Raw genomic sequence first — 166,832 nt, forward strand, 5'->3', positions numbered from 1 at the left:
CAGAACTGTTTCTTCGATCTGCATCAATCGGTATATCCCATTGATCAAATAGGCTCTGTTGGTTTTTATGATTTCATACTCCTTATTATCAATGTCTTTACGAAACATTCGGAATTGTTCGCGTAAGTTATCATGAAATGACCACATGCCTTGTGATGGTCCGTTCCAACCGCGTTTTTCCAGAAATGGGAAAAGTTGGTTTTCTTTTCGCTGAAAACGTTTTTCGATTGTATGCAGTTCATTGAAAACATTGAAGAATTTCTGCGCTTCGGTCATCGGATTTGTGACGGCCAATTCTTCCAGTAATTTGTGAATTATGTCGGTTTCCTGAAAATAGGTGTGCACCGGATGTCCTTCAGGGAAGGGTGTTTTATTGTGAGTGTCATTCATGATAAGTTATTTTTGATGTTTGATCTTTTCGTATAATTTCACCAGCGATTGTAAAAGTTCCACCGGCGTGGTCAGAATCTGATAGTGATTTTGTCCGAACATCTGCGGTAAATAATATTTCGCCTGTGCCTCAATGGCCAGAGCATAGGAGTTGATATTTCGTTCGTTAAGCTCCCGCAAGGCCTGTTTCACATCATTGATGCCGTGTTTTCCTTCGTATTTGTCGAAGTCGTTTGGTTTTCCGTCCGAAATAAGAATAATCCATTTGTTTTTGGTTTTTCTCGTGTCCATTCGGGCTCCTGCGTGACGTAAGGCGGCACCGATCCGGGTATATCCGCTTGGAGAGACCGCACCGATTTTATGTCTGGCCGTATTCCAGTTTTCGTCAAAATCTTTCAGCGTGAGATAGGAAGCGTAGTTTCGCGTTTTGGAATAAAAACTGTCGATTGAAAAATCGATGTTGAATTCATTCAGAATTTCCCCAAATAAAATGGAAACTTCTTTTTCTACATCTAAAACTCGATTGCCGGCCGCATAACTGTCACTGGAAAGACTAATGTCTAAAAGCAATAAAATGGACAGGTCTTTTTCTTTTTTCCGGTTGGAGATGTAAATGTTTTCCGAAGGCGTTCTTCTGGAATTTACGTCAGCAAACAAATCGGTAATAGCATCGATGTCAAATTCATTGCCTTGCGTTTGCCGGCGTTGCTGTTGCATTTTATTGTTGACATTGGTCAGCATTTTTCGCAGCCCGGTTAAAGTAGACGCGTTTTTGTTTATAGTGTTTTTATAATAATCGACATCCGTTTTCAGTTGTGTTTTCGGATATACTTTGCAGAAATTTTCTTTGTAAGCGCGCTTGCTGTAATCCCATTCGTCATATTTTAAATGAAATCCTTTTTCATCGGTTTCTGCACTTTCGGAAATGGTGGTGTTTTCAATGAATTCCGACTGATAGACCGAATGCGCGGTATCATCCACACGAACGGTAAATTTCATGCTGAGTTCCTCCAGTGCATCCTGATGGTCTTCCAATTCGTCGGAACCGTCAAAGTCTCGCCAGGAACCACTGAATTCATCGGCTGTTTCCACTTTCTCGAAGTTATGCGTCATCACATAATCTTCCTGCTGTTTTTTGTCAACTTCAAGTGTAATCACCTCTTCAACAGCGGTGGCTTTAATAATGGTTTTTGGTGGTTTGTCCTGAGCGTTTTTTACCTTGTCCGAAAAATTTTCCAGTTGATTGTCTGATTTTGTTTCCGGATCGTTTTTCATCCACTTTCCATAGAGCCAGGAGAAGTCGGCTGGGTTTTTATCGGTGGCTTTCTCATGAAAGTAAGAGGAAATCGTTTCGTGTATTTTTTTTGTTACCGGATAATCACGGAAGATTTTTTCCAAAATCAGAGGAGCGGTTTCCAACGCTTTTTTTTGTGAAACTTGTAAAGACTGTTCTTCGCCGGTCCAGTTCAGATCGAGCGCTTTTTGTTCGCTGAGGTAAAGTACCCGGAAGAGATAAAAAGAAAGATTCTCTTCAAAAGAGCGTAAAGCTGAGAAAGATATGGGGAGGAAAAAGTTGTTGTTTTTATAACCGCCTTCACGTTCGGCCGGATAAATTTCAATGGATTTTCCGGTCAATGCGGTTGCCAAAAGCGTTAACCGTGGTTTGATATCGGAAAGAAAAACAGTTTTACTGAGCGTTTCGGCATCTGTTTTTTTGTTGTTTTTGAAGTATTTTACGATTTTTCCGTAGAGGAATTCGTCTAGTTCTAATCCCATTTTTTCAGTAATTAGTGATTAGTAATCCGTGTTTGAAATAGCATAGCATTTTTTTTTGCTATCTGCTATCTGCTATCTGCTATCTAAATCATCAGATCGCACAAATCTTTTAAAGCCTGTAGCGTCTGAAGGTCATCTGTTAAAGGTTCCACAACGCCCACGTGAACTGATAATCGTTTTGGCAATCCGCTGTGAATCAGTTTTGCGGCATCAACCAATAAACGGGTAGAAACGGTTTCGGTTAAGCCTAATTCGGTCAGATTTCTGATTTTATTTCCGATGTTCACCAGTTTTTTGGCAATATCACTGTCAATTTGCGTTTCGTTTACCAGAATTTGGGCTTCCACTTTTGCTTCAGGATATTCGAAAGAAAGCGCAATAAAACGCTGACGGGTAGAAGGTTTCAGTTCTTTGAATCCGCGTTGGTAACCCGGATTGAAAGAAGCAACCAGCATGAAATTGTCGTGCGCTTTTACAGTTTTTCCCAGTTTGTCGATGAAAAGTTCGCGGCGGTGATCGGTAAGCGAGTGAATGGCAACAATGACATCCGGTCGGGCTTCGGCAACTTCATCCAGATAGATTATTGCACCTTCCTTAACTGCTGTGGTTAAAGGACCGTCAATCCAAACCGTTTCCGCTCCTTTGATGATGAAACGCCCGATTAAATCGGTAGCCGAGGTTTCCTCATGACAACTGATTGTGATAATTCGTTGGTCCAACTGATGCGACATGTATTCGATAAAACGGGATTTTCCGGTTCCGGTTGGTCCTTTCAAAAGCAGTGGAATCTTATTTTTAAAGGCATGCTCGAAGACATCTTCTTCTTTGCCTGTAGCTTGATAATAGGGGATGGTTTGTATCATGATTAGTCAGTTTTTAAAAAACGAAACCCATTCTTATGCTTACAGGCAGTGACGTTTGCTGTAAGTCGTCAGAACGAGTTTCGTTAAAAAAATGAACGTATATATAATTTAGTTTGTTTATTCTGATAAAACAGCTTTCGCAGTTGGTACGTTATTTAATTTTTTGCCGGAATGTGCATGATTAGGTTCTTTTTCCAAAGCTTCATCCGTTGGTTTTCCATGTTTAAAGAAGTCGTAGATGAATAGAGAAATCCCCACAGTGAACATCGTCGCACAAAGAATAAGAACCACAAAGTGAATGCTGATTTCGTTTTGAACATCCATGAAATCCATTTTCATTTTTCGTTCCATATATACCTGAGCTACGCCGGCTACTCCGAAAGCTACTGTCATTCCAAGCATACCAATGTTCGATAGCCAGAAAGCTAATTTACCTTGCGCACTGTTATAGCGTTTACGTCCGGTTAGGTTTGGTAAAGCATAACTGATGATCGCCAAAACAATCATGGCATAAGCGCCCCAGAAAGCCAAGTGACCGTGTGATGCTGTTACTAAAGTTCCGTGTGTGTACAGGTTGGTTTGCGGTAATGTGTGTGCGAAACCTAAGATACCGGCTCCGATGAATGAAACAATGGAAGCTCCAATGGTCCAGAATAATGCAATTTTGTTCGGATGGTCTTTTTCTCCTTTTCGGTACATATTTACGGCAAATAACGCCATCGCAAGAAAAGCCAACGGTTCAAGAGCTGAGAAGATTCCGCCTACAACCAACCAGATTTTATTTACTCCGATGAAGTAGTAGTGGTGACCGGTTCCTAATAATCCGGAAAGAAATGTAAGTCCAACAATCACGTACAACCATTTTTCGATGACCTCACGGTCAATACCTGTTAATTTGATTAACAAGAAAGATAAGATTCCTCCCATAATCAGTTCCCAAACACCTTCAACCCAAAGGTGAACTACCCACCATCTGAAGAAAGAATCCATTACCTGACTGTCAAACCAAATCATCCCCGGTAAATAAAGCAACGCGGCAAATAGGAGACCCATTGTTAAAACCAGGGATGTGGTTGTTTTTTGTTTTCCTTTGAACAAGGTGGCGAGAATCAGTCCCAGGAATAAAAGAACGTTCACTACTACAAGGAAGTCTAGTTCTCTTGGGATTTCAAGGAATTTTCGGCCTTCCCAATGGTTGAAGTGATATCCGACAACGGCAACAACACCAACAACGGCCAAAGATATCAGTTGGACATAGGCCAGTTTGACATTGACCAATTCGCGTTGTGCTTCTTCGGGAATAATATAGTAGGCAGCTCCCATAAAACCGGTCAATAGCCACACTACCAAAAGATTTGTGTGAACCGCACGGGCCGTATTGAACGGAATAAATTCGTGTAGTCCGTCAAAACCAATTCTGGCGAAGCCCATGATGAATCCGTAGATTATCTGCAATGATAGAAGCAACATGCATAATCCGAAAAACCAATAGGCTACTTTTTGTGATTTATATTTCATATTTGTAAAATTTATTTGTTAGCGGTCAAATATGTATCGCTTTTATTTGAATATGTTTGCTTTTGCAAACCTTGTTTTTGATGGCGATTTCATAATGTTATGTTTTAATTATTATCCTTTGCTAGAGGTGATATGACTTTGTCAAATCCGTTCAGGTTGATTTGTCCGTTCCATTTTAAAAAGGCAATAACAGCTTCGGCATCCGCTTCTTTCATGTTATATTTTACCATTTTTCTTCCTTTCGGAGCCCATGGAACTGGGGACATAAGGACCGCTTTTACGTAACCTTCTCCGCGGCGGTCAATTACTTTTGTAAGTTCCGGTGCATAGTAGCCTCCTTCCCCCAAGAGTGTATGGCAGCCCATGCAATTGTTTGATTCCCAGATTTCCTTTCCTCTAACAACCTTTTTGTCAATTTTGGAATAATTGGACTGATCATTAGAAGGCATAAACGAGTAGATGGTCAATCCGATAAAGACGAGAAATGTGACTACGGTTCCGCCTAAAAAAAATGCTCTGGCCTGTGATTTTGAAAGCATAATGATTAGTGTTTATTAGTTATATAATTTGATTTTAATAAAAGACATTTTTGTCCTTTATTGTGCAAATCTCGGTTTTGATTTGCTATAACAATATGATAAATGTCATTTTTCAATTAATTTATTCGTCTTTATTTTATAATATAAAAATTGACCATTTGGATAGAACTTACGGAAGATTTTTTTTCCAAAAGTACTGTTGAAAATAAAAAAGGATAATTTTGTCCTTTATTAAAAATAATATGTAATTTTGTTTGTGAAATAAATTAAAAATGATTGATTATGAATGCGATTGAACAAGAAACGGTAGGAGGGTTTGTAGCTGAAGATTTCAGAACAGCCGCAATTTTTTCAAAATACGGAATTGATTTTTGCTGCAAAGGTCATAAGACTTTAGAGGAAGTATGTCAGACCAAAGGACTGGATATTTCCATCATTCAAAACGAGATTTCGAGTATAATGAGTACAAAAGGAGATATGGGAATTGATTTCAAATCATGGCCCACAGACCTGTTGATCGACTACATCGAAAAAACACATCACCGTTATGTGGAAGAGAAAACACCAATATTACTTCAATTCCTGGATAAACTATGTAAAGTCCACGGGAATGCCCATTCGGAACTTTTCGAAATCAATACTTTATTTAAAGGATGTGCCGGCGAATTAGCGCAACACATGAAAAAGGAAGAGCTTATATTGTTCCCGTTCATAAAAAGACTGGTAAAAGCCAGTATGAACAATGAACCGGTTGCAATTCCGCCTTTTGGAACGGTTGATAATCCGATTGCAATGATGAAGCACGAACATGATGCGGAAGGCGAGCGTTTCAGAAGAATCGTGGAGTTGACAAATAACTATACGCCGCCTGCTGATGCCTGCAATACTTACAAAGTGACATTTGCTATGTTACAGGAATTTGAGCAGGATCTGCACAAACACATTCATCTGGAAAACAATATTCTTTTTCCCAAGGCACAGGAGTTAGAGAAGGCACTTTCTATTTAATTATTTATACTTCAAAAGTAAAACACAATACCATCGGACGTTATGGAAAAATTTGTCATCAAGAGAAATGGAGATTACAAACCTTTTGAAAGTTTCAAAATAAGGGATGCCATTGCAAAAAGTTTTAATAGTGTTGCCATACCGTTCGATGTGAGTGTTTTCGATAGTGTGATGACGGCCATCGAAATCAAAGACATCTGGGCGGTTGAAGAAATTCAGGACATGATCGAAAAAACGCTTTTCCAGAAAGAGTATTTTTCAGTAATGCGCTCATTCATGCTGTTTCGTCATACAAGAAAAATGCAGCGTGAACATGTTAGTGGCCTGAACGATGATACCACCTATGTGGACAGCACGCAAACTATCGAAGAATATATCAGTCAAACGGACTGGCGCATAAATGCCAATGCCAATACATCGTATTCCAATGCGGGTTTGGTTAATAATGTGGCAGGGAAAATTATCGCGAATTATTGGCTGGACAAAGTATACAGCAAAGAAGAAGGGTATGCCCATCGTAATGGTGATGTACATATCCACGATCTGGATTGCCTTACCGGATATTGTGCCGGATGGAGCCTAAGGGTTCTTCTGAACGATGGTTTTAACGGTGTTCGTGGTCGTGTGGAAAGTAAAGCCCCTTCTCATTTCAGGGAAGCCTTGGGACAGATGGCCAATTTCCTCGGAATTCTGCAAAGTGAATGGGCGGGTGCTCAGGCCTTCAGTTCGTTTGATACTTATCTGGCACCCTATGTTTTTAAGGATAATCTTTCTTTCGAAGATGTGCTGAAAGCGGTGCGCAGTTTTGTTTACAATCTGAATGTTCCGGCACGTTGGGGACAGTCTCCTTTTACCAATATCACGTTGGATTGGGTAGTACCTTTGGATCTGAAAGAACAGATTCCGACCAAAAACGACTTGCATTTATTCGACAAAATTGAAGATGAAAACCTGTTGGATCGTGCCAAGGAAAGAGGAGTTTCCACATTAACGGAAATGCGCTATGAACATTTTCAGACGGAAATGAACCTGATCAACAAAGCCTATTACACGGTAATGACCGAAGGCGATGCAAGCGGACAGCCTTTCACATTCCCGATTCCGACCGTAAATATTACAGAGGATTTCGACTGGAATGGAGAAAATACGGATCTGCTGTTTGAAAACACCGCTAAAATCGGATCGTCTTATTTTCAGAATTTTATCGGAAGTCAGTATGTGTTGGATGAAAACGGAAACCGGGTTGAAAATCCGAACGCTTATAAACCCAATGCGGTGAGAAGTATGTGCTGTCGTCTGCAGCTAGATTTAAGGGAATTACTGAAACGCGGCAACGGACTTTTCGGAAGCGCAGAAATGACCGGAAGTATCGGTGTGGTTACCATTAATATGGCCCGGTTAGGCTATTTATTCAAAGGTGATAAAAAAAGCTTATTCAGTCAACTGGATAAGCTGCTTGAATTGTCTAAATCGACTTTAGAAAAGAAAAGAAATTTCATCCAGGAAATGTACGATCGCGGTTTATATCCTTATACGATGCGCTATCTGCCGCATTTCAGAAATCATTTTTCTACCATCGGCGTAAACGGAATGAACGAAATGATCCGCAATTTTACGTCTGATAAATTGGATATAACTTCTGATTTTGGAATAACGTTCTGCATGGAGATTTTAGATCATATCCGTAATAGAATGAAAGAGTTTCAGGAAGAAACAGGAAATTTGTATAATTTGGAAGCCACTCCGGCCGAAGGAACCACTTATCGTTTTGCCAAAGAAGACAGAAAACGTTTTTCGGATATTCTCCAGGCAGGTATAGGCGACAATATTTATTACACAAACAGTTCTCAGATTCCGGTAGATTATACCGAAGATCCCTTTGAAGCTTTATTGATGCAGGACAAATTGCAGTGTCAGTATACGGGAGGAACGGTATTGCACCTTTACATGAGCGAAAAAATCAGTTCGCCGGAAGCCTGCAAGCAGTTCGTGAAAAAAGTCCTTACGAATTTCAAATTGCCATACATCACTGTTACTCCTGTTTTTAGTGTTTGTCCGGTACACGGTTATTTAACTGGAGAACATGAGTACTGCCCTAAATGTGATGATATCTTACTTCAAAACCACAAAAATGAATTATATGAAGAACAGTAATGAAATCCTGGAGCAGAATAAGCATTTAAGAACAAAATGTCTGGTCTATACACGAGTAATGGGCTATCACAGGCCTGTTGAAAGTTTTAATATCGGTAAAAAAGGTGAACACAGTCAACGTACCCATTTCATGGAAAGAAAATGCTGCTAAAGCGATTTTCAGCATAACTCCGTTTAGTTTGTTGGACTATCCGCATAAATCGGCCTGTATCCTATGGTTTACGGGCTGTAATATGCGGTGTTTGTATTGTTATAATCCTGAAATTGTACTTGGGAAAGGCAAAATTTCATTTGAAGAAACCCTTTCTTTTCTTGCTACAAGAAAAGATTTGCTGGACGCTGTTGTGCTTAGCGGAGGGGAATGTACGATGCATAAAAACCTGATCCCTTTTGCAGAACAGATAAAAGCGATGGGATTCGCTATTAAAATAGATACCAACGGCTCTAATCCATCGGTTTTGGAGCGGTTGATTATTAATAATTTAATTGATTATGTGGCTTTGGATTTTAAAGCTACTGAAATGAACTTCCGCCGGATCACCCAAACCAATTTGTTTTTGGCCTTTGAAGAATCACTGCATTTATTACTTCGGTATAAAATTCCGTTTGAAGTGCGAACCACTTTTCATTCGGATTTAATTGATGAGCAGGAACTTCATGCGATGGTAAGTTACCTGGAAAACAAAAAATACAGCGGAAACTACTTTGTTCAGCACTTTGTGAACAATGTTGAAACGATTGGGGATTTGCCCCGATCATCACGTGAGATTGAAAAAAGCTTCTTCAGCACGGAAACGATAAAAGTAAACTTTAGAGCTTGATTATGTTTAAGAGATGGATATTGATATGTTTCGGAAATTTTTTGGTTGCAGCCATGATGGGTTTACTGTTGCGTCTGCAGACTGTTGCGCCGGTAAACGGCATAAATTACCTTTTTTTGCTGCACGGGCATTCGCACATTGCCATGTTAGGCTGGGTTTATCTGGCACTTTTTGCGTTGATCTATCATTTTCTGATCCCGAAAAATAAAGAAACTGAGAAAAAATTCAATCGTCTTTTCTGGGTTACCCAATTGGCGGTTGTCGGAATGATGATTGCTTTTCCGTTACAGGGTTATGCCGTTTTTTCCATTATTTTTTCGACGCTGCATATTTTCTGCAGTTATTATTTTGCCCGACTGGTCTGGAAATACCAGCAAATCGAATCGTTAGCCGAAAGGTATCTGCTTAAAACCGCATTGTTTTTTATGGTCTTATCCACCTGTGGTATCTGGTGTTTGGGCCCTGCCGTTGGTTTAATGGGAAAAGCGAGTGCTTTTTATCAGATAGCCATTCAGTTTTTCCTCCATTTTCAGTTTAACGGCTGGTTCATTATTGCCGTGTTGGCTTTATTGTTCCATCAGATGAAACTGAAAGTTGAAAATCCTACTTTCTTCTCCTTTTACAGATGGCTGGTTGCCGGTACCATAATTACATTCGCTTTACCGATAAGCTGGTATGTGTCGAATCCGGTACTGACATGGATAAACGGAATGGGAGTGGTGGTGCAATTGGTCGCTTTTGTGAAATTAGCATTGATATTACGCCCACAATTTGTTGAATTTTATTCGAAATTGAAAGAAATCGAAAGGATAGTATACAGTTTCGCCTTGTTGTCTTTAGGAATGAAAGTGCTGATACAATTGGCGCTCATTTTTCCAGAAATAGCAATGCTTTCACATCAAATCAGAAACTTCGTCATCGGATTCATCCACATGATCATGCTTGGGATTATTTCCGGATTTTTACTTGGTTATTTACTGAACTCAAAAGCTATTCAACGCAGAAACCGGTTTTCGGAATATGGAATCAAAATTTTCCTTCTAGGTTTTGTACTGACCGAATTCCTACTGTTTGCCCACGGTGCAGCGCTCTTCTTTCATTTGACGATCATACCGATGTATCAGCAGAATTTATTGATTTCCAGTGTTTGGCTGGTAGTCGGAATCACAATGATCATCTTTAGCAATACCAATCTGAAAAACAGTTTAAAATGAATCATCACTTTTTGTTAATCATCCATTTACTATGTGCCGCGATATGGGTGGGTGGGCATCTGTTGCTCGTATTTGCGTATTTGCCGAGAGCCCTGAAAGAAAAAAATCAACGGATTATTCTCAATTTCGAAAAGAAGTATGAGCCTGTCGGTATGCCGGCTCTGGTTTTGTTGGTTGTCACGGGAATTATGATGGCTTATAAATACGGAGTGAGTATTGAACAATGGTTTCATTTTGAAACACCGATCGAAAAAGTCGTTTCCGTAAAATTAGCCTTGCTGTTCACAACGGTACTTTTCGCGTTAAGCGCCCAGTTCAGGGTAATCCCGAAATTAGAAAAAAACAAAAATAAATTACCGGAAATGAGTCTCCATATCATCTCAGTAACCTTAATCGGAGTAATCATGGTTATTATGGGATCATTTGTACGATTTGGAGGAATTTAAAAAGAATAAATTATGATTGAAACTGCACCATTAGTAAGAACAAAAGAATTGCGTCCCTTGAGTCGCGAACACCATCATGGCTTAATGCTTTGTTGGAAAATACGATCCGGTTTTAATAAAAATGTAGATCCGGCACGAATTAAACGGTATACGGACTGGTTTTATATCAAGTACTTATTGCCGCATTTTGAATTGGAAGAAGAATATATTTTTCCGATTTTGAAGAAGGATAGTGATCTGGTACGAAAAGCCCTTGCGGATCACAGAAGGTTGAGACGTCTTTTTAATCAACGAATTAACGTTGAATTGAATTTAGGATTAATCGAAGAAGAACTGGAAGCGCATATCCGATTTGAGGAACGTGTCCTTTTTCCTGAAGTACAGGAATATGCTTCAAAAGATCAAATGGAACGAATCGAAAAAATGCATAATGCAGACGATTTTGTGGAAAACATAAAAGACGTTTTCTGGAAGTAATCGGATTATTTAAACAACACTAAAATTAAAAAAGCCTGTGTCTCCTTAACGGAACACAGGCTTTTCGCCATAATTAACCTAACTGAAATTAACCTATTGAAATTAAATTATTGAATTATTTTGCTGTTGTGAAGATTCTCGGATTAATGGTAATCATTACCCATGCCCAGTTGTTGTCATAACCTTTGTTGCCGGTTTTGAGAACTTCCAGGGTTTCTGTTCCGAACATTTGCGAATACCCGCCTGAAATAGTGATGTCTTTCTGCAGACTGTAACTAGCCGTTAAATCGACTTCGGTGCCAAGATAAGAATCCATTTTTTTGGTGACATCTGTGGGATCGATTACATTGGCTGCTGTCATAAATACGTGTGGCATTAAGTTGAATTGCCATTTATTATTAGTATAACTGAATTTGGCAAAAAGATCCTGTAATCCTACCGTGTTTCTGTAATTGCCTACGTAGAAATAATCCATGTAACCATTGAACGCATGGTTGGTTCCGAAAATAGGGAAGAAGGATTTTATTTTACTGTCGGTGTCATCCTGATCTTTTCCGGAAAGGTATTCATAGCCAAGACCGGCTTTAACTTTGGTGCTGAATGCATAATTTGCCATCAATCCACCGTAAAAAGCACTTACCGTTGTGTTTTCAGTAACTAATTTTCCGTTTCCGGTTTGCGCGTAAAGTCCCAAATTAGCATCGAATTTGTTTTTTGCGTAAGTCAGATACGTTCCGAAAGTCTGCATATTATCCACTTTCAGATTATTAGTTGCCGCTTCTTTATACTGAATGCCGACATTTAGGAAAAGTAAACTCATTCCCAGATTGTCGAATTTGGTGTGGTACCAGGCATGTTGCATGTGCTTGTAACTGATCGTGTACAAGTCACGGTACAGTTTTTCAGAATCTGAATTCAGAGCAAACCCTAAATCCAGCTGATGGTTCGGTTGTTTCCAGGAAATAAGTGCTGCGTCATGGCTTTGACCTTGCTGCGCCCAATCAATTTCCCCCATGATTCTCTGGTTATCATAAGAAAGAACCTGTCTTCCCAGTCTTGCGCTCCATTTCTCATTGATATCATATTGTGCCCAAGCCTCGAACAGAGCGATTCCATTTTTATCAGATGTCGTTGTTGTGGGCACGTCTCCCCAAACCCTGATGTTCTGAAAGGTCAGTTTAGCTTTTAGTTTGTCCTGTTTGAAGTTAAAGTTAAGACGTGATCGTTGGGATACAAAGGAAGTCGGAAGCGAACCGTCTTTCATCAGTTCCTTGAATCCGTTTCGGTATTCATAACGTGGTCTTAGTTGCAGATTTGCATCTAATTCCTGGGCGAGAGCGCCCGTGCCTATCATCAAAATCAATGATAAGCCAATTTTTTGTAGTGAGTTCATAGTTTGGATTAGTTTAGCTTTTCAGCTTCTTCTGTAATTTTGTTTACGGTTTCGTCATAGCTTACCCCCAAACCTTCCTGTTGATATGCCAATTCACCATTGGCATTGAAAACACTGATTATGTTAGAATGAGAGAAATCCATGGGTGATATTTTTTTGTAGTTTACGGCTAACACCGCAGCGAATTCACGTGTGTTTTCTTCGGTAGAGCGAAGGAATAGCCATTGGTGATTGTCCATTTTGTTTTCTATGGAAAATGCTTTAAGACGTTTTGGCGTATCTACGGTCGGGTCGATACTTACCAGTACAAGTTGAACTTTATCCTTAAGGTTTTCAGGGATGCGTTCTTCAATGTGGCGCATGTCTGCAACTAATCTCGGACAGGCCGATTTACAAGAGGTATAGATCATTACCATCACCAGAACCTTTCCTTTCAAATCTTTCATCTCAATATTTTTGTTATCCTGAGTAGTCCACTGGGATGGAAGATTATAAATGGATAGTTCTGAAATAGTAGTCTTTGTGTTTGTTGATGCGGTCTCGTGTTTGTGTTGTGAGTTGCAGCTCTGCAAGCCCATTAGGATTACGAATAATCCCATTACTATAGTTTTCATAGATGTGAAATTTGATTTTTCTTCAGAAAAAGTTACATAGCCTAAGTTGTGCTTTTTATTTCGGCAGATCTTTGGCGCATCTGAACCCTAAATTTCTGGTGGTATAACTTGCTTTTAAACTGCCTCGAAAGGCATAGCGCATAAAAGCAGCGTAATTCATCAAATCAGATGCATTCACAGATCCGTTCCCGCAGAATAAGTTTTTGTCTGAATCCTTATCTTTTCGGGATTCTCCGGAAAGGAAAATGCTGTTAAAATCAGAAGTCCATTCCCATACTAAACCATGCATGTCATAAACTCCCCAATAGTTTTTGAATGTTTTGCCTATCGCATTGTTATACGTTTTTGACTTTTCATACCAGGAAAGAATATATTTATTGTATTCTTCCTTGGTTCTGGCATCAATTCGTTTTTCATCCGCCATAGCCACATATTCCCATTCATCCATTGTTGGCATTCTTTTTCCCTGACATTCGCAGTATTTTTTTGCGGCAAACCAGGAGATATTGGTTACAGGAGAGTTGGGTTTTTCTGTTCCGAAATTAAAGTCGCCTGTCCAATGCGATAAATAGCTTTTATCAGCAAAAAGACCTTTGATTTTTGAGCGGCTGTATTGTGGATTTTTTTTCAGGAAGTTCAGATATTCTTCGTTGGTTATCGGATAAATATCTATTTTGAATGTTTTGACTTCAACAGGTTTCTTGTCAGAGGTTCCATAAAGGGGAACATATGTTCCCCTGTTTATGGTAACCATGCTTTTTTCCTGAGCATTAAGAGCTGTTGCCATAAATAAAACAGTATGGAAAATCAAAACTATTTTATACTTGAGGTTCATGGTCAACGTGTTTTTGAAAATTATTTATTTTTTTCCTCTTTGTGCTTTCACCATTGCAGTGGTAACTTTCGTTCCGTTATTTCCCCAACTGCTGTAAACGTAGGTTAAAACATCTGCAATCTGTTCGTCGGATAATGATTGTGGCGTCATCATCGCGTTGAATTTCTTACCGTTTACCGTCACCGGACCGCTTAATCCGTTAATTACCGTTCTTATGGCGCGATTAACATCTTTATTCAGATAATCTGATTTGGCCAACGGAGGGAATGCGTTCGGAACTCCTTGTCCGTTTGCCTGATGACAGGCGATGCAGGTTTTTGAGAATACCTCTTTTCCTTTAATTGGGTTATTAATAGCAACTTTGGTTACTTTTTCCGTTTTCGCTGGAGTTTTAAAACTATATAAGCCTATTGCTAATGCGGTGGCAGTAACTCCTAAAATCATCTTTCTCATGATAAAAAGTATTTAAATAATTATTGATTGTTTATTCGTGTAAGTCGTCTTTTGCTTTTGCGACGATTTTTCCTCTTTGGGCTTTTACCATCGGAGCAGTTATGTTCGTTTTGTTGTTGCCCCAACTATCATAGACGTAGGTCAGAACATTGGCGATTTCTTCATCCGTAAGGTTTTGACTGGTCATTACACTGTTGAATTTTTTACCGTTTACAGTGATTTCTCCGGTCAAACCGTGTAGGACTGCATCAATTGCTTTTTTTGGATTCGCATTAAGAAAGTCTGATTTAGCCAAAGGAGGGAAGGCATTTGGTATTCCCTGTCCTTCTGACTGGTGGCAGGCAAAACAGGTTCTGCCGTAAATTCCTTTTCCTGCTTGTACCTGCTCCGGAATGGATTTCGGTACGTAGGCTTTTGCATCTCCTTTTGTTTTTGGCATGTTTTGGATGGTTCCGCCTTCCGGTAAATAGATTCCTTCCTGAACTGTTCCCGAGTAGATGGTTTTGTCCTGTTCGCCTTCAACTTTAAGCATTCCGATCGCGCCTTTGTTGAACGCTCTGAAAATCGAGTGGTCTACAAGGATGAATGTGCCCGGAACATCAACTTTGAATTCAACGATGGCGGAACCGCCGGCAGGAACTAAAGTGGTTTGTACTTCTTTATTAATCAGATTTCCGCCTTCGATATGAACTTTGTCAAAGATCTCTCCGATTACGTGAAAAGAAGAAACCAGGTTCGGACCTCCATTGCCCATGAAAATGCGGACAGTTTCACCTTTTTTAGCAGTAATTGCTTTTTCTCCTGTCAATGAGCCAACTTTTCCGTTGAACACTACATAATCCGGTTGTTCCTTTACGGCTTTTTCCATATCAAAAGGTTGCGAACCTTGCTCGCCATAAGCGCCTTTGGTGTAGAAATCACCCTGCATTACATAGTATTCTTTGTCTACCGGAGGTAAACCTCCTTCCGGTTCCACTAAGATCAGTCCGTACATTCCGTTTGCGATATGCATCCCAACCGGTGCGGTAGCGCAGTGGTATACATATAGACCCGGATTCAGACATTTAAAGTTGAACACTTTTTCATGTCCGGGAGCAACTAAAGAAGATGTGGCACCTCCTCCAGGGCCTGTTACCGCATGTAAATCGATGTTGTGCGGTAATTTGTTGTCCGGATGGTTTTTTAAGTGAAACTGTACTTCATCACCAATTCGGGTTCTGATGAAACTTCCCGGAACCGAACCGCCAAAGGTCCAATAGGTATATTTAACACCATCGGCCATTTCGCCTTCCTGTTCTTTAATTTCCATGTTTACGATGAGTTTGGTAGCAGCTCTGTTTCCAATTGGTTTAGGTACAAATGGTGGGGCTGTCAGTTCGGCTACCATTTCGCCTTCAACCTTAATTTTGGTGGGATCAATAGAGGAGTCGTTTCCAAAAGAAAACAAGCCTACTGATATTGCTGATAGCACTAAAACACCGGCAGCAATTTTTAATCTGGTTTTCATAATTGTGGTTTTTTTGTGAATTATTTTATTGAGTAAAATTAGAGGACAAAAAGGTCTTTTATTGTGATATTTGTCATCTTTTGAAAAATAAAATGAGAGGATTTAAAAAAAATGCTTCTCTGTTAAATTTTCAGATAATGGATAGCAGAAGTGCCAAACCCCATACTGCGGCAGCGAAACAATTATTAGCCTGGTCTTTTGACTTGTCGAAAAGTTTTAAACCTCTTCTTTTTCAGTTATCTTTGAATTGAATTTTATAAGTATGCTTCTAAAAAAATACCGTACCGTTTTCATGCAGGAACTTTCATCGCTGTATGATGAATATGAAACCGAAAGTTTCTTCTATATAATATTGGAAGACTTTCACAAGATGAAGCGTGTCGATTTGGCTTTGAATCCTGCTTTCGAATTGAATCCTGAAATGCTCCACCAATGGCAGAACGTATTGGCGCAGTTAAAAGAACACCGTCCGATACAGTATATTCTAGGTGAGACAGAATTTTACGGATTGCCATTTTATGTCAACGAGAATACACTTATTCCAAGACAGGAAACTGAAGAGTTGGTCGATTGGATAATTAAAGAGAATTCCGAAGGTGATTCTTCAAAAGAAATAAAGATTCTGGATATCGGGACGGGGACAGGTTGCATTGCCATTTCATTAGCGAAAAACCTTCCGAATACCAAGGTATATGCAATGGATGTTTCAGAGCAGGCAATAGCTGTGGCAGAGAAGAATGCGGCAAGAAATGAAGTCGAAATTACTTTTTTACACCAAAGCATTTTAGAAACAGATGATTTGTTGCAGACCTTTGATATAATCGTGTCAAATCCGCCTTATGTCAGAATACTTGAAAAAGAGGAAATCAAAAAGAATGTATTGGATTTTGAGCCGCATCTGGCATTGTTCGTAGAAGATCATGATGCGTTACTTTTTTATCGTAAGATTGCCGAATTGGCCACCCAAAATTTATCTGAAAACGGACAACTTTATTTCGAAATCAATCAGTATCTCGGAAGAGAAATGATTTGGCTGCTGGAAAATTACAGTTTTAAAAATATAGAGCTACGTAAAGATATTTATGGCAATGACAGGATGATAAGAGGGGTTTTTCAGATGGCGGATGGCAGATAGTAGAATTCAGGTAGCAGAAATTAGTTATATATAGTTAACTGAATTTTTCAGGATTACTCATCATATAATTTACAAGCCTACCAACTTCAAGACTCTTGGATGTAAAATTGTCAAATGTTTCAGAATTAATATAGTTGCAGGCTAAGGCGTATTCTAACCAAACCTGTGTTTCTGCATTTTCAGCATCACTGTCTGTGAGTTTCGAAATAAAATGATTCGGATATCTTCTTTTTCGGGTGGCTTCGGCAATATTCGCAGAAACACTTCGCGACGAGCGTCTGATTTGATCCGTTAGGGAATATTTTTCTTCAGAAGGAAATGATTTGGTAATTTCAAAAATGGACATTGCTAATTCAAAAGACTTTTTATAGGCTAATAAATCCTGAAATCTCATAATGGCGTATAAATAATGTTATTCAAATATTTTTTCAATTGAAAAAATCTTACTGCTTGCATTTCCTGTTTCCTGTAATCTGCCATCTGTAACCTGGCATCTGCCGCTTACTCGTAACGCAACGCCTCCACAGGATCCAGTTTCGAAGCCTTAATCGCAGGATACAATCCGGAAACGATTGCAACAATAAAAGTGGTGATGAAAGCCGCCATAATCGCCATCCACGGAATAACAAACGTAAATTCAATGGCTTTGGAAATTCCGAATCCTATGGCAATTCCAAGGATGATTCCAAGGATCCCACCCATCTGGCCAATCACTAAAGTTTCAGTAAAAAACTGCCAGGCAATTGTACTTTTTTTCGCCCCAAGTGATTTTCTAACTCCAATCTCGCGGGTTCTTTCGGTAACGGAAACCAACATGATGTTCATCAACGCGATTGAAGAACCAAAAACCGTGATGATACCTATAACCCAAGCACTGATGCGCAGCACTTCGGTGTTCGAAAGTAAACGCTGAATCAAATCGTCACTGCGCTCCACTCCGAAATTGTTTTCCTGAACCGGACTCAGTTTTCTGATTTTTCGCATGGAAATAGTAGCATTGTCCGATGCAAGGGGTAAACTTTCTTTTTTGCTCACCATCACGTTGATATCGTAATTGATATTGGGAGCCGAAAATAAGGAACGTGCAATCTGAATCGGAATCAAAACCCGCAAATCCTGATTGTTTCCAAATGTGGAACCTTTTTCTTTCAGCACGCCAATCACTTTGAATTTAGCTCCGCGGACCGAAATGGTTTTATCGATCGGATTAATGTCTTTAAAAAGTCCTTTTTCAAAATCGGAACCTAAAACACAAACATAATTATTGTTGGAAATATCAAAACCGGTAAAATTTCGACCTTTTGTAGCTTCCAGACCTTTGTTCGGAAGGAAATTCTGGTCGACACCCACGATGGTGATTTCCGGATCGGTTTTTTCCGATTCGTGTTTTACTTCCGCATTTGATGTAGCCGTAAAGGATAGGGAAGTGGTTGTAAAAGGAAAATTGTATTTGTCCTGAAATGCTTTTGCCTGTGGATAACTGATAATCGGATTGATTTTTTGTTCCGAGTTGTTTCGGTTCACGCGTTCCGAAAAATCATATTGGCTGATGGAAAACGTATTGGCACCCATCGAAGCAAAATCCTTCATGATGGTATTCTCCAATGCCGAAACCACCGTAAGGATTCCAACCAAAGCGGTTATACCGATGGCGATGATCATCACTGTTAAAATGGTACGCAACAGCTGACTTCTAATCGCCCCAAGCGCAATTCTCGTATTTTCCTTAAAAAGACCGATTCCAATCATAGTAGCAATTTGTCATAAAAATAGGTGATTTGTTACATTCAGAAAGTAAGAAATTAGAAATAAGGAGTCAGAAAGTGTAAAAATTGATTTTAATAAAGCGCAATATGTCCGATATTTGCAAAAAATAAATAATGAAAGAATTTAGCTTTCTCTTTTCAGAATCCTAAATCCTAAATTCTAAATTTTAAAATGGCTCAAAAACCAAGCATACCAAAAGGAACCCGTGATTTTTCGCCGGCAGAAGTCGCGAAACGCAACTATATTTTCTCCATAATCAAAACGAATTTCGAAAAATTCGGATTTCAGCCCATTGAAACGCCGACATTCGAAAACTCGGAAACCTTAATGGGGAAATACGGTGAGGAAGGCGATCGATTGATCTTCAAAATTTTGAATTCGGGTGATTATCTGTCGAAAGCAAATGAAACTTTTTTGGCGGAGAAAAACACTTTGAAACTGACTTCCCAAATCTCCGAAAAAGCACTGCGTTATGACTTAACTGTTCCTTTTGCACGTTACGTGGTACAGCACCAAAATGAAATTGAATTCCCGTTCAAGCGCTACCAGATCCAACCGGTTTGGCGAGCGGACCGACCTCAGAAAGGCCGTTTCAGAGAGTTTTATCAGTGTGATGCTGACGTAGTGGGATCGACCTCATTATGGCAGGAAGTGGAGTTGGTGCAATTGTATGACAGTGTGTTTTCCGCATTGGGATTAGAAGGCGTAACTATTAAGATCAACAACAGAAAAATATTATCAGGTATCGCTGAGGTAATCGGCGCTTCCGATAAATTAATCGATTTTACCGTAGCATTAGATAAATTAGACAAAATCGGTGAAGACGGCGTGAAGAAAGAAATGTTGGAAAAAGGCATTTCAGAAGCCGCGTTGGAAAAAGTACAGCCGCTGTTTAACTTCACCGGAACCATTTCGGAGAAAATCGAAAAACTTTCCACCTTACTTTCTTCTTCAGCAGAAGGGATGAAGGGAGTAGAGGAGTTGCAGTTTATCTGTGATACTATTATGTCACTAGGTCTGGATAAATCCGAATTGGATTTAGATGTGACCTTAGCCCGCGGACTGAACTATTACACCGGAGCTATTTTTGAAGTAAGTGCTCCAAAAGGTGTGGCAATGGGTTCTATAGGTGGTGGTGGTCGTTATGATGACTTAACCGGAATCTTCGGTTTGAAAAACATGAGCGGTGTCGGAATCTCATTTGGTTTGGACAGAATCTACCTTGTTTTGGAAGAACTGAACCTATTTCCGGAAACAGTAACGTCAACATCAAGAGCATTGTTCTTAAACTTCGGACATGAAGAAGCTTTGTATTCGATGAAAGCCATTACGCAATTGCGAAAAGAAGGCATCAAAGTGGAAATGTATCCGGACAATGCCAAAATAGGAAAGCAATTCCAACATGCCGATAAACGCGGAATCCCGTATGCGGTAATCGTAGGAGCTGATGAAATGGCAAATAATCAATATGCGCTGAAAGATCTTGCTTTGGGCGAACAGGAGAAAGTGACTCTGGAAGAACTGAAAGAAATACTTAAATAATTGAAAAGGCTGTCGGAAACGATGGCCTTTTTTATTTAAAATTTATATCCGATTCTTGCCTGAATAGCGAAAACAAAATCTTCATTATTATTGTTAACCCTATCGTCTTTTTCAAATACTTTTCTGTATCCCAAACCAGTAGAAAGTTCATAGTTAAAATGCTTTCCTAAATTCCGTTTCATTCCCCAGGTTGGCATAATATGTAATTCGGGAACAACTTTGAATCCTTCTGTATTACCCACTGTAAAACTATCGGGATAATAAGCATTACGTATCGAAATATAGTTTCCGGTATTGTCGCTGATGTCTTTTCCTTTTCGGTTCCTCTTGTTTATATTATAATAAAAGCGAGGTTCCAAAGTGATTTCAGGGGTTAGGAATGATGCAGATTCATCGGTGCTACTGTTTTCCACCGAATACAACAGTAATCCAATCTCCGATCTTAATGCTATTTTATCGGAAAGTTTCAGTTCGTTATAAATCCAGGTTCCAACAAAACCTATCTGAGTACCAAATAACGATTTTGCTACACTAACGTTTTCTGCCGTGTTTGTGTTTTCATTTTTTACCTCAGTAGTAGTTTGGGAGAATGTTTGTAATGTAAGACCAAAAAGTAAGGTAGTAATGATTTTTTTCATTTTAGGCTGTTTTTAAAGGCGCAAAAGTAATTTTTATCGCAGTATTTAGGCTTCTTTTTTAGTTTTTTTATTTAGAATTTCAATTGTAGGTAGAATGGTCTGCTGATGGGATTATAAGATATACAAGAAACATGAAATTTATCAATGTTCTTTGTAGTACGACGGTGTTTACTTGTGACTTTTTTTAAAAATGTTTTTTGCCAGAAATGTGAAGAACCAAACTGCAACCACTCAAGGAATGTTTTCACTTTCCTTAGCGCCATACAACGAAAATAAATGATGTTAAACCACTTAATTTGCTTTCTTTTCTTACATGTCTTAGCTTAGTATGTTACATGGCTTGTTTTAGTGAAATGTTAACCAAAAGAGATGAATTTCTTACTTATCAGTTAGCAGTAATTAAGTTCTACGATATGAGCATCAAGAAACCAAGTGAAGAAAGCCAGTCCGGCGGTTATTTAAAATTAGTGCCCGCGGCATTGACGACGGTAGGGGTATTTGTTGGCGCGGTTCAGTATAACAATAATTATGAGAAGGAGATCCGAAAAAGCACCTACAATACAACCTTTGCTGTTTACCAGGAATTTACCGAAAAATGCGCTGTATTGTCCCATTATGAAAAGGACAGCGTAGATACGAAATCATTTTACCGGGATTACAAGGAATTTGAGAAGATGTATTTCGGGAAATTTTTATTGGTACAGGATTCTACGGTCAGTGCTCAGGCCCAGGAATATTATGACCTTGTCAATAATTTTAAACAGAAAGGTTCTCCCGTTTCCAATTCCGATCTTGAAGATGGTCTCTTGAATTTAATCTCCGCTTCAAGAAATTCTTTAAATAAAATAATAGAAAAATGAAAAGGTTAAATTTATTCTTCGCTCTATTTCTTCTGATACTTACAAACGTATGTACGCTTCAGGCTCAGGAGGCGAAATTAGTGATTCTGAAGAATGGCGCTCCAATTAATCAAAATGATATGTCGGTCAAAATATCAGATGTGATTACGGTACAAATTTCAAATGAAAACCCAGCTGTGAAATATAAAATCAGCAATTTAAGTCTGGATATCCGAACATCTAAATCGGAGCAAATCAAGAACGTCCAAAAATCACCGCGTTACCAGAAAAAAATTAGCCTGAAAAACGATAAGTTTGAAGTCAGTCCTAAAATCAGAATTAATGTTCAGAAATATGCCAGCAGTGATGTAACGCGATTCATTCTAAAATTAATTTTAGTTGAGGAAGAAAAAAACGGGATAAAAAAGAGTGTTGATTGGATTACCTATGGTAAAGAATATGAATTTTGGTATAAGTAACTTATACTGACAGCCCTTTTTAAGAGTATAGGGTTTTAGGGTTAAAGTCAAACTTTTTACATCTTCAACGTAGTGATAAAACAGAATATGAGGAGTTGCTGTTTTGAACCGCTTTTAAAATTATGATTTTATATGTTTATGAGTTGACGGCAAGCCTTTTTCGAACTTCAAATTTCAATTAGCATGTCTATAGAAACAGATTTAGATACAAAACGGATACAAGCATTGACAGATGGGGTTTTTGCGATAGCTATGACAATTATAATTTTGGAGGTCAAAATTCCAACGGAGTTGAACTCTATTGCCCTTAACAATTATTTTTTCGAACACACATTTCAAGAGCTGCTTATTTACTTTATAGGTTTTGTTACGCTGGGAGTTCTTTGGATTGGTTCTCATTTTCATCACCATCACTTAATGAAAACGGACAGGATTAGCAGTTGGCTAAATATTATATTTCTAATGTTCATTTGCATAATACCGTTTTCAATTGGATTTCTTAATAATTACAGACATGATAAATTGAGCATCATTTTTCTTAGTATCAACCTAATTCTTTCAAGTGCTGCAAACTACCTCATGTTATGGTATGCTTGGAAAAAGACATATATTAAACCGCACTTTACCCTGAGCCATTTTACACATGCAAAGCACAGAATTTTATTTCCAATTTACATTTACCTGCTTACAATTCTTATTTCATTCTTTGCAACCTCTATTGCGCTCTATTTATTTTTAATTCCCTTCATATTACATATCATACCCGAAAAAGGGAACAAACGAATTGGTCAATCATAAATCAAGTAACTTATGTCAGTCGCTAACAAGGGTTTTGAGCAAGCGGGGCTTTAAGTTTTACCTTAGCATAATGATAAAAAAACTGAGGAGCGTGGGTAATCCACTACTTATTTCTCCGACTTGAAAATCTCCTTCACCACTTCCTCGTAATGCTTACTGTTCCCGGCTTTCTTGATCTTTTTGAAAGTCTTTTGCGGATTGGAAAACGATTCGGAAAAATACTCCCAAAAGCCCAGCATTTTCATTTTGATAGGCGTTGGACCTTGTAAGTAAGCATCGTAGTCGCGGTAAATCGTGTCGTGAAATTCCTCAAAAATTTCAAATCGGTTTTCAGGATATTCTGTGGTGTTGTTTTTAATCATACTCGGTAAGAACGGATCGGCAATCAAACCTCTTCCAATCATAAAATGGTCAATCGAAGGAAATCGTTCCTGCAGACTTCGGAATTTCTCCACCGATGTAATGTCGCCGTTATAATATAGTTTGTGTTTGGAGACATCAAGGCATTTCTGAAAGGAATCCAAGTCAACGCCACCTTTGTATAATTGCTTCCCGATTCGGGCATGGATGGCAATATTTTTGATCGGATATTTTTCCAAAACAGGAAACACATCGAGAATTTCGGAAGGGTTTTCATAACCCATACGCATCTTCATGGAAACAATAATATCCGTTTCGTTATGAGCGCGTTCTAAAATCGTATTGATGCAATCTGTATTTTTTATTAAGCCGGAGCCCATTCCGCTCTTTGCAACCATAGGATAAGGACAGCCTAAATTCCAGTTCAATTCGTTATAACCTAATTGCTTTACGTACCTGGCCACAAACAAAAACTCCTCCGGATCATTGGTGATGATTTGCGGAATAACCTGAAGCGTAGTATTGTTTTCCGGAAGAATGTCACGTTCATACGAACCTTTGATGACCATTTTTCCGTTCAGTTTTATATAGGGAGAATAGAAAGTGTCAATACCTCCAAAATATTTGTGAAAAGCATTTCGGAAACGAAAATCAGTAAATCCCTGTAAAGGAGAAGATAATAAAGTGGTACTCATCGTTTTGAGAGGTATTTACAAATTAGTTTCAGGTTGTACTTTCTTCTGTTTAAAAAGCCACTCATACAAGGCGTCTTCATGGAACAATCGTTCGACATTACCGTGATTTCCGCTGGGAATAATAGTAAATGTCACATCAGCGGCCGTATCACATTTCTTAATCGCATCCACAATTTTTTTAGATTCCGACATACGGACAATATAATCTTTATCTCCATGCTGAATCCACAACGGAAGGGTAGCCAGTTTACAGGCGTCTTTTACGTTTCCGCCACCACAAATGGCTACGGCTGCAGTTATCTTGTCGGCATGTTTTCCGGCGAAATGCAAAGTTCCGTAAGAACCTAAACTCATTCCGCAAACATACACACGGGATAAATCAGTGTTGTAATTTTTCTGTACATATTCTAAAAGCTGAAGGACTTTATCAGGATTCCAGGATCCTGAGGCTAATTGCGGCGCTACAACGATAGCCGGAATCGTTCTTCCTTTTTCTATAGCGCGCAAAACACCATAGCGTTTCACTCGTTTAAGATTAGTCCCTGAAAGACTTTTTCCGTGAAGAAATATCAATACAGGCTGTTTCTCTGTTTTTTCAGCTTCGGGAACCTGGATCCAAAACGGATAATCTGTTTTTCCGACAATGGTTTTTAATTGAGAAAAAGCGGTGTATGATGCAAAAAGTATCAGAAATGATAAAAAACGAAATTTCATGGCTTTTAGTTTTGATGGGCCACAAAGGTACTTTTTTTGTTTGAAATGCTTTTTGATGACATTGTTAAATAAAAAAAGCCCCAATTTTAGGGGCTTTTAGTATTATCGGATGATTATTTTTTTGGTGAGTGAACCATTTGCTGTTTTCACTTTTACAATGTATGTTCCTGTACGAATGTGTTCTACCGGAATCTTGATTTTTTGCTGTTCCTCATCTGCAACATCCCATGTCGCAATGGACTGGCCTAAAATAGTGTAAAGCTGAACGGATTCCGCTCGGATGTCCACTATATTGTTTTTGATATGCAGTATGTGATTACTGTCGGCGAAAACCATTATACCATTATTCAGAACAGCCTCGTCAGTGCCCAGCGTTTCGACAGTAAAGCGAAGTGAGAACCGGTTCAGGTATTCTCCTGCAGCAAGTTCTGTCTGGAAATCTTCATTTCTGAGATTGTGATAAATTCCGGTCAGGTTATCAAACAGATAGATTTCTGTCGTAGTCGGAATGTTTTCCAGTTCATCAATTTTAATTTTAGTCAAACCACGGTTCGTAATGGTAACTCCAATAGGTATGATTTGTGCAACATCAAAATCCCGGATACCCTGAATCACGAATTTGCCACCGCTGAAATCCCAATACATATCATCCTGATTCACGTCTACCATCGGAGCATCATAACCGATATCAAATAAGTTAGTAGTATTTTCGTCGGCGCCCACTAAAAGTTGGCGTTGTAATCCTGACGGAGCATCAAAAAGCAGTCTGATTTTTTGTCTGGTTTCCGTATCGGAATCTACAGTTGGGTTTTCATCTCTAAAGAAAATAGAGTTTGCAGCAGATTTCGTTTTAAAGGCACGCTGACTGTTTTTAAATCTTACGGTTCCTCCCGCAATTGGGTTAGGCATGCCTGTCGCACCGGCTATATCAGTTCGGATAAAAAATCCTTGTGCTACCGGAATGTATCGTTTCGGAACTTTTGAACCTGATGCGTTATTGTTGTTGATCAGCGGATCGCTTGAAGCACCGACAACACCTCCCATTAAATTATAGACTGCATATCCTCCGATATATTGACCTAAAATATGGGTTTGGGCGCCAAAGTGATCCCAAAAATATAAGGCACCATTAAAGACGTTAGAAGCGGCGCGTCCTCCATCCAAAATATTATCTTTTATAAATTCATCGGCATTTAAAGCAGACGGATAAGGGTTTCCCAACAGATAAGACTGATTAGGAGCCATGGTTAAATTTATGTTTCCGTTGTTAGGCTTTCCAATAAAAGTATAGTTTTGATAATTGGTATTCGGTTCTGAACCTGTAACGCCTTTCATCGTGTATCCTTCGCCAACCTTAAGACTTCCCGTGTTCTCGATTGCTTGCCAGGAGTAATAACTTGTACTCACTAACGTGTATTTGTATAACCAACGTTTGCTTATTTTTATAGGACTTGTAAGCGCACCGTCTGAAAAATTATAACCATCTCCAAAGGTTATTGTTCCCGGACTGAAAGGAGAAGCCAGCGAATTGGTACCGTCTCTCATAATACCGCCGATAGTGTAGTTCAGATTGTCAGGACTAACAGGGGAGGACCAATAGTTGTAATGGTAACTGCTTTTGGTTCCCTGTTGATCACAAATCAGACTTCCCGTGCCCCCGGCTGGGTTTGCAGTCGTTCCGTTTTGAACCAATTGGGCTTCGCCGGTCAGACGTAAATCACCGCTGGTTAAAACGAGATTGTTAGCTACAGTTAACGCAAAAGCATCCGGAAGATTAATTCCTTTTGCACCTCCCGTGCAGTTTAAAGTCAGATTATAGAAGCCTTCATTAAGTTTTATTCCGGAATTGATCAGTTGAACCTGGTTGCTGGTTGCTCCATTAAACGTTACGGTTCCGGTTCCGGGAATAAAGCTTCCGCTATTCTTCCAATCTCTTTTTACCTGCAAATTGGAATTGGCATTCATGGTAATCGAAGCACTCGGACTGATGATGACATCTCTGGCTGTTGCAATATAACTATAAGCAGCGGCAAACGGACTTAGCGGATCGATAACCGGCATTCTCGTTGCTCCTGTCGGAATTTGCGCATTGATAGTTGCTGTTGGTAATCCGCCGGCCCAGTTTTTACAGTCGAACCAATCGGTGCTTATTAATCCTGTCCATAATCCTGCCGTTCCGTTCAAAACAGTCACTGTTGCTGATCCGGCAAAATCGGACGCCTGAGCAGTACATTTTGAATCGTTCAACGCCGTAATAGAGTATGTCGTATTTACTAACATATTAGTAACATTGAAAACGTAAGGGTTTGTATTGATGTTATTTACCGTCGTTGAGCCTGATCCGTTGGTATAGGTCAATTTCCAGGGTCCGTTTCCGGTTAATGCAATACTAAAAGTAGCAGTTGCTCCTTTACACACCGTCTGATTCTGACTGATTACTGCGGTCGGTCTCGGATTTACGGTAACTGTAACATAAGCAGTTCCGTCTGTTCCAAAACTGTTGCAGCCATTCAGATAGGAAGTTACGGCGTATGTCGTGGTTACCGTCGGACTAACGGTCATGGTACTGCTGCTGGTAACTGCAACTCCTGTAACTGAATCTACCCACTGCGTCGTGAGACTTGGAGGAGCATCGGGAATAGCAATGTTGTCTACGGCCCATGCACTTCCTGTAGTTCCGTGATAATTGAAACGGATTTTTAAATTTGGCTGACCGATATAGGTATTCAGATTTATAGTCATTGGAATGAAGTTCGTATAACTCGGAACACCAGACGAACCAGTATATGTTGCTAATCCTGTCCAAGGGCCGCCATTAGCTGAAATTTCGACAGTTGCAGTTCCTCCGGCTCCTAAATTATGAGCTTGAGTAAAGGTTAAAGTGGCAGTTGTAAGGCCAAAAGTATCAAATGTGGCAGTGTATAATTGTGAATCAAGATTTCCGTTAGCTATGGCAAATTTTCCAACGGATGTGTACGTTGTTCCTGAATAGCTTCCGCCATTGGTCGCTGACAGCTGCCAAGGACCCGGATCCGTATTACTGCCACCCGCGCTCAAACAATTGTTTGGGCAACTGTCCACTGTCCATCCCGGTGGATTTGAATTGTTGAACGTTCCTCCGCTCGCAATATTTTGACTTGTTGCAAAATAACTTGTTGAAGATAGCACCGAACTTTCCCCGGCACATATCGTCGAAGGAGTTGCGATCACAGGAGTCGGTTTAATATTTGGAATAACGGAAATCACGCAGCCGTTAGAAATACTGGTGCATCCGCCGTTTTGTATTACTGCCCTGAAAACTGTGCTCTGAGTTATGTTGGAGTACGTATAGTTGCTGATTGTATTTGCAATATCAACCCACGAAGTTCCCGCTGTTGTTGAGTATTGCCATTTTACAACGTTACCCACACTTCCTGATAAATATAACGTTCCGGAAGCGGTAAAGCATTCTGTTCTGGAATTAATAATGCTGGAATTTGATAAAGACACAGCTCCTCCCACTGGATCATTCACGATCGTTACGGTTGTAGTTACAGGTGTAGCCGGACAACCACCATTCGCTGGTATGGTATAAGTAATAGTGTAGGTCCCTGCCGTACTGGTACCAGGAGTGATAGAGCCCGTAGCTGCATTAATTGATAACCCGGCTGGTGCTGCAGAATAGGTTCCTCCGGTATATGCTCCTGTTCCGCTTAGGGTTGCACTTGGAGCTGTTCCCAAAGATTTACAAAATGGTGAGCCCGTGTAACTTATTGTTGCAGTCGCAGGTGTGCTAACCGTAATAGTTCCAATTGCGGTAGCCGCCGGAGCACATCCTCCTGACGTGGTAACGGTATAGTTAAAAGTTCCGGCTACTGTCGGAGTACCACTGATGGTGAATACACCGCCAAGAAAGTTTCCGGTAATGCCCGTCGGTAATCCTGAAACGGAAGCGTTTGTGGCATCGGTTACATTATACGTAATATTGGTTATAGCCACGTTTTGACATCGCGTCTGCGTTGCATTGGCAGAACTCAAAACAATGTTTGGAAGTGAGGTCACGGTAACAATACTTTGGTCTGCAAGGACAGTAGAACAAGATGTTGGAAGAAAAGAAGCCAATATATAATAAGTGGTGATGCCGGGACCGGGAGACACTGTAAAAACTAAATTGTTGCCATCTCCGATTTGAGCTGCACCAATATCATTGTTTGTTGCTGCTTCCCTAAGTTGATAAGATACTCCGATTTCGCTTGTAAATAGAGTTATGGTCGCATTGTCTCCAGTGCAAATAGTCGGATCAGATACTTCTTTTTCAGCAGTACAATCTTGTCCGAGACAAAAGTTTGATAATAGGAGTAAAAGAAACAGGTAGGGGTAGTTGTTTTTCATTGCCACATATTTTAAATTAACTAAATGCTGTTTTCGTTATTTAGTTAATCCTGAAAAACCTCATGATGAATAGGCTGGATAAAGACTTGTGCTGAATATTGGTTTGATTAAGGATAAAACCATCTATTTTTATCAGTTATTAAAAGTAATTGCAAATTAAAATGCAATTAACCCATACTTTTAAGCAGTCTTTACCACCTTATAGTCAATTTTGTTTTTGGATTAACTGATTTAAAACTAGATAATTCAAACTTGAAAATTGAAAACGCGTAAGATTTTTCGATGACTTGATTTTAACTATCGACGAACTGCTTTTTTAAAGATTATTTTGTTAAACAATGCGTAATTTTTTGAATGTTTTAAGAATACTTCGGCTTTTTAAGGTATTTGTTATAATATATGTATTTGTGTGTCTTGAAGTTATGAAACGTCTCATATTTTGAATTGAGGTTTTAATTACCAGGATTATATAAAAAAAAGCCTCTAAAAAGACTTTGCTTTTTAGAGGCAGAAAAAAAGATTCTGTTTTTTTATCTGATAATCAATTTTTTACTGAGTAAACCATTGGATGCTCTCAATTTCACTATGTATGTTCCGTTGCGGATGTGTTCAACAGGAATTTTAATGTTTGGCTGATCTTCATTGCTTACATTCCATTTTGCAATCGATTGCCCTAAGATGTTAAAGAGTTGAACAGATTCTATTCTTGTATCCTTAAAATTATTTTTGATATTCAGAATGTGATTCGAATCGGCAAAAACCATAATACCGTTAGTTGCATTTATTTCATCCGCACTCAAAGTCTCAATAGTAAAGCGCAACGAGAATCGGTCCGTATATTCGCCTATAGGAAGTTGAGTGGCGAAGTCGCCATTTCTAAGATCATGATAAAGTCCGGTTACGCTGTCAAACAGATAGATTTCTGTGGAAACAGGAATATTCTCCAATTCGTCAAGTTTGATTTTTGCCGGACCGACAGTAGATATTTTGATTCCGATTGGAATAATTTGGTCAATATTGAAATTGTTGACCGCCTGAACTACGAATTTTTCATTGCTGAAATACCAATATATATCGTCTCGATTCACATCCATCATTATGGCATCGTACCCAATATCGAATTGGTTGCTCGCATTGGTATCAGCACCTACCAGAAGCTGGCGTCTTAATCCTGATGCTGTTTCAATACTCAATCTGATCTTTTGTCTGTTGTCTGTTTCTTCATTTACAGTGTCATTTGCGGATTTAAAGAATACTGAGTTGGCAGTACTTTCGACTTTAAAAGCACGCTGACTGTTTCTTATGCTGATGGTTCCGCCGGTTACTGGGTCAGTAACTCCATTTACCCCTCCCGCATCAGTTCGAACAACAAAACCTTGTCCGACCGGTATGTAACGTTTGGGGATTTTTGTTCCTGTTTGATTATTGTTATTTATCAGAGGGCTGTTGGAAATGGCTACAACACCTCCCATTAAGGTATACGTTGCATATCCTCCGATATATTCGCCAAGGTAATGTGATTGGCCGTCAAAATGATCCCAAAAATACAATGCCCCATTAATAACATTGGACGCTGCTCTACCATTGTTCAGGATATTGTCTCTGATTAATTCATCGGCGTCCAATGCAGAAGGATATGGGTTTCCAATCACGTAAAGTTGGTTTACTGCTATATTTAAGTTGATGTTTCCGTTGTTTGGTTTTCCGATAAAAGTATAGTTTTGGTAATTCGTGTTCGGCTCCAGACCTGTGACTCCTTTCATGGTAAATCCTTCGCCAACTTTAACGCTTCCAGTACTTCCGATCGCCTGCCAGGAAAAATAACTTGTACTAACCGCCGTATATTTATATAACCAACGATTGCTTATTTTTACAGGGCTGGTAAGCGGACCGTCTGAAAAATCATATCCATCGCCAAAAGTAATGGATACGCGACCGAACGGAGATGCAGCAGAATTGGTTCCGTCTCTTAATACGCCACCAACGGTATAGTTCAGATTATCAGGACTTACAGGAGAAGACCAATAATTGTAATGGAAACTGCTTTTAGTCCCTTGTTGATCTCGCAGCAGACTACCTGTTCCTCCGGAAGGATTTGCAGTCGTTCCGTTTTGAACCAATTGGGCTTCGCCGGTAAGACGTAAATCACCACTTGTCAAAACAAGATTATTGGCAACTGTTAACTCAAAAGCATCCGGAAGATTAATTCCTAAGGCGCCTCCCGAATTGTTTAAAGTCAGATTGTAGAAGGTCTCATTCAATTTGATCCCCGTATTGATTAACTGAACCTGATTACTGGTCGCGCCGTTGAAAGTTACGGTTCCTGTTCCCGGAACAAAACTTCCACTGTTTTTCCAATCTCGTTTGACCTGTAAATTGGAATTAGCATTCATAGTAATCGATGCACTGGTATTAATGATAACATCTCTTGCGGAGGCAATACCACTATAAGCAGCGGCAAATGGACTCACGGGATCAATTACCGGCATTAGTGCAGGTCCGTTCGGGATTACGGCATCTATGGTGGCAGAAGGTAATCCGCCGGCCCAGTTTTTACAGTCAAACCAATCGGTGCTTATTAGTCCTGTCCATAGTCCTGCAGTCCCATTTAAAACCGTAGCCGTTGCAGAACCTGTTCTGTCTGCTGGCAATGAGGTACATTTCGAGTCACTTAAAGCCGTTACGGTATAGGTTTTCGTGACTGTCATGTTGGTAATGTTGAAGTTATACGGACTGGTTGCAATGTTATTTACGGTTGTTGAGGTTGTTCCGTCGGAATAAGTTAAGCTCCAGGGCGCTGTTCCTGTAAGGGCAATGCTAAAAGATCCGGTTCCACCCAAACAAACGTTCTGATTCGCAGATATTACTGAGGTCGGTCTTGGGTTTACTACAATGGTAACATAAGCGGTACCATCGGTTCCGAAACTATTGCAGCCGGCTAAAGACGATGTAACGGCATAAGTTGTTGTTACCGTTGGAGAAACGGTCAATGTGGAACTGTTACTTACAAATATTCCGGTTGTAGCATCCACCCATTGGGTATTCAGATTAACAGGAGCGTCCGGAATTCCAATATTATCTACTGCCCATGAACTTCCTGCCGTTCCCTGATAATTGAAACGAATTTTTAAATTAGGCTGATTTATGTAGGCATTTAAATTTATACTTACAGAAAGGAAATTGCTGTAACTTGCGGCACCGGATGATCCTGTGTACGTTGCCAGTACAATCCACGGACCTCCATTGGCTGAAATTTCCACTGTTCCACTTGCTCCGGCACCTAAATTATAGGCTTGAGTAAAAGTTAGACTTGCTGAAGGTAAGCCAAAGGTATTAAAAGACGGAGTATACAAACTGGAATTAAAATTTCCGTTTGCAATAGCGAATTTTCCGATCGATGAATAGGAAGTTCCGGAATACGTTCCCCCGTTTGTTGCTGAAAGCTGCCACGGACCCGGGTTTGTATTACTCGCTCCTGCGTTCAGACAGTTATTTGTACAGCTATCGACCGTCCAGCCCCCAGGATTTGCATTTTGAAAATCTCCTCCGGTAGCGACAGTTTGACTACTGGCATAGGTGCTCGCTGAAGAAAGAACAGAACTTTGTCCTACACATATTGTTGGAGGTGAAGCCGTAACCGGTGATGGTTTGATATTCGGGATGACAAATATCACGCAGCCGCTTGAATACGCAGCACAACCTCCGGAATTTTGGATTACAGCTCTGAAAACAGTGTTTTGAGTTATGTTTGAATAAGGATGCGTGTTGGTTGTATTGGCAATATCTACCCAGGAAGTTCCTGCAGTTATAGAATATTGCCATTTTACAATGGTTCCAACATTTCCTGATAAATATAGTGTTCCGGACGCTGTAAAACATTCCGTTGCAGAAGTGACAGTACTTGAATTAGATAGCGATATGGTTCCTCCAACTGGATCGACATCAATAACAACTGAAGTGGTAGTGTTTACTGAGGCACAGCCTCCGCTTACAAGTGTCGAATAAGTGACAGTGTACGTTCCTATCGTGCTGCTGTTGGGTATAATTGCTCCTGTACTGGAATTAATGGATAGTCCTGCAGGTGTTGCTGAGAAAGTACCTCCGGTATAAGCTCCAGTGCCACTTATTGTTGGATTTTGTCCTGCAGTAACAGATGTACAATATGGAGATCCGGCATAACTGATAGCTACTGTCGGTATCGCTGTTATAGTAACACTTGCTGTTACAGGAACAGCAGCACAACCGCCACTTGCCGGTATGGTATAGGTAACGGTATAGGTTCCTGCGGTACTTGTACCTGGCGTAATGGCTCCTGTCGCGGCACTAAGGCTCAGACCTGCCGGAGCGGAAGTATAAGTTCCACCAGTATAGGCTCCTGTCCCGATTAATGTTACGCTTTGGGCAGTAGCCAGTGATTTACAGAATGGCGCTCCAGCATAACTGATGGTAGCCGTCGGAATAGGGGTAATGGTTACACTTGTGGTGACCGGTATGGCAGCACAACCGCCACCCGCCGGTATAGTATAGGTTACAGTATAAGTTCCCGCAGTACTGGTGTTTGGCGTAATGGTACCAGTGGAAGAATTTATGTTCAGTCCAGCCGGTGAAGCGGTATAAACCCCTCCGGTATAAGCTCCGGAACCGGTTCTGGTAACGCTTTGCGCAGTTGCCAGTGAGATACAGTACGGAGCTCCGGCATAACTAATCGAAGCCGTAGGTGCAACGGTGATGGTAACGCTCGTGGTTACCGGAACAGCGGCGCATCCTCCGCTCGCAGGTATTGTATAAGTTACGGTATAAGTTCCCGAGGTACTGCTGCTAGGTGTAATATCCCCTGTAGCGGCATTTATTGTTAATCCGGCAGGTGCTGTAAATGTTCCCCCGGTATAAGCTCCGGTTCCGTTAAGCGTAACACTTTGGCCTGTTGATAATGATTTACAAAATGGTGTCCCTGCATAGGTGATCGTGGCCGTCGGAACAGCTGTGATGGTAACACTGGCGGTAACAGGTATCGCGGCACAACCTCCACTGGCGGGGATAGTGTAGGTTATGGTATAAACGCCTGCAGTACTGGTATTTGGGGTTATGGCACCGGTCGAAGAATTTATGGTAAGTCCTGCTGGTGAAGCTGTATAAATGCCTCCCGTAAATGCCCCGGTTCCTGATCTTGTAACGTTTTGTGCAGTTGCTACGGATCTACAGAATGGTGTTCCTGCATAACTGATCGTAGCAGTTGGTACGGCTGTGATGGTAACGCTTGTGGTTACCGGAACAGCAGCACATCCGCCACTAGCAGGTATGGTATAAGTTACAGTATAAGTTCCTGCCGTACTGGTACTCGGAGTAATATCTCCGCTAATTGCGCTGATCGTTAGTCCCGCCGGAGTGGCAGTATAAGTTCCGCCGGTATAAGCTCCAGTCCCGTTAAGGGTTACAGTTTGGCCTGTGGCTAACGATTTACAGAACGGTGTTCCGATATAACTGATTGTTGCGGTTGGCACGGCTGTGATCGTAACGTTTGTGGTTACTGGTACTGCAGCACAACCTCCACTTGCCGGTGCTGTATAAGTTACTGTATAAGTTCCTGCGGTGCTACTGCTTGGCGTGATAGCACCGGTAGAAGCGTTAATGGTTAATCCGGCAGGTGACGCGGAATAAGTTCCTCCAGTGTATGCACCTGTGCCACTTAAGGTAACACTTTGGGCAGTTCCCATCGATTTACAATAAGGAGTTCCGGCGTAATTGATGGTCGCAGTCGGCACGGCTGTGATGGTGACGCTTGTGGTTACAGGTATTGCAACACATCCTCCACTTGCCGGTATGGTATAGGTTACTGTATAAGTTCCTGCAGTACTGCTGCTTGGTGTAATTTCTCCTGTTGAAGTATTAAGAGTTAACCCGCCAAGTGCTGAAAAAGATCCACCGGTATAAGCTCCCGTTCCGATAAGGGTTACAGTTTGGCCTGTGGCTAACGATTTACAGAACGGAGTTCCGATATAGCTTATCGTAGCGGTCGGTATAGCTGTGATTGTTACATTCGTAGTTACGGGCACGGCAGCGCATCCTCCACCAGCAGGTATAGTATAAGTTACGGTATACGTTCCTGCAGTACTGCTGCTTGGCGTGATCGCACCAGTAGAAGCGTTAATGGTTAATCCGGCAGGTGAGGCGGAATAAGTTCCGCCGGTGTATGCTCCTGTACCACTTAAGGTAACACTTTGGGCAGTTCCCATCGATTTACAAAACGGAGTTCCGGCGTAATTGATGGTCGCAGTCGGCACGGCTGTGATGGTGACGCTTGTGGTTACAGGTACTGCAACACATCCTCCACTTGCCGGTATGGTATAGGTTACTGTATAAGTTCCTGCAGTACTGCTGCTTGGTGTAATTTCTCCTGTTGAAGTATTAAGAGTTAACCCGCCAAGTGCTGAAAAAGATCCACCGGTATAAGCTCCCGTTCCGATTAGTGTCACGTTTTGACCTGTGGTCAATGATTTACAGAATGGAGTTCCGGCATAGCTGATGGTAGCAGAGGGGACTGCAGTGATAGTAACGCTTGTAGTTACAGGCACGGCAGCGCATCCTCCACTGGCAGGTATGGTATAAGTTATTGTATAGGTTCCGGTCGCACTGCTGCTTGGCGTAATGGCGCCCGTAGAAGCGTTAATCGTCAATCCGGCCGGAGCGGCTGAATATGTTCCTCCGGTATAGGCTCCTGTACCGCTTAAAGTCACACTTTGTCCACTTCCAACCGATTTACAAAATGGTGTTCCCGCATAGCTGATAGTGGCGCTAGGGAATAGGGTTACTGTAATGGTACCGGTCGCGGTATCGGCAGGAGCACATCCTCCGGATGTTGTAACGGTAAACGGAAAGGTCCCAGCGGCTGTCGGTGTTCCACTGATGGTGAAAATCCCACCGGCGTAATTTCCGTTAACGCCAGCTGGTAATCCTGAGACGGAAGCGCTGGTCGCATCGGTAACTGTATGAGTGATGTTGGCAATCGCCACATTTTGGCAACGGGTTTGGGTCGCATTGGCGGAAGTCAGTGCGAGATTTGGCAACGCAGTTACTGTAATTGTTCCCGTCGCTGTATTAACTGGAGCACATCCACCTGAAGTGGTTACGGTAAAAGGAAAGGTCCCAGCGGCTGTCGGTGTTCCACTGATAGTGAAAATCCCACCGGCATAATTTCCGTTAACGCCAGCTGGTAATCCTGAAACAGAAGCGCTGGTCGCATCGGTAACTGTATAAGTGATGTTGGCAATCGCCACATTTTGGCAACGGGTTTGGGTCGCATTGGCGGAAGTCAGTGCGAGATTTGGCAGCGCAGTTACTGTAATTGTTCCCGTCGCTGAATCAGCTGGTGCACAACCCCCTGAAGTGGTTACTGTAAAAGGGAACGTCCCGGCGGCTGTCGGTGTTCCACTGATAGTGAATACTCCGGCTGCATAATTTCCGGTAACACCACTTGGTAATCCGGAGGCGGAAGCGCTGGTGGCATCGGTTACATTATAGTCGATATCTGCAATCGCCACATTTTGACAACGGGTCTGGCTCGCATTGGCAGATGTCAGCGCAAGATTTGGTAACGGAGTTACTGTAATGGTAATCGAATCATAAGGGCTGGCACATCCTATTGCTACTACATTATACGTTGTTGACGGTGATGTCGTGGGATTGACCGTAAAGGTAATTGGATTATCGGTTCCGGCTGCGGTACCGATAACAGTGGTTCCTATTCTGATTTGGTAGTTTTGTCCCGATTCGCTACCACTCAAGGTGATAACTACGGGAGCACCAGAACATACTGACGAAAGGTCTGAAGAAAGTGTATAACCAGCTGTACAATTCTGGCCCACTCCATAGGAAGTGTAGAGTAAGAGCAAGAATACGATTCTCAAAAAGTAACTTTTTTTCATAATCCCCAAGGTTTATGTTGAACAAATGGTTTATTTGTTGCTTGAGAACCTTAGTCTTAGGGGAATAAATAATGAGGGAACTTTGAAAAATTAAGTGAAATTGATATTCTGAAAAGATTTTTGCTCCAAAAAACATGTTTTACCCTTGAAAAGGCCTTGTTTTTGGAATATTGAATAAATTTACTTAATTGTTTTTATTTCAATAATATTAGTAAGATGTTTTCGATGAATAGGGAAGTACTCACGATTAACGGACTGTAAATCAATGTGTTGATTGTCTTTCGGCAAACAAGTTAGTTTTAATGATTATCGTGATTGGTTTGTATGAAAAACCCCGATAGAATCGGGGCCTTTAGTTATCTGATACTAATTTTTTGACTATAAATTTTTGAATTTGACATCTTCAATTGCATGATGTATATTCCTGCGCTCAGATTTGATTTAGGAATTTTGATTTGTGTCTGGTTTTCCTTCTCAATACTTATGGTTTTCAATTTCTGGCCATGAATGGAGAATAGGGTTGCTTCGGTAACAGTATCTTTTTCGTCTAAATTATTTATTAGGATTTCCTCTGTATTAGCGTTGTAGAAGATACTTATTGAATTTGTATCCGCAGCATTTTTTACAATCAAATTGTTATTCTGAAAACGAAGCGAAAATCTCGAAATAATTTCACCTGCCGGAACTTCTAATTCAAAAGCGTTATTTCTTATGTTGTGATGTTTGCCTGTCAGATCATCATAAATATAGATTGGTTGGTTGCTGTCAAAGTTCTCAAGTCCGTCTATCATAAATTTTACAGTTCCGGGAGTATCCGTTTTTATTGTTATCGGATAAATTGCAGTGGCATAAAAATGACCTACGCCCTGAATTTGAAGCTTTTTATCCTGTAATTGGAAATACACGTCATTTGACTGGATGTCTATCATCTCAGCGTCATATCCTAAATTGAAATCCTCATCTGCATTTTCATCCATAAAACCAAGTAACAATTGACGATGTAAGTTTGTTGTTCCATTAAAACCGAGTCTTATTTTAGGGAAACTGTTATTTAGGGTAGAGTCATTGCTGTTGTCAGAATTGGCGTCGGTATTATTTGGATTTGAATTACCGTTTCTGAACATTATGTTTGAGTTCGCATCATCTTCTTTAATGAATTTTCTCTGACTGTTTTTGTAAGTTATTTGTCCGCCAGTCGCATTCCCTTTAACGAAGAACCCTTGTGCAATGGGGATGAAACGTCCAGGGATTCTTGTACTGGAACCCAATCCGCTTATTCCGGCAGGTGAAACAGGAACGGTTCCGCCTACTAAATTCAGTGCGGCATATCCACCCTGGTAACCAGTCAGATTGTGGGTGTTGTTGGAAGGGTAGTGTTCCCAAAAATACAATGTACCTGTAGTCCCTGATAAATTGTCTGTTATAAACTCATTAGCATCTAAAGCGGATGGATATGGGTTTCCGATTAAGTTTTGGAAGTTTGCTGCTACCTGGATTCCGATATGATTTATCAAACCGTTATTCGGCTTTCCGTTAAAGATATAATTTTGTACGTTAACACTTGGTGCAACTGCAATTCCGCTTCCTTTCATTGTGAAACCCTGTCCGGTTTGAAGTATAGTATTTTCAGTTATTTGCTGCCAGTTAGCATAGACCTGGCTAAGGTTAGTGAATTTATAAAGCCAGAACCTTGCCAGTTGTATTGGGTTTGCAGTGCCGTCATAACCTCCAACCCAAGATATATGCTGCGGAGATAATGGATTTGTACCGTCGGATAATACTCGTTTTACAGTAAAGCCGGTATTGTTTGAGGATATGCTTGTTTCCGTACTAACGGGTGAAGACCAGTAGTTATAGTTATATAAGTTGCCGGTTCCCTGTTGATCTCTTTCTAAACTGCCGATACTGGAAACGTCTAAATCACTGTCTGTGGTTTGAAGTAATTGTGAGCGGCCTTGCAAATCGATATTACCGTCAAGTTTCAAATACCAGTCGTTTTGAAGTTTAGTATCGTTGGTCATTGTAATCGTTGTACCTGCGTCAACTATCATTCCTAAATCTATGTTGTTGGAGTTAGATGTGATGTTGTGTCTGATATTAATAATAGACCAATCGTAGTCGTTTACATCCATGCCTCTGATTTGTTTTGAAACCGAATTGGAAGCTGTGGCAAAGTTACCCGTCTGTTCTGTCAAAAAAGGCATTGGTGCTTCCTGCACTTTAATTGTTTTTACATTGTAGATTCTCGCTCCGGGAGCAGTATCAACAGTAGCAGTAGTGTGATTGTCAATTACATCATCTTTGTAATTGTCCATTTTGTAATAACGAATAAGGTTTGCCCACGGAAGCGAAGGAACATTTTTAGGGATTATTACTCCTCTTACCTGGCCGGAATTATTTTCGATTTCCTGATAAACAATTTTTTGCAATTGAGAATCGGTTAAAGCTGTGTTGAACAGTCGCACTTCATCTATCTTTCCTTTGAAAAACTTGTCAGATGCAGCCGGGTTTTTTCCTATGGTCAGAAGTGAGGTGTCTGCAGAAATGCCTCCGGTTACACTTGTGCTGGAAACCATTGCTCCGTTGACATATAATTTAAGCAGTCCGTTTGTGCTGTCAAAAACAGCTGCCGTATGAATCCATTGTGAATTATTTAATGGGGAATTATAGTTTAAGGTAGTGCCGTTAGCCGTTACCTGAAGTCTTTTTGAACTGTCAATGCTCAGCAGGAATTTATTTTGTCCCACGATAACACCTTCATTCGAAAATAAATTATTGATGTTGATCCAGGCCATTAAGGTCGCATTTGGCCATGCGTTGATTACATTACTATCGGTCGCGTAATCGTTTCTTCCGTCAAAATCCACAAACAGTTTTCGTTCCAGATTTCTGGGAGACCCGAATTTGATGGTATTTGTATCGAAAGCATCTAGGATTCCGTCGTGATCTGCATCGGTATTTCCGTCAATAACGCCGTTGTTGTTTCCGTCAAGGTTTGAATAAAGTCCCAGTGAAATGTCGAAATTGGTTCCGTTGGATTTGGTATCCAGATAATTTGGAATTCCGTCACCATCAGTATCCAGAACATAATTAAGGAACGGAGCTACAGTACTGCCTTGGTCAAGATTACCATATGCATTTGCATTATAATCATAAATATCTAAAATTCCGTCGCCAAAACCTTCTGTAGTGCCATCACCATTAGTGTCTTTGTTTCTGAAAGTTTCCGATTCAGGGCCGTCACCAACGCCGTCACCATTAATGTCTCCGTCTCCGTTTACATATCCGGGAGAAGCATGGATGTTGCCTGCTCCTGATTCGTCAACATCGAAAAGAGAATCGTTATCACTGTCTAAATCCACGTAGTTTGGAGCTCCATCTCCATCCGTGTCTATTAAAGTTAATGCTTCAGCGCTGTCATGTAATCCGTTGGCATTGGCATCAACCCACGCGGTATCAATTTTGCCTTTTCCATTGCTTAAATTCCCCAGACCAACTTCAATAACGTCTTCAATGCCATCATTATCAGCATCAAGATCAAACACATCAGCTACACCATCACTATCCAAATCACATAAGGTCTGAGAGATAATAATGTCGTCAAGTGCTAAATCATTACCGGTTCCTCCGGTTTCGTTATTGATGAAAATAACTTTAAAGGCGCTTACGTTAAGATTTAAATTTGAAGTAAAATTGTACCAGCTGCCTGCAAGGTTACCAGCGGTGGTAGGAGGGATGTCGCCTGTTTCTATAAAAGTAATCAAATTGTCGTTCACGTCGCGGAACTCAACCCTAACATTAGGTCTTAGTCGCGTAGCTATTCCAGGGGCATCCGTTCTGTCTAAGTTTAATACCCAAAAACTATAAGTAATGGGTATGTTTGGTAAAGCTCCTGTAATAGTTGCGGTATAGAATATTCCGGGAGTATAGGATGCATTGAAAATTGCCATTCTTCCATTTGCGTTTCCGGTATGATCACCTCCCATGTGCCAATACTGTGATGCCCATGATGCTATTTGTGCGGATGGACCTACCGTGTATTTTCCATCATTTAGATCCGGAGTGCTTAAATCCGGGCAATCGGTAGTGTTGGCTCCTCCGGTAGAACCGTCTTCGTAACAGTAGGTAGTTATTGCATTGTATGTTGTGTTTATTGTGGTTCTTGTTCCGGATCCGAAAGTTTCATTCAGGAATTTGTAGTTTACTTTTGGACCGTTGGCTGCATTGCAATTGTTTTCTTCAATGCTGTCTCTGATACCGTCGTTATCGTCGTCAATATCTACATTGTCGTAAATGCCGTCGTTATCACTGTCGTAGAAGGTCTGTATTCCTTCGCCCTTAATGTTGAAGATATAAGGGTTTTCATCTGCATCATTGCTTGCAATGGATACCTGGGCAGATTTTGTTCCGGTTGAACTCGGATTAAACGTGATTTGGAATGGGGTTGAATTTAAAGTCGTAATAGGAGTTGCGGGTAATATTGTAACCGAAAAATCACTGCTTCCGATGATGTTTACAAGAGGGGTTCCGGTTAGATTAATATCATTGAATCCTATATTTTTGATGGTAAAGTTCCTTACGATAGGTGCTGATGCGACTTGTGTCTGCCCAAAAATTGTTCCGTTAGTTATTGATGCGGCGGAGTTATGCGCTACAGCATTGTTGCCTAATCCGGTAAGGGTAATGAAATTGCCCATCGGAGTGCCGTGTAAGCTGATGTTATCTATAAAATAGTTGTCGCTGGTATTACGATCATTATCAAGTTCATCAAATCGGATTCTTATTTTGACCTGCGTATTTCCGTTGGGAATATTAAAAATGAACGGAGAACCAACAGATGTTCCGGTAATTGCCGCATGTGTGTAGGGTAACGTATCCGGTGCGGCGTTGTTTTTTCCGTCTACCAATTTTATTGATGTTGCATAGCTGACTCCGTTGTTATAGGAAACGTCAAGGTAGAGATCATCCCCATCGTCCGGCGTTCCGTTAGAAGAAAAGTATACGCTTATGAAATTGTTGGCGTAAGTTGAGATGTTCACATTGTTAAATGATACAAAAGGATCATTGTTAGCGACTCCTGTGCCCACATCATTAGACCCTACAATTCTCAGAGAATTTGGAGATGATACAAATGCGGTAGTGTTCGTTGCGATGGCGCCGGTATTTAAAGTATTGGTATAGCCCCAGACATCTTGGGGGGTGGTATCAAAACCCTGATAAGCAATAAGGGTCTGTGCTTGAGTTGAAAAATGATTTAGAATGTTAAAAATCAGTAATATAAACAGATTTTTAAATACTGGAGTAGTTTTTTTATCCATAGGTCTTTGGAGGTTTGAATTAGAGCTATGGTGAAGTTAGTAATAAAAGGTGTACAATTTATTATGAATGAATAGTATTACAGATTAATAACATAAAAATAAATTTTGTGCACAAGTTGTAAGTTTTGCTTTATTTTTTTTATATTACCTATTGTTCAGTAATGCTTCTGTTTTTCAAATGTAAGTGGTTAGTAAAAAGCGATGGAAGTTAGTGTTATGTCTCTTGGGGGCTACTAGAAAAGCTTGGTTAAGCTGTTGGTTTCAGGAAAATTTAATTCAGAAGAATTGTGAAAGTCTTAAGTGAATAGTCAAGGAGAGTGATTATTCAGTTTTCTCACGTGAGGTGTGATTGGATTTATAATCTGAAAGCAATAAAAAAACCCTAACTGTTTGATTAGTTAGGGTTTGCTTTTTCGTAGCGAAGACGGGAGTTGAACCCGTGACCTCAGGGTTATGAATCCTGCGCTCTAACCGACTGAGCTACCTCGCCATTTTTTCGGTTTAACATCCTTGCTGAATGCGGGTGCAAATATAAGACTAAAATTATAGCTTCCAAATATATTTCTTAAAAAAAATATTTTTTTTCTTTTTTCAATTTTTTCTTTTTTTTATTAATGTAAATGCTATATATTTCAGCAAATTTAATATAATATGGAAGGTAAAATAAGATACGAATTAGAGTTCCCCATCATGTCATCGCCCCAATTACTATATCAGTACATCTCAACACCTTCTGGACTATCGGAATGGTTTGCAGATAACGTAAATTCTCGTGGAGAGTATTTTACATTTATCTGGAACGATTCAGAGGAAAAAGCACGCCTTGCTTCTAAGAAAACCGGTGAAAAAGTCAAGTTTCGCTGGATTGACGAGGATAATAAGGACGGAGATTATTATTTTGAATTACGAATCCTTGAGGATGAAATCACGAAAGATGTGTCTCTAATGATTGTTGATTTTGCGGAGGAACGCGATCTTTCGGAAGCTAAAATGCTTTGGGAGAATCAGATTTCCGATTTGAAACATGTTATAGGATCCGTTTAAAAAATCATTTTTATAACCTATATTTGCCCCGATTTAATCGGGGCTTTTTTATGGTAAATTATAACGGTTCATTAGTGGATAATTCGGGAATTGCATTGCAGCAAAACAGAGGTTTTCTTTACGGGGATTCTGTGTTTGAGACAATTAAGGTATTGGAAGGAAAAGTGTTATTTCTTGAAGATCACTATTTTAGACTGATGGCGTCCATGCGAATTGTCCGAATGGAAATCCCGATGAATTTTACCATGGAGCATTTCGAGGAACAAATTCTTAGTTTGACTCGTCAAATGGGGGATTCGCATTCCTTCCGGGTGCGGTTTTCTGTTTTTCGTAAATCGGGCGGATTTTATCTGCCGACATCCAACGACGTGGAATTTATGGTTACCGCAGAGCCGTTGGCTGAGACGTTGTATTCATTTGCAGAGGGCAGTTATGAAGTGGAGTTATTCAAGGATTTTTACATCACCAAGCAATTATTGTCTACGATTAAAAGCAATAACCGGTTGGTTCAGATCACCGGGAGCATTTTTGCGCATGAGAACGGTTATGAAAACTGTCTTTTGATGAATGATGAAAAGAATGTGGTAGAAGCGCTTCAAAGTAACTTATTTATGCTGATAGGGGATGAGTTGATCACACCTCCGGTTTTAGATGGCTGTCTAAACGGCGTAATGCGTAAACAAGTTCTGGCAATTGCTAAGAAAATAGAAGGTTTGCAAGTTGTTGAAAGATCGATTTCACCTTTCGATTTGCAAAAGGCAGATGAATTATTTCTGACCAATGTAATCAAGGGTATTCGGCCGATAACCAAATACCGAAAAAAAGAATATAAAATTGAATTTGCGGTTGAATTGTTGAAGAGGCTGAATGCCCAGGTGCGATTGGGTTAGTTTAAAATCGGATTTTCAGGTGCGTTGGACCAAATGAGGTAGTCGCCGCCCTGTTCCATGATTTTTTCTTTCCAGAAGTGAGTAGCTGATTTTCCTATAATTTTGTTTTGATAACTGTTTTTAGATACGATCCAGGAGTTTTCTTCTAATTCGTCTTCCAATTGGTGGGATTCCCATCCGGTATATCCCAGAAAGAAGCGAATGTTGGTTCTTTTGATTTTTCCTTCGTTAATTAAGTTTTTCGTGTGTTCGAAATCGCCTCCCCAATAGATGCCGTTTGAAATTTCAATGCTGTTTGGGATCAGTTCGGGGATGTTGTGGATAAAATACAAGTTGTCTTGTTCTACAGGTCCGCCATTGTAAATTTTGAAATTGGCATTAATTTCAGGAATTAGATCATGGATGGTATACTGTAAGGGCTTGTTCAATATGAACCCAACAGATCCCTCTGTATTGTGGTCGGCAAGTAGGACCACGGATCTGTTAAATGATAAATCTCCGATAATTGAAGGTTCTGCTACAAGCAAATTTCCTTTTTTTGGCTTAACTGATATCATCTTCCTGCGAGTTTATACTTAAAATTAGAAAAAAATACCCATCTCAGCAAAATAAAATCGTTTAAAAGTAAAAAGCCCCGATTTAATCGGGGCTGTATTTTTTAGCGGGAAAACTATTTTTTGTTTAAAGAACCTTCTAACTCAGCTCCAGCTTTGAATTTTACTACGTTTTTAGCAGCAATTTTGATAGTTTTTCCAGTCTGAGGGTTTCTTCCTTCTCTTGCAGCTCTTTTAGATACTGACCAAGATCCGAAACCTACTAATGATACTCTTCCACCTTTTGTTAAAGTTCCTTCTACGTTGTTCAAGAAAGATTCTAAAGCCAATTTAGCGGCTGCCTTAGTGATACCTGCGTCAGCAGCAATTGCATCGATTAATTCTGATTTGTTCATAAGAATAGTTATTAATGGATTGATTAATTAATTATTGTCCTACAAATTTATATGAATTTCCGGATTACGCAAGTGTTTTTCAGTTTTTTGCAAGTTTTTTTCTTAAAATGTTGATAACTCAAGCTGATTGTTAATAAACTAACTTGTTTTTTTCGAAATTTCGGGAGTGTTAGTGTTTATGGGGGTTACAGCGCCATAGCATTTTCAGTGAAAGATATTCCGTTCAAAAGTTCATGAGTTTGCATTCTTTTCTTTCCCGGAAACTGCAAACTGCGAATAATAAGGTAACCACCCTTCACCGCAATTTTCAATTCTTTTTTAGTGGAAAGAAGTTTGCCCGACGCCAGCTGATGTGCTTCTTTCTCAAAATCGGTTTCATAGATTTTTACATTCCATTCCTGATTGCTGTCTTTAATAAAGCACCAGGCTGCAGGATACGGACTAAGTCCGCGTATCAGATTATGAATTTCACTTCCGTCTTTACTGAAATCAATTTTACAATTCTCCTTATTCAGTTTGTAAGCGGTCTTGATGTCTTCGTTGGTCGGCTGAACGGTGGTTGTTACATTGCCTTGTTCAATAAGTTTCAAAGTTTTCAAAATGGTTCCGCTTCCCAAAACCATCAGACGATCATGCAATTCGCCGGCCGATTCGTTTTCACCAATCATAACTTCATCACTAAGGATCATAGCCCCAGTGTCTATTTTGTCGTCAATGAAAAAAGTCGTAACTCCTGTTTTGGTCTCTCCGTTGATGATTGCCCAGTTGATTGGTGCCGCACCTCTATATTCCGGTAATAAGGAAGCATGAAGATTAAAGGTTCCGAACTTAGGCATGCGCCAAACTGCTTCCGGCAACATTCGGAAAGCAACCACAACCTGAAGATTGGCGTTAAGGCTTCGTAATTCTTCCAGGAATGTTTCATCTTTTAAATTGGTAGGCTGTAATAAAGGAAGGTTGTGCTCCAAAGCATATTCTTTTACAGCCGAATATTTGATCTTTTGTCCGCGTCCTGCCGGTTTGTCTGCTGCGGTAATCACGCCAACGATTTCATAGTTGTTGTTATATATAGTGTCAAGGATTCCTACGGCAAACTCGGGAGTTCCCATAAAAACAATGCGTAACTTTTCCATTATAAACTAATGTATTGGTTTTGATTATTGATTTTTACTTTGTTGTTTTCCAACAAAAGCTGAAGTGCAAAGATAGTTTCCTCAGAGGTTAAATCCAGTGAATTTTCAATTTCTCTTGAGGATAAAGGCGAATTTTGAAGCAAAGTGATGATGCTTTGTGCAATTTCAAGCGGACTCCTTTCTGTTTTTTGCTGAGTGATGCAAAACGAACAAATGCCACAGTCTTTCGTCTCTGTTTCTCCGAAATAGTTCAACAGTAATCGGCTTTTGCATTGCTTTTTGTCGGATACGTAGCCGATTACCGATTCAAATTGTTTCGTTTTAATTTCGTTCTGCTGTTCGAGGAACTTCGAAATCCGGTTGATGGTTCGCTCGTCTTCCCGCACTTCGTTGAAGGTGAGTTGACTGTCATTGGACTGACTGTGGAATAAACAGACTTCCTTCTGATGCATCCGCTTCAATACTTGGGTCACATTTTCTTCCGAAGTTCCTGATTTTCGTGCAATCAGATTGGTGTTGATAGTGGTTTCGATTTCGTATACGCCGCTGTAATTCCGTAAAATTGCAGTAATCACAGGCTCGTCCGCGGGATTTAAACTGATGTAACGGATAATCTCACGGCTGTCCAATAAAAATCTCACGTTGATTTTTTCTGAAAATTCTTTGGAAAGCGAAATGATGCCCTGATTGTCCAAAAACTGCATCGAGTTGAACGTTTTCAGGACAGGGAATTTATATTGTTGACAAAAATGGTTCAGATTGAATGAGAATGTTTCGTTGATGCCTTCCCCATAGCCAATCTGAAAATAATTGTTCAGTTTGATGTAGACTTCTTTTAAAAAGGTTTTGTCCGGCAACATAGAAAGAAATTGACTTTCTGTGGATTGGATGTCAGAAGGAGCTAATAATAAAACCGCAAAAGCTTTCACTCCGTTTCGTCCTGCGCGACCGGCTTCCTGATAGTAATTTTCAAGGTTTTCCGGCAGTTGCACGTGGATTACGGTACGTACATTGGGTTTATCAATTCCCATTCCAAAGGCATTTGTCGCGACCATGACCTGAACATCTTCCATGAGCCAGGACTGCATGTTTTTTTCTTTTTCCTTCTGCGTCAGTCCGCCATGATAAAAAGTACTTTTGAAACCCATGGCTTCCACCTGCGACGAAACATCGTGGCATGCTTTTCGGTTGCGGACATAAATAATGGAAGGGTCAGGGTTTTTTGTAAGTATCTGTTGGACCCGGAAGAGTTTGTCTTCGGTTTCAAAAACCATATAGGCTATATTTTCTCTCGCAAATGATTTTTTAAACAACGCAGGATTTACTAAACCTAATTGCAGACAAATATCATCTTGAACTCTTTGTGTCGCTGAAGCAGTCAAAGCCAAAAAAGGAACTTTCGGAAAGTATTCTTTAAGTTTTGAAATTTTGAGATAAGCCGGTCGGAAATCATGTCCCCATTGCGAGACACAATGCGCTTCGTCTATGGCAATTAAATTGATCGGCAAACCTTTAATACGTTCCAAAATCCAGTCGGACTGCAGTCGTTCCGGAGACAGATAAAGGAATTTGTAATTTCCGAACTGGCAATTGTCCAGCAGATCAATGGTTTCGTCCGAAGAAATTCCGCCGGTCAGGGCAATGGCCTTAATGTTTCTTTTCTGCAGATTCTGAACCTGGTCTTTCATCAAAGCAATCAGCGGAGAAATAACTAAGCAGATTCCTGGTTTCATCATGGCCGGCACCTGAAAACAAACGGATTTTCCGCCCCCGGTCGGAAGTAACGCAAAAGTATCTTTACCTTCCAGAACCGATTGGATAATTGCTTCCTGCGGTTGACGGAACGTATCGTGATTCCAGTATTTTTTGAGAATTTGTAGCGCTTCCAAATTGAAAAACCTAATTTCGTTACGAATATAGCTTATTTCGGAAGATTTTCAAGGATAAAATTAATTCGGTTTTCCAACGAGTCTTTTGGGACCTCAATAAGTGAGTACCCATATTTTTCGTAAGTTTCGATAAGGTGTTTGTGAATCAGAACGGCCTGCTCATAAGTTTCGTAACGTTCTTCGTCACTTGTGTAGATCTCTTCCCAAGGCGGAAGGATGAAAATGTGAGAGTACCTGTGCTCGCGACAAGCCTGGTCAAAAAAAGAGGGATAGGCATCGCCAATATAATGCATGTAGGCTAAAACATCCGGAATGCCCCTGTCTATAAAAACAAGGTTTCTTTCTTCCTGAGCAGCGCTGTTGAATTGTCTTTTTCTGCCTTCCAATAATAATTCGCTGAATAAAAGTGGCTTTTCAAGGAACAATTGCTCGATTCCCTGCTTGCGTGCTTCATGTATGACTTCCCGGGAAACTTCCGGATAGCATATATGTCCTCTTTCGGTTAATCCCTCTATAACAGTGGTTTTTCCCGATCCTGGTCCGCCGATAATTAATATTATTTGTTTGGTCACTTTTTCGAAATAAGGGGCAAATTTACATTTTTTAGTTGAATCGGATAATTCTTTTTGGCTTTGTTGTTGTTTTTAGAGGTAAAAACTCAGAAATCATCATACATATTTCATAACTCTAATGTATATTTGCTTTTATTATTGATTGAAAGATGGATAAAAAGACCGAAGAATTTTACCATAGGCTTAAGGAAGAATTAATTAACTCAACAATATGGCCTTCAGAATATTTGTTTAAATTTATAGTTCCTACGGATGTTGAAAAGATTCAGATCATTGAAACTTCATTCGACGGTATGGGTGCGGTGATTGAAACACATCAGTCCAAAACCGGAAAATACACCAGTGTTTCGATAAACGTTACCATGAAAAGTGCCCAGAGTGTTATTGATAAATACCTGGAGCTGACTGCAGTTGAAGGAATTATTTCTTTATAAAAAACAAGCAATGCAATTTACACCAGAACAAGCCGTTCATTTTTTGGAATACAATGCGGAACGTCCGCACCTGATCATTCCGGAATATGGCCGTCATTTACAGAAACTGATCGATCAGGCTACCCTGATAGAAGATCGGGAAGAACGCAACAAAGCTGCCAGATATATCATTTCGGTGATGGGAGGGTTAAATCCGCACTTACGTGATGTGCCCGATTTTCAGCACAAACTTTGGGATCAGATTTTTATCATGTCCGATTTTAAATTGGATGTGGATTCACCGTATCCGATTCCAAATAAAGAAGTGTTGCATCAGAAACCGGAGAAATTAAACTATCCGCAGAACTTCCCGAAATATCGTTTTTACGGAAACAATATCAAATACATGATTGATGTCGCCAATAAGTGGGAGGAAAGCGAGCTGAAAAACACATTGATCCGCGTTATCGCAAATCATATGAAAAAATGTTATCTGAGCTGGAATAAAGACACCGTGAAAGATGATGTTATTTTCGAACATTTGTATGAATTATCGGGAGGAAAGATCAATTTGTTGAAAACAGATGAAGAACTTTCCAATACAACTGATCTGATGCGTGTGAACAAAAAAATGTCGAATAAAACACAGTTCAACAATCCGAAAGGAAAAGGGAATAATACCGGAAAGAATTTCAATCCGAGAAATAACAATAAGAATAGCAACAGAAAATAATTTTCGAAAACGCCATGGGAACATTTAAGATAGAAGGAGGAATACAATTAAAAGGGGACGTTCATCCGCAGGGTGCCAAAAATGAGGCACTACAGGTTTTATGTCCGGTTTTATTGACTTCAGAAAAAGTAAGAATAACAAACATTCCTGATATTATTGATGTTAACAAACTAATTACGCTTTTAGGTAATTTGGGTGTTAAGATTCAGAAAAACGGAGCCGGAGATTATACATTCCAGGCGGATGAAGTGAATATCAAATATCTTGAAACAGAAGCGTTTAAAAAAGAAGGCGGCGCGCTTCGTGGTTCGATTATGATCGTAGGGCCACTTTTGGCTCGCTTCGGAAAAGGATATATTCCAAAACCGGGTGGAGATAAAATCGGACGCCGTCGTTTGGATACCCATTTTGAAGGGTTCATTAACCTTGGCGCGAAATTCAGATACGAAAGAGCCGATCACTTTTACGGCGTTGAAATCGATGGCAAATTACAGGGAACCTATATGCTTTTAGATGAAGCATCGGTAACGGGAACGGCGAATATTGTTATGGCAGCTGTATTGGCTGAAGGAACCACTACAATTTACAATGCTGCCTGCGAACCTTATTTACAGCAGTTGTGTAAAATGCTGAACTCAATGGGAGCTAAGATTACCGGGGTAGGTTCGAACTTGCTGACTATCGAAGGCGTTGAAAGTCTTGGCGGATGTGAGCACAGAATTCTTCCGGACATGATCGAAATCGGTTCTTGGATTGGTTTGGCAGCTATGACGCGAAGTGAGATTACAATTAAAAATGTTAGTTATGATAATCTTGGCGTAATTCCGAATGTTTTCAGAAAGCTTGGAATTACGTTGGAAAGACAGGGAGATGATATTTACATTCCAGCACATATTCACGGATATGAAGTAAAAACCGATATTGATGGTTCCATTTTAACCATTGCGGATGCTCCTTGGCCAGGCTTTACTCCTGATTTATTAAGTATTATTCTGGTAGTAGCGACACAGGCAAAAGGTGATGTGCTGATCCATCAGAAAATGTTTGAAAGCCGTTTGTTCTTCGTGGATAAATTAATTGACATGGGAGCAAAAATCATGTTGTGCGATCCGCACAGAGCCGTGGTTATGGGACATGATTTTAAATCACAACTAAAAGCGACCACGATGAGTTCCCCGGATATCCGTGCCGGAATTTCACTGTTGATTGCAGCTCTTTCCGCTAAAGGAACGAGTACGATCCAAAATATTGAACAGATTGACCGAGGTTACGAAAGAATCGATGAACGTTTAAGAGCTTTAGGTGCAAATATCGTTCGAGCGTAATTATGCTGTATCATTAATTATATAAGAGCTGAATTCGTTTTGAATTCGGCTTTTTCTTTTTATCATGGAAATTCAAATTATACTATTTCTTTGCCTGGCTTCGTTTGCGGCCGGTTTTGTGGATGCAATTGTTGGCGGCGGCGGTTTGATTCAGACGCCGGTAGCCTTGATTTTAATGCCTAATGTTCCGGTGGCCAATATTATCGGTTCTTTAAAAATTCCGGCCTTCAGCGGAACCAGTTTTGCAGCCTACCAATACCTTAAGAAAGTAACAATGAACTGGAGGCTGTTGATGCTTATGTCGCTGATTGCTTTTGCTTCGGCTTTTGCCGGGTCTACTTTGTTAACGCATGTCAGTAATGATTTCATGAAACCTTTATTGCTGGTGGTGCTGACATTACTGGCGGTTTATACGTTTATAAAGAAAAATTTCGGACAGCATCAGGAAAAGCTTTTATCAGTTAAAACTCAGATAATTTATGCTGTGATCATTAGTGTGACCGTCGGATTCTACGATGGTTTTATAGGGCCGGGAACGGGTAGTTTCTTTGTGGTGGCATTTGTTTCCATATTGGGATTTGATTTTCTTCATGCTTCCGCGAATGCAAAAATGGTTAATCTGGCGACCAATTTCGGTTCGATCTGTCTCTTTGTTTTGAAGGGAAGAATTCTTTGGACCATTGCGATTCCTATGGCGGTTTGCAATGCGCTGGGAGGCTTTATGGGTGCTAAATTAGCTATCAGCAAAGGAAACGGATTTATTCGCGGTTTCTTTTTAGTGGTTGTTATCGGGACACTGATCCGTTTTGGGTATGATGTCTTTTGGAATAGCTAATATCAAAGTTGAAAATAAAAAAGCGCATCCGGTCAAAGATGCGCTTTTGTTTTTATGGTTTCTTTTGGTCTTAGTTCAGAATGTTCAGGAACTTCAGACCAAAGACAACGCCATCGGTTTGGAAACCGTTTTGATAAGCCCGTACATAATCAAATCGGAAGAAACGGAACTTTCCAAAGCCCATATTGTCAAATCCTACCGTATATTCCTGATACGGTTTAAAATTCGGAATGTTCAGCATATGGAAACCTACAACCAGATTCCACTGCAGTTTGTTCAGAAGTGGGATTTTGTTCATGATGAACCCTTTTTCGTTGTGTTCCATATGGGTTTCAAAATAAGCATCGTTTGTACTGGCCGCATAATAAGGAAGCAGGTTAAAAACGTTCAGGTATCGGTCTGCTGTCCCGACATGCGTCTGATTCCCGTTAAAATGCTTGTAATCCACAAAGGAAATGGTTTCGGCATTAAAAAACTGTCCGGCTTTCAGACGAACGGCGAAATCCCCTTTATTGCCAAAGGTTTTGTCGTAGTCAACCATCGCTGACAGGAAATCATAATTGTAAATCTCTTCGCTTCCGGCAAATCCTTTTTCATAACCGATCGACAATGTCGGATAATCATTGTTAGGAATGTTGATCTTGCCGTCCGGACGTGTAACATATTTGTTTCCAAAACGGATTCGTGTGCCAACATTAGCTTTTACCAGATTGTGTTTTACAATGGCCGGAGTGGTATTGTCGTACGGCAAAAGCGGATTGTTCGATGTGTAATCATGATCATTTTTGATCAGTACATAATCGGTATTGTTAAAAAGCGGTTTTCTGGCCGAATATTCCAAACTTCCGCTTGCTGTAATTCCGTTAAGGACATTCTGACTATAGCCTAATTTGATAAACTCCTTATTATAATATTTGGCGTAGTTGTCCTTGAAGAATAAGGTGCTGACCGTATTGATTAAGTTAGAAATCGGATTGGCAGGATTGAATTGGTTGATGCTGCTTCCTCCCGATGCCGACACAACTGCATAATTTGTGGTGTTAAAACGGTGGTAGAGGCTTCCGTTTACGCGCAGGCGATCTTCCGCAAAGCCGTAATTGAAAGTGGAATTGATATTGGTGTAAGTTCCTTTTTCTTCATTGCGTTTGGTGAATGAAAATCCGGAATCCAGATTCCAGCCCTGAACGGTATTGAATCCAAGTGAAGTTACATCCAAAACGCCTTTATAGGACGCCGACCAGCTGTGATAACTGTCTTTATAAGTATAACCGGTGAATAGCTTCAGGAATTTGAATTTATTTCCTTTTCGGTCGAGAGAATCCATATAGACCTGCGATTTACGGATGGTCTGTATGCTGTCTTTTTTATGATAATCGCTGATTTCTTCGTCTGTTAACGGAACCGGTCGTTTTTCATTCCAGTAAATAGTGTCTTTTTTGTTAGCGTCTTTTACGATTTTGGCAATCTCATTGGTGAATGTTTTCTTTTCAAACTGATCTTTGAAAACATAATTGCTGAAAATATGCGTGAACTTCCCTGTAAAACCCATTCCGAAAATGGAAGCTTTAAAATCGATGGTCTGCTGGTTTTTTGCCCAGATTCTGGTATTTGGATTGTAATTGAAATTCTGCGTAAGACCAATGTTTTCTAAGATCGGCTGTTGCATTCGATAGCCTTTGCTGTTTAAATCGATAGCATAGATGGCCCACGTATCTTCTACGATGTAAATGTAACCTTCGAAAACCGGTTCTTTATCGCGTTTTGCAATTACCTTAATTTTGTTGATCAGTTGATTGTGGTTGTCGGTGAAAATACTTTCCAGTTTGTATTTGTAATAAGACATCGCATTATCAGCAATAGGGGAAACCATGTTGATGCCCATGTCGACATAATTGGCGTAGAAATCGTAGTTAGTTCCTTGCGCTGTATTGAAACTGAAACCATTGTCGTTACCGCTGACTTTAGAAGCAATGATTTCTTCTTTTATTTTATTGGGTTTTTCAAATGCAATTTTAGAGACTGTTTCGGACAAATATAGAATTCCGGTTCCGGTGGAATCTAAAGCGCCATCGAAATCTCCAATTTCCATCCCCATGAATTTTTTCGGAACGTTTTTGGCTCGGAATATTCCGCGGGAATAGAAGTCGGCTTCGAATTTATCAGTTTTATTGGAATTTATTTTTCTGTTTTTAATAGCGTTCCTAATAATTTGATAAGCGGGATCTTCTTTTTTTGGATTTACTATCACTTCAGATAGTGTGTAATTTTCATCTTCCAGAACCACATCCATGGTATGCGGAAATGTCTTAATATCGGCAGCAACTTTTTTTGTTTTATAGCCCAAAGACTGAAAAATAACGGTGTATTTTCCCGTTTCTTTCACAATGAGTTCGAATAAACCATTTTCATTGGCGGAAGTGCCATTATAGGTGTTTTCAATAATTATGGTGGTGTAGGGGACGGGTTGTCCTAGTTTATCGGTAACTTTTCCTTTTATTTGAGCAAATACTGTGGCAGATAGAAATAATAAGGCAATCAGATAAAATTGTCGGATCATGGATTAAGTTTTGTTTAAAAGACGACAAAGCAAGCCGTTTGGTTGTATGGGTTATAAAAAAGATTTAAGGGCAAGTTCATAGCTTTTTAATCCGAAGCCGATAATAACACCTTTTGCATTCGGTGAAATGTAAGAAGCATGACGGAACGATTCTCTGGAAAACGTATTTGATATGTGAACCTCTACTACCGGAGTTGAAATAGCTTTTACAGCATCAGCAATTCCTATGGAAGTATGGGTATAGGCGGCAGCATTAAGGATTATACCGTCATAGCTGAAGCCGACTTCCTGAATTTTCCCGATTAGTTCTCCTTCGATGTTGCTTTGGAAATATTGCAATTCAACTGTAGTGTATTTATTCTTGAGCAGAAAAAAATAATCTTCAAAAGTTTCGTTACCGTAGATTTCAGGTTCGCGTTTGCCTAATAGATTTAGATTTGGTCCGTTGATTATGATAATTTTCATACAGGATTTGTTTTTGGTAAATGTAATAAAAAGGCTTGGTTGTGCTTTTTTGAAAACCTAAAAAATAGCACATAAGTGTGCGTTTTTTTACTGTTACCGTTATAGAAAAGTATGAACAATATTTTTTTGTAAGTTAAAACTTATGTAAAAAATAACAAAATTCAATTTATTATGAAAATTTAACAAAAAACATATCTCATGTATTTATTTGATAATCAATCATATAGGTTTTTGGCTGTTAATTTTTATTATTTTTTTTCCTGTTTTTTTAATTTGAAATTTTATCGGATTGGATTTTTTATAGATTTGTCAGGTAAATTTTTAAAATTTTAAACTAATCATGAAAAAAGTAATTTTAACATTAGCAGCTGTATTCGCTTTCGGATTTGCTAATGCACAAGACAAGGCAGCAGGATCTGATTCTTCAATCAAATTTGGTGTTAAAGCGGGAGCTAACTTCACAAACTTCACTGGTGACGACGCTGATGACGTAGACGGAAAAACTGGATTTTATGTTGGAGGTTTAGCAGATTTTACAGTTTCTGAGAAATTCCACGTTCAGCCGGAATTATTGTTCTCTATGGAGGGTGCAGATACAGATGGTTTAGATTTAGGAATCACTTACTTGAGAGTTCCGGTAATGGCTAAATATTACGTAGCTAACGGATTCAATGTACAAGCAGGTCCAGAAGTAGCTTTCAAAATCGCTACTGCTGAGGATATCGTTGATGACTTGACAAAATCAGTAGACTTCGGTTTAGGTTTAGGAGCTGGTTACGAAATGGCTAACGGTTTAATGTTTGACGCTAGATATAACTTAGGTTTATCTAACATTGCTGACTACACAGACGGTGATTTGAAAAACACTGGTTTCCAAATCGGTCTTGGTTACAGATTCTAATCTTTAATAAGATTGTTATAAATAAAGCCTCGCATTGCGGGGCTTTTTTTTGTCGATAAGGTTGTTGATATCTACTATTTTAGATTTTGATTTTTAATCATGATTATGAATAGTTTTATAATGCTAATTTTAAAACAAAACTTATGAAACGTATTATTTTAACGGTTGCTGCAGTATTTGCATTTGGATTTGCTCAAGCGCAGAAGAAAGGCGGATCATCAGACGCGATCAAATTTGGTGTAAAAGGTGGTGTTCAGTTCACAAACTTTGGCGGGGATGCTGACACTGATACAAAAACAGGATTTTATATCGGTGGTTTAGGGGATATTACTGTTTCTGAGAAATTCCATGTTCAGCCGGAATTATTGTTTTCTGGAGAGGGGGCTGATGATGATTTGGGAATTGCCTATTTGAGAATTCCTGTTATGGCTAAATATTATATTATGCAAGGACTTAATATTCAGGCAGGTCCTGAAATTGCGTTTAAAGTCGGAGCTGACGATGATATTGACGATGCGACTACAGGGACAGACTTCGGTATAGGTATTGGTGCCGGTTATGAATTGCCTAGCGGTTTAATGTTTGATGCTCGATACAATGGCGGTTTATCCAATATCAGTGATATTGATGGTTTTGATTTCAATAACACTGGTTTTCAAATCGGTGTGGGATATAGATTCTAAACTTTAATAAATGGTTAGTAAAAGCCCTGTAATGCGGGGCTTTTTTTTTGTCAATAAGGTTGTTGATATTTTGTTTTTCCGAGTTTTATTTTTCGCTTTAATATTGGATAGCTTTATTAAGCTAATTTTAAAACGAAACTTATGAAAAATATTATTTTAACGGTTGCCGCGGTATTTGCGTTTGGATTTGCGAATGCTCAGGAGAAAGGAACGTCACCAACACCGATTAAATTGGGTGTTAAAGGTGGAGTCCAGTTCACGAACTTAGCGGGTGATCTTGATACGCATACAAAGACGGGCTTTTATGTTGGAGGTTTGGCTGATTTCACGATCGCTGAGAAGTTTCACGTTCAGGCGGAGGTGCTGTATTCTGCAGAAGGGGCTGACCATGATGATTTTGATGCAGGAATCAGCTATTTTAGGATTCCGGTTATGGGTAAATATTACATTACCGAAGGTCTTAATGTTCAGGCAGGTCCGGAGTTCGCTGTTAAAGCGGGTACTCAGGACGATTTATTTGAGGAAATTATTACTTCGTTTGATTTCGGATTCGGTTTCGGCGCCGGATATGAATTGGCCAACGGTTTACTGTTTGATGCGAGGTATAATTTAGGCTTGTCTAATATTAGTAATGTTGATGCATTGGATATTTCTAATACAGGTTTTCAACTTGGTTTAGGATATAGATTCTAAGCTGATAAATGGTTAGTTAAAACCCCGAAATGCGAGTTTTTTTGTTAACAAAGTTGTTGATATCTCATGTTTTTAAGACATTCTTTGTCATTGTTATATGGGTAAATTTATAGTACTAATTTTAAAACAAAATTTATGAAAAGAATTATTCTAACTGTGGCTGCCGTATTTGCATTTGGATTTGCTAATGCGCAAGAGGAGGCAAAGAGCGAAGCTGCTTATGGTTTTACAAAAGGTAATATGTATGTCGAAGGCTCGCTTAAGGTTAGCTCAGACGACGATTCGAGCTCTTTCTCTTTCAATCCTAAATTTGGTTACATGATTACGGATCAGATTTCGATTGGGGGTGATTTGGATTTAGGGTCTTCTAAACAAGACCGTATAGGTGCGTTAGATCCTGATATGAAAGCGACTAGTTGGGGGATCGGAGCGTTTGCCAGATATAATTTCCTGGAATTAAACAGTAAGCGTTTTGTTGCTTATGGTGAAGTAGGTTTAGGGTTTAGTTCAACTAAAGTTGAGAATGATTATGTTGACCCTATTCCTGATACCGATGATACAACGAATGGAATTAAGGCGAATGTTGATTTAGGTATAAATTATTTTATTACTCCTAGATTTGCAGCTGTGTTCGTTGTTGCGAATTTGATCTCCTATAATAATGAAAATCCTGAAAACGGAAGTTCCAGAAATTCATTCGAAATGAATGTTAACTTGTTCAACAACCCTTTTGATCAGGCTCAATTTGGATTATTGTACAAATTTTAATGATCTATTATAAAAATAAAAAACCCGCTTTCAAGCGGGTTTTTTTGTCTGTATTTTTTTATATTTGATAAACTCGTAAAGCAAACTATATGAAAAATGTACTTTTTTTAGGATTATTTCTCGTGTTTTTTGGTGCTTCTCTTCAGGCACAAAGATTTAATTGGGGGCCTAAAGCAGGTTTGAACATCTCCTCGTTAACCGGTGATATTGAAAACACTAAATCGTTAGCAGGGTTTAATGCAGGCCTTTTCGCTGAATTTAAAATTTTAAAACTATTGGCGATTCAGCCGGAACTGGTCTATTCGACGCAAGGAACTGCTTTTGATGATTTTGAAGGGCATTCAGTGGAAAGTCTTAAATTGGATTACCTTAATGTGCCGGTTTTGGCTAAATTGTACATTTTTAACCTGGTTTATCTTGAAGCGGGTCCACAGTTTGGTTTTTTAATGAATGCCAAACAGGGCTCGGTGGATTACAAGGACAGTCTTGAAGATATGGATCTTGCGATTGCTGCGGGGCTCGGCGTTAGTTTCGCTGATAAGTTCCGTGCCAATGGACGTGTGAATATTGGAACTACGGATATTGTTAAATCGGATGTTGCTGATGTGAAAAGTATGACGGTTCAGTTGGGACTGGCTTATAGTTTCTAAAATAGTGTCCAATACCATATAAAATCCTGAATAGCTTCGGGATTTTTTTTATTTTAGACCTATGAAACAATGGTCGTCTTATTTATCGGAGTACAAAACCTACCTCAAACTGGAGCGGGGTTTGTCTGAAAACACCATAACCAACTATGTTTTAGATGTCGAGAAGCTGATGCTGTTTTTGGAACAAAAGAAATTGAAGTTTTCACCGGTTGATATTGCGGAAGAACAGATTCAGCTTTTTATTTACGCCATTTCAGGAAGCCTGAATGCGAGAAGCCAGTCCCGAATTATTTCCGGCCTTAAAAGTTTTTTTAATTACCTGATTTTTGAAGGCTATCGCAATACCACGCCGCTTGAATTGATAGAAGTGCCTAAGACCGGACGTAAATTACCTGATACGTTGTCAGTTGAAGAGATTGATATCATGATTGGTGCGATTGATTTGTCCAAAGACGAAGGAGAGCGCAATAGGGCGATGTTGGAAACGTTGTATAGTTGCGGTTTGAGGGTTTCGGAATTGGTAAGCTTGAAAATATCCGATCTGTTTTTCGAGGAAGGATTTATAAAAATTACAGGTAAAGGAAACAAGCAGCGTTTTGTGCCTATCGGTTCCTCAACCCAAAAATACATTTTGATGTACAGGGATTTGGTTCGGTCCCATCTTTCTGTGCAGAAAGGCCACGAAGACACCCTTTTTCTTAACCGTAGAGGCCGACAGTTGACCCGTGCGATGGTTTTTACCATCATAAAAGATTTGGCCGTTAGAATCAATTTAAGGAAGTCTGTCAGTCCGCACACCTTCCGGCATTCCTTTGCGACGCATCTTTTGGAAAATGGTGCCGATCTGCGTTCTATTCAGATGATGTTAGGGCATGAGTCGATTACGACAACCGAGGTTTACATGCATTTGGACCGAAGGTTCCTGTCTGAAGTTTTGAATTCGTATCACCCTAGAAAATAACAGGCAGATAGCAGAAGGAAGGAGAGAGAATGTAATATCAGATGATTCCAAATAATTTATAATAAAAAAACGTGATTGAATTTAATCAATCACGTTTTTTATTTTTGCTAACTGCTGTTATTTCGCAATATTTACTGCTCTGGTTTCGCGGATTACTGTAATCTTAACCTGACCCGGATACGTCATTTCCGTTTGGATTTTCTGTGAAATATCAAAAGATAAATTACCGGCCATTTCGTCGCTTACTTTTTCGCTCTCTACGATTACACGTAGTTCACGACCTGCTTGGATAGCATAAGCGTTTTTAACGCCATTGAATCCGTAAGCGATGTCTTCAAGGTCTTTCAGACGTTGGATGTAAGAATCCAATACCTGGCGTCTTGCTCCCGGACGTGCTCCTGAAATTGCATCACACACCTGAATAATCGGGGAAATCAATGATTTCATTTCGATTTCATCATGGTGAGCACCAATCGCATTGCATACTTCTTCTTTTTCACCATATTTTTCAGCCCATTGCATACCTAAAATCGCGTGAGGCAATTCACTTTCTGTGTCAGGAACTTTTCCGATATCGTGAAGTAAACCGGCTCTTTTCGCTAATTTCACGTTCAAGCCTAATTCCGCTGCCATGATACCGCAAAGTTTTGCAACTTCTCTCGAGTGCTGCAATAAGTTTTGTCCGTAAGAAGAACGGTATTTCATACGACCAACGATCTTGATCAACTCAGGGTGTAATCCGTGGATTCCTAAATCGATAACCGTACGCTTACCAACTTCAATGATTTCGTCGTCAATCTGTTTTGCTGTTTTAGCAACCACTTCTTCGATACGTGCCGGGTGAATACGTCCGTCAGTAACCAATTTGTGTAATGCCAAACGTGCAATTTCACGACGTACCGGATCGAAACAAGAAAGGATAATTGCTTCCGGAGTATCGTCAACAATAATCTCTACACCTGTTGCTGCCTCTAAAGCACGGATATTACGGCCTTCACGACCAATGATTCGCCCTTTAACATCGTCCGATTCAATGTTGAAAACAGAAACGCAGTTTTCCACGGCTTCTTCTGTTCCTACGCGCTGAATTGTATTGATGATGATTTTTTTAGCTTCCTGTTGTGCGGTAAGTTTCGCTTCTTCAATAGTTTCCTGAATGTGCGCCATAGCATTTGTTTTTGCTTCGGCTCTTAAACTTTCCACCAATTGGTTTTTAGCGTCTTCAGCAGAAAGGCCGGAAATGGTTTCCAGTTGTTCTACCTGACTCTTGTGAAGACGGTCGATTTCCTGTTGTTTTTTATCAAGATGCTCTAAACGGTTGCTGTAGTCGTTTATTTTTGAATCGGCTTCGTCGTTTAGTTTTTTGGTTTTAGCTAATTCATTGGAAACCTGTGATTCTTTATCACGGGTTCTTTTTTCGGCTTCTGCAATTTTTTTGTCTTTGGCTAAAATTTCTTTTTCGTGCTCCGATTTTAATTCAAGGAACTTTTCTTTTGCCTGAAGCAATTTATCTTTTTTGAGGGATTCTGCCTCAACCTTAGCGTCTTTTAAAATCGATGCAGCTTCTTTTTTAGCGTTTTTGATCAAATTGGAAACATTAGTTTTTTCTAAATATTTCGCAATCGCAAAGCCGATTCCGATTCCGGCAAGACAGCCAATGATTATGATTAATGTGTTCATAAGTGTGTTAAAATTATATATAAAAAAAGCCTACATTAGGGGTATTGCATAAACTCGTAAGGACAAGTTTTGAGTTAACTCGCTGTTCAAGGACCTGCTCGCGGCAGTTTGCTTTAGAAACGAAGATTCACTCATTTGAATTTGTTAGTGTTGAGTTTATCAAATAGGTACTAATGTAGGCAGTATCTTAGTTTATGTAAAGAACGTATTTATTTTGAAAGAATTGCACTCATCTTTTCATCAATGTTTTTTAAGCGCTCAAAAGCCTTTTCAAAATCGGTTGATTTGTCAATCTGCTTTTGTTCCACCTGCGAAGCAAATTGGAGTGCGCACATGGCGAGCACGTCCTGTTTGTCTCTCACTGCATAGTTTTCTTCGAATTGCTTAATCATACTATCAATTTTTTTCGAAGCGGTTCGTAAACCTTCTTCCTGCGAATAATCCACCGTTAAGGGGTATACACGGTCTGCAATTGATATTTTTATTTTAAGCTTTTCACTCATTCTTTATTAATCAGAAAGTTGTGCTATACAATAATCGATTTCGCGAATTAATGAATTTATTTTGAGTTTCGTCTCTCTTTTGTTATCGTCACTGCCTAGTAATGAATTTGCCATTTTGAGGGTTTCGTATTGGCTTTTCAGGGCCATAATTTCCTCAGATTGCTTATTGATAATGTTTGAGGATTTCATTAAATCATTTCGTAATTCCTGATTTGTTTTCTCCAAATTTTCCAGCTTCAGGGCCATTTTAGAGAATTTAATTTCGAGAGAATCAATGATTTCGTTTAATCCATTCATTATCGATCTGTTTCATTACACGATTTCACAAAGTTAGTATTCCATTTGATATATAACAATAAAATTGTTTAATTTTTAAAAAATGTTTTAGCTCTTTTGCTAATAATTTGTTGTGTAGCCAGTTATGTGAATTTTGATCACGGTTCTCTTTAAATGAGTGTTTTTTTATATATTAGCTACCTATTAGCCAAAATTTATAGTTATGAAATTGCCTTATTTTTTATTGTTTTTATCCGCCTTTTGCCTTGGCCAGTCTCCGGAATATCCCAAGGATTATTTTCGTTCCCCTTTAGATATTCCCTTATTTGCTTCCGGTTCTTTTGCGGAACTGCGCGGAAATCATTTTCATTCCGGTCTCGATTTTAAAACCCAGCAAAAAGAAGGGTTACCGGTTTATGCCGCAGCCGATGGTTTCGTGTCGCGCATCAAAATTTCCGAAAAGGGATACGGTAAAGCTATTTACATTACACATCCCAACGGTTTTACTTCTGTGTATGGTCATTTGAAAAAGTTTGACGGACCTTTAGCTGATTTTATCCGAAAACGACAATATGCCCAAAAATCATACGAAATCGAAATTTTTCCGTTAGCCAATGAGTTGCCGGTAAAAAAAGGACAGGTAATTGCTTTTTCCGGAAACACGGGAAGTTCGGGTGGTGCGCACCTGCATTTTGAAATTCGGGACACCAAAACGGAAGAAATCATCAATCCGATGTTTTTTGGTTTCGATAATTTGATGCCGGATACTAAAATTCCGACCGTCAATGATCTGGTTGCTTATGCGGTCGGGGACAGTGCGGTTGTTAACAATTCACAAAGGCCAATCCCGTTAAATCTTTCGCTTCAGCAGGACGGAAGTTATCTTGCCGATAAAGTGCTGGCAAAAGGAACTATCGGTTTCGGGATCAATGCTTATGATCTTTCGGATAAGAATTTCAACTGGAACGGAATTTATAAAGTGGAAACCTTCTTAAACGGAAGTAAATTTTTTGATTATGAGTTTGACCGTTTTTCCTTCGATGAAACCCGATACATCAATAATTTTATCGACTACTATCGTTACAAAACAATCAATCAGACGGTACAGAAATTATTTTACAAGAAGGTTTATCCTTTCTCGCCGGTAAGCCACAACAAAAAGAATGGTCAGATCAATGTCCTTCCGGATATGGTGTATAATTACCGCATCGAGATCTCCGATTTTCATAAAAACAAACGCGTCATCAACATCCCGATCCAGTATTCCAATTCCAATCCGACTATCGCAAGGGAACAAAAGAAGACGCCTTATTTTCTGAAATCAACAAATGATAATAATTATACCAAAGACAACGTTTCGGTTTTTATACCGGCAGGTTCTTTTTATGAGGATTTTTACATGGATTTCGATGTTAAGGACAATGTGCTTTTTCTTCATAATGAAACGGTTCCGGTACAAAATAACCTGACGGTCACGTTTGATGTTACGGATATACCAAATATTAACAGGGAAAAAACGTTTATATCCAGGATGGATGGAAATACGCCGGAATATTTTACGACTTCCAAAAAAGGTAACCTGTTTTCTATCCGAACCAAAGATTTAGGAAAATTCAAGATTATGATTGATACGATCGCACCGAAAATCTACAAACCTTCATTTACGGAAGGTGCTAATCTGGATAAAATGGATTCGATCAGCGTGCGTATAAACGATGATCTTTCCGGAATTAAGGAATATAGCGGCTACATAAACGGAAAATGGATTTTAATGGATTATGATTTTAAGACGAAAGCATTGACCCATTATTTCAGTGATGCTGTTTATGAAGAAGGCAAAAACGAATTAAAAGTAGTAGTTTCCGATAAAATGGGAAATTCTACTATCTTTGAAACTCATTTTTTTAAAACTAAAAAACAACCGTCAGTTGAAAAACCTAATTAAACTCCTGGTTCTCTATATTTTTATTGCAGGATTTACTACGTATGCACAATCAGCAAGATTAAAAGGGGTATTGCTGGATGAATCCAATAAACCTATTGAAAATGCTACCATCAAAGCAGGAGATGTCACTGCAAAATCCAATGAAAATGGTTTCTTTCAGATTGTAATTCCGGCCAACCAGAAGGTTACGGTAGAAATTACGCATGTTTCTTTCAAAAGATCATCCGTGGTTGTTGAACTTAAAAATAATGAGGATTACGAGCTGAACGTGGTTTTAAGTGAAAATGAAGAACGATTGGGAGAATTGGTAATTTCCACAAGTGGGCGAAAACGGGTGGAAGGAATTACCACTATTGAACCTCAGGTAATCAGAAAGATACCTGGTGCTAATGCCGGAGTAGAAAACATCCTGAAAACGTTGCCGGGAGTCTATTCAAATAACGAATTGAGTACTTCATATGCTGTACGAGGCGGAAACTATGACGAAAATCTTGTGTATGTAAATGAAATCGAAGTGTACCGTCCGTTTCTGATCCGTTCGGGGCAACAGGAAGGTTTGAGTTTTACAAATACTGAAATGGTTTCTAATGTCGATTTCTCAGCGGGAGGATTTCAGGCAAAATATGGTGACAAACTTTCGTCCGTTCTGGACATTACTTACAGAAGACCGGTAAAATTTCAGGCCGCTTTAGATGCGAGTTTGATGGGAGGTAGTGCGACAGTTGATTTAGTGTCCAAAAATCAGAAGTGGAGTAATATTACAGGCATCAGATACCGTAATAACAGTTTGCTGGTAAACAGTCAGGAGACCGAAACCAATTATACGCCAACCTTCGCCGATATACAGACCCAAATAAATTTTGATGCTTCGACAAAGTGGGAGTGGAGTTTTTTGGGGAATATTTCCCAGAACAAATACCATTACCAGCCATTAACACGTCAAACAAATTTCGGAACCATAGACGAACCGATTGCCTTGCAGGTTTTTTATGATGGTCAGGAGAAAGATGAATATTTGACCTATTTCGGGGCTGTCAAATCTACATATCAGGCAAATGAAAACACTAAATATAAGTTCATCGGTTCGATTTACCATACGCAGGAGCAGGAGTATTTTGATATTTTAGCGGAATACAGATTAGGCGAAATTGATTCGAACATCGGTTCGGATACTTTTGGAGATGTTGTGTATTCACGCGGAGTCGGTTCACAGCTTACGCATGCCAGAAATAATCTTGACGCGTTAATCGTAAATGCCGAAGTAAAAGGATTCCACGATATTAAAAAGAAAAACAGTCAAATAGAATGGGGCTTCAAATATACCCGAGAAGATATTCATGACCGTTTAGTGGAATGGGAAGTAGTCGATTCAGCTGGTTTTTCATTGCCAAAACCTGATGTTACACTGCCAAACGATCAGCCATATACACCATATTATGGTCCGCTGGCGCCCTATCAGAATGTCAGAGCGACTAATTTTGTTCAGATCAATCGTTTTTCGGGATACGGACAATGGAATTACAGAGGTACTTTAGGTTTGAGCCAAATTTGGGTGAATGCCGGAGCACGTGTCCATGACTGGCAGGTGCAGGGTGATAACCTAAACGGCAAAAATCAGATTGTATTTAGTCCGCGCGCTCAGTTTGCCATCAAGCCGCAATGGGAAAAGGATATGTTATTCCGATTGTCAGGCGGATTGTATCAGCAGCCTCCTTTTTATCGTGAACTCAGAGGTGCGGACGGTAAAGTCAATCCGGATGTGAAAGCGCAAAAATCCTATCATATTGTCCTGAGTAACGATTATAGTTTTAAATTATCAGGTCGACCGTTCAAACTGGTTTCGGAGGCGTATTATAAAATTCTGAGTGACGTCAATACCTATACGATTGACAATGTTCGAATTCGTTATCGTGCCAACAATGATGCGACGGCTTATGTTTACGGAGCCGATTTTCGTCTGAACGGCGAGTTCGTCCCCGGAACGGAATCCTGGTTTAGTTTTGGTTACCTGAAGACAGAGGAGAATCAAAACAACCGCGGAAATATAGCCCGTCCAACTGATCAGCGCCTGAAATTCGGTTTGTTGTTCCAGGACTATATGCCAGCCCTTCCAAACATGAAATTGTATCTGAATTTAGTATATAATACCGGACTCCCGGGCGGATCACCGTCTTATGCCGACCCATACCTATACCAAACCCGTCTGAAGGATTACCGTCGTGCCGATGTTGGTTTTTCCTATGTGTTTAAGGATGCAACCATTCAGTCACAAAGAAACTGGCTAAAAGGGTTTAAGGAATTCGCGTTAGGATTTGAGATTTACAATATGTTTAATAATCAAAACGCAATAACGAATACTTGGGTTCGTGATGTATATACCAAAAGCCAGTACGCTATTCCTAATTATATGACAACACGTACGTTCAACGTAAAATTGAATTTTAGGTTGTAATATATGAAGCATAGAAAGCGCGGAAAACTTTTATATGTTCCCGGAATGATTTCACTCTTCGTATTCCCTTTGCTTTGTTTGTGGTTTTTTTATTCCCGTGAGGTCTTTGTGGAATATCGTTGCATGACTATTGCATTTCCGGACCAGGAGTTTCTGCAGCAGCTAAAAAATGAATCCGGATTTCCTATTCCAAGAAAGTATAAGGAATATGTGCTTTCTGCCTCCGATGTCAAAAAAAAACAATTGTTCGAATCATTGCGACTTTCATTGGTTGAATTAAAAAAGAATAACGATACGGTCAACGGGGTTAAAATCAATTTTAAGCATGCTGATTATGGCGATTTTGTGCAGGCTCTTAATCTTCTTCATGATACCGATATGCCGACTTATCCTCCTTATGAAAATGATATCTGGGTTTTAATCGGGAATCGGCAAAAGAAAAGGAACAAGGATATAGAGGATGAAAAATATGTGTACGTGAATTGCGATACTCAAAAGTTTATTGATCTTGAGAATAGGAGAATTCAAAAGTTGGAGGAAGAGAATAATAAAGCGAAATTTCAAACATCTTTTTTAAAGGATATGTGGCCTGTGTTTCTGGGCTATGTGGGAATTGTGATAATAAATATTTTTGCCGTAGTAAAATTTATTAAGAACAGAAAGTTAAACCAAAAATCTTATATTTGATAGACCAATTTACGTTAATATGAAAAACTTCTCAAAATATACTGTACTGGGTTTAATTGCTTTTTTGGCGAGTTGTAAAGGTGAAGCTGAAAAGCCGAAGGTAATCTATGAAGATACAAAGAATACTGCGCCAAAGAATGTGGTTGCTAAGGATTCTTCGCAAATCAAGATCGCCGATTTACCGATTTACATGGAAGGAACAAAATACCTGATTCATGCTATCGGAGACGTTCGCGTATCGGTGGAAGGTGGCAGCTACGGATCCAGTAAAACGAATTCGATGAGTTATGCGATTTCCAATTACAATCGTTTTGAGCTTACCGGATATTTTGAGAATCTGAAATTCCAGCACATTGACTCTACGGCATTGCGACCGTTAACCGATAAACCGGTGCAGATCCAAACGGCAACGTTCCTTAATACGATTTCAGATAAGACCAAAAAACAGATTTTGGTTTATTCTTTAGTGGATTTCGATACAAATAAAGACGGGAAACTGGATGCTAATGATATCAAATCACTTTATATCAGTACTATGAGTGGGAAAGCATTCACTAAATTGTCTAGTGATCTTCAGGAATTGTTGGATTGGAATGTAGTGGAGGTTCAAAACCGTCTGTATTTCCGAACGATTGAGGATATAAACAAAAATGGGGCTTTTGATAAGACTGATAAAGTACATTACCATTTTGTGAATCTGGTTTCAAAGGACTGGGCTGTTGAGACCTACGAGCCGATAAACTAAACTGGCTGGTTTAAATCAAAATATCGCTTTCCAGATCTGATTTCTCGATTTCAAATCCGAATCCCAGTTTGGATACCAATTCGATAACCAATTTTTTATACCAGTTTTCGCTTTTGGGATGGATGTAGATTTTATTGATCATTTTATTGATGTCTACATCTATTTTCAACCCTTCATTTATTGTTAGGTTCTGTGAAGTCACATCAGAGATTATTCTGATCTCATTCTCGTACTGAAAGCTTTTTCGTTTGAAAAGAAAAGGGAAGAAGGCGTCATCAAAAGGGATCAGTTCTTTTTTGTAATCAATGTAGTTTACTTCGCCAATATGCTGTTCCGTATGTCTTTCTTTTTGTAAAGCTTCTTTCAGATTTCCTATAGTTGATTGGATCGCCAGTCCCTCATGGTTTTTTGTAAAAACCTGCCACATGGCAAAGCTTTCGTATTCGTTGGTATGCCAACTGCTGATGACCACATTTTCCCGATGCGATTTGTAATAGTCCAGGAATTTCGGGTTGTGTTGGGAGATCTTTTTTATCTCTTCAAAAGTAGGTTCGCTGAAAGTGCCTTCGTACTGATCCTCGAATTTATCCGATCGCGACATAAACATTTGACCCGAAATCAAAAGGTCTAAAAATTTAGACAAATCCATGTATTTCCAGATGATGGTATCCGGATTTTCAGGGATTTTGATATTCGGGTTGTTTACGTACATTCAGTAAGTTTTAATGTCATAAATCCGTTGTGTGAACTAGTTAGTTACTCGAAGGATTGCATCATCACCAATTTGGAATACGTTCCGTTTTTGGCTAGTAATTCATCATGTGTGCCTTGTTCCACAATTTGACCTTTTTGCATAACGACAATCATATCCGCCTTTTGAATGGTAGAAAGTCGGTGTGCAATTACGATGGAAGTTCTGTTTTGCATCATGTTTTCCAAAGCGACCTGAACTAATTTTTCACTTTCCGTGTCCAAAGCGGAAGTTGCCTCGTCCAAAACCATGATCGGAGGGTTTTTTAAAACCGCTCTTGCAATGGATAATCTTTGTTTTTGTCCTCCCGATAATTTGTTGCCGGCATCACCGATATTGGTATCGATTCCCTTTGGAAGGTCTTTTACGAATTCATAAGCATTGGCGATTTTCAAAGCTTCTATGATCTCTTCGTCCGTCGCGTTCTGTTTTCCTAACAGTATGTTGTTTTTTATCGTTTCGTTGAAGAGGATGCTGTCCTGGGTCACCAATCCGATTAGACTACGAAGCGACTCCATCTTCATGTCTTTGATGTCGGTGCCGTCCACTTTGATACTGCCTTCCTGAACATCATAAAAACGGGTCAATAGGTTGGCGATCGTACTCTTTCCGCTTCCGGATTGTCCTACTAATGCGATTGTTTTTCCTTTAGGAACTTCAAGAGCGAAGTTTTTAAGGACATTTTCTTTTTCGTAACGGAAATTGATATCCTCAATAGTAATCTTATCTGTAAAAGTACTTTTTTCAACCGCATTTGGTTTGTCGGTGATCGTGTTTTCAACCTCAAGAACATCAAAAACACGTTCTGCTGCCGCGATACCATTTTTAACGGCATAAGATGCTTTTGATATTGCTTTTGCAGGTGTCAGGATGTTGTAAGCTAATCCCATGTAGGCTAAAAATACGGCTCCGTCTAATGTTTTGTCAACAAGAACCATGCTTCCTCCGTACCAAAGCAAAACGGCAATGGTGATGATTCCCATGAATTCGCTTAAAGGCGATGCTAAATTGTTTTTCTTTCCGATTTTATTGGAAAGCACTAAAAGACGGTTGATGGATTCCGTAAAACGTCCTTGGAAATGAGATTCGGCATTATAACTTTTAACGATTTTAAGTCCGGATAAAGTTTCCTCCACGATTGAAATCAAGTGGCCACTCTCATTTTGTGCTTGTAGAGATCTTGCTTTTAGGTTTTTACCTATTTTGGAGATTATCAATCCGGAAATAGGGATAAAAATAAAAACGAACAGTGTTAGTTTAAAACTTATCGTGAACATTCCTATTATGGAAAAAACGATGGTCATTGGTTCCTTTACAATCAACTCAAGAATCGAGAAAAAAGAGTTTTGTACTTCATTGACATCTCCTAGCATTCTTGCCATTACATCTCCTTTTCTTTTTTCAGAGTAGTAAGAGATAGGTAATTTAATGATCTTATTGTACATGGTTTTGCGTAAATCACGTAAAACCCCGTTTCTCAGATGCATCATATGAAAAGATGCCAGATAATTGAAAAGATTTTTGAAAAGGAAAGTCAGGATTACCAAAGTAACAACCAAAAGAAGCGCTTTCTGAGGGCCATTGTCTTTGGTTAGTTGCGTGATATTGTAATACAGTAAATCCTGGGCATAACCCATAACGTGGAAAATGTCTTCCCAAACCGGAGGGGTTTCCACTTTTTTTGTTTTGTCAAACAGTACGTTCATCATCGGTATTAATGTGATGAAGGATAATGTACTGAATAGCGCATATAAAACGTTATAAAACACATTCCAGATGACATGTGATTTATAGGGTTTTACAAAAGGAAAGATTTTTGAAATAATTTTATTCATTTAATTCAATTGCATTTCAGCAATAATTTTTTTGATTTTAGTATCCAAATAGGTTTCAGCTTCCGGAACATCGGTTGTCGTTTCAATGGCACAATTGACACTGAAATAGAATTTTATTTTAGGTTCCGTACCGCTCGGGCGTGCACAAATTTTGCTCCCGTCTTCCAAATAATAAATCAACACGTCTGATTTTGGAATGGAAAGTGGTTCAGTTTCATCGGTAAATAAATTACGTACCGTCGAATTCTGGTAATCTTCGATGCATACCACTCGTTCTCCGTTAATTTCGTGTACCGGATTTTCACGAAGGTCAACCATCATCTGCCTGATTTCGTTTGCACCTTCGATTCCCTTTTTGGTAATCGAAATCAAATGCTCTTTATAGAAGCCGAAATCAGTATACAAGTGAAGCAATTCCTGATAAAGGGAACTTCCTTTTTCTTTGGCCTGAGCTGCGATTTCGCAAACCAAAAGAGTAGAAGCTACGGCGTCTTTATCGCGAACGGCATCACCGACCATAAATCCAAAACTTTCTTCGCCACCTCCAATGAATTTCTGATTAGGGAAATCCTTGATCATTTTCGCAATCCATTTGAAACCGGTTAAGCCGACTTTACATTCAATATTGTAAGCAGAAGCCAATTCCTGCATCATTGGTGTTGAAACGATGGTCGAGCCAACAAATTCCGTTCCAGTCAGTTTTCCTTGTTTTTTCCATTGCTGAAGCAGAAAATGTGTCATGACAACCATGGTTTGGTTACCGTTCAGTAATGTCATTTTGCCGTTTTCGTCGCGAACAGCTACTCCTAATCGGTCAGAGTCCGGGTCGGTACCCACTACTATATCTGCGTTTGTTTGTTCCGCCAGTTCCATTGCCATTGCCAGTGCTTCCGGTTCTTCAGGGTTTGGTGATTTTACCGTTGGGAAATTTCCGTCTGGTTCGGCTTGTTCTTTTACAATTTCAACATTCGAATATCCGGCTTTTGCTAAAACGTCCGGAACCAGTTTGATGGAAGTTCCGTGCAGCGAAGTGAAAACAATTTTTAGCTTTTCTTTGGCCGCAGCCGAAGTATTGAATGTGGCATTTTCGATTGCAGAATCAATAAATGCTTCGTCTATTTCTTTGTCGATATATTCGATTAGATCGTTATTGGCTTCAAATTTTATTTCACTGTAATCCAAAGCTTCAATCATTTGGATGATTTCATGATCCTGAGGCGGTACCAATTGGCCACCGTCCTGCCAATATACTTTGTATCCGTTGTATTCCGGCGGATTATGTGAAGCGGTAAGTACAATTCCGGAATGACATCCCAGATATTTTACTGCAAACGATAATTCTGGTGTCGGACGTAAATCGGAAAAAAGAAAAACCTTGATCCCGTTCGCTGAAAATACGTCTGCAACTACTTTTGCCAAGGTGTCGCTATTGTGACGACAATCATAGGCGATGGCTACTTTTAGTTCTTCGTTAGGGAATGATTTTTTCAGGTAGTCAGAAAGGCCCTGGGTGTTTTTACCTAAAGTGTATTTGTTGATTCGGTTGGTTCCCACGCCCATAATTCCACGCATACCACCGGTTCCGAATTCCAGATTTTTATAAAAACTGTCTTCCAGTTCTTTTGGGGAAGTAGTCATCATTTCACGAATTGCTTCGTGTGTATCATTGTCAAACGTTGGCGTAAGCCAGATGTTTACTTTGTCTAAAATTGCTTTTTCAATGTGCATTTTCAATTCTGATTTACAGATTTAACTCTTTTGAAATTTTATAACGTTCTTCGTTGTTTTTGGTTCTCAGGATGATTTCACCCAGGAATCCGGCAAGAAAGAGTTGTGTTCCTATGATCATGGTAGTCAGAGCAATATAAAACCAAGGGTTGTTGGTAACAAGAATGGCATCCTCATGGCTGTATATTTTGTACAGTTTCATGACGCCGATGTAACCTGCGGATAAAAATCCGATTAGGAACATCACCACACCTAATGCGCCGAAAAGATGCATAGGGCGTTTTCCGAATTTGGAAATGAACCAAATCGTGATCAGATCCAGAAAACCGTTAATGAAACGTTCCATTCCGAATTTCGTCGAACCGTATTTTCGTGCCTGATGAATCACCACTTTTTCGCCGATATTTCCAAATCCCGCGTTTTTAGCCAGAACCGGAATGTAACGGTGCATTTCGCCTGACACTTCAACGTTTTTTACTACGATGTTTTTGTAGGCTTTCAATCCGCAGTTGAAATCGTTCAGCTTAACTCCGGATGTTTTACGGGCTGCCCAGTTGAATAGTTTTGACGGCAGATTTTTAGCTACCACCGAATCATAACGTTTCTTTTTCCAACCTGAAACCAAATCATAGTTGTCGTTGGTAATCATGCTGAAAAGTCCTGGGATCTCGTCGGGGCTATCCTGTAAATCTGCGTCCATGGTGATAATGACGTCACCTTGTGCTTTGGCGAAACCGGCATGAAGCGCCTGTGATTTTCCATAATTGCGTAAAAAGCGAATTCCTTTAATATTGGGGTTTTCGGCAGAAAGCTGTTCGATTATTTTCCATGAATTGTCAGTGCTGCCGTCATCAATGAAAATAACTTCATAAGAGAAGTTGTTTTCTTTCATGACTTTTACGATCCACGAATGCAATTCGGGTAGCGATTCCTGCTCGTTGAGTAAAGGAATTATAATGGATAAATTCATTCGTTATTCTATATTCGAAGTTTTATTTCTGAAAATCAAGGCCAAAATTGAACCGACAATCGCAGAAAAAATAAAACTGAATGCAAGTCCTTTTAGCAGGTTGATGGGTGAATAGTTGTCATTTTTCTGCATATCTTCCACTGCTTTTGCTATTGCATCGGTTGGCGTGTTGAATTTTTTCATCATGTTTACCGCATATTCTATAGCATATGTGTTTACCGTTTCTTTGGCTTCTGGGTCAATTACGTTAAAAAGTAAGATGTTGAAAAGAACCGACATGGTTGCTCCAATTGCGGCAGCCAGAAAATAAACTGTAAAAGCTTCCTTAAAAGTGATAAGACCTTTCAGTTGTTTTTTTGTTTTTGAAACTAAAATTATACCAATGGTTAAAAAGATAACGATGCTTACAATCCCAATCCACATATTGGTGAAGAATTTCAGGTCAATTGCGTAAATAGAAGCGGTAATCAGAATTGAAATAGTCCCTAGGATTATTCCGTAGTTAATGCCGTTTTTTTTAATTACTTCGTTCATGGTTTTGCTTTTGGTTTAAATAATTTACAAATATAGGAATTCTATGGTATGTTTAGTTAGTTCGTTAATGTGAAAAAAAGTTACACAATAATTTGAATATTAAAAATTAGTTGTACATTTGCGCTCTGAAATAAATAGATTATAAACAAAAAGTTACAGGCGTTTATACCTTTTAGAGAATAAAAGCATCAGAACAGTTTGTAACCAATTAATAAAAAACGATTTACCATGAAAAAAGGAATTCACCCGGAAAATTACAGATTAGTAGCATTTAAAGATATGTCAAACGAGGATGTATTCATCACTAAATCTACTGTAGAAACTAAAGATACAATCACTGTTGATGGTGTTGAATACCCAGTATACAAAATGGAGATCTCCAGAACATCTCACCCTTTCTATACAGGTAAATCTAAACTTATCGATACTGCAGGACGTATTGATAAATTCAAAAACAAATACGCTAAATTCAGCAAATAATTGTTGTATCGCAATATATGGAAGCCTCTCAGTTTTGAGAGGCTTTTTTATTTTTGACATGGTGGTTTTAGTGGTAAACTTTGTAACTTTGATACTTTGCAACTCAGACCCGAGCAAGAAATGGCGAATTGATGAAATAAACTAAATACAATGAACTACATATTATTTGACGGAACCGTACGCAATGCGTTACTTCCTTTTACTTTTACCCGACCGGTGGCAGATATTCGTGTCGGAATCTTGACCATTCGTGAAAAATGGGAGAAATACTTAGGTTACACAACGACCACCTTAACGGAAGAATATCTGATGGATAAATATCCGATGGTGGAAATGGAAGAAAACATAATGATCAACGCTTCGTTTTTGCCAAACGCGGTTCTTTCGGAAATGGTTCGCTCTCTGGAAGCGGATCAGGCTATTTTTTATCATGATGAAGTGGTGGCTTTTTATAGTAGAGAAAATCAGGAAGAAGTTGATTTTGATACCTACGATATTATTGAATACACCGACGATTGCCTGAAAATTGAAAATACCTGGGATATTTTTCAGAAGAATGATGCAGCCTTACGCGAGGATTTTGAATTGATCACCGAAGGCCGTTTTTCCCAACCGATTCCTAAAAGTGTCAATGTGATGGCACCCGAAAATATCTTTATTGAAGAAGGTGCTAAATTGGAGTTCGTTACGCTTAATGCTTCAACCGGACCAATTTATATAGGAAAAAATGCTGAAATCATGGAAGGTTCGGTAATCAGAGGGCCTTTTGCTCTGTGTGAAGAAGCTATGGTGAAACTGGCGACAAAAGTGTATGGCGCAACCACTGTTGGTCCTCATTGCCGTATTGGCGGGGAAGTGAACAATTCTGTGCTTTTTGGCTATTCGAATAAAGGACATGACGGTTTCTTGGGGAATTCTGTTTTAGGGGAATGGTGTAATATCGGCGCCGACAGTAATAATTCAAACCTAAAAAACAATTACGAAGAAGTAAAACTGTGGAGCTATGAAACCGAAGGTTTTGCAAAAACAGGACTGCAGTTTTGCGGATTAATGATGGGCGATCACAGTAAATGTGGTATTAACACCATGTTCAATACAGGAACGGTTGTAGGAGTGAGCGCGAATATTTTTGGTAGCGGCTTCCCGCGCAATTTCATACCGAGTTTCTCTTGGGGCGGTGCTTCTGGATTTACAACCTACATTACCAAAAAAGCATTTGAAACAGCAAAAATAGTGATGTCTCGACGTCATGTAGAATTTACAGAGCAGGATGCTGCTATTTTAGAGCACGTTTTTGAGGAGACAAAAAAATACAGAAAAGAATAGTTTGAACATTAAGCAAATTATAATACCACGATTGCGAAAACAGTCGTGGTTTTTTTTGTAAATTTATTCTCTAAATTTTGAAATTATGTACAGAACAGAGAATGATTTATTAGGAGATATGCAGGTTCCGTCGGATGCTTACTACGGAATTCAGACACAGCGAGCAATTGATAATTTTCAGATATCGGGCGTGAAATTATATCAGTTTCCCGAATTCATCAAAGGGTTAGCCTATGTGAAATGGGCCGCCGCAGAAACGAACTTTGAATTGGGATTGCTCGATGAAAAACTCAAAAATGCAATCGTAGAAGCGGCAAAAGAAGTCATCTCCGGAAAATTCGATATGGAATTCCCAATCGATATGATTCAGGGTGGAGCAGGTACTTCCACCAACATGAACATCAACGAAGTTCTGGCCAACCGCGCTTTGGAACTGATGGGACATCAAAAAGGAGAATACCAGTATTGTTCGCCAAACGATCATGTAAATTTATCCCAATCTACCAATGATGCCTATCCTACGGCAATTCGCGTTGCCGGAGTGCATTCGACCAAATTGCTGATAGAACATTTAAAAGATCTTATTAACTCGATTCGAAATAAAGGGGAAGAGTTCAAGCACGTACTGAAAATGGGAAGAACCCAATTACAGGACGCTGTGCCGATGACGCTGGGTCAGGAATTTGAAGCTTTCGCTGTTACACTGGAAGAAGAAATCGAGCGTCTGACACAAAATTCCAATCTGTTCCTGGAAACCAATATGGGTGCCACTGCTATTGGAACCGGACTAAATGCGGCTCCGGGCTATGCAAAACTATGTGCTGAAAATTTAGCAAAAGTGACCGGTCTGGCAATTGTTTCAGCGCCAAATTTGATTGAAGCCACACCAGACACCGGTGCGTACGTGATTTATTCATCGGCCTTGAAACGTATGGCGATTAAGATTTCAAAAATTTGTAATGACCTCCGCTTGCTTTCTTCCGGACCACGTTGTGGTTTGAACGAAATCAATCTGCCACCGATGCAACCAGGTTCATCTATTATGCCCGGAAAAGTAAATCCGGTAATTCCCGAAGTGATGAATCAGGTCTGTTTCCGCGTTATAGGAAATGACCTGACGGTGACAATGGCCGCAGAAGCCGGACAATTACAATTAAACGTAATGGAACCGGTGCTGACTTATGCGATAATGGAATCAATGATGTTGTTATCTAACGGAATGGATACGCTCCGTCAGAAATGTATCGAAGGTATCACCGCAAACGTAGAGCATTGCCGTGAAATGGTATTGCACAGCATCGGAATTGTTACAGCCCTTAATCCGTACATCGGCTATAAAAACAGTACGAAAATTGCGAAAGAAGCGTTGGAAACCGGTAAGAGTGTCTACAATCTGGTTTTGGAACACAATATACTGTCGAAAGAACAGATCGATGATATCCTGAATCCTGAAAATATGCTTGCTCCTAAGAAAGGATAAACGAAAAGCCACGAATACAAATCGTGGCTTTTTCTTTTCCAAATTAATCAGCTATTGTTTTTATTTTCGGATTTGACCGCTTTGTTCAAAATCAAGGTCAATCTTATTGGTCAGATCCACATCGATATACTTGTGTCCCAAATCCACATGTGTGATTTTTTCGTTTGGATAGTTTGTTTTGACGTAGGCCAGAATTTCCGGTAAGATATAAGCGGTAGGGATGGGTTTCTTGTGTCCGTCAACTTCCCGCCATCCACCATCTTTCCAAAATTCGACTTCAGTTCCGTCTTTCAGTTTTACTTCATATCCTTTTTCACCATATTCGGGATCCCGACTGGCTTTCTCTACCGGATTATCCGGAAAATGTTCGGTTAAAAATGCCTTTGCTTTTTCAGGAAGTTCAGAAATATTGATTTTTTTTCGCTGGGCATTAATTATAGTGAATGTGAAAAGGAGCAGAACCGTAAGTGTAATTTTTGTATTCATGACGTATCTTTTTAAGTATGAATTAATTAACTAGTTAAATTTACGAAAACGATTTCAGATTTCAGATGAATCTGAGTGTGGTTTAATTAGTGTATTAAATTCAATAGTTTAATTTACAGGTAGTTGTTTCGGAAAATGTAAATAATTGAAATATAGTGGATTGTTGATTTCATCAAACGGATTATTGTATGTAAATTTGCCGTCTCAATTTTTTGACAACGATTTCATTAATTGGGCTATCTTATGGAAAACAAAAAGAAAGTAGCGTTCTACACGCTGGGTTGTAAACTGAATTTCTCAGAAACATCAACAATTGCACGTAATTTTCAGGACGAAGGTTTTGACCGCGTTGATTTTGAAGAGGTTGCCGATATCTATGTGATAAACACCTGCTCGGTTACCGATAATGCCGATAAGCAATTCAAACAGATCGTAAAAAAAGCAATGAAGCTCAATGATAAGGCTTTCGTTGCGGCGGTTGGCTGTTATGCGCAGTTAAAACCGGAAGAGCTTGCCGATGTGGATGGCGTAGATCTGGTTTTAGGCGCCACAGAAAAATTTAAAATTACCGATTATATCAACGATTTGTCCAAAAACGACATGGGCGAAGTGCATTCCTGTGAAATCGAAGAAGCTGATTTTTATGTTGGCAGTTATTCGATAGGCGACAGGACTCGTGCCTTTTTGAAAGTTCAGGACGGTTGCGATTATAAGTGTACTTATTGTACGATTCCGTTGGCAAGAGGAATTTCCAGAAGTGATACGATGGAAAACGTACTTAAAAACGCCAAAGAAATTTCACAACAGGGAATTCGGGAAATTGTTTTGACCGGAGTAAATATCGGTGATTACGGTAAAGGTGAGTTTGGAAATAAAAAACACGAGCATACCTTTTATGAATTAGTTCAGAATCTTGATAAAGTGGAAGGAATTGAACGTTTGCGTATTTCATCCATTGAACCCAACCTTCTTAAAAATGAAACGATCGATTTCGTGGCGCAAAGCCGAACATTTGTACCGCATTTCCATATTCCGTTACAATCGGGAAGCAATGAGATCCTGAAAAAAATGAAACGCCGTTATATGCGCGAATTGTATACCGAACGTGTTGCTAAAATCCGTGAAGTAATGCCGGATGCTTGTATTGGTGTGGATGTGATAGTTGGTTTCCCGGGCGAAACAGACGAACTGTTTTTAGAAACCTATAATTTCCTGAATCAATTAGATATTTCGTATCTGCATGTTTTTACCTATTCGGAAAGAGATAATACCGAAGCGACAGAAATGGAAGGTGTTGTGCCGTCGAATGTTCGTGCAAAACGCAGTAAGATGTTACGCGGACTTTCAGTTAAAAAAAGACGTGCCTTCTACGAGAGTCAGATCGGAACCAACAGAACGGTTTTGTTTGAGGGCGAGAATAAAGAAGGATATATCCACGGATTTACAGAAAACTATGTAAAAGTAAAAACACCTTGGAATCCGGAATTGGTTAACACATTGCACGAAATCAAACTGACAAGAATTGATGAAGACGGAAGTGTTCGACTGGAGTTTGTGAATGCGGAGGTGTGAAGCAGAAAACAGAAAACAGAAAACAGAAAATAGAAAATAGAAAAAAGAGGATGGCTTACTAGTTGTCCTTTTTTTTTGCTCTGTTCTCTTTGTTCTGTATTCTATTCTCTTTCCTAATATTTATAGTGAAATCGCAATTTAGTGACCCTGTAAACGCTATCACCCAATTGTTCCACAAATTCAAATTTGTTACGTCCGGCCTGGATAAAGGAAACGATCGAGCGGGCGGAAATTTCATAATACATTCCGCTGCCTTCCAGCATAAAACGATCGCCGGTGTAACGGTAAGCGGATCGGATTAAATCGAATTCAAAAAGATTCCACGTGGTGTAGTCGGCCGAAAAATCACCTGAAGAAGTGCAAATGCCTTCGGTAATATCGGTCTTACAGCCATAATACTTGACAATTTCTTCAAAAAAGTGAAGGATATCGGTGTAAAATTCTTCTTGCTCCATGCCATAAATATACATTTTTTTGTGATGTAAAGAATTATTTGGATGACATAATAATTTTTAAAATCGTAAGTTTTTCTGAATTGTAATTCTTCGGGAATAAGATAAATGATAAAAGGCCGATTTCAAGAGAAACCAGCCTTTTGCCTTTTTGAAAAGTATTTTCAAGTAAATCAAATTTTTATCCCTGGAGGCAGTAGTCCTTTATAGCCTGGGTTCTTTCTGAAAAAAGCCGCTACTTTTGGATGGATGGGTACTACTTTCCATTTTTTTTCTTCCGCTACCAATAAAATCTGTTTTATAAAATCAGATAAGGTCTCCGAGCCTTCAAATTGCTCCGGAATATTCACCTTGGAAAGAAAAATCTTTTTTTCCTGAAATGAATATTCCACTGTGAGTAACTGACCGTCGACAGTCGTTTCAAACTGCCTTGAGAATTCATTGTTTTTAATAATCATTTGAGGAATTGTGTTGGTGGATAAATACATTGCAAAGGTACTTATTTGACAGTCAATATCAAACTGTTTTTCCGGCTATTAAAAAAAGTTGGTCTGGACAATATTTTGCTGAAATTTATGTTTTTCAAAGTCTCAGATAATTGGGAAAAAGTGGTATTTTTATGAAAATTTAAAGACTGTTGTGCAGTCAGATTCAAATTCCACTTAATGAGTAAAATACCTGTTTATTTCATGCCGGGCTTGGCTGCCAGTCCAAAAATTTTCGAGAAGATCAACTTGCCTGAAGATCAATTTGAAACTTTCATGCTGGAATGGTTCCTGCCGGAAAAGAAAGAAACGCTGTCGAGTTATGCAAAAAGGATGGCTGAAAAAATAACACACGAAGATGCTGTTTTGATTGGTGTTTCTTTTGGCGGGATTTTAGTGGAGGAAATTTCGAAGATTAAACCGGTTAGGAAAACCATTATCATTTCAAGCGTAAAATGCAGGAAGGAATTTCCCAGACGAATGAAGATCGCAAGGAATACGAAAATGTATAAGTTGATTCCAATGAGTCTTTTTTCTAATGTGGAGTATCTTCTGAGGTACAGTAAAAGTCCTAAGATGAAAGAGCGTCTGGAATTGTATAAAACCTATCTTTCGGTAAATGATGTGAAATACCTGATCTGGGCCATTGAAAATGTAGTGATGTGGAACCGGGATGAGATCGACGAGAAGGTGATTCATATTCACGGAGATAAAGACGATGTGTTCCCGATCAAGAATATTAAAAATTGTATAGTGGTAAACGGAGGTACACATGCCATGATTTTGTTTAAGTACAAATGGATGAATGAGAACCTTCCGAAAATAATAACCGAATAAAAGAAGACTATGAAGTTGATCAGAAGAATTATGGCAGTTGCGGCAGTGATTGTTGTTAGTGGAATTTTTATTTATGCAGCATCAACCGTAACAACCGGAAGAGGGTATGAATTTACCAGGCTTCCGGCAGAGATGGATTTTGCGGGAGAAAAAGTTCCGTTGAAAATTTCAGATGTAAGCGAACGTTTTGATCGGGAACTGACGGTGAATGTAAATCTTCATGCTACAACAGAATTGGTTATAAAAAGAGCAAATCGGGCTTTTCCGGTTATCGAACCAATTCTGAAGAAAAACGGTGTGCCGGATGACTTCAAATATTTGGCTGTTATTGAAAGTGGCTTAGCTAATGTGACATCGCCGTCCGGTGCAAAGGGGGTTTGGCAGTTTATGCCTGAAACAGCAAAACAGTTCGGGATGGAAGTTAATGATATTGTGGATGAACGTTATCATCTGGAGAAATCAACGGAATCGGCGTGCCAATATTTGTTGAAAGCGAAAGCAAAATTCGGAAACTGGACAATGGCTGCAGCTTCTTATAATGGCGGGGTGAATGGAATGGATCGCTTCATGGAGGCTCAAAAAGTAACGGATTATTACGATTTGTTGGTTAATGAAGAGACTTCACGTTATGTATTCAGGATCTTAGCATTGAAAGAGATAATGCAAAACCCGCAGAAATATGGTTATACATTGCCAGCTGAAATTCTTTACAAGCAGATTCCGGTCAAAAAGATCGATGTAATCTCGGGTATTCCTGATTTGGCTGCTTTTGCGATAGAGCAGGGAATCAATTACAAAATCCTGAAAATTCATAATCCTTGGTTGAGAGATAAATCTTTGACGGTACAGCCTGGAAAAATATATACAATTGAAATTCCGTTAGAAGGATATACAAGGTAAAAATGAGATCCATGACATTAACTATAGTTTTAGCTTTAATGGCCATCGGTTTGCTGGCCGGTATTTTAAGCGGATTGGTTGGAATCGGTGGCGGTATCATTATGGTTCCGCTTTTGCTGTTATTGGGGTTTTCACAACATCAGGCGCAGGGAACCAGTCTGGCAGTGCTTTTGCTTCCGGTAACGGCTGCAGCAGTTTTTAATTATTATAAAGAGGGTTATCTCGATTGGAGGTATGCGGCTCTGATGGCGGTTTTTTTTGTTGTCGGAGGGTATTTCGGAAGTAAATGGGCCGTTTCCATCGATGCTAAAATGCTGAAAAAAGTGTTCGGAGTAGTGTTGTTGATTGTCGCCGGAAAAATGATTCTCGGCAAATAATCATTTTGAGATTCCTCCCGAGTTTTTTACGCGGTCTTCATTTGAAATCAGAGGGCTGATGCCGTCATAAAACCGCTCATAATTTAAAGAAAAGGATTGGTCATAGGGCATTTTGTTGCCAAGATTGACGCCGCCTCTTCTTATGGCAATTAAGTTCATTCCTTCATCAATTAAAAAAGTGGTTGGTATTCCGAGCGTGTGTTTTAGTGTAGATACAAGGTAATCGTCTTTATTGTAGGTTTCATGTGCGTAACATACTTCTATCGGATGGTTGAATTTACGCGCTATTTTTTTTATTTCTTCTCTTCTGTTCCAGAAAACTACAACGATCTGAATGTCCTTCCCATATTTTTTAGCTAGTTTGTTTAAGGCTGAAATTTCACCCGTGGACGTCAGGCACCAGGAAGAGTAGGTGAGAAGGTATACCGGTTTTTTAAAGGTATTTAGAAACAGTTTTTTTTTATTGAGACGGTGGAAACTGAAATTGTCAAATTTTGTACCGATAAGGGAATTGTGAATGAGCGAGTCGAAGAGTTTTTTTCCCAGTTCGTCGTCGCCTCTTTCATAAGCTGCATTGGCTTCTTTTATGTACGACTTGATGTTTTTGTGGATGTGGTATGAAAACAAAATATGCGCATTGTCTTGTGCAGTAGCTGTATAAGACAGAAGAAAAACAACTATGAATTTTAAGTAGAATTGTAGCATCTTCTCCGTTTTGAATCGATAAAATTACGTTTAAAATCGGTGAATTGCTTGTTTTTCCGTTATTCGGTTTAAATAGTCGTCAGGATGCAATTTAAAATAAAAAAAGCGCTTAAAAAGCGCTTTAAAATACTGAAAATCAATTATTTATATTTTTTTCATCTGCTCTTTCATCATTTTGATCTGATCTTTAAGCATGTTCTGTTTGTCTAATTTTTTGGCCTCGTTTAAAAGGTTGGTAGCTTCCACTTTTCTTCTTCTTGTCATAGCGATTCCTGCTAATTGCAATTTAGCCAAAGCCAAATCCTGATCCATACTCAAACCTAATTCGATCGCTTTTTTGAAGAATTTTTCAGCAGCCGATAAATTCGTTTGTGACACCATGATCCCGTTAAGGTAGTTGTAGTATCCCTGCTGTTTTCTAACTAAAGCCGTTTCCGGGTTTTTAATATGTGACAGCCATTTGCCAGCGCCTTCAAGATTTTGTTTTCTCAATTGCAGGAAAGCCAGTAAAATAAATTCGTTTTTGAAATAAAGTAAAATAAAGATTGAAGAGAAAAGGATCAGGAAAATACCGTTCCCGATATTGTCTTCCGTAAATTGCCAAATCCCTAATGCAATAACCAATCCGGCTAAAATCAATTTAATATTTCTGTGAAACATACTGTTTTTATTTTTAAGTTTGCAAATGTAATAAATAGAAATGAGCAACTGAAAAAAGTTTTTTCAAACTATTGAAATTCCTTAAATTTGCTGTTCTAAAGGTTTAAAAAACAATATCCTGCCGGAAGTTTAAAAAAATTTTCTAAACCACTTGCCAGAAATAAAAGTCTTTGTATATTTGCACTCGGTTTTGAAGCGAGGTTAATTTCAAAGCTGAACATATTTAAAAACACGATTTAAAGATAAAAGCAATGAGTAAGAGAACGTTTCAACCATCGAAAAGAAAAAGAAGAAACAAACACGGTTTCATGGATAGAATGGCTTCTGCTAACGGAAGAAAAGTGTTAGCGCGCAGAAGAGCAAAAGGAAGACATAAGTTAACGGTTTCATCTGAGCCTAGACACAAAAAATAATGATTTTTTAAATCATAAATAGAGCGTTACTTTTTATTAGTAACGCTTTTTTTATACCTTACCGAGAATAAAGACATAACTTTACGTGTCTTAATAATTACAACAACACAACACAATGCCAAAAGACAATTCAATCAAATCGGTTTTAATTATTGGTTCGGGACCAATTGTAATCGGACAAGCCTGTGAGTTTGACTACGCAGGATCACAATCTGCACGATCATTAAGAGAAGAAGGAATTGAAGTTATCTTAATTAACTCCAATCCGGCAACCATCATGACAGATCCGTCAATGGCGGATCACGTGTACTTGAAACCACTGACGACAAAATCAATCATTGAAATCTTAAAAGCGCATCCGCAAATTGATGCTGTATTGCCTACAATGGGTGGACAAACAGCATTGAATCTTTGTTTGGAAGCGGATGAAAAAGGTATCTGGACAGATTTTGGTGTACGTTTAATTGGAGTTGATGTTAACGCTATCAATATCACGGAAGACAGAGAACAATTCAAGCAATTGTTAGAGCGAATCGAAATTCCGACTGCGCCTGCAAAAACGGCAAACTCTTTCCTTAAAGGTAAAGAAATTGCACAGGAATTCGGATTCCCGTTGGTAATTCGTCCTTCGTTTACTCTAGGAGGAACCGGAGCTGCTTTCGTATTCAAGAAAGAAGATTTCGACGATTTACTGACACGTGGTCTTGAAGCTTCTCCAATTCACGAAGTGTTGATTGATAAAGCACTTTTGGGTTGGAAAGAATACGAATTAGAATTACTTCGAGATAAAAACGACAACGTTGTAATTATCTGTACTATCGAAAATATGGACCCGATGGGAATTCATACCGGAGACAGTATTACAGTTGCGCCTGCAATGACACTTTCGGACAGAACGTTCCAGAAAATGCGTGACATGGCAATCCTGATGATGAGAAGCATCGGAAATTTTGCCGGAGGTTGTAACGTACAGTTCGCCGTTTCACCGGATGAAAAAGAAGATATCGTAGCGATTGAAATCAACCCGCGTGTATCTCGTTCATCGGCATTGGCATCAAAAGCAACTGGATATCCAATCGCTAAAATTGCTACAAAATTGGCTTTAGGGTATACACTTGACGAATTACAAAACCAGATTACAAAATCAACTTCCGCTTTATTTGAACCGACTTTGGATTACGTTATCGTGAAAATCCCACGTTGGAACTTCGATAAATTTGAAGGTGCCGACAGAACATTAGGTCTTCAGATGAAATCAGTTGGAGAGGTAATGGGAATCGGACGTTCGTTCCAGGAAGCTTTGCATAAAGCAACCCAATCGTTGGAAATCAAACGTAACGGTTTGGGTGCCGACGGAAAAGGATATACCAATTACGACCAGATCATTGAGAAATTAACGTATGCGAGCTGGGATCGTGTATTCGTAATTTACGATGCGATTGCGATGGGTATTCCGTTAAGCAGAATTCATGAGATCACAAAAATCGACATGTGGTTCCTTAAACAATACGAGGAATTATATGTATTAGAGCGTGAAATTTCAAAATACAAAATAGATACGCTACCGAAAGAATTGCTTTTGGAAGCGAAACAAAAAGGGTTTGCTGACCGCCAGATTGCTCACATGATGGGTTGTCTTGAAAGCCAGGTATACAATCTGCGCGATCAAATGGGGGTGAACCGTGTTTATAAACTGGTTGATACTTGTGCTGCCGAGTTTAAAGCAAAAACACCTTACTACTACTCAACATTCGAAGCTGAAATCGAGAAAGCCGACGGTACTCGTTTCGTAGATAATGAGAGTGTAGTTACCGATAAGAAAAAAGTAATCGTTTTAGGTTCGGGGCCAAACCGAATCGGACAGGGAATTGAGTTTGACTACTCTTGTGTTCACGGAGTTTTAGCGGCATCTGAGTGCGGTTACGAAACTATCATGATCAATTGTAATCCTGAGACGGTTTCCACAGATTTCGATACGGCAGACAAATTATACTTCGAACCTGTTTTCTGGGAGCATATCTACGATATTATCCGTCACGAGAAGCCGGAAGGTGTAATCGTGCAGTTGGGAGGTCAGACGGCTCTTAAATTGGCTGAAAAACTTTCTAAGTACGGAGTGAAGATTTTAGGAACAAGCTTCGATGCTTTGGATTTAGCTGAAGACAGAGGACGTTTCTCAGATTTGTTGACCGATTTACACATTCCGTTCCCGAAATTCGGTATCGCGGAAAGTGCTGAAGAAGCTTCAAAATTAGCAGATTCATTAGACTTCCCGTTATTAGTTCGTCCATCGTATGTGTTGGGTGGCCAGGGAATGAAAATTGTAATCAACAAACAGGAATTGGAAGAACACGTAATTGATTTATTGAAATCAATTCCGGGTAACAAATTATTGTTGGATCATTATTTAGATGGTGCAATCGAAGCAGAAGCTGATGCGATTTGCGACGGTGAAAACGTTTACATCATCGGAATCATGGAACATATCGAACCTTGTGGAGTACACTCCGGAGACAGTAATGCAACTTTACCTCCGTTTAATATCGGTGAGTTCGTAATGCAACAAATCAAAGATCATACACATAAAATCGCGTTGGCGCTGAAAACAGTGGGATTGATCAATATCCAGTTTGCAATCAAAGACGATATCGTTTACATTATCGAAGCGAATCCGAGAGCATCACGTACAGTTCCATTCATTGCAAAAGCTTATGGTGAGCCATATGTAAACTATGCTACAAAAGTAATGTTGGGTCACAATAAGGTAACCGACTTTACATTCAACCCGCAATTGAAAGGATTCGCGATTAAACAACCGGTATTCTCTTTCAGTAAATTCAAAAATGTAAACAAAGCTTTAGGTCCTGAAATGAAATCGACAGGAGAAAGCATCTTGTTTATCGATGATCTGAAAGACGACCAATTCTATGAGTTGTACTCACGAAGAAAAATGTACTTGAGTAAATAAAATATCATCTTAGTTATAAAAGAAAATCCCTCGTTCGAGGGATTTTTTTATTTCGGTATTTATGTTCTGAGTTTGATGGGAATCCAGATTTCCTCTTCGGATTCTGGATCACCGTTTTTGTACTTGTCTCCTAAAGCTTCAAAATGCGGTCGGTTGTCTAACTGGTATTCCGAATTGGGCAGCCATTCTGCGAAAATATACTGGAAGATTCCTGTGTCTGTATTTGAGCCTTTGTAAAAGAAAACGGCGTAAAGCCCGCCCGGTAATACAAAAGTTTCCATCTCGTTCGGAATAGTATTGAAATTGTTTACTTCTACTGTCGCCCATTTTTCGAATTCCGTATTCGGACTGAAATTTTCAAAATAACCAGAAGGATAAACCTGAACAGAATAGCGGTCAGAACCGATTTTATTGTGAATTTCTTTTTCTGAAGTCATAAAACTTCGCCACAATTCGGCAGTAGCGTTCTTGGTTAATGACATGCTCTTTCGTTTTCCGATTAATTTTTTCTCGGATAACTTCTCAATTCTCGGGTTCATTTTGATTGGTTTTCAAAATCAAAAATACCAAATAAAACTTACGATTCATCGGTTTAAAATTTATAGCTTTACTTAAACTTATGATTCATGGCTTTTCTAAAGAAAATAAATGCGCGAGCAAAAGCAGATGCTAATAGCGGCTTCGGAACGAATTCTTCCAATTACGGCGGTAGGTTTATCAATAAAAATGGTGATGCCAATGTAAAGAAAGAAGGGATTGGTTTTGTGGAAAGTATCAGTTGGTATCATACCATGCTAGTGCTTCCTAGGTGGAAATTCATGCTTACGATTTTTGTCTTTTATTTATTGGTGAACTTATTTTTTGCCAGTGTTTATTGTGTTATCGGAGTGAATCATCTCAATGGTATTACAGCAGATAATCCTATGGATAAATTTGGTCAGGCTTTTTTCTTTAGTGCGCAAACCTTTACCACTGTAGGTTACGGGCATATCAGTCCAACCGGTTTTTGGGCCAGTTTTGTTGCCTCTGTGGAAGCTCTGTTCGGTTTGTTGAGTTTTGCTATTGCTACCGGTTTGTTTTACGGAAGATTCAGTAAGCCTAAAGCGTTTATTCGTTTTTCGGATAATGCTATTATTGCGCCTTATAAAGATATGACCGCCCTGATGCTGAGGATGACACCTTATAAAAATACAAATCTTACGGAAGCCGAAGCGCGTCTGACTCTGGGGATGACATTGGAAGAAGACGGAAAAACGGTCAACAAGTTTTATTCTTTGGACTTGGAATTGCATCGGATTAATGCATTGACGCTTAGCTGGACGGTCGTGCATCCGATTACGGAGGAAAGTCCGCTGTATAGTCTTAGCAAAGAAGATTTCGACAAGAATCAGGGTGAGCTTGTGGTTTACGTGAAGGTTTTTGACGATATGTTCAGTACTTCGGTGGTAAAACGCACTTCCTATACTTTTGATGAGTTTGTTTACGGAGCCAAGTTTATTCCGATGTTTTCAAGAAGTGATGATGATTCGCATACCCGACTTTATATCGATAAACTAAATGCATTTGAAGAGGTAATGCTTTAAAAAAAGCCTTTCAGTTTTCACTAAAAGACTTTTTAATTCTATAACTAACACAAATTATTTAAGAATACAGTCGACATTGATATTGACTGTTTTCGAAACTTTTTTGCTTACGACTGCCGGGATTTCAATAGCAAAATCATCAGAATTCACAGAGAATGCCGTAGTAAGTGAAATGCCGTCTGCTGTTTTTTTGATTTTTGCAGGTACCGATATTTTTTTCGATTTTCCGTGTAATTCCAGCGTGCCTTTCATAATGAATTCTTTTTCGGTCTCCGATAATTTAGACATATCAAAATCATCTATTTTGCCTTTAAATGTAGCCTTCGGATATTTGTCGCTTTCGATATAATTTTCGTTGAAGTGCTCCTCCATCAGGGCGACTTTGAACCGAAATCCCTTCATCAGGGCCAGGGCGGCAATATCGCCATTATCGGTGTTTAAAACTACAGTTGTTGTTTTGTTTTCGGCTTTAACCTCTTCAAAAGAAGGTACAGAGGCTTCAAACTTCACATCTCCGGTTTTGGTCATTTTTTTGGATTGTGAATAACCTAAAAAAGACATTGAGAGAAGGGCGGCTAAAAATAATTTTGTTTTCATGATGTTGCTATTCAGGGAAATTTGCGTTTCTCCATTCGGTTATTTGATTAATTTGCGCCTGCGGTAATCTTGATCTTCCATACGGCATTAAAAATGCGGGGTCAAAACTTGAAATCCGGTCAATCAGTCCTCTGTGCAAAACAGCATCTTTAACCTGGTCATAGGTGAGTAACGACATAGGCGCCGAATTTTGCGGAGGCTGGGCATGGCACTCAATACAATTTTGTGTAATTATTGGTTTTATTGTCTGGTTGTAGGTTATGATTTCGGGGGTATCGCCTATTAAATCTGATTCTGAGTCATTAGTACAACTCCAAACGGCAAAGACGGACAGCCCTAAAACAATGTTTCTCAGTTTAATCATTTTAAGTCATTTATGTAATTAAAGTTATGATTTTTATTGTTAAACTAAAAAGAAAATTAGTTAAATTTGTAAGAAATGGTCAAATAATATGAAAAGAAATAAAATTTTAGCAGTTGTAGTTTTGCTTTTGCTCATAGGTTATTTTGTTTATTCTTATGTGTACCAGGCTCATCGTGACATAGCTTCTGAAAAAGGGAGTTATACCGTTACCGCCAGTGATATTAACGCTGAATTTAAGGCAGATGAGAAAAAAGCAAATGAAAAGTACCTTGATAAAACCATAGATGTGACTGGTATGGTTTCCGGTTTGGATGAAGGTGGAAATGCCATAGTTGTTGACGGAAAGATGTTCGCCGTCTTTAAAGATAAGCTGCCGCAGAGTATTAAGGTACAGTCGAAAGTGAAAATCAAAGGCCGTTTTATCGGGTATGATGATTTACTGGAAGAAATGAAAATGGATCAATGCAGTCTTGAATCGGAATAGTTATGAAGAAAGTAATTGCAAATTGTATTTTGTTTCTTTTTTTTCAGTCGGTCTTTTCTCAGACAGATATTTTTGAAGTAGCCCGAAAAGGAACAGTTCAGGAAATGAAAACCCTCCTTAAGGGAAATTCCAATCTTATTAATTCGGTAAACAGCGACGGATACAGTTTGTTGATTTTAGCAACGTATCGCGGTAATAATGAAGTGGCCAAATTTCTTGTAGAAAACGGAGCGGATATCAACGGAACCAGCAATTACGGAACGCCGTTAATGGCAGCGGTCGTAAAAGGAAATTTAGAAATGATAAATGTGCTGTTAGCTCATAAAGCCGATACCAGTATCGCCGATCAAAGCGGAAATACGGCTTTAATCTATGCCGTACTTTTTAAAAAATATGATATTGTCGGTGTGCTGGTTCAAGCAAATGCCGACATAAACACTAAAGATATTCGTGGAAAGTCTGCTATGGATTATGCCACAATGACAAATGATGAAAAATTATTGCAACTCCTAAAAAAATAAAGGTTATGAAAAAAATTACACTTTCAATTTTAGTTTTTATGTTTGGATTAGGGGCGTTTTCGCAGACCTTTACCACAGGGACCGTTCAATTTTTTGCCAATTACACAGGTAAAGTTGATATTACCAGTTCTACAGTTACTTTAACCTTGGTTGGGCCATCGACAAGTTGGCTGGGCGTGGCTTTCAATGCTACTGCGTTAATGGATGATATTGGTAAGGATGTTGTTATTTTTGACGGGACCAATATGACCGATCGAAGTTTTAACGGCGTGGGTGTAACACCGCCTACGGATACCCAAAACTGGACTGTTACTTCCAATGTTATTAATGCCGGCGTAAGAACAGTTGTGGCAACGAGAAGCAGAGTTGCAACAGAAGGAACTGATTTTACATTTCCGTTTTCCGCACAACCGCTTCATCTGACATTTGCCAGAGGAACTTCCTTAGTGGTTACTTATCATGGAGGCGGTAACTGTAGTGCAACCAATGCAACTTTGTCAGTGGATGGCTTCGATTTGAGCAGCTTTAAAGTGTATCCGAATCCTGCTAAAGATTATGTGAAAATTGAATTACCAAACTTAGTGTACGAAGCAGACGTGATTGTTTATGATATCCAGGGTAAAAAAATCAAACAATCAACAGTGACTTCCGATAACAATGCCATGGATTTGTCCGGATTGACAAATGGCTCTTATTTACTGAAAATAAAAACAGTGAATGGGGAAGGAACGAAAACTCTGGTAATCAATTAATATATGAAGAGAATTTTACTGTCCCTTTTACTATTTCCTGCTTTTGCCTTTTCTCAGGATGATTTACTTGCTGAGATAGATACTGTTAAAGCTGATACTAAAGTTGAATCTGCCTTCAAAGGACTAAAGATTGTCAATCTGGAATCGACAAAACTGGCTGCAAAAGGAGACTTTTATTTCATCGTTGCCCACCGATTTGATTATTTAAAAAATGGTTTCGATGATTTCTTCGGATTGGATAATGCCAACACACAGCTTAAATTTTTATATGGTGTGACGGATTGGCTTACCGTGCATGTTGCAAGAAGTGGTTTTCAGGAGACTATTGATGCAGGGGTTAAATACAGATTAAAAGAGCAGGAAAAAGATGGTTTTCCGGTTAGCCTGGTCGGATTTAACAGTATTGCGGTGAATGCGGAAATGAAAGAGGAGAATTATCCGAGGATGGACTTTGCAAATCGTTTGAGTTATTGTACGCAACTATTGGTTTCAAGGAAATTCAACGAGAAGCTTTCATTAGAGGTAGCGCCCACGTATTTCCATGAAAATACCGTACGAGATATTTTAGACGAAAGTGGCGAGCCTATTTTGCCTAATCCGCAAAATAACAGTCAGTTTGCCATTGGAATGGGGGGGAGATATAAATTGACAAAGCGCTGGTCCGTAAATGTTGATTATGCAGCCCATTTGAATCGTGCGTCCGAGTCCATATACAGAAATCCGCTTTCCATTGGCGTGGATGTCGAAACAGGCGGACACGTTTTTCAGATGCATTTTACCAATTCGAGAGCAATGCATGAAACAGGATATTTAGGACAGACAACGGGTGATTGGTCGAAAGGAGAAATCTGCTTCGGATTTAATTTGCTGCGCGTATTTTAGTCTGAATGATATAGAAATAATAAAAAAGTCCCGAGTATTCGGGACTTTTTTATTGAGGTTATTTCTTGATAAACTTACTTGAGAATTTTTGACCAAGACTGTTTTCCAAAACAATTACATACGTTCCGCTCTGCAGTTCATGAACAGAAACCTGATTGTTTGTTGCATTGTCTTTTTTGACTACTTTTCCGGATAGGTCATAAATGGTAACCATTTTGATTTGTTCCGTTGCATTGGAAGTATTGAAGTTAATGTAGTCTCTCGTCGGGTTCGGATATAGCGCGAAGTTACCTAAATTGTTTTCGGCAATTCCTAATGTGCTTCCTTCAATTACAGTTAAGGCCTGATTAGAAGAAGGATTATTGATGATATCAACTATCCCTGATGGCCAGCGAATAATAACTTGTGCAATTTGTGTTTCAGCTCCAATCCCGAAATGTGTATTTAATGTGCTCATATATCGGAATCCGTCACCACTTCGTACATCTCTGATCTGTCTTCCCCAGGCGCCGTAAATTTCGACACGGGCTCCGATTCCGTTGCTGTTACTCTGAATTCCATGTAAATTGATTTTGATCCAATGATTCGCATTTGGAACACTGTAATAAACGGTAGAACCATTAAGGATGTCTAGAAAACCATCGTTGTTTAAGTCACCGATTGGTCCGTTAGTTGCAGTTACCGGATAAGGCGAAAAAGTCATATTTCCGTTATTTATCATCATGGTGTTTCCGGCGCCGAAAACATCTACATAACCATCGTTGTTGAAATCATGAGCAACATGTTCAATTCCCATCGACATAAAAGTATCATAACCTGAACCGGCTGTTAGATCGCTAAATGTTCCATTTCCGTTGTTTCTCATCAGTTTGTGCATCCCGTTTGCGTTTGAGCTTGCGCCTACGAGAGCATCCATATCTCCATCGTTATCAAAATCGCCCCAAGCAGAAGACCATGTTTGGATTGGATCGGCCATATTCGCTGCTACACTCACATTGGTGAATGTACCATTTCCGTTATTGCGGTGTAATTCGTTGATGTTAGCTGTTGTAACTCCGCCGCGACATTTTGCGATGAAAAGATCAGAATCACCGTCATTGTCATAATCCACCCAGATCGACCCGTAATTTCCGCCGTCGGTGTGATCACCTAAGCCTCCCTGATTGAAAGTTAATGTTCCGGTACCATTGTTTAAGAAGTAGACATTCGGATCAACATCATGACAAACGAAAGCATCTAGGTTGCCGTCCTTGTTTATATCAGTGAAATTTGAGCGCTGACAAAAAATATATTGAGCGTAATTAACGGCTGTATAAGTTGTTCCACTATTTGATGTTTTAAGGAAAGTCGCTCCATTTCCTCCACCGAGAAGTAGATCATTGAATCCGTCTTTGTTATAATCCCCGGCAGCAATACTCCAGGATGGCTGATTGGTCATATTAGCCGTTGGAATTGATGCACTCGTAAAACCGGGAGCAGATGTATTTTTGTAAAGAATCTGAAGTTGTGAAGCACTTACAGAAACAATGTCGTCCAGATTGTCACCATTCATGTCAACTACACAATAGTTATAAGTCCCCGTTGCAGAAACCGTTTGCGGAGTAAAAGAAACAACAGGAATGACTAAAGGCTGTTCGATGATCTGGAATGTAAATCCTGCAGCACTCCATCGGTTGTCAAAGGATATATAGTAAGTGGTACCGGCGGTCACATTGAACGTGCTGATTGATAAAAATCCGTTTCCGATTACACCGCTATCGTCATCGCCTGCAAAACAGTTTAATGCGGCACAACTGCCGGTATAAACATTAAATCGTGTGTCTTTTCCGGAATTGACAGCTAAATCAGTTGTAATGGTTACCGTATAGTCATTTGTTGGTGTATACGTATACCATTCGCTTAGAGTTGCAACCCCAGTATTCGGTCCGCACAGGTTTCCGATCGATGTAGGACCATCAACAGCGCTGACTACGTGACTTCCGGCTGGAATCGGGAGCGCTGTCGCACAGGTGTTTTGGGCGTCACCGACCCAAAAAGTTAATCCAAATAACAAATAAAGAGTAATTTTTTTCATAAGCTGTTTGTATAAATTTGGTTACTGTTTTTAATTACAGGCTGGGTCTAAAGAATTGATCCATTCCTCGATGAGTTGAACGCCTTCTTCGTGAACAATTGTTCGTCCCAGAAGCGGCATCCGGGTGGCTTCATTTACGGAACTTAGTCGGAAATGCATCACTGAACGTTGGGAATTTCCTTTGGTAACAATATAAGTTAGGGAGTTGTCAATGTTTTCCTGAGGAGCTACACAGATACCTAAGTTTGTCGGATTAGCGGTCTCACTGAAAGCAAATCGCATCGGACGATAATCGCAATGGCTGTTTGTGGCATGACAATGCGCGCAATTGGCATCTATATAGGAGCGGACTCTCATTTCCAGGGATTTTGAGGAATCTTTCCAATCTACCGTACTCACGATCGTATTAGGGTAGCTTTCCAGATAACCTTCTTCTTTCCATTTGGCCAGTTGGTTTTTTGATCCGCTGCTGTAAGTATAATTGAAATTCAGGTTTTGCGGCTTTGGCCCGATAGGAATTGGTCGCTCATTTGATTTATGACAGGTTAAACATTCGGTTCCTGAAGGGATTCTGTAGTTGGAGGATTTGATAACATTGTTTTCATCCTTCCATGAAACGGGAAAATAACTTCCGTTTAGATCAAAATAAGCCTCTGTTTGGGCATCGTTCCAGACATAATTAGCAAATATCCATTCATCTTGCAGTGTTACCGGATCGATCCCTTTTTTTATCATTACACGGGTTTCAATAATTCGTGTTGTATTTGATGGCTGAACATTATCGTAATAAAAGGTCTTGATTAACGCCGTACCTTTTGGGAATTTTAAAATTTTCCCATCTGCATCATAAGTGGCTTTTGAGCCTGAAGGCATCCAAACAAAACGCTTTTTTTTGGCATAGTCGGTAAATAAAGTACTGGCAAGATCATAAGGAAGAACCTTTGAGGAAGGATTAAGGTTTTTTAAAGATCCTTCAAAGAATTTATAATCGGATAATTTTGGATAGGGAACCTGAGTAAGATCTACGTTAACCGGAGATACTGAAGTATATTCCGCTTCCTCCTCCGAATTACAGGCAATGAGAAAAATTACGGTCAATAAGGATAAGAAGCCAAAAGCTTTTAGTAGGTATTTTTGTTGCATAAAATGTATATATTTAAAACTTATTTGTTCAAATATATAATAAATATATTTTTTTTACGCGAAATTGTTATTTTTTAATAGTTTTTATTAACGATTTATTTTTAGTTCAACGTTAAAGTTTTGTAGGTTTTTTAAGGCTTCTTCCGAGGAATAATCGAAGGTTCCGTCAGTTATTTTATGTTCTTTTTTACTATTTGCGCGTCTTAACGCGTCATAAAAACGACGTACTTCTTCCAGGTTCGATAAGATTAGTCCGGGTACCGGTGTTGAGTTCCCGTTTTCATCTTTAGCTACCATGGTAAAGTAAGAGGAGTTGCAGTGTTTTTCTTTTCCGGTTTGTATGTTCTGTGATGTAACGCGGATTCCGACAACCATGGAAGTTCTTCCCACATAATTGACAGATGATTTCAGTGTAACGAGTTCGCCGACTTCAATCGGACTTAAAAAATCCACTGTGTCCACCGATGCGGTTACGGAATATTTTTCAGAGTATTTCGAAGCACACGCAAATGCGATCTGATCCATTAACGATAAAATATAACCACCATGAATCTTCCCGCTGAAATTAGAGTGGGAGGGCAGCATCAACTGCGATAGCGTAATCTTCGAATCGCTTACCTTTTTGAAATTTTCCATAGGTTCTATTTTCTGAAGTGCGGAGTTTCCTCCAATTGTACATCGACAGCAAAATACTTGGTATCGCCCCACCAGGGAAACGTTTTGAAGCGTTCCACGTATTTAATTTTTACATATTTTCCCTGATATTTTTCTAAATCAGCAATGACTTTTGAATCTTTATCCAAAACTGAAAAAGCAAATATTTGCGCTCCTGCAATACCCTGACTTATTTCAGCTTCCCAGGTTTTTATAAGGACACCTTTATGACTTACTTTAATCAGTTCACCAGCCCTGACGCCATCACTGTACGGGACATAATATAGGAAAGCAAAATAACCGCTTATTGCTACTACGAAAGCAATGATGGAATAGATTAGAAATTTTTTCATAATGACCTAATTTTCAATATTTCGTTCTTTTTCAAGGGCACGTACTAAGATGCTTTCCGGGAGGGCTTTTTTGGCTTTAGCTCCCATTTTCTTAAGTTTTTCCACGCTGGTAACAAGATTGCCTTTTCCTTCTACAAGTTTGTTCATGGCGTTTCCGTACTCGGTCTTGGCTTCGTCCATTTTCTTTCCGATTTTAATCAGATCATTGATGAATCCTTCAAATTTATCGTAAAGAGCTCCGGCCTGACGTGCAATTTCATAAGCATTCTCCTGTTGCTTCTGATTAGTCCACATACTGTCAATGGTACGCAACGTAGCCAAAAGGGTAGACGGAGTTACAATGACGATATTCTTTTCAAATGCTTTGTTGTAAAGGGAATTGTCTTCGTTTAAAGCCAATGCAAATGCCGGTTCCATCGGAATGAACAACAAAACAAAATCCGGACTTTCTATCTGATATAGATCCTGATAGTTTTTGCTGCTTAATCCTTCCACATGACGTTTGATTGAATTAACGTGTTCTTTCAGGTAAGACGATTTTTCACTTTCATCTTCTTCGTTGATATAACGTTCGTAAGCGGTTAAGGATACTTTGGAATCCACGATCATCTTCTTGCCATCCGGAAGGTTAATAACCACATCGGGCTGAACACGGGAACCGTCTTCCGTTACAAAACTCTGCTGTATATCATATTCCCTTCCCTTTTCCAATCCGGATTTTTCTAGTACGCGTTCTAAGATCAGCTCCCCCCAATTACCCTGCATTTTACTGTCGCCTTTTAATGCTTTGGTAAGATTTAAGGTTTCCTTGCTCATTTGCTCGTTCATCTCGCGCAGACCTAAAATCTGTTGGCGTAATGCTGCATGATAGTCGATGCTTTCTTTGTGGGTGTCTTCTACTTTCTTTTCAAATAACTGAATCTTGTCCTGAAGCGGAGAAAGTATGTTTTTAAGATTTTCCTTGTTTTGCTCGGTGAATTTGTTTGTTTTCTCTTCCAGAATTTTATTCGCAAGATTTTCAAATTCTTTGGTGAATTTTTCCTGAAGCTGGTTCACTTCGTCTTTTTGTTCTTTGTTGCGTTCCCAAAGGTTTTCAAAATCCACCTCTTTTTTGGATAATTGAATGGCAAGCGCTTCTTTTTCCGTGCGGATATTTTCTTTTTCCGCATTTAACTGCTGAAATTGTTTTTCGAAGTTATTGCGTTCGTTCTGAAACTGCTCTTTTGCCTGTTCAAGCTGGGCAAGCAAACCGTTAATTCGCTCCTCTAATCCTGATTTCTCAGATTGGGATTTAGCTGAAAATAAAATTTTTCCAATGAAAATGCCTATTCCTAAGGCAATGCAAAATGCGGCTACTAGTAAAAGGGGTTGCGACATGGTTTTATGATTTTTCTGTTCCGTAAAAGTAGAAAAAAATAAACTGTATTTTGAACGAATTAATAGATGGAAATTACTTTTGGCGGAAATAATTTTAAAGTTTATTTTTTGCTGATGTATGCGAATCGGAGGATTCTTACTTTCAAAATGTTCAGTATTCATTTTGCTCAGAAGGGTTGTTTTTCTTGGTCAGGGCAATGAGCAATGATATAAAGGCGAGGTAGACAAAGAATATGCTTAAGAAGCTTAGGATTAACCACTTTTGGCCTCTCTGACACCATTCTTCTGGAGAAATTCCGTTCGAAGTATTGCTTTGCAAGAATTCAAGAACTTCCGGAAAGAAATAAAATGCAGTTGCCACCATGCCTAATACATAAATGTAAATAGTGAAAAGAATGTATTTGCGTCGTGCTATAATTTTCCATTTCAGCAGAAAAGTGATTGCCGTGGATATTATGCATTATTAAAGAGAATTTGATTAGGGACAAAATTAATTTTTCATAAATTTCTTTGTTAGGATTTGGTTTTCGATGTTGATCTGCAGTAAATACATTCCTGTTTTTAATTCGTGCACATCAATTTCAGTTGTTATTTCGGATAATTCTTTGATTTTCTTTCCGGTGATATCAAAAAGAGTCACTTTTTCAATTGCATAACTTTCCGGAAATACCAACATAATTTTGTCTGAAGCAGGATTAGGGTACAGATTTAAAACTAAGTCTTTTTTGAAATTTTCCGCGCTCAAAGTAGTACAATCGATATTGGTAGGGATATTTCTGTGTTGATTGGAACCAATGCCCAGTCTTCCGTCACTATTATAACCGCAGGAAAGTATGTGATCGTTGCTGTTGATTATAATGGTATGTTGATATGACAGCGCAATGTCGATCCAGTTGGTGTCCGTTCCTACCTGAATAGGCCCGAGCGTGGTAGTGTTTGAACCATCACCCAATTGTCCAAAATTGTTGTATCCCCAACCCCATAACGTTCCGTTTGTTTTTGTTGCCATGGTATGATATCCTCCCGCAGTAACATTTAGCCAATCCGCGTCAGTGCCTATTTGGACAGGAACTGATTTGTTGGCTTGAGTAGTATCTCCTAATTGTCCATAAGCATTCCAGCCCCAGGCCCATAACGTGCCATTTTGTTTGATGCCGACAGTATGCAGATAGCCTTCCGAAATTTTAGCCCAATTAGAGGAGGTGCCGATTTGCGTGGGTACCAGTCTGGTGTTGATCGTTCCGTCGCCCAATCGCCCATAAGAGTTGTCACCCCAGGCCCAAAGCGTTCCGTTTGTTTTTATGGCATACGAATTGTTCAGACCGGCACATACATATTTCCAATCGTTTTCGATTCCTATTTGGACCGGTTGGTTTTTGTTTATTGTTGTCCCATCGCCTAAATTACCGGAAACGTTACTTCCCCAAGCCCATAAAGTGCCATCTGTTTTTAAGGCAAGATTATGACTGCCGCCGCCTGAAACCATTTTCCAGTTGATGTGGGTGCCGATTTGGATAGGAACTGACGAATTGGTATTGGATCCGTCACCCAACTGACCGGAGTCGTTTGATCCCCAGGCCCAAAGCGTATTGTCGGTTTTTAATGCTACCATATGATTGTAGCCGGAAGAAATTGCTTTCCAATTAGTGGCAGTGGTTATACGAACAGGAATGTTTCTGTTGATGTGCGTGCCGTCACCCAATTGACCTTCACCATTAAATCCCCATGTCCAGAGGGAACCATCGGTTTTAATACCGGCTGATTGTCCGTTTTTTGCCGATATAGCCGTCCAGCATTGCGCATGGAGTGCTGGCGCTATTAGTAAGTATACTAAAAGTAATAATTTTTTCATAGGCTCACTTAATTAGGTTCAACAGCATAAACCTTATTGTTCAACAGCATAAATCTTATTTTAGAAAGATTGCTAAAAATAAGTTTTTACTTCTAATTTATCCAGATAAAGGGTTTTAGTTTGTTAATTTAGTAAAAATAAAGTTAAAGTTTTACTTTTTTAACTATTTTAGGTGAAGTGACAGAAAACATCTACAAGTGATGTTTTTTTAATTAATTTATGTTTTTCATAGTGAATTATGAAGAAAAAAATTGTAACTTTATTAAACGGTTTTTGATTTGTTATTCGGATTTGTTCATCCTTGAAAAGAGGGCAGGTTCGGTTCGGAGAAGTGAAAAAATATCTTCGGAAGTCAGAAAGACTAAAATAGCGAGATCATGTTTTTCATTAGTGATAATTAAAAAACATTTAGGCTATAGTTAATAAGGTAATAGTAAATCAAATACTGTGAGAAGAGGTCTGTAAAAGGACCTCTTTTTTTATGCAATACATAGAGCATAGGGATTTGGTGATTGTTAATAACTTTTTCTGTTAATGTTTTGATTTGTAGTTAGTTAAAAAAATAAAAATTGTACCTTTGAGTATGGTTTTTGATTTGTTATTCAAAAATGTTAGTCTGTTAAAGGATTATCAGGTTTGCGTGATCGTTTACACTAGTATAGTTAGAGGGTAATAGTAAATCAAATACTATAAGGAGGCCTGTAAAAAGGCCTCTTTTTTATTTCTAATCTTAAGCTGCTTACAGCTAATAATTCTTTTTATAAAAGAATTCGTAATTTTAACGTAATCAAATCAATATGAAAGTCTACGTTAAAAATATGGTCTGCCACCGCTGTATATTGGCAGCGGAAACAATCCTTGACAACCTCGGTCTGAATTACAAAGGTGTCATTTTAGGCGAAATCGAATTTGCGGATCCGTTGAAGGAAAGCGATCGGAAACAATTAGCCCAAAAACTTCAAGAAATAGGCTTTGAATTAATTGATGATAAAAAACGTCAGGTCATCGAAAAAATCAAAAGTCTGATCATTACACACATCCACCACGACAAAGAACTTCTTAAAATAAACCTGTCCGATTTTTTGTCCGCCGAATTGGGATACGAGTATAATTACCTGAGTAATCTTTTTTCCGACGTGGAAGGGACTACCATCGAAAAATATGTCATTCTTCAGAAAATAGAAAAGGTGAAGGAACTCATCGTTTATGATGAACTTTCATTAAAAGAGATCGCTAATCAGTTAGGGTACAGCAGTGTAGCTTATCTCAGTAATCAATTTAAAAAAGTCACCGGCCTGACACCTTCTCATTTCAAATCCATCGGACAGCAAAAACGGGTTCCGCTTGACCAACTGTAAAAGTTACAATCCATACTGAAAATACTGTAACGTTTTCTTTTATTGTCTGACGGAACTTTGTATCATCAAATAATAAGAACTATGGAAACTGATCATAAAATAACTGTAATCCCTCTGGAAGATGTTCATAGTGAACATTGTGCCCTTATTGTAGATGATGTTTTGGATAAAACCGAAGGCGTTTTGTCGCATAAAGTGGAACTTAACAACCATCAGGCAAAAATAGAAACCGACCCCAAGGTTTTTAAATTAGGACAACTCGTTCAGAATATCCGCGATTTGGGATACAATGTTTCAACGGTAAAAAAATCGTTCCCAGTGGAAGGGATGACCTGTGCTTCCTGTGCCGTGAGCGTAGAAAGCATGCTTTCTTTTGAAGAAGGTGTCGTGACTGCTGCAGTGAATTATGCCAATGCAACAGCCACAGTCGAATATGTGCCCGGAATTGCTAAGTTGGAAAACTTCAAAAAAGCTATCCAGAGTATCGGTTATGATCTGATAACTTCGGAGTCGGAAAATCAGGTAACTGAGATTGAAGACCGTCAGAAAGAGCAATTTGAAGTTTTAAAAAAGCGAACGACTTTGGCCGCTCTGTTTACGTTGCCTGTTTTTGTAATCGGGATGTTCTTCATGAATTGGTCTTTTGCTAATGTGGTCATGTGGCTATTTTCAACTCCGGTATTGTTTTGGTTCGGAAAGAATTTCTTCATCAATGCCTGGAAACAAGCCAAACACCGAAAAGCCAATATGGACACCTTGGTTGCTTTAAGCACAGGGATCGCTTATCTTTTCAGTGTTTTTAATACTTTGAATCCCGATTTCTGGTACAGTCGTGGGTTACACGCTCACGTCTATTTTGAAGCCGCTACGGTAGTCATCACCTTTATTCTCCTGGGAAAAGTGCTGGAAGAAAAAGCAAAAGGGAATACCGCTTCGGCAATAAAAAAACTGATGGGACTGCAACCTAAAACTGTCATCCGCTTAATCAAAGACAATCAGCAGGAAGAGGTGAAAATCAGTGATGTAATTCCTGGTGATGTGCTTTTAGCTAAGCCCGGTGAAAAAATCGCTGTCGACGGTAAAGTCACTTCAGGAACTTCGTTCGTAGACGAAAGCATGATTTCCGGAGAACCGGTTCCGGTAGCTAAATATACAGGAGAAATGGTTTTTGCAGGAACCATCAATCAAAAAGGAAGTTTTCAGTATTCCGCCGAAAAAGTAGGTTCGGAAACGTTGCTTTCCCAAATTATCCAGATGGTAAAAAATGCGCAGGGCAGTAAGGCTCCGGTTCAAAAACTGGTTGATAAAATAGCCGGTATTTTTGTTCCCTTGGTTCTGGTCATTTCGCTGATCACATTAATTGCCTGGGTACTGTTAGGTGGTGAAAACGGATTAACGCAAGGCCTGCTGGCCATGGTCACCGTTCTGGTAATCGCCTGTCCTTGTGCCCTTGGATTGGCAACACCAACAGCCATCATGGTAGGAGTAGGTAAAGGAGCTGAAAAAGGAATCCTGATAAAAGATGCCGAAAGTCTCGAACTTGCGCAAAAAATCGACACCCTTATCTTTGATAAAACGGGAACACTCACTGAGGGAAAGCCATCTGTGGTTGACTCATTTTGGAAAGATGAAAATCAAAACAATATTGAAATCCTGTTTTCAATTGAAGCACAATCGGAACATCCACTAGCCGATGCGGTAGTTTCGCATTATCAAGAAGTAAAATCTAAAACTGTCTCAGACTTTGAAAGCATGACCGGTTTTGGCGTGAAAGCGACAATAGAAGGTAAAACCTATTTTGTCGGAAATAAAAAATTCGCAATCCAAAATAACATTGTTATCGAGCACAGTTTTGAAGCGTTTATCGTGAAGAATTCCGAATTGCCACATACCTTATTGTATTTTTTCAATGAGGAAGAACTTCTGGCTGTAATTGCCGTAGCCGATAAAATTAAAGCAACTTCTGTAGAAGCCGTTAAACAACTTCAGGATCAGCGATTAGAAGTGATCATGCTTACCGGCGATAATGAACAGACTGCCGGGTCAATAGCAAAAAGCATGGGAGTTAACCGATACAAAGCTGAGGTTTTGCCGGAAGACAAATTATCGTTTGTGAAAGCATTGCAGTCAGAAGGGAAAGTAGTCGCTATGGTCGGTGACGGTATCAATGACAGTGCCGCTTTAGCGCAGGCGAATGTGAGCATCGCAATGGGAAAAGGATCTGATATTGCTATGGATGTGGCACATATGACCATTATTTCTTCCGATTTGCTAAAAGTGCCGCAGGCCATTTTACTTTCCAGACAAACAGTTGCTACGATAAAGCAAAACCTGTTCTGGGCTTTCATCTATAACCTAATCGGAATTCCGATTGCAGCAGGTGTTTTATATCCATTTAACGGCTTTTTACTGAATCCAATGATCGCCGGTGCAGCTATGGCTTTGAGTTCTGTATCTGTGGTAAGCAACAGTCTGAGGTTAAAGTTGAAAAAATAACTGTAAATATTGTAAAACGGAACCGAAATAGTGTAACAACTTCATCAAAGGATCTCTCGAAATTTGTAAGGAAATAATTAGTAACTTGTATACCATGAAAACAAAACAATTCAAAACCAATATAAACTGTTCCGGTTGTGTGGCCAAAGTAACCCCAATCTTAAACCCAATGCTGGGTGAAAACCATTGGGAAGTGGATACGGCAAATAAGGATAAAATCTTAACCATATCAGCTGATAATCTTGATGAGAAAGCCCTTTTAGAGCAGGTTAAGAATGCCGGATTTAAAATCGAATCACTAACAGATAACAAATAAATTATGAAAACATTTTTTTTAATTATGATGAGTTGGGCAGGTTTACTGACGGCCCAGGCACAAGACAAGGAGTACACTCAACTCCTTAAGGATTACCTGAAACTGGAAGACGCTTTGGTGGCTTCAAATGCAGGAAATGCTAAAGATGCGCTAATACAGATGCAAAAGGATGTTGTTGAATTGCAACCCGTTACTGCCGGTAAGACAGCGCAACAAAAAGAACTGAAATTTATGGCGGCCTATTTCGATATCTACAGCAAAACAGAATCGATAGAAGAAATAAGAACCGGATTTGGCAAGATATCAGGCTCTATGATTGCCTTAGCGGATCAAAAAGTATTTGGTTCCGAAAAATTATATGTGATGTATTGTCCGATGAAAAAAGTCACTTGGTTAGATGATTCCGATGCCGTTAAAAACCCGTTCTACGGAAAAGCAATGCTGACCTGTGGCGAGGTTAAGAAGACAATCAATTAAATACATTGACCATGAAAAGGTTTTTCCTTTTGTTGTTTATAATCTCGCTCCCTTTTATGGCAATCGGACAGAAAGTAAAACGTTACGATTTGCATATTAAGGATACGATGGTGAATTTCACAGGAAAAACCAGGCCTGCAATAGCAATTAACGGCCAGATTCCGGCACCCACTTTGGAATTTACCGAAGGGGACATCGCCGAAATCCACATTCACAATCATATGCACCATGAAACTTCGGTGCATTGGCACGGCATCATTTTACCCAATGAAATGGATGGCGTGCCGTATTTAACCACGCCTCCTGTTAAACCTCACGGAGAAGCAGTTTATCGCTTTCCAATCGTTCAAAGTGGAACATATTGGTACCATTCGCATACGATGCTGCAGGAACAGGTCGGGATGTACGGCGCTTTTATCATCCACAAAAAAGAACCTTCAAAAATAAAAGAAAAGGTGGTTTTACTAACTGACTGGAGTGATGAGAACCCAAATCAGATCGAACGTTCCCTACATCAGGCGACGGATTGGTATGCCATAAAAAAAGGGGCGACCCAAAATTATGTCCAAGCCATCAAAGAAGGCCATTTCACCACAAAACTGGAAAACGAATGGAAGCGTATGATGGCCATGGATGTGAGCGATGTCTACTACGAAAAGTTTCTCATCAATGGTCGTTTAAGTGATGCAGTTTCCGATTTAAAACCCGGCGAAGAATTACGGTTAAGGGTAATCAACGGAAGTGCTTCCACTTATTTCTGGCTGCAGTTTTCAGGCGGAAAAATGAAAGTGGTGGCCAGTGACGGTGCTGATGTAAAGCCGGTAAATGTTGATCGCATTATTGTTGGTGTTTCAGAATCGTATGACATCATAGTTACAATCCCTGAAAAAAGCAGTTATGAATTTTCAGCCACTTCAGAAGACCGAACCGGATCAACATCGCTTTGGTTAGGAGAAGGTACTAAAAGACCAGTGAAGCCAATGGAGCGGCTAAAGTATTTCGAAGGGATGAAAATGATGAACGACATGATGACCACCAGCGGAAAAATGAACGATATGGGTATGAACATGTCGTTGCAAAAAATGGATATGAATGCCGTGATGTATCCCGAAATTACCGGAAGTTATACAGAGGGGAAGAACGAAAAGATGGAAGAAATGCATCACGATCATGCTGAAACTCCTGAAGAAGATAAGGGGACTTTAAACTACAGTATGCTGGAATCGGTAACCAAATCGAAGTTGCCGGATCTTCCGTTTCGCGAGTTTACTTTCGAATTGACCGGAAACATGAATCGCTACGTTTGGACCATGGATAACAAAACGATATCCGAAGAGGATAAGATTCTGATAAAGAAAGGTGAAAACATCAGAATCATTCTGAAAAACAATTCGATGATGCGCCATCCGATGCATTTACACGGCCATTTCTTCCGAATTGTAAATGATAAAGGCGACTATTCTCCACTGAAAAATGTAATGGACATCATGCCGATGGAAACCAATGTGATCGAGTTTCATGCGTCGGAAAATTACGGCGACTGGTATTTTCATTGTCATATTCTGTATCATATGATGTCGGGAATGGGTAAAATTTTCAGTTATGAAAACTCTCCTGTAAATCCCAACTTGGGAGATCCGAAGAAAGCGTTGCGTAAAGTCTATGCCGATGACCGCCGTTTTTATTTGGGCGCCGAAATTGGTGTGGAAAGTAACAGCAGCGATGGTGAAATCCGATATGCTAATACGCGATGGATGCTTCAGACGGAATGGCATGTGGGCTTTAAAAAAGAATACGGCTACGAAAACGAACTCCGCTTCGGAAGGCTTTTAGGCAGAAGCCAGTTTTGGATGCCTTATGTCGGTTGGGATTTTCGCTATCGCCCGGGAGGAGAAACTGAAACCAACCTATTTAATCAGACGAATACCAAAGATAAGCGAAGTGTGATGTCGGTAGGTTTGCAATACACTATGCCTTGGTTTATTGTTGCCGATGCCCGAGTGGATTCGGAGGGAAAAGTCAGGATTGCATTTTCAAGGGACGATATTCCCCTAACAGAACGATTACGCCTGCGCGGAATGGGGAACACCGATAAAGAATGGACGGTCGGTGCGAAATACATACTTACAAAATATTGGGCCCTGTCGACGCACTATGACAGCGACATGCAATGGGGTGCGGGAGTAACTTTTCAGTATTAAATAAACATGCTTTTTAAAGGATAATCAAAACTGGTGATTTTCCTATTTGGGAAGGGTTACTGTAAAGGTTGTGCCTATGTTTTTTTCGGAACGGACTTCAATTTTTCCGTTAAGGCAGTCGGCGGCTTCTTTGACAATGTAAAGTCCGAGGCCGGATCCCATTTTCTCATTGCTGACAAAAAACATATCGAAAATTTTTCCGATACATTCGCTGTTTATGCCAATGCCGTTATCTTCAATTTCAATCACGACAGAGGAATTGTTTTCATAGGTTTTGATTGAAATGTGTTTATTTTCTTTAGTATCGTCCGAATATTTGATAGCGTTTGAAATCAGATTGTTCAGGATGATCCGCAATCGTAAACTATCAATGATTACCTTGTCAAGTGCAATGTTTTTTGTAAACGTAATCGCATTCGCTTTTTGCATGTACTGATGCTGGGCAATTATTTCATCAGTCAGTTTATCAAGGCTGATGGTTTCGATGCATTTCTGCTTTCGTTTGTTTCTTGAATAATCAATAATGTCGCTGATAAACTGATCCTGCCGGCTAAGACTTTCATGCATTAAATTCAAGTAATCTTTAATCTGATGGATGTTTTCTTCCTCTCTGGCAATTTCCACCAGTCCTTTAACCGAATTAATAGGCGAACGTAAATCATGGGAAGCACTGTACACAAAACGATACAGTTCTTTGTTGGCAATGGTCAGACTGTCATTCTCATTTTCCGTTTCTTTTTTTGAAAGCGTAAGTTTTTTTACGGTTGCCTGATAGTACAAAACAATCGGACTGACAATCAACAAAAGAAAGAAAGCGTTGCCCCAGATCAGGTATTTTTTTAAGGTAAAGGAACCGTCACCTGAAGTAGTGTTGGAGGATACCCCTTTTGTGTCGACTTGTGCAAAAAAAAGAATGGTTTGGAAATTCTTAAATAACCAAACCACTCCCTTTAAATATTTTTTGCTGTTTCTTCCGGCATTTATCATGCATCCAGCATTGCCATAATGAATCAGTGTGCTTGCCGTTGTGATACCATTATTAACAACTGTTGTTCCTTCCAATATTCCCCAAACGCGATTATCCTCTTTTTTGGGATGGCCAGCTAAATGTCGTTCTGCGTTTTTCGGATCTCTTATCCTTTTTTCAGCGCGAGTCCTATTCGGTGAATGATTTAAAGAAATTAACATGAAACAAGTTATGAACAGCAAATGCAAAGCGATATTCCGCGAGGGAAGCTTTAAATTCTCTAAAAAGATTGGCTTATTCATACGATTCCCTATTTAATGAAAAACGTTAAATCGATAACAAAAATACAATATTTTTTGTAAAATTTAGAAAATAAAGTAAGAATTTACTTCTTCATATAAAAAAGTATCAAATTATTGTGATTGTGGTGACTTTCCTGAAAAGAAACTAAACGTTAAGCAATGTGGCAATATCAAATTTTTTCATTTTCATGAAGGCTTCTACAACTTTTTGTGATTTTTCAGGGTTGCTCATCAGCTCGTTTAGGATCTCCGGTATAATTTGCCAGGAAACGCCATATTTGTCACTTAACCAGCCACACATGCTTTCGTGCCCTCCTTCCGTTAATTTATTCCAGAAATAATCGATTTCCGCCTGATCTTCACATTCCACAACAAAGGAAATAGCCTCATTAAATCCGAAACCTTTTGCCAAAGCACTATCCATCGCCATGAAAACATTGCTGTTCAGTTTGAATTGCGCATGTTTTATCGTCCCGATTACATCATGATCATCTTCTTCCGTATAACGAAGGATGCCGACAATATCAGAGTTTTTGAAAACAGAAGTATAGAAATTGATAGCTTCTTCCGATTTCCCGTGCACGTCTTCCGTAAACATTAAAGTAGGTGTAAATTTCTGCCCCACTTCCGCTAATTTACCAAAAGACAATTGCCAGCTGACACCAAATTTGTCCTGCACCCAACCGTACTTTTTACTCCATTCATAACTGTCCAAAGGCATCAGCACGGAACCTTCTTCAATTAGAATATTCCAGGCTTTATCAACTTCAGCCTCGGTTTCACAGACCACAAAAAAGGAAATGGAAGGATTGACCTGAAATGCAGGCCCGCCGTTAAGGCACATGAATTTCTGACCGGCACTTTCAAACGTTACTACGATGGGATTCTCAGCTGTAATTTTGGAATCGTTGAAAACCGTACAATAAAAATCAGCAGCTTCTTTGGCATTCTTATCAAACCAAAGACAAGGATAGATTGGATTTTTCATGGTGTCGATTTTATTGTGTTGGGAATTTGCTCATGTCCATATAAAAAACTTCCCAGCAATGTCCGTCCAGGTCCTCAAAACAACGTTGTTGCATAAAACCGTAATCTTTCGGTTCTGAATATTCTACCGCACCGGCCTTTACCGCATTGTCAGCCATCTCATTCATTTTGTCTACGGTTTCAATGGATAAGGAATTGATGACTTCGGTAGTTTTTGAAGCATCAGCAATTTCTTTAACGATGAAGCCTTTAAATTTGGGATGGGTTAGGAGCATTACATAAATTTCCTCGCTGAAAACCATGCACGCTGCAGTTTCATCCGAAAATTGGGGATTGTTTTTAAAACCTATCCTGGTATAAAAATCCATTGCTTTTTCCAGATTCTTTACCGGAAGATTAATGAAAACCTGTGATCTCATGATGTACGATTTAAGAATTAATTGGATTCAGTATATTTTTTGAAGTTGTTCAATATGGCCTGCCAGCCGCTTAGCTGCAGTTCGATGGAGTTGACTTCTTCGGCTTCAAAGGTTTCTGTTATAACTGTCGTGTTACCCAAAGTTTCAAAGAGTATATGAACTTTCCGGCCATCGCCAATGGTGTAATGGATGGATTCGTGCGTTTTTACTTTATCGTAAACCCCACCAAAATCAAAGCCGAAACTACCGTCTTTGGCTTCCATCCTGAAGCTGAATTCACCGCCGTCCTTTAAATCATTAGTCGCGTTGGGCGTGTGCCAGTCGTCTGAAGCATTGTTCCATTGTGTAATGTGTTTCGGAAGGGTCCAGAATTCCCATACTTTTTCAATAGGGGTATTTACGTGTGCGTTGACTGTAATGGTAGTTTTTTTATTTGCCATGGGATCTTGTTTTAAATCAGACGTTTGAAAATCAAAAGTCATAAATTTACGAACTTTTATTAATAGATAAATGAAAACAGTATTTTTGCTTTATGAATAATCACCGTCATTTTCTGCTCCATAAGCCGCATGGATACTTGAGTCAGTTCATTTATGAGAAGAAACGCGCTAAGAAAAAACTAGGTGAACTGTTCCCTTTTCCCGACGGAACGATGGCTATAGGTCGTCTGGATGAAGATTCTGAAGGATTACTGTTGCTAACTACCGATGGAATGATGAGTGAGCTGGTCCGAAGCAAGACGGTTGAAAAAGAATATTATGCACAGGTTGACGGCTTAGTTACCCAGGAAGCCATCGATCAATTGAAACAAGGAGTTGAAATCGGTTTTAAGGGGATTCGCTATACGACTAAAGAATGCGAAGCGAGAATACTGACTGATTTACCCGAGAATATAGGCGAGGGCAGAAGGATACGCGACGAACGACACGGACCGACCAGCTGGCTTTCAATTACGTTAACCGAAGGAAAGTTTCGTCAGGTCCGCAAAATGACCGCCGCAGTAGGTTTACCGACTTTACGACTCATTCGCGTTCGGGTGGGAACAATCGATTTACACAATTTGAAAGCGGGGGAGGTAGTAGAGGTGAATGATTTTCAGATAGAAGGGATTAGAGAATAGAGGCAAGAAACAAGAATCAAGAGATAAGGGATAAGGGATAAGGCAGATAGAAGAAGGCAGGTGTCAGTAAACAGATATAGAAAAGAAATAACCCAAACATCAAATAACCAAATATGTTAAACATCGTTTTAGTGGAACCGGAAATCCCAAACAATACCGGAAATATAGGTCGTTTGTGTGTTGGGACGGGAAGCAGATTACATCTGATTCATCCCTTTGGATTTGAAATAACTGATAAAAACCTAAAACGCTCCGGATTGGATTATTGGGTACACCTGGATTGGTTTGAATATCAGAATGTAGCGGAATGGAAGACACAAGTTCCGGATTTGTCCCGCGTTTTTTTAATGAGTTCCCATGCCGATAAATCCTATTATGAAGCAGCTTTTCAGGATGGCGACTGGCTGGTTTTCGGAAAAGAAAGTGTTGGTTTAAGTCAGGAAGTAATGCAGCAATTTGAAAACCATCTGACCATTCCGATGTCGGATAAAATAAGAAGTTACAATATTGCCAATTCCGTTGCTTTTGTGGTAGGCGAAGCAAAACGGCAGATTATGCTTAAAAAATAACGTATGGCAGGTCGCAATCCATCAATCGATTATTTAAAGTTAGGGCTTTCCTTTCTGATTGTGGCGTTGCATATTTTTCCGCTCTCCGGATTAAAAGGGTTTACCGGAATCCTTTCTTATGAAATAGCCAACGGAATCACCCGAATCGGTGTGCCGACATTTTTCATCATTTCCGGCTATTTACTCCGCAATAAAATAAATGATAAAGCCTATCTGATCAAATACGGAAAACGCATCCTGTTTCTTTATTTCGTCTGGCAGCTTATCTATCTTCCCGATCTGATCCGGGTCTATAAATTAGGATGGTTTTCGACCTCCGATCTGATCTTAAAACTGATTTACGGCTATTGGCATTTGTGGTATCTCTCGGCTACGGTCTGCGGTGTTGTTTTATTGTATTACCTCAGAGGCAAATCGGTGCGGAAGAAATTCCTTCTGGCGCTTCTGCTGTTCCTTTTGGGATATGCTTTTCAGTTGGCTTACAAAATCAATGTGTTGAATCAGATACCGGCACTGAAGTCAGTATATGAAGGAATGGGAACCACACGCAATTTCATTTTCATGGGCTATCCTTTTTTAGTTTTGGGTACCTTATACGAGCATTGGCGTGAACCGGCAACAAAAAGAGATTGGTTGTTTGTGCCTTTTCTGCTACTGTTTTTTATGGAAGTCTACGGCTATTATACCTTTAAAATAGGGGCATTGGATTTCTCGCTGATGATTCTTCCCCTGAGCATGCTATTGTTTTCGATAACCGCAGAAAATACCGCACAGTCAAATCTGAAGATCAGTTCGACCATGTCACTTGGTATTTATTTATGTCATCCTTATGCGATACGACTGGTTTATGAATTTTTACCGCAAAGAACCTTTGGATTCATTTTACTGAAGTATGTTCTGATTTGCCTGCTGGCTCTTCTATTCTGGTTTATTGTGGAAAAGATCAACCGCAAATTGCCCTATTTTTTATAGGGAAAACAGAGAAATTAAGATTCCGCAAAACGTTTTACGGAATCTTAATTTTATCGGCTTATAAAATTACCCAAAGAGATGTAATGATTGCCGACTTCGTCGGTGTAAATTGTATATTCCCTTGGCAGCATATTGTTTAACGGGTTATTGATTCCTTGCGAAAAAGAAGTGTTGACTTTTTTTCCGGTTTTTAAAAAATCCAAAGTAACAACAGGGTTGATAAATACGAAATTACCATTATAAGTACCTAATCGTAAGGTGTAAGCCTCCAGATCACCTTCATAAATATTGAGCCAATGTCTGCCCATGGTGGCGAAAGAACCACTTCCTTTTTGTAGTGGTGAAAAATCATTAGGCATATAATTTTTTGGAGGATAGAAAGCGAATTTCGCTTCTGCTTCATCGGACCAGGCCGGAATCTCCATTCTGTCATTTTCGGATATCATATAAAAATACACACCGAAATGAGCTCGTTTAAAACCGGGGATTTTAGAATAGTTGTCCGGGTTGTAATTCAGTTCAATGTGGTTAAACGCTGTAAAATCGGATGCGTTTTTAGGTAACGGGATGACAGCCGGTTTCTCGAAATCAGAATCGGGTGGCAGATTATCGAGTACATCTTTCGTCATTATTATCCCTAATTCTAAAGGTTTTCCGAATTCATCAAAGATCATAAATGAATTAACAAGACCATTTCCCACTTCAACTTTGTCGCCATAAACAATCTGGTTTACGGTACCTTTTGTTGCTGAAGCGGTTCCTTCCGGGCTATTGTTGGTATATTCGTCCTTGTCGCATGAAAAAAACACAAGCAAAAGCCCAACGAAGAGAATTTTTCTAATGAAAGACTCTTTTTTCATAATTAATTACGAATTAAATTATTACTCCGTGATAGGGGCGATGCTTTGGGAAATTTTAGTAATCAAAGTTACGACAATATCATAAGTTATTAATTTACAAAAAGTTAAAGTGTTTTTATGTGCTTTTCTTAACAGAAAAATAAAGTGATGGGTTATTTCTTATAAATCATTTTTCACTTATATTTGTTACTGATCAACTTAATTAAAAACATATAAAACATGGCACAAGTTAACCCTTACATTACCTTTAACGGTAACTGCGAAGAAGCATTTAATTTTTACAAATCCGTTTTTGGAGGCGACTTTCCTTATGCAGGAAAATTCAAGGATATGCCGTCTGAATATCCGATTAAAGAAGAAGACAAAGAAAAAATCATGCACATCTCCTTACCTGTAGGGAATACTGTTTTGATGGGTAGCGACGCGGCAGGAGGTTTTGGCGGGGACTATAAAGAAGGAAACAACATCACCATTTCCATCAATGCAGACAGTGAAGAAGAGGCTAACAGAATTTTTGGCGGAATTTCAGGGGGCGGAATTGTAACCATGCCGTTGAACAAAACATTTTGGGGTGCTTTATTCGGAATGTGCACGGATAAATTCGGCATTAACTGGATGATTAACTACGATTACGAGCAGAAATAATCTGGCAGCTATAAAATTAAAAGGTCCGTTATTCGGGCCTTTTTTGTTTGAAGCAATTTGGTTTTTTTCATCCGAACTATTTAGTGCAGATTCTCGGAATTATTCGGTGACAGAGGTTCTCGAATCTCTTTGGTGCTCAGGTTCTCAAAGCTATTCGGTGGCTGAGGTTCTCGAATCTTTTTGGTGGCTGAGGTTCTCGAAGCCAACTCTTTTCTTCCGTCTTAAAGTAATGACTTTAAACTTTAGGGTATCGTAACCCATACCGATAATCAGCAAAACGGCAGGTAGCAATAAAGCCATAAGTTCATATTTTGAATAAAATACACCTCCTAAAATACCACCAAAAAAGAAAAAGGTAATGATACGCAATCGGAGTTTAATCGTTGCAATCAATTTAGTGCGATGCCTCAGTTCCTTGTAAAAAAACAATTGGGACAGTTCAATTCCCAGATCGGTAAAAAGCCCGGTTAAATGAGTTGTCCTTACCATGGCATCTGAAATTTTGGTAACCAAAGAATTTTGTAATCCCATGGCGAAGAGCAAACTACAGGCAATTACCTCGAGGTTGTATTTTGCCAGTATAGCTCCGAAAATCGCGAGTATCAATAAAATAACACATTCAACAAGTACCGGAAGGATGTAGCCGAATCGCTTTTTCTTTTCGGTCATGGCCTCAATTATGAAATTGGAGAGGAATGAACCCAGGAAGAAAAATAAAATGTAGAAGAAATAGATGAAACTTTTGGAAAACTGAAATTTAAAGATCTCATCAACAAAAAAGGCGAAATGCCCCGTTACATTGGTGGTCAGTATTTTTACCGATAAGAATCCGGTAACATTTACCATTCCTGCAACAAAAGAAAGCAGTGAGGCAATTTTTTTATTGTGGTTTAATGTTCTCGACTTTCCTAAGTGCCTAAACATTGTGCATAACGGGTTTTGGTTAACCCAAATATAGCGATAATTTTAGCGTAGTTTTTTAAATGGTTGAATAAAAAAGTAAAGTCTTCGCCTTTGATCCCGATAGCGCGGATTTGCAATCCGTCCTGGCAAAGAAGCTAGGTCTTCAAAGTGGATTAGCGCACTCAGTTCGTCATTTTTTTCTCAATAAAGAAGAAGGCGGCAATATAAATTATCGTGCTTAGGATACTGAAAACAAGTCCGGAGTACCTGAACTCTAAGAGCAACGCACTAAATAAATAACCGATGATTACCGACCCAACTCCGATCAGTAAACCCAAAAGCATCATTATGATTTTTTTTTGTTTTGCCATCAGAAGGAAGAATAGCGGACTCAAAATGATAATTGATTCTATTCGGACAAAAAAACCTTCGTCCTTTCCATAATGGAAATTAAGATCAGTATTTACCTTGTATTCCACATAAAGAGTGATGCATAAAATACATAGTAGTAAGGCGTTGAGTTTAGGATTGTTTTTTAAGATCATTGCTAACTATGTTTATTTTACATCAAACCATACAAAATATCATTGGTGTCAAATACTTCGAAATAACTTCCAGCATTACTGAATAATCTCTCGAAAGTCAAATAATCTGTTTCATAAATTTGATTAATCGATTCATATATTGTTTCTCTTTTCAAATCATTAACAATTAGCATATCGCTGGACCAAAAAAACAATTCACTGTTTTTTATCATTATTTCTTTGATATTTTCTAAGGTGAACAATGTTGCTACATAAACTTTTGAGAAATCGTCTTTAAGTACAATATAAACGTCAGTATTGTCATTTTTTACATCTCTAACTCTATATCCGCCAGGGAAGAATATAAAAAAATTATATTTTAAATAAATACCTCTATTTTCCATAAATATTTATCAATCTATCAATGACTTTTTGTTGGTTACTTTTATGTGAATATCCCGATAGCACGGATTTGCAATCTGTGCCCACATTGGTTCGCCTCCACAAAGAGAACAAACAAAAACCACAACCACAAGAAAAGTTATAGGTTCATACTATTAATAATAAAAAAGAAAATCTTTGTGATTAAGATAGCCTAATACGACCAGTTTGCAATCCATTCTTATACCGGTGCAGCTCCCAAAAGACAACAAAAAAAGTGATTAATGTTGTAAAATAATAGGATAATATTTACAATAAAGTCGTTTGTTGTATAATTTTGCCCAATAGATATAGCACGGATATAGCACGGATATAGCACGGATATAGCACGGATATAGCACGGATATAGCACAGATATAGCACGGATATAGCACGGATATAGCACGGATATAGCACGGATATAGCACGGATATAGTACTGATATAGTACTGATATAGTACTGATATAGTACTGATATAGTACTGATATAGTACTGATATAGTACTGATATAGTACTGATATAATATTGATATAGTACTGATATGTTACCATAGACTCGTACTAACATAGTATAAGCCTCAAGTTATAAGAGTGGAGACAGTCTACTAACGGTAATTTTGATTGCAATTCCCTCAGATTTCAACAAAAGAAAAAGCCGCAACAAAAAAGTTGCAGCTTTGCGGTTATTGAAAAAAGGTTATTCAGCAACCCCTCTGTAATATCATTTAAAAATCTCATCAAAGAAGTCCTGCATCGCTTTCCAGGAGCGTTTGTCTGCCTTTTCGTTATAGGCAACCCCTTTGCTCTTGTCATTGCCTGCATCTTTTTGAGTGAACGCATGCACCGCATCGGCATAATACACCATCTGCCAGTCGGCTTTTGAAGTGCGCATTTCATCCTGAAACGCTTTGATTTCATTTTCGGAAACATAGAAATCATCCGCACCGTGCAGTACCAGTACTTTTGGTTTGATGGGCTCAATTTGTCTTGCAGCATCCCTGCCTAAACCACCATGAAAGGACACAACACCTCTTACGTTCATATTGGCTCTCGCAACTTCCAGCGCACCCGATCCTCCGAAACAATAACCGATAACGGCAATTTCATTAGGATTAGCCCCTGATTTGACCAATTGCTCCAAAGCCAGCATAATGCGGTGCTGGTATTCTTTATAATTGGTTTTGAAATGCCCGGCCTTTTTCCCGGCTTCCTGTGCATTGGCCGGTTTGTTACCCACGCCATAAATATCTGCTACAAAAGTAAAGTACCCTAATTTCGATAAGGCTTCGGCACTCTCCTTCGAATGCGCATCGATTCCCATCCAGGCCGGTAAAATAAGTACACCGGCTTTCTTCGGATTGCTTTTTTTCGGGCTACCTGCAAATCCTTCCAGCTTTTGACTTCCGTCGGAATAAGAAACAGCTTTCAGTTGTGCCTCAACCAGTACTGTTGAAGAAATAGTCAGTACTAAAGCAAGTAATGTTTTTGTTTTCATACCTCATGAATTTTGAAGTATAAAGTTACAAAAACCTTCAGGGATTAGGAATTATTGGATAATGAATTTACCTCGGTCCGCATCAAAAAAGATGTTCTCGTCTTTAAAGATCGTATTGAAGGTCCCGTCCGAAATTAAATTGCACGGCTCGTTCTGAACTACTTTACCGGGTGTCATCACAATCATCTCATCACTCAGCTGAATGGCAAGATCGACGTCATGGGTGGAGAATAAAATACACTTACTGGTTTCATGGGTAAGCTTTTTCAACAGTTTGAAAAGCGATACTTTATGAACCAGATCTAGATGTGTAGTGGGTTCATCAAGAATGATGAGATTGGTATCCTGTGCCAATGCTCTTGCAACTAATACTTTTTGCAATTGCCCGTCACTGATCTCGTAATGTTTTTTTTGGGAAAGATGAATGATTTGTGTCAGCTCCATCGCCTTGTGTACTTCTCGAATATCGTCTTCGGATAAAGTTCCGATCCAGTTGGTATAAGGCTGTCTTCCCAAAGCTACCAATTCAAAAACAGTAAGATTGCTCGGAGGAAGTTTTTCTGTTAAAACAACGCTGAGGTTACGTGCCAGTTCCAGTGGTTCATAGTCCGCCACCTTTTTACCACACAGATAAACATTACCTTCCAGTGGCTTCTGAATTCCCGTAATGGTTCGCAGTAAAGTTGATTTCCCGATTCCGTTCGCTCCGATTAGGGTGTGTAACTTTCCTTCCGTAAGCGTAAGATTCAGTTTTTCGGCAATAACTGTTCTTCCGGCTTTGGTGGTATAGCCAATCGAAAGATTCTCGGAATGTAGGACTGTTTTTGTCATCGCCTTAATTCTAACTACAAATTTAATAACTGTTTACGGAATACTTTTTACTGCTTTCGGCCTTATCCCTTGTCTCTTATTTCTTTCAACTCATCATCTTTCTCTTCTTAACCAAAAGCCAAATCACCACAGGCGCTCCAATCATGGAAGTAATCGCATTGATAGGCAAAGTAACTTCCATGCCCGGCATTTGAGAAACCACATCGCAAATAAGCATAATTGCCGCTCCGAGAAGCAGTGTGCTCCAGAATAAAACAAAATGATTACTGGTTTGGAATACCAATTTAGCAATATGAGGAACCGCCAGACCAATAAAGGCAATCGGACCGGCAAAGGCTGTAATGCTTCCGGTTAGAATACTGGTGGCGAATAAGATTACCAATCGCGTTGTTTGGAAATTTAAACCCAAGCTTCGCGCATAATTTTCACCTAAAAGCAGAGCGTTTAATGGTTTTACACTGATAAGTCCTAAGGAAAGGCCAATCATTACGGAAATGAACAGCATTACAATCGAAGACCAGGATAAATTACCCAGGTTTCCAAGTGACCAGAACGTAAACTTCTGTAACTGTTCAGCAGAACTGAAATACGTCAATATGTTTACAAACGAATTGGTAAAGCTGCTGAACATCAATCCCATGATTAATATGGCCATAGTGTCACGCAAACGCTGAGAGACTACAAGTACTGCTATCAATACCACAAAACTTCCAAAGGTTGAAGCCAAAACCAAACCGTAAGAAGACAATAGGACAGTGCTTAAAGCTGGCGGCATCATGCTGGCTCCCAATATGGTAAACGCAACGCTCAAACTGGCTCCGGAGCTCAAACCCAATACGTCAGGACCGGCCAATGGATTTCTAAATAAGGTTTGCATCAACAATCCGCCAATGGACAATCCCATGCCTACCAGTACCGCAGTGATAGCTTTTGGTAAACGGTAATTGATAATGATGTATTCCCAAGTTGATTTAGCGGCCTGACCGCCGGTTAAACTACTGAAAACTTCCTTAAAAGGAATGGTAACCGAACCAAAACTGATGTTGATCAGAAATAGCGCCAGCAAACCCAAACCCAGGAGAATAAATAAGATCGTATTTCGTTTTCTGTTGGCCAACTTAATTCAGCTTTTGTGCAAAGGTAAACGTATAATCCGGAAGTAGTTCGGGATGGAAGATCTTAATGTAGTCTTTCAGTACCAGATCCGGTCGGCTAGGAGCCATTTCGTAGTAAACCGTTCCGCCTGTGGCACCTAATTTTGCCTCAAAAGTATAGACGTTTTTTGTTTTAAAAGCATCAAACTCGTTATAATGCGGATTGCTTTCTTCCAATTCCTTTAAGTTTTTAAAAGAACCTGTGGCAATCCAACAGCCGGCATTTTTTGCTTTGTCCAGTATGTTCTCAAAAGACAATCCTAAGCTTCCGGTTCCTTCCACATCTTTCCAAAGATAATCCGCTTTGGCATCTCTTAAAAACTGGGCAACCCAACTGTTTCCTTTTGCTACATACCATTGATCCTGATACATTGATCCGTATAAAACCGTTGTTTCCGCTTTAGAGTTTTTTACCGATTCTAAAGTCTGGTTGTAATCTTTTACAATAGCGTCAAATAATTTATTAGCTTCTTTTTGTTTTCCGAATAAAGCGGCGTAGAGTTTAATCCATTCTGCTTTTCCAAGCGGAGACTGTTCCATCCAATCCCCCTGAATCATCACTTTCAGCCCGCTTTTCTCCAGGTTCTGAATCATCGGATTGTTATTGTCAACGCCAAAGGTTACGATTAATTCGGGTGCTAATTCGATTAGTTGTTCCATGTTCAGCTTCTCATTCTGTCCTACATTTTTTACTTGGCCTTTATCAATCAGGGCACGTGTTTTTACAGAAGAAATATAATCGGTATGAGGAAATCCGACAAGTTTGTTCTCAACACCCAACATCTCCAGAAAAGGAACATTAGTGGTAGAAGTAACAACAATTGATTGCAAAGGAACCTGAATTGTAGTGCGATTTTTTAAGCTATCCGGAACAACGGCATTCTTTTCTTTCAGAACATAGGTGAAGTCTTTATTAGCATCCGGCCAAGGATTAGATACTTTCACTACCGAATACCCGTCGTATTCATAAATGGCAAGTCCGCTTGCATATTTGATGGTGTTTTCAGCCGTTACCGTTTTTGCATCCGCTGTCTTTTCATTTTTCCCACATCCGACTAGCGTCAGAAGAAAGAAAGCAAACATCGTTTTATAAAAATAATTCTTCATTATGTTGTATTTCGATGTCCGCAAAGGTATAAGAATTTGCAAAAAAATCCTTCTTATTTTTAGGAACCGAAAATAGGCAACACTTATCTTTACGCCATGAACATCATAAAAGTCAAAAATTGCTCAAGCTGCGGGACAGCATTTAATTGTGGAGATACACCGGAAGGAAGCAAGTGCTGGTGCAATGATTTTCCGCCCATTTTTGTGCCTACGGATGTAATCGATTGTCTTTGTCCGGATTGTTTCAAAAACGCGTGTGCAGTTAAAATCGAAGATTATGTAGTGACCGTCTCTCCTGAATGTGCAATAGATAACAGAGCAAAAGATCTTCCGAAAACCACCAACCTGATTGAAGGAATCGATTATTATATCGAAGACGGAAATTATGTTTTTAAAGCCTGGTACCATTTGAAAAGAGGCAGTTGTTGTCAAAACAGCTGCCGTCACTGTCCTTATGGTTTTGAAAAGAAGCGGTAGAAAGATGTTGGAAAAATAGCGTACATTTACTATAAAACATAGGAAATCATGATAGCGAATTTACCCCTCTATATTTCAATTGTTTTTGCACTGACCACAGTAGCAACGTTGATACTTTTCCATCAGGTAGTTAAGAATTCAAGCAATGAAGCGGTGAGGAAGAAAGCCAATACTATTGCTTTGGGGATGGTTGCGTGGTTAATTTTACAAGGAACTTTGGCGCTTAATGGTCTTTTTAATTCCAATCCGGATGCCTTTCCTCCCAAAATCGCCTTGTTTGGGGTTTGGCCGGTATTAATCCTGATGATTTACTTGTTTGTCTCTGAAAAAGGAAGACGGTTTATTGATTCACTGCCATTACTGCAGATTACCTATTTAAACACGATAAGAATTGCAGTCGAAATTGTTTTGTACTGGTTGTTCCTGTATAAGGCCATCCCGGAATTAATGACATTCGCAGGTAGGAATTTTGATATCTTTGCGGGACTTTCAGCGCCTTTTATAGCCTATTTCGGAATACAGCGCGGAATGTTAAACAGGAAGATTATTTTAATCTGGAATTTCATCTGTCTTGGGCTTTTGGCAAATATTGTAATAAATGCGGTACTGGCAATGCCGACACCCGTGCAGCAATTCGCGTTTGACCAACCCGATGTGGCACTACTGAATTTCCCGTTTACCTGGTTGCCTGTTTTTATCGTCCAGATTGTTTTATTCGGACATTTGGTATCCGTCAGACAGCTTGTGAAAAGAAAATAGAAGCAAGAAAATAGAAGCAAGAGACAAGAAGCAAGAGACAAGAAGCAAGACGCAAGAAAATAGAGAAAAGAAAATAGAAGTTAAAAAATAGATGATTTACTTAATAACAGGAGGAGAGCGCTCCGGAAAAAGCAGTTACGCCGAAAATTTAGCAAAAGAATTGTCAGATAAACCCATGTATGTGGCCACAGCCAGAAAATGGGATGATGATTTCCAGAAACGCATCGACCGTCATCAGAAAGACCGTGACGAAAGATGGGTCAACGTTGAAAAGGAAAAGCATTTAAGTGAAATAGATTTTTCCGGAAAAGTAGCGGTGATCGACTGTGTTACCCTTTGGCTGACGAATTTCTTTGTCGATACCAAAAACGATGTGCAGGCTAGTCTTGAACAGGCCAAACAACAATTTGATGCAATAGCACAACATGATGCCACAATCATAATCATTACCAATGAAATAGGGATGGGTGTTCATGCTGAAACGCATATCGGCAGGAAATTCACCGAATTACAAGGCTGGATGAACCAATACCTGGCAAAAAATGCCGATGAGGTTGTACTGATGGTTTCAGGTATTCCCGTGAAAATAAAAGAGAAGAAATAATTTGAACCGACGGTAAATCAGCTAACTGACTGAATGCGATGAAAGATTTATACGAAATTTTACAAGCCCGAAGAGACACACGTCATTTTACAAGCGATGCCGTTCCTGATGAAGTGATTCAAAAAGCTTTGCTGGCGGGACATTGGGCTCCTTCGGTAGGGCTGACCGATGCTACAAAATACTATCTGATAAAGTCAGCCAAAATAAAAAAGGCTGTTAAAGGTCTGTTTTTGGAATATGATGAAAAGGCAGCAAATCAAACCGATAATCCCAATCAGAAGGAACAATATCAAAACCTGAAACTGGAGGCTATTGAAGAAGCGCCACTTGGATTGGTTATCTGTTATGATCGTTCGGTTTTGAATCAATTTACCATCGGCACTGTCGGAAGCAATGAAGCGATAAAGTCCAGTGCAGTTTGTGCGGCTCAGAATATCTGGCTGTCACTTACGGAACAAGGGTTTTCGATGGGCTGGGTTTCGATTCTGAATTACTATCAGTTTAAAAAACTATTGGGGCTTCCCGAACATATAGAACCGCTAGGATATTTCTGCATAGGAAAACCGGCCACGGATTACAATAATCAGCCTATGTTGCAGCAATTGCATTGGAAAAAGAAATCCGAAAAACCTTTTGTAGAAGAAATTGCGACACTTCATGAAATTGAAGAGGAACATATCTCTGTTGAAAAAGAATCGGAGAAATTAACTTCCACAGATTTACAAGCTGCACTTCAGTATAAAATCGACCATAAAACAAAACCTACCGGAGCATTAGGGATTTTGGAAGTTCTGGCAAAACAGATCGGGACGGTTTTTAATACGTTGGAGCCTAAAATCATCCAGCCAAATATTGTTGTTTTCGCCGCCGATCACGGAATTGCAAATCATGGCGTAAGTGCTTATCCGCAAGATGTTACCCGACAAATGGTGACTAATTTTATGGAAGGTGGCGCTGCGATTAATGTGTTCTGCAGACAAAATAACATCCAGTTAGCCATTGTGGATGCTGGTGTGAATTATGATTTCGCTCCGAATGCCAATTTGATTTCTGCAAAAATCGACCGAGGCACAAAATCGTTTTTACATGGTGCAGCCATGAGTAAAGAACAATTGGAAATTTGCTTTGTGAAGGGAAGTGAAATCGTTACTGCTATTGCCCAAAAAGGAAGTAATTGTATTGGTTTTGGGGAAATGGGCATCGGAAATACATCCACGGCGTCCGTTTTGATGAGTGTCATTACCGGAATTCCAATTGAAGATTGTGTCGGAAAAGGTACAGGTGTGAATGATGAGAAACTCCGATTCAAAAACGAGATTTTGCGAAAAGCAATAGCGTCTTACCAAGGTGATAGTTCCTTAGATGAGAAACTGGCTTATTTCGGAGGGTTTGAAATTCTGCAAATGGCGGGAGGAATGCTTGAAGCTTATAAAAACAATATGCTTATTCTGGTAGATGGATTTATCTGCAGCGTGGCTTTTCTGATTGCCTTTAAAAAGAATCCGCTGATTCTTAACAATGCGATTTTCAGTCATCAGTCAGCTGAACAGGCGCATATTAAATTGCTAAATTATTTAAATGTGAAGGCAATTTTACAACTCGATTTGCGATTGGGCGAAGGAACGGGTTGTGCTGTTGCTTTTCCGATCATTCAATCAGCAGTAGCTTTTCTGAATGAAATGGCAAGCTTTGAAAGTGCAGGTGTGAGTAATAAGTAATCAGTGATCAGAAAGCAGAGGGGAATATCTAAACAATAATAAAAAAATCGGGGTAATCCTTGTTGCTTGCATCCGTTCCGATAATTATCGAGACATCCGCGTCCCAAATAGAAAACCATAAAATTTGCGTCCCATTTAAAATGAAAAAAGAGTTACATATATTTTTTACCGCTTTAATGTTTTACACCAGGATTCCATGTCCGAAAAATATCGATCACGATCCTGATTATCTCAACAAGGCGTCGCGTTATTTTCCTTTGATTGGCTGGATTGTGGGTAGCGTGGCAATTAGCACGTATTTTATTTTCGATTATTTGGTTGCTCCGGAAATTGCGGTGCTGTTTTCGATTATCGCTTCGATTTTGGTTACCGGCGCTTTTCATGAAGACGGTTTTGCCGATGTTTGCGATGGTTTCGGAGGAGGCTGGACTAAGGAAAAAATCCTGTTGATCATGAAAGACAGTGCCATTGGAGCCTATGGTGCGATTGGTGTGGTTCTGCTTTTTTTGACAAAAGTGATGTCAGTACATTTACTTTTCAAAAAGGCGGAAATCGCAAATCTGAATATATATATTGTTTTTTTCTTATTGCTTATCACAGCGCATTCCATTAGTCGTTTGGCGGCTGTTTCCATAGTTTTTACACACCAATATTCGCGTGAAGATGCATCAAGCAAGAGTAAACCCATTGCGCAGAATTTCACCTGGAGAGAAGTGGTCGGAGCTTTTTTTTTCGGATTGTTGCCATTGGTCGTTTTGTCTTATTTTCAATGGCAAATGATCTTCGTATTGATTCCGGTTTTTGTCACACGGTATTTTATGGCGCGCTATTTTCAGAAATGGATTGACGGCTATACCGGCGATTGTCTGGGGGCGACGCAGCAGGTTTGTGAAGTTGTTTTTTATCTTTCGGCTATTGCGATATGGAAATTTATTTAGTCCGACATACCGAAACCGTTTGTAGAAAAGGGATTTGTTACGGTCAGTCTGATGTAGGTTTGTTGGAACCGTTTGCGGATCAGTTTGAAAGCATTAAAAAGCAATTACCATCCGAAGCGGTGTTTTTTTCCAGTCCGTTGCAGCGATGTACAATTTTAGCGGATTATTTATCGGATGGTAAATATCAAACCGATACAAGGCTGATGGAAATGAATTTCGGGAAATGGGAAATGCTGAATTGGGATGTTATTCCACAGGAGGAAATTAATCCGTGGATGAAGGATTTTGTGAACATAAAAGTGACGGAAGGAGAATCGTTTACCGAATTATATGACCGTGTTGTTGATTTTTCAGAAACACTTATTAAATCGGATTTGGCCAAGCCAATTGTTATAGTAACGCATGCCGGTGTTATACGAAGTATTCTCTGTAAACTTAATAATATACCTTTAAAAGATGCCTTTCAGATAAAAGTGGAATTTGGAGCGGTGCTTAAAATTCAGAGGTAAAAATGCTTACGGAATTTCAGGCAAAGGAGCGGAATTTTCTCTCTTTTTTAAAAAATATTTCAAAATTTTCACACAAACTTGCATTTTTGATAATTCTGCCTTTATATTTGCATCCGATTAGGGTTGCGATTTGAATATTTCAAACTGCATTAAAAGGGAATTAGGTTCGACGCCTAAGCTGTTCCCGCAACTGTAAGCTACAAAGCCTGCTGTTATCTACAAACCACTGTCCCGTTTAACACAACGGATGGGAAGGTAAACAACAGGACGCAAGCCAGGAGACCTGCCTTTTTCTTAACGAATATCGAACTTTCGGGAAAAAAGGTTCAGAGATTATGACTGGAAGAAAGCTGTTTTTATTTTTTGTTCTGATGTTGTGCCAACAGGTTTCGGCGCAAAATGACTCTATTACAAAATTGCAGGAATTGATCATTTCAGATATTTATCTGAAGAATAATCAATCCCAGTCGATTCAGGTTCTTAACGATTCGATAATCAACAAAAATCAGCCTTCACTTACCAATATTCTGAATTATAACAGCGTACTTTATTTCAAAGAATATGGTCGTGGCATGTTGTCAACGGTTTCGTTTAGAGGAACGACGGCTTCCCAAACAGCGGTGGTTTGGAATGGAATAAACATTAATTCACAACTCAACGGCAGTACCGATTTTAACACCATAAATTCAAACGATTTTAATTCCATCAGCGTAAAAGCGGGGGGAGGAAGCGTGATTTACGGAAGCGGCGCTATAGGCGGAACAGTCCATTTGAACAATGAGCTGGCTTTTAAAGAGCAGTTCAGCAATGATTTTAAAATGGCTTACGGTAGTTTCGAGACCAAAGGAATCAATTACAGAATGGTTTTTTCCAATGAGAAACTGAGTTCGCAGATCGCTCTTTCTTACAATGGTTCTGAAAATAATTATCCTTATGTTGGACTGCATAACTGGAAAGGGGAACAAAGAAAAAATGAAAACGGACAGTACGATGTTACCGGACTGAATGTTAGTTTCGGTTATAAGATCAACTCTAAAAACAGTATCAGGGTTTACAGTCAGACTTCCAATACGGATAGGCATATTTCATTGGTTTCAGAATCGGATACCAAAACCAAATATGTTAACGGTTTCGCTCGAAATCTGATCGAATACCTCGGGACGTACAACAAATGGACATCCAATGCCAAAGCGGCCTATATTTTCGAAAACTACCAATATTTCGGAAATATCAACAGTAACAATTTCACTTTCGGAAAATCAGAATGTTTCATAGGTAAATTCGATTTAGGATATCAGGTGACAAAGGGGCTGAAATTAAACGCAGTGTCGGAGTACAATCACACCAAAGGTTATGGCAGTGGTTTTGGCAACAATGTCAGACAGATCGGATCTGGTGCGTTGATGGCAAAATGGAACGTTAACCAAAAATGGCAAAACGAATTTGGCATCCGGAAGGAAATCACCGATAATTATCAGAGCCCGTTGTTGTATTCAGTCGGAACTTCCTATGTTTTTAGTGAATTTTATACGTTGAAAGCCAATGCTTCAAGAAACTTCCGAATTCCGACTTTCAATGATCTCTATTGGGAAGAAGGAGGAAATCCCAATTTAAAACCGGAAAGCGCTTATCAGGCTGAAATTGGAAACGTGTTTTCGTATAAGAGAATAAAATTGTCTCAAACGATGTACTACAATAAAATCAAAGATTTATTGCGTTGGGTACCCGGCGACGGCGGAATCTGGTCGCCACAGAATACCGACAGAGTACAAACTTATGGAACGGAAGTCTTATTGGAGTGGGCGAAGAGTTACAAGAGACATAATTTCGTTTTAAATGGTACTTATGCTTACACTATTTCCGAAAACGAAGATACCGGTAAGCAGCTATTTTTTGTGCCTTTCCATAAAGCGACGGCTTCGGTGGCTTATTCCTATAAAAAATTGGCGGCAAATTATCAGTTCTTATATAACGGCTTTGTTTATACCCGTGCTGACAATGATCCGAACGAAATCATAGATCCTTATAATGTTTCCAATATCGGAATCGATTATGATTTTGGCTTTTTTACGTCCTCGAAACTTGGTTTTCAGGTTTTCAACGTATTCAATGAAAAATATGAAAGCCTTGAAGACAGGCCTTTACCCGGAAAAAATTTTAATCTATACATAAACCTTAAATTTTAAAGATAATGAAGTTAAGTAAGTTTTTTTTAGTTGCCTTAGGAAGTATTTCGGTACTGGTGTCGTGTAATAATGATGATAGTCCTGCGGTTGAAGCAAGTACGTATGAAAATGGAGTATTTATTCTGAACGAAGGTTCATCAGGACAGGGTTCGGTTTCGTTTTTAGGAAATGATCTTGGTAAATTCACTCAGGATGTGTACGGAACGGTTAATCCGGGTGATTTATTCGGACAATACGTTCAGTCGATGTTCTTCAGCGGAGATAATGCTTATGTCATTGCAGGCGGGTCGAATAAGATTAATGTAGTAAACAGAAAAACTTTCAAACTGGTTGCTAAAATAGAAACAGGTCTTGTATCGCCAAGATATGGTGTTGTAAAAGACGGTAAAGCGTATGTTGTTAACGCAAATACCTATTCGTACATGAATCCTGAAACAGGAGATACTGATGATTATATTGCGGTTATTAATCTTGCTACAAATCAGGTGGAATCTACCATTCCTTTAAACAATACCGGAAACCGAATTTTATTGGAAAACGGTAAATTATACGTGTCAGAACCATACAGCAGTACTAAAATATTAGTTGTGAACCCTGTGACAAACTCACTTGAAACTCCGATAACTGTTGGTGCAGGTGCAGATACGATGGAAGTAAACAACGGAATTTTGTATGTGCTGAAAAGCTCTTATGGAAGTCCGAGTGAAATCGTAAAAGTGGATTTGTCTGATTCAAGCACAAGCAATGTGGTTTTTCCTGAGTCCTTAAACGATGCGAAAAACCTGGATGTTTACCAAAGTAAAATTTATTATACTGTTGGAACTTCAGTTTATGCCATGGATGTAACAGCTACTGAAGCTTCAACAACTGCCATTTTAACTTATCCGTCAACTTCTGAATACGGAAAAATGTATGGTTTTGCTGTAAACGGAGGTCATATTTTTATTGCTGACGGAGGAGATTTTACGGCGAACAGTAAAGCTTTTGTTTATTCATTAACAGGATCATTACAAAAAGAAGTGACTGTAGGTGTTGGACCGAACGGTTTCTATTTTAATAACTAAAAGAATTAAAGACACTTTTATTAGTAGTAATTAGCCTTTAAAAGTATGTTTCTTATCCCGATGTGAAAAGCATCGGGATTTTTTTTTGTTGTATCTTGTAACAAAACAATGAGTAGTTCGTCTTGATTGTATAAACCGACACCAAACTAAAGAATTTATGAATCAGCAGGAGTTTGTGAATTTGATTTCTCCTTTTAAGGACAAGTTGTTCCGGATGGCAAAAAGGCTGCTCGTGAGCACCGAAGAAGCCGAGGATGCAACGCAGGAAGTGTTGGTGAAATTATGGAAAAACAATAACGTTCTGTCGAATTATTCCAGTGTGGAAGCTTTTGCAATGACGATGACCAAAAATTACTGCCTGGATCAGTTAAAATCAAAAAGGGCATCCAATTTGCAGATCGTACACAGTAATTATTCCGATCGAACGGCAAGTGTTCAGAAGCAGATTGAAGACCGGGACAGTTGGAGTATGGTGGAACAGATAATCGAAACCTTACCCGAACAACAACGGTTGATCATTCAGATGCGGGACATAGAAGAATATGAGTTTGCAGAGATTGCAAAAATTATGGAAATGAATGAGACCGCGGTAAGGGTTGCCCTTTCAAGAGCGCGAAAAGAAATTAGAGAACAATTGGTTAAAAGACATAATTATGGAATTACATACAATTGAAAAATTAGTCGATAAATACTTTGCAGGAGAAACCAGCATTGCTGAAGAAAAACAGTTGAAAAGCTATTTTTCGTCTCCGGATGTGGCGCCTCATCTGGAGCAGTATAAAGCAGTATTTGGTTACTTCAATCAGGCAAAACAGGAGAAATTTACTAAAACGGTTCCACTACAACCCGGAAAACGAAATTATGTAGCGTGGATTTCCGTAGCGGCGAGTATCGCGGTTTTGTCGGGTACACTTTATTTTACGAACCAGCAACCGGACCCGGTCAATAATAGTGATTTGGGTACGTTCGACGATCCGGAATTGGCTTTGCAGGAAACTCAGAAAGCATTGCAGATGGTTTCGGAAAACGTAAATGAAGGTGTAAAAAGTATCGACTATGTTAATGAGTACAATCAAACGAGAAACGCAATTTTTAAATAATCAAAAAAATCAAAAAATGAAGAAGTTATTTTTAACCTTAGTAATAGCCCTTTTTTCAACAACTATATTTGCTCAGGCCGCATTTGACAAGTTCGACGGACAGGAGAATGTGACCTCAGTTATCGTAAACAAGAAGATGTTTGAGCTGATGAGCAAAGTAAAAGTAGATGCTACTGACAAAGAAGCTCAGGCGTATATGAGCCTGCTTAAAAAATTAGACAATCTGAAAGTGTTTACTACAAACAGTACGAAACCGGCTGCGGAAATGAAAGCTACGGTAAACAGCTATTTGAAATCGAATCCTTTGGATGAGTTGATGCGTGTTAATGACGGCGGAAAAACCGTTAAGATCTATGTGAAATCCGGAGCGAACAGCAATCAGGTGAAAGAGTTGCTTATGTTCATTGAAGGGGCTAATTCCAAAAATGAAACAGTGTTGCTTTCTTTGACCGGTAACTTCGATTTGGATGAAATTTCATCTTTGACAGAAAAAATGAAACTGCCGGGCGGAGAATCTTTGAATAAGGCTTCAAAAAAATAATATATGAAACGGTATTTATTCATCGGACTTATTGCTTCGTTGCTTCTTGTGAGCTGTGAACAAAAACCTTCATTACAGAAGTATTTTGTAGCCAATTCGGAAAACAAAGATTTCATTTCTTTGGATCTGGCTCCGACTTTCATCAATGTTGAAAAGGTTTCGCTTTCAGGTCAAGAAAAAGAGGCTCTGGAATCCTTTAAGAAAATCAATATCCTTGCTTTTAAATCCGATTCGTTAAACGAAAAGAAGTTTAATGAAGAACGCGAGAAGGTAAACACTATACTGAAAGACAAAAGCTATCAGCAATTGATGAAAGTGGGTTCCGGTAAAGAAGGTGGTGCTATTTACTTTGTTGGTCAGGACGAGCATATTGATGAATTCGTGTTGTATGCCAACAAAAAAGAAAATGGCTTTGCAGTAGTTCGGGTTATAGGTGATGATATGAATCCGACAGACGTCTTGAATCTTATGCGTTTGATGCAGAAAGCCAACATTGACATGGAACAGCTCAAGCCTTTGCAGTCACTGGTACAGCCTTAAAAATAAAGCCTCAAGTCTTCTTGGGGCTTTTTTATTGTTTGTATGTTGAAGTGTGAAACAGTAATCAATTTCACGACATTAAGAGCACCCACAAAATAGCAAGTAATGGTCCGAGTAACCCAAAGATTAATCCGGTTAACCTGAAATCTTTTTGTTCAAGATAACCCGTATTGAATACGATTGCATTAGAAGGGCTTGATGCCAGCAATCTCAAAGCTGAAGATGATGAAAGAGCGATAATCAAAGCTACTTCTAATTTTTGATCGGGAAGTATAGCCATGCAGATTGGGATCATTAAAGTGGTTGCTGTTGAATTGGTCATCACATTTGCTAATACCATGGCTAAAGTTCCAAAGATACAAAGCAGCAAAATGCTGTTCAATTGCAAGGTGATGAGTATTTCGGCATAATGCTTTAATATACCGGTATGATCAAGTGCAAGACCTAACGACAAACCTCCGGCAACCAATAAGAGTGTATCCCAGCCTAAGGTTTGAATGTCTTTTCCGATAAGCACACCGGTTAAAGTAAGTACTACAAGAGGGACCGCACACGCCGATGATGCTTTTATTCCATGCAAAGAACTGGTGACCCATAGACCAATGGTGACGATTATTACACCGATAACTATATTCCGTTGCAATGCTGCTTCCTTTGAAACATCTGCTTCCATGTCATCAAGAAAAGCAGTAGAAATAGGGGTAGGATCTTTTATATGGGCCTTAATCAAAGCGAAACAACAAACCGCATTCACAATTATCGCGAGCGGTACCCCATAAATCATCCAGTCGATGAACTCAATAGTAATTCCTGCATTATGCAATGCACCAGCAGCAATTGCATTTGCAGGCGTACCGACGATAGTGGCCATACCTCCTGTAGTTGCAGCAACGGGAATACCTAATAACAATGCTTTGGCTACTCCGGAATTTTTATCGAGCGTTTTAAGTAATGGCATTATTGCCGCTAACACCATTGTGGTAGTAGCGGTATTAGACAAAAGCGTGGAAGCCAGCATTGTTGCGGTCATTATCCCAATCAATAAATGCCGTGGGTTTGTTCCCGCAACTTTAAGTGTGAACCTGAAAAGCGCTTCGTCTAGTTTTGTCTTGGTCATGGCTTTTGCAAGAAAAAAACCGCCAAGTAAGAGCCAGATTATACTGTCGGAAAATGTCTGTACATAATGCTCAATATTTTCGGGCGCTGAATTAAAATGTTTATTACCAAGAGCAAATACCAGATAAGAAATTATAAAAAGACTTACCGCAAATGCGGGTATGGCTTCAGTAATCCACAAGCCAATGGCAAAGAACAACAGGAAGATTACATATACCTGTGAGTCGGTAAAATTTGGTTCTTTCAATAGGAGCGTTAACCCTAAAGCTATAGCAAAGGATATCAGAAAATGGTAAAGTGATTTATGTTTATTTCCATCGGTACCTTTTTCTTCCATATTTTTAAGATTTATTCCAATAGTGATTGCAGTTTAGTGATAATCAATACGTTATGGTTATTCAAATATACTGAATAATTTTCTTATACTTTTGCTGTATTTGTGTTTTATCAGGTTCCTTTTGACTGTTTTTTAAATGATAGTTAACTTGATTGAAGTGTTTTTTGAATATGCTAAGTTAGCGTGGGGATTTACTTCAGAAAGGAGTGATTTTCGACTATGAAGCTTATTTAATTTCGTAAGATTTGCTTTTAGGTATAGCATATGTTTTCCTTACATAAATCGCATAGATGAGTAAATAGAAAATCGCAAACCTATATTTATAAAGGAATTTCGATTCTTTGAATGTGACCACAATGAGGTTGACTTCGTCCTTCCCAAAAAGATCCGCTTTGAAAATACAAAATTGAACCCAATTGTCTAAAGCGAGCTTTGCCAATTGAATTCCACTTTGTATTTATTCGTGACCACGATGGGATTGACTTGGTCCTTCCCAAAAAGCTCCGCTTTGAAAATAAAAAATGGAACCCAATTGTCTAAAGCGAGCTTTGCCAATTGAATTCCACTTTGTATTTATTCGTGACCACGATGGGATTCGAACCCATACGCCTTGCAGCACCACCCCCTCAAGATGGCGAGTCTACCAATTTCTCCACGTGGCCGTAAATAAAAAAAGTCAAACACTATTGTTTGACTTCTTGTTGTGACCCGGCTGGGATTCGAACCCAGGACCCCATCATTAAAAGTGATGTGCTCTACCAGCTGAGCTACCGAGTCTTGCTTTCAGGAAATAATTAAAGGTCATTTTTGTGACCCGGCTGGGATTCGAACCCAGGACCCCATCATTAAAAGTGATGTGCTCTACCAGCTGAGCTACCGAGTCGTAATTGCTTCCTGATTGCGGGTGCAAATATAGTGCGTATTATTTATTTTCCAAGGGAAATTTATTATAAATTTGACTTTTTTTTAAAGTTTATTCTTAAGGGCTTAGTTTATAAGAGGTTATTGATATGAAAAAAATTATGTTGGTTGGATACATGGGAAGCGGAAAATCGACTATTGGTAAAATATTGTCGGAAAAAACCGAAATTCCTTTTTTTGATCTCGATGAGATAATCGAAAAAAATACTAAAAAGACCATTTCAGAGTTGTTTTTGGAAATAGGAGAGATCCGTTTCAGGAAATTAGAGCACGATGAATTGAATAATTTTACCGCTTCTCACGAACATTATATTTTAAGTCTGGGAGGCGGAACTCCTTGTTATGCAAATAACCATTTGCAACTGCAAAAAGAAGGGGTTGAGTCTGTTTATTTGAAAGGATCAATTAAAGAGCTCGTAGATCGATTGGCGCCGCAAAAGAAGCATCGCCCCTTGATCGCACATCAAAGCGATGAGGAATTGCACGAGTTTATTGCCAAGCATTTATTTGACAGAAGTTACTTCTACCTTAAATCAAAGCATGTTGTTTCGGTTGATGATAAAAATCCGGAAACAGTGGCCGAGGAAATTATCAGACGATTAGCTTAAATAAGCGTATTCGTCGTTTTCCTCAAAAACAACCTGTATGTGTTCCTGTAATGATGTCGAAAGTGAAATGCCTTTAAAATCGGCTTTTACGGGGTATTTTTTGTGATTACGGTCTACTAATACGGCAGTCTTGAATTTTTTTAATGGAACATCAAGAAAATGTTTTACACCATAGATCAACGTTGTGCCCGAATTTAAAACATCGTCAATCAAAACCAATCCTTTGTTTTGATACTCGGCTACTTCCAAAGAAGTGGTGATTTCATCCTGTGGATTGTTTTTATTGATCCTTACTTCACATAAGATGACTTTCAAATCGGATATCAAAGCGAGTTCGCGGGCAATTTTCTGAGCAAAAATGTAACCACTGTTTGTAATTCCTGCAAGTACAACCTCATTTTCATCTACAAAAGTTTCATAGATCTGATAGGCAATTCGTTTGGTTTTATGCTGGATTTCGCTTTGGTTTAATATGATGTTTTTCATGTGTTGTGATGTTTGCAGGTCGGCAGATCCTATTGTAATAAAAACCAAAAATAGCTATTTTTTATCAAACCTAAATTTTAAATGCTTCCCGATTCGCTTTTGGAATGGTCAATATTTTATTTTGGAGTTACGATAAAAAACAGTTCTCGTTCTTCTCTTGGTTTTATGGAGTTGTAGGCTGGTTCCAGCGTTTGGATGCGGAAACTCTCAGAGAACAACCTCTTATATTCTTCTTTGCTTCCTCCGAAAGGCGGTCCGTCTTCTGTTAAAGGGAAATCAAATAATAATCCAAAAAGTTTTCCTTTTTCCGAAAGCAAAGAATGCATTTTTGTCACATACTCTTTACGGAGTTCCGGAGCTAAGGCACAGAAGAAAGTCTGCTCGAGTATTAAATCGAATTTTCCTTCGAGTTCAAAAAAATCGCTTTGAATCAATTGTTCTTCCGGAAAATCCGGAATTCTTTTTTTGATGTTTTGAAGTGGTGTTTTTGCAAAATCAACTACAAAAATATTTTTAAAACCTTTAGAAAGGAAATAATCCAACTCATAAGCATTGCCGGCTCCCGGAATCAGAATTTTAATGTTTTTATCGGTAAGTTGGTCGATATAATTCTTTAGCGGCGTAGTTATAATTCCGACATCCCAGCCTGTTTGATTGGTTTGGTAACGGTTTTCCCAGTAATCGCTATTCAATCGGTTCTTCATAATCGCTTGGTTCTATGGTGTAGTCATCGATGTCTCTACGGTCTTTTTTGGTTGGTCTTCCCTGGCCTTTTGTTCGGTAGTGCTCTTTGGATAATTTAAGCATTTCAAGATGTTCGAAAGCTTCCGACGGTGTTTCGTCTTTTCGGTAAATGTCAACCAATTTTGGTCCGACCCGGTTTTGCGGAACATCCAAAACGGTTAGAATATAGTTAATCTGGTCTTTTCTCAGCGTAATTTTATCGGAAGGGAAAACCTCTTTTGAAGGCTTTGCTTCCTGTCCGTTCACGGTAATATGTCCTTTCTTGCAGGCTTCTGCGGCGATGCTTCGCGTTTTGTAATAACGAACGCACCACAGGTATTTGTCGATTCTCATTGGAATTCGTTAAAATCAGTGTTAATAGTAGTACAAAAATAAAGTAAAATTGTATCTTGCGCCATTAAAATTTGTTAATGATGAATAAGATTTTATTTGGTTTGGGAATGGCTTTGTCCTTGTTGGGAACAAGTTGTGGACCAGATGATACGCCTCAGGCGCAGCCGGCAAGACCACATGCAGATGTTTATCCTGAGGATTTGGCTAAAATCGAAGAATACCTGAAAACGCATTATCTGATTGCTAATGATTTCAATGGCAGTGGCGATATTGAAGTTGGAGACGTTGAGGTAGGCGGAGTAATAATGAAAGAAATCGAGATTTTACCTCTTGATGAGACGCATACGGTTTCCGTTTGGGATCAGCAGGATTATCCTTTACAGAGTAAGATCGTTAAGCTTTATGGTGTTGATTTTAAATTGTATTATTTGAAATTCGACGGTAAAGGCGATACTGATGCAGATGGTGATAAGCCATGTGGGGTTGATAACGTTTTTGTGTCTTACAGAGGTTTACTTTTGGATGGCACGCAGTTTGATTTTGCACCAAATCCTACTGTGCTTAACTTAGTAGATGTAATTAAAGGATGGGTGTATATGATGCCGGAATTCCGCGATGGGTATTTTGATCCACAGAATGAAGATGGTACTTTGAATCCAAGAAATTTTGGTTCAGGTGTAATGTTCCTGCCTTCGGGACTTGGATATTATAACAGTGGTTTTGGAAACATTCCAAGTTATTCGCCGCTTGTTTTTACATTTAACTTATGTGATGTTATCTATACGGATATTGATAACGATAAAATTGAGTCGAGATATGAGTACGTACTTAAACCAAATGGTTATTTAGTTGATTCCGATTCCGATAACATTCCGGATGTATTCGATGCAGATGATGATAATGACGGTTATTTGACAAAGAATGAGATTAAGTACAACTATATAGATGGTAGTGGGGAAACTCAGACGACGTATTATCCTTATAATGGTGCAGCGGCGGATGATCCGGCAACTATTGGTATTGATGAAAGTAAAGGTATACCAACATGCGGTGATACGGATTTTACGACTCCAACAAGAAAAAGAAAACATGTTGATTCAAGTTGTCATTAAGAAACAACTTTGATTTGTTATTATATAAAAAAATCCCGCTCATTGAGCGGGATTTTTTTATATGTAATAGAGAACGATTATTTTCTCTTCATTACTCTTTCAACAGCTTCTACAATCGCCTGATTGTTTAGTTTGTATTTTTCCATTAACTGCTCCGGTGTTCCTGATTCTCCAAAACTATCCTGAACGGCTACGAATTCCTGAGGCTTCGGATTGTTTAGCGCTAATGTTCTGGCAACGCTTTCTCCTAAACCGCCAAGGATGTTGTGCTCTTCAGCAGTAACCACACAACCTGTTTTAGCAACCGATTTTAAAATTGCTTCCTCATCCAAAGGTTTAATAGTGTGAATGTTGATGACTTCGGCCGAAATACCTTTTGCTTCCAAAGTTTCAGCAGCGATTAACGCTTCCCAAACTAAGTGTCCTGTTGCGATGATAGTTACATCGGTTCCTTCGTTAAGCATGATCACTTTTCCTATAACAAAAGGTTCGTCAGCAGGCATGAAATTAGGAACTACCGGACGTCCGAAACGCAAATAAGCAGGACCATGGTGGTCTGCTAATGCCAAAGTTGCCGCTTTTGTCTGATTGTAATCACAAGTATTGATAACCGTCATTCCCGGTAACATTTTCATCAATCCGATATCTTCAAGAATTTGGTGAGTAGCACCGTCTTCTCCTAAAGTCAATCCTGCATGTGAAGCACAGATTTTTACGTTTTTATCTGAGTAAGCTACAGACTGACGAATCTGGTCGTAAACTCTTCCGGTAGAAAAGTTGGCAAAAGTTCCTGTGAATGGAATTTTACCTCCGATAGTCAAGCCGGCAGCAATTCCGATCATGTTGGCTTCAGCGATTCCGATCTGGAAAAAACGCTCCGGGTGGTTCTTTTTGAATTCGTCAAATTTTAATGAACCGATCAGGTCAGCACAAAGTGCAACCACGTTTTCGTTTTTCTGGCCTAATTCGGTCATTCCCGCTCCAAATCCTGAACGAGTATCTTTACTTCCTGTATTGGTATATTTTTTCATTGTTTTCTTTTAAGGTTCTGGGCCATTAAGGCGCAAAGGCTCTAAGGTTTTTAATCAGTATTAAAATTAACTGAACAGACTATTAATAGTCAATCTCGTCTTCAGAATAGTTTTGTGCTAAAGCGCTTGCTAATTGTTCATCATTAGGCGCTTTACCATGCCAAGCGTGTGTATGCATCATGAAGTCTACTCCGTGACCCATTTCAGTATGCAATAAGATGCAAACCGGTTTTCCTTTTCCTGAAAGTGATTTCGCGTGGTTTAATCCTGCGATGATATCTTCGATTTTGTTTCCGTCTTTGATTTCAACAACATCCCAGTCAAAAGCTTCGAATTTAGCTTTTACACTTCCCATGTTTAAGACTTCATCCGTAGATCCGTCAATTTGCTTTCCGTTTAAATCGATAGTAGCAATAAGATTGTCTACTTTTTTAGCAGAAGCATACATGATAGCTTCCCAGTTCTGACCTTCCTGAAGTTCACCGTCTCCCAATAAAGCATAAACAGTGTGGTTGTCATTGTTAAGTTTTTTGGCTTGCGCAGCTCCAACAGCCACTGATAAACCCTGACCTAATGAACCTGATGCCATTCTCACGCCCGGTAAACCTTCATGTGTGGTTGGGTGGCCTTGTAATCTTGAATTTAATTTTCTGAAAGTAGCCAATTCCGAAACAGGGAAATATCCGCTTCTCGCCAGAACGCTGTAGAAAACCGGAGAGATATGTCCGTTCGATAAGAAGAAAATGTCTTCTCCGATACCGTCCATGTCAAAACCAGGTTTGCGTTCCATTATATTTTGGTATAAAACCACCAAAAATTCAGTACATCCCAAAGAACCTCCCGGGTGACCTGAATTTACAGCGTGTACCATACGAAGAATGTCTCTTCTTACCTGAATCGTTAAATTGCTTAATTGTTGTGTGTTACGCTTCATTTTTTGTGTAAAAGTTAAACTGATGCAAAGATAATCAGATAATTGGATTTTTAAGAAGATTCGGCAGTGCGATTTTCCAGAAAAATTCACAGATGTTAATTAAATTCATAATTCATAATTCATAACTGACAATTCTTTTATCTTTGCCGATTGTAAAATATACATATGAAGTTTGATTTACTAAAGAAAGATCCGCAAACAAAGGCAAGAGCAGGGTCCATTACTACGGATCACGGCGTAATTGAAACGCCTATTTTTATGCCTGTGGGTACAGTTGCAACCGTAAAAGGAGTGCATCAGAGAGAGTTGAAAGACGATATCAATCCGGATATTATCTTAGGGAATACCTATCATTTATACCTTCGTCCGCAAACCGAAATCCTTGAAAAAGCTGGTGGGTTGCATAAATTCATGAACTGGGATCGAAACATCCTTACGGATTCGGGAGGTTATCAGGTGTATTCACTTTCTTCCAATAGAAAAATCAAAGAAGAAGGGGTGAAATTCAAATCGCATATCGACGGTTCGTATCACTTTTTTACGCCGGAAAATGTAATGGAAATCCAACGTACAATCGGCGCGGATATCATTATGGCATTTGACGAATGTACGCCTTATCCGTGTGATTACCGTTATGCGCAGAAATCAATGAAGATGACCCACCGTTGGTTGGATCGTTGTATCAAACATTTAGAGAACTTACCTTTTAAATACGGTTACGAACAGACGTTTTTCCCAATCGTTCAGGGAAGTACTTATAAAGATTTGCGTGCACAGTCTGCAGAATACATTGCAAATGCAGGCGCACAAGGAAATGCAATTGGCGGACTTTCAGTTGGTGAGCCGGCTGAAGAAATGTACGCAATGACAGAAGTCGTTACGGCAATTCTTCCGGAAGACAAACCTCGTTATTTAATGGGAGTGGGAACACCGATAAATATCCTTGAAAATATTGCGCTTGGAATCGATATGTTCGACTGTGTTATGCCTACTCGTAATGCAAGAAACGGAATGCTGTTCACGGCCAACGGAACCATCAATATCAAAAACAAAAAATGGGAAGCCGACTTTTCACCAATTGATGAAATGGGGCACACTTTCGTGGATACGGAATATTCCAAAGCGTATTTACGACACTTATTTTCCGTTAATGAATATCTTGGAAAACAAATCGCCACAATCCACAACTTAGGTTTCTACATGTGGTTGGTTCGCGAGGCCAGGGTGCATATCTTAGCCGGTGATTTCCGTGAGTGGAAAGAGATGATGGTAAAAAATATGAGTCAGCGACTGTAATCAAAGTCAAAAGAGCAGATGAAATTAATCGACAAGTATATCTTAAAGCGTTATTTAGGGACTTTCAGTGTAATGTTGTTACTGTTTATTCCAATCGGAATCGTGATCGACGTTTCGGAGAAAGTGAACAAGATGATTGAAAACAAAGTGCCGTTTGTGGAAATCGCAAAATACTACATGCATTTTACGGTTTATTTCGCCAACATGCTTTTCCCGATTTTCCTGTTCTTGTCGGTAATCTGGTTTACTTCCAAATTGGCAAACAATACAGAGATTATTGCAATTTTAAGTTCCGGAATTTCATTTACCCGTTTTTTAAGGCCTTATATTATAGGTGCAACCATAGTTTCTTTGTTTGCATTGCTGATGGCTTTTATTTTAGTTCCCAATGCCAGTAAAGGGTATAATGATTTCAGGTATACTTATCTGAAAAACAACCCAAAAGTAAGGGAGAATCTCGATGTTTACAGACAGATCAGTAAAGACGAGTTTATCTATGTTAGCAATTTCAATTACATCTCCAAAATGGGTTTCAACTTTTCACTTGAAAAATTCAAGGGAGATAAGTTGGAATATAAGGTTACCGCAAACCGTATCCAATGGAACGAAGCTGACAGTACATACACCTTGTTCGGTTACCGAAAAAGAAATGTTGGTGAATTGGACGATCAGTTGACTTCTAAGGACAAACTTAAGATGAAATTGAATTTCGATATTGATGATCTTACACCAGTAGTTTACATTGCGGAAACCATGACTTTTGGGGAATTGAACAGGTTTATTGAAAAGGAAAGAGAAAGAGGTTCGTCCAATATCAATACCTATGAAGTTGTAAAATATAAAAAGTTCAGTTTACCGGTTTCAGCATTTATTCTGACCATCATCGCCGTAGCAGTATCGGCTATGAAGCGAAGAGGAGGGATGGGAGTTAATCTTGCTTTGGGAATTGCCCTGGCCTTTACTTTCATTTTCTTCGATAAAGTATTCGGAACATTAGCGGAAGCATCCAGTATGCCGCCGGTAGTAGCGGTGTGGTTGCCAAATACTATCTTTGGAATACTTGCAATTTATTTACTGAGAAATGCCAAACGATAAAGTAAGAAGTTATTTTCATCTCCATTTAATTGTATTTATTTGGGGATTTACTGCTGTGTTGGGAAAACTGATTTCCCTTGATGCATTGCCTTTGGTCTGGTATCGCATGATGATCGCGGTTTCCATCATTTTTCTGTATGTAAAAATCAAGAAGGTACCCTTATTGTTGTCAAAGCGATTACTGTTTGGTTTCTTGTTTTCGGGATTGGTTATTGCGATGCATTGGCTAACCTTCTTTATGGCGATCAAAGTGTCAAATATATCAGTGACCTTAGCGTGTTTATCCACGGGTGCTTTATTTGCCTCGATCCTGGAACCTATTTTCTACGGTAAAAAAATAGTACTGTACGAAGTGTTGTTTGGTTTATTTGTGGTTTTCGGACTGGGAATAATCTTTAAAGTCGAGGGGGATTATGTAGAAGGGATATTATTAGCTTTAACTTCTGCTTTTCTGTCCGCACTGTTTTCTGTCATTAATGGGAAATTTGCCAAATACAATGATGCTGCAGTCATAACTTTATATGAACTTGCGGGCGGGATCGGATTCTTGTCGATTTACCTGCTTTTCTCGGGAAGTTTTTCGAAAGAATTTTTTCAGATTTCTTCTTCCGATTTACTATGGTTATTTATCCTGGGATCGATCTGTACAGCTTATGCTTTCCTGGCTTCGGTCAAAGTAATGAAATTCCTGACTCCTTATACCGTAATGCTTACCATTAATCTCGAACCGATTTATGGGATCATATTGGGAATTCTTGTTTTTAGCGAAAGCGAAAAAATGAGTCCTGAATTTTATATCGGTGCTTCCATCATATTGACCACTGTAATATTGAACGGTATCATAAAAAATTACAAGAAAGTTACAAACTAATTGCTAAATAGTTTCCGCATTGTAAAATGAAAATTTTATCTTTGCGGTTCAAATAAAAGTCAAAAGAATCAAACAAAATGGAATACTTAGATTTTGAACTTCCGATCAAAGAGCTTGAAGATCAATTGGATAAATGCCAGATTATTGGTCAGGAATCGGATGTGGATGTATCCTCAACCTGCAAGCAGATCGAACAAAAATTAGAAGAAACAAAAAAAGAGATATATAAAAATCTTACAGCATGGCAACGTGTTCAGCTGTCAAGACATCCAAACCGTCCTTATACGATGGATCACGTAAGAGCTTTGTGTGGTGAAACCTTCCTGGAACTTTTCGGAGACAGAGGTGTGAAAGACGATAAAGCGATGATCGGCGGACTTGGAAAGATCAACGGACAATCATTTATGATCGTTGGTCAGCAAAAAGGATACAATACCAAAACTCGTCAGTTCCGTAATTTCGGAATGGCAAATCCTGAAGGATACCGTAAAGCACTTCGTCTGATGAAAATGGCAGAGAAGTTCGGAATTCCGGTTCTTACTTTAATCGATACTCCGGGAGCTTATCCTGGTTTGGAAGCAGAAGAAAGAGGTCAGGGAGAAGCTATTGCCCGTAACATTTTGGAAATGATCCGACTTAAAGTGCCTATCGTTTCTGTTATTGTAGGTGAAGGAGCTTCAGGAGGTGCATTAGGAATTGGTGTTGGAGACAGAGTATTAATGATGGAAAACACCTGGTATTCTGTAATTTCTCCGGAATCATGTTCTTCTATCCTTTGGAAAAGCTGGGAATATAAGGAGCAGGCTGCTGAGGCACTTAAATTGACTTCCGCTGATATGAAAAAACAAAAATTAGTTGACGATATCATTCCGGAACCTCTTGGTGGAGCACATTACGACAGAGAAACTACTTTTAAAACGGTTGAGAAATATGTGATGAAAGCTTTTAATGAACTGAAAGATTTATCAACAGAAGAATTAGTGGCACAACGTATGGATAAATACAGTAAAATGGGAGAATACAAAGAGTAAACCCCCTGTTTTCAAGAATCAGATCCGAAGCCCTGCTGCTTCGGATTTTTTTTGACTTATTAACAACGAATGCCGAGTTGTCAACAGTATGTTATTAACAACTCAAATGTATTTTTTATAAAAACTTGGCTACCTTAGCAGCATGGAAAACCTTAAGAATATAAACCCTTATAAAGTGGATAAAACTACGATCATCAACCTCGAAAAAGGGAAGTTGCCGCCACAGGCTTTAGACCTTGAAGAGGCTGTAATTGGTGCTATGATGATTGATAAAAAGGGAGTAGACGAGGTTATCGATATCTTGAGCCCGGATGCTTTCTACAAGGATGCCCATAAGTACATATTTGAAGCAATTGTTCAGTTGTTTAATGATACACAGCCAATTGACTTATTAACAGTTTCCGCGCAATTAAAAAAGAACGGAAAACTGGAATTATCAGGCGGCGATTTTTACCTGATTCAACTTACGCAAAAGATATCTTCTTCGGCACACATCGAATTTCACTCACGCATCATTCTTCAAAAATTTATTCAGCGTAGTTTGATTAGAATTTCGTCCGAGATTATTGAAGATGCATACGATGAAACGACCGATGTTTTCGATTTGTTGGACAAAGCCGAATCGAAGTTGTATGAAGTAACACAGGGAAATATTAAGCGTAGTTCTGAAACGGCGCAAAGTTTGGTTATCCAGGCGAAAAAACGAATCGAAGAAATTGCTAACAAGGAAGGTCTGAGCGGAATTCCAACCGGGTTCCACGATCTTGATAAGTTAACTTCAGGATGGCAACCTTCGGATTTGATCATTATCGCGGCTCGTCCAGGTATGGGTAAAACTGCATTCGTATTGTCAATGGCCCGTAATATGGCGGTAGATGCGGGAGCACCTGTAGCTTTGTTCTCTTTGGAGATGTCCTCGGTTCAGTTGATTACGCGTTTGATTTCTTCTGAAACCGGTCTGTCTTCCGAAAAACTGCGTACCGGTAAATTAGAAAAACACGAGTGGGAACAGCTTTCGATTAAAGTAAAAGATTTAGAAAAAGCGCCTTTATATATTGACGATACGCCATCGCTTTCCATTTTCGATTTACGTGCCAAAGCCCGTCGTTTGTCTTCGCAATACGGAATCAAGATGATCGTAATCGACTACCTTCAGTTAATGACTGCCGGAGGTAACGGAAAAGGAGGCGGAAACCGTGAGCAGGAGATTTCAACCATTTCCCGAAACTTAAAAGCATTGGCAAAAGAGTTGAATGTCCCGGTAATTGCACTTTCTCAGTTATCGCGTGCAGTGGAAACCCGTGGAGCAAGTAAGCGTCCGTTGTTATCCGACTTACGTGAATCCGGAGCAATCGAGCAAGATGCCGATATCGTATCGTTCATCTACCGACCGGAATATTATAAAATCGAAGAATGGGATGATGAAGAACGCTCTTCGACGCAAGGTCAGGGCGAGTTTATCGTAGCTAAACACCGTAATGGTGGTTTGGATAACATCCGATTGAAATTCATCGGAAGTCTGGGTAAATTTGACAATCTTGACGATCACAGTTCACCATTTGAAGATCTGCCTTCGAGTATGAATATGGATAATAATCCGTTTTTAACAAAAAACCTTCCTTCAGCCAATGAGGCCTTCGGAAGTAATATGAATAGTTTTGATGACGACAGTGATGTTCCGTTCTAATAAATGATAATAAAAAAGCTGTCCTTTTGAGACAGCTTTTTTTTTCAAAAATATGTCAAACACACACTAAAAATTCGAACTATTTTTTGCGTTGTTGAAATTAGGAGTTACCTGAATAACGCTTCCGTCTTCGTTGAACATGATTCCGCCACTTCTCTCATTGGATGCCAGTGTGATATCTAAAATTATTCTGTTTAGGATAACACGCTGTCCGTTGATCACATAAGATGTCGGCGGCATATCCGACATGAAATCAAGATATCCTTGTATTCCAAGCGGATGTAAAGTAATGTTTACTTCACAATTGTCAATGGATACCAATGTCGCAAGGCCCATGTTTTTTGTAAAATCCCAGTTGTATGTGAATTCACATTTTGCATTAGCAATAACAGGACTGGCGCCTTTCATTAACTCACTTAAAGTTAAAGTGAAAGTTGCTTGTGATGGTACAACCGCTGTACCTGCTGTTTGAGTGTTTTGATCTGACATAATATAGTTTAATTAAATGATTACTTTTTAGTTTGGAACTTTTCCAACATTTGATTCAAATCTATTTATTATTTCAGAGAATGATATAAGTAGAAATACCTGATTTTACTGATAAATTAGCGTTTTGTGCAAAAAAAAGCAGGCGAGCAAAAAGCCCGCCTGCTTCCCAATAGTTATATTATAAATTACTGTTTCGCAAGAATTATCTTTTTATTTATGATTATTCCTTCGTCACTCTGACCGATCAAATAGTAAACACCGTTGACTACATTTTCAAGAACAATGGTTTGTACTATACCGGATTGTAATTTGAAGTTTTTGACTATTTGTCCCAGCTGATTAACAATCTGGAAATTACCACTTAATTGCGAACTGATCGAAATAATTCCGTTGCTCGGATTCGGATAGATTAGGAATTCTTTATTTAATCCGAAGCTTTCATTTCCTAATACCGTGTGACAGTTAGAAGTCGAAGAACAGCTGTTTACCGTAATAATCACTGCATAATTACCCGAAACTGTTGGTGTGAAACTTTGATTAGTTTCAGTGGCGATTGGTAAATTTCCGTTATTACAATCGATCCATTGGTAAGAGGCACTAGATTGATTGGCTGTCAGTATGGTTCCAACAACGGTCAGTGTATTATCGATTAGAGCCGGTTGTGTAATAGTAAATGACCTTGTTGCTTGACAAGAATTAGCATCAGTAACAGTTACCGTGTAAGTTCCTGCAGCGAGTCCTGTAGCAGTTGCAGCCGTTCCTCCCGAAGGAGACCAAGAATAAGTGTATGGAGCAGTTCCTCCTGTTGGTGCTACCGTAGCTGTACCATTTGCTCCGCCGTTACAAGAGATATTGGTTTGACCTCCACTTGTTAAACTAATAGCCGCCGCCGGTTGAGTAATAGTAAACGATCTTGTCGCTTGACATGAATTTGCATCAGTAATAGTTACCGTGTAAGTTCCCGCAGCTAAGCCCGTAGCAGTTGCAGCCGTCCCTCCCGAAGGTGACCAAGAGTAACTGTATGGAGCAGTTCCTCCTGTTGGTGCTACCGTCGCTGTACCGTTGAAACCACCAAAACAAGAAATATTGGTTTGACTTCCTGCACTTAAACTAATAGCAGCAGCCGGTTGCGTTATAGTAAACGATCTTGTTGATTGACAGGCATTCGCATCGGTAACGGTTACTGTGTAGGTTCCAACTGCCAATCCTGTAGCAGTTGCAGCCGTTCCTCCCGAAGGAGACCAAGAATAAGTGTATGGAGCAGTTCCACCTGTTGGAGTTACAGTCGCTGTACCATTTGTTCCGCCATTACAGGAAATATTGGTTTGATTTCCACTTGTTAAACTAATAGCAGCGGCCGGTTGCGTTATAGTAAATGTTCTTGTTGCCTGACAAGTATTCGCATCAGTAACCGTTACCGTGTAAGTTCCCGCAGCGAGTCCTGTAGCAGTGGCAGCCGTTCCTCCCGAAGGAGACCAAGAATAAGTGTATGGAGCAGTTCCACCTGTTGGTGCTACCGTCGCTGTACCGTTGAAACCACCAAAACAAGAAATATTGGTTTGATTTCCACTTGTTAAACTAATGGCAGCACCCGGTTGGGTTATAGTAAATGATCTTGTTGCCTGACAAGAATTAGCATCAGTAACAGTTACAGTGTAAGTTCCCACAGCGAGTCCTGTAGCTGTTGCAGCGGTTCCTCCCGAAGGAGACCACGAGTAAGTGTATGGAGCAGTTCCACCTGTTGGAGTTACAGTCGCTGTACCATTTGTTCCGCCATTACAGGAAATATTGGTTTGATTTCCACTTGTTAAACTAATGGCAGCACCCGGTTGGGTTATAGTAAATGATCTTGTTGCCTGACAGGCATTCGCATCGGTAACAGTTACAGTGTAAGTTCCCACAGCGAGTCCTGTAGCAGTTGCAGCCGTTCCTCCCGAAGGAGACCAAGAATAAGTGTATGGAGCAGTTCCTCCTGTTGGTGCTACCGTCGCTGTACCATTTGTTCCGCCATTACAGGAAATATTGGTTTGATTTCCACTTGCTAAACTAATGGCAGCAGCCGGTTGGGTTATAGTAAATGATCTTGTTGCCTGACAAGAATTAGCATCAGTAACAGTTACAGTGTAAGTTCCCACAGCGAGTCCTGTAGCAGTTGCAGCCGTTCCTCCCGAAGGAGACCACGAGTAAGTATATGGAGCAGTTCCGCCAGTTGGAACTACCGTTGCTGTACCATTTGTTCCGCCATTACAGGAAATATTGGTTTGACTACCACTTGTTAAACTAATGGCAGCAGCCGGTTGTGTTATGGTAAACGATCTTGTTGATTGACAGGCATTCGCATCGGTAACGGTTACTGTGTAGGTTCCAACTGCCAATCCTGTAGCTGTTGCAGCGGTTCCTCCCGAAGGCGACCAAGAGTATGTATAAGGAGCAGTTCCACCTGTTGGAGTTACAGTCGCTGTACCATTTATTCCGCCATTGCAGGAAATATTGTTTTGACTTCCTGCACTTAAACTAATAGCAGCAGCCGGTTGCGTTATGGTAAACGTTCTTGTTGATTGACAGGCATTCGCATCGGTAACGGTTACTGTGTAGGTTCCAACTGCCAATCCTGTAGCTGTTGCAGCGGTTCCTCCCGAAGGCAACCAAGAGTATGTATAAGGAGCAGTTCCACCTGTTGGAGTTACAGTCGCTGTACCATTTGTTCCGCCATTACAGGAAATATTGGTTTGACTACCACTTGCTAAACTAATGGCAGCAGCCGGTTGTGTTATGGTAAACGTTCTTGTTGCCTGACAAGCATTCGCATCGGTGACAGTTACCGTGTAGCTTCCTCCCATCAGTCCCGTAGCTGTTGCAGCGGTTCCACCCGAAGGAGACCAGGAATAAGTATAAGGAGCAGTTCCACCTGATGGAGTTACGGTCGCCGTACCGTTTGTACCACCGCGGCAGGAAACATTGGTTTGACTTCCAGCTGTTAAATTAATGCCAGAAGCCGGTTGCGTAATCGTATAAGTTCGGGTTGCGGTACAACCAATTGCATCAGTAACAGTCACAGTATAAGTACCTGCTACAAGACCAGTTGCAATCGAACCTGTCCCTCCGGAAGGAGACCAACTGTAAGTGTAACTTCCGATTCCACCACTCGGCGTAACAGAGGCATTACCGGTATTGGCGCCGAAACAAGTAATATTTGTTTGGCTACCAGTGGTCGTAATATTAGAAATATTTAATGTCCCCGCATTTGAATTTGTAAAGCAAGTGGCAACGCCATTGATTGCAACTGCCCGGTACTGATAAGTATGCATAGCTGCAGTTGCACCGGTAATGGTTAAAGTACCTGTTGTTGCACCACTGTAGACGCCACCATTTGAAATATTTGTGAATCCGCTGCCTGTATTTACTTGCCATTGATATGCCGTAGCCCCAGTAGCAGAAGCAGAAAAAGTGGTATTGCTACCTACACAAATGGAGCGGTTAGGTGGATTGGAAGTAATAATTGGGGCAGTACAAGTTGGTGTTTCAAATAAACGAAAGTCGTCTGCAGCTACTTCTTGAGTCGCACCCGCATTGGCAAAAATGTTCAAACGAAGGTCTAAGGTCGTTCCCGTACCCATAAGATTTGCTGAATATTCGGTGAAGGTATATGTTAACGATGCACCGTCTCCAATCATGTCACCATTGGTATCAAGATCCAAAGTATTGCTGGAAGCCGGAGAAGCGGCCGGGACATTGCTGTAAAAGGCCAAAGCTTTAGTCCATGCGCCTCCGTCTATTCTGTATTCTATGATAACGAAATCTTGTGCGGTTCCGAAATTCAGTCCTTGCCACCCGCCAAGATTGTCCGCGGCTAAAAGACCTTTAAATGACAAACCTGTTTTTCCGGTAATATTAATTCCGCTCCAGGTAATCTGCTGATTTGCAGAAATAGCATTATTGGTACAGGTTGGGCCTTTATCGATGTCTTCCGCTGCCCATATCTTTGATCCCTGGAAACCTGAATACGATCCATTCTGCAGCGCAACTCCTGCCGGAATTGTTCTCATAAAATAGGCTGTAGCCGGAGGTCCGCCACAAGTAAATTCTGCGATGGAAGGTGTCCGTGAACCGGAACTCGGGGCACCGGTGTCTTCAAAGGTGTCGCTCCAAAATTGAGTTTGCGCCTTTGTTCCGTTGTAAAAAAAGCAGAGCAACATCGCAAAAATCAGTGTAAAATTCTTTTTCATAATCACATATTTAAAATTAATTCGTTGTTTGAAGATTAAATGTCGCTGCTTGCGGATGTATTTCAGCAAACTGTGCTACTGTAAGGATTCCTTGATCTGTCTTGAGTATTCTGACAGCAATTTGTTGGTTATCAATGCATGCGATGTTTAAACTGTCGGTAATTGAAACAATTGTTCCGGGTTGCTTGTCATGAGGTTCATTCACCAAGTCAGCGATAATTAGCTTAACCTGTTCATCAATAAGGGTACAATCGGCACCCACATTCCAAGGGTTGCAGGCATTGATCAGTGCAATGATCTCAGTTGCCGACATTCGTTTCCAATTAATATAAGTATCAGACAGCTGCGGTTTTTCATAGTAATAGGATTGGGTTTCGTCTTGTATGTGATTTGGGATGTTGTTGGCAAATTGCAGCATATTGGCCGTGTTGAGTACGACCTGGGCCATTCGGTCGCTTATTCTTACGGATAGTTTTCCGTAAGTGTCTGTCTTGAGGATCGGAATAAAATCGTTAAAAATGATATTGCCCTCATCAAACTTTGCGTTCATATAATGAGCACAAATGGCTGTTTGGATTTCTTCATTTTTCAGTACTTCAAAAATGGGCATCACACCTCTATATTCTGGCAGCGGTCCCGGATGGAAGTTGATGAATTTGTCCTCTCCATAAGAAAGAACTTCTTCGGGAAGCAAAAAAGGAAATGATATACAAAATATATAATCGGGCTGAATTTCATCAATCCATCCTCGCATCGACGTGATGCTTTTTTTATCAGGGAAAGATCGGAAACTTAAATTGCTTTCTTCAGATTCCCGTTCCAATGCATCTATTATGGAATCAGTGCCTTTTCCAATGGCGATGGCATACAGAAATTTTTCATATGCCAGTAACTGAAGCGCTTTAAAGGCAAAACTCCCACCACATAGTACCATTATTTTTTTTTGTGTTTCCATATTAAATGCAGGTATAGCTATTATACCAGGATGATGTTACGTTGTTAAGACCCTGATTGATTAAATTTTCAAAATATGCGGACAGATCCTCAGTCGGACCTTCAATCCGCACTTGACATTTTCCTTCTTCAGTAGAAATTAAGGTTGCATCGTATAATGGCGCTATCGAAGTATTCGTTTTTGTGTCAAAGTATATAAGACCTCGCGGACTTTCGAATTCAAAAGAATGTAAGCCGCATGCAGTTTTTGAAATATTGTTTTTGTGCTCGTCTAAAAGTTCAAGCACTTTTACGGTGATAGAAGCGCTTTCCCAACTTAATAGCGAAAAAAGGTTGGGGGTTCTGCCGGCATTGGTCATTGTCTCAACGAAGGATTTGTTTTGTTCGGAAATCATGTTCTTTGACCATGCTGCAATACCTTTGATATTATTGCCTGGATAGTTCGCATCGGCAAGCATTGTTTCCTCAAATCCAAACGGTGGTAAATAAACTGGAAGATTTGTTCCGTTGAATGATTTTTTAAGGCCTTCAAAATACCATTGTATGAAGTCGCCGCTAAAAAGAGTTAACAAGGCACTATTTGGATTTTGCTCCAAATGATTTGTCAACGGCTCTATGCTGAAATCTTCTGCTTTATAGCCTGTGGCATGATTGAAGACAACCGTTCCTCCATTTTCTTCATATCCTTTTATCAGACTGTAAGTTTGTAAATAGCCGCCATCATAATATCCTGTTACCATGCCGGCTGTGGTATAGCCATCATTAACCGCTTGTTTTGCAGCAAGATATGCGCCTAAAGAATTATGAAGAGAATGATAAAAAATGTTGGGACAACTTGGCCATTCATGGGGTAAATTGGCACCTGCATCCAATACAATCAGCATTTTATTGGCGGACAGAAACAACGGACGAAGTAATTGCGCCATCCGATGTCCGATATAAGCAATAACAACTGAAGCGTTTTCTTCCAATAATAACTTTTCTGCGCTTCGGTAACAGTGTTGCTTGTCTGCGCCGAAGCCGATGTTCTCGGTAACGATTCTGATATCACTTCGATTTAATGTTTTTAATCCTGAGCGAAGGCCTTCATATAAATCAAAGCCAATGGTATGGTAAAATGTGGATCTTGCTAATAAAATTCCGATTGTCTGCATAGGTTGTTGATAAGGAAAAGGGAAATTTCCGTTTCGAAAATTTCCCTTTAGTTGCTTTTAATTAGGGTCTGCTTGGGAATATTCCTTCTATTGCGATGGAATAATTGATGGCCAGATAGGGGTTCATGATGTCGATAGGAAGACCATTTCCTGTTGGATCGGTCGTTCCGCTGATAGTCGTTCCTCCCGTGAACGTATTTGGAGTAGCGCCACTTCCGGAATATGCTGCTGCTGTGGTTGTCGCCGGAAAATTACCTTCCGGAGAACTTTCATCAGCGTTTGCGGTTGAAGCTTTTTGTTTTACGACAACGTTAGACAAGGAATGTACGTGAGGAGGAATATTCGCTAAGCTTAACGTTGCAGTTGGAGTACCTCCGGTTTGTCCTATACTATAAGACGGTAAACCCGCACCCGAACCCTGACCGATCGGCACGCGGCCTTGTAAGTCAGGTAATCTGAAATTACTCATTCCGTCCCCTCCGTACATTGTTCCAAGAAGTGCAAATAACGCTGAGTTTTGGGAAATGCTCAAAAGTTGGCCCTGACATGTCAGGTAGCCTTGCGGGGCAAAATTAAAGCCCAATAATTTTATTTCGCCTATAAATGGTTCTAGAGACATGATCTTGTTTTTTTATTGTGGATTAATTTACGGTCTGCTTGGAAAAATCCCTTGAGTAGCTATAGAATAATTGATTGCCAAGTAGGGATTCATGATTGAAAAAGGCGTGCCTGAACCTGCCATATCTGTGGTTCCGGAAACAGTTGCACCTCCTGTAAATACGTTTGGTGTAGCTCCGCTCCCTGAATAGGCAGCACTGGTAGTAGTTGCCGGAAAAGTTCCTTCCGGTGAGCTTTCGTCTGCATTAGAGCTGGAAGCTTGTAGTTTGACAGAAACCGAGTTTAGCGTGTGCACGTGTGCCGGCATGTTTGATGTTAAAAGGGTGATGTTCGGCGTACCGGCAAGTTGTCCCATAGTATAAGCCGGTAAGCCAGCGCCTTGCCCTTGTCCGATAGGCATACGACCCTGCAAGTTAGGAAGACCGAAAGTCGTCTGCCCGTTTCCTCCATACATAGTGCCTAATAATGAAAAAAGTGCGGTATTTTGTGCAATAGATAAGATTTGACCCTGACAGGTTAGGTAGCCCTGTGGGGCAAAATTAAATCCGAAAATTTTAATTTCTCCAATAAATGGTTCTGTTGACATAGTATATGTGTTTAAATTAATGTACTCCCATGATTTTAATTGCGGCTAAAATAGGTAATAAACGTCTTACATAAACAGGTAGAAATACCTGTTTTTATATTTAAGAATATTCTTTCACTGCTGCCTGTCCTTGTGCTAAGTCGGGAAATGAGGTTAAAGCTGTGTGAGTTGTAACGAGTTGAGAAGGTCAAGGTTATTTAATTGCTAAAAAGTATCATTTTTTTTGTTAAAGTGTAGGAAAATACTAATTTTATGCGCTTTAAGAGAATTGAGAAAAATTGTACAAATAATTTAAAAACAGAAATTATGTCTGAAGAAAACACTACCGGAACTGTGGTAAACACAATTACTTTGAGCACAGCGCAACAATGGGCGGCAACATGGAGACAAACCCCTGGTGCGACGGTGAAAGCGCATTTGATTCCTCAAGTTGACATTACGCAGCTTTTAGCAGAAAAAAACGTTGTTGATGTGAGAGCTTACATCGGGATCGATGAAAACGGAGAGAACAAATTAATGTTGGTGGGTGTTGATGCCGATGGAAACGATCTGATCGACGATACGCAAGAGCAGTATATTTATGATTTTACAAAACCATGTCCTACCGTTTGTTGCGTAGACAGTCCTTTGTATACTTTAAAATAATTGCATGACCGAAGCATTAGCCTATCTTGGCGATTTTTTATTGCTGATCAATCTTCTGCTTTTTGCTAAAGGCTTTTCAAAACACGGGAAAGCCTTTAGTATTTTTACGGTATACTTAGGTGTAATGTTTACGATTCAGATGCTTTCCAGTTTTTTGACGTATCTGAAAATAGGCAATTTATTTCTGTCGCACTTTTACTTTATCCTCCAGTTTCTTCTTCTCAGTTCATTTTATTTGACCATTTTGAAGGATAATTTTCAAAAGAAAGCAGTGAAAGCGGGAATGCTGACCGGATTGTCTTTGCTCACAGTGCAATATGGTTATGATTTTAGCAATTTTCAGAAGTTTAACCTTTTTGAGATTTTCATTACTTCTTTTCTGCTGATTATTTATTCGACCTTCCACTTTTATAACTTACTGAATGAGAAGAAAAAGTTCTACTACATAAATATGGGAATCCTACTGTATTTATTTGGCAGCACCATTTTGTTTTTGGTGGGGAATTTAATGGAAAAGATAAGCCCGGACTTCAATCAGATAACCTGGCTACTGAATACTGCACTATATATTGTTTACCAGTTATTTGTGCTGATGGAATGGGAGCAGTTCCAATCGAAGAAAAACTCAACAGAAATATCATGGAAATAAGTACCGTTGCTGAAACCGAACTAATAGAGGCGATTGTTTTTACGTTTATAGCTTTTTTGCTGATGGGCGTTGTTCTAATTCTCTTTTTTTATTTTTCAAGAAAGAAAATTATCAAAAATGAATTGGAAAAAAAAGATATGGAACTTCAGTATCAAAGCGAACTGCTTCGTGCTACACTTGTTACTCAGGAGGAAGAACGAAAACGAATAGCGCAGGATCTGCATGATGATATCAGTTCTAAACTGAATATTGTTTCGTTGAACAGTCACATGCTTTCCTGTGCCGAATTGTCTACGGCGGAATTAGCTGATGTCAGGGAGAATATCATTAGTCTGACCAATAAAGCACTTGAAAATTCCCGAAGAATAGCCCATGATCTCCTTCCACCCACATTGGATAATTTTGGATTTCATGCGGGGGTAGAAGAGCTCTGTGTGGAATTCAGCAGCAGCAAAGCAGTAGTTGTGAATTATGAAAATCAGGTGCAGTTTGCGGAGGCTGATAAAGACAAACACTTGCATGTTTTCCGGATTCTGCAGGAACTAATGAACAATTCCTTACGACACGGAAAAGCAACAGCCATTTCCATTAGCTTTACGGAGGAAGCGGGTAGAACAGTATGTACATATGTGGATAACGGTATCGGGTTTTCTATGGATTCAGTGAAGAAAAATAAAGGAATCGGGATGAAAAATATCGAAAGCCGCATCGCTTTTTTGAATGGCGGAATTACTGTGAACGCTGCAATTAATGAGGGAATAGAAGTAATTTTTAATTTTTAAAGGATGACCGACAAAATCAAGATTATTTTGGCTGATGATGAAGTATTGTTCCGAAAAGGAATTTCTTTTTTACTGCAGAAAGAAAAAAATATCGAAATCATTTTTGAGGCTTCAAACGGGAACGAGCTTGTAACTTTTATGAATTCGGCGGACAATCATCCGGATATCATAGTCATGGATTTAAAAATGCCGGACCTGAACGGTGTGGAGACCACGAAAATTATCCGTCGGGATTTTCCCAATGTGAAGATTATTGCGCTGACGAGTTATAATACAAAATCGTTTGTTGCCAATATGATCAACGTTGGTGCTGTTTCCTATCTGGTCAAGAACACGACACCTCAGGAATTGATCAGTACCATCAATGAAGTGGCAACCAAAGGATTTTACTACAATGAGTATGTGATGAAGATCATACTTGACGATTTGGTGAAAACCGATAAGAATCCGAAAAGCGGGTTTGACAGTAACCATCTTACTAATCGCGAAAAAGAGGTGCTGGAATTGATATGCAAACAATTCAGCAGCCATGAAATAGCGGATAAGTTGTGCATCAGCTCAAGAACTGTTGAGGGACACCGTAACAATCTGCTGTTAAAAACCGATTCTAAGAATATCGCCGGATTGGTGGTCTATGCCATCCAGAATGAGATCGTTGGACTCGATAATTTGTCTTAATTTAAAAGTTAAATTTTATGTCGTTTTAAGTTCTGGTTTATATCTTTGATACAAAGTTTAAAACGATGCTAAAGAAAACACTATACATTTTTCTCTTTCTGATTTCCCTGTCGGCAAAAGCATCGTTTGTATTGCTGCCGATGGATCCTGAAACACAGCAAAATCACTTAAAGGCTTACGGAATTACCTATTGGGCGTTGGAAAAGCAGTACAAGGTAAGTTGGTTATTAAACTACCGTGGTGGTTCTTTTTTATTGCCTGATGCACCTGAAATTAGAAAAGAATGCCAGATTCGGGGCGTGAGTTTTGAAGTACTTTCCGATGGCGCTGCCAATTCGATTTTAGAAGAAATCAGTTCGCCTTCCCAAAATATGGAAACCGTCGTTCTGGAAAAAGCGCCAAAAATTGCCGTTTATACTCCGAAAGGAAAACAACCTTGGGATGATGCGGTGACCTTAGTTTTGACTTATGCGGAAATTCCGTTTACCCCAATTTATGACGAAGAAGTACTGAATGATGCCTTGTTGTTATACGATTGGCTGCACTTGCATCACGAGGATTTTACCGGTCAGTACGGGAAATTCTTTGGGGCTTATCGAAATGCCCCTTGGTATATTGAACAAAAGAAAGAATCGGAGGCTTTGGCCACCAAGTTGGGATACGATAAAGTTTCAAAGGAAAAATTGGCGGTCGCACAAAAAATCAGGGATTTTGTTATTGGAGGCGGATTCATGTTTGCTATGTGTTCTGCTACCGACAGTTTTGATATAGCGCTTTCTGCCGAAGGAGTCGATATTTGCGAACCGATGTTTGATGGCGATGAAAGTGATGCGAATTACCAGACCAAAATCGATTACAATAAAACATTTGCCTTCAAAGACTTTACTTTAGAGCGCAATCCCGTGGTTTATGAATTTTCAAATATCGATGTGACCAATGCGAGAAAAGTATTACCGGATTTGGATTACTTTACGTTGATGGAATATTCGGCAAAATGGGATCCGATTCCGTCAATGCTGTGCCAGAATCATACCCAATTGGTCAAAGGATTTATGGGGCAATCAACGGCATTTGACAGTGATCTGATAAAATCGAATATCCTGATAATGGGTGAAAACAAACAAAACGGAGAAGCACGATACATCCACGGAACAAAAGGAAAGGGAATGTTTACGTTCTACGGAGGTCACGATCCGGAAGATTATCAGCATAAAGTGGGTGACGCTCCAACGGTTTTGGATTTACATCCCAATTCACCAGGGTATCGCCTGATTTTAAACAATGTTCTATTCCCGGCAGCAAGGAAGAAAAAACTGAAAACCTAATAAAAAAAGCCATCTGAACTTAGATGGCTTTTTTTATATAATAATTAATCTATAGGCAATTCCGTGGCAATCGCTATCCTGTTCCACATATTGATTGTTGTGATCATCATGATAATCTGTGCCAGATACTCATTGTCAAATAATTTGGCTGCCGCCTGATAGGTAGCATCAGAAACATGATTCTGAATTAGGGTAACTTCTTCGGTTAATGCAAGTATGGCTTTTTCTTCTTCTGAAAACAGTGAAGTTTCGCGCCAGGCATTTAAAAGATAAATTCGCTGTTCGGTTTCACCCATTTTTCCGGCATCCCTTGTGTGCATATTGATACAAAAAGCACAACCGTTGATTTGAGATGCCCTGATTTTGATCAGTTCTTTGTGAATAGGATTTAATCGTGATGTTGCCAAGTATTTTTCTAATCCTAACATTGCTTTGTATGCTTCAGGTTCGGTCTGTTGCATGTTGATTCGTGTTGTCATTTTTAAATCTTTTTAAATTACATGACAAAGTTCAGCATACATGATTTTAAAAAACTTGAAGTAGTTCAAGAAAGCGATTATATTTTTGCTTCGCCTGTTCCCTTTCGGTCGAGTCCGGCTCGTATTTTACTCAGGAATTCAGCCGAAAAATCAAGATAGGAGGCCAACATGTATTGCGGGACCCTTTGAATAAAATCGGGAAAACTGGTGCTGAAATGACGATAGCGTTCTTCAGCGCTCATTGTGAACAGGTATTTGATCCTCATCTGGGATGCTGCAAACGATTTCTGAAGAATCATTCTGAAATAACGTTCGAGTTTTGGGATTTCAACGAATAATTGGTCCAGGTCATTTTTGTGAATCAGGATGATCTCTGAGTTTTCAACGGCCTGAATATAGAAATTGGATGGTTTTTGATTATCAAAACTCATGTAATCGGAAATCCACCAGTTCTCTATTCCGAACTGAAGTGTTTGTTCAGTTCCTTTTTCATTGAGAATATAGAGACGGAGACAGCCTTTTTGAATGAAACATAAAAAATCGCAGGTTTCACCTTCTTTTAATAAATGCTCTTTTTTGCTGATTTTTCTGAAACTGATTTTAGACAGAAGCTGGTCCTGTTCTTCTTCGTTCAGGTTGATTTTGTTTTGGATATGTATGACAAGAGAAGAATCCATGCAGAACAGTTTTTAGTCGTAATAATTTTAAAAATTCCAAACCAGTATACGACTCACTTTATTACCCTGTGCCATATCAATGGTTCTAACGTTTGCGGCATGTACTTTTTTTAATACCGTATATAAAGGTTTAAGGTTTTCTCTTTTCGAGACAAGCGATGAAAAAGCTTTGCATTGCGTTTTAAAATGAACACTTTCATAAATCATATTGGTGATAAACGCCAGTTCGCCGCCTTCACACCAAAGTTCGTTATTTTGTCCGCTGAAATTCAAAACAGGTTTGCCTTCCACCGTTTTACCTAAATTCTTTAGTTTTCGAGTAGTTCCTTTTGTGGCTTCGGCTCTTGAATTATGGAAAGGAGGATTGCAGATCGTAATGTCAAATTGTTCATCCGGTTGAATAATTCCTTTGAAAATATTTCTTTTACTCGGCTGTAATCGGATGGAAACCGAATCTTTCAGCTCAGGATTTTTACTGATGGTGATTTCGGCGGTTTGTTTTGCCGGTTTGTCCACTTCGGTGCCGATAAATTCCCAACCGTATTCCTGATGCCCAATGATTGGATAAATACAATTGGCACCAACACCAATATCCAAAACGCGGATCGTATTTCCTGTAGGGACGGTACCTTTATTGTTGTCGGCTAAAATATCGGCAATATAATGAATGTAATCAGCCCGGCCCGGAATGGGAGGACAGAGGTTGGTTTTTGGCAATTCCCAATAACTGATGTTGTAATAGTGTTTTAGTAAAGCTTTGTTTAAAGCACGAACCGCATCCGGATTGGCAAAGTCGATGCTTTCATTGCCGAACTTGTTCACTGCAACAAAAGATTTTAAGTCCGGCCAAGTTTCAATTAGAGTTTTGAAATCGTAATTGCCATTGTGCTTGTTTCTCGGATGCAAACTCTTCGGAACGCTTTCTTTATCTGTGTTTTTCATGGGGATCGAATTGGAATCAAAGGTAGTTTAAAATTAACATTTCAAAAAGTAAAATGGTTTGCTGTTTATTTCCGTCCCGATAGCTATCAGGAGAAAGGGAGTTGTCAGCTGAAAAGAAGGATTGGGAGAATGGCTGGTATCAAAGATTCTACGGCGTTACTATGGTTTGCCCTATTTCTATGTGTTTGTTTTGATTAATCGTAAATGTATTGTGTTGGTTTTTAGAAATATGCAGATTAATATTGTTAAAAATATGCAAATATGTCAAAAAAAACATTAAATTTATCCTTGTTAATTTGTGAGCCCCTCCCTATTGCATTTCCTACGCATGTTTTCTAACTGACTGAAAGTTAGTGGTTATCATTTTTTTGTCTTTTTGATTAACTTTAAAATACAACAAATGTCAACTGTTACAACTATTTTGCGTGAACATCCCGAATTGGCGGTTTTTTTGATGTTAGCACTGGGGTTTTCTCTGGGGCACATCAAGATTGGATCATTTAAAATCGGGGTTGTGTTAGGGACTTTGTTTGCAGGTGTTCTCATTGGCCAGTTGGTTATTGAGGTACCTGAAATTGTAAAAACAATTTTTTTCGATCTTTTTCTTTTTGCCACAGGATATAAAGTAGGACCTCAATTTTTTCAGGGTCTCAAGAAAAATGCGCTTCCGCAGTTAATGCTGACAGTGGTTATTTGTGTTTCCTGTCTGATTATTGCAGTTACAATGTCTAAATTATTCGGTTACGATGTGGGAACGGCCGCCGGTCTTTTGGCGGGCGCATTTTCGGAATCGACTGTTATCGGCACAGCCGCGGCATCGATTAGGGAACTTCCTATTTCTGCAACTGAAAAAACTCATTTAGTAAATAATATTCCCGTTGCTTATGCAGCCACTTATCTTATTGGTGCAACATCTTTGGTTTTTTTCTTTACCACTATTGCCCCTAAATTATTGCGGGTAAAATTAGTGGAAGAAAGTAAGAAACTCAGTCAGTCCTTAACCGGTGAAACAGAACATGAGCCCGGTATTGATTCTGCTTACAAAAGATGGATTATCAGGGCGTACAAATTCACAAACGAAAAGTGGATAGGACAGACTATAGCCGAGTTTGAAAAAGAGAATTCAGACCTCGGCATTATTATTCAGCGGATACGCCATAACGGAACGTTGATCGATCCAACACCGGAGACCGTGATCAGTAAGGATGATATAATGGTAATTATGGCTCAACACGGAATCATACTTAAACGTATTTCGGAAATTGGTCCTGAAGTTTTGGACGAGGAACTGCTGAATTTCCCAATTGCCCACATGGAAATTACCCTTACAAACAAAGAGATTATCGGAAAAACAATTCGTGAGGTGCGTGATAGCAAAAGGGGTGAAGGATTGATGCTGGATAAAATCACAAGAGAATACCATGATATCCCTTTTGATCTGAACACTGTTTTGCAAAGAGGAGATATTTTGACAGTATCGGGTAAACTGGTGCATTTGGAAGCAGCAGCTAAAAAAGCAGGTTTCTTAGACCGTTTAAGCGTCGAAACAGATATCATCTTCGTTAGCCTGGGTATTGTTATAGGAGGATTGGTTGGTTTGCTTTCAGTGACACTCTTTGATATTTCCATAACCTTAACCACCAGCGGAGGAGCTTTGGTCATGGGGTTAGTATTCGGATGGTTGCATTCGCGGACTCCTGTTTTGGGAAGGATTCCCGAAGCAGCATTGTGGGTTTTTGACAATCTGGGATTAGCGACATTTATAGGGCTTGTAGGCATGACGGCCGGACCAACTTTTATCGCCGGACTAAAGGCGATTGGCTTCAGTATCATATTTGCCGGACTTGCTGTGGCTTTAATTCCTCATATAATAGGATTGTTTTTCGGAAGGTATGTGCTAAAGATGAACCCGATAATATTGTTGGGAGCTCAAACAGGAGCTGGAACTTCAACTATCGGACTTAAAGCGGTTCAGGATGCTTCGGAAAGCAAGTTTCCCGTGTTGGGATATACGATCCCTTATGCCTTAGGGAATATTATTTTGACCACTTGGGGACCGGTTATTGTTGGTGTGATGACGTGATTTCAGAATTTTAACTGAATAGTAATTATATAAACTTTACGATATGTTTTGGTTAGAAATAGCAGTTCTTTTGGGAATGATTCTCATCGGATCACAAATGAAAGGTATCGGCTTGGGGATCATGGGGATGGTAGGTCTTCTGATTTTTATTTTTGTATTTAAGATGAAACCCACCGACCCGCCTATTGACGTAATGTTGATAATCATGTCCATCGTGACCACGGCGGCAGCATTGCAGGCATCAGGAGGATTGGATTATCTGGTAAATCTGGCTGAGCAAATCATCAGGAAAAACCCTTCCAATATAACATTTATAGCGCCTTTTACGGTTTACTTTTTGTGCTTGTTTGCGGGAACTGCTCACATCGTTTATTCCTTATTACCAATTATCGCTGAAGTAGCTGCTAAGAAAAGAATCCGTCCGGAGCGTCCTTTGAGTATATCGGTAATTGCTTCCCACTTGGCTTTGACCGGCAGTCCTATGAGTGCTGCGACAGCCGCTTTTGTGGTGGTGCTTGCGTATCCGGGTGCTTTAGTCGATATCATGATGATATGCATTCCGTCTTGTATAATTGGTTTGTTGATTGGTTGTTTTTCCGTCTTTAAAAGTGGAAAGGAACTAAATGACGATCCGATATTCATTGAAAAAATGAAAGATCCTGAGTTTGCTAAAAGTTTAGATACAGAATCCGAATCTTCAGGGACACCTTTGAAACCTGGCGCTAAAAAATCCGTTGTTATTTTCGGAATAGCCATTTTGATGATAGTGATTGCCGGAGCTTTTCCTGATTTATTGCCACGTTTCAGTCCTGGAACAGCAACGCTCGCTGTGGCCAAAGATGGTTCTTTAACGATGGTCACTATTATCGGTGTGGTTACTTTAACGGCTTCGGCGATGATGATGCTGCTTACAAAAACAAGTGCGGCTGAAGTGACCAAAGCAAGTTTGTTTACGGCTATGGCCTCTGCAGTAGTATCTGTTTTTGGTGTGGTTTGGATGAGTTTCACTTTTATGAATCACAATCAGACACTTATTTCGGAAGTATTGGGCGAAGCGGTGGCTGAGTACCCTTGGACATTTGCGATCGCTGTTTTTATCATGGGCGTTTTGATGTTCAGTCAGGCAGCAACAACGAAAACCATGATGCCTTTAGGTATGACTTTGGGCATGGCGCATCCTGCCCTGATTGCCATCTTCCCTGCAGTTAACAGTGATTTTGTGTTACCGGGCTATCCAACTTTGTTAGCAGCAATTAATTTTGACCGAACAGGAAGTACCAAAATTGGAAAGTATGTTATAAATCACAGTTTTCTTATTCCGGGGGTTGTGGCGATAGGCGTTGCGATTGCCATTGGTTTTTTGTTGGGGACCTTGTTATTATAAATATTCAATTGTATTGTTAAACTAACTCCGTTAACTATGAAAAAGAAATTATTTATTTTATTGACCCTTAACTGTTCCTTCTTTATGCAGGGACAAGTTGTAGAAAGACAAACAGGTGAAGGCAACAAGTATGTAGATTCCATACCTAGTATAATACCTGTAGACAGGCAATCACTGTTGTCAAATGTTGATGTGATTTTTAACTCACGTTTCGCCTATGACAGTCATTACAGTTCTTACGATAGTGATCCTGCTGATCCTACTGATACTAAGGGCCATGAATATTCGAGTTTCAATATTAATCAGCTTCGTTTTGAAATTAAGGGTAAAATTCACGACAAAGTTTATTTCAGATTTAGACACAGATTTACAAAGGATGTTGAGATAGGCAGTATTGACCATATGAGCCAAGCAACAGATATGGCCTTTGTACGTATAGATTTGGGACCGCGAACTAACTTTTCATTCGGAAAATTATGTGCCGATTGGGGAGGTTATGAGTTTGACTTTAATCCAATTGATATTTTGGCGTATAATGATATTGTTGAATATGCCGATAATTATTTGGTGGGGGCAAGCGTTGCCCATACACTTGAAAGTAAAAAGCATAGTTTCTCATTTTCGGTGTTGAATTCCCGTACCAAAACTTTTGAAGAAGTGTACGGTACATCTGCTCCTGCAGGTTTGGAGGCTTCGGAATATCCTTTGGCATTCGTTGTGAACTGGAGAGGGAGTTTTGGTAAATTTGAAACCACTTACAGTTATAGTTACTTTAATGAGGCAGTCGGCGCGCACATGAATTATATCGTATTGGGAAATAAATTTAAATTTAATGACAAATTTGTTTTGTATTATGATTTTCATTACAGCGACGAAGGGTTGGACAGAACAACCATAGTTTCCAGTATAGTAAGCACGCCTCTTGCTGATCCTATTGCCGTTAGGGATGCCTTATATGTGGAAGACTGGTTGCGGGCAGAGTACTTAGTTACTCCTAAGGTAAATTTGCTTTTGACAGCGATGCATAGTAACCATTATTGGAAAGATAATCCTGATCCGGCGGCGGATGATTTGTTGTCAATAAGTTATGGTTTAATTCCAACTGTTCAATATTTTCCGTTTAAAGAGTACAACATGAAGTTTTATCTATCGTATATATATAGAAAATACGATTATAAAAGTTATGCTGAAGCGGCGTATGGTGTAAAAGATTATACCACCGGGCTTTTGAGTTTTGGTATTATAGCACCATTCTTGGTACTATAGTTTTAGAACGAGTAATAAAAACAAAACCCCGCTTTCGGCGGGGTTTTTGTAATAAGTAAGATAAATATGTTTAACGTTTTTCTTATTTCACTTTATTCACGATAGCTGTGAAAGCTGCAGGGTGGTTCATTGCTAAATCGGCAAGAACTTTACGGTTCAATTCGATGTTGTTAGCTTTGATTTTACCCATGAATTGAGAATAACTCATTCCGTGTAGACGTGCACCAGCGTTGATACGCATGATCCATAATGCACGGAAGTTTCTCTTTTTCTGCTTTCTTCCACGGTAAGCATATTGCATTGCTTTTTCTACCGCGTTTTTCGCTACTGTCCAAACGTTTTTACGTCTTCCAAAGAAACCTTTGGCTTGTTTTAATACTCTTTTTCTTCTTGCTCTTTTAGCAACTGAATTTACCGATCTTGGCATAATTTTAAATTTTTTTTGCAGTAAGGCGACTTTTCAGTACTTCTGATTCCGATTGTTCGGAACAGCCCACTCCAGGGTTATTAAATTGTTTTAACCGAAAGAATTCTTAAGGTCTAATGACAATTAAAATTGTCGATTAGATAATTCTTAATTGTTCTTTTACACTCTTCACGTCAGATTGGTGAACCAAAGCTGAGTGAGTTAAAGCTAATTTACGCTTTTTAGATTTTTTAGTCAAAATGTGACTTTTAAAAGCGTGCTTTCTTTTGATTTTTCCAGAACCAGTAACTTTGAAACGTTTCTTAGCACTAGATTTAGTTTTCATTTTAGGCATTTTCTTCCTAGGTATTAGATTTATTCTTACTTACTATTTTTTTACTGCAAACTGACAACTGCCAGCTGAGTACTATTTTTTCTTCTTCGGAGCGATAAACATAATCATACGTTTACCTTCAAGAACTGGCATCGCTTCCACTTTACCGTAATCTTCCAAATCCTGCGCTAAACGAAGCAATAGGATTTGTCCTTGCTCTTTATAAATAATCGAACGCCCTTTAAAGAATACAAATGCTTTTAATTTGGAACCTTCTTTTAAGAATTTCTCCGCATTTTTCTTTTTGAATTCGTAATCGTGTTCGTCTGTTTGAGGTCCGAAACGAATTTCCTTAATGGTAATTTGTGTCGATTTAGCTTTTAATTCTTTATCGCGTCTTTTTTGTTCATAAAGGAACTTTTTATAGTCCATGATTTTACAAACCGGCGGTTCTGCATTTGGAGAAATTTCAACCAAATCCAATTCCAATTCATCGGCTAAACGCATTGCTTCAGCAGTTTTAAATACTCCTGGTTCTACGTTATCACCTACAAGACGCACCTCAGGTACACGAATGTTGTTGTTAATTCTGTGGGGGTCTTTTTTTTCTACGCGAGGTTGAAAACCTCTGTTGTTTCTAATTGCTATGGCTTTAAAATTTAAGTTAGACTTAGAATTGTTTTAATGTTTTACTAATTTCATCATTTACCAATGCGGCAAATTGATCAATTGTCATCGTTTCATTCGACTTACCGGCATTACCGTGTCTGCGAACTGAAATCGTACCGTTCTTTTCTTCTTCCTCACCAACAATCAGCATAAAAGGAAGTTTCTTTACTTCTGCCTCTCGGATTTTTTTACCGATTGTCTCGTTACGGTTGTCAATTAGGGCGCGAATTTCGTGAATTTCCAGCAATTCTGAAACTTTTTTGGCATAATTTTCATATTTCTCGCTCAAAGACAGGATAATAGCTTGCTCCGGCATCAACCAAAGCGGGAAGTTTCCGCCTGTATGTTCCAGTAAAATGGCGATAAAACGCTCCATTGAACCGAAAGGTGCACGGTGGATCATTACCGGTCGGTGTAATTCGTTATCCGAACCTTTATAAGACAGGTCAAAACGCTCCGGTAGGTTGTAATCTACCTGGATTGTACCCAACTGCCAGCTTCTTCCTAAGGCGTCTTTAACCATGAAATCCAGTTTCGGACCATAGAAAGCTGCTTCACCTGCTTCAATCACATAATTCAAACCTTTGTCTTTTGCAGCGCTGATGATCGCGTTTTCTGCTTTCTCCCAGTTTTCTACAGAACCTATATATTTATCAGGATTGTCTAAATCACGAACAGAAACCTGCGCCGTAAAGTTTTCAAAACCTAATGAACCGAATACATATAATACAAGGTCAATTACATTTTTAAACTCAGCATCCAATTGATCGGGAGTACAGAAAATGTGTGCATCGTCCTGAGTAAACCCGCGAACACGAGTCAATCCGTGTAATTCACCTGATTGCTCATAACGGTAAACGGTTCCGAATTCCGCATAACGCTTCGGAAGATCTTTGTAACTCCAAGGTCTTGCGTTATAGATCTCACAGTGGTGTGGACAGTTCATAGGTTTTAACAAGAACTCTTCACCTTCTGCAGGTGTGTGGATCGGTTGGAAGCTGTCAGCTCCGTATTTTGCATAGTGGCCGGAAGTCACATATAATTCTTTTTGTCCGATATGAGGTGTGACTACCTGCTCGTAACCGGCTTTCTTCTGAGCTTTTTTCAAAAACTGCTCCAAACGATCACGTAAAGCAGCTCCTTTAGGTAACCATAATGGTAAACCTTGTCCAACTTTCGGTGAGAAATGGAATAAATCCAGTTCTTTTCCTAGTTTTCTATGGTCGCGACGTTTTGCCTCTTCAAGCAATTCAAGATAATCTGTTAAATCCTTCTGTTTCGGGAAGGAGATTCCGTATACACGCGTTAACTGTTTGTTTTTTTCGTCACCTCTCCAGTACGCTCCTGCTACCGATAAAATTTTCATTGCTTTGATGATCCCGGTGTTCGGAATGTGTCCTCCGCGACATAAATCGGTAAACGTAGAGTGATCACAGAAAGTAATCGTCCCGTCCTCTAAATTTTGGATAAGCTCCGTTTTGTATTCGTTGTTTTTATATAAATCCAATGCCTCTGCTTTAGTAGCTGAACGCATTTTGAATTCGTGTTTTTCTCTGGCAATTTCCAATACGCGATCTTCCACGGCTTTAAAATCACCGTCCGTAATTTTCTTATCTCCGAAATCCACATCATAGTAGAACCCGTTTTCAATAGCCGGACCGATAGTTAACTTGATACCCGGATACATTTCTTCCAGGGCTTGCGCCATTACGTGCGAAGTCGAATGCCAGAAGGCTTTTTTACCGTCCACATCGTTCCAGGTATATAATATAAGAGCACCGTCGGTCGTCAAGGCGGTCGAGGTTTCAATGGTGGTACCATTAAAAGAAGCTGAAATAACGTTTCTTGCTAATCCCTCACTGATGCTTTTAGCAACATCCATAGGAGTTACACCTGGTGCAAACTCCCTAACCGAACCGTCCGGTAAAGTAATCTTGATCATATTTTTTAATTAATAAGATGCAAATATAACTGTTTATAAAAGACATGCAATATATATATAAGGTATAATTTTCTTTTTGAAGCGAATGGTTCGGGGCTTTTTGCGGTTGTCGTTCCCGCTGTCCGCTCTACGCGGTGCCGCTCCCATCGGGGCTAGGGGATAGGCTTTCTGGATTTGTCGGTAAATTTTTTTGGGATTGTTACCTATATGTAATATAGTAGAAACAAGCTTGGTCACTCTGCAGCTTTACTGCTTTGCGATTTTAGAAAAAAAACTTTTTCTGATTAAGGAATGGTTATCAGAGAGTTATGGAAAGTCCCGGAAAAACTTTGAAAAAAAGGTTGAAAATAATTAGGAGTTATGGAAAAGAGTGCTACTTTTGCACCCGCAATCAAGGCACAGTTCTTTAGAAATTTTGAAAATGACAAGTCGAAAAGATTTTGAAAAAAATCG

155 protein-coding genes, 4 tRNA genes, 1 other RNA gene, 1 pseudogene and 1 riboswitch (1 of these 162 running past the window's edge) are annotated in these 166,832 nt (G+C 39.4%); of the genes and pseudogenes, 78 read left to right on the top strand and 83 right to left on the bottom strand.

Annotation, left to right across the window (positions count from 1 at the left end; genetic code table 11):
* From AC3E9U_RS05925 to AC3E9U_RS05945, 5 genes are all read right to left on the bottom strand, one after another.
* Positions 1 to 390, bottom strand: partial view of a DUF438 domain-containing protein gene (locus tag AC3E9U_RS05925; protein ID WP_488745982.1) — the beginning only. It extends 576 nt beyond the left edge of the window; the window shows 390 of its 966 coding nt (coding positions 1-390); the start codon lies at positions 388 to 390; its stop codon lies beyond the left edge, outside the window.
* A gap of 6 nt (positions 391 to 396) precedes the next feature.
* Positions 397 to 2,166 (bottom strand): nitric oxide reductase activation protein NorD, encoded by a 1,770-nt coding sequence (locus tag AC3E9U_RS05930; protein ID WP_488745983.1) that lies wholly within the window; start codon positions 2,164 to 2,166, stop codon positions 397 to 399.
* A gap of 83 nt (positions 2,167 to 2,249) precedes the next feature.
* The gene (locus AC3E9U_RS05935) at positions 2,250 to 3,029 is read right to left on the bottom strand and encodes a CbbQ/NirQ/NorQ/GpvN family protein (RefSeq protein ID WP_488745984.1); all 780 of its coding nucleotides are present in this window, start codon (positions 3,027 to 3,029) and stop codon (positions 2,250 to 2,252) included.
* A gap of 117 nt (positions 3,030 to 3,146) precedes the next feature.
* Positions 3,147 to 4,547 carry a cbb3-type cytochrome c oxidase subunit I gene (locus AC3E9U_RS05940; protein WP_488745985.1) on the bottom strand — a complete coding sequence of 467 codons (1,401 nt, stop codon included), beginning with the start codon at positions 4,545 to 4,547 and terminating at the stop codon, positions 3,147 to 3,149.
* Positions 4,548 to 4,651: 104 nt separating this feature from the next.
* The gene (locus AC3E9U_RS05945) at positions 4,652 to 5,086 is read right to left on the bottom strand and encodes a c-type cytochrome (RefSeq protein WP_488745986.1); all 435 of its coding nucleotides are present in this window, start codon (positions 5,084 to 5,086) and stop codon (positions 4,652 to 4,654) included.
* A gap of 282 nt (positions 5,087 to 5,368) precedes the next feature.
* On the opposite strand from AC3E9U_RS05945, the gene ric reads away from it, so the two are divergent.
* Genes ric through AC3E9U_RS05980 form a run of 7 tightly spaced genes read left to right on the top strand, consistent with a single transcriptional unit; the run spans position 5,369 to position 11,206 of the window.
* Entirely contained in the window at positions 5,369 to 6,094 is a 726-nt protein-coding gene (ric, locus tag AC3E9U_RS05950; RefSeq protein WP_488745987.1) for an iron-sulfur cluster repair di-iron protein, read from the top strand.
* Between the two features lie 42 nt (positions 6,095 to 6,136).
* Positions 6,137 to 8,248 (top strand): ribonucleoside triphosphate reductase, encoded by a 2,112-nt coding sequence (locus AC3E9U_RS05955; protein WP_488745988.1) that lies wholly within the window; start codon positions 6,137 to 6,139, stop codon positions 8,246 to 8,248.
* On the top strand, positions 8,235 to 8,399 hold the full coding sequence (gene nrdD, locus AC3E9U_RS05960; RefSeq protein ID WP_488745989.1) for an anaerobic ribonucleoside-triphosphate reductase: 165 nt from the start codon (positions 8,235 to 8,237) through the stop codon (positions 8,397 to 8,399). The genes AC3E9U_RS05955 and nrdD overlap by 14 nt, the downstream gene beginning before the upstream one ends.
* A complete protein-coding gene (locus AC3E9U_RS05965; RefSeq protein WP_488745990.1) occupies positions 8,353 to 9,069 on the top strand; it encodes an anaerobic ribonucleoside-triphosphate reductase activating protein in 717 nt (238 codons plus the stop codon). Before nrdD ends, AC3E9U_RS05965 begins: the two co-directional genes overlap by 47 nt.
* Positions 9,070 to 9,071: 2 nt before the next feature.
* Positions 9,072 to 10,283, top strand: coding sequence for a hypothetical protein (locus AC3E9U_RS05970; RefSeq protein WP_488745991.1), 1,212 nt, complete (start codon positions 9,072 to 9,074; stop codon positions 10,281 to 10,283).
* Positions 10,280 to 10,729, top strand: a complete 450-nt coding sequence (locus tag AC3E9U_RS05975) for a CopD family protein (RefSeq protein ID WP_488745992.1) — start codon at positions 10,280 to 10,282, stop codon at positions 10,727 to 10,729. The genes AC3E9U_RS05970 and AC3E9U_RS05975 overlap by 4 nt, the downstream gene beginning before the upstream one ends.
* 12 nt (positions 10,730 to 10,741) lie before the next feature.
* Positions 10,742 to 11,206: a hemerythrin domain-containing protein gene (locus AC3E9U_RS05980; protein WP_488745993.1), complete on the top strand. Its 465-nt coding sequence runs from the start codon at positions 10,742 to 10,744 to the stop codon at positions 11,204 to 11,206.
* A gap of 115 nt (positions 11,207 to 11,321) precedes the next feature.
* On the opposite strand, the gene AC3E9U_RS05985 is transcribed toward AC3E9U_RS05980, so the two are convergent.
* The 5 genes and pseudogenes from AC3E9U_RS05985 to nirK all read right to left on the bottom strand — a co-directional run bounded on the left by AC3E9U_RS05985 (position 11,322) and on the right by nirK (position 16,008).
* A complete protein-coding gene (locus tag AC3E9U_RS05985) occupies positions 11,322 to 12,599 on the bottom strand; it encodes an alginate export family protein (RefSeq protein WP_488745994.1) in 1,278 nt (425 codons plus the stop codon).
* An 8-nt stretch (positions 12,600 to 12,607) separates the two neighbouring features.
* Entirely contained in the window at positions 12,608 to 13,213 is a 606-nt protein-coding gene (locus AC3E9U_RS05990; RefSeq protein WP_488745995.1) for an SCO family protein, read from the bottom strand.
* A gap of 55 nt (positions 13,214 to 13,268) precedes the next feature.
* Complete coding sequence (locus AC3E9U_RS05995; RefSeq protein WP_488746139.1) at positions 13,269 to 14,000, bottom strand: formylglycine-generating enzyme family protein; 732 nt, start codon at positions 13,998 to 14,000, stop codon at positions 13,269 to 13,271.
* A gap of 72 nt (positions 14,001 to 14,072) precedes the next feature.
* Positions 14,073 to 14,435, bottom strand: a pseudogene (locus AC3E9U_RS06000) (c-type cytochrome); the annotation flags it as partial.
* 97 nt (positions 14,436 to 14,532) lie between these two features.
* On the bottom strand, positions 14,533 to 16,008 hold the full coding sequence (gene nirK, locus AC3E9U_RS06005; RefSeq protein ID WP_488745996.1) for a copper-containing nitrite reductase: 1,476 nt from the start codon (positions 16,006 to 16,008) through the stop codon (positions 14,533 to 14,535).
* Between the two features lie 262 nt (positions 16,009 to 16,270).
* On the opposite strand from nirK, the gene prmC reads away from it, so the two are divergent.
* A complete protein-coding gene (gene prmC, locus AC3E9U_RS06010) occupies positions 16,271 to 17,143 on the top strand; it encodes a peptide chain release factor N(5)-glutamine methyltransferase (protein WP_488745997.1) in 873 nt (290 codons plus the stop codon).
* Between the two features lie 34 nt (positions 17,144 to 17,177).
* On the opposite strand, the gene AC3E9U_RS06015 is transcribed toward prmC, so the two are convergent.
* Positions 17,178 to 17,537, bottom strand: coding sequence for a four helix bundle protein (locus AC3E9U_RS06015; protein ID WP_488745998.1), 360 nt, complete (start codon positions 17,535 to 17,537; stop codon positions 17,178 to 17,180).
* Positions 17,538 to 17,644: 107 nt separating this feature from the next.
* Positions 17,645 to 18,892 carry an ABC transporter permease gene (locus tag AC3E9U_RS06020; protein WP_488745999.1) on the bottom strand — a complete coding sequence of 416 codons (1,248 nt, stop codon included), beginning with the start codon at positions 18,890 to 18,892 and terminating at the stop codon, positions 17,645 to 17,647.
* A gap of 189 nt (positions 18,893 to 19,081) precedes the next feature.
* Here AC3E9U_RS06020 and hisS point away from each other — a divergent pair, with 189 nt between their 5' ends.
* On the top strand, positions 19,082 to 20,452 hold the full coding sequence (hisS, locus tag AC3E9U_RS06025; protein WP_488746000.1) for a histidine--tRNA ligase: 1,371 nt from the start codon (positions 19,082 to 19,084) through the stop codon (positions 20,450 to 20,452).
* Between the two features lie 35 nt (positions 20,453 to 20,487).
* Here the strand turns inward: hisS and AC3E9U_RS06030 are convergent, their stop codons facing one another.
* Positions 20,488 to 21,090 (bottom strand): hypothetical protein, encoded by a 603-nt coding sequence (locus tag AC3E9U_RS06030; RefSeq protein ID WP_488746001.1) that lies wholly within the window; start codon positions 21,088 to 21,090, stop codon positions 20,488 to 20,490.
* A gap of 353 nt (positions 21,091 to 21,443) precedes the next feature.
* On the opposite strand from AC3E9U_RS06030, the gene AC3E9U_RS06035 reads away from it, so the two are divergent.
* From AC3E9U_RS06035 to AC3E9U_RS06045, 3 genes are all read left to right on the top strand, one after another.
* On the top strand, positions 21,444 to 21,950 hold the full coding sequence (locus tag AC3E9U_RS06035) for a hypothetical protein (protein ID WP_488746002.1): 507 nt from the start codon (positions 21,444 to 21,446) through the stop codon (positions 21,948 to 21,950).
* Positions 21,947 to 22,408: a hypothetical protein gene (locus AC3E9U_RS06040; protein WP_488746003.1), complete on the top strand. Its 462-nt coding sequence runs from the start codon at positions 21,947 to 21,949 to the stop codon at positions 22,406 to 22,408. Before AC3E9U_RS06035 ends, AC3E9U_RS06040 begins: the two co-directional genes overlap by 4 nt.
* 183 nt (positions 22,409 to 22,591) lie before the next feature.
* Positions 22,592 to 23,206 (top strand): TMEM175 family protein, encoded by a 615-nt coding sequence (locus tag AC3E9U_RS06045; protein WP_488746004.1) that lies wholly within the window; start codon positions 22,592 to 22,594, stop codon positions 23,204 to 23,206.
* 107 nt (positions 23,207 to 23,313) lie between these two features.
* Here the strand turns inward: AC3E9U_RS06045 and AC3E9U_RS06050 are convergent, their stop codons facing one another.
* The 6 genes from AC3E9U_RS06050 to AC3E9U_RS06075 all read right to left on the bottom strand — a co-directional run bounded on the left by AC3E9U_RS06050 (position 23,314) and on the right by AC3E9U_RS06075 (position 43,076).
* On the bottom strand, positions 23,314 to 24,261 hold the full coding sequence (locus AC3E9U_RS06050; protein WP_488746005.1) for a tRNA dihydrouridine synthase: 948 nt from the start codon (positions 24,259 to 24,261) through the stop codon (positions 23,314 to 23,316).
* 15 nt (positions 24,262 to 24,276) lie between these two features.
* On the bottom strand, positions 24,277 to 24,975 hold the full coding sequence (locus AC3E9U_RS06055; RefSeq protein ID WP_488746006.1) for a carboxylesterase family protein: 699 nt from the start codon (positions 24,973 to 24,975) through the stop codon (positions 24,277 to 24,279).
* A 102-nt stretch (positions 24,976 to 25,077) separates the two neighbouring features.
* Positions 25,078 to 29,346: a DUF8693 domain-containing protein gene (locus AC3E9U_RS06060; RefSeq protein ID WP_488746007.1), complete on the bottom strand. Its 4,269-nt coding sequence runs from the start codon at positions 29,344 to 29,346 to the stop codon at positions 25,078 to 25,080.
* Positions 29,347 to 29,876: 530 nt separating this feature from the next.
* The gene (locus AC3E9U_RS06065; RefSeq protein ID WP_488746008.1) at positions 29,877 to 37,268 is read right to left on the bottom strand and encodes a DUF8693 domain-containing protein; all 7,392 of its coding nucleotides are present in this window, start codon (positions 37,266 to 37,268) and stop codon (positions 29,877 to 29,879) included.
* A 356-nt stretch (positions 37,269 to 37,624) separates the two neighbouring features.
* A complete protein-coding gene (locus AC3E9U_RS06070; protein WP_488746009.1) occupies positions 37,625 to 42,586 on the bottom strand; it encodes a DUF8693 domain-containing protein in 4,962 nt (1,653 codons plus the stop codon).
* A gap of 416 nt (positions 42,587 to 43,002) precedes the next feature.
* A tRNA-Met gene (locus AC3E9U_RS06075) sits at positions 43,003 to 43,076 on the bottom strand.
* Positions 43,077 to 43,237: 161 nt separating this feature from the next.
* Here AC3E9U_RS06075 and AC3E9U_RS06080 point away from each other — a divergent pair.
* Both AC3E9U_RS06080 and AC3E9U_RS06085 read left to right on the top strand, forming a co-directional pair.
* Complete coding sequence (locus AC3E9U_RS06080; RefSeq protein ID WP_488746010.1) at positions 43,238 to 43,630, top strand: START-like domain-containing protein; 393 nt, start codon at positions 43,238 to 43,240, stop codon at positions 43,628 to 43,630.
* Between the two features lie 50 nt (positions 43,631 to 43,680).
* Positions 43,681 to 44,520 (top strand): aminotransferase class IV, encoded by an 840-nt coding sequence (locus AC3E9U_RS06085; protein WP_488746011.1) that lies wholly within the window; start codon positions 43,681 to 43,683, stop codon positions 44,518 to 44,520.
* On the opposite strand, the gene AC3E9U_RS06090 is transcribed toward AC3E9U_RS06085, so the two are convergent.
* From AC3E9U_RS06090 to AC3E9U_RS06110, 5 genes are all read right to left on the bottom strand, one after another.
* Positions 44,517 to 45,077, bottom strand: coding sequence for a YqgE/AlgH family protein (locus tag AC3E9U_RS06090; RefSeq protein WP_488746012.1), 561 nt, complete (start codon positions 45,075 to 45,077; stop codon positions 44,517 to 44,519). The genes AC3E9U_RS06085 and AC3E9U_RS06090 overlap by 4 nt on opposite strands.
* Before the next feature lie 113 nt (positions 45,078 to 45,190).
* Positions 45,191 to 45,469, bottom strand: a complete 279-nt coding sequence (locus tag AC3E9U_RS06095; RefSeq protein ID WP_023573687.1) for an HU family DNA-binding protein — start codon at positions 45,467 to 45,469, stop codon at positions 45,191 to 45,193.
* 185 nt (positions 45,470 to 45,654) lie between these two features.
* Positions 45,655 to 46,602: a methionyl-tRNA formyltransferase gene (fmt, locus tag AC3E9U_RS06100; protein ID WP_488746013.1), complete on the bottom strand. Its 948-nt coding sequence runs from the start codon at positions 46,600 to 46,602 to the stop codon at positions 45,655 to 45,657.
* Complete coding sequence (locus tag AC3E9U_RS06105) at positions 46,602 to 48,491, bottom strand: RecQ family ATP-dependent DNA helicase (RefSeq protein WP_488746014.1); 1,890 nt, start codon at positions 48,489 to 48,491, stop codon at positions 46,602 to 46,604. Before AC3E9U_RS06105 ends, fmt begins: the two co-directional genes overlap by 1 nt.
* Before the next feature lie 32 nt (positions 48,492 to 48,523).
* Complete coding sequence (locus AC3E9U_RS06110) at positions 48,524 to 49,063, bottom strand: AAA family ATPase (protein ID WP_488746015.1); 540 nt, start codon at positions 49,061 to 49,063, stop codon at positions 48,524 to 48,526.
* 149 nt (positions 49,064 to 49,212) lie between these two features.
* Between AC3E9U_RS06110 and AC3E9U_RS06115 the strand changes: the two genes are divergently transcribed.
* The 4 genes from AC3E9U_RS06115 (at position 49,213) to AC3E9U_RS06130 (ending at position 52,369) form a co-directional block, all read left to right on the top strand.
* Positions 49,213 to 49,497 carry a DUF493 family protein gene (locus tag AC3E9U_RS06115; protein ID WP_488746016.1) on the top strand — a complete coding sequence of 95 codons (285 nt, stop codon included), beginning with the start codon at positions 49,213 to 49,215 and terminating at the stop codon, positions 49,495 to 49,497.
* Positions 49,498 to 49,507: 10 nt separating this feature from the next.
* Entirely contained in the window at positions 49,508 to 50,209 is a 702-nt protein-coding gene (locus tag AC3E9U_RS06120) for a DUF4290 domain-containing protein (protein WP_488746017.1), read from the top strand.
* Between the two features lie 14 nt (positions 50,210 to 50,223).
* Positions 50,224 to 51,534, top strand: a complete 1,311-nt coding sequence (gene murA, locus AC3E9U_RS06125; protein WP_488746018.1) for a UDP-N-acetylglucosamine 1-carboxyvinyltransferase — start codon at positions 50,224 to 50,226, stop codon at positions 51,532 to 51,534.
* A gap of 64 nt (positions 51,535 to 51,598) precedes the next feature.
* Positions 51,599 to 52,369 (top strand): sulfite exporter TauE/SafE family protein, encoded by a 771-nt coding sequence (locus AC3E9U_RS06130; RefSeq protein WP_488746019.1) that lies wholly within the window; start codon positions 51,599 to 51,601, stop codon positions 52,367 to 52,369.
* Between the two features lie 70 nt (positions 52,370 to 52,439).
* On the opposite strand, the gene AC3E9U_RS06135 is transcribed toward AC3E9U_RS06130, so the two are convergent.
* Together AC3E9U_RS06135 and aroQ are read right to left on the bottom strand one after the other, a co-directional pair.
* The gene (locus tag AC3E9U_RS06135) at positions 52,440 to 54,926 is read right to left on the bottom strand and encodes a DUF5686 and carboxypeptidase regulatory-like domain-containing protein (RefSeq protein WP_488746020.1); all 2,487 of its coding nucleotides are present in this window, start codon (positions 54,924 to 54,926) and stop codon (positions 52,440 to 52,442) included.
* A 51-nt stretch (positions 54,927 to 54,977) separates the two neighbouring features.
* Positions 54,978 to 55,391: a type II 3-dehydroquinate dehydratase gene (gene aroQ, locus AC3E9U_RS06140; protein ID WP_488746021.1), complete on the bottom strand. Its 414-nt coding sequence runs from the start codon at positions 55,389 to 55,391 to the stop codon at positions 54,978 to 54,980.
* A gap of 340 nt (positions 55,392 to 55,731) precedes the next feature.
* On the opposite strand from aroQ, the gene AC3E9U_RS06145 reads away from it, so the two are divergent.
* The 6 genes from AC3E9U_RS06145 (at position 55,732) to AC3E9U_RS06170 (ending at position 60,047) form a co-directional block, all read left to right on the top strand.
* The gene (locus AC3E9U_RS06145) at positions 55,732 to 56,292 is read left to right on the top strand and encodes a porin family protein (protein WP_488746022.1); all 561 of its coding nucleotides are present in this window, start codon (positions 55,732 to 55,734) and stop codon (positions 56,290 to 56,292) included.
* 143 nt (positions 56,293 to 56,435) lie between these two features.
* Complete coding sequence (locus AC3E9U_RS06150) at positions 56,436 to 56,975, top strand: porin family protein (protein ID WP_488746023.1); 540 nt, start codon at positions 56,436 to 56,438, stop codon at positions 56,973 to 56,975.
* A 141-nt stretch (positions 56,976 to 57,116) separates the two neighbouring features.
* Entirely contained in the window at positions 57,117 to 57,668 is a 552-nt protein-coding gene (locus AC3E9U_RS06155) for an outer membrane beta-barrel protein (RefSeq protein WP_488746024.1), read from the top strand.
* 135 nt (positions 57,669 to 57,803) lie between these two features.
* Positions 57,804 to 58,436: an outer membrane beta-barrel protein gene (locus tag AC3E9U_RS06160; RefSeq protein ID WP_488746025.1), complete on the top strand. Its 633-nt coding sequence runs from the start codon at positions 57,804 to 57,806 to the stop codon at positions 58,434 to 58,436.
* Between the two features lie 89 nt (positions 58,437 to 58,525).
* Complete coding sequence (locus AC3E9U_RS06165) at positions 58,526 to 59,086, top strand: porin family protein (protein ID WP_488746026.1); 561 nt, start codon at positions 58,526 to 58,528, stop codon at positions 59,084 to 59,086.
* Positions 59,087 to 59,147: 61 nt separating this feature from the next.
* On the top strand, positions 59,148 to 60,047 hold the full coding sequence (locus tag AC3E9U_RS06170; protein ID WP_488746027.1) for a site-specific tyrosine recombinase: 900 nt from the start codon (positions 59,148 to 59,150) through the stop codon (positions 60,045 to 60,047).
* 117 nt (positions 60,048 to 60,164) lie between these two features.
* On the opposite strand, the gene rny is transcribed toward AC3E9U_RS06170, so the two are convergent.
* The 4 genes from rny to AC3E9U_RS06190 all read right to left on the bottom strand — a co-directional run bounded on the left by rny (position 60,165) and on the right by AC3E9U_RS06190 (position 62,527).
* Positions 60,165 to 61,727: a ribonuclease Y gene (gene rny, locus AC3E9U_RS06175; protein ID WP_488746028.1), complete on the bottom strand. Its 1,563-nt coding sequence runs from the start codon at positions 61,725 to 61,727 to the stop codon at positions 60,165 to 60,167.
* Between the two features lie 50 nt (positions 61,728 to 61,777).
* Positions 61,778 to 61,883: non-coding RNA, 6S RNA (gene ssrS / locus AC3E9U_RS06180), on the bottom strand.
* 53 nt (positions 61,884 to 61,936) lie between these two features.
* The gene (locus AC3E9U_RS06185; RefSeq protein WP_488746029.1) at positions 61,937 to 62,230 is read right to left on the bottom strand and encodes a cell division protein ZapA; all 294 of its coding nucleotides are present in this window, start codon (positions 62,228 to 62,230) and stop codon (positions 61,937 to 61,939) included.
* Positions 62,231 to 62,236: 6 nt separating this feature from the next.
* Positions 62,237 to 62,527 carry a hypothetical protein gene (locus tag AC3E9U_RS06190; protein ID WP_488746030.1) on the bottom strand — a complete coding sequence of 97 codons (291 nt, stop codon included), beginning with the start codon at positions 62,525 to 62,527 and terminating at the stop codon, positions 62,237 to 62,239.
* 202 nt (positions 62,528 to 62,729) lie between these two features.
* Between AC3E9U_RS06190 and AC3E9U_RS06195 the strand changes: the two genes are divergently transcribed.
* The 4 genes from AC3E9U_RS06195 to AC3E9U_RS06210 are packed head-to-tail and all read left to right on the top strand — an operon-like array spanning position 62,730 to position 68,335.
* Positions 62,730 to 64,451, top strand: a complete 1,722-nt coding sequence (locus AC3E9U_RS06195; protein WP_488746031.1) for a M23 family metallopeptidase — start codon at positions 62,730 to 62,732, stop codon at positions 64,449 to 64,451.
* Entirely contained in the window at positions 64,435 to 66,903 is a 2,469-nt protein-coding gene (locus AC3E9U_RS06200) for a TonB-dependent receptor (RefSeq protein WP_488746032.1), read from the top strand. Before AC3E9U_RS06195 ends, AC3E9U_RS06200 begins: the two co-directional genes overlap by 17 nt.
* 3 nt (positions 66,904 to 66,906) lie before the next feature.
* Positions 66,907 to 67,590 (top strand): hypothetical protein, encoded by a 684-nt coding sequence (locus AC3E9U_RS06205; RefSeq protein ID WP_488746033.1) that lies wholly within the window; start codon positions 66,907 to 66,909, stop codon positions 67,588 to 67,590.
* A gap of 19 nt (positions 67,591 to 67,609) precedes the next feature.
* Positions 67,610 to 68,335, top strand: a complete 726-nt coding sequence (locus AC3E9U_RS06210) for a hypothetical protein (RefSeq protein WP_488746034.1) — start codon at positions 67,610 to 67,612, stop codon at positions 68,333 to 68,335.
* Positions 68,336 to 68,345: 10 nt separating this feature from the next.
* Here AC3E9U_RS06210 and AC3E9U_RS06215 read toward each other — a convergent pair whose 3' ends face one another.
* From AC3E9U_RS06215 to AC3E9U_RS06235, 5 genes are read right to left on the bottom strand one after another with little or no spacing between them, the layout of a single operon-like run.
* Entirely contained in the window at positions 68,346 to 69,047 is a 702-nt protein-coding gene (locus AC3E9U_RS06215; protein WP_488746035.1) for a DUF2971 domain-containing protein, read from the bottom strand.
* 44 nt (positions 69,048 to 69,091) lie between these two features.
* Positions 69,092 to 70,921 (bottom strand): ABC transporter ATP-binding protein, encoded by a 1,830-nt coding sequence (locus AC3E9U_RS06220; protein WP_488746036.1) that lies wholly within the window; start codon positions 70,919 to 70,921, stop codon positions 69,092 to 69,094.
* On the bottom strand, positions 70,922 to 72,649 hold the full coding sequence (locus AC3E9U_RS06225) for a phospho-sugar mutase (protein ID WP_488746037.1): 1,728 nt from the start codon (positions 72,647 to 72,649) through the stop codon (positions 70,922 to 70,924).
* A gap of 13 nt (positions 72,650 to 72,662) precedes the next feature.
* Positions 72,663 to 73,619: a glycosyltransferase family 2 protein gene (locus AC3E9U_RS06230; RefSeq protein ID WP_488746038.1), complete on the bottom strand. Its 957-nt coding sequence runs from the start codon at positions 73,617 to 73,619 to the stop codon at positions 72,663 to 72,665.
* A 3-nt stretch (positions 73,620 to 73,622) separates the two neighbouring features.
* Positions 73,623 to 74,153: a DUF4199 domain-containing protein gene (locus AC3E9U_RS06235; protein ID WP_488746039.1), complete on the bottom strand. Its 531-nt coding sequence runs from the start codon at positions 74,151 to 74,153 to the stop codon at positions 73,623 to 73,625.
* Between the two features lie 228 nt (positions 74,154 to 74,381).
* Here AC3E9U_RS06235 and AC3E9U_RS06240 point away from each other — a divergent pair, with 228 nt between their 5' ends.
* The 3 genes from AC3E9U_RS06240 (at position 74,382) to aspA (ending at position 77,439) form a co-directional block, all read left to right on the top strand.
* Positions 74,382 to 74,633, top strand: a complete 252-nt coding sequence (locus AC3E9U_RS06240) for a type B 50S ribosomal protein L31 (protein ID WP_023570958.1) — start codon at positions 74,382 to 74,384, stop codon at positions 74,631 to 74,633.
* 150 nt (positions 74,634 to 74,783) lie between these two features.
* The gene (locus tag AC3E9U_RS06245) at positions 74,784 to 75,959 is read left to right on the top strand and encodes a GlmU family protein (protein ID WP_488746040.1); all 1,176 of its coding nucleotides are present in this window, start codon (positions 74,784 to 74,786) and stop codon (positions 75,957 to 75,959) included.
* 85 nt (positions 75,960 to 76,044) lie between these two features.
* Positions 76,045 to 77,439: an aspartate ammonia-lyase gene (gene aspA, locus AC3E9U_RS06250; RefSeq protein WP_488746041.1), complete on the top strand. Its 1,395-nt coding sequence runs from the start codon at positions 76,045 to 76,047 to the stop codon at positions 77,437 to 77,439.
* Positions 77,440 to 77,499: 60 nt separating this feature from the next.
* Here the strand turns inward: aspA and AC3E9U_RS06255 are convergent, their stop codons facing one another.
* Positions 77,500 to 77,925 carry a PepSY-like domain-containing protein gene (locus AC3E9U_RS06255; protein ID WP_488746042.1) on the bottom strand — a complete coding sequence of 142 codons (426 nt, stop codon included), beginning with the start codon at positions 77,923 to 77,925 and terminating at the stop codon, positions 77,500 to 77,502.
* 243 nt (positions 77,926 to 78,168) lie between these two features.
* Here AC3E9U_RS06255 and mtaB point away from each other — a divergent pair, with 243 nt between their 5' ends.
* Positions 78,169 to 79,497, top strand: coding sequence for a tRNA (N(6)-L-threonylcarbamoyladenosine(37)-C(2))-methylthiotransferase MtaB (mtaB, locus tag AC3E9U_RS06260; RefSeq protein WP_488746043.1), 1,329 nt, complete (start codon positions 78,169 to 78,171; stop codon positions 79,495 to 79,497).
* A gap of 113 nt (positions 79,498 to 79,610) precedes the next feature.
* Here the strand turns inward: mtaB and AC3E9U_RS06265 are convergent, their stop codons facing one another.
* Both AC3E9U_RS06265 and AC3E9U_RS06270 read right to left on the bottom strand, forming a co-directional pair.
* A complete protein-coding gene (locus tag AC3E9U_RS06265) occupies positions 79,611 to 79,952 on the bottom strand; it encodes a hypothetical protein (RefSeq protein ID WP_488746044.1) in 342 nt (113 codons plus the stop codon).
* A gap of 170 nt (positions 79,953 to 80,122) precedes the next feature.
* Positions 80,123 to 80,407 carry a GNAT family N-acetyltransferase gene (locus AC3E9U_RS06270; RefSeq protein ID WP_488746140.1) on the bottom strand — a complete coding sequence of 95 codons (285 nt, stop codon included), beginning with the start codon at positions 80,405 to 80,407 and terminating at the stop codon, positions 80,123 to 80,125.
* A 207-nt stretch (positions 80,408 to 80,614) separates the two neighbouring features.
* Between AC3E9U_RS06270 and AC3E9U_RS06275 the strand changes: the two genes are divergently transcribed.
* The 3 genes from AC3E9U_RS06275 to AC3E9U_RS06285 are packed head-to-tail and all read left to right on the top strand — an operon-like array spanning position 80,615 to position 82,548.
* Complete coding sequence (locus AC3E9U_RS06275) at positions 80,615 to 81,271, top strand: alpha/beta hydrolase (protein ID WP_488746045.1); 657 nt, start codon at positions 80,615 to 80,617, stop codon at positions 81,269 to 81,271.
* Between the two features lie 9 nt (positions 81,272 to 81,280).
* Positions 81,281 to 82,171, top strand: coding sequence for a lytic transglycosylase domain-containing protein (locus AC3E9U_RS06280; RefSeq protein ID WP_488746046.1), 891 nt, complete (start codon positions 81,281 to 81,283; stop codon positions 82,169 to 82,171).
* Between the two features lie 11 nt (positions 82,172 to 82,182).
* The gene (locus AC3E9U_RS06285; protein WP_488746047.1) at positions 82,183 to 82,548 is read left to right on the top strand and encodes a sulfite exporter TauE/SafE family protein; all 366 of its coding nucleotides are present in this window, start codon (positions 82,183 to 82,185) and stop codon (positions 82,546 to 82,548) included.
* Here the strand turns inward: AC3E9U_RS06285 and AC3E9U_RS06290 are convergent, their stop codons facing one another.
* Entirely contained in the window at positions 82,549 to 83,253 is a 705-nt protein-coding gene (locus tag AC3E9U_RS06290; RefSeq protein ID WP_488746048.1) for a TlpA family protein disulfide reductase, read from the bottom strand. It lies immediately after the preceding gene.
* Positions 83,254 to 83,397: 144 nt separating this feature from the next.
* The gene (locus AC3E9U_RS06295) at positions 83,398 to 83,913 is read right to left on the bottom strand and encodes a DUF2892 domain-containing protein (protein ID WP_488746049.1); all 516 of its coding nucleotides are present in this window, start codon (positions 83,911 to 83,913) and stop codon (positions 83,398 to 83,400) included.
* A 251-nt stretch (positions 83,914 to 84,164) separates the two neighbouring features.
* On the opposite strand from AC3E9U_RS06295, the gene rpmH reads away from it, so the two are divergent.
* Together rpmH and carB are read left to right on the top strand one after the other, a co-directional pair.
* Positions 84,165 to 84,326 carry a 50S ribosomal protein L34 gene (gene rpmH, locus AC3E9U_RS06300; protein WP_008464848.1) on the top strand — a complete coding sequence of 54 codons (162 nt, stop codon included), beginning with the start codon at positions 84,165 to 84,167 and terminating at the stop codon, positions 84,324 to 84,326.
* Between the two features lie 115 nt (positions 84,327 to 84,441).
* Positions 84,442 to 87,294, top strand: a complete 2,853-nt coding sequence (gene carB, locus AC3E9U_RS06305; protein ID WP_488746050.1) for a carbamoyl-phosphate synthase large subunit — start codon at positions 84,442 to 84,444, stop codon at positions 87,292 to 87,294.
* A gap of 59 nt (positions 87,295 to 87,353) precedes the next feature.
* On the opposite strand, the gene AC3E9U_RS06310 is transcribed toward carB, so the two are convergent.
* Positions 87,354 to 87,833, bottom strand: a complete 480-nt coding sequence (locus tag AC3E9U_RS06310; protein WP_488746051.1) for a GyrI-like domain-containing protein — start codon at positions 87,831 to 87,833, stop codon at positions 87,354 to 87,356.
* An 87-nt stretch (positions 87,834 to 87,920) separates the two neighbouring features.
* Between AC3E9U_RS06310 and AC3E9U_RS06315 the strand changes: the two genes are divergently transcribed.
* Complete coding sequence (locus tag AC3E9U_RS06315; RefSeq protein ID WP_488746052.1) at positions 87,921 to 88,877, top strand: ion channel; 957 nt, start codon at positions 87,921 to 87,923, stop codon at positions 88,875 to 88,877.
* A gap of 54 nt (positions 88,878 to 88,931) precedes the next feature.
* Here the strand turns inward: AC3E9U_RS06315 and AC3E9U_RS06320 are convergent, their stop codons facing one another.
* Positions 88,932 to 89,474 carry a YceI family protein gene (locus AC3E9U_RS06320; protein ID WP_488746053.1) on the bottom strand — a complete coding sequence of 181 codons (543 nt, stop codon included), beginning with the start codon at positions 89,472 to 89,474 and terminating at the stop codon, positions 88,932 to 88,934.
* A 7-nt stretch (positions 89,475 to 89,481) separates the two neighbouring features.
* The gene (locus AC3E9U_RS06325; RefSeq protein ID WP_488746054.1) at positions 89,482 to 89,838 is read right to left on the bottom strand and encodes a hypothetical protein; all 357 of its coding nucleotides are present in this window, start codon (positions 89,836 to 89,838) and stop codon (positions 89,482 to 89,484) included.
* A gap of 88 nt (positions 89,839 to 89,926) precedes the next feature.
* Between AC3E9U_RS06325 and AC3E9U_RS06330 the strand changes: the two genes are divergently transcribed.
* From AC3E9U_RS06330 to AC3E9U_RS06345, 4 genes are read left to right on the top strand one after another with little or no spacing between them, the layout of a single operon-like run.
* Positions 89,927 to 90,322 carry an OB-fold protein gene (locus AC3E9U_RS06330; protein WP_488746055.1) on the top strand — a complete coding sequence of 132 codons (396 nt, stop codon included), beginning with the start codon at positions 89,927 to 89,929 and terminating at the stop codon, positions 90,320 to 90,322.
* Between the two features lie 2 nt (positions 90,323 to 90,324).
* Positions 90,325 to 90,843, top strand: a complete 519-nt coding sequence (locus AC3E9U_RS06335; RefSeq protein ID WP_488746056.1) for an ankyrin repeat domain-containing protein — start codon at positions 90,325 to 90,327, stop codon at positions 90,841 to 90,843.
* A 5-nt stretch (positions 90,844 to 90,848) separates the two neighbouring features.
* On the top strand, positions 90,849 to 91,595 hold the full coding sequence (locus tag AC3E9U_RS06340) for a T9SS type A sorting domain-containing protein (protein WP_488746057.1): 747 nt from the start codon (positions 90,849 to 90,851) through the stop codon (positions 91,593 to 91,595).
* Positions 91,596 to 91,598: 3 nt separating this feature from the next.
* Positions 91,599 to 92,477 (top strand): DUF5777 family beta-barrel protein, encoded by an 879-nt coding sequence (locus tag AC3E9U_RS06345; RefSeq protein WP_488746058.1) that lies wholly within the window; start codon positions 91,599 to 91,601, stop codon positions 92,475 to 92,477.
* A 58-nt stretch (positions 92,478 to 92,535) separates the two neighbouring features.
* Here the strand turns inward: AC3E9U_RS06345 and AC3E9U_RS06350 are convergent, their stop codons facing one another.
* The 6 genes from AC3E9U_RS06350 to AC3E9U_RS06375 all read right to left on the bottom strand — a co-directional run bounded on the left by AC3E9U_RS06350 (position 92,536) and on the right by AC3E9U_RS06375 (position 99,930).
* A complete protein-coding gene (locus AC3E9U_RS06350; protein WP_488746059.1) occupies positions 92,536 to 94,551 on the bottom strand; it encodes an FG-GAP-like repeat-containing protein in 2,016 nt (671 codons plus the stop codon).
* A gap of 30 nt (positions 94,552 to 94,581) precedes the next feature.
* Positions 94,582 to 95,694: a hypothetical protein gene (locus AC3E9U_RS06355; protein ID WP_488746060.1), complete on the bottom strand. Its 1,113-nt coding sequence runs from the start codon at positions 95,692 to 95,694 to the stop codon at positions 94,582 to 94,584.
* Positions 95,695 to 95,781: 87 nt separating this feature from the next.
* On the bottom strand, positions 95,782 to 96,330 hold the full coding sequence (locus AC3E9U_RS06360) for an acyl-CoA thioesterase (protein ID WP_488746061.1): 549 nt from the start codon (positions 96,328 to 96,330) through the stop codon (positions 95,782 to 95,784).
* A gap of 5 nt (positions 96,331 to 96,335) precedes the next feature.
* Positions 96,336 to 96,701: a 6-phosphogluconate dehydrogenase gene (locus AC3E9U_RS06365; RefSeq protein WP_488746062.1), complete on the bottom strand. Its 366-nt coding sequence runs from the start codon at positions 96,699 to 96,701 to the stop codon at positions 96,336 to 96,338.
* 6 nt (positions 96,702 to 96,707) lie between these two features.
* Positions 96,708 to 98,078: a DNA recombination protein RmuC gene (locus AC3E9U_RS06370; RefSeq protein ID WP_488746063.1), complete on the bottom strand. Its 1,371-nt coding sequence runs from the start codon at positions 98,076 to 98,078 to the stop codon at positions 96,708 to 96,710.
* Between the two features lie 490 nt (positions 98,079 to 98,568).
* Positions 98,569 to 99,930 carry an RCC1 domain-containing protein gene (locus AC3E9U_RS06375; protein WP_488746064.1) on the bottom strand — a complete coding sequence of 454 codons (1,362 nt, stop codon included), beginning with the start codon at positions 99,928 to 99,930 and terminating at the stop codon, positions 98,569 to 98,571.
* A gap of 797 nt (positions 99,931 to 100,727) precedes the next feature.
* Between AC3E9U_RS06375 and AC3E9U_RS06380 the strand changes: the two genes are divergently transcribed.
* From AC3E9U_RS06380 to AC3E9U_RS06400, 5 genes are all read left to right on the top strand, one after another.
* The gene (locus tag AC3E9U_RS06380) at positions 100,728 to 101,288 is read left to right on the top strand and encodes a helix-turn-helix domain-containing protein (protein ID WP_488746065.1); all 561 of its coding nucleotides are present in this window, start codon (positions 100,728 to 100,730) and stop codon (positions 101,286 to 101,288) included.
* A gap of 81 nt (positions 101,289 to 101,369) precedes the next feature.
* Complete coding sequence (locus AC3E9U_RS06385) at positions 101,370 to 103,784, top strand: heavy metal translocating P-type ATPase (protein ID WP_488746066.1); 2,415 nt, start codon at positions 101,370 to 101,372, stop codon at positions 103,782 to 103,784.
* A gap of 94 nt (positions 103,785 to 103,878) precedes the next feature.
* Positions 103,879 to 104,100 (top strand): heavy-metal-associated domain-containing protein, encoded by a 222-nt coding sequence (locus AC3E9U_RS06390; protein WP_488746067.1) that lies wholly within the window; start codon positions 103,879 to 103,881, stop codon positions 104,098 to 104,100.
* A 3-nt stretch (positions 104,101 to 104,103) separates the two neighbouring features.
* On the top strand, positions 104,104 to 104,577 hold the full coding sequence (locus AC3E9U_RS06395; protein ID WP_488746068.1) for a DUF3347 domain-containing protein: 474 nt from the start codon (positions 104,104 to 104,106) through the stop codon (positions 104,575 to 104,577).
* Positions 104,578 to 104,588: 11 nt separating this feature from the next.
* Positions 104,589 to 106,778: a multicopper oxidase domain-containing protein gene (locus tag AC3E9U_RS06400; protein WP_488746069.1), complete on the top strand. Its 2,190-nt coding sequence runs from the start codon at positions 104,589 to 104,591 to the stop codon at positions 106,776 to 106,778.
* A gap of 42 nt (positions 106,779 to 106,820) precedes the next feature.
* Here AC3E9U_RS06400 and AC3E9U_RS06405 read toward each other — a convergent pair whose 3' ends face one another.
* The 4 genes from AC3E9U_RS06405 to AC3E9U_RS06420 form a co-directional block, all read right to left on the bottom strand.
* Positions 106,821 to 107,966 carry a sensor histidine kinase gene (locus AC3E9U_RS06405; protein ID WP_488746070.1) on the bottom strand — a complete coding sequence of 382 codons (1,146 nt, stop codon included), beginning with the start codon at positions 107,964 to 107,966 and terminating at the stop codon, positions 106,821 to 106,823.
* A gap of 226 nt (positions 107,967 to 108,192) precedes the next feature.
* Positions 108,193 to 109,035: a VOC family protein gene (locus AC3E9U_RS06410; RefSeq protein WP_488746071.1), complete on the bottom strand. Its 843-nt coding sequence runs from the start codon at positions 109,033 to 109,035 to the stop codon at positions 108,193 to 108,195.
* A gap of 10 nt (positions 109,036 to 109,045) precedes the next feature.
* Complete coding sequence (locus AC3E9U_RS06415; protein WP_488746072.1) at positions 109,046 to 109,453, bottom strand: VOC family protein; 408 nt, start codon at positions 109,451 to 109,453, stop codon at positions 109,046 to 109,048.
* 17 nt (positions 109,454 to 109,470) lie between these two features.
* Positions 109,471 to 109,893 (bottom strand): SRPBCC family protein, encoded by a 423-nt coding sequence (locus AC3E9U_RS06420; protein ID WP_488746073.1) that lies wholly within the window; start codon positions 109,891 to 109,893, stop codon positions 109,471 to 109,473.
* A 92-nt stretch (positions 109,894 to 109,985) separates the two neighbouring features.
* On the opposite strand from AC3E9U_RS06420, the gene AC3E9U_RS06425 reads away from it, so the two are divergent.
* The 3 genes from AC3E9U_RS06425 to AC3E9U_RS06435 all read left to right on the top strand — a co-directional run bounded on the left by AC3E9U_RS06425 (position 109,986) and on the right by AC3E9U_RS06435 (position 112,114).
* Positions 109,986 to 110,573 (top strand): pseudouridine synthase, encoded by a 588-nt coding sequence (locus AC3E9U_RS06425; RefSeq protein ID WP_488746074.1) that lies wholly within the window; start codon positions 109,986 to 109,988, stop codon positions 110,571 to 110,573.
* A 113-nt stretch (positions 110,574 to 110,686) separates the two neighbouring features.
* Entirely contained in the window at positions 110,687 to 111,142 is a 456-nt protein-coding gene (locus AC3E9U_RS06430; RefSeq protein WP_488746075.1) for a tRNA (cytidine(34)-2'-O)-methyltransferase, read from the top strand.
* A 3-nt stretch (positions 111,143 to 111,145) separates the two neighbouring features.
* Positions 111,146 to 112,114 (top strand): acyltransferase family protein, encoded by a 969-nt coding sequence (locus tag AC3E9U_RS06435; protein WP_488746076.1) that lies wholly within the window; start codon positions 111,146 to 111,148, stop codon positions 112,112 to 112,114.
* Positions 112,115 to 112,164: 50 nt separating this feature from the next.
* Here the strand turns inward: AC3E9U_RS06435 and AC3E9U_RS06440 are convergent, their stop codons facing one another.
* Entirely contained in the window at positions 112,165 to 112,974 is an 810-nt protein-coding gene (locus AC3E9U_RS06440; RefSeq protein ID WP_488746077.1) for a hypothetical protein, read from the bottom strand.
* A gap of 219 nt (positions 112,975 to 113,193) precedes the next feature.
* Between AC3E9U_RS06440 and AC3E9U_RS06445 the strand changes: the two genes are divergently transcribed.
* Entirely contained in the window at positions 113,194 to 113,619 is a 426-nt protein-coding gene (locus AC3E9U_RS06445; protein WP_488746078.1) for a VOC family protein, read from the top strand.
* A 150-nt stretch (positions 113,620 to 113,769) separates the two neighbouring features.
* Here AC3E9U_RS06445 and AC3E9U_RS06450 read toward each other — a convergent pair whose 3' ends face one another.
* The 7 genes from AC3E9U_RS06450 to AC3E9U_RS06480 form a co-directional block, all read right to left on the bottom strand.
* Complete coding sequence (locus AC3E9U_RS06450; RefSeq protein ID WP_488746079.1) at positions 113,770 to 114,543, bottom strand: YoaK family protein; 774 nt, start codon at positions 114,541 to 114,543, stop codon at positions 113,770 to 113,772.
* Between the two features lie 161 nt (positions 114,544 to 114,704).
* Complete coding sequence (locus AC3E9U_RS06455) at positions 114,705 to 115,067, bottom strand: hypothetical protein (protein ID WP_488746080.1); 363 nt, start codon at positions 115,065 to 115,067, stop codon at positions 114,705 to 114,707.
* Positions 115,068 to 115,084: 17 nt separating this feature from the next.
* Positions 115,085 to 115,450, bottom strand: a complete 366-nt coding sequence (locus AC3E9U_RS06460; protein ID WP_488746081.1) for a hypothetical protein — start codon at positions 115,448 to 115,450, stop codon at positions 115,085 to 115,087.
* Between the two features lie 737 nt (positions 115,451 to 116,187).
* Entirely contained in the window at positions 116,188 to 116,961 is a 774-nt protein-coding gene (locus tag AC3E9U_RS06465; protein ID WP_488746082.1) for a dienelactone hydrolase family protein, read from the bottom strand.
* A 51-nt stretch (positions 116,962 to 117,012) separates the two neighbouring features.
* The gene (locus AC3E9U_RS06470) at positions 117,013 to 117,792 is read right to left on the bottom strand and encodes an ABC transporter ATP-binding protein (protein ID WP_488746083.1); all 780 of its coding nucleotides are present in this window, start codon (positions 117,790 to 117,792) and stop codon (positions 117,013 to 117,015) included.
* A gap of 85 nt (positions 117,793 to 117,877) precedes the next feature.
* Positions 117,878 to 118,909, bottom strand: a complete 1,032-nt coding sequence (locus tag AC3E9U_RS06475) for an iron chelate uptake ABC transporter family permease subunit (RefSeq protein WP_488746084.1) — start codon at positions 118,907 to 118,909, stop codon at positions 117,878 to 117,880.
* A 1-nt stretch (position 118,910) separates the two neighbouring features.
* A complete protein-coding gene (locus tag AC3E9U_RS06480; protein ID WP_488746085.1) occupies positions 118,911 to 120,053 on the bottom strand; it encodes an ABC transporter substrate-binding protein in 1,143 nt (380 codons plus the stop codon).
* 96 nt (positions 120,054 to 120,149) lie between these two features.
* On the opposite strand from AC3E9U_RS06480, the gene AC3E9U_RS06485 reads away from it, so the two are divergent.
* The 12 genes from AC3E9U_RS06485 to AC3E9U_RS06540 all read left to right on the top strand — a co-directional run bounded on the left by AC3E9U_RS06485 (position 120,150) and on the right by AC3E9U_RS06540 (position 130,489).
* Complete coding sequence (locus AC3E9U_RS06485; RefSeq protein WP_488746086.1) at positions 120,150 to 120,530, top strand: C1orf53 family protein; 381 nt, start codon at positions 120,150 to 120,152, stop codon at positions 120,528 to 120,530.
* A gap of 48 nt (positions 120,531 to 120,578) precedes the next feature.
* Entirely contained in the window at positions 120,579 to 121,289 is a 711-nt protein-coding gene (locus AC3E9U_RS06490; RefSeq protein WP_488746087.1) for a hypothetical protein, read from the top strand.
* A gap of 91 nt (positions 121,290 to 121,380) precedes the next feature.
* Positions 121,381 to 121,893: a bifunctional adenosylcobinamide kinase/adenosylcobinamide-phosphate guanylyltransferase gene (cobU, locus tag AC3E9U_RS06495; RefSeq protein WP_488746088.1), complete on the top strand. Its 513-nt coding sequence runs from the start codon at positions 121,381 to 121,383 to the stop codon at positions 121,891 to 121,893.
* Positions 121,894 to 121,931: 38 nt separating this feature from the next.
* Positions 121,932 to 123,611 (top strand): nicotinate-nucleotide--dimethylbenzimidazole phosphoribosyltransferase, encoded by a 1,680-nt coding sequence (gene cobT / locus AC3E9U_RS06500; RefSeq protein WP_488746089.1) that lies wholly within the window; start codon positions 121,932 to 121,934, stop codon positions 123,609 to 123,611.
* A gap of 140 nt (positions 123,612 to 123,751) precedes the next feature.
* Complete coding sequence (locus AC3E9U_RS06505; RefSeq protein ID WP_488746090.1) at positions 123,752 to 124,549, top strand: adenosylcobinamide-GDP ribazoletransferase; 798 nt, start codon at positions 123,752 to 123,754, stop codon at positions 124,547 to 124,549.
* On the top strand, positions 124,534 to 125,058 hold the full coding sequence (gene cobC / locus AC3E9U_RS06510; RefSeq protein WP_488746091.1) for an alpha-ribazole phosphatase: 525 nt from the start codon (positions 124,534 to 124,536) through the stop codon (positions 125,056 to 125,058). The genes AC3E9U_RS06505 and cobC overlap by 16 nt, the downstream gene beginning before the upstream one ends.
* A gap of 103 nt (positions 125,059 to 125,161) precedes the next feature.
* Positions 125,162 to 125,363, top strand: a riboswitch (cobalamin riboswitch).
* A gap of 30 nt (positions 125,364 to 125,393) precedes the next feature.
* Positions 125,394 to 127,244, top strand: a complete 1,851-nt coding sequence (locus AC3E9U_RS06515; protein WP_488746092.1) for a TonB-dependent receptor plug domain-containing protein — start codon at positions 125,394 to 125,396, stop codon at positions 127,242 to 127,244.
* A 5-nt stretch (positions 127,245 to 127,249) separates the two neighbouring features.
* On the top strand, positions 127,250 to 128,308 hold the full coding sequence (locus AC3E9U_RS06520) for a YncE family protein (protein WP_488746093.1): 1,059 nt from the start codon (positions 127,250 to 127,252) through the stop codon (positions 128,306 to 128,308).
* Positions 128,309 to 128,465: 157 nt separating this feature from the next.
* Complete coding sequence (locus AC3E9U_RS06525) at positions 128,466 to 128,981, top strand: RNA polymerase sigma factor (protein WP_488746094.1); 516 nt, start codon at positions 128,466 to 128,468, stop codon at positions 128,979 to 128,981.
* Positions 128,962 to 129,408, top strand: a complete 447-nt coding sequence (locus tag AC3E9U_RS06530) for a hypothetical protein (protein WP_488746095.1) — start codon at positions 128,962 to 128,964, stop codon at positions 129,406 to 129,408. Before AC3E9U_RS06525 ends, AC3E9U_RS06530 begins: the two co-directional genes overlap by 20 nt.
* 16 nt (positions 129,409 to 129,424) lie before the next feature.
* On the top strand, positions 129,425 to 129,949 hold the full coding sequence (locus AC3E9U_RS06535) for a DUF4252 domain-containing protein (RefSeq protein WP_488746096.1): 525 nt from the start codon (positions 129,425 to 129,427) through the stop codon (positions 129,947 to 129,949).
* A gap of 3 nt (positions 129,950 to 129,952) precedes the next feature.
* Positions 129,953 to 130,489, top strand: a complete 537-nt coding sequence (locus AC3E9U_RS06540) for a DUF4252 domain-containing protein (protein ID WP_488746097.1) — start codon at positions 129,953 to 129,955, stop codon at positions 130,487 to 130,489.
* Between the two features lie 70 nt (positions 130,490 to 130,559).
* Here the strand turns inward: AC3E9U_RS06540 and AC3E9U_RS06545 are convergent, their stop codons facing one another.
* The 4 genes from AC3E9U_RS06545 to AC3E9U_RS06560 form a co-directional block, all read right to left on the bottom strand.
* The gene (locus AC3E9U_RS06545; RefSeq protein ID WP_488746098.1) at positions 130,560 to 131,942 is read right to left on the bottom strand and encodes an SLC13 family permease; all 1,383 of its coding nucleotides are present in this window, start codon (positions 131,940 to 131,942) and stop codon (positions 130,560 to 130,562) included.
* Between the two features lie 580 nt (positions 131,943 to 132,522).
* Positions 132,523 to 132,604, bottom strand: a tRNA-Leu gene (locus AC3E9U_RS06550).
* A gap of 42 nt (positions 132,605 to 132,646) precedes the next feature.
* Positions 132,647 to 132,719, bottom strand: a tRNA-Lys gene (locus AC3E9U_RS06555).
* Positions 132,720 to 132,752: 33 nt separating this feature from the next.
* A tRNA-Lys gene (locus tag AC3E9U_RS06560) sits at positions 132,753 to 132,825 on the bottom strand.
* A 127-nt stretch (positions 132,826 to 132,952) separates the two neighbouring features.
* Between AC3E9U_RS06560 and AC3E9U_RS06565 the strand changes: the two genes are divergently transcribed.
* Positions 132,953 to 133,471, top strand: coding sequence for a shikimate kinase (locus tag AC3E9U_RS06565; protein WP_488746099.1), 519 nt, complete (start codon positions 132,953 to 132,955; stop codon positions 133,469 to 133,471).
* On the opposite strand, the gene AC3E9U_RS06570 is transcribed toward AC3E9U_RS06565, so the two are convergent.
* From AC3E9U_RS06570 to AC3E9U_RS06580, 3 genes are all read right to left on the bottom strand, one after another.
* Positions 133,463 to 133,957, bottom strand: coding sequence for a phosphoribosyltransferase family protein (locus tag AC3E9U_RS06570; RefSeq protein WP_488746100.1), 495 nt, complete (start codon positions 133,955 to 133,957; stop codon positions 133,463 to 133,465). The genes AC3E9U_RS06565 and AC3E9U_RS06570 overlap by 9 nt on opposite strands.
* A gap of 116 nt (positions 133,958 to 134,073) precedes the next feature.
* Positions 134,074 to 134,661 (bottom strand): methyltransferase domain-containing protein, encoded by a 588-nt coding sequence (locus AC3E9U_RS06575; RefSeq protein WP_488746101.1) that lies wholly within the window; start codon positions 134,659 to 134,661, stop codon positions 134,074 to 134,076.
* A complete protein-coding gene (locus AC3E9U_RS06580) occupies positions 134,642 to 135,034 on the bottom strand; it encodes an RNA-binding S4 domain-containing protein (RefSeq protein ID WP_488746102.1) in 393 nt (130 codons plus the stop codon). Before AC3E9U_RS06580 ends, AC3E9U_RS06575 begins: the two co-directional genes overlap by 20 nt.
* Before the next feature lie 77 nt (positions 135,035 to 135,111).
* Here AC3E9U_RS06580 and AC3E9U_RS06585 point away from each other — a divergent pair, with 77 nt between their 5' ends.
* The gene (locus AC3E9U_RS06585; protein ID WP_488746103.1) at positions 135,112 to 136,146 is read left to right on the top strand and encodes an FKBP-type peptidyl-prolyl cis-trans isomerase; all 1,035 of its coding nucleotides are present in this window, start codon (positions 135,112 to 135,114) and stop codon (positions 136,144 to 136,146) included.
* Between the two features lie 77 nt (positions 136,147 to 136,223).
* On the opposite strand, the gene AC3E9U_RS06590 is transcribed toward AC3E9U_RS06585, so the two are convergent.
* Complete coding sequence (locus AC3E9U_RS06590) at positions 136,224 to 137,177, bottom strand: transketolase family protein (protein WP_488746104.1); 954 nt, start codon at positions 137,175 to 137,177, stop codon at positions 136,224 to 136,226.
* A gap of 82 nt (positions 137,178 to 137,259) precedes the next feature.
* The gene (locus AC3E9U_RS06595; RefSeq protein WP_488746105.1) at positions 137,260 to 138,111 is read right to left on the bottom strand and encodes a transketolase; all 852 of its coding nucleotides are present in this window, start codon (positions 138,109 to 138,111) and stop codon (positions 137,260 to 137,262) included.
* A gap of 165 nt (positions 138,112 to 138,276) precedes the next feature.
* Here AC3E9U_RS06595 and tgt point away from each other — a divergent pair, with 165 nt between their 5' ends.
* The 5 genes from tgt to dnaB all read left to right on the top strand — a co-directional run bounded on the left by tgt (position 138,277) and on the right by dnaB (position 144,091).
* Positions 138,277 to 139,407 carry a tRNA guanosine(34) transglycosylase Tgt gene (gene tgt / locus AC3E9U_RS06600; RefSeq protein WP_325203019.1) on the top strand — a complete coding sequence of 377 codons (1,131 nt, stop codon included), beginning with the start codon at positions 138,277 to 138,279 and terminating at the stop codon, positions 139,405 to 139,407.
* Between the two features lie 18 nt (positions 139,408 to 139,425).
* The gene (locus tag AC3E9U_RS06605) at positions 139,426 to 140,502 is read left to right on the top strand and encodes an LptF/LptG family permease (RefSeq protein WP_488746106.1); all 1,077 of its coding nucleotides are present in this window, start codon (positions 139,426 to 139,428) and stop codon (positions 140,500 to 140,502) included.
* Positions 140,489 to 141,373: a DMT family transporter gene (locus AC3E9U_RS06610; RefSeq protein WP_488746107.1), complete on the top strand. Its 885-nt coding sequence runs from the start codon at positions 140,489 to 140,491 to the stop codon at positions 141,371 to 141,373. Before AC3E9U_RS06605 ends, AC3E9U_RS06610 begins: the two co-directional genes overlap by 14 nt.
* A gap of 77 nt (positions 141,374 to 141,450) precedes the next feature.
* Positions 141,451 to 142,404: an acetyl-CoA carboxylase carboxyltransferase subunit alpha gene (locus AC3E9U_RS06615; RefSeq protein ID WP_488746108.1), complete on the top strand. Its 954-nt coding sequence runs from the start codon at positions 141,451 to 141,453 to the stop codon at positions 142,402 to 142,404.
* A 142-nt stretch (positions 142,405 to 142,546) separates the two neighbouring features.
* The gene (gene dnaB / locus AC3E9U_RS06620; protein WP_488746109.1) at positions 142,547 to 144,091 is read left to right on the top strand and encodes a replicative DNA helicase; all 1,545 of its coding nucleotides are present in this window, start codon (positions 142,547 to 142,549) and stop codon (positions 144,089 to 144,091) included.
* A gap of 66 nt (positions 144,092 to 144,157) precedes the next feature.
* On the opposite strand, the gene AC3E9U_RS06625 is transcribed toward dnaB, so the two are convergent.
* The 6 genes from AC3E9U_RS06625 to AC3E9U_RS06650 all read right to left on the bottom strand — a co-directional run bounded on the left by AC3E9U_RS06625 (position 144,158) and on the right by AC3E9U_RS06650 (position 152,118).
* Positions 144,158 to 144,580, bottom strand: a complete 423-nt coding sequence (locus AC3E9U_RS06625; protein ID WP_488746110.1) for a hypothetical protein — start codon at positions 144,578 to 144,580, stop codon at positions 144,158 to 144,160.
* A 185-nt stretch (positions 144,581 to 144,765) separates the two neighbouring features.
* The gene (locus AC3E9U_RS06630) at positions 144,766 to 148,806 is read right to left on the bottom strand and encodes a T9SS type A sorting domain-containing protein (protein WP_488746111.1); all 4,041 of its coding nucleotides are present in this window, start codon (positions 148,804 to 148,806) and stop codon (positions 144,766 to 144,768) included.
* A 16-nt stretch (positions 148,807 to 148,822) separates the two neighbouring features.
* Positions 148,823 to 149,761, bottom strand: a complete 939-nt coding sequence (locus AC3E9U_RS06635) for a methionyl-tRNA formyltransferase (RefSeq protein WP_488746112.1) — start codon at positions 149,759 to 149,761, stop codon at positions 148,823 to 148,825.
* Position 149,762: 1 nt separating this feature from the next.
* Positions 149,763 to 150,914 (bottom strand): ABC transporter substrate-binding protein, encoded by a 1,152-nt coding sequence (locus AC3E9U_RS06640; RefSeq protein ID WP_488746113.1) that lies wholly within the window; start codon positions 150,912 to 150,914, stop codon positions 149,763 to 149,765.
* 61 nt (positions 150,915 to 150,975) lie between these two features.
* Positions 150,976 to 151,533 (bottom strand): phage tail protein, encoded by a 558-nt coding sequence (locus AC3E9U_RS06645; protein ID WP_488746114.1) that lies wholly within the window; start codon positions 151,531 to 151,533, stop codon positions 150,976 to 150,978.
* A gap of 27 nt (positions 151,534 to 151,560) precedes the next feature.
* A complete protein-coding gene (locus tag AC3E9U_RS06650; protein WP_488746115.1) occupies positions 151,561 to 152,118 on the bottom strand; it encodes a phage tail protein in 558 nt (185 codons plus the stop codon).
* A gap of 306 nt (positions 152,119 to 152,424) precedes the next feature.
* Here AC3E9U_RS06650 and AC3E9U_RS06655 point away from each other — a divergent pair, with 306 nt between their 5' ends.
* From AC3E9U_RS06655 to AC3E9U_RS06675, 5 genes are all read left to right on the top strand, one after another.
* On the top strand, positions 152,425 to 152,763 hold the full coding sequence (locus AC3E9U_RS06655) for a hypothetical protein (protein WP_488746116.1): 339 nt from the start codon (positions 152,425 to 152,427) through the stop codon (positions 152,761 to 152,763).
* Positions 152,764 to 152,767: 4 nt separating this feature from the next.
* Entirely contained in the window at positions 152,768 to 153,412 is a 645-nt protein-coding gene (locus tag AC3E9U_RS06660) for a hypothetical protein (protein ID WP_488746117.1), read from the top strand.
* Positions 153,403 to 154,194: a sensor histidine kinase gene (locus tag AC3E9U_RS06665; protein WP_488746118.1), complete on the top strand. Its 792-nt coding sequence runs from the start codon at positions 153,403 to 153,405 to the stop codon at positions 154,192 to 154,194. The genes AC3E9U_RS06660 and AC3E9U_RS06665 overlap by 10 nt, the downstream gene beginning before the upstream one ends.
* A 3-nt stretch (positions 154,195 to 154,197) precedes the next feature.
* Positions 154,198 to 154,872: a response regulator gene (locus AC3E9U_RS06670; RefSeq protein WP_488746119.1), complete on the top strand. Its 675-nt coding sequence runs from the start codon at positions 154,198 to 154,200 to the stop codon at positions 154,870 to 154,872.
* Positions 154,873 to 154,937: 65 nt separating this feature from the next.
* A complete protein-coding gene (locus AC3E9U_RS06675; protein WP_488746120.1) occupies positions 154,938 to 156,197 on the top strand; it encodes an asparagine synthetase B in 1,260 nt (419 codons plus the stop codon).
* Positions 156,198 to 156,241: 44 nt separating this feature from the next.
* Here the strand turns inward: AC3E9U_RS06675 and AC3E9U_RS06680 are convergent, their stop codons facing one another.
* The 3 genes from AC3E9U_RS06680 to rlmF form a co-directional block, all read right to left on the bottom strand.
* Complete coding sequence (locus AC3E9U_RS06680; protein WP_488746121.1) at positions 156,242 to 156,676, bottom strand: carboxymuconolactone decarboxylase family protein; 435 nt, start codon at positions 156,674 to 156,676, stop codon at positions 156,242 to 156,244.
* A 77-nt stretch (positions 156,677 to 156,753) separates the two neighbouring features.
* Positions 156,754 to 157,353, bottom strand: coding sequence for a Crp/Fnr family transcriptional regulator (locus tag AC3E9U_RS06685; protein ID WP_488746122.1), 600 nt, complete (start codon positions 157,351 to 157,353; stop codon positions 156,754 to 156,756).
* A 27-nt stretch (positions 157,354 to 157,380) separates the two neighbouring features.
* A complete protein-coding gene (gene rlmF / locus AC3E9U_RS06690; RefSeq protein ID WP_488746123.1) occupies positions 157,381 to 158,295 on the bottom strand; it encodes a 23S rRNA (adenine(1618)-N(6))-methyltransferase RlmF in 915 nt (304 codons plus the stop codon).
* Between the two features lie 400 nt (positions 158,296 to 158,695).
* On the opposite strand from rlmF, the gene aspT reads away from it, so the two are divergent.
* Genes aspT through AC3E9U_RS06705 form a run of 3 tightly spaced genes read left to right on the top strand, consistent with a single transcriptional unit; the run spans position 158,696 to position 163,028 of the window.
* Complete coding sequence (gene aspT, locus AC3E9U_RS06695; protein ID WP_488746124.1) at positions 158,696 to 160,378, top strand: aspartate-alanine antiporter; 1,683 nt, start codon at positions 158,696 to 158,698, stop codon at positions 160,376 to 160,378.
* A gap of 43 nt (positions 160,379 to 160,421) precedes the next feature.
* Complete coding sequence (locus AC3E9U_RS06700; RefSeq protein ID WP_488746125.1) at positions 160,422 to 161,762, top strand: anaerobic C4-dicarboxylate transporter family protein; 1,341 nt, start codon at positions 160,422 to 160,424, stop codon at positions 161,760 to 161,762.
* Between the two features lie 36 nt (positions 161,763 to 161,798).
* Positions 161,799 to 163,028, top strand: a complete 1,230-nt coding sequence (locus AC3E9U_RS06705; protein ID WP_488746126.1) for a porin — start codon at positions 161,799 to 161,801, stop codon at positions 163,026 to 163,028.
* Positions 163,029 to 163,110: 82 nt separating this feature from the next.
* On the opposite strand, the gene rplT is transcribed toward AC3E9U_RS06705, so the two are convergent.
* The 4 genes from rplT to thrS all read right to left on the bottom strand — a co-directional run bounded on the left by rplT (position 163,111) and on the right by thrS (position 166,379).
* On the bottom strand, positions 163,111 to 163,455 hold the full coding sequence (gene rplT, locus AC3E9U_RS06710; protein WP_023575105.1) for a 50S ribosomal protein L20: 345 nt from the start codon (positions 163,453 to 163,455) through the stop codon (positions 163,111 to 163,113).
* 136 nt (positions 163,456 to 163,591) lie between these two features.
* Positions 163,592 to 163,789, bottom strand: a complete 198-nt coding sequence (gene rpmI / locus AC3E9U_RS06715) for a 50S ribosomal protein L35 (RefSeq protein WP_014164268.1) — start codon at positions 163,787 to 163,789, stop codon at positions 163,592 to 163,594.
* 72 nt (positions 163,790 to 163,861) lie between these two features.
* Positions 163,862 to 164,410 (bottom strand): translation initiation factor IF-3, encoded by a 549-nt coding sequence (gene infC / locus AC3E9U_RS06720; RefSeq protein WP_488746141.1) that lies wholly within the window; start codon positions 164,408 to 164,410, stop codon positions 163,862 to 163,864.
* A gap of 28 nt (positions 164,411 to 164,438) precedes the next feature.
* Positions 164,439 to 166,379 (bottom strand): threonine--tRNA ligase, encoded by a 1,941-nt coding sequence (thrS, locus tag AC3E9U_RS06725; protein WP_488746127.1) that lies wholly within the window; start codon positions 166,377 to 166,379, stop codon positions 164,439 to 164,441.
* Positions 166,380 to 166,832 lie beyond the last annotated feature (453 nt).

The organism is Flavobacterium sp. 21.1 (genome assembly GCF_057801535.1).

Coding starts and splice junctions, on each gene's coding strand:
- AC3E9U_RS06160 (WP_488746025.1), top strand. CDS start 57,804: ATGAAAAGAATTATTCTAACTGTGGCTGCCGTATTTGCATTTGGATTT.
- AC3E9U_RS06380 (WP_488746065.1), top strand. CDS start 100,728: ATGAAAGTCTACGTTAAAAATATGGTCTGCCACCGCTGTATATTGGCA.
- AC3E9U_RS06245 (WP_488746040.1), top strand. CDS start 74,784: ATGAACTACATATTATTTGACGGAACCGTACGCAATGCGTTACTTCCT.
- AC3E9U_RS06630 (WP_488746111.1), bottom strand. CDS start 148,806: ATGAAAAAGAATTTTACACTGATTTTTGCGATGTTGCTCTGCTTTTTT.
- fmt (WP_488746013.1), bottom strand. CDS start 46,602: ATGGAAAAGTTACGCATTGTTTTTATGGGAACTCCCGAGTTTGCCGTA.
- AC3E9U_RS06360 (WP_488746061.1), bottom strand. CDS start 96,330: ATGGAAAATTTCAAAAAGGTAAGCGATTCGAAGATTACGCTATCGCAG.
- AC3E9U_RS06565 (WP_488746099.1), top strand. CDS start 132,953: ATGAAAAAAATTATGTTGGTTGGATACATGGGAAGCGGAAAATCGACT.
- AC3E9U_RS06440 (WP_488746077.1), bottom strand. CDS start 112,974: ATGAAAAAAGAGTCTTTCATTAGAAAAATTCTCTTCGTTGGGCTTTTG.
- AC3E9U_RS06275 (WP_488746045.1), top strand. CDS start 80,615: ATGAGTAAAATACCTGTTTATTTCATGCCGGGCTTGGCTGCCAGTCCA.
- AC3E9U_RS06395 (WP_488746068.1), top strand. CDS start 104,104: ATGAAAACATTTTTTTTAATTATGATGAGTTGGGCAGGTTTACTGACG.
- rpmH (WP_008464848.1), top strand. CDS start 84,165: ATGAGTAAGAGAACGTTTCAACCATCGAAAAGAAAAAGAAGAAACAAA.
- AC3E9U_RS06150 (WP_488746023.1), top strand. CDS start 56,436: ATGAAACGTATTATTTTAACGGTTGCTGCAGTATTTGCATTTGGATTT.
- AC3E9U_RS06080 (WP_488746010.1), top strand. CDS start 43,238: ATGGAAGGTAAAATAAGATACGAATTAGAGTTCCCCATCATGTCATCG.
- AC3E9U_RS06230 (WP_488746038.1), bottom strand. CDS start 73,619: ATGAATTTATCCATTATAATTCCTTTACTCAACGAGCAGGAATCGCTA.
- AC3E9U_RS06350 (WP_488746059.1), bottom strand. CDS start 94,551: ATGAAAAAAATTACTCTTTATTTGTTATTTGGATTAACTTTTTGGGTC.
- aroQ (WP_488746021.1), bottom strand. CDS start 55,391: ATGAAAATTATCATAATCAACGGACCAAATCTAAATCTATTAGGCAAA.
- AC3E9U_RS06705 (WP_488746126.1), top strand. CDS start 161,799: ATGAAAAAGAAATTATTTATTTTATTGACCCTTAACTGTTCCTTCTTT.
- AC3E9U_RS06210 (WP_488746034.1), top strand. CDS start 67,610: ATGAAAAACTTCTCAAAATATACTGTACTGGGTTTAATTGCTTTTTTG.
- cobU (WP_488746088.1), top strand. CDS start 121,381: ATGATTTACTTAATAACAGGAGGAGAGCGCTCCGGAAAAAGCAGTTAC.
- AC3E9U_RS06120 (WP_488746017.1), top strand. CDS start 49,508: ATGCAATTTACACCAGAACAAGCCGTTCATTTTTTGGAATACAATGCG.
- ric (WP_488745987.1), top strand. CDS start 5,369: ATGAATGCGATTGAACAAGAAACGGTAGGAGGGTTTGTAGCTGAAGAT.
- AC3E9U_RS06535 (WP_488746096.1), top strand. CDS start 129,425: ATGAAGAAGTTATTTTTAACCTTAGTAATAGCCCTTTTTTCAACAACT.
- AC3E9U_RS06415 (WP_488746072.1), bottom strand. CDS start 109,453: ATGAGATCACAGGTTTTCATTAATCTTCCGGTAAAGAATCTGGAAAAA.
- AC3E9U_RS06320 (WP_488746053.1), bottom strand. CDS start 89,474: ATGAAAACAAAATTATTTTTAGCCGCCCTTCTCTCAATGTCTTTTTTA.
- AC3E9U_RS06065 (WP_488746008.1), bottom strand. CDS start 37,268: ATGAAAAAAAGTTACTTTTTGAGAATCGTATTCTTGCTCTTACTCTAC.
- AC3E9U_RS06215 (WP_488746035.1), bottom strand. CDS start 69,047: ATGTACGTAAACAACCCGAATATCAAAATCCCTGAAAATCCGGATACC.
- AC3E9U_RS06445 (WP_488746078.1), top strand. CDS start 113,194: ATGGCACAAGTTAACCCTTACATTACCTTTAACGGTAACTGCGAAGAA.
- AC3E9U_RS05935 (WP_488745984.1), bottom strand. CDS start 3,029: ATGATACAAACCATCCCCTATTATCAAGCTACAGGCAAAGAAGAAGAT.
- AC3E9U_RS06400 (WP_488746069.1), top strand. CDS start 104,589: ATGAAAAGGTTTTTCCTTTTGTTGTTTATAATCTCGCTCCCTTTTATG.
- AC3E9U_RS06340 (WP_488746057.1), top strand. CDS start 90,849: ATGAAAAAAATTACACTTTCAATTTTAGTTTTTATGTTTGGATTAGGG.
- AC3E9U_RS06615 (WP_488746108.1), top strand. CDS start 141,451: ATGGAATACTTAGATTTTGAACTTCCGATCAAAGAGCTTGAAGATCAA.
- AC3E9U_RS06310 (WP_488746051.1), bottom strand. CDS start 87,833: ATGAACCCGAGAATTGAGAAGTTATCCGAGAAAAAATTAATCGGAAAA.
- AC3E9U_RS06385 (WP_488746066.1), top strand. CDS start 101,370: ATGGAAACTGATCATAAAATAACTGTAATCCCTCTGGAAGATGTTCAT.
- AC3E9U_RS06090 (WP_488746012.1), bottom strand. CDS start 45,077: ATGATATCAGTTAAGCCAAAAAAAGGAAATTTGCTTGTAGCAGAACCT.
- AC3E9U_RS06205 (WP_488746033.1), top strand. CDS start 66,907: ATGAAGCATAGAAAGCGCGGAAAACTTTTATATGTTCCCGGAATGATT.
- AC3E9U_RS06515 (WP_488746092.1), top strand. CDS start 125,394: ATGACTGGAAGAAAGCTGTTTTTATTTTTTGTTCTGATGTTGTGCCAA.
- AC3E9U_RS06390 (WP_488746067.1), top strand. CDS start 103,879: ATGAAAACAAAACAATTCAAAACCAATATAAACTGTTCCGGTTGTGTG.
- AC3E9U_RS06195 (WP_488746031.1), top strand. CDS start 62,730: ATGAAATTGCCTTATTTTTTATTGTTTTTATCCGCCTTTTGCCTTGGC.
- AC3E9U_RS06665 (WP_488746118.1), top strand. CDS start 153,403: ATGGAAATAAGTACCGTTGCTGAAACCGAACTAATAGAGGCGATTGTT.
- AC3E9U_RS06015 (WP_488745998.1), bottom strand. CDS start 17,537: ATGAGATTTCAGGATTTATTAGCCTATAAAAAGTCTTTTGAATTAGCA.
- AC3E9U_RS06030 (WP_488746001.1), bottom strand. CDS start 21,090: ATGAAAAAAATCATTACTACCTTACTTTTTGGTCTTACATTACAAACA.
- AC3E9U_RS06700 (WP_488746125.1), top strand. CDS start 160,422: ATGTTTTGGTTAGAAATAGCAGTTCTTTTGGGAATGATTCTCATCGGA.
- AC3E9U_RS06455 (WP_488746080.1), bottom strand. CDS start 115,067: ATGATCTTAAAAAACAATCCTAAACTCAACGCCTTACTACTATGTATT.
- AC3E9U_RS06645 (WP_488746114.1), bottom strand. CDS start 151,533: ATGTCTCTAGAACCATTTATAGGCGAAATAAAATTATTGGGCTTTAAT.
- AC3E9U_RS06255 (WP_488746042.1), bottom strand. CDS start 77,925: ATGAATACAAAAATTACACTTACGGTTCTGCTCCTTTTCACATTCACT.
- AC3E9U_RS06655 (WP_488746116.1), top strand. CDS start 152,425: ATGTCTGAAGAAAACACTACCGGAACTGTGGTAAACACAATTACTTTG.
- AC3E9U_RS06675 (WP_488746120.1), top strand. CDS start 154,938: ATGCTAAAGAAAACACTATACATTTTTCTCTTTCTGATTTCCCTGTCG.
- AC3E9U_RS06330 (WP_488746055.1), top strand. CDS start 89,927: ATGAAAAGAAATAAAATTTTAGCAGTTGTAGTTTTGCTTTTGCTCATA.
- AC3E9U_RS06040 (WP_488746003.1), top strand. CDS start 21,947: ATGAAAAGGTTAAATTTATTCTTCGCTCTATTTCTTCTGATACTTACA.
- AC3E9U_RS06370 (WP_488746063.1), bottom strand. CDS start 98,078: ATGTCGCAACCCCTTTTACTAGTAGCCGCATTTTGCATTGCCTTAGGA.
- AC3E9U_RS06085 (WP_488746011.1), top strand. CDS start 43,681: ATGGTAAATTATAACGGTTCATTAGTGGATAATTCGGGAATTGCATTG.
- AC3E9U_RS06020 (WP_488745999.1), bottom strand. CDS start 18,892: ATGATTGGAATCGGTCTTTTTAAGGAAAATACGAGAATTGCGCTTGGG.
- AC3E9U_RS06470 (WP_488746083.1), bottom strand. CDS start 117,792: ATGACAAAAACAGTCCTACATTCCGAGAATCTTTCGATTGGCTATACC.
- AC3E9U_RS05970 (WP_488745991.1), top strand. CDS start 9,072: ATGTTTAAGAGATGGATATTGATATGTTTCGGAAATTTTTTGGTTGCA.
- AC3E9U_RS06365 (WP_488746062.1), bottom strand. CDS start 96,701: ATGAAAAAATTTCTAATCTATTCCATCATTGCTTTCGTAGTAGCAATA.
- rpmI (WP_014164268.1), bottom strand. CDS start 163,789: ATGCCTAAAATGAAAACTAAATCTAGTGCTAAGAAACGTTTCAAAGTT.
- AC3E9U_RS06545 (WP_488746098.1), bottom strand. CDS start 131,942: ATGGAAGAAAAAGGTACCGATGGAAATAAACATAAATCACTTTACCAT.
- AC3E9U_RS05980 (WP_488745993.1), top strand. CDS start 10,742: ATGATTGAAACTGCACCATTAGTAAGAACAAAAGAATTGCGTCCCTTG.
- AC3E9U_RS06505 (WP_488746090.1), top strand. CDS start 123,752: ATGAAAAAAGAGTTACATATATTTTTTACCGCTTTAATGTTTTACACC.
- AC3E9U_RS06045 (WP_488746004.1), top strand. CDS start 22,592: ATGTCTATAGAAACAGATTTAGATACAAAACGGATACAAGCATTGACA.
- AC3E9U_RS06265 (WP_488746044.1), bottom strand. CDS start 79,952: ATGGAGCAAGAAGAATTTTACACCGATATCCTTCACTTTTTTGAAGAA.
- AC3E9U_RS06165 (WP_488746026.1), top strand. CDS start 58,526: ATGAAAAATGTACTTTTTTTAGGATTATTTCTCGTGTTTTTTGGTGCT.
- AC3E9U_RS06095 (WP_023573687.1), bottom strand. CDS start 45,469: ATGAACAAATCAGAATTAATCGATGCAATTGCTGCTGACGCAGGTATC.
- AC3E9U_RS06670 (WP_488746119.1), top strand. CDS start 154,198: ATGACCGACAAAATCAAGATTATTTTGGCTGATGATGAAGTATTGTTC.
- AC3E9U_RS06270 (WP_488746140.1), bottom strand. CDS start 80,407: ATGATTATTAAAAACAATGAATTCTCAAGGCAGTTTGAAACGACTGTC.
- AC3E9U_RS06580 (WP_488746102.1), bottom strand. CDS start 135,034: ATGAGAATCGACAAATACCTGTGGTGCGTTCGTTATTACAAAACGCGA.
- AC3E9U_RS06355 (WP_488746060.1), bottom strand. CDS start 95,694: ATGCAACAAAAATACCTACTAAAAGCTTTTGGCTTCTTATCCTTATTG.
- AC3E9U_RS05995 (WP_488746139.1), bottom strand. CDS start 14,000: ATGGCAACAGCTCTTAATGCTCAGGAAAAAAGCATGGTTACCATAAAC.
- AC3E9U_RS06290 (WP_488746048.1), bottom strand. CDS start 83,253: ATGCTACAATTCTACTTAAAATTCATAGTTGTTTTTCTTCTGTCTTAT.
- AC3E9U_RS06185 (WP_488746029.1), bottom strand. CDS start 62,230: ATGAGTGAAAAGCTTAAAATAAAAATATCAATTGCAGACCGTGTATAC.
- tgt (WP_325203019.1), top strand. CDS start 138,277: ATGAAGTTTGATTTACTAAAGAAAGATCCGCAAACAAAGGCAAGAGCA.
- AC3E9U_RS05930 (WP_488745983.1), bottom strand. CDS start 2,166: ATGGGATTAGAACTAGACGAATTCCTCTACGGAAAAATCGTAAAATAC.
- AC3E9U_RS06295 (WP_488746049.1), bottom strand. CDS start 83,913: ATGTTTCACAGAAATATTAAATTGATTTTAGCCGGATTGGTTATTGCA.
- AC3E9U_RS06145 (WP_488746022.1), top strand. CDS start 55,732: ATGAAAAAAGTAATTTTAACATTAGCAGCTGTATTCGCTTTCGGATTT.
- AC3E9U_RS06530 (WP_488746095.1), top strand. CDS start 128,962: ATGGAATTACATACAATTGAAAAATTAGTCGATAAATACTTTGCAGGA.
- AC3E9U_RS06240 (WP_023570958.1), top strand. CDS start 74,382: ATGAAAAAAGGAATTCACCCGGAAAATTACAGATTAGTAGCATTTAAA.
- AC3E9U_RS06525 (WP_488746094.1), top strand. CDS start 128,466: ATGAATCAGCAGGAGTTTGTGAATTTGATTTCTCCTTTTAAGGACAAG.
- AC3E9U_RS06575 (WP_488746101.1), bottom strand. CDS start 134,661: ATGAAGAACCGATTGAATAGCGATTACTGGGAAAACCGTTACCAAACC.
- AC3E9U_RS06055 (WP_488746006.1), bottom strand. CDS start 24,975: ATGAAATTTCGTTTTTTATCATTTCTGATACTTTTTGCATCATACACC.
- thrS (WP_488746127.1), bottom strand. CDS start 166,379: ATGATCAAGATTACTTTACCGGACGGTTCGGTTAGGGAGTTTGCACCA.
- AC3E9U_RS06625 (WP_488746110.1), bottom strand. CDS start 144,580: ATGTCAGATCAAAACACTCAAACAGCAGGTACAGCGGTTGTACCATCA.
- hisS (WP_488746000.1), top strand. CDS start 19,082: ATGGCTCAAAAACCAAGCATACCAAAAGGAACCCGTGATTTTTCGCCG.
- AC3E9U_RS06685 (WP_488746122.1), bottom strand. CDS start 157,353: ATGGATTCTTCTCTTGTCATACATATCCAAAACAAAATCAACCTGAAC.
- prmC (WP_488745997.1), top strand. CDS start 16,271: ATGCTTCTAAAAAAATACCGTACCGTTTTCATGCAGGAACTTTCATCG.
- AC3E9U_RS06420 (WP_488746073.1), bottom strand. CDS start 109,893: ATGGCAAATAAAAAAACTACCATTACAGTCAACGCACACGTAAATACC.
- AC3E9U_RS06070 (WP_488746009.1), bottom strand. CDS start 42,586: ATGGATAAAAAAACTACTCCAGTATTTAAAAATCTGTTTATATTACTG.
- AC3E9U_RS06345 (WP_488746058.1), top strand. CDS start 91,599: ATGAAGAGAATTTTACTGTCCCTTTTACTATTTCCTGCTTTTGCCTTT.
- AC3E9U_RS05985 (WP_488745994.1), bottom strand. CDS start 12,599: ATGAACTCACTACAAAAAATTGGCTTATCATTGATTTTGATGATAGGC.
- AC3E9U_RS05975 (WP_488745992.1), top strand. CDS start 10,280: ATGAATCATCACTTTTTGTTAATCATCCATTTACTATGTGCCGCGATA.
- AC3E9U_RS06480 (WP_488746085.1), bottom strand. CDS start 120,053: ATGAAGAATTATTTTTATAAAACGATGTTTGCTTTCTTTCTTCTGACG.
- nirK (WP_488745996.1), bottom strand. CDS start 16,008: ATGAAAACCAGATTAAAAATTGCTGCCGGTGTTTTAGTGCTATCAGCA.
- carB (WP_488746050.1), top strand. CDS start 84,442: ATGCCAAAAGACAATTCAATCAAATCGGTTTTAATTATTGGTTCGGGA.
- AC3E9U_RS06325 (WP_488746054.1), bottom strand. CDS start 89,838: ATGATTAAACTGAGAAACATTGTTTTAGGGCTGTCCGTCTTTGCCGTT.
- AC3E9U_RS06460 (WP_488746081.1), bottom strand. CDS start 115,450: ATGGAAAATAGAGGTATTTATTTAAAATATAATTTTTTTATATTCTTC.
- AC3E9U_RS05955 (WP_488745988.1), top strand. CDS start 6,137: ATGGAAAAATTTGTCATCAAGAGAAATGGAGATTACAAACCTTTTGAA.
- AC3E9U_RS06465 (WP_488746082.1), bottom strand. CDS start 116,961: ATGAAAACAAAAACATTACTTGCTTTAGTACTGACTATTTCTTCAACA.
- AC3E9U_RS06590 (WP_488746104.1), bottom strand. CDS start 137,177: ATGAAAAAATATACCAATACAGGAAGTAAAGATACTCGTTCAGGATTT.
- mtaB (WP_488746043.1), top strand. CDS start 78,169: ATGGAAAACAAAAAGAAAGTAGCGTTCTACACGCTGGGTTGTAAACTG.
- AC3E9U_RS06410 (WP_488746071.1), bottom strand. CDS start 109,035: ATGAAAAATCCAATCTATCCTTGTCTTTGGTTTGATAAGAATGCCAAA.
- AC3E9U_RS06485 (WP_488746086.1), top strand. CDS start 120,150: ATGAACATCATAAAAGTCAAAAATTGCTCAAGCTGCGGGACAGCATTT.
- AC3E9U_RS06450 (WP_488746079.1), bottom strand. CDS start 114,543: ATGTTTAGGCACTTAGGAAAGTCGAGAACATTAAACCACAATAAAAAA.
- AC3E9U_RS06115 (WP_488746016.1), top strand. CDS start 49,213: ATGGATAAAAAGACCGAAGAATTTTACCATAGGCTTAAGGAAGAATTA.
- AC3E9U_RS05945 (WP_488745986.1), bottom strand. CDS start 5,086: ATGCTTTCAAAATCACAGGCCAGAGCATTTTTTTTAGGCGGAACCGTA.
- AC3E9U_RS06170 (WP_488746027.1), top strand. CDS start 59,148: ATGAAACAATGGTCGTCTTATTTATCGGAGTACAAAACCTACCTCAAA.
- dnaB (WP_488746109.1), top strand. CDS start 142,547: ATGGAAAACCTTAAGAATATAAACCCTTATAAAGTGGATAAAACTACG.
- rlmF (WP_488746123.1), bottom strand. CDS start 158,295: ATGAAAAACACAGATAAAGAAAGCGTTCCGAAGAGTTTGCATCCGAGA.
- AC3E9U_RS06315 (WP_488746052.1), top strand. CDS start 87,921: ATGGCTTTTCTAAAGAAAATAAATGCGCGAGCAAAAGCAGATGCTAAT.
- murA (WP_488746018.1), top strand. CDS start 50,224: ATGGGAACATTTAAGATAGAAGGAGGAATACAATTAAAAGGGGACGTT.
- AC3E9U_RS06650 (WP_488746115.1), bottom strand. CDS start 152,118: ATGTCAACAGAACCATTTATTGGAGAAATTAAAATTTTCGGATTTAAT.
- aspT (WP_488746124.1), top strand. CDS start 158,696: ATGTCAACTGTTACAACTATTTTGCGTGAACATCCCGAATTGGCGGTT.
- rny (WP_488746028.1), bottom strand. CDS start 61,727: ATGAACACATTAATCATAATCATTGGCTGTCTTGCCGGAATCGGAATC.
- AC3E9U_RS05990 (WP_488745995.1), bottom strand. CDS start 13,213: ATGAAAACTATAGTAATGGGATTATTCGTAATCCTAATGGGCTTGCAG.
- rplT (WP_023575105.1), bottom strand. CDS start 163,455: ATGCCAAGATCGGTAAATTCAGTTGCTAAAAGAGCAAGAAGAAAAAGA.
- AC3E9U_RS06280 (WP_488746046.1), top strand. CDS start 81,281: ATGAAGTTGATCAGAAGAATTATGGCAGTTGCGGCAGTGATTGTTGTT.
- AC3E9U_RS06680 (WP_488746121.1), bottom strand. CDS start 156,676: ATGACAACACGAATCAACATGCAACAGACCGAACCTGAAGCATACAAA.
- AC3E9U_RS06435 (WP_488746076.1), top strand. CDS start 111,146: ATGGCAGGTCGCAATCCATCAATCGATTATTTAAAGTTAGGGCTTTCC.
- AC3E9U_RS06405 (WP_488746070.1), bottom strand. CDS start 107,966: ATGTTAATTTCTTTAAATCATTCACCGAATAGGACTCGCGCTGAAAAA.
- AC3E9U_RS06570 (WP_488746100.1), bottom strand. CDS start 133,957: ATGAAAAACATCATATTAAACCAAAGCGAAATCCAGCATAAAACCAAA.
- AC3E9U_RS06225 (WP_488746037.1), bottom strand. CDS start 72,649: ATGCACATTGAAAAAGCAATTTTAGACAAAGTAAACATCTGGCTTACG.
- AC3E9U_RS06375 (WP_488746064.1), bottom strand. CDS start 99,930: ATGAAAAAATTATTACTTTTAGTATACTTACTAATAGCGCCAGCACTC.
- cobT (WP_488746089.1), top strand. CDS start 121,932: ATGAAAGATTTATACGAAATTTTACAAGCCCGAAGAGACACACGTCAT.
- AC3E9U_RS06635 (WP_488746112.1), bottom strand. CDS start 149,761: ATGGAAACACAAAAAAAAATAATGGTACTATGTGGTGGGAGTTTTGCC.
- AC3E9U_RS06605 (WP_488746106.1), top strand. CDS start 139,426: ATGAAATTAATCGACAAGTATATCTTAAAGCGTTATTTAGGGACTTTC.
- AC3E9U_RS06285 (WP_488746047.1), top strand. CDS start 82,183: ATGACATTAACTATAGTTTTAGCTTTAATGGCCATCGGTTTGCTGGCC.
- AC3E9U_RS06235 (WP_488746039.1), bottom strand. CDS start 74,153: ATGAACGAAGTAATTAAAAAAAACGGCATTAACTACGGAATAATCCTA.
- aspA (WP_488746041.1), top strand. CDS start 76,045: ATGTACAGAACAGAGAATGATTTATTAGGAGATATGCAGGTTCCGTCG.
- cobC (WP_488746091.1), top strand. CDS start 124,534: ATGGAAATTTATTTAGTCCGACATACCGAAACCGTTTGTAGAAAAGGG.
- AC3E9U_RS06540 (WP_488746097.1), top strand. CDS start 129,953: ATGAAACGGTATTTATTCATCGGACTTATTGCTTCGTTGCTTCTTGTG.
- AC3E9U_RS06060 (WP_488746007.1), bottom strand. CDS start 29,346: ATGAAAAACAACTACCCCTACCTGTTTCTTTTACTCCTATTATCAAAC.
- AC3E9U_RS05940 (WP_488745985.1), bottom strand. CDS start 4,547: ATGAAATATAAATCACAAAAAGTAGCCTATTGGTTTTTCGGATTATGC.
- AC3E9U_RS06135 (WP_488746020.1), bottom strand. CDS start 54,926: ATGATCCGACAATTTTATCTGATTGCCTTATTATTTCTATCTGCCACA.
- AC3E9U_RS06430 (WP_488746075.1), top strand. CDS start 110,687: ATGTTAAACATCGTTTTAGTGGAACCGGAAATCCCAAACAATACCGGA.
- AC3E9U_RS06585 (WP_488746103.1), top strand. CDS start 135,112: ATGATGAATAAGATTTTATTTGGTTTGGGAATGGCTTTGTCCTTGTTG.
- AC3E9U_RS06595 (WP_488746105.1), bottom strand. CDS start 138,111: ATGAAGCGTAACACACAACAATTAAGCAATTTAACGATTCAGGTAAGA.
- AC3E9U_RS06610 (WP_488746107.1), top strand. CDS start 140,489: ATGCCAAACGATAAAGTAAGAAGTTATTTTCATCTCCATTTAATTGTA.
- AC3E9U_RS06190 (WP_488746030.1), bottom strand. CDS start 62,527: ATGAATGGATTAAACGAAATCATTGATTCTCTCGAAATTAAATTCTCT.
- AC3E9U_RS06220 (WP_488746036.1), bottom strand. CDS start 70,921: ATGAATAAAATTATTTCAAAAATCTTTCCTTTTGTAAAACCCTATAAA.
- AC3E9U_RS06130 (WP_488746019.1), top strand. CDS start 51,599: ATGGAAATTCAAATTATACTATTTCTTTGCCTGGCTTCGTTTGCGGCC.
- AC3E9U_RS06660 (WP_488746117.1), top strand. CDS start 152,768: ATGACCGAAGCATTAGCCTATCTTGGCGATTTTTTATTGCTGATCAAT.
- AC3E9U_RS06335 (WP_488746056.1), top strand. CDS start 90,325: ATGAAGAAAGTAATTGCAAATTGTATTTTGTTTCTTTTTTTTCAGTCG.
- AC3E9U_RS06490 (WP_488746087.1), top strand. CDS start 120,579: ATGATAGCGAATTTACCCCTCTATATTTCAATTGTTTTTGCACTGACC.
- AC3E9U_RS06640 (WP_488746113.1), bottom strand. CDS start 150,914: ATGCAGACAATCGGAATTTTATTAGCAAGATCCACATTTTACCATACC.
- nrdD (WP_488745989.1), top strand. CDS start 8,235: ATGAAGAACAGTAATGAAATCCTGGAGCAGAATAAGCATTTAAGAACA.
- AC3E9U_RS06050 (WP_488746005.1), bottom strand. CDS start 24,261: ATGAGTACCACTTTATTATCTTCTCCTTTACAGGGATTTACTGATTTT.
- AC3E9U_RS06520 (WP_488746093.1), top strand. CDS start 127,250: ATGAAGTTAAGTAAGTTTTTTTTAGTTGCCTTAGGAAGTATTTCGGTA.
- AC3E9U_RS06425 (WP_488746074.1), top strand. CDS start 109,986: ATGAATAATCACCGTCATTTTCTGCTCCATAAGCCGCATGGATACTTG.
- AC3E9U_RS06035 (WP_488746002.1), top strand. CDS start 21,444: ATGTTAACCAAAAGAGATGAATTTCTTACTTATCAGTTAGCAGTAATT.
- AC3E9U_RS06155 (WP_488746024.1), top strand. CDS start 57,117: ATGAAAAATATTATTTTAACGGTTGCCGCGGTATTTGCGTTTGGATTT.